We start from the raw sequence: 224804 nt of genomic DNA on the forward strand, positions 1-224804 counted from the left end.
TTCTCGTTCGGCGACTACTTCAAGGAGCGCGCGATCGAGCTCGCCTGGAAGCTGATCACCAAGGATTTCGGCCTCAACAAAGACAAGCTGCTCGTCACCGTCTACCACACCGACGACGAGGCGCACGGGCTCTGGAAGAAGATCGCCGGCTTCTCCGACGACCGCATCATCCGCATTCCGACCTCCGACAATTTCTGGGCGATGGGCGACACCGGTCCGTGCGGCCCGTGCTCGGAGATCTTCATCGACCGTGGCGATCACATCTGGGGCGGACCTCCGGGCTCGCCGGAGGAGGACGGCGACCGCTTCCTCGAATTCTGGAATCTCGTGTTCATGCAATATGAGCAGGTGACGAAAGAGGAGCGCGTGGATCTGCCGCGTCCCTCGATCGACACCGGCATGGGCCTCGAGCGCATGGCCTGCATCATGCAGGGCGTCGACAGCGTGTTCGAGACCGATTTGTTCCGTCATTTGATCGATGCGACCTCGTCCGCGCTCGGCAGCGGGCCGAATGAGCAGACCGTCGCCTCGTTCCGCGTCATCGCCGACCATTTGCGTTCCTCGGCCTTCCTGGTCGCGGACGGCGTGCTGCCCTCGAACGAGGGCCGCGGCTATGTGCTGCGCCGGATCATGCGCCGCGCGATGCGCCATGCGCAGCTGCTGGGTGCGAAAGAGCCGCTGATGCATCGGCTGGTCTGGGCGCTGGTCCGCGAGATGGGCCAGGCCTATCCCGACCTGATGCGCGCGGAGAACCTGATCGAGGAAACGCTGCGGCTGGAAGAGACCCGCTTCCGCAAGACGCTGTCGCGCGGCCTTGCCATCCTCGACGAGAAGAGCGCGTCCTTGAAAAAGGGCGACATGTTCGACGGCGACGTCGCCTTCACGCTGTACGACACCTACGGCTTCCCGCTCGACCTGACGCAGGACGCGCTGAAGTCGCGCGGCATCGGCGTGGATCAAGCTGCGTTCACCGACGCAATGGAGCGCCAGAAGGCCAAGGCGCGCGAGTCCTGGAAGGGGTCCGGGGAAGCTGCGTCAGAGGCGATCTGGTTCCCGCTGCGCGAAAAGCTCGGCGCCACCGAATTCCTCGGCTACGAGACCGAGAGCGCCGAAGGCGTGGTGTCGGCGCTGGTGAAGGACGGTGCAGAGGTCGCCAGCCTGAAGGCCGGCGACACCGGTGCGATCGTGCTGAACCAGACGCCGTTCTACGCGGAGTCGGGCGGCCAGGTCGGCGACACCGGCGTGCTTACGGGCGAGGGCGGCATCAAGTTTCGCGTCACCGACACGCAGAAGAAGCTCGGCGATTTCTTCGTGCATGTCGGCAACGTGGAGAGCGGCGAGCTGAAGCTCGGCACCGCGCTGCAGCTCGAGGTCGATCATTCCAGGCGCTCCTCGATCCGGGCGCATCATTCGGCGACGCATCTCATCCACGAGGCGCTGCGCCAGGTGCTCGGCGACCACATCGCCCAGCGCGGCTCGATGGTCGCGCCGGATCGCCTGCGCTTCGACTTCGTGCATCCGAAGCCGATCACGGCGGAGGAGCTGGCCCGCGTCGAGGACATCGCCAACGACGTGGTGCTGGAGAATGACGAGGTCACCACGCGTGTGATGGGCGTCGACGAGGCCCGCGAGGCCGGGGCGCGCGCGCTGTTCGGCGAGAAATACGGTGATGAAGTCCGCGTCGTCTCGATGGGCCGGACCGCGCGCGAGCGCGGCGCCAATGCGCTCGGCTGGTCGGTCGAGCTCTGCGGCGGCACCCATGTCAAGCGCACCGGCGACATCGGCCTGATCACGCTCACCGGCGAGAGCGCGGTTGCTTCGGGCGTGCGCCGCATCGAGGCGCTGACCGGCAATTATGCGCGCAGGCACGCCAACGAGACCATGGCGCTGGCCAAGACCGCGGCGAACGAGCTGCGCACCTCGCTCGACGACGTCCCCGCGCGCATCACCGCGCTGATGGAGGAGCGCAAGAAGCTCGAGCGCGAGCTGTCCGACGCCCGCAAGAAGCTGGCGATGGGCGGCGGCGCTTCGGCCGGCAGCAATGGCGCAGCTTCAGGCGTGCGCGAAATCGGCAACGTCAAGCTGATGGCGCGCGCGGTCGAGGGCATCGAGATGAAGGATCTCAAGAGCCTCGCCGACGACGGCAAGAAGCAGATCGGCTCCGGCGTGGTCGCCATCGTCGGCGTCACCGAGGACGGCAAGGCCGGCATCGTGGTCGGCGTCACCGCGGATCTCACTGCGCGCTTCAACGCGGTCAACCTCGTGCGCGTTGCCTCCGAGGCGCTCGGCGGCAAGGGCGGCGGTGGCCGGCCCGACATGGCCCAGGCCGGCGGCCCTGACGGGGCCAAGGCGACCGAGGCGCTGGCGGCGATCGAAAAAGCAATGGCAGGCGCGTAAACGGCCATGCGCCCCGGTCTGCGAGGGCGTGGACTTCGCGATCCCAATTTGAGGGATCGCCTCTACGAATTGCTGGAGCACGATCCGCTGGCTTATTCAGCCGGATCGCGCTTCATCCAGCTCGTCATCGGCGTCATCGTGCTCAATGTGGCCGCGATGATCCTCGCCTCGGTGCCGGAGCTGGACGCCCAGTTCGGCACGGTGTTCTCGGCCATCACCGTCCTGTCCGTGATCGTGTTCGCGCTGGAATATCTGGCGCGGCTGTGGACCGTGGCGGGCCACACCCAGCGCAAGGGCTCCGCGCTGTCCGACCGGCTGGGCTACGCCTTCTCCGCGCTCGGCATCATCGACCTCATGGCGTTCCTGCCCGCTTCTATCGTGCTCGCCACCGGCCGGCACGCGACGCTGGCGGCGCTCGGGGTGCTGCCGTTCTTCAAGCTGATCCGCTACTCGCCCGCGATGCGCTCGTTGCTCGCCGCCGTGCATGCCGAGCGTCGCGCGCTGATCGGCTGCATCGTCATCCTGATCGGCGCGGTCCTGACCTTCGCCTCGCTGCTCTACGCCATCGAGCGCGACGTGCAGCCGGACAAGCTCGGCACCATCCCGCAGGCGATGTGGTGGGCGATCGTGACGCTCGGCACCGTCGGCTATGGCGATGTCGTGCCGGTGACGCCGCTCGGCAAGCTGGTCTCCACCTTCGCCATCATCTCAGGCTTCGCCATGATCGCGCTGCCGGTCGCGATCATCTCCACCGCCTTTGCCGAAGAGGTGAAGCGGCGCGACTTCGTCGTCACCTGGGGTATGCTGGCGCGGGTGCCGCTGTTCTCGCATCTGTCGGCCGCGGAGATCGCCGACATCATGCGGCTGTTGCGCGCGCGCACCATCGAGCAGGGCGAGATATTGGTCCGCCGTGGCGATGCGGCCTCGTCGATGTATTTCATCACCGCCGGCGAGGTCGAGATCGCGCTGCCGAGCCAGCATGTGCACCTCACGGACGGCACCTTCTTCGGCGAGATCGCGCTGCTGCATAAAACAAAGCGCAGCGGCACGGTGACGGCGACGCGCAAGACGCGCCTTTTGGTGCTCGACGCCCAGGATTTTCACGCTTTGATCGAACGGATGCCGACGCTCGCCGACCACGTCCACACCACGGCCAAGGCGCGACTCGCCGACAGCGGCGATCTCGCGCTGGCGGAGCTGGCGCAGGCGGAGAAGGAAGAGACCGACCGCTGAGCGGTCAGCCTTTCTTCAGGAAAACATACTCGGCCGAGTAGGGTGCGCTCCTGAACTCGCCGGCCTTGTCGCACGCGCCGTCGAGCTTGCCGCCATGGGTGTTGATGCGCTGGACGGTGGCGACCGGCGTCAGGGTGCCGCTGCCGCGGCGGGCGGTTACGTCCAGCTTCAGCCAGGGGATATCGGCGGCCGTTGCGCCCGGTGCGTTGCCCGCGGCCTTGGCGGTCACCGCGCTGCCGTCGGCGAGCTCCCAGTTGGGGCCGGCATAGTGCCGGCCGATTGTCTTGCCGTCCGAGAGAAGCGTCGCGATCGGTTCGCGGAAGCTCCAGGCGAGCTTGCCGTCGGTGCCGGCCTTGCACTCATACACCTGCGCGCCCTCGGCGTGGACGCTAAGCACGACGCTCTCGCCCGGCGCGGCGATGGCGTCGGGGAGCGGCTCGGCAGCCCCGGCCGGTCCGATCAGGGCCGCGAGCAGCATGGTGGGGCCGGCAAGCTTGATGAACATGGTGGCATCTCCGCGCAAGGTCTCAAAAAGAAACGGGCCGCGCTGTTGCGCGGCCCGTGATGATGTCTGGCCCAGTCGGGCGAAATTGCGGTCGGCTCAGGCCGCCAGCTCCTTGGTCAGGTTCTCGGCGACCTTGTCGAGGAAGCCGGTGGTCGAGAGCCAGCGCTGGTCGGCGCCGACCAGGAGCGCGAGGTCCTTGGTCATGTAGCCGGCCTCGACGGTGTCGACGCAGACCTTCTCCAGCGTGTTGGCGAACTTGGCGAGCTCGGCATTGTTGTCGAGCTTGGCACGGTGGGCGAGGCCACGGGTCCAGGCGAAGATCGACGCGATCGAGTTGGTCGAGGTCTCCTTGCCCTTCTGGTGCTCGCGGTAGTGGCGGGTCACCGTGCCGTGGGCGGCTTCGGCTTCCACGGTCTTGCCGTCGGGGGTGAGCAGCACCGAGGTCATCAGGCCGAGCGAGCCGTAGCCCTGCGCGACCGTGTCGGACTGCACGTCGCCGTCGTAGTTCTTACAGGCCCAGACATAGCCGCCGGACCATTTCAGGGCCGAGGCCACCATGTCGTCGATCAGGCGGTGCTCGTAGGTCAGGCCCTTGGCGTCGAACTCCTTCTTGAACTCGCGGTCGAAGATGTCCTGGAAGATGTCCTTGAAGCGGCCGTCATAGACCTTCAGAATCGTGTTCTTGGTCGAGAGGTAGACCGGATAATTGCGCAGCAGGCCGTAATTGAACGAGGCGCGGGCGAAGTCGATGATGGAGTCGTCGAGATTGTACATCTCCATGGCGACGCCGGCGCCGGGCGCCTTGAACACTTCCTTCTCGATCACGGTGCCGTCCTCGCCGACGAACTTCATCGAGAGGGTGCCCTTGCCCGGGAACTTGATGTCGGTGGCGCGGTACTGGTCGCCATAGGCGTGGCGGCCGATGATGATCGGCTTGCTCCAGCCGGGAACCAGGCGCGGCACGTTCTTGCAGATGATCGGCTCGCGGAAGATGCAGCCGCCGAGGATGTTGCGGATGGTGCCGTTCGGCGACTTCCACATCTGCTTGAGGTTGAACTCCTTCACCCGGGCTTCATCCGGGGTGATGGTGGCGCACTTGACGCCGACGCCGACCTTCTTGATGGCTTCGGCGGCGTCGATGGTGACCTGATCGTTGGTGTGGTCGCGGTACTCCATGCCCAGGTCGAAATACATCAGCTCGACATCCAGGAACGGGTTGATCAGCTTGTCCTTGATGTACTGCCAGATGATCCGGGTCATCTCGTCGCCATCGAGCTCGACGACGGGATTGGATACCTTGATTTTTGCCATGATCGGGGAAGCCTCTTGGGAACGGCGCTTTTGGCGCGCCACGGGAATATCCGCCGCCTCTTAGCACCCAGACGCGGCGGGCGAAAGCCAAGGGATTATGCACTTTTAGCTCATCCAGCTTCCCAAGACGTGGGGGCAGGGCCGCCCTGCCGCAGGGCCGGATCCGAGGATCCAGTGGAGATTCAAAAGTCGATTCCAACCCGTTATTTCCCTTGAGAATTTCGTCAGGACAGGCAAACGAGGCGGACAGCGCCGGCCCGCCCAGGGACGACTTGGGAAAGGCTGGCTTGAATCAATTCCTGAGAGTGCCCTGGCAAGGCCTTGAGACGAAGAGTGAAAGCGAAACGAGATGTCGGGGACTGACAAGAGCAAGGCGGGTTTGTCCCTCGACGGTCCCATCGTGATCCTGGTCGAGCCGCAGCTCGGGGAAAACATCGGCATGGCCGCGCGCGCCATGGGCAATTTTGCGCTCGGCGCCTTGCGCATCGTCAACCCCAGGGACGGCTGGCCCAACATCGCGGCACAGCGGGCCGCCGCCGGCGCCGACCACATTCTGGAAAAGGTCGAATTGTTCGCCACGGTCGAAGACGCCGTCGCCGACCTCGACCTGCTGTTCGCCACCACCGCGCGCCCCCACGACCAGGCCAAGCCGGTGGTTGGGCCGGAGGCAGCCGCCAGCGAGATCGCGGGTCACGTCGCGACCGGCGGCAAGGCCGGTATCCTGTTCGGCCGCGAGCGCTGGGGGCTGACCAACGAGGAGGTCGGGCTCTCCAACCGCATCATCACCTTCCCGGTCAACCCGGGCTTCGCCTCGCTCAACCTCGCCCAGGCCGTGCTGCTGGTCGGCTATGAATGGTTCAAGCGAGCGACGTCGGGCGAGCTGCCGCACGCCATGCCGGAGCGCTCCGAGCGCGCCTCTCAGCACCAAATGCAGGCCTTCTTCGACAACCTCATCCGCGAGCTCGACAAGGTGGAATTTTTGCGCCCGGCCGAGAAGCGCGACACCATGCTGGTGAACCTGCGCAACATCTTCAGCCGCATGGAGCCGACCAAGCAGGACATGCACACCCTGCACGGGGTGATCATGGCGATCGCCGAGGGACGCAAAGGCCCGGCCAAGGGCGGCGTGCTCGATGGCGAGCAGGCGACGCGCCTGCGCGCGCTTTTGGCCGAGCACGGGCAGGGCGGCGGCGTCCCCGACAGCGGCTCGACGGTGCGGGGCCTCGCCCGTCTGCTCCGTCGCAACCCGACCGACGCCGAGCGTCTGCTCTGGCAGGCTTTGACCCGCGACCGTCGCTTCGCCGGCCAGTTCAAGCGCCAGACCCCGGTCGGCCGCCACATCCCGGACTTCGTCTCCTTCCCGCATCGGATCGCGATCGAGCTGGTCAATCCGGGCGAGGGGGAAGCGATCGCAGCGGATCGCGCATCGCGGCGGGCCTGGCTCGAGGCGCGGGACTATCGGGTGCTCGACATTCGTGCCGCGGATGTGGAGCGGGATCTCGAGGCGGAGCTGGCGCGGCTGCAGGGGATGATCGAGCAAGCGATGTAGGTGCCGTAAGGCATAGCTCTCGTAGGGTGGGCAAAGCGAAGCGTGCCCACCATCTCTCGCTGATCATCAAGAGAAGGTGGGCACGGCGCTTACGCGCCTTTGCCCACCCTACGGCACTTCCTGCTGGTCGGCAGCGGATGACGTCAGCGCTGAAACACGACCTTGCCGCCCACGAGCGTCATGTCCGCCTTGATGTCCTTGATCTGGTCCTCCGGCACGGCCGTGTAATCCGCGGAGAGCACCACGATGTCCGCAAGCTTTCCGGGCTCAATGGTCCCTTTACGTGCTTCATCGAACGTGTAGCGCGACGCCGCGCTGCTGTAGAGCCGCAGGGCCTGCTCGCGCGTAATGGCTTCTGCCGCGCCGTAGACGTTTCCGTTGGGGTCCTTCCTGGTCACCATAATGTACATGTTGAGGAAGGGGTTGATCGGGTTGACCGGAAAGTCCGTCCCGGCGCCGAGACTATTGAGCCCCATTTTTTCGATTAACGTCCTGGTCGGTACGGCGCGGTCAGCGGTCGCTTTCCCGAGAAATCGTTCGACGGTCGCTGCCTTATCCCACATGAAAGCGTTCTGGAAATCGACACGGGCTCCCAGCTTCTGCGCCCGCTCCATCTGTTCTGGCCGGATCAGGCTGGCATGAATGAGGACGAAGCGACGGTCTCGGATCGATTTCTCCTTATCCGCGGCCTCGAACGCATCGAGCACCTGGTCAATACCAAGGTCACCCACCACGTGGACACCGACCCGCCAGTCATATCGGTGGCAGATGGAGACGAGTTGTTTCAATCGCTCAGGTGTCTGCTGCGCAACGCCATGATAGTTGTCATGTGAATCGGGATACACCTCGCGCATGAGCGCTGTCTTCAGCGTCATGCCGCCGTCGTAGAAGATCTTGATTCCCGCGAACTTCAGCCAATCGTCGCCAAAGCCTGAAGAGGCCCCATTGCCTGCCATGATCGCTTCCCACGCGGTCAGATCGGCCGGGGGCTCCGGTCGAAACATCACGCCGGTGCGCAATGTGGCTTTCCCGGATGCGACATGCTTCTGCAGCATGCGGATATCGCGTGCCTCTGTCGCGCCTTCGACCACGCTCGTGATACCGAAGCTGTTCAGCACACTTTCGGCAATCGTGAATTGCCGCATCTCATCGTCTTCTGTCCAGGGCGGTACGGCCTTCTCGACCCGATCGATCGCCGTCTCCACCAGCACGCCGGTCAATTCACCGGCCGCGTCGCGCTCAAACTTTCCCCCGTTCGGATCCGCGGTGGTCTTGTCGATTCCGACCCGCTGTAGAGCCATGCTGTTCGCCATCGAGAAATGCCCGACGGTGCGAAGATAGACCGGATTGTCTGGAGCAACGCTATCAATCTCCTGCCTGGTCAGATATCGCTTCTCGGCCAATTGTGAAGGCGGATGCCACGCGCCACCTACAATCCACTCGCCCGGCTTCTTCTTCGCAGCGAATGCCTTGATGGCCTCGAGCGCTTCGGCGACCGTCTTGGCTCGGCCCATGATGACGACATAGTCGCCAAGACCAGCGGCCTTGAAGTGAGCGTGTGTATCGATCAATCCGGGGATGACGGTCTTGCCAGCCACATCGAGCACGCGGGTCCGGGCGCCGGCGAGCGCCTTTATCGAAGCACTGGTTCCGGTTGCGAGAATCTTTCCGTCTGCAACGGCCACTGCTTCCGTCATCGTCGATCGCTCATCCAGCGTCAGAACCTTGCCATTAATGAGGACCAGGTCAGGTGCGCTGAACTCCGGTTGCTGCGCCGCGACACTTGCGATGGCGGCGATCCACATGCTCGTGGCAACGATTGCAGATGCCGTCAACTTGCGAACCATGACGTCCCCCTTGAATCTTGTTTTTGCTGGACGAAGATTTTCAAGGGTATCGTCGATCGAACATCGGTTCAACGCTTCTGAGGCTTGCCAGCGTCCACATGCTGGCAAAGTGGATCGCGCTCTGTGTTAGTCTCGTAGGGTCGGCAAAGCGAAGCGTGCCCACGACGTCGATCAACAACGGCGCGGCAGACACGTGGGCACGGCGCTGCGCGCCTTTGCCCACCCTACGAGTTGGCAGGCGTGGCGGCCACGCCCAGGCAAGCGAACGGCGCTGCGCCCAAGACCATCCCGCCTCGTTGATGCATGTCAAGGAACATGGAACTCAGCCCGTTACGGTTTTGAGGCAACAGGGAGGGTTCGATATGTCAATCAGCCGTCGCCAAGCACTGGCCGCCTTCAGCGCCGCAGTATCGGCGCTCGCGATTTCCCGCACCGCACGCGCCGAGTTTGATGGTCTTGTCGTCAGGGCTCTGGAGGGCGGAGAAGATTTTTGGCTTGCCCAGGACGCCTATATCTACGGATATCCGCTCGTGACGATGGAGATGACACGCCGGGTCATGACCAACGTTGCTGCGGTGGAAGGCACGCGCGGGCCGATGGGGCAATTCGTCAAGCTCCGCAAGTACCCTGATGCCACCTTCAAGGACGTCACGGCACCCAATGCCGATACGCTCTACACGACGGCCTGGATCGACGTGGGAGACGAGCCCTGGGTCCTGAGCATGCCGGACATGAAGGACCGCTACTTCCTGTTTCCGATGCTGGACGGCTGGACCAATGTCTTCCAGGTGCCTGGCAAGCGCACCACCGGCACCAAGGCGCAAACCTATGCGATCACCGGCCCGGGGTGGAAGGGAACGCTTCCCGCCGGCGTCAAGGAATACAAATCACCCACGGGCATGGTGTGGATCCTGGGCCGCATCTACTGCACCGGTACGCCGGAAGACTACGCGGCCGTGCACGCCGCGCAGGACCAGTTCAAGCTCGTGCCGCTCAGCGCATACGACAAGTCCTTTACGCCCCCGGCAGGCAAGGTCGATGCGTCGATCGACATGAAGACGGCGGTTCGCGAGCAGGTCAACCGCCTGGACGCCGCAGCCTATTTCACCCTTCTCGCGCAATTGATGAAGCGCAATCCGCCGGCCGCCGCCGACGCGGCCGAGGTCGCCAAATTCGCGAAGATCGGTCTTGTCCCCGGCAAGGATTTCGACGCGAGCAAATTCGATGCTGCCTTCGCCAAGCGGGTCCCGCAGGTGGCATTCGACCGCATCATGCTCCAGTTCAAGGTCAACAAGGCAATCAAGAACATCAACGGCTGGGCCTTCGACAGCGAAGCCGGCATTTACGGGACCAATTATCTCAACCGTGCGCTTGTCACGGCCATCGGCCTCGGCGCCAACCGGATTCAGGATGCGTGCTATCCGACATCCCAGAAGGACGCCGATGGCAAAGAGTACGTCGGCAGCAACAAATACGTCATGCGTTTTCCGAAGGGGCAGCTTCCTCCGGTCGGCGGCTTCTGGTCGCTCACGATGTATGACGAGAACTATTTCTTCGTCGCCAATCCGATCAACCGCCAGTCGATCAGCGCCCGCCAGAATCTCAAAGCCAATCCCGACGGTTCGGTCGACCTCTACATTCAGAAGGACAACCCGGGCCCCGACAAGGAGAGCAATTGGCTTCCCGCGCCCGCGGGCAAGTTCGTCCTGATGTTGCGCATGTACTGGCCGAACGAGAAGTCACCCTCGATCGTCAACGGGACCTGGAAGCCGCCGCCCGTCCGGCAGGTGACGAGCAGCTAGGGAGCACGGCGCTTCGCGCCTTTGCCTACCCTACGCACCGTCACCGGCGCCCGAGCAGTACCTCGCGCTCCACCGCAATCCATGTCGTCCGCGCCAACGCCAGCAATCTGCCGGCTTCATCACGAAGCGCGGCGTCGGCCGTGCGCTTGCGGCCGTCGCGGCCGGTGGGCCAGGCGGTGATGATGCAGCGCTCGCTGGGGTGGGGGCGGGCTTCGATGCGGGCTGACATCCGTCCGAGCAGCAGCGGGGTCTTCTCGAAGCTGCCGCTCTGCTGATCGTAATTGCAGGCAAACCCGGTCGGGCAGTCGAGCGCGGACCAGAGAAATTCGGGCGCGATGAGGCCATCCTCGGCGGCGAGATTCGGATCGGGTGCCCAGCTCGCCGCGAGAACGGCGTTCCGCCCATGACGGCGGAGCGGGCCGGCGAAGATGCGCAGGCCGTCGCCTTTCGCCCTTGCGGGACCGCAGACGAAGCAGTTCGGCAGCGGATGCTCGTGCGGATTGAACAGTGCGAGCAATTCGGCCGCGCGGGCTTCCGGCAAGTTAGCTGTCTCGATCTGCGCAAGCTCGACGCTCACGGCGCGCCCTGTCGCGACTGCCTTGTCGCCGTCGCGGAGCTCCCATGTGTCGCCGTCTGTCGCGACCGCAGCGAGCGGCGTGTCCAGAGGCGGCGGCGCGCGCAGCGTCACTTCCGCAGGCCCCGGAATATGACGGGCGAGCCGGCCGCAGACATAGCCGCCGTTGCCGGAATTGGGAGGGCCGCAATAGCGTTTGTCGATGATGATCTCTGTCATGGCGCGCATTCTACCTGATCTTGAGCACAATTCGCCCCAGAACCGTGCGGTTGGCCACGGCGCGCATGGCCTCGCCGGCCTGCTCCAAAGGAAGGACGCGGTCGATGTGCGGGCGGATCTGCCCGGCCGCCAACAACTGCATCAGCGTGTCGTTCATCTGCGCGCTCTCGTCCGGGCATTTCTCCGCCCAGGCACCGGCAAAGACCCCAATGATGGAATAGTTCTTCAGCAGCGGCAGGTTCATCGGGATGGACGGAATCTCGCCGCCGGTGAAGCCGATCGGCATCAGCCGTCCGCCCCATTTCATCAGCCGGGCCATCTGCTCGAAGATCGCGCCGCCGACATTATCGAAGCCGACATCGATGCCTTCGCCTGACGTGATCGCCTTGATCCGGTCGCGCAGATCCTCGCTGCGATAGTTGATGACCGCGCTGGCGCCGTAGTCGCGGACCAGGGCCGCCTTGTCGTCGGAGCCAACCCCGGCGACGACGCGCAGGCCGAGATGGCGGCCGAGGTCGACGGCGGCCAGTCCAACCCCGCCGGCAGCGCCTGTGACGAACAGCGTTTCGCTACGCTTGGCTCGCGCCCGCTCGACCAGTGCATAATATGCCGTGCCGTAATTGTGCAGCACCGTGGCCGCTGCTTCGAACGCGACGCCGTCAGGCAGGCGCACGCTCTTCGACTCCTTCGCGATCATCCGTTCGGCGTAGCCACCGGTCCAGCTGCTGCAGGCCACGCGATCGCCGGGCGCGAACTTTGTCACCTTGTCGCCGACCGCGACGACGGTTCCGGAGGCTTCCGTGCCGGGCACGAAGGGCGTCTGCGGCCGCATCTGGTAGAGACCCGAGACCAGCAGCTGGTCCATGAAGCTGACGGAGGCCGCGTGGACGTCGATCAGGATCTCGTCGCCGGCGGGCTTGGGGACATCGATCTCAGCGAGGCGCAAATCGCCGGGTCCAGTGAACGAATGGCACAAAACTGCTTTCATTGTGGCGCTCCCGTTTTGCGACAGGCGAACATGCGCGGCAGCGGACGTGCGAACATGACGATCTTCCCTTAAGGTGTCGGCGCAAATGGCGCAGCATGCAGGAACTGAACCCTTCGCTCGCGAGCGGGCTCGATCCGGTCCGACACCTACCAATGGACCGTCCCCTGTGCGTCCCCCGAACGGCGCGATGAGGACGAGAGGATTTTCATGACGGTCTTCTCGCTTCACGCGCTTGGATTTCCCGAGGTCTACGCTGGCGATCGCCCGATCAAGCTGAACCTGCGCAAGGCTCTTGCGCTGCTGATCTATCTCGCGGAGGCCAGGGGCGCCGTTGCGCGCGAGGTCCTGGCCGCGCTGCTGTGGCCGGAGACGTCAGCCGAAACCGCCCGGGCGCGGTTGCGGCGGCTGCTTCATCGCATCGAGCTTGCACTTGGCCGGGAGGTTTTCGAGGCCGACCGCGCCAGCGTGCGATGGTCTGCGGCGGTCGAGATGACGATCGATACCCATCTGTTCGAGGGCGCCTGCGACCGCGGCGCCTTCGAAGAAGCCTGTGCGATCTATCGGGACGACTTTCTCGCAGGGTTCGCTCTCGACGATTGTCCTGCATTCGACGATTGGGCGTTCTTTCGCCGCGAGGCGCTGAGAGGACGGCTGATGCATGCACTCGAGCGTCTCGTGCAGGACAAGAACGCCGCCGGCGATCATTTTGCCGCGACCGCGTATGCGGCGCGCCTGGCCGAGCTCGATCCGCTCAGTGAAGTCTATGGGCGGTATCTGATCCGCAGCCTGCTGCTATCAGGCGACCGCAGCGCGGCCGAGCGTCACCATGCGGCCCTGACACAGCGGCTGCGGGAGGAACTCGGGATTGCGCCGGAGGCCGAGACCGAGGCGCTCATGAGTCCCGCAACGGAGCTGCACGCTGTTCCGACCACGCGCTATGTGAAGGGTGCCGGCGTGCATCTGGCGTATCAGACCTACGGAAGTGGCCCGCTCGATATCCTGGTGATGCCCGGCTTCGTGTCGCATGTGGAGCGCGCCTGGGAGAGCCCTGCAAGCCGGACGTTCCTGGCGTCGTTGATGAAGCTTGGACGGCTGATCATTTTCGATCGTCGCGGGATCGGGTTGTCCGACCGGGTCGGATCGGCTCCCGGCATCGACGTCACCGCGGAGGATATCGGCGCCGTGCTGCGGGCAGCGGATTCGCGCCGCGTCGTGCTGTTCGGCGCTTCCGAATGCGGGCCGGCCTGCATCAAATTTGCGGTCGACGAACCGCGCCGCGTCGCCGGGCTCATCCTGTTCGGCGCGCTCGCCAAGGGCTGCTGGTCGGAGGATTATCCGCATGCCCTGCGCGCCAGCCAGTATGACGCCTGGAGCAGGCAGCTCGTCGCGCAATGGGGCGGCCCGGTCGGCATCGAGACCTTTGCGCCGAGTCTTGCCGGCGATCCCCGGGCCCGCGCCTGGTGGGCCGGGCTATTGCGTGCGGCCTCCAGTCCCGGCGGCATCTCGGCCGTGCTCGAGGCCTTTCGCGATGCCGACGTGCGGCATCTCCTGGCGCAGATCGCGGTGCCGACGCTGGTGCTGCACCGGCGCGGCGACCAGGCGGTGCGGATCGCGGCCGGCCGCGATATCGCGAGCCGGATCAGCGGTGCGGAGTTCGTCGAGCTCGACGGCAAGGATCACTGGTTTTTTGCGGGTGATCAGCAGCCGGTGCTCGAGGCGATCGCACGATTTATAAAGGGCTCGATCTTGTAGGGTGGACAAAGCGAAGCGTGCCCACGACGTCGTTCGAGAAGGACCGAGGCAGATCGTGGGCACGGCGCTTTGCGCCTTTGCCCACCCTACGAAGTCATCGTAGCCCGGATGGAGTAATCCGGGACAGTGTCCCCGCCTTCCGCTTTGCTCCGCGGGCTACGACGTGAGAGCGATCATACCGCCTCGAGCTCACGCTTCTTCTTCGCCTTGGACTGGCCGAGCAGGGGCCCGGCCGTGAGTGCCGCTGTATCGGCCACGCCCGGGTCGCGCGAGATCATCGCGGCGACGATGGCACCGTCGATGATGAGGCCGAGCTGATGCGCGAGCATTGCGGGCTCGCTCGAGCCCAGCTCGGCGGCGAGCTTCTCGATGTGGCCGAGCACGATCTTCTTGTGCTTCAGCGCGATGTTGCGGAATTGCTTGGCGTCCTTGTCGTGCTCGCCGACCGCGTTGATGAAGGGGCAGCCGTAGAAGCGCTCCTCGGCGAACCAGCTCTTCAGGGCCGGGAAGATGCGCGTCAGCTTGGCCTGCGCGTCGCCGCCGCCATCTTCCATGGCGCCGATGAACCATTCGCGCCATTGCTTGCCTTCGCTTTCCAGCACCGCGTTGACGAGGTTGGTCTTGGAGCCGAACAATTTGTAAAGCGTGGTCTTCGCAGTGCCGGCCTCCTCGATGATCGCATCGATGCCGGTGGCGTTGATCCCGTTCTTGCAGAACAGATGCGAGGCGGCGCTGAGCAGGCGCCCGCGCGCGGATTCGTCATCGCCGGCGCCTGAATGCGGCGCGTTCTTCTTCGACGACATCTTGTTCAGTGAAGGCTTGTTCAGTGAAGGTTTGGCCATGGATTGCAACTTAATCGCAGCCGCGTGGTATCATCAAGCCGCATCTGCTCCGCGCTAAAAAGATTCGCATTGGCGATCTCATCTGCATCGCCTTTGAGCAGAGTGCGGCTGATCAATCCGCAGGCAGCCATCGCTAAGCGGCTCCAATGCCTCGCATTTCGTTTTCGATCTCGTCTGGCACGCTCCATGCAAGGAAACAGACCGTTCGGTATCCTGCCGTTTTCCACGGCTGCCAGGGAGAAGATGATGACTGCCGTCGTTCAAAAGACAGTGCTGACGGGGTGCCTTGCGCCCATCGACAAGAATGGCCTCGAGCAACTGATCGCGAGCGGCAAGGCCGATCCGAAGGTCGTCAAGACCTTGAAATGCAAGACGGTCGCGGAAGGCAAATTCCGCCACGCCAACTACATCCGCAATCTGCAGCCCTATATCGTCGACGAGCCGCCGGGGCTGCTGGGCGACGACACCGCGCCCAATCCGTCGGAAGCCTCGCTTGCTGCGCTCGGCTCGTGCCTCGCCGTTGGCCTGCACGCCAACGCCGTGCATCGCGGCTGGGTCGTCAACAAGCTCGAGCTCGAGCTCGAAGGCGACCTCAACATCACCGCGGTCTGGGGCACCGGCGATACCTCGGACAAGCCGGTCGGCTTCACCGATGTCCGCGTCAAGGTCGACATGGAATGCGAGGGCGTCTCGCAGGACGAGATCAACGCGCTGGTCGCCCATGTGAAGAAATGGTCGCCGGTCGCCAACACCTTCACGCGCCCGGTCAATCTCGAGGTCGGCATCTAGCTGTTAGCAACCAGGACAAGGTGCGGGAGACGATCATGGGGTCACTGGCTTTATCGCGGGCCGAGGTTTTGGATCAGCCCGCACCGTCCATTGCAGGGGAGGTGGCGCGGATCGCGCGCGAAGATCTCGCGCCGCTTGCCGCCGGCATCGACGACAGCTCGGTCTATCCGGCCGAGGTGCTGCGCAAGTTCGGCGCGGTCGGCGCCTGGGGCAGTCACGTGCCGCACGAAGGTCCCGCAGATCTGCGCTGCGCGATCCAGGCGATGGCTGCGATCGGCGAGGTCTGCGGCGCCACGGCCTTCATGGCCTGGTGCCAGAACACGCTGGTCTGGTACGCGGCCAACTCGACCAATCTGAAGCTGGCAAAACGTTTCGGCGATGCGTTCTCGACCGGCCGGGTGCTCGGCGGCACCGGGCTCTCCAACCCGATGAAGAGCTTTTTCGGCATTGAGAAACTGAAGCTGAAAGGCAAGAAGGTCGAGGGCGGTTATATCGTGCGCGGCGCGTTGCCCTGGGTCTCCAATCTCGGCCCCGATCATTATTTCGGCACCATCTTCGAGCGTGAAGATGATCAGGGCATCGCAGGTGGCGAACCGGGTACTGTGATGTTCCTGGCCGACTGCTCGGATCCCGCGATCGCGCTGACGCCGTGCAAGCCGTTCCTCGCCATGGACGGCACCGGCACCTATGGCGTGCAGTTTCGCGACGTCTTCGTGCCGGACGAGCTGGTCCTCGCTGATCCTGCGGCGCCCTTCGTGAAGAAGATCCGTGCCGGCTTTATCCTGCTCCAGGCCGGCATGGCGCTGGGAGTGATCCGCGATTGCATCAACATCATGGACGAGGTCGGAAGTCCGCTCGGCCATATCAACCGCTATCTGCCGCAGCAGCCGGTGCATTTCCGCGATCTCGCTGCCGAGCTCGAGGCCGAGACCATGGCGCTGGCGCGCGATCCCTACAACGAGGACGAGACCTACTGGCGCAAGGTGATCGCGCTCAGGCTTCGCGCCGGCGAGGCCAGCGTCGCGGCGGCGCATGCGGCGATGCTGCATTGTGGCGCACGCGGCTATCTGAGGAGTCACCGCGCGCAACGACGGCTGCGCGAGGCCTATTTCGTCGCGATCGTCACGCCGGCCACCAAGCAGCTGCGCAAGATGCTCGCCGATTACTGAGCTTCACGAGTCCACCCCAGAAGACCACTTAACCTCAACGGAGAGGCTGCCAATGACGGACGTTCTGATCTCTGCCAGCGAACTTGCCGATCTCTTGAAGCTCGAACCCTGTGTCGTCATCGACACCCGCAATCCCGACGCCTATGGCGCCGGGCACCTGCCGGGCGCCGTGAACGTGCACGAGATCTTCACGTTTCTCGCGACCTCGACGCCGGAAGGCATGAGCGAGCTGAAGACCAAATTCGCCGACGCCTTCGGCGCTGCCGGTCTCTCCGGCAAGGAGACCGCGGTGATCTACGAGCAGTCGATGAATTCCGGCTTCGGTCAGTCCTGCCGCGGCTACTATCTGCTCACCATGCTCGGCTATCCCAAGGTGAAGGTACTGCATGGCGGCTTCGACGCGTGGTTGGCCGCGGGTCTTCCGGTGACGAAGGATGTCCCGGCGCCGGCGAAGGCCTCGTTCGCGGTCGTGCCGGAAGCCGGCGATATCCTGATCGATGCGAAGACCATGCTCGCCGCGGTCGGCAAGCCCGGCATCGCCATTCTCGACGTGCGTGATGTCGACGAATGGATCGGCGACAGCTCTTCGCCCTATGGAAAGGATTTCTGCCCGCGCAAGGGTCGCATCCCCGGCGCGGTGTGGCTGGAATGGTACCGCATGATGAAGCCGACCGCGGAAGGGCCCCGCTTCAAGTCCAAGGACGAGATCCTGGCCGAATGCGCCACCGTCGGCATCTCGCCGACGACGTCAGTCTATCTCTACTGCTTCAAGGGGGCGCGCGCCTCGAACACCTTCCTGGCGCTGAAGAATGCCGGCGTGAAGGACGTGCGGATGTATTTCGGCTCCTGGAACGAATGGTCGCGCGATCCATCGCTGCCGATCGAGCAGGGATTGCCGATTGCATCGGGGGTGACGACCAAGGCGGCGTGAGCGCGCTTCCATCCAGCCTGACTAGATCGGGCCGTGTTGCCACGAAGGAAGTGCACTGCCTCTCCCGCTTGCGGGGGAGGGTTGGGGTGGGGTGTCTCCTCAGCGGGATTCCCAGTGTGGAGAGAGCCCCCACCCGGCGCTTCGTGCCGACCTCCCACGCAAGCGGGAGAGCTGAAATGAGCCCGTGGCCAGCATCGAAGCTGATCGCTTCATGCCAAACCGTTGAGGCCAGTCCGCGAACGCGGCGCAATTCCCAGCGCCTTGATCCGCGAGGCCAGCGTGGTCGGCTTGATGTCCAGCATCTCGGCCGCGCCGCCGGGGCCGAAGACTTTTCCAGCACAGGCCTCGAGCGCGGCCAAAATGTTGGCGCGCTCGTGGTCGCGCATTTCCGACGACGTCATGACCGCGGGACGCGCGTCGAGCTTCTGGCGAGCGGCACCGCTAGGCGCTTGCGCGCCGGAGGCGTCAGGCAGATCGATGCGCAGGCGGCCGTTCTGCGACAGGATCGCGGCGCGCTCGATCACGTTCTGCAGTTCGCGGACATTGCCGGGCCAGTCGTAGCGGGTCAGCCGCCGCGCGTCGCCCTCCGACAGGCGCAAATTCGACTTCAATGCCTTGCTCTCGCGCGTCAAAAAGTGCTGGGCGAGCAGCGGAATGTCCTCGCGCCGCTCGCGCAAGGGGACGGTCTCGATCGGGAACACGTTGAGGCGGAAATAGAGGTCTTCGCGAAAGCGGCCGCGCTGGACCTCCTGCTTGAGATCGCGATTGGTCGCGGCGATGACACGAACGTCGACCGCGCGGGTACGCGCCTCGCCGACGCGCTCGAAATGGCCTTCCTGCAGCACGCGCAGCAGCTTACCTTGGAGTTCGAGCGGAATCTCGCCGACCTCGTCGAGGAACAGCGTGCCGCCGTCGGCGAGCTCGAAGCGGCCGATGCGGTCGCGCGTCGCCCCGGTGAAGGCGCCTCGGACATGGCCGAAGAACTCGCTCTCGAACAATTCGCGCGGGATCGCGGCGCAGTTGACGCGGATCAGCGGCCGGTCGCTGCGGGTGGAGTCCTCGTGGATGGCGCGCGCGATCAGCTCCTTGCCGGTGCCGGATTCGCCGTTGATCATCACCGCCGCGGTGGTTGGCGCCACCAGCTTGACCTGCCGCAACGTCTTCTGGATCGCCTCGCTTCCACCGATGATGCCGCGCGGATTGGTCTCGATGCGGATTTCTTCCTGGAGATAGGCGTTTTCCAGCTCGAGCCGTTCGCGCAGGCGGTCGACCTCGGCAAGGGCGGCGTGCAGCTTCTCGTCGGCCTCGCGGCGCTGGCTGACGTCGCGAAACACCACGACGGCGCCGACCACGACGCCGCGATCGCGGATCGGAGTCGATGTGTATTCGACCCAGGCGGGCGAGCCGTCCTTGCGCCAAAACACCTCGCCGTCGACCTGGTGCACGGCGCCATCGCGGAACGCCGCATAGATCGGGCAATCGTGGTTGTGATAGTGGCGGCCGTCGTGATGGGTGTGGTGGACGATCGGGTGGATCTCCTTGCCGACCAGCTCTTCGGCGGTCCAGCCGAGCATGCGCTCGGCCGCGGGATTGACGAAGGTGGTCTTGCCTTCCGCGTTCACGCCATAGATGCCTTCGCCGGCGGCGCGCAGGATCAGTTGGTTCTCGCGTTCGATGTCCTGAAACACGCGCTCGACCCGCTGCCAGGTCGAAATGCCGCCGCGCATGTGGTCTTCGGCGGCGGCATCGACATTGCGCCGGCGGCGCGCTTCGAGATCGGTCAGCGTCAGCAGCAGCAGCGTGCGGCCGTCATGCGGCAGCAGGCAACCGGCATATTCGAGCCGGAGATCTTGCCCCGTCGCATGTCGGGGATTGAGCGCCGTGGTCCAGTAGGCTCCCTTGTGCAGCACGGCCTGGGTGAAGACGGTGAGGGCGGCAAGCTCGCCGGCGTGGAGCGTGCTGGGCCTGGTCTGCCGCAGCAGGGCGCGGTCGTAGCCGAGAAGAGCACAGGCGGCGGGATTGGCATCGACGATCTGGTCGCCGTAGGGGTCGACCAGAAGCGTCGCCTCGACGGAGAATTCGAACGCCGCAATGCGCGGGTCGATGGCGGAAGCCACATCATCGTGGACGGGCACTGGCGTCGTTGCCATTACGAAATCTCGTCATTGAACTACGAAAATTCGTTTATCACGAGTTTTCGTGGTGGCCAAGCGCAGGCGAAATTACTGTGTCATCAAGGCACTGGCCGCTTCTAGGGTCGTGGCATGCTCCTTGCGTAATTCCTCCCCGCAATGACGCGCAGGAGGGCCGATGTCTACGTTCGACAATCCGTTTGATCCCGATCGCAACCTTCGAGCCGGCTGTATCTGCGGCCAGCATCGCTCTGCGGCGGAGCACGAGCAGGTGATGGCTCTGCATTGCGAACCGGTCGAAAGCCAAGAGAAGCGTTACGAGGGCGTGGTCGCCTCCGCGGTGATGCGCGCGATGTTTCCGCAGGACGTGGCTCGGCGTGCATTCCTGAAGTCGGTCGGCGCATCGACTGCGCTTGCCGCACTGTCGCAGTTCTTCCCGCTCAAGACGGCGACCGAGGTGTTCGCGCAGGCCGGTACGCCCGAGAAGAAGGACCTCAAGGTCGGATTCATTCCGATCACCTGCGCCACGCCCATCATCATGGCGGCGCCGATGGGCTTTTACTCCAAGCACGGACTCAATGTCGAAGTGGTCAAGACCGCCGGCTGGGCCGTGATCCGCGACAAGACCATCAACAAGGAATACGACGCCGCGCACATGCTGGCGCCGATGCCGATCGCGATCTCGCTGGGCCTGGGCGCAAACGCCATCCCGTTTGCGGTGCCCGCGATCGAGAACATCAACGGGCAGGGCATCGTGCTGGCGGCCAAGCACAAGGACAAGCGCGACCCCAAGGATTGGAAGGGCCTGAAATTCGCCATCCCGTTCGACTATTCCATGCACAATTACCTGCTGCGCTACTATCTCGCCGAGCACGGTCTCGATCCCGATGCCGACGTGCAGCTGCGCTCGGTGCCGCCGCCGGAGATGGTCGCCAATTTGCGTGCCGACAACATCGACGGCTTCCTCGCACCCGACAACATCTGCCAGCGCGCGATCTATGACGGCGTCGGCTTCATGCATCTGTTGTCGAAGGAGATCTGGGACGGGCATCCCTGCTGCAGCTTTGCCGCAAGCCGCGAGTTCATCACGTCAGCGCCAAACAGCTTTGCGGCGCTGACCCGCGCCATCGTCGATGCCACCGCCTATGCCTCGAAGGCGGAGAACCGCAAGCAGATTGCGGAGGCCATCGCGCCGGCCAACTACATCAACGCGCCCGTCACGGTGCTCGAACAGGTCCTGACCGGCACCTATGCCGACGGTCTCGGCGGCGTAAAGACCGACGCCAAGCGCGTCGATTTCGATCCGTTCCCCTGGCAGTCCTTTGCTGTGTGGATGCTGACGCAGATGAAGCGCTGGGGCCAGATCAAGGGCGACGTCGACTACAAGGCGGTGGCCGAGCAGGTGTATCTGGCCACCGACACCAAGAAGCTGATGACGGAGATGGGGCTGTCGCCACCGACGAGCGCGTACAAGTCGTTCGCGGTGATGGGCAAGACTTTCGATCCGGCCAAGCCGGAGGACTATGTCGCGAGCTTCAAGATCAGGAAGTCGTCGTGATGGGCTGCGCTTTCTCCCCAGCGTCGTCCCGGCGAACGCCGGGACCCATAACCCCAGGGAGACGTTTGGCGAAGACTCGTCGTTCGGTATGCCCACCGATTGCGATCGATAGATTCCGCGGTATGGGTCCCGGCGTTCGCCGGGACGACATTGGGAGAGGGAGATGACCAGCTCCTCCCTCCGTCTCCGCGCCGGTCTCGTTTCCATCGCGCTGCTCGCCGCGTTCCTCGGCATCTGGCATCTCGCCACGCGCTCGACGGGCCCCGTCGCCACGATGAGCCCCGAATATGCCAAGCTGATGGGGCTGACCGCGACGCAGGGCAAATCGGCGATGCCGGGGCCGCTCGACGTCGGCGCCAAGCTGTGGGAGCATCTGAGACGGCCGTTTTACGACAACGGGCCGAACGACAAAGGGCTCGGCATCCAACTTGGCTATTCCATCGGGCGCGTCGGCACCGGCTATCTGCTCGCGGTGCTGGTCGCGATCCCGCTCGGCTTCCTGATCGGCATGTCGCCGCTGCTCAGCAAGGCGCTCGATCCCTTCATCCAGGTGTTGAAGCCGATCTCGCCGCTGGCCTGGATGCCGCTCGCGCTCTACACCATCAAGGATTCCTCGATCTCGGCGATCTTCGTCATCTTCATCTGCTCGATCTGGCCGATGCTGCTCAACACCGTGTTCGGCGTTGCCAGCGTGCGCAAGGAATGGATCAACGTCGCGCGAACGCTCGAGGTCGGCACCGTCAGGCGCGCCTTCACCGTGATCCTCCCGGCGGCGGCGCCGACGATCCTGACCGGCATGCGCATCTCGATCGGCATCGCCTGGCTCGTGATCGTCGCTGCCGAAATGCTCGTCGGCGGCACCGGCATCGGCTACTTCGTCTGGAACGAGTGGAATAATCTGTCGATCACCAACGTGATCATCGCGATCCTCCTGATTGGGATCGTCGGCATGCTGCTCGACCAGATTCTGGCGCGCTTCACGCGCATGGTCACGTTTCCGGAGTAGGGGCGATGACCGACAAATTCATCTCCATCGAAGCCATCGCGAAGCGCTATCCGGGGGCCGGCGGCGCCACGACCACCATCTTCGAGAACCTGTGGCTCTCGATGGCGCGGGGCGAGTTTGCTTGCGTGATTGGGCATTCCGGCTGCGGCAAGACCACGGTGCTCAACATCCTCGCCGGCCTCGATGCGCCGAGCGAAGGCGCCGTCATCGTCGACGGGCAGGCGATTTCGGGCACCAGCCTCGACCGTGCCGTGATCTTCCAGAGCCACGCGCTGTTGCCCTGGCGCACCGTGCTCGGCAACGTCACCTATGCCGTGAGCTCGAAATGGCGCAGCTGGAACCGCGCCAAGGTGAAGGCGCACGCGCAGAGCTTCATCGACCTCGTTGGTCTCACCGGCTCCGAGCACAAGCGGCCGTCAGAGCTGTCCGGCGGCATGAAGCAGCGCGTCGGCATCGCACGTGCGCTCTCGATCACGCCGAAGATCATGCTGATGGACGAGCCGTTCTCGGCGCTGGACGCGCTGACGCGCGGCACGCTGCAGGACGAGGTGCGGCGCATTTGCCTCGAGACCGGGCAGACCGCGTTCATGATCAGCCATGACGTCGACGAGGCGATCTACCTCGCCGACAAGATCTTCCTGATGACCAACGGGCCCGGCGCGGTGCTCGCGGAGGTCGTGGAGAATCCGCTGCCGAGAGACCGCGGCCGCACCGATCTGCACCGCCATCCGCTCTATTACGCGCTGCGCAACCACATCATCGATTTCCTGGTGACGCGCAGCAAGACGTTTACCGCCGAGACACCCGGTCACGATCCGCGGAATGTGCCGCTGGTGCATATCGGCAAGCCCGGCCTGACGATCGCGACCAGTGGTGACGAGCAACGCCAGACCTTGATTCCCGGGACCAGTCCCGGACTGACTGCCTGAAACGGAGACCTGACATGAAACGCGAAGACCTCACCGAGAAGCTGCTCGACATCAAGCGCGAGAAGGGCTGGAGCTGGAAGCACATCTGCGACAAGATCGGGGGGTATTCCGAGGTCCTCATCGTCGGCGCCATTCTCGGTCAGATGAAATTGACGAAGCCGCAGGCCGCCAATGCCGGCGAGCTGTTCGGTCTGTCGAAGGCGGAGACGGCGATGCTCAACGAAGTGCCGATGCGCGGCGCCGGCACGCCGATGCCGCCGACCGATCCCTTGATCTATCGCTTCTACGAGATGGTGATGGTGAACGGCCCGGCCTGGAAAGCGCTGATCGAAGAAGAATTCGGCGACGGCATCATGTCGGCGATCGACTTCGACATGGGAATCGAACGCGTCGCCAACCCGAAGGGCGACCGCGTCAAGATCACCATGAGCGGCAAATTCCTGCCGTACAAATATTACGGCGCGAGCGGCAACGTGCCGGAATACGGCTTCAAAGAGGAGTGACCGCGGCGAAGGCGGCGCGCAGGTCCTTGATCGGTGCCATCTCGCGAACATAGGTGAAGGAGCCATTCTCCTTCATCTCGCGCGCGCTCTTCAGGAAGGCGGCCAGCGCGTATCGCGACATGGCGCCACCGACGCTGATGCGCTTGACGCCGGCCGCGGACAATTGCGCGAGCGTCAGCGTCGGATCGGCAAAACCCATCACGAGGTTGAAGGGTTTTCCGACCGAGGCGACGACCGTCCTGATCGTGGCAAGGTCGTGGACCCCGGGGGCGTAGAGGACATCCGCGCCCGCCGCTTCGTACGCCTGAAGCCGCCGGATCGTGTCGTCGAGATCGTTGCGCCCGTGGAGAAGGTTTTCCGCCCGCGCCGTCAGCGTAAAGGGAAACGACAGCGAGCGCGCCGTCTCGACGGCCGCCTGCACGCGCTCGACCGCCAGTGAGAAGTCGTAGATCGGCCGATCGCGATCGCCCGTCGAATCCTCGATCGAACCGCCGACCGCACCGGCCTCGGCGGCGCGCCGGATCGCCTCGGCCGCGCGTCTCGGATCGTGCGCGCCGCAGTTTTCCAGATCGACGCTGACCGGAAGATCGGTGGCCTGCGCGATCGCGCGGCAATTCTCGAGGATCTCGTCCAGGCTGACGGTCGAGCTTCCCTGCATGTTGGCAAGGCCGAGGCTCGTGGTTGCGAGCGCCTCGAAGCCGGCCGCGGCGAGCAGTTTTGCGGTGCCGGCATCCCAGGGGTTGGGAATGATGAACGCGCCGGGCCGCTCGTGCAGGGCGCGAAATGCTTTCGCTTGGTCCAATTGGCTCGTCATGGCTCGTCTCCGCTTGACCTTGTCTGCCGGCAAGCCTTAGGGGCGTTCTCGCCATCCGCCAAATTTGTTATTCCTCTTATAATCATCAGTTTTTTGCATGAGGTGTCCGCCATGGACAGCGATGCCCTCAATACCTTCCTGACCGTTCATCGCAGAGGCGGGGTCTCGAATGCCGCGAAATTCCTGCATCGCTCGCAGCCGGCGATTTCGCGCCGTATTGCGCTGCTGGAGCAGGAGCTCGGCGTGCCCCTGTTCGAGAGGATCGCGGGCCGTACACGGCTCAGCGACGCCGGGCGCGTGCTGATCCCCTATGCCGAGCGCGCCGTCGCGGCGGCGCAGGACGCCGAGCAGGCGATACGCGCGCTGACAAAGCAGACTTCGGGGCCGGTTTCGCTGGCCGTGACCGGCACGCTCGCCGACGGCCGCCTGTCGGGCATCATGAAACGGTTTGCCGCGGATAATCCCGCGGTCGCGCTTGCCCTGCGGACCGCGACCAGCGCGGAGGTCTCTGATCTCATCCGGCGCGGCGAGGCCACGATCGGCTTGCGTTACAATACCGACCGGGCCGGCGATCTCGCCTGTGAGCTGATGCTGAGCGAGGCGTTGCAGGTGGTCTGTGCGTCCGACCATCCGCTCGCCAACAAGCGCGTCAAGCGGCTTGCCGAGCTTCGCGGCGAGCGCTGGATCGCGTTTCCGGAAACGCGCGGCCGCCGTGAGATCGCAGCGGCTCACGTGTTCGCGCTGTTCCTGACGCAAGGCCTCGGGGACGTGGAGTGGACGGCGGTGGACAGCCTCACGGCGCAGAAGCGGCTCGTGGAGGCGGGCTTAGGCCTTGCGCTATTGGCGCGGAGCCATGTGGCGGAGGAGCTGCATGCGGGAGCGATCTCGACGATCACCGTCGGCGATCTCGCCGCGGACCAGCACATCATCCTGGTGACTCGTCTCGGCGGCTTCCTGAGTGCTGCCGCTCAGCGTCTGCTGGAGACCATCCGCCGCGACTACGCCACGTTCGACGGCCCGGCCAGGCGGGGCGCCCAAAAAAGACCGCCGGCGCGCAAGGTCATTGCGCGCCGGCGTCGGGCCTGAACGTATTATTTCCCCGCCTTCACCTCGGCGGCCGCTACCGCGAGCAGCTCGCTCATCTTGGCGCGAATCGCCTGCTCGGTGACGGCGACGTTCTTGGCGGCGAAATCGGTTGTCAGCTTGCGCAGGACGTCGGCATCGCCGGCCTCCTCGAAGTCGGCCGCGACCACTTCCTTGGCATAGGCTGTGGCGGCATCGCCGGACATGCCGAGCTTTTCGGCCGCCCACAGCCCGAGCAACCGGTTGCGGCGGGCCTCCGCCTTGAATTTCTGCTCCTCGTCGAGGGCGTATTTCTTCTCGAAACCTTCCTGGCGCTTGTCGAACTCGCTCATACCTGTTCCAAATCCCCTGCTGAATGGAGCGGGAGCCTTCCGTTGCGGCGACCCGACTGCATGCCTACATAGATAGCACGAATCGGCAAAACAACGGGCCGTTAAGCCGCAGGCAAGACGGTATAAGTTGGCGCCGGACGGCCGGATCGATTGTGCTCGGTCAGCCAATCGGATAGGTTGCCTGAAGGCATGGTTCCCGTTCTGTTTCCAAGGGTTATGGACGGGTTCCGAGCTGTTCACGGCAGCTCCGCTGTGGGTCGTAATCCTAGTAACCGGAGCACACCAAATACATGGATTTCAACAAAACACGGTACATCCCCATGAGCCGTCGGCGTCGCATTTATGAAGGCAAGGCAAAGGTTCTGTATGAAGGCCCGGAGCCCGGTACCCTGATCCAGCACTTCAAGGACGACGCGACCGCGTTCAATGCGAAAAAGCATCAGGTGATCGAGGGCAAGGGCGTCCTCAACAACCGGATCTCGGAGTACCTGTTTCAGCACCTCAACGACATCGGGGTGCCGACCCACTTCATCCGCCGTCTCAACATGCGCGAGCAGCTGATTCGCGAGGTCGAGATCGTGCCGCTCGAGGTAGTGGTGCGGAACGTCGCTGCCGGCTCGCTGTCACAGCGCCTCGGCATCGAGGAGGGCACCCAGCTGCCCCGTTCGATCATCGAATTTTACTACAAGAACGACCAGCTCAACGACCCCATGGTGTCCGAAGAGCACATCACGGCCTTCGGCTGGGCGACGCCGCAGGAGATCGACGACATCATGGCGCTTGCCATCCGTGTCAACGACTTCCTCACCGGCCTCTTCCTCGGCATCGGCATCCGCCTCGTCGACTTCAAGATGGAATGCGGACGCCTGTTCGAGAACGAGATGATGCGCATCATCGTCGCCGACGAGATCTCGCCGGACAGCTGCCGCCTGTGGGACATCAAGTCGAACGAGAAGCTCGACAAGGATCGTTTCCGCAGGGATCTCGGCGGCTTGCTCGAGGCCTATACTGAAGTTGCAAAACGCCTCGGCATCCTCATGGAGAACGAGCGTCCGCAGGGCTCCGGCCCGGTGCTGGTGAAGAGCTGAGGGGATTTTTGACGTGAAGGCACGTGTCACCGTTACCTTGAAGACGGGCATCCTCGATCCGCAAGGCAAGGCCATCGAAGGCGCGCTGAAGTCGCTCGGCGTCGACGGCGTCGCCAGCGTCCGCCAGGGCAAGGTGTTCGACATCGAGCTCGCCGGCGCCGACAAGACCAAGGCGGAAGCCGCGCTGAAGGAAGCCGCCGACAAGCTGCTGGCGAATACCGTGATCGAGAATTATCGGGTGGAGCTGCTTAGCTAGGCCCGCCTTTGTAGCCCGGATGGAGCGAAGCGAAATCCGGGGCTATCCGCTATGGCACTTTCCCGGATTGCGCTTCGCTCCATCCGGGCTACGGGGTGGTTCGCTCACAACCACCCGGCGCGGCGAAACCGCCAATACAGCGAGCCGCATGCCGTCAGCATCACGCCGAGCAGCATGAAATAACCGTACTCCCATTCCAGCTCCGGCATGTGCTTGAAGTTCATGCCGTAGATGCCGGCCAGCGCGGTCGGGATCGCGATGATCGCAAGCCACGAGGCGAGCTTCTTCGACACCGCCGTCTCCTGCGCCTGGCCGACCAGCAGGCTGGCCTCGAAGGCGAAGGCCAGCACCTCACGCATGGAATCGATGCGCTCCTGGATGTTGCGGACGTGGTCGGTGACGTCGCGGAACAGCGGCTGCATGGCCTGCCGCACCATCGACAGCTCGTCATGCTCCAGCCGGCGGCAGACCTCCACCAGTGGCCCGATCGCGTTGCGCAGCCGCAACAGGTCGCGGCGCAGCATATAGAGCCGCTCGATCTGGGCCTTGCTGATCGGCTTGGACAGCACGTCGTCCTCGATGCCCTCGACCTCGTCGTGAATGCTCTCGAGCACGGGCGAGTAATTGTCGACGATGAAATCGAGGATCGCATAGAGGATGTAATCCTCGCCGCGCGCGAGTGCCCGCGGGCAGCTTTCGCAGCGTTCGCGCACCGGCGTGTAGGACGTCGAGGCGCCGTGGCGCACCGAGACCAGATAACCTTCGCCGACGAAGATGTGGGTCTCGCCGAAGGCGATGCGGCCCTCGACCAGCTGCGCCGTCCGCGCCACGATGAACAGGGCCTCGCCATATTGCTCGATCTTGGGTCGCTGATGGGCGTGGTTGGCGTCCTCGATCGCCAGTTCGTGCAGGTCGAATTGCTTCTGCACCGCGCCGAGCAGCGCCATGTCGGGCTCGTGCAGGCCGATCCAGACCACGTGGCCGGGCTTGGCTCGCCAACTCGAGGCCTCGCTGATGGCGATATTGGCGATACGGCGTCCATCGACATAGGCGCCGGCGGCGACGACGCCCTCGGTGGACACGGGCTCGGAGTGGGATGTGGGCAGCGACGGGACGTTCATGCTTCAATCCCGGGCAAGATCGCGGGCAAAAGTGCCTCGGCTATGGCCTGTGTACAAGGCCGTCCGGCAAGGCTAGCACTGGTAAAATCCCCGTCAAATGGCTATGTCTCTTCACGAATTGGCCCTTTGGCCAGCCCGATTCCCATCACCGTCGGAACCCGAACATGAAAGCCGCCATCCTCGTCTTTCCCGGAATCAACCGCGAACGCGACATGGCGCGTGCACTGAGGATGATCTCGGGCAGCGAGCCGGCGATGGTCTGGCACGCCGAGACGGCGCTGCCTGCGGGGACGGATCTCGTGGTGGTGCCGGGCGGCTTCTCCTACGGCGACTATTTGCGCTGCGGCGCCATTGCCGCACGCGCGCCGGTGATGGACGCGGTGCGCGACTATGCGGCCAAGGGCGGCCTCGTGCTCGGCGTCTGCAACGGTTTTCAGATCCTCTGCGAGTCCGGCCTGTTGCCGGGCGTCTTGATGCGCAACGAGCGGCTGAAATTCATCTGTCACGACGTGCATCTGCGCGTCGAGCGGTCCGACACACCGTTCACCCGCGGCTACAATGCCGGACAGGTGATCCGCGTGCCGGTCGCCCATGGCGAAGGCAATTACGAGGCGGACGAAGAGACCATCAAGCGGCTCGAAGGCGAGGGGCGGGTGCTCTATCGCTACTGCTCCGCCGCCGGCGTGGTCGACGATGACAGCAACATCAACGGCGCGGCACATTCGATCGCCGGCATCGTCAACGACAAGGGCAACGTGCTCGGCATGATGCCGCATCCGGAAAACCATGTCGAAGACATCATGGGCTGCACCGACGGCCGCGGCCTGTTCGCCGGCCTGACCGCGCATCTGGAAAAGGCCGCGTGATTTCGTTCGGGCTGAAGCGGTCACTCGCCGCGATCGCGGCGCTGTCGCTCGCGTCATTTTCGTTCGCAACTGGCGCGTTCGGGCAGGATTATCCCAAGCGTCCTGTTACCATGATCGTGCCGTTCGCGGCCGGCGGCACCTCGGACGTGATCGCACGCGCCGTGGCCGAGCAGATGGGCATCGCGCTCGGCCAGACCATCGTGATCGAGAACGTTGCGGGGGCCGGCGGCTCGACCGCGCTGGCGCGCGCCTCCCGCGCCGAGCCCGACGGCTACACCATCGCGATCGGCAATGCCGGCACCAACGCCGCGAGCTACACGATCTATCCAAAACTGCCGTTCACGCCTGACTCTTTCGTGCCGATCGCCATGGTCGCGAAGACGTTTGGCATCATCGCGCTGCGCAAGGACTTTCCGGCGAAGGACCTCAAGGAGTTCATCGCCTACGCCAAGGCCAATCCCGGCAAGATCAATCTCGGCCATGCCGGCGTCGGCTCCTCGAACTATCTGATCTGCAAGAGCTTCGTCACCGCCGCGGGCATCGACGCGACGCTGGTCGGCTATCGCGGCGCCGCGCCCGCGCTCACCGACGCCGTCGGCAGCCAGATCGATGGCGTCTGCGATGCCGCCGCCTCGGTCTCGCAATCGATCAACGAGAAGCTGGTGAAGGGGCTCGTGGTCGGCTCGACCGTGCGGCTCGGCACGCTGCCCGACCTGCCGACGTCGGTGGAGGCGGGCCTGCCCGAATTCGAGGCACAGGGCTGGAACGGCCTGTTCGCGCCGAAGGGCACGCCAGCGGCCGTGATTGCCAAGCTGAACGCCGCAGCGCGCACGGCCGTGGAGACCGACGCGGTGAAGAAGCGCTTTGCCGACCTTTCGACCGTTGCGCCCGATGCAGGCGAACATACGCCGGAGCTGCTGCAGCAGCTCGTGACGCGAGACGTCGAAAAATACCGGAAGATGCTGGCGGACGACGCCAAGTAGCAGGCGGCTTCTGCCGGCTCCCCCGTTGGCGGGAGACGGCTTTGCACGACTCAAGGAATCCGCGCGACGACCTTGATCTCGAAGTCGAACCCGGCAAGCCAATTCACGCCAACAGCCGTCCAATTCGGATAGGGCGCGTCGCCGATCTCAGTGCTGCGGACAGCCATCACGGTATCGATCTGTTGGGCAGGATCGGTGTGAAACGTGGTGACATCCACTACATCGTCCAGCGTGCATCCGGCAGCTGCGAGCACCGCGCGCAAATTGGCAAACGCACGCCGGACCTGGTCCTCGAACACGGGCTCGGGTGAGCCGTCCTCGCGGCTGCCGACCTGTCCCAATACGAACAGCAAGTCGCCGGACCGGATCGCGGCAGAATACCGATGGGCTTCATAAAGTGCGTGACGGTGAGCGGGGAAGATAGCCTCGCGCTGGAGCATGTGGCTGTACCTTTCAAAGGGATCGCGAATTGCCTCGCGGCGCCGGTCGTGACATTGTTCATATACGGTTCGTATGTGAGTGTATCGCTCACATACGGGGCGTATGTCAACAGGAAATGGGTCGCGCATGATCGAGGGAAAACGTGCCGCAGCCATGGCGGAAAATCGGGCCAAGCTCATCCGCGCTGCGCGCAAAGCCTTCGCCACGCAGGGTTATGCAGAAGCGTCGATGGATGAGCTGACAGCCTCGGTTGGGCTGACGCGGGGCGCGCTCTATCACAATTTCGAAGACAAGAAGGGACTGCTCTGGGCCGTCGTCGCGCAGATCGATGGCGAAATGGCGGAACGGCTGCGCGCGATCCGGGAGCAGGCGCCAACCTTGTGGCAGGGCCTGCTCGCAGAGGGCAGTGCCTATATCGAAATGGCGCTCGATCCCGAAATTCAGCGCATCATGCTTCTGGATGGACCTGCCGTACTCGGTGATCCATCCAAATGGCCCGGCGAGAACGCCTGCCTGGATATCACCATGCGAACGATCCGGTCACTGATCGACGAGAAGGTGGTGAAGCCTTTGGATGTTGAAGCAGCCGGGCGACTGCTGAACGGCGCCGCGCTCGGTGCCGCATTATGGGTCGCCGCAGCCGAGGATCCGGAAGTCGTGCTGAACAAGGCCGTGGACGCGTTTCGAGCGCTGGCAAGCGGATTGTTGCTCAAGCCGGCTTGACTGCGCATGATGCAAATGTTCGTGCCCCGCCCTGCGCAGCTCGCGGCGCCAGACATTAGCCGCGCGCTGCCGCTGATTCATGAACCCCCATCGCGTTCAAGACGACTGACTCCTCGTCGCCATCAAGGCGCATGCGTTCGATATCGTGGATTTTCGCGAGAAGCAGCAACTCAAAGTTGTTTCATCGTATGAGTTGCGATATCAGGAGGCTTGCGCTGTCGTTGTGCTTCCGGATGTCACATGCCCGTTGCTCTCGTCGTTCTGCTGCTCGATATCACCCTGATCTATCACGCCTCGCGAACCGGACGGTTGCGGCCCTGGGCCTTCATCATCCTGATGGTGCCGCTGATGGGCGCGATCGCCTATATCGCGGTCGAGCTCATTCCCGAATGGTTTTCCAGCCCCGGCGCGCGGCAGGCGCGCCAGCGTGTTGCCAACCGGCTCGATCCCGAGAAGCGCTATCGCGAGCTGTCCGACCACCTGGCCGGCACCGACACCATCTCCAACCGTGCGGCGCTGGCGGAAGAGTGCGCAAATATCGGCCGGTTCGCCGAAGCGGAATCGCATTACGATCACATCCTGAAGCTGTCGATGGGCCACGATCCCGCCTATGCGCTGCGCAAGGCGCAGGCGCAGTTTGCCGCCAGCCGCCCGGCCGATGCGCTCGCCACGCTGGACAATCTGCAGAAGCAATGGCCGGACTTCGATTCCGCCGACGCGCATCTGCTCTATGCCCGCGCGCTCGCCGAGGTCGGCCGGCTCGACGAGGCGCTCGAGGAATATCACGCGCTCGCCGGCTACTTCCCCGGCGCCGAGGCGCGGGTGCGCTACGGCATGCTGCTGCAAACGGTCGGCCGCACCACTGAAGCGCGCATGCTCTTCAACGAGCTCCTGATCCAGATGCGCCGCGCGCCGAAATATCTGCGCAAGGCGCAGGCCGAATGGCTGTCGATCGCGGAGAAGCAGATTTCGGCTTGAGCGGTGGCGGTGGGACTCGGCTCCCTCTCCCGCTTGCGGGAGAGGGGTGGGGAGAGGGTATCTCCGCGGTGGGACTCCCCAAGAGGATAGAGCCCTCATCCCGTATCGCATCTTCGATGCGATACGACCTCTCCCGCAAGCGGGAGAGGTGATCCCGTGCTGGCCCAGCATCGATTCAAGCCAAGCTCATTGTGCTTCAGCGCAGCTTCAGACGCTCCGCCGGCACCGTCATCGCGGCGACGCCGGTCATGACCAGCACCAGCCCCAGGGCGAGGTTGGACGGCACGCTCTCGCCGAGCAGCAGCACGGAGAGGCCGACGCCGATCGGGATGCGCAAATAGCCTTGCGCGTTCGTGGTCAGCGTGCCGAGCCGGCCGAGGCAGACGTAGAACAGCATCAAGCCCAGCGCGCTCGAGACGATTCCCATGACGATGGTGGCGACGATTGCGGTCGAGGTCGGCTGCAGCGTCCAGGGCTGATCGATGATCAGCGAGGGCGGCAACAGGATGAGGCCGCCGAACAACAGCGAGCCGGCCGCCACCACCATCGGGTCGTATTCGGAGAGGCGAAGGCCGAAGATCGTGGCGCAGGCAAAGGAGATGGTCGCGAGCAAAATCGCGATTTCCGCCACGATCTCGCTCCCAAAGCCGCGCAGCGCGTCGAGGCCGACGATGAGAATCGTGCCGGCGAGTCCCAAAATCGCGCCGGCGAGCTTGAGCAGCGTTGCCGGCTCATGCCGGGTGATCAGCGAGGTGATCAGGAATGCGAAGATCGGTGTCGTCGAGGCCAGCACCACCGTGTTCGACGCCGGCACATATTGCTGCGACCAGGTGATGATCAGGAACGGAAAGGTCGAGTTGATCAATTGCTGGGTCGCGAACAGCTTCCACGCTTTCGCGTCGGTCGGGACCCTGATGCCGCGCATCCACAGGATCGCGAACAGGAAGGCAGCCGCGATCAGCGAGCGTGCCGAGATGAAGGTGATGGGCGGGATGGTGGGAAGCGCCAGCTTGGCCAGCGGATAGGTCGAGCTCCAGCAGCAGGCGAGCGCGAGCAGCAGCGCATAGTCGCGCCAGTTGCGCGCGCCGGTGGCGGCCATGGACGGCAACGGCGATGAAACGGAGGCCGCTGAGCGCCCCGCCTCCGATGTGCTCTGCGGCACCTTGTTCCTGCTCCCCGGCGCGATAGCGCTTGCCGGGAAGTCTGGGCGAGGGCGCGTGAAAAGGGAAGCCGCCGAGCTATGCGTTTGGCTGAGGTAGCGCCTTCCGCTTCATCCGCTTGATCGTGCCGGAAAAGGTCAGCAGCACGCGCTCGCCGGACATCATCTTGCCGCGCAGGAAGATCAGCGAGCCGCCGGCGCGGGTGACCTCGCCGGTGCATTCGATCAGCTCGCCCTCGCGTGCCGCGTCGAGGAATTCGCAGGCAAAATTGGTCGTCACCGCCCGGCTGTCCAGAACATGGGTGGCGATCGCAAACAGGGAATAGTCGGCAAAGGCCATGTAGCAGCCGCCATGGACGTTCCCGGAGCCGTTGAGGTGCTTTTTCTCGACCCGAAAGGCGCTGCGGACGCTGCCGTCCGCCTCGATCCGGTGCCAGAAGGGGCCGACATGGGACTCAAAACTGTCGCGAATCCAGGTCCGCCAGCCCACAAATTCGCCCTCGGTGGCGACGTGGAGGTCGGGGCGGCGGGGCGGGGGCGCTTTGGTCAATTCGTGCAAGGAAATGGGCCTTCAATTGCGGGTCTTTAGCCCTTAAATCCGATCCGTCCGCGCCGTGCAATTCCTGTTCCCGCCGTCCCCGCCTGCAAAACGTGGGACAGCGGGAAAATGCGCCAGAAAGGGCTTTCCGGAAGCCCCCGATGTTCCTAAGAACGGCCAAACCGCCGCCGAAAGCCTCGAATCCATGAAGAACGAACCCAAGATCACCCCCGAACTGGTTGCCGCCCACGGGCTCAAGCCCGACGAATACGAGCGCATCCTGAAGCTGATCGGGCGGGAACCGACCTTCACCGAGCTCGGCATCTTCTCGGCGATGTGGAACGAGCACTGCTCGTACAAGTCGTCCCGCATCCATCTCAAGGGCCTGCCGACCAAGGCGCCCTGGGTGATCCAGGGCCCCGGCGAGAATGCCGGCGTGATCGACATCGGCGACGGCCAGGCCGTGGTCTTCAAGATGGAGAGCCACAACCACCCGAGCTACATCGAGCCCTATCAGGGTGCGACCACCGGCGTCGGCGGCATCTTGCGCGACGTGTTCACGATGGGGGCGCGGCCGATTGCCTGCCTGAATGCGCTCAGCTTCGGCGCGCCCGAGCATGCCAGGACCCGGCATCTCGTCTCCGGCGTCGTTGCCGGCGTCGGCGGCTACGGCAATTCCTTCGGCGTGCCGACGGTCGGCGGCCAGGTGCGCTTCCACACCCGCTATGACGGCAACATCCTCGTGAACGCAATGGCGGTAGGCCTCGCCGATGCCGACAAGATCTTCTATGCGGCGGCCTCCGGCGTGAACATGCCGATCGTCTATCTCGGCTCCAAGACGGGGCGCGACGGCATTCACGGCGCCTCGATGGCGTCGGCCGAGTTCGACGACAAGTCCGAGGAGAAGCGCCCGACGGTGCAGGTCGGCGATCCCTTCGCCGAGAAGCTGCTGCTCGAAGCCTGCCTCGAGATCATGGAGAAGGGCTGCGTCATCGCGATCCAGGACATGGGCGCGGCGGGCCTGACCTGCTCGGCCGTCGAGATGGGCGCCAAGGGCGACCTCGGCGTCGACCTCGATCTCGATGCGGTGCCGACCCGCGAGACCGGCATGAGCGCCTACGAGATGATGCTCTCGGAAAGCCAGGAGCGCATGCTCATGGTGCTCAAGCCCGAGAAGGAAAAGGAAGCCGAGGCGATCTTCAAGAAGTGGGGCCTCGACTTTGCCGTGGTCGGCTACACCACGCCGAGTAAGCGCTTCGTCGTCAAGCATGGCGGTGACGTCATGGCCGATCTGCCGATCAAGGAGCTCGGCGACGAGGCGCCGCTCTACGACCGTCCGCATGTCCCCTCCGCCGCGTTGCCGGTCGTGCATGCGCGCGACGTGCCGGCGCCGATGGGCCTCGGGCCTGCGCTGGAGAAGCTGATCGGCACGCCCGACATGTGCTCTAAGCGCTGGGTCTGGGAGCAGTACGACCACGTCATCCTCGGCAACACCATGCAGCGTCCCGGCGGCGATGCAGCGGTCGTGCGCGTCGAGGACGGGCCGAAGGGCCTCGCGCTCACCGTCGACGTCACGCCGCGCTATTGCGAGGCGGACCCGTTCGAAGGCGGCAAGCAGGCGGTGGCGGAAGCCTGGCGCAACATTACCGCGGTCGGCGGCAAGCCGCTCGCGATCACCGACAATCTCAATTTCGGCAATCCTGAGCGGCCCGAGATCATGGGCCAGTTCGTCGGCTGCCTGAAGGGCATCTCGGAAGCCTGCCGCACGCTGGACTTTCCGGTCGTCTCCGGCAACGTCTCGCTCTACAACGAGACCAACGGCCGCGCGATCCTGCCGACGCCCTCGATCGGCGGCGTCGGCCTGCTCGACGATTTCACCAAATCTGCCTCGCTCGCCTTCAAGGCCGAGGGCGAAGCGATCCTCCTGGTGGGCGAGACCCATGGCTGGCTCGGCCAGTCCGTTTACCTGCGCGATATCTGCGGTCGCGAGGAGGGCGCGCCGCCGCCGGTCGATCTCGCCGCCGAGAAGCGCAACGGCGATTGCGTGCGCGGCATGATCCATGGCGGTACCGCAACCGCCGTGCACGACCTCTCCGACGGCGGTCTGTTGATCGCGCTGGCCGAGATGGCGATGGCGGGCGGCATCGGGGCCAAGCTGCTGGCGGCGCCGACCTCGCTGATCTCGCAGGCCTATTGGTTCGGTGAGGACCAGGCGCGCTATCTCGTCACCGTGCCGGAAACCGAAGCCGGCCGCGTACTTGCCAAGATGCGTGGCTGCGAAGTGCCCTGCGTGCGGATCGGCACCACCGGCGGCGATGCGATCGCGATCGCGGGCGAAGCGCCCGTGGCGATCGATGCGCTCCGTAAGTCGTTCGAGCGCTGGCTGCCGGAATATATGGGTGGGAAGGCGGCGTAGCGACGCCATCCGTCATTGCGAGGAGCCACCGGGTCCCGCCTTTGGCGGGCCCGATGACAGGCTCCGCGACGACGCAATCCACACTGCTGCCTGCGGTGAGATGGATTGCTTCGCTGCGCTCGCAACGACGATAGGAGGCCGGTGCCGCTTCCTCAAAGCACCTTCGTCGCGCCCGGGATCTGCCGCAACGCTCGCGTCAGCGCCCAGCTCGCCATGACTGTCAGTACAAATCCGATCGTGGCCTTGACGATCGCCGGCAGGCCATAGTCGAACAGCCAATATTGCAGCCACAGTGCGATCGGATAGTGCACCAGGAACATGCCGAACGCGTCGCTCTGCATTGGATCGAGCAGCTTGGCTGAGCCTGATTGCCTGAACCTCTGGAAAAAGGCCAGGATCAGAAACATGATGGCCACGCTGAAGACAGTGAAGCAGATGGCATAGAGCGCTTCATACCAGTCCGGCAACGGCGACGGGTTGCCCAGTATTTCGCGCTTGATAAAGATCAGCACCCACAAGAGGCAATACGGAACGATCGCCAGCACCATCCAGTCCCAGCTGACCTTTGCCATCCGGCCGTCGACAGCGAGCAGCCCGCGATCCATTTGCGCAACGCCGATGCCTGCACCGAAAAAGAAGTAGGTCGCGTAGAGCATCACGCGCCCGTGCTGGACCGAGAACGGCCCGAACTCGAACCAACTGCTTGGTCCGAAGTGAACCCTCCCGGGAATGTAGAACGCCGCGGTGACGGCAAGCATGACCGCGAAGAACACGGCGGGCCGACGGCGACCGTATAGCGAGAGGCGATTGATCGGATCGAGCAGATTGGGCGACAGCCGGTGCAGCAGGCAGGCAACCAGGTCGAAAGCGAACAAGACCCAAAGGAACCAAATCGGCCCGCTCGGCCACGGGCCTTTCGTGACCATATTCCACCAGAATTCCGAAAAGCCGATCTCGGGATGCTGCCGCAGGGAGATCGCGTAGTAGGCGAGCGGAATGACCGTAAGGGCGCAGATCGCGAAGGGTAAGCCAAGCCGAAGCAGGCGATCTGCCAAATAGCTCCGTGCTCCCTTCCGAGCGATGCCAGACCAGGCGAACAGCCCCGACAGGAAGAAGAACATCGCCATGAAGAAACTGTCGGTGGCGAGCACGATCATGTCGAAGCCGAAGAAGTACTTCGGATCGGTATGACCGAAATAAGTATAGGGGATCACCGCGTGATGCAGCAGCACCACCAGAGTCAGGAAGGTGCGGGCGCGATCAATCGCCAAATTGCGCGCCTTGCTTTTCGGCGCGGCATGCACCTCCGCGCCGATCGTCGCTGAATCTGCCATCGTCATCTTGGTCGCCCCCGCACTCCTGCCCCGGGCTGGACTGTGCCGCCGCGAGCCGGATTCAGCAAGGCTCGTTTGCGCGGTAGTTGAGCCCCACTTGAGCCCGACTTGGGTCCTGACACCCGTAGGAACCAGTTCCGCGCAGCGAAGTTAGCGTCCGCCGAAGGGAAGGGCTGACGGCCGCGACAAGCGGCACAATTCGGAGCTGGCAATGACGATCCTGAAATGGGCGCTGATCTTCCTACTTGTCTCGATCGTGGCCGGCGTGCTCGGTTTCACCGGCATCTCGACCGTCTCCGCCGATATCGCCCGCTTCCTGTTCTACGTCTTCGTCGTGATCTTCCTGGTGCTGCTGATATTGGGGCTCACGATCTTCAGGGCGTAGCGGGCAGTAGGTCGGACCGGAACGGGGCGCCGGCCCCCCAGGCGCAGGCCGTCAATGGCTTGCGAACGGTCTTATGCGAGCCACCAACTCCGCCAAGAACTCATCGGGGCGATCGAACGGAATGAAATGGTCTCCGCCGCGAACCCAGACGAATTCCTTATGCGGGGCCGTGATCAGGTTGAAGAATTGCTCGGCGGGTCCTCCCGGCGTCACGGCGTCTGCATCGCCCTCGATGAAGAACATAGGTATTGAAAACTCGAACCCCATTGAGGCCATGTCGCTCTGAAACATCGGCCCGTTCCGTCCCGTCAGGTACTTTGCCGAGAAGGCGGCGCCCTTCCGCCAATTGTACAGGTCAAGCAGCGACACGTCCGGCATGAAGAGCGGCGGGATGGGACCGGCCAGCTGGAAGCCGTCGACGAGCGGCAGACCCAGCACATTGCTCCATTTGTCCGCAATCAGGCGATTCTCCGGGGTGAGGACCGGCTGTGAAGCGATCGGCGCCAATTCGGCCAGAGCCTCCTTGTTGGTGGCCGCTGCCGCAAGCCGTTGCAGACGCGCGATCGTGAGCTCGAAAGCCTTCTCGAAGGTCGCCCTGCCGACCACCTGGCCCGTGCCGACATAGGCCGAGAACAGATCCGGACGTTGCTTCGCCATTCGAATTCCCAGGAATGAGCCCCAGGAATGCCCGACCAGGACGATCTTGTCCTTGTGCAAATGCGTGCGCAGGTACTCGGCCAATTCGATGCCGTCTTGCGTCATCCGCTCCAGTGTCATCGTGGGGCCGAGCGCGTCTCCAGCCGCGCCAAAGGTGCGTCCAGTGCCGCGCTGGTCCCACTGCACGACGGTGAAATGCTTCTCCCAGGCGCGCCAACCCGAGGAGATCGGCAGGGTGGAGCCGCCGGGGCCGCCGTGGACGAACAGGAGAACCGGGTTATCCCGATCCTCGCCGCGGATTTGAATCCATTGCTTGATGCCGCCGATCTCGATGAACTCTCCCTCCTGCACGCCGGCAGGAGAGCGGATCGCGAGAGTTTGGGCAGCAAGGTGCTGACGATGGGCACGAAAACCCAGCCCGGCAGCAGCGAGCACAACAAGGATGCCGGACAATCCCAGCAACGAGACCCCAATCAGTCTTGCGGCCCGGCGCGGCATCTCGTGCCTTGTGTCGACTGGAAGGAGGCGATCCAGGATCGCCCCGGCGTCACAGCGCGTGCGCCTACCCCACTTCCTCGATCTTCACCTTATCCGGATAGAAGGCGAGATGGCCGGAAATCTCGCTCATCGCGGGAAAGGGCGTCTCGTAGGTCCAGATCGCATTATCGAGCACCTTGCCGTCGGCCTTAACGCTGTAATAGCTCGCATCCCCCTTGTAGGGGCAGTGGGTGACGCGGTCGGTACGCGCCAGCAGGGCCATGTTGGTGTCCTCCCGCGGCACATATTGCACCGCCGGATATCTGGCCTCCTTCAGCGTCAGCGCCTTGCTGGTTTCGGCGATCACGATGTCGCCCGCGGTGACACGGACGCGGCGGGGATTTGGGGTGATGGTGATGGGATGGTCGGGCCCTGGAAGCTTCATGATTTCACACCTTTTCGATCAATCTGCCGCGCGCGGCACTTTGTCGTGCCTTTATCCTGATGGGATCATGGATATAGTGCCGGAAAGCGTGACGCAGAAGTCCGTTCACGCTAAGTTTGGCCCTGCCGGAGAGGGGACCCCGGCAGCGATTCGAGACCAGAAGGAGCAAGACCCGAATGCCCATGGACGCCCACGATATCGAGGCGATGATCAAGGCAGCGATCCCCGATGCCGAGGTGACCATCCGTGACCTCGCCGGCGACGGCGACCACTATGCCGCGACCGTGATCTCGGAATCTTTCCGCGGCAAATCCCGCGTCCAGCAGCACCAGATCGTCTATCAGTCCCTGCGCGGCCAGATGGGCGGCGTGCTGCACGCGCTGGCGCTGCAAACCGGCGTGCCGGGCGCTTGATCTGATCGCGCGACGGGGGACGACGATGGCTGCGGACAATTCTCGCGGCGCGATGTTTCGCGTCATCGTGCCGAACCAGCACAGCCGCGTCACCAATGTCGAGTTGTTCTTCGACCTCGTCTTCGTCTTCGCCGTCACGCAGGTGTCGCATACGCTGCTGCACCATTTCACGCCGCTCGGCGCGGTGCACGTCACGGTGCTGTTTCTCGCGGTGTGGTGGGTGTGGGTCTACACCGCCTGGGTCACCAACTGGCTCAATCCGGAGCTGACGCCGGTCCGCGTTATGCTCTTTTTGATGATGCTGGGCGGGCTGGTGCTGTCGACGACGATCCCGACCGCCTTCGAGGGGCGGGGTCTGTGGTTTGCGATCGCCTACGCGGCGATGCAAATCGGGCGCACGGCCTTCTGGCTGTTCGCAACGCCGCGGCATCGGACCGCGGTCCGCCACAACGCGATCCGCATTCTGACCTGGCTCGCGATCTCCGCGGTGTTGTGGATCGCAGGCGGCCTGTCCGAAGACGAGACGCGGCTATGGCTGTGGATTGCGGCAGTCGCCTGGGAGTACGTCTCGCCGGCGGTGCGCTTCTGGGTTCCGAAGCTCGGCTTCTCGTCGGTCGAGGCCTGGGCCGTCGAGGGCGGCCACATGGCCGAGCGTTGCTCGCTCTTCGTCATCATCGCGCTCGGCGAAGCCGTCGTCGTCAACGGCGCGACCTTCGCCGAGCTGGACTGGACCGCGGACAACATCATGGCCTTCGTCTCCGCACTGGTCGGCGCCATCGCGATGTGGTGGGTCTATTTCCACAAGGGCGCCGAGGCCGGCTCGGAGCGGATCTCGAAGTCCACCGAATCCGGCCGCCTGGCGCGGCTCGCCTATACCTATCTGCACACGCCGATCATCGCCGGCATCATCCTGACCGCGGTCTCGGACGAGCTGGTGCTGAAGCACCCGACCGGCCATTCCGACGTGCGCACCATCGTGAGCACGATCGGCGGGCCGCTGGTGTTCCTGATCGGCACCATCCTGTTCAAGCACGCGATCCGCGGCTTCCTCCAGCTCTCGCACGGCATCGGCATCATGCTGCTGCTGTTGCTGTGGTGGTTCGCCGCCGGCCTCCCGCCGCTCTGGCTGTCGGTCGCGACGACGGTGATCATGATCGTCGTCGCGGTGTGGGAATCGGTGTCGCTGGGATCTGCTCCGGAAGAGGCCGAGGAGCACTGACCCTGGAGCGGTCTGAGCAAGCGTCTCGAAGGATGCGCTGCGGGGAAAGCGCTCTCGCGGAGAGCGGCCGCAGCGTTTACTCCGCCACCTCCAGCGCATGCACCGAGAACATCTTCGCCGCATCCGTCCAGCTCTCGCGGACGCGCCAACCCGCGCCCTGTGCCAGCGCGGCAAAACGCTCGATGCTGTATTTGTAGCTGTTCTCGGTGTGGATGCTTTCGCCGGGGCGGAACGAGAAGCTGGTGCCGAGCAGGCGCACGGTCTGGCTCTTCTTGCTGAACAAGTGCATCTCGATGCGGTGCCGCTCGCGATTGTAGATCGCGCGATGGGTGAAGGCGGAGAGGTCGAAATTGCCGCCAAGCTCGCGGTTGATCCGCACGAGAACATTGAGGTTGAAGCGCGCGGTGACGCCGGCGGCGTCGTTATAGGCATCGAACAGCACGCGCTCATCCTTCTCGAGGTCGGCGCCAATGATCATCTGCGCGCCCCGGCCCAGGATCGCGCGTGCGCTCTTCAGGAAGGCCTGGGCTTCATGCGGCTCGAAATTGCCGATGGTCGAGCCCGGAAAGAAGCCGACCTTGGGCATCGAGGCGACCGCCCTCGGCAGCTCGAACGGCGTGGTGAAATCGGCGGTCACCGGATAGATGCCGAGCGACGGGAAGTCGCGCTTCAGGCCGTTCGCCTGCGCCTTGAGGAAGTCACCGGAGATGTCGACGGGGACATAGGCCGCGAACCTGCACTGGTTGAGTAGCAGGCGGACCTTCGTGGTCGCGCCCGCGCCGAACTCGACCAGCGCGGCATGCTCCGGAATGATCTTCGCGATCTCGCTGCCACGATCCTTCAGGATCGAGAGCTCGGTCCGCGTCGGATAATATTCCGGCAGGCGCGTGATCGCCTCGAACAGCTCCGATCCCGTCGCGTCGTAGAAATATTTCGGCGACAGTGTTTTGGGCTGCTGCGAGAGGTCCTTGATGGCCTCGCGGGCGAAGGCGGTGGTCTGCTCGTCGGGAAGATGGGCTTCGGCCAAAGCGCTGGCGTGCACATTCATGATACTCTCCTGAACGCGCTGTCCGGCGCGCATCTGTCGTCGGATGAGAACTAGTCGTAATCGGCGAGCCGCAGTCCCGTGAACTGCCAGCGGTGGTGCGGATAAAAGAAGTTCCGATAGGTGATACGGCTGTGGCCTTCCGGAGTTGCAAGCGAGGAGCCTCGCAGCACCAGCTGGTTGACCATGAACTTGCCGTTGTACTCGCCGAGCGCGCCTTCGATGGCGCGGTAGCCGGGATAGGGCGCGTACGAGCTGCGGGTCCACTGCCAGACGATGCCGAAGGCGTCGTTGAGCTGGCCGGCGCGGGCCGCGACCTCCCACTCCATCTCGGTCGGCAGATGTTTGCCGGCCCAGCGCGCGAAGGCGTCGGCTTCGTAGTAGCTGATATGGCAGACCGGCGCGGTGGGATCGACCGGCTTCACACCGGCCAGCGTCATCACGTGCCACTGGCCATCGATCTCGCGCCGGTAACCCGGGGCCTGCCAGTCTTCCTTGCTGGCTGCGGCAAAGCCGTCCATCAGCCACAGCGTCGCACGTCGGTATCCGCCGTCCCGCATGAAGGCCAGCCACTCGGCATTGGTGACCAGATTGCGCGCGACCCTGACCGGGCCGACGAGGGCGCGATGCGCCGGCTTCTCGTTGTCGAAATGAAAGCTGTCGTCGACATGGCCGACGGTGTGGATGCCCTCGTTCAGCGTCAGCCAGTCGTCGCCAGCGCGCGTCGCGGCCGGGAAGCGCCAGTCGGGGTCATAGGCCGGATAGACCGGGTTCTGCGCGAAGGCGTGCAGGATGTCGGTGAACATCAATTCCTGGTGTTGCTGCTCGTGGTTGAGCCCGACCTCGACCAGCGGTGCGATCGCGCGAAGCTTGTCCGCGCCGGTCTCGCGGAAGAATTTCACGACGGCCGCATCGACATAGTTGCGATAGGCGCCGACCTCGTTTGCGCTGGGACGGGTGATGTCGCCGCGATGATTGCGGGCATGACGCGGGCCGGCGCTGACGTAATAGGAATTGAACAGGAACGCGAAATCGGGGTGGAAGGGCCGGTAGCCAGCCGCGTGCTCGCCGAGCAAAAATTGCTCCCAGAACCAGGTGGTATGGGCCCGGTGCCATTTCGTCGGGCTGGCATCCGGCATGGACTGGATCTGCTGGTCCTCCGGCGAGAGCGGCGCGGCCCGGCGCTCGGTCTCGTTGCGGACGGCGAGAAAGGCGTCTTCCAGCCGCTGGGCGAGGTTACCGGCAGAGGACAGTGACGAAAGCGAGGGGGCGGCCGTAGCGGAGGCTTGTTTCGTCACGTTTTTCTCCAGACAGGACAAGAGAACGTCGTTGGCGTTGCCCGGTTCCAAAACCGAGGTTTGTCCTAGATAGGGGCTCCGTTACGGTATGAAAGTCCTCCCCGGCGATGATATTGATGTCATCAGCCTATGGATCCGGCTTGGGGGCAAGCCGGCCAGCGGGGCATGTCGCCGCCATTTTACTTTGGATGCACAACGGTTTGGGCTACATATATAGGCAGGTATCGGGTTAGATCGGCGGAGCCAGCCCGAATTGATTGGTGGGGGCTCCGCCCCAGAAGGACACGGAAATGAGCATCGAGGAATTCATCGCCAACGAAGTGAAGTCGAACGACGTGGTTCTGTTCATGAAGGGCACGCCGCAATTTCCGCAGTGCGGTTTCTCCGGCCAGGTCGTCCAGATCCTCGACCATATCGGCGTCGGCTATAAGGGCCTCAACGTTCTCGAATCCGCCGAACTGCGCAACGGCATCAAGACCTTCTCCAACTGGCCGACCATCCCGCAGCTTTATGTGAAGGGCGAGTTCGTCGGCGGCTGCGACATCGTCCGCGAGATGTTCCAGGCCGGTGAATTGCAGCAGCTTTTCACCGAGAAGGGCGTCGTCGTCGCGGCCTGATAGGTGACCCAGCTGACGCGCCGGATTGGCGGCGCCGAGCTCGAGGTCATTGTCGCAGACATCACCACACTGAGCGTTGACGCCATCGTCAACGCGGCCAACACGTCGCTCCTTGGTGGGGGCGGCGTGGATGGTGCGATCCATCGGGCGGCGGGGCCCGATCTGGTCGCCGAATGCCGCATGCTCCACGGCTGCGAGACGGGCGATGCCAAGATCACCAAAGGCTACCGGCTCAAGGCTGCCCATGTGATCCACACCGTCGGACCGGTCTGGAATGGCGGCACGTTCGGAGAGGACGATCTGCTCGCGTCCTGTTATCGCCGCTCGATGGAGCTGTGCGGGAAGCACAAGCTGACCTCGGTGGCATTTCCCGCGATTTCGACCGGCATTTTCCGCTTTCCAGCCGACCGGGCCGCCGATATCGCCGTTCGTACCACAATCGAAGGGCTCGCTTTGGCGCCGTCCGTGGCCCGCGTGGTGTTCTGCTGCTTCGCCGAGCCGAGCGCCAAGCTCCACGCCGAGGCGCTTGCGCGACACGCCGGCCCTTGTGCCTGATGGCGCGCTCAGTACACTTCGCCGGGCCATGTTCCGGGGAGGGGATATGATTTCACAGTCTGGACTGCGTGCGCTGGTCTGCGGCGCGCTGGTGTCGCTCGGCGCGATGTCGCTGGCGCGAGCGGAGGGCACCTACGAGATTCCGGCCGGCGCGCATTTCAATCAGGACAAGCTCGGCAAGATCAGCGAATTCTTCAAGAACGAGGTTGCGACCGGCAAGATCGCCGGCGCGACCGTGCTGATCCGGCAGCACGGCAAACCGGTCTATCACGAAGCCTTCGGCGTGCAGGACGTGGTCAGCAAGGCGCCGATCACGGACAAGACGATCTTCCGCCTGTTCTCGATGTCCAAGGCGATCACTTCGGTGGTCGCGATGCAATTGGTCGAGGACGGCAAGATCAAGTTGGATGATCCCGTCTCGAAGTACATTCCGTCCTTCGCCAATGTGAAAGTCGGCGTCGAGAAGAAGGCGGAGGACGGCACCAAGTCGCTCGAGCTGGTGTCGCCGAACCGGCCGATGACGGTGCATGATTTGATGACGCACACATCGGGCATCACCTATGGCTTCTATGGCGACAGCCTGGTCCGCAAGGCCTATCGCGATGCCAACCTCTACGCAGGCGATTTCGACCTCGCCGAGTTCGCCGAGCGCATCGCCAAGCTGCCGCTGCACAACCAGCCGGGCGCGCTCTGGCAATACGGCCATTCCACCGACGTGCTGGCACGCGTGATGGAGATCGCGGCCGGCAAGCCGCTGATCGACATCATGCGCGAGAAGCTGCTCGATCCGCTCGGCATGGTCGACACCGGCTTTTTCGTCACCGCTCCCGAGAAGCAGAAGCTGCTGGCGCAGCCGGTGCCGAACGACAGCGACTTCCGCGTTGGCCGGATCAATGATCCGACCGTGGTCAAGAAGATGCAGTTCGCCAGCGGTGGCATGGTGACGACCATGGCCGATTATGAGCGCTTCGCGCAGATGCTGCTCAACGGCGGCAGCCTCGACGGCAAGACCATTCTCAAGCCTGAGACGTTCAAGCTGATGACGACCGATCAGCTCGGCCCCAAATCAGGCGTCGATCGCGATTATTTCTACTTCCCCGGCGACGGTTTCGGCTTCGGCCTCGGGCTCGCGGTGCGCACCGATCCCGGCAACGCAAAACCGCCGCCGCCCGGCAATCTCGGCGAGTTGAAATGGGACGGCGCCTCCGGCTGCTATTTCGTCATCGATCCCAAGCAGGACATGTTCTTCGTGCTGCTGGAGCAGACCCCGACCGAGCGCCAGCGCGTGCAGCGTACATTGAAGCTGTTGGTCTATGAAGCCATGGAAAAGTGACATGTTCGGGCGCCGCGCTTTCATCGCGGCGCTCGTGCTTCTGGTCGGAGCGGTCGGTGCGAAGGCCGGCTCCGAAGCACGCAGCGCTCGCACGCTCTCGGCCCAAGGGCTGGCGAAGGTCTCCGACTACATCCGCAACGAGATCGTGACCGGCAAGATTCCCGGCGCCATTCTGCTGCTCCAGCAGCATGGCAAGCCAGTCTATTACGAGAATTTCGGCGTTCGCGATGTCGCGACCGAGAGTTCGATGAGCGCGGACACGATCTTCCGTCTCTATTCGATGTCGAAGCCGATCACCTCGGTCATGGCGATGATGCTGGTCGAGGAAGGCAAGCTCGCGCTCGAGGATGCCGTCGCAAAGTACATTCCGGCCTTTGCCGATATGAAGGTCGGCGTCGAGAAGAAGGCGGAGGACGGCAAGGTCTCGCTGGCACTGGAGCCGCTGCAGCGTCCCGTCACGATCAAGGATCTGCTGCGCCACACCGCGGGGCTGCCTTACGGTTCTTCTGGCGGCGGCGCGGTGCGCGAGCTCTATGCGGCCGCCAACCTCTTCAATGGCGATGTTTCCAACGCCGATTTCGTCGCGAAGCTCGCGGCGCTGCCGCTCGCCGAGCAGCCGGGCACGCTGTGGGACTACGGCTTTGCCACCGACGTGCTCGGCCGGGTTGTCGAGGTCATCTCGGGCAAGACGCTGCTGCAGTTCGAGAAGGAGCGGCTGCTCGACCCGCTCGGCATGACGGAGACGGCGTTCTACGTCACCGACCCCGCCAAATTCCCACGCATCGCCGAACCGATGCCGGATGATCGCAACATCAATGCAACGACACCGGTTCGCGACATCAGGCGCCCGGCGATCTGGCAATCGGGCGGTGCCGGCCTCGTCGGTACAGTCGGCGACTACGCCCGCTTCGCGCAGATGCTGCTGAATGGCGGCAGCTATGAAGGCCGGCGCTATCTCAAGCCCGAGACCATCGCGCTGATGGCGTCGGATCATGTCGGCCCCGAAACCAGGATCGCACGCGACCAGAACTATTATCCGGGCGGCAGTTCCGGCTTTGGCCTCGGCTTCGCGGTGCGCACCTCGGTGCCGCCGGGGACTTCATGGCCGCTCGGCGAATATCGCTGGGACGGCGTCGGCGGCACCTTCTTCTTCATCGATCCCGAAGACGATCTGTTCGGGATCTTCATGGTGCAGACCCCGTCGCAACGCGGCCGGATTCAGCTGGCCTTGAAGACGCTGATCTATCAGGCGATGGGGCGGTAGACTCTCGTTTTGACGCGTTTTCTTTACGCGAACCGGTATCCACTTCGCGCGAATACGCGCTGACTACGCCCCGCGCACGATCTCGCGCACGTACCCGATGGTCTCCTCGATCTGGCTCGCATCGACGTCGAGATGGGTGCAGGCGCGGATGCGGCCGTCCATCATCGCAAGTGTCACGCCGCGCTGGCGCAGTGCCGCGACCATCTTGTCGCCGGCAATGCCGGCGCCGTCGGGCTTGAAGAACACGAGATTGGTCTCGGGCTCCTGCACCTCGATGCCGGGGATCTGCGACAGCCCGCGGGCGAGCGCGCGCGCATTGGCGTGATCGTCGGCGAGGCGATCGACATGGTGGTCGAGCGCGTAGATGCAGGCGGCGGCGCAAATGCCAGCCTGCCGCATCGATCCGCCGAGGCGCTGCTTCCACTGCCAGACCGCATCGATGAAGGCGCGCGAGCCCGCGAGCACGCCGCCGATCGGCGCGCCCAGGCCTTTGGAGAAGTCGATCCAGGCCGAATCCCAGCCCGCCGTCATGTCACGCGGGGAGATGCCGCTGGCGACGGTGGCATTGAGGAGACGTGCACCGTCCATGTGGGTGACGAGGCCGTGCTGTTTCGCGATCGCGACGATCTCGTCGAGCACTGCCTTCTTCCAGATCGTGCCGCCGCCGATATTGGCGGTCTGCTCGACGCTGACGACGGTCTGCGGCGGCTGGTAGCGCGTGCGTGGATGCAGGGCTTTCCGGAATGTCTCCGGCGTGAACTGGCCGTCGGGGCCCTTGAGCTGCGTCACCTGAAAACCGCCGATCGCCGCATGCGCGCCGCCTTCGCGGGCGATGATGTGCGCGGTCTCGTGCGCCAGGATCTCGTCGCCGGGGCGGCAATGCACCAGCGTCGCGGTGACGTTGCACATGGTGCCCGAGGGCATGTAGACCGCGGCTTCCTTGCCCATCAGTGCGGCGACGCGCTCGCACAGCGCGTTCACGGTCGGATCGTCACCGACCTGCTCGTCGCCGACCTCGGCGCGCGCCATCGCCTCGCGCATCGCGGCCGTCGGCTTGGTCTGCGTGTCCGAGAGCAGATTGATGCGCACCGGCGGCGCCTTGGGATCGATCGGGGGAGGGGTGTAGAGCATGCGACGGCTCCTAACGCATTTGCGGCCACTGAATTGTGGCTCTTAAGCAAAAAGGCCCCGGCGAACCGGGGCCTTTCGATATTCAGATCTTAGCGCGAATAGAATTCGACGACCAGATGCGGCTCCATCTGCACCGGGAACGGCACGTCGGAGAGGCCGGGGATGCGCACGTATTTCGCGGTCATCTTGCCGTGGTCGACTTCAAGATAGTCGGGAGTGTCGCGCTCGGGGAGCTGGCTGGCTTCCAGCACGTGGGCGAGCTGCTTGGAGGCTTCCTTGACCTCGATCACGTCGCCGACCTTGAGCTGATAGCTCGAGATGTTGACCTTGCGGCCGTTCACCTTGATGTGGCCGTGGTTGATGAACTGGCGAGCGGCGAAGATCGTGGAAACGAACTTGGCGCGGTACACGACCGCGTCGAGACGACGCTCCAGCAGGCCGATCAGGTTCTCGCCGGTGTCACCCTTGAGGCGGCTCGCCTCGACATAGATGCCGTGGAACTGACGCTCGGAGATGTTGGCGTAGTAGCCCTTCAGCTTCTGCTTGGCGCGCAGCTGCACGCCGAAGTCCGAGAGCTTGCCCTTGCGGCGCTGGCCATGCTGGCCGGGGCCGTATTCGCGGCGATTCACGGGGCTCTTCGGGCGGCCCCAGATGTTCTGGCCCATACGGCGATCGAGTTTGTACTTCGCCTCACTGCGCTTAGTCATCGCGTCCTCTTCAGGTACATGGTTTGAGGAAACGCGCCCTCCTGTGTGACGGGCTAGCCCGGCACTGACAGGTCCGATCCCCAAAGCTTCAAGGGAGAGGACCACGGGTCGCGAAACGCTTCGCGGGCCGAAATCGGCCCGCGAGCAGGCGGCTTTTAGGGGAGTTTGGGGTTCGCTGTCAATTGTTTAGCCCGTCATTCCGGGCGATGCGCCAGCATCGACCCGGAAATCTCGAGGTTCCGGGTTCGGCTCTGCGAGCTGCCCCGGAACGACGGTGCTTATGTCCCGACCACTCTTATCGGCTTTGACCCCGCCGCCCGCAATTCGGCAGCGATTTCAGTGTTCAGGACCTGTTCCAGCCGGGTCAGGACCCGGGCGATCGGGGCGGCGTCGGTGACCCGGTGATCCCAGCGGATCACGACATGAATGGTCTGGTCGGGCTCGACCAGGCCGTAGCTGACGATGAAGGGGCCCGGCGTGATCGGATGGAGCTCTCCGCCGCCATAGGCGGCCACCGAGCTCACCGCAAAGCTGCCGAACCAGTTGCCGCGCTGGCGGCCGAAATTGAGGCCGATCGCCCAGGACAGGCGCCGCAGCGGCAACGGCAGGCGGGTTGCCCGCATGATCTTCCGGAACATCGGAACGTCTGCGATCGGCGCCGTCTTGCCGCGCCGGATCTCGGCATCGACCGCGGCCAGCGCCATGGCCTCGGGAGCCGCGATTCGCTGCGGCATCACGCATTCCTCGCCGTCCTCGACCCGGGCGATCGCCACCGACGCCACGCTGTTCGGCAATTCGTAGAACGTCGGCCAGGGCCATTTGGCGTAGACGGTGCGCAGGATCGGCTCGTCCCTGGCGACCAGGGCGAACGCCTTGACGAAGGTGGCAGCCCAGCCGGCCGGCGTGCCGGCTCCGGCGCGTGCCTCGATCAGGGGGCGGATATTGAGCGAACGGGAGAGCGAAACGAACGGCACGTCCATCGACGCGCGCATGAGGTCGCAAATCAGGCGGCGCGGCAGCGAAATGGGCTTTGGCGTCCCCCGCATCGGTCTTCGGTTCCTACAGATGAAAAAATGTGCAGCGAGCGGGTCCCGCTCGCCGTTTCCTTTAGCACGAACCAACCCGCCAGGGGTCGAACGGTTCGACCAATCAGGGAGCCGGCGAAGCCAGCGGCTTGGTCTTGTCGACGACGTAAACTCCAAGCACTTTCATGGCTTTATCGCCATGAGCCTTGGCGTCATGCACGACGCCTGCCGGGATCTGGTAGGAATCGCCGGCTTTCAAGGTCTTCTCCGGCTGCCCGTCGACGAGCAGATTGAGCTCGCCCTCCAGCACATAACCGGTCTCAATTCCGGGATGGGTATGGCGTCCGGCCGCGCCGCCCGCCGGGACCTCCGCAATGGCGGTGACGGTATTATAGCCCTCCGGAAATTCGACTTTCTGGAGCGGGGTGCGCTTGATGCCAGGCTGCTGGGCGAAGGCGGCGACGGCGAGGCCGGTAAAGGTCAGAGCGAGCAAAGTCTTCTTGAGCATGGTTTTTCCTCCCTATGCGGCCGACCCTAGCAGGGCCGCAGTTCCCGGCAAACTGGCAGTCGGCCTGCTCAGCGCCTGATGCCCTCGAACGCCGCCATGATGCCGCGCTGGAGCAGCGACCAGTCGAAGCCCAGCGCGATCGCGCGGTAGCCGCGGTCGACCAGGGCGTTGGCCTGGTCGGCGGTGCGGGCCACGCCGCCGATCGGCACGCCGCTTCTGAGGATGCCGGCCTCGGCGCGCGCGACCAGCTCCAGCAGTTCCGGATCGTCCATCTGGCCGCGCTTGTTGATGGATGTCGCGAGATCGCCGGGCCCGATCACCGCGACGTCGATGCCCGGCGTCGCCATGATCTCGTCGATGCGGTTGACGGCATCGACATGCTCGATGGTGATCATGCAGATCATCTCGTCGTCGGCGCTCGCCATGTAGTCCGGCATCGACTGGCCCCAGCGGAACGGCGCGTGGAAGGGCCCCCACAGACGGTCGCCGCGCGGCGGGTAGCGCACGCTGCGGACCGCCTTCTCAGCATCGTTGCGGTTCGTGATCATCGGAAAGTTGATGCCGAAGGCGCCGATGTCCATCGGGGCTTTCGCAAGCCACGGCTCATTCGCCGCGATCCGCACCAGGGGAGTGCACGGCGTGCCTGTGGTCGCGGCGATCATCGCATGCGCTTCGGTCAGCCCGATGGGACCATGCTCGAGATCGACGATGATCCAGTCGAGCGAGCGCGCCATGATCTGCACCATCTGCACGCTCGGGATGGTCGCGATCGCGCCGAAAGCGGGGCGGCCATCGCGCCACAATTGGCGAAGGCGGTTGAGCGGCGGAGTCTGGACCGACATGGAAAGGCCTGCAGTGAGGTGACGACGGCAAAACCTAGCAGCGCGGCGCCGATGCGCAAAGTCAGGCCAGCGCGCGGCCGCCGAAGAACGGCGTCAGCGTAGCCGAAAGGCCGTGCACGCGGTTCGAGGTGAAGATCATTTCGGCGCCGGCCTGTGCGATGCCGCCGATGCGCGGGCCGAGCAGATCCGAGACGCGGCGGGCGATCGCCGGCGCGGGATCGATCCAGTCGACCGGCCAGGGTGCCAGCCGCTTCAGCCGGTCGAGCAGCAGCGGATAATGTGTGCAGGCGAGCACGACGGTGTCGGTGCGCGAGGTCGCGTCTTCGCCGACGAAGCAGGGGGCGAGTTCGGCCAGGATGTCGCCGTCGCTGACGGAAGCGCCGCTGAGTTCAGCTTCAGCCAGCGAGGCAAGCTCGGGCGAGCCGACCAGCGTCACCTCGCAGCCCTGCGCGAAATCGCGGATCAGGGCCTTGGTGTATTCGCGCTTCACCGTGCCCTTGGTGCCGAGCACCGAGACGCGGCGGGTCCTCGATTGCGCGCAGGCCGGCTTGATCGCCGGCACCGTACCGACGAAGGGCACCGAATAAGTGGCGCGCAAGTGGGACAGGACCAGGGTGGACGCCGTGTTGCAGGCGATGACGACGATATCAGGGTCATGCGTGCCGATCAGCTCACCCATCAGCGGCACGACGCGGGCGATGATCTCGTCCTCGCTGTGGTGGCCGTAGGGGAAGAAGGCGTCGTCGGCGACGTAGGCGAAATGGGCGTCCGGACGCGCGGCCACGACCTCGCGGAGCACCGTGAGCCCGCCAAGGCCGGAATCGAACACCAGGATCGTCGGAGGATTGGTCACGTCATTACCCTAGCCCGTCATGGTTACCATTCGGTTTTTAGGGCGATTTTGCGGCGGGGCCGTTTTGGAGGGAGGCTGGAGGCGCCGCGGACAGGACATACCCGGTGGGCTGGGCCCCGGCTCTGCAGCGCCGTCGAAGCGGCACCGCGCTGCATCCGGGACACAAGACCGAGATGCGTCCCCGGCAATGGCAGGCTATACGCGTCTTCACGACGTGCCCAACTTACCGCTGCAGGAGGCCGCATGCTCACCGTCCATCATCTCGGCAAGTCTCAGTCCGAGCGCATCGTCTGGCTGTGCGAGGAGCTGGGGCTTGACTACGAGCTGAAGCGCTACGCCCGCGATCCCGTCACCATGCTGGCGCCCCCGGAGTACAAGGCGCTGTACCCGAGCCGGGGCGGCGCCCGTCGTGACCGACGGCGATCTCGTGCTCGCGGAGTCCGGCGCCATCGTCGACTACATCGTCGCAAAGTACGGCAACGGCCGTCTGGTGCTCGGCCCCAATGATCCCGCCTTCCCGCAATTCCTGTACTGGCTTCACTTCGCCAATGGCACGTTGCAACCCGGCATGGGGCGGATGATGATTCTGAATCGACTCGATCTTGCAAAGGATAACCCGACCCTGCTTGCCATGAAGGGACGGCTCGATCGCTCCTACGATCTCCTCGACGCCCGCCTTCGCGATGCCGAATATCTGGCGGGCAATGCCTTCACCACCGCCGACATCATGATGGGCTTTTCGCTGACGACGATGCGCTACTTCCAGCCCTACGATGTCCAACGCTGCCCGAACGTGGTCAAATATCTCGGCCGTATCAGTGCACGTCCGGCCTATCGGCGCGCGATGGAGAAGGGCGACCCCGGCACGGCGCTGCTGCTAGGCTGAGCAGCGGCGATCACGCGATCCTGTTCGTCGTGGCCGCCCGCTCCGTGGCGAGCTGCTTCTGCAAACGATCGATGTTCTGCAGCAGGCGCTGGCTGGTCAGCACCAGGAAGTAATAGCCGAACTGCGGGTCCTGGAAGTAGATCTCGAGCAGCCGGTCGTAGGTGATCGTCAGCACCTGGCCATCCTCGATGCATTCGATCGTTCCGGTGCGCCGGTTGTCGGGCGTCAGGAAGCCGAGCTCTCCCATCAGCGCTCCGGGCCCGATCTCGACATTGATCTCCTTGACCAGGAACTTGCCGGTGACCGTGAGGAGCATCTCCTTGGCAGGATCGCCCAGTTTGAACAGCGTGTCGCCGCTTCGATATTTGCGCTCGGTCATGAATGGCTTGAGCCATTCGATCGACATGTCGCCTTCGGCGGCATGGCGCGCCTTCTTGACCAGCTTGAGCATCTGCCGCAGGCGCAGGGCGTTGATCGGAAGCAGCAGCAGATAGAGCAGGAACGTCGCGACGTTGGCGGAGAGCGCGCCGAAAACGGCGAAGAACGCGCAGCCGATCATGTTGGCGACGCGCAGCGGCACCATGGTCCGCATCAAGAGGGTGGCGACGAAGAAACCGGCGCCGACCGCGGCGAACAGATTGGCAAACGTGATGTTGTGGACGAAAATCTCCAGCAGCCTATTGAAGATCGCGTCATAGGTGACGTTGTTCGGATCCAGGCCCATCTGGACCAGGATCTTCGCGATCCTGAGGTTGTCCGTTGCCGCATCGAGAATGCGGTCGAGGATTGAGGAAATGTCTGCGCTGCCGGACGGCATGGTACTAACCCCGCGTAAGGCTTTCAGTCCTGGTCGGTATGCTCGACACGTATAGCCGAAATCGAATGACGGCCGCCTGAAATGAAGCCTTTGGCCGTCACGCCGCAAGAGGCAAATTTTAGCCTGATCGGGCGTTTCGGCAATTGCCCGTTGGTTGTGCGTCCGGCCGCAACGCGGCCGTGATTCGGGGCGGGCTTCGGCGTCGCGGAACGGCCGGATGCCCCTGGTGGGGCGCGTCTGACGATCTTCGCCTTATGGCTTGGCGACGGGTTGGATGACCTGCTGCTCGACGAGGCCAAGACGTCCGGGCAGCGAGCCGGCGCGCAGCAGCATGGCGACGCTGTTCGCCTCTTCCAGGGTGAAGTTGCCGGAAATCTGGACGGAGCCGCCGGTGATGGGCTCGCGGATCACCGGGGAGGAGATCACCTTGTCGTCGAGCGCGATGGCGAAGGGCATTCCAACGTTCTCTGCGGTGATGTGAGCGAAGCGCCGCGTACCGCGGCCGTTGAAGCGGAACGAGGCGATCGGCTCCTTAGTGCCGCTCGAGAATCCCGGTCCCGCGTAGCTGATGTCGTCGCCGTCGAGCGCGCTGGCCTTGACGAGATAGGGAAGCTTGTCCTTGAAGCCGAACATCACTTCCGTGCCCTCAGGAGGCGTGCCGGATTGCGCCTGCTCCGCCGACATCGTGACATCGATCAGGCGGAAGCTGACCTTGACCTTCCTGGCGAAGATCGCGGTGATGCGCTCGGGCTCCATCGTGCCCGGCAGAAAGATGCGGATGCGGTCCGTTCCCTCAGGCTGGACGCTGGCCAGAGTGACGCCGGCGTCCTTGAGGCGCTGCTCGATCATGGCGATGGAATCCTCGACGAGATCGCGCAGCCGTGCGGCGGATGCGGCATCGGTCGGCGCGAGCCTGATCAGCCCGTCTCCGGCGTCGGTCACGGCGAGGGCGTGCGTGGGCAATCCCTCTGCCGCCGAGGCGAGCTTGCGCGTCAGCAGCTCGCGGCCCTTGGCGTCCGCGATCTTGACCTCGACGCCGCCGTCACGAATCGCAAGGCCGGAGAAGGCGATCCGGCCCTCGCGCAGGGTCTTGTAGACGTCGTCGCGCAGATCCGTGGTGACCGCCTCCCGCAAGGCGTCACTGTCCACCTTGTAGATGATGCGCGATCCGCCCAGCTTCTCCATCTTATCGGTGATGAATGCCGCGATCTTGGCCCGCATCTTGTCAAGCTGGCCGTCCGCGGCGAATGTTGCGGAGGGCAGCGCGATGGCTGTTGAGATAGCGCACGCGGCGATCAGCCGTGTGATGCGGTTCCGCAGGGACATCGTCATGGTGACCTCAAGTCTTGCGGCAGGGCGCTGGCGAGCGAATTCAGTGCCAGTTCTAGGTCCCCGGATCGGCCGCAGAGGTTCAAGCGCCTTAGGTTCGCGTTCGAGTGCCGCAGCCCGTTGGCAATGGACGAACGCCAAATCATCCATCATTCTGTCGGCGCCCGGCCGGCCATCGGTCGGGGCCTCGCCGACCCAAAAATGTCAAAAGACAGGGGGCGTGGACATACATCTGAGGGAGGACGGAATTCCATGGCGGGCATCCACGCGCTCGATCGGCTCATTGGCAATGACTATCCGGATCTTTTGACCGACGAGGAGGTCCGGGCGTTCGAGCGGGTCCCCTATGCGGACCGCATCGCTGCCGAGAGCACGCTTGACGCCATCAAATTGGGCGCGGCGCGCAATCCCGACGGCGCGGCGATCCAGTTTCTGCAAAATGCTGATCCCGCCGACACGCCACTGGTGGTCACCTACCGCGATTTCATTGCGCGCGTCACGCAGGCTGCCAACATGTTTCACGCGCTCGGCGCGGAGAAAGACGACGTCATCAGCTTCATGCTGCCGCTGGTGCCGGATGCCTTCGTGACGCTGTTCGGCGCGGAGGCCGCCGGCATCGCCAATCCCGTCAATCCGCTGCTCGAGCCGCACCAGATCGCGGAGATCCTGGAAGCTGCGAACACCAAAATCCTGGTGGCGCTCGGGCCGATGCCGGGCACCGATATCTGGCAGAAGGTCGAGCAGATCCGCCCGCAACTCAAGCACCTCAAGGCGATCGTGCAGGTGTTCGGCGGCGGCGATCCGGCGAATGGCATCTTTGCTTTCAGCGACCTGATCAAGCAGCAGCCGTCGGATCAGCTTGTCAGCGGGCGCAAGATTTCGGGTGCCGACATCGCGGCCTATTTCCACACCGGCGGCACCACCGGCACGCCCAAGCTGGTGCGGCACACGCATACCAACCAGGTCTACCAGGCCTGGGCGCTCAACCTGCTGCTAAGGGCGAAGCCCGGTGCCAATTTGCTGTTCGGCATGCCGCTGTTTCACGTCGGGGGATCGCTGACCCAGGTGCTGACGATGCTGTCGGGCGGCGGCTCGCTGGTCGTGCTGTCGCCGAGCGGCTGGCGCAATCCGAATGCGGTGAAGAATATCTGGAAATTGGTCGAGCGCTTCAAGCCGGAAGCGCTGTCGAGCGTGCCGACGGTGCTCGCCGCAACGCTCGCGGTGCCACCTGATCAAGCCGACATCTCAAGCCTCAAATATGCCGCCGGAGGCGGCTCGGCGATCCCCGTCGCGGTCGGCTCGGCGATCCAGGACAAGCTGAAGCTGCCCGTGGTCGAGGTCTACGGCATGACCGAGACCTCGAGCGTGCACACGCTGGCCTATCCATCACGGCCGATCCGGCTCGGCTCGGTCGGCTTGCCCATGCCTTATGCGCGCGTGCGCATCGTGCAACTCGATGCCGATGGTCGCCTGATCCGCGACTGCGCTCCGGATGAGATCGGGGTCGTCATCATGGCAGGGCCCGGCGTGTTCGGCAGCTATCTCAACGACGAGCACAACAAGGGCGCGTTCGTCGACGGGGTCTGGGTCAATTCCGGCGATCTCGGCCGGCTCGACGCCGACGGCTATCTCTGGATCACCGGTCGCGCCAAGGACCTCGTGATCCGTGGTGGCCATAACATCGATCCCGCGCCGGTCGAGGAGATCATGTTCCGGCATCCCGCGGTCGGCTTCGCCGCCGTCGTCGGCCAGCCCGACGCCTATGCCGGCGAACTGCCGGTGGGCTACGTGCAGTTGAAGCCCGGCGCGACCGTGGAGCCCGGCGAACTGGAATCCTGGGTTCGCGAGCGCACGCCGGAGCGGGCCGCCGTCCCGGTGCAGGTCATTCCGATCGACCCGATGCCGGTGACCGGTGTCGGCAAGGTATTCAAGCCTCAATTGCGCTGGGACGCGGCTGAGCGCGTGTTCACCAAGGTGCTCACGCCGCTGGTCGAGCGCGGCATCGATTGCAGGGTCAAAGTCGGTGCCCATGGCAGTCACGGATCGATCGCCACCGTGACCCTTGCCGGCCTGCCATCGGACCAGCGCGAGGCGGTTGCGAGCGAGGTACACGCGCTGCTTGCACCCTTCGTCATGCGCCACGAGGTGGTGCAAATGTAAGCGGCCGGGACAGACGGCGGCGTCACCTGGAAAAACCAGGGTGACGCTTCGCCGCATTATCCTTACCCCCGTTAGACCGGCTTGTGTGACAGGAATCACATAGGAAGAATTAGCAATCGGCGACGCTAGCGAATAGTCTCAGGGAATTGCATCCGGGGGGACGCAAGTGATTCCGTTTCGGCTATTTGCTTTGTTGATGTTTGCGATTGGCCTTGCCTGCGGACCGGCGCATGCCGACCGGCGGGTCGCGCTCGTGATCGGCAATTCCGCTTACAAGAGCGCGCCCAAGCTCGGCAATCCCGTGAACGATGCCACGCTGGTCGGCGGCATGTTCAAGAAGGCGGGCTTTGATTCCGTCGACGTCCGGCTGGATCTCAGTGCCAGCGAGATGCGGCGCATGCTGCGCGAGTTTGCCGGCAGGTCGCGCGATGCGGACATGGCGGTGATCTACTACGCCGGCCACGGCATCGAGCTCGACGGCAACAATTATCTCATTCCGACCGACGCGACGCTGGAGACGGATGGCGACGTTCTCGACGAGACCATTCCGGTCGAACGCGCGCTGTTCGCGGTCGAGCCGGCCAAGCAGCTGCGCCTGATCATCCTGGATGCCTGCCGCGACAACCCGTTCGCCAAGTCGATGAAGCGCACGCTGGCTTCACGCGCCGTCGGGCGCGGGCTCGCCAAGGTCGAGCCGACCAGCCCGAACACGATGATTGCGTTCGCGGCCAAGGCGGGATCGACGGCGTCCGATGGCGATGCGCGAAACAGTCCGTTCGCCGCTGCGCTGGTCGAGCATCTGCCAAAGCCGGGCCTTGATCTGCGCAAGGCCTTCGGCTTCGTGCGCGACGACGTGCTCAAGAGCACGAACTACAAGCAGGAGCCCTATGTCTACGGCTCGCTCGGGGGCGACGACGTGCCCCTCGTCGTGCGGCCGGCCGCGACCGGTCCCCAGGCAAACCCGCAGGATGCCATCCGCAGGGATTACGAGCTCGCGCTTCAGCTTGCGACGCGCGACGGCTGGGAAGCGTTTCTGGCGGCGTATCCGGACGGTTTCTACGCCAACCTGGCCAAGGGCCAGTTGAACAAGATCGCCGCCGAAGAGACGCGCGCTTCGGCTGAGCAAAAGGCCAAGGCAGCCGAGCAGGAAAAGACGAGGCTGATCGCCGAGCGCGCCCAGAAGGCCGAGCAGGAGAAGGCGGCAGCTGCTGCCAAGGCGGCGGAAGAGGCGCGGATCGCCGCAGAGAAGCAAAAGCAGATCGAGCAGGCGAAAGCGGAAGCGGCCGAGCACCAGCGCAAGGTGGCTGAGGCGGCGGCTGCGAAGGCGCTTGCCGAGAAGCAGGCCGTGGAGAAGGCCAAGGCCGAGCTTGCCGCGAAGCAGGCGGCGGAGAGGGCTGAGCAGGCCGCAAAGCCGGCTGCCGACCGGCAGCTGCCCGAAGTCGAGAACCAGAAAGTGGCCGCGCTCTCGCCGGGGCCGACACCCACATTGTCAGCGGCTGACCTCGCCAAATCCGTACAGAGCGAATTGCGCCGCGTCGGGTGCCTGACGTCGGCCGCTGAGCGCGAGTGGAGTTCGGCTGCGCAGCGCTCACTGACGCTGTTCAACAAATATGCCGGCACCCAGCTCGACGTGAAGCTCGCGAGCGTGAATGCGCTCGATGCGCTGAAGGCGAAGCCCGGACGGGTGTGCCCGCTGGTGTGCAATTTCGGCTTCAAGGCCGACGGTGACCAATGCGTCAAGATCACCTGCCGCGCCGGCTATCGCGTCGGCGACGATAACGAGTGCGAGAAGGTGCCGGAGAAGAAGCCGGTCGCGACGCGCGAGGACACGCGGAAGCGCGACGCAGACCGCAGGGCAAGCGAAACCGCGCCGTCGGCACCGCAGGCATCCGGCCAGATATTCTGCAATGCTGCCGGCTGCCGCCCCGTCGGCAAGGGATGCAGAATAGAGCGCGCCAGCACCGCTGATGCGAGCGCCGTGATGGCCGGCCGAACGAGAGAGGTCTGCAATTGAGAGCGTATCGCTTCATTGCTGCCATCATCTTCGGGACCTGGCTCGTTTGCGGGCCAGCGCAGGCCCAGAAGCGCGTCGCGCTCGTCATCGGGAATTCCGCCTACAAGAGCGCTCCGAAGCTGGGCAATCCGGTGAACGATGCCGGCTTGATCGGAGGTATGCTCAAGAAAGCCGGATTCGACACGGTCGACGTCAGGCAGGACCTGAGCGCACCTGAAATGCGCAAGGCGCTGCGGGAGTTCGGTACCCGGACACGGGATGCCGACATCGCGGTCATTTACTACGCTGGCCACGGCATGGAGGTGGATGGCACCAACTATCTGATCCCGACCGATGCCGCGCTCGAGGCCGACACCGACGTCTACGACGAGGCGCTGCCGATCGATCGCGTGTTGGTGAGCATCGAGCCTGCCAAGCAGCTTCGGCTCGTCATTCTCGACGCCTGCCGCGACAATCCCTTTGCCAAGACGATGAAGCGCACGGTGGCCTCGCGCGCGATCGGGCGGGGCCTCGCCAAGATCGAGCCGACCACCCCGAATACGATGATTGCGTTCGCGGCCAAGGCAGGTTCGACGGCGTCCGATGGAGACTCCCGGAACAGCCCGTTCGCTACGGCTCTCGCAGAGCACCTGCCAAAACCGGGCCTCGATCTGCGCAAGGCATTCGGCTTCGTGCGCGATGACGTGCTGAAGAGCACCGCGAACAAGCAAGAGCCTTTCGTGTATGGCTCGCTCGGCGGCGACGACGTGCCGCTCGTTCCTGCCAAGCCCGTTGCGACCGGCCCGCAAGCCAATCCGCAGTCTGAGCTCAGGCGAGACTATGAACTTGCGCTCCAACTCGGCACCCGTGACGGCTGGGAAGCGTTCCTGGCGCAATATCCTGAGGGATTCTATGCGAATCTCGCCAAAGGCCAGTTGAACAAGATCGGCGCCGAAGAGACGCGTGCTTCAGCCGAGCAAAAGGCGAAGGCCGCCGAGCAGGAAAAGACCAGGCTTATTGCCGAGCGCGCCCAGAAGGCCGAGCAGGACAAGGCGGCCGCTGCGGCCAAGGTTGCGGAAGAGGCGCGGATCGCCGCAGAGAAGCAAAAGCAGATCGAGCAAGCGAAAGCGGAAGCCGCCGAGCACCAGCGCAAGGTCGCCGAGGCGGCCGCAGCGAAGGCATTGGCCGAGAAGCAGGCGACCGAGAAAGCCAAGGCCGAGCTCGCCGCGAAGCAGGCGGCAGAAAAGGCGGAGCAGGCCGCAAAGCCGGCCGCCGATCGGCAGCTGCCCGAAGTCGAGAACCAGAAAGTGGCCGCGCTCTCGCCGGGGCCGACACCCACATTGTCAGCGGCTGACCTCGCCAAATCCGTACAGAGCGAATTGCGCCGCGTCGGGTGCCTGACGTCGGCCGCTGAGGGCGAGTGGAGTTCGGCTGCGCAGCGCTCACTGACGCTGTTCAACAAATATGCCGGCACCCAGCTCGACGTGAAGATCGCGAGCGTGGACGCGCTCGATGCCCTGAAGGCGAAACCGGGGCGGGTCTGCCCGCTGGTTTGCAATTTCGGCTTCAAGGCCGACGGCGACCAATGCGTCAAGATCACCTGCCGCGCCGGCTATCGCGTCGGCGAGGACAATGAATGCGAAAAGGTCCAGGAAAAGAAGCCGGTCGCGACGCGCGAGGAGTCGCGGAGGCGGGATACGGATCGAAAGCAAACGGAAGCCGCACCGTCGGCGCCCCAGGCGTCCGGACAGATGGTCTGCGGCAACGCGGGGTGTCGGCCGGTCGCAAAGGGGTGCCGTCTCGGAACGGCGAAGCAAAATCACGGAGTCACTGTCACCACCGAGATCTGCAATTGAGCGTGTATCGGCTCATTGGCGTGATAGCCCTTGCGACCTTGTTCGCTTGTGGGCCTGTCTGGGCCGAAAAGCGCGTCGCGCTCGTGATCGGCAACTCCGCCTACAAGAACACGCTGCGGCTCACCAATCCCGTGAACGATGCTGCCCTGATCGGCGACATGTTCAAGAAGGCCGGTTTTGATGCGGTCGACGTGAAAACAGACCTGAACGCCTCCGAGATGCGGCGGACGCTGCGTGACTTTGCCGGCAGGGTCCGCGACGCCGACATGGCTGTGATCTACTACGCTGGCCACGGCATCGAGCTCGACGGCAACAACTATCTCATCCCGACCGACGCCATGCTGGAGACCGACGGCGACGTTCTCGACGAGACGGTTGCGCTCGATCGTGCGCTGTTCGCCGTCGAGCCGGCCAAGCGGCTGCGCCTCGTCATCCTCGACGCCTGCCGCGACAATCCCTTTTCCAAGACCATGAAGCGCATGGTGGCCTCGCGCGCGATCGGGCGAGGTCTTGCCAAGGTCGAGCCGACCAGCCCGAACACGATGATCGCGTTCGCGGCCAAGGCGGGATCGACTGCATCCGACGGCGATTCCCGCAACAGTCCCTTCGCCACGGCGCTGGTCGAGCACCTGCCGAAGCCGGGGCTTGATCTGCGCAAGGCGTTCGGTTTCGTGCGGGACGACGTTCTGAAGAACACCGGCAACAGGCAGGAGCCCTATGTCTACGGCTCGCTCGGCGGCGACGACGTGCCGCTGGTGCCGGCGAAGCCGGCCGCTGTCGCGGGGCCGCAGGCCAATCCACAGGACAGCGTGCGCAGGGACTATGAGCTTGCGCTTCAGGCGGGCCTGCGTGAGGCCTGGGAAGCGTTCCTGCAGACCTATCCGGACGGCTTTTATGCGAACCTCGCCCGCGTGCAGTTGAAGAAGATTGCGGCCGAGGAGGAGCGCACGGCGGCGACCGAGAAGGCCCGGCAGGCCGAGCAGGAGAAGGTGAAGCTCGCCGCCGAACGGGCCCACAAGGCGGAGCTGGAAAAGGCCGCCGCTGCCGCCAAAGCCGCCGAGGACGCGCGGATCGCCGCGGAGAAGCAGAAGCAGGTCGAGCAGGCGAAGGCTGAAGCGGCCGAACGCGAGCGCAAGATCGCCGAGGCTGCGGCCGCGAAAGCGCTGGCCGAGAAGCAGGCGGCGGAGAAGGTCAAGGCCGAACTCGCCGCGAGGCAAGCCGCCGAGAAAACCGAGCAGGCCGCAAAGTCGGGGGCCGATCGACAGTTGCCCGAGGCCGAGCAGAAAGTTGCTGCCCTCTCGCCTGCACCAGCATCCACCTTATCGGCGGCTGATCTTACAAGATCCGTCCAGAGCGAGTTGCGCCGTGTCGGCTGCCTCACCTCGGCTGTGGAGGGCGAGTGGACGTCGGCCGCGCAGCGCTCACTGACGCTCTTCAACAAATATGCCGGCACCCAGTTCGACGTGAAGCTCGCCAGCGTCGACGCACTCGATGCCCTCAAGGCGAAGCCGGGGCGCGTATGTCCGCTGGTGTGCAATTTCGGCTTCAAGGCAGACGCCGATCAATGCGTGAAGATCACCTGCCGCGCCGGCTATCGCGTCGGTGACGACAACGAGTGCGAGAAGATCCAGGAGAAGAAGCCGGTCGCAACGCGCGAGGATTCGCGGAGACGGGACGCAGACCGGAAGGCAACCGAAGCTGCGCCGTCCAAGCCGGAAGCGAGCGGACAGGTCTTTTGTAACTCGGCGGGATGCCGCCCAGTACAGAAGGGCTGCAGGCTCGTGTCCGGGGCTACGCCCGGAAGATATAACGCCGCCATAGGAAGCGGCAACTACGAGGTCTGCAACTGATCGTGCTGTACCGTAGGGTGGATTACACCAGCGGACTGCGCTTTGCGCAGCTGCGGGCGAATCCACCCTATATCCCTTCCTAGGCCGGCATCCGCGTCTCGATCATGCGCACCCAGAACGAGGCGCCGTGGCCGAGGATGTTGTCGTTGAAGACGTAGGCCGGGTGGTGGCACTCGTTGCCGTCGCCCATGCCGACCAGCACCATCGCGCCGGGACGCGCCTCCAGCATGAACGAGAAATCCTCGGCGCCCATCATCGGGATGAACTTGTCGTTGACGCGATCGGCGCCGACGATGTCGCGGGCAACGTCCGCGGCAAGGCCGGCCTCGCGCGCATGGTTCATCGTCACCGGATACATCCGGCTGTATTTGGTCTCGGCCGAACCGCCATAGGCGCGGGCGACGCTATCGGCGACTTCGCCGATGCGGCGCTCGACGAGATCACGCACCTCGGGATCGAGCGTGCGCACGGTACCGCCGAGCTCGGCGACCTCCGGGATGATGTTGAAGGCGGTGCCGGAGTGGAACTGCGTGATCGAGATGACGGCTGACTTCAGCGGATCGACGTTGCGAGCCACGATCGATTGCAGCGCGTTGACGATCTGCGAGCCGATCAGCACGCTGTCGACGGATTTGTGCGGGCCCGCGCCGGCGTGGCCGCCCTTGCCGTGAACGGTGATCTGGATGTTGTCGGAGGAGGCCAGCATCGCGCCGGGGGTGGTCGCGAAATGGCCTTCGGGCAGGCCCGGCATGTTGTGCATGCCGTAGACCTCCTGGATGTTCCAGCGCGTCATCAGCCCGTCCTCGACCATGGCCTTGCCGCCACCGCCGCCTTCCTCGGCGGGCTGGAAGATCATGATCGCCGTGCCGTCGAAATTGCGCGTCTCGGCGAGATATTTGGCGGCGCCCAGCAGCATCGCGGTGTGGCCGTCATGGCCACAAGCGTGCATCTTGCCGGGGACCTTCGACGCATAAGGCACGCCCGACGTCTCCATGATCGGCAGCGCATCCATGTCGGCGCGGAGCCCAATGGTCTTGCCGGAGGCGGATTTGCGGCCGCGGATCACCCCGACAACGCCGGTGCGCCCGATACCCGTCACCACTTCGTCGCAGCCGAATTCGCGCAACTTCTCGGCGACGATGCCGGCGGTGCGGTGGACCTCGTAGAGCAATTCGGGGTTCTCGTGGAAGTCATGGCGCCAGGCGGCCATTTCGTCGGAGAGGGCGGCAACGCGGTTGACGATGGGCATGGGGTGGGATCCGTTTTTTCTTCGTAGGGCGGGTTAGCGTAGCGTAACCCGCCGCGATGCCGGGACGGAAGGCGGATTACGCTACGCTAATCCGCCCTACAAGATGTCAGCTTTCGCCGAACACGCGCCTGAAGATCGTGTCGACGTGCTTGAGGTGATAGCCGAGGTCGAACTGCTCCTCGATCTCGGCGTCCGAGAGATACTTCTTCACCTCGGTGTCCTTCTTCAGCAGCTGAAGGAAATCGCCTTCGCCGCGCCAGACCGGCATCGCGTTGCGCTGCACGAGCTTGTAGGCGTCCTCGCGGCTCGCGCCCTTCTGCGTGAGCGCCAGGAGCACGCGCTGCGAATGCACGAGGCCGCCGAGACGGTCGAGGTTCTTCTGCATGTTGGCGGGATAGACCAGGAGCTTGTCGATCAGGCCGGCGAGGCGCACCAGTGCGAAGTCGAGCGTCACGGTGGCATCCGGGCCCATCATGCGCTCGGCCGAGGAGTGCGAGATGTCGCGCTCGTGCCAGAGCACGACGTTCTCCAGCGCAGGCGTCACATAGGCGCGCACCATACGGGAGAGGCCGGTGAGGTTTTCCGACAGCACCGGGTTGCGCTTGTGCGGCATCGCGGAGGAGCCCTTTTGTCCTTCCGAGAAGAACTCTTCGGCCTCCAGCACTTCGGTGCGCTGCATGTGGCGGATCTCTACCGCGATGCGCTCGACCGAGGAGGCGATCACGCCGAGCGTCGAGAAATACATCGCATGGCGGTCGCGCGGGATCACCTGGGTCGAGATCGGCTCGGGGACGAGGCCCATGGCTTTCGCAACGTGCTCTTCGACGCGCGGATCGATCTGCGCGAAGGTGCCGACGGCGCCTGATATGGCGCAGGTCGCGACCTCCTTGCGCGCCGCGATCAGGCGCTCCTTGGCGCGCGAGAATTCGGCATAGGCATAAGCGAGCTTGAGGCCGAAGGTGACGGGCTCGGCATGGATGCCGTGGCTGCGGCCGATGGTCGGCGTCATCTTGTGCTCGAAGGCGCGCTTCTTGAGCGCGGCCAGCACCTTGTCGAGGTCGGCGAGCAGCAGGTCGGCGGCGCGGGTGAGCTGGACGTTGAGGCAGGTGTCGAGCACGTCGGACGAGGTCATGCCCTGGTGGACGAAGCGCGCCTCGGGGCCGACGATCTCGGCGAGGTGAGTGAGGAAGGCGATGACATCGTGCTTGGTCTCGCGCTCGATCTCGTCGATGCGGGCGACGTCGAAGGTGGCGTCCTTGGCCTTGGCCCAGACGGTTTTGGCGGCCTCCTTCGGGATGGTGCCGAGCTCGGCGAGGGCGTCCGCCGCATGCGCCTCGATCTCGAACCAGATCTTGAACCGGGTCTGCGGCTCCCAGATCGAGGCCATTTCCGGGCGGGTATAGCGGGGGATCATCTGACGGCTCCAGGAAGGTGGGCGGGCGATCCCAAGGGGCGGCGCCGGCCAAAATGCTTTTTACGCCGTGATTTAACAGAGCAGGCAGGGCGAAACAAACGGTCTGGGCCCCGGGAGAGGGGGATCGCCGAGCTATCCACCGGACCGGTTAGCAGGGGTGGCGACCCCAGCCGCAAATATTAACTGTCAATCACGGATCATTGACTGACAGATATTGAAATCTGTCAGCGGGACGTGTATATCCGTTCTCGGACGCTCCGATTGGGCGTCCCGCGACAAGCCCCGGGGAGCCCGACATTCGAACCAAGCTCGGATCGGAGGGCGGATTGAAGAGCGGGGACCGCGGACGAATGGAGACTTAAGAGAATGACAACCGAAATCATCAACCTCACCGGCGCGATTGGGCATTGGCTCAATTTGCTGGTGGCGCGCCAGATCGCGGCGCAGGCTGCAAAACTGCCTCATTAAGGCGAGAGCTTTCCGAAACGGCCGGCATGGGCGCTTCGGAAGCAGCTCCATCGCCGGATAACTGAGCCCAACGGGAACATGGTGCTGGCATGAATGAAGCCGTTGTCTTGACGCCGGAGCGGATCCTCGAAGTGACCGAGGACGTCTTGCGGCGTTACGGACTTGCCAAGGCCACCGTGGTCGACGTTGCCCGTGCGCTCGATGTGAGCCACGGCAGCGTCTATCGCCATTTCCCGAGCAAGGCCTCGCTGCGCGAGGCCGTCGCCAAACGCTGGCTGGACCGCATCGACGCGCCGCTCCGCCAGATCGCCGCGGAGCAGGGCCCGGCGCCGGCGCGGCTCGAGCGCTGGCTGCGCACGCTGTTCGCCGCCAAGCGTTCGCGTGTGCTCGACGACCCCGAGATGTTCGAGACCTATCTGACGCTGGCGCGCGAGGCCTGCGCGGCCGTCAAATGTCACAAGGACACCATGATCGACCAGATCTCGGCGATCCTGACGGACGGCGTGAAGCAGGGCGCATTCGCCATCGGCGACGTCAAGACCACTGCGCGCGCGATCTTCGATGCCACCGTCCGCTTCCACCATCCGGCGCATGCCGACGAATGGAAGGACGCTGATCTGCCGGCGCGTGTCGACGCGACGCTCGCGCTGGTGCTGCGCGGCCTGAAGGCGGCCTAGACCCGGAGGCCTATCTCACCCTCTTGCCTTGTGAAGAAGCGCACTCTCCCGAACGGGGGGCGCGGCCGTTGCGTGCCTGCGCGGCTGAAACGCACCGCCGTTGGTCGCCGGTACGACTGGCGGGCTCTCCGGATATGCATTGACCGCGATTTCGACGGCATCCTTTGACCGCTTTCGAAGGCGGTAGAATGTCAGCTCCTGCTCGAGCATGGGGCAGCGGAAGTGGACGACGGCCGTATCGGGCAGGCGGCAAAGTTCATCGATGAGCTCGCCTACGGTGATGATCGGGGGATGGTCGACTGCCTTGTGATGAGCCTTACTCATGGCGATTCCTCCACTCTACTCCTAACCGGAGCCGGATGGCCTCCGTTCCATCGGGCCCGGCAGATTCGAAGTCTTCAAGTGACGTGGGGAAAGCGGCAGCCCCGCTGCTAGATCTTCGTCAGCCCGCAGGTCGCGGCGAGCCGCACCAGCTGCGCGTCGGTGCGCGCGCCGGTCTTGGTCTTGATCAAATAGTGGTAGTTCTGCACTGTCTTCACACTGAGATTGAGATGCGTCGCAATCTGCTCGGTGGTGGCGCCGCCGGCAAATTGACGCAGGATCTCGATCTCGCGTTCGCCCAGCTGATCCAGCGCTGAGCCCGCCGACAGGCTGTCCTCCGTGAGGATGTGCGCGATATCGTCGCTCATGGCCCGCTCGCCGCGCGCGACAGCGCGGATCGCGGTGACGACGGCGGACGGCTCGCTGCTCTTGGTAACGAAGCCGCTGGCTCCCGCGCTGAAGGCGGCTTTTACCAGCACGGCCTCGTTGTGCATGGTGAAGACGAGGATCCGCGCCCGCGGACTGCGCGCGCGGATGTTGCGGATCGCCTCCAGCCCGCTCGCGCCGGGCATCGAGATGTCGAGCAAGACGACATCGGGATCATGCGCCTTGAATGCGCCGTAGGCGTCCGCGGCGTTGTCGGCCTCCGCCACGACATGCAGGTCGCCCTGGCTTTCCAGCACGCGCCGATAGCCTTGGCGGACGATCGGGTGGTCGTCTACGAGCAGCACGGAGATGCCTGTTGCTGCAACCTCGCTCATTCCGCCCTCACGCGGCCAGCGGGATAGTGGCGGCGACACTGAGGCCGCCGCGGGCAGGCAGGATCGAGAGCGATCCGCCGGCCGCCGTGACGCGCTCGCGGATGCCGGTCAGGCCGAAGCCGGCCGATTGCGAGACGCGCTCCGCATCACCGCCGCCGTCGTCCTCGACGCGGATCAGCAGCGCGTCGTCCTCGCCGGCCCGGCGTTCGATGCGCAAAGAGATCTCGCGCGCCGCACCGTGACGCAGCGCGTTGGTCAGGCATTCCTGTGCCACGCGATAGGCCGTGGTGGCGGCCGGGCCGCTGATGTCAGTGAGGTCACCCCTGAGATCGAGCTGGATCGTCGGCCGCGCCGCGCTCTGCGAGCGCCAGCTGTCGACGAGGTTGACGAGGCTTGCCTCGAGCCCGAGCTCCTCGGGCAGGGGATTGCGCAGACGCTTCAGCGCATCGCGGAGCGATGCCATCAGATGATGGGTCGCCTGCGAGATCATGCGCGCATCCTGCGCGATGCCATTATCCCGGTTGTCTTTCGTGCTCGCCGTTTCGATCGTGTTGGCGAAGGCGAGAATGGCGGAAAGATTCTGTCCGAACTCGTCGTGCAGCTCGCGGGCGAGGGCGCGGCGCTCGTCGTCCCGGATCTCGATCAGGCGCCGCGTCAGCGCGGCGCGCTGCTCGGTAGCTTCCTCCAGCCGGCCGCCGAGCTCGTCGACGGCGCCGCCGATCATCGCCAGCTCCATGGAGCGGAAGCGCGGCAGTTTGGTGCGATACTGCCCGCGCGCCATGCGCTGCAGGGCGGTCACGATCGTGCGCGCCGGTGCCAGCGCGTGCGCGATCGCCAGCGAAGCCAGCAGCGCGATCGCCGCCGCCATCAGTAGCGCGACGTCGATCACGTTGAGGATGTATTCCCAGGCGAGCGAGATGGCGGCCGCGGCATCCGGCGTCGCGACCACGGTGCCGGCGGTCGCGGCGCGGGGACTGACGGGCCGGACCACCTCGGCGTGGCTGCCGAGGAAGGTCGGCACGATCGCGGCGAACCAGCGCGGCGGGGTCTTGCCCAACCCCTCGCTCTGGCCGCAGAGCGGCTTCTCGAATGCCGCAGCCGGCTGGAACTCGACGCAGACGCCGGGCGAGATCAGCTTCATGGTCTCCAGGGTGCGCCAGTCCGGAACGGGCAGGAGATGCTCGCGCGCTCTGCTGCTGCGCAACAAAAGCTCGCGCCAATACAGCGCCTGAAGCGCCTGCGCGACCCGCTGCGCCGAGGCCGCAGTGGACCGGTCGACGCTGCGATAGGCGTCGAATGTGGCCCATATGGTTGCCGCGCCAAGGCACAGGGCCACGATAAGCAGCAGACGGGCGACAAGCTGAAGCACGAGGCGCATGCGATCATCCCCGACGTTTGATAAGCTCAGCCTAACAACGCCGCCGCGCCTTGCCAATTGCGGGGTGTGGCGGGACTGCTGCTCAGGCAAATTTCCCAAGCCGGATTGGGCATGGGTCTTTGGACCTGATACGGCGGCTTTGATCTAATCGACCGGAAATCTTTGCAGGCCAATCGTTGCGGGCCGGGAGCAGTGCAGCATGAGTTCGATCACGATTGGACCGATCGCGGGAACCGGGACCGACCCATCCGAGCGTAGCGCGCTCCTGTTCTGGATGATCTTCACGGGGCTCTCGATCTTCGCCGTCGTGCTGCTATGGCGGTTCGGCCTGATCCATTTGATGCTGACCTCGGACCGGACCTACATTTCGAGCGTCATCGCGGTGCTCTATGTCCTGACCTGCGGCCACTGCTTCCTGCGCACGCGAGCGATCGCGCGTGAAGGCGCAGCGGCGCGGCGCTGCCGTGAGGCGCTCGCGGCGCCTGACGGTGGCAAGGTGCTCGATGCGAGCGCGGCGGCGCTGCCGCGCGGGCTGGTGCGCGACCACATCCAGAGCCTGGTGACGAAAGCGGCCGCGCAGGGCTACCGCCCGGTCGACCAGACGCTGCTGCTGCGGACACTCGCGGACCGGCTGCGCGGCTCCAATGGATTCGGCGCCTTCGTCTCGGATACGCTGATGAAGCTCGGCCTGCTCGGCACCATCGTCGGCTTCATCATCATGCTGGCGCCGATCGCGGGGCTGGATGCCGCCGACAAGGTCGCGATGCGCTCCTCGATGGGGCTGATGAGCGACGGCATGGCGGTCGCGATGTACACGACGCTCGCCGGCCTCGTCGGCTCGATCCTGGTCCGTATCCAGTACTACATGCTGGATGCCGCGACCCAGCGGGTGTTCTCGGATGCGGTGGTGCTGACCGAGACCTATGTGACGCCGGTGCTGGAGCGCAAGGGGTCTGAAAAGGGGTCTGGGATCAAGGGTGCCGGGATCCCGTCATGATGGATGATTTCGGTCTCTATCCGCGCGAGGAGCCGTTCGATCCGCTGGGCGTGATGCTGTTCAAGGCGCTCCAGGTGATCGCGTTCCTGTTCTTTCTTGCGCTGCTCGCGGTCTCCCCGGATGCCAAGGAGGGCAAGATCGATTCCAAGGCGGAGTTCATGATCACGCTGGACTGGCCGGACAGCCACCCCGACGATCTCGACCTGTTCGTGCAGGATCCCGCCGGCAATATCGCCTGGTACCGCCATCGTGAGGCCGGCTTCCTGACGCTCGATCGCGACGACCGCGGCGGGGCCAACGACTTCATCATCGTCGCTGGCAAGAAGATCGCCTCGCCCATCCGCGAGGAGATCGTCACCGTGCGCGGCATCCTCGCCGGCGAATACACCGTCAACGTCTCGCATTTCGTGGCGACGACAAGTGAGCCCGTTACGGCCAATGTGAAGGTGCAGAAGCTCAATCCGACCGCGCAGGTGGTCTTCGACAACAAGTTCACGCTCGATCACACCGGCGACGAAAAGACCGCGGTGCGGTTCCGGATCGACGCCGAAGGCAAGGTCGTCAATGTGGACCAGCGGCCGAAATCGCTGCTGGAGACGTTCCGCAGCAGCTGGCGCAACGGGGCCGATCTCGACCCGAGGACCGGGGTGAGCAGTAACGCCAAGAGGATACGCCGTGACTAATCTGCAAACGGTCATCCTCACGCTGTCGGTTGCCTATGCCGTGATCGGTGCGCTGCTGCTGATCGTGCTGGTCTATGGGCGGCTGCACTGGTCGTTCAAGGCGGTCGCGGTGGTGGTCACCAGCGCGTTCTACATCGTCAGCTTCAGCGAGATGCGCGGCCTGCTCGGTTGGGCCAGCACCGACCGGCTGCCGACGACGTTCAAGCTGCTGAAGTCCCGCATCGTCGAGCCGCATTCGCTTCAGGGTGACCCCGGCTCGATCTATCTGTGGGTCGAGCAGCTGGACGAGGACAATCGCCCGAGCGGCATTCCGCGCGCCTTCCGCGTGCCCTACGACGACAGGCTCGCCGACAAGACCCATGCCGCGGAGAACGAGATCGCTCTGGGACATCCGCAAGGCGGCCGCGCCGCCGATTTCGGCGGCGGCGATGGCAGCCTCATCGATATGGTCCGCGAATATGTGACGCCGAAGACCATTTTGGAGACCACCGGCGGCGATTCCTCGACCGGCGAATTCCTTGCCCCGCCGGCAGGCGCGCAAGGCGCCGTGTTCACGCCGATACCGCCGCCCCGGATGCCGCCAAAGGACGAGCAATAGGCCCTTCGTCATCGCCGCAGGATCATCACCGCAAGGCTGCGCTGGTAAACGGCGCGGCGCTGGCGCATGGTTTTGACCTCCCTCAATTTGGCCTTACCGGCCTTCAATAAGAATTGGAGGGTGGAGGGTGCGTGCTCCTAGCTGTCTTTTCGGATATCCATGGCAACAGACAGGCCTTCGAGGCCTGCCTGAAGGCCGCCCGCGCGAGGGGCGCGGAGCGGTTCGTCCTGCTTGGCGATTTCGTCGGCTATGGCGCCGATCCGGAATGGGTGGTGGATACCGCGATGGAGCTCGTTGCCCAGGGTGCGATCGCCGTCCGCGGCAATCACGACCAGGCGGTCAATTCCTCGACGGAGACCATGAACGCCGAGGCGCAAATCGCAATCGAATGGACCCGCGGCCGGCTTGATACCGCGCAGCGGCGGTTCCTGACCGAACTGCCGATGCTGGTGGAGGATAGCGATCGTCTCTTCGTGCATTCGGAAGCCTCCAGCCCCCAGCGCTGGCACTATGTCCGCTCGACGGTGGACGCCGCCAAGAGCCTGATCGCGACGCCCGCTCATGTTACGTTTTGCGGCCATATCCATCGTCCCGCGCTCTATTCGATGTCGGTGACGGCCAAGATGACGAGCTTCGTGCCGAAGACCGACGTCCCGGTGCAGCTGCTGCGCGGACGGCAATGGCTCGCCGTGCTCGGCTCGGTCGGCCAGCCCCGCGACGGCGATCCGTCGGCAGCCTTCGTCTTGTTCGACACCGAGATGTGCCAGATCACCTACTGCCGCGCGCCCTATGACATCGGGACCGCGGCGGACAGGATTCGCGACAACGGCCTGCCGCACTGGCTCGCCGATCGGCTCTCGCAGGGGCGCTAGAGGCCGATGCCGAAGCCCCTGGTCAAATCCGGTGCGTTGATCGATGGTTACACCATCGGTGAATGCGTTCATGCCGGCGGCATGGCGACGTTGTGGACGGTCACCCATCCCGGCATCGACATGCCTTTGCTGATGAAGATCCCGCGGGTGTCGGAGGGCGAGGACCCTGCCGCGATCGTCTCCTTCGAGATGGAGATGATGATCCTGCCGCGGCTGGCGGGTCCGCACGTCCCGGCCTGTTTCGGCACCGGCGATTTCGCGCACCAGGCCTATGTCGTGATCGAGCGCATCGGCGGCACCACGCTCTACAAGCGGCTGCCTGACCTGCCGTTGCCCTACGACGAAGCGCGGCAGCTCGTCGCCAAGATCGCAACCGCGCTTGCCGATCTCCACCGCCAGAACGTGATCCATCACGACATCAAGCCGAGCAGCATCATGTTCCGCGAAACCGGCGAGGCGGTGCTGATCGACTACGGCCTGTCGCATCACAACCACCTGCCGGATCTTCTGCAGGAGGAATTCCGCCTGCCTTACGGCACCGCGCCCTACATGGCGCCCGAGCGGCTGTCAGGGGTGCGCGACGATCCGCGCAGTGATCTGTTTTCGCTTGGCGTGCTGCTCTATTTCTTCACGACTGGCGAGCGGCCGTTCGGCGAGGGCGAGACGATGGGCGCGATGCGGCGCCGGCTGTGGCGCGATCCGTATCCGCCGCGAAGCTTGCGCACCGACTACCCGCTCTGGCTTCAGGAAATAGTGTTGCGGTGTCTCGAGATCGAGCCGGTATGGCGCTATCCGACGGCATCCCAACTCGCCTTCGATCTCGCCCATCCGGACCAGGTCAAGCTCACCGCGCGCTCGGAGCGGGTGAAACGCGACCCAATCGGCGTCGCATGGCGTCGCCGCTTCAACCAGGGCGTCATGGCGCCGCGCGCGAAATCGGATGTCGCCGCCCAGATCGCATCGAGCCCCATCCTCGCCGTCGCGCTCGACACCGTGGAAGGCGCACCGGAGCTGAACGAGGCGCTGCGCGTGACTACCGAGCGCATCCTTGCCACCTTGCCGTCAGCACGGCTTGCCTGCGTCAACGTGCTCAAGCTGAACCGGATCGCGATCGACCGTACCCTGGACGAGCAGGGGTCCAACAAGCATATCGACCGCCTGGTCGCGCTCAGGCATTGGGCGACGCCGCTCAAGCTGGATGAGAGCCGGCTGTCGGCTCATGTGCTGGAGGCGGTCGATCCCGCCGCCGCGATCCTGGAGTTCGCCGAGGTCAACCAGGTCGACCACGTCATCATCGGCGCGCGGCAGAGCTCGTTCAGGCGCACGCTGCTCGGCAGCGTCTCGGCCAAGGTGGCTTCGGAAGCGGCCTGCACCGTCACCGTGGTGCGGCCGCCGCGGATGGCTGGGGACGCCGGCGAGCCCAATGCCGGCGAAGTGCCGGGATAGGCCGCCTGTCGACTTGAGGCTGGATTAGGCCGCGTGGACGGAGTGAACGGTGCGCTTGCGGCGGATCGGCCAACAGAATTGCGGGCCGGGCTCGCCGTGATCCGGACTGCCGCCGAAATATTGGATGATCTCGCGGCAGGGCTCGCAATTGAACAGGTTACGCGACGCGGATGCCTTGGTCATTTCCTTGAGGCAGTTCGGGCAGTGCGGTTTCATGGGAGGTGGTCCGGAAAAGAGTGTCTCAGTGTCGGCGCCGCGAAGGAAACGAATGATCGAGGTCCGAACAGTCGAACCCGGCATCGTCGTCTAGCCCGCCATCGGCTCGCTCGAGGCGGCCGAAGAAATAATCGAGGCCCGGATGCGGGCGCCGTGGAATCCGGCACCTGCGTTTAGGCTGACGCTTCACGAGAGCGATCTGCATGGACGTCAGCCCCTGTCGCGGGCGCGACGGATGTTGCGGGCCGAACGGGCCGGAGCCTCGACCGGGCCGGCCGACGGACCGAGCACGACAAACGCACTGAAACCAATCCACAACGCCACGCCAGTCCAAACCAGGGTCGTCGTCATGATGTGCTCCCGCGAAAACAGGCAGGAATCACTTGCAGTGATTTGCACGAATCAGTGAAGTCCGGATGAGTACGGACGAAGGCTACAATTTTAAGCTTTACCCGTAGAAGCCGCAATTCTTTCCAGGTGCGACCGACTTACTTTGCCGGTGCGCGCATGATCGAGGATATCCCGGATGCGCCGTGCGTCTCGAACGCAGCGAAACCCATAGCGCCCGGTGTAGTCGGTATCGGGCGAGCGGGTCGAGCGCCCTGACGCAAAGTTGAGGTGGCCGACGCCGCCGCCGATGTCGAGGATTTCGAACACTGCATCCATGGCGTCGAACGAAGTAGCCGTCACGCTGCGTCTGCTCCAGGCCGTGCGCACGATCAGCGCGCGGTGGTCGGTGATCACATAAAGCGTCTGCAGGTCTTGCAGCAGCATCACGAACGGAGCTGCAACAATCCCAACTCCAAGCATCGCGAGAGGTTGGGTCGCTTGGTCGATCCAATCGTTCCTGACGGCGATGACGGTCAGCAACAACCAGGGAAATCCGATACACCAGAGAAATCGCCACATTGCCGCGCGGGCGATGCCGTCGGGCTGCCCCTGCCAGACCACTTGCTCTCCATCCTGAAGGGACTCGGCGAGAAGACGAAGCAGGCCGGCAGAAAACGGAGTGGCGCGGAGTTCATCCATCCCCGTTGGTCGCAGCGGCAGCAGCTCCGGTTCGGACAGCGATGGTCTCAGACCGCCTCGCCGCGTGCCCCCAGTGCTGCGTTGCGGATCGCGGCGATGTTGGCTTTGTACGAGTCCAGCGTGCCGCCCTTGAACACGGATGTGCCGGCGACGAAGGCGTTGGCGCCGGCCGCGGCGAGCGCGCCCGCAACTTCGGGGCCGACGCCGCCATCAACCTCGATGTCGATCGGGCGTCCGGCCGTCATCGCGCGGATGTCGCGGATTTTGCCGATCGCGGAAGGGATGAAGGCCTGGCCGCCGAAGCCGGGATTGACCGACATCACCAGCACGAGGTCGACGAGGTCGAGGACATATTCGAGCGTGCTGATCGGCGTGCCGGGATTGAGCGAGACGCCGGCCTTCTTGCCGAGCGCGCGGATCGCCTGGAGCGAGCGGTGCAAATGCGGACCGGCCTCCGCATGCACCGTGATGTGGTCGCAGCCGGCTTTCGCAAAGGCCTCGAGATAGGGGTCACAGGGCGAGATCATCAGGTGCGCGTCGAACACCTTCTTCGTGTGCGGGCGCATCGCCTTGATGACATCGGGGCCGTAGGAGATGTTCGGGACGAAGTGACCGTCCATCACGTCGAGATGGATCCAGTCCGCGCCGGCGGCGTCGACGCTGCGCACCTCCTCGCCGAGCCTGGAGAAGTCCGAGGCCAGGATCGAGGGCGCGATTGCCAGGGGGCGGGGGGCGAAGGCTTGGGTCATGGCGCGGTTTCCCGTGGCGGCCGAAAGAAGATTGGGCCTCGCCTAACATGGGCCTCCGCGGTCGGCAATGCAGGGCAGGTGTGCTTCCTGTGGGCGGAAATTTCTGCCGCGACCGGCATGATTTGCCGGTGTTCCCGGGCCGTCGAAGGTGCGGTGGCGGCGGATTTCATTGAACTTTTTGCGCTGGTACGACGCTTGCTGACGTTACCCGACAGAACATTGGCCGCGGCATGCCGCGTCGGTTGGAGTTGTGCAATGCTGTTAGCCCTTGGCGCCGTGTCCAGCGCGCTCGACGCGATCCAGTCGCTGACGAACTCGAAGTCGTCCTCGTCGACGCAGAAGGCCGGATCTTCGCAGGGCGCAACCAATCCGTTCGCGATCGATAGCGGCAGCAGCAGCACGACCAGCGGCGCGACCTCGTCGGGCAATGCGGGGAGGTATCCGCAGATTTCGGCGGAGACGATGAACGCGCTGTTCGCGGCGCAGAGCCAATCGGCCGACGGCTCGGCTTCGTCGAACTCGACGTCCTCGACGTCGAAAGGTCGGGAGGCTGCACTGAAAGATCTGTTTTCGCAGATCGACGCGGATGGCGATGGCAAGATCACAAAATCAGAATTTGAGGACGCGCTCGGCGCCGGTGGCACCAATCTGGCGAAGGCCGACGAGGTGTTCTCGAAGATGGATGCGAACGCCGACGACAGCATCAACCTCGGGGAAATGACCAAGGCGCTGACGAGCGGCCGTCACGGCCACCATGCGCATGGCGCGGACGGTGCGGGCGATGCCTCCGGCAGTGGCTCGGGTTCTTCCTCGCCCGGCGGCGGATCGACCACGACCACGACGACCGCTGCCGACGGCTCGACCACGACGACCGTCACCTATGCCGACGGCTTCAAGATGTCGACGACGGTGCCGGGCGCCTCCAGCCCCCGCAATTCGGCTTACGATCTGTTCGCGCAGTTGATGCAGCAGCAAGGCGGGCAGGGCTCTTCGGCGGCTGCCGGTTCGTCGATGTCGATGAGCGTGTGAGCGGCATCCGAGTCAGCCGGCATATTCGTGCGTGATGTCACGATAGGCGTACCGGTCGCGGATCTCGTGGTTGAAGAACGCCCCCTTTAAGCGCGTTTCCCTGAACGCCGCGGCGACCTCGGGCGGAACATCCTCGTAGACATAGAGGCGTCCGCTAACGAAAGTCACCTTCAGCTCGCGCGTGTCCGGCGCATAGCGGAAGAAGCGGATCACGGAAGACGGCATGGCGGTACACCTTGGCCCCGCCAGGACAACGCCGTATCCGCCGTTTCGTTTCTAGCCGAACCGGTCCATCCAGGCCGGCAGCGCTCCCGGGAACGGTAGCGCGGCTGCGCTATAGACGCCGCGGGCGATTGCGCGCGCGACCACGTTGGCCGCGACGGTGCCGAGTTCGGTGAGCCCGACCAGCGGATCGATCGGCTTCTCACCGGTGGCGGCCGCAAACAGCACGTCGCCATCCGTCGGTGCATGCACCGGGTAGATCGCGCGGGCAAAGCCGGTGTGTGCGATCATCGCGAGCCGCTTGGCCTGGGGCTTGGTCAGCACCGCGTCGGTGACGACCGCGCCAATGGTAGTGTTCTCGCGCGCGTTCGCGGCAGGGCCGCCCTTGATGCGCATGCGGAGCATGTCGTCTGTGAATTTGTCCGGCAGGCCGCGTCCGCCGAACTCGCCGTTCACCTCGAACGGCGCCGCCCAGAACCAAGGTCCGTTGCCGACGGTGACGCTTCCCACCGCGTTGACGGCGACGATCGCGGCGACCTTGACGCCATCGGGCGTCACCGCCGAGGCCGAGCCGAGCCCGCCCTTGAGCGTTGCGGTGGTGGCACCGAGGCCGGCGCCGACGCTGCCGATCGCGAAGTCGGTGCCGGCGGCGGCCGCCGCGGCGTAGCCGAGGTCGCGATAGGGCGAGAACCGTCCCCAGGCCTTGTCGCCCCCATTGAGCAGATCGAACAGGATCGCGCCCGGCACGATCGGGATCAGCGCTTCCCGAACCCGGTGGCCGCGGCCCTGCTCGGCGAGCCAGGCCTGCACCCCGCCGCCGGTATCGAGACCAAACGCGGAACCGCCGGACAGTGCGATCGCGTCGACGCGCTCGACGGTGTTGGCGAGATCGAGCAGTGCATCTTCGCGCGTGCCGGGTCCGCCGCCGCGGACGTCGATCGCCGCGACCGCCGGCTGGTCGAAGATGATCGCGGTCGTGCCGGAGGCCACTTTCGTATCTTCGGCATGGCCAACGCGGACGCCGGCAATATCGGTGAGCAGATTTTTCAAGGCGGCCTCATCGTTGAGTGCAATTCGCGATCTGCGATAGCGCAGAGAGGACGCAGGCTCAACTGGCGAGTGCCGTCCTGAGCATCTTGGCAAGCTCGGACTTGCGGTAGGGCTTTGCCAGCAGCAGCACGCCGGAATCGAGCCGGCCGTGGTGGACGATGGCGTTCTCGGTGTAGCCCGAGGTGAACAATGTCTTCAGGTCCGGACGGCGGCGGGCGGCTTCATCGGCAAGCTGGCGACCGTTCATGTTGCCCGGCATGATGATGTCGGTGAAGAGCAGGTCGATGGTCTTGTCGTTGTCGATGATGGTCAGGGCCTCCGCGCCGTTGGCGGCCTCGAGCGCGGTGTAGCCGAGGCTCTTCACCTGGGTCACCACATATTGCCGCACCAGCGCATCGTCCTCGACGATCAGGATCTTCTCGTCGCCGCCGGTGATGGGCGCGTTCTGGAGCACTTCGATCTCGGTCTCCTGCACGCCGCTCGAGCGCGGCAGGTAGATCTTGACGCTCGTGCCGTGGCCTTCCTCGCTGTAGATCTTGACGTGGCCGCCGGACTGCTTGACGAAGCCGAACACCATGCTGAGCCCGAGCCCGGTGCCCTTGCCAACCTCCTTGGTGGTGAAGAAGGGGTCGAACACCCGGTCGATCAACTCCGGCGGAATTCCCGAGCCGGTGTCGCTGACCGCGATCATCACGTAACTGCCGGCGACCATGTCGGCATTCATGCTGGCATAGCCGTCGTCGAGGAAGACGTTGCGGGTCTCCAGCACCAGGGTGCCGCCATCGGGCATCGCGTCACGCGCGTTCAGCGCGAGGTTGAGGATCGCCGTGGAAAGCTGGCCGGGGTCGACCAGAGCCGGCCATGCATCCTCGGTGAGCTGCGGCATGATGGTGATCTGCTCGCCGAGGGTGGGGTGCAACAGCTTGGCGGCTTCCAGCGCCAGCGCATTGACGTCGATCTCGCGTGGCTGGAGCGGCTGCTTGCGGGCGAAGGCTAGCAGATGCTTGGTCAGCTGCGCGCCGCGCTCGGCGGCGTCGTCGATCAGCTTGGTGATCGCAGCCAGCTCGGGCCGGTCGGCGACCGCGTCCGACAAGATGCCGATCGTGCCGGTGATCACGGTCAGCACGTTGTTGAAGTCGTGAGCGACGCCGCCGGTCAACTGACCGATGGAATCCATTTTCTGGACCTGCCGGAACTGGGCTTCGGCGGCCTGCTTCTCCGTGAGATCCCGGCCGATGAAGAAGTGACGCTTCACCGGCTCGGACCAGGTGCCCATCCAGTTCAGCGTGACCTCGTGACCGTCGTAGTGATAGTAGCGCGCCTCGAAGCTGCGCTTGACCGCACCGCGCCGCGCCGCGCGCATCTCCTCCCGGGTTCTATCGAGGTCGTCGGGGTGAATGAACTCGGTGGCGCTGTGCCCGATCAGATCTTCCGGGCTGAAGCCGAGGATGTCCTTCACGCTGGGGCTGACCTGGATGAAATTGCCGAAACCGTCGGTGACCAGGATCAGGTCCTGCGAGGTCTCGAAGATGCGCTGGCGCTCCTCGATCTCGCGGCGAAGCTTTTCCCTGGATTGCTTCTCCTCGGTGATGTCGTGAGCGATCTTGGAGGCGCCGATGATCTCGCCGCTCTCCGCCCGAAGTGGCGAGACGTTGAGGACGACGTCGAGCGCGCGACCATCCTTCCTGAGACGGACGGTCTCGTGCTGGGCAATCGACTCGTTGCTGCTGATGCGATTGAGAATGCTCCTGACTTCCGGCTTGCGGTCCTCAGGCACGATGATGTCGATCGGCTTGCCGACGGCCTCTGCGGCGGAATAGCCGAACAGGTGCTCGGCCGCACGGTTCCAGCCGGTGATGGCGCCGTTGAGCGACTGGGTGATGATGGCGTCGTTGGAGGATTCGACGACGGCGCCATACAGCGCGAGGCGCTTGCCATAGAAGTCGCGATCCGACGCCGATTGCTCGCGCAGCCTGCCGACAAGACCCACCGTCCGGGCCTGAAGGCGAACATTCTCGATCAGCAACACCGCCAGCACGAAGCTCGACGCGCAGAGGCCATAGAGACGGCCGGCGTAGAAACCGAGATCGAAGCGCACGACGTTGACGATCGCAGACAGCGCGATGTCGAACAGCCATGCGCACATCACGACCATGAGCCATATGTCGATCACCGAATGCGGGCGCCGGAACCACAGCGAAACGAGCGCGGCGAAGCTCAGCGACCAAACAAAAGACACGACCCCGATCATGGTCGGTGTGTATCGGCTGTCGCGGAGCAGGACCGGCAACAGATCGTGCTGGGCGGTGACGATCCAGGTGAAGGCAGCCATGGCCACGATGACGCCGAGCACGATGGCGTAGATCACGTTGCTTGTCGTGCCCCGGATCGTGGGGCCGCCGTCCTTTTCCTTCAGCCAGGCATAGCCCAGCACGAACAGCGGGAAGGCGCCGTGCCAGACCATGTAGAGCCAGACCGTGGTCTGACTGCCGGCGCCAAACAGCCCGGTCGGCGCGAACAGGCCGGGGAAGGTGAGGGCATGGACCAGCGCTGCCGCGGCGGTGAACAGGTAGCCGGTCGACAGCCACAACAGGGCGCGGGTCCGCAGCACCGAAAACTGCGACAGCAACAGCACTGCCGTGATGATGTCGCTCACCGCCAGGGCGGATTGATAGCTCGCGACGAAGGCCGGGACCGGCGGCAGCTGGATACCTGCGAACGGAACGGCGAGGGCGAACAGGATCGAGGAGACGCCGACGATCCACATTGCCGCGGTCCGGTCGGCCGGTGCGGCCGGCAACGTTGAAAGAAATGTGCTTCGGTCGATCGCAGGCACGTTCATCTCATGCAGACCCGTTTTGAGCATCTCCGCAGTTCCAAGATACGGCAGTCTTGATCTCCACGGTCCCCACGGTAGCCCGTTCCGGGCGCGTGTCGTGAACTGTTGCAGTGACGACTCAACCGAAGGTTACAGTTTACTTAATTTTGGTGGGAGCGCGGAATAGGGATCGGGTAAGATGCGCTTTACTGGGCGGTGTCATAATGCCCTGCCGCCGCGGCGGGTTCCAGGCTTGAATCATACGATTTGGATCAATCTGTGGGGGCTGTTCCCATGCCTCGTATTCTCATCATCGACGACCAGAAGGACGTGCGCGCGATGGTCGCGATCGTGCTTCGGGTCAACCGTTACGAGGTTGCCGAGGCCGACAGCGGTGCGGCGGGGCTGAAAACCTTCGCGGAAGGCTCCTTTGACGCGGCAATCGTCGATATCTTCCTTGGTGACACCAGCGGCGTCGACGTCATCGCGAGCCTGCGCGAGCATGCGCCGGGACTTCCCATCATTGCGGTGTCCGGGATGACGACGCTCGATTTCCTGGACCAAGCGCCTCACCTCGCCAACGTGGTCTGCTTGCAAAAGCCGTTTCGGCCGAACGACCTCCTGCAAGCACTGCGGAAGGCCCAGGCTGCGGCCAGCGGCGAACTGCCTGCGGCCGTCTGAAACCCGCTGCGAAAAGAAACGCCCCGGGCGAGCCGGGGCGTGGTGACGATCGTATGGCGGCCCGAGGGCGCGTCAAGCGGGCTTAGGTGCCGTTGCCCTTGATCTCGGCATAGTTGCCCTTCGCGTCCCATTTGTAGACGACGTAGTCGATCTGCTTGATATCGCCCTTGGCGTCATACTCGATCGGACCGATCACGGTGTCCCACTTGCCGGCCTTCATCGCCTCCATGACCTTCTTGGCGTCGGTGGTGCCGGCCTTCTTGGCCGCCTGCGACCACACCTGCATCGCCGCGTAGGTGTAGAGGGTGTAGCCCTCCGGGTCGATATTCTTGGCCTTGAAAGCCTCCACGATCTTCTTCGCGGTCGGCTTGTTGCGCGGATCGGGGCCGAAGGTGAACAGCGTGCCTTCGCCGGCCGGGCCGGTGATGGAGGCGTACTCCTTGTCGGCGAGCGCGTCGCCGGCCATCAGCACGGTCTTGAGGCCCTGGTCGCGCATCTGACGCAGGATCAGGCCGCTCTCCTGATGGTACCCGCCGACATAGACGAGGTCGATGTTGTCACGCTTCAAGCGCGAGACGATCGCGTTGAAGTCCTTGTCGCCCTTGTTGTAGGACTCGTACATCTTCTCGGTGACGCCGGCCTTGTTGAGCGCCTTCTTGGTCTCGTCGGCAAGACCCTTGCCGTAGGTGGTCTTGTCGTTGAGGATCGCGATGTTCTTGCCCTTGTAGTTCTTGGCGATGTACTGCGCCGCGATCAGGCCCTGCTGATCGTCACGACCGCAGACGCGCGCCACGTTCCAGAGCTTGCGCTCGGTGAACAGCGGATTGGTCGAGGCCGGCGTGATCTGCAGCACGTTGCCGTCGGCATAGGCTTCGGAAGCCGGGATCGACGACGACGAGCAATAGTGCCCGGCCACGAACGGGATTTTCGCGCCGGCGATCTTTTCGGCGATCGAGCGCGCCTGCTTCGGGTCGCAGGCATCGTCCTCGACGGAAAGCGCGAGCTTCTTGCCGTTGACGCCGCCTGCGGCATTGATATCGGCCACGGCCATTTCGGCGCCGTTCTTCATCTGGCGGCCGAAGGCGGATTCGCCGCCGGTCATCGGGCCTGCGACTGCGACGGTGACATCCTGCGCGAACGCCGCGCTCGAAAGCGCGATCGACGCGCCGAATGCCAGACCGATGAGCTTCAGTGACTTCATGAGATACCTCGCGGGTGGTCGCCTGTGGAAGTTGCCGGGCGTGCCCGGTTCAAACCGGCGCCATTCTCGAATGAATTTACCGAGAAGTCACCGGCAAAATACGGGCATCGGCAGAGATATCTCGCCACACGGGGCCGCACGCGGGTCGGGCTGCCGGCCGGTCAGCCGTGCCGGCCGCCTTCCAGGTAGGCCGCGCGAATCTCGGGGCGCTGCAACAATTCGGCGCCGGTACCGGCCAGCGTGATCAGGCCATTGACCATGACATAGCCGCGATGGGCGAGCTTGAGGGCGTGGTTGGCGTTCTGCTCGACGATCAGGACGGTCAAGCCGTCCTGCCGGTTCAGGGTGCCGATCGCATCGAAGATCTGGCGCGCGATCAGCGGCGCAAGGCCAAGCGAGGGCTCGTCGAGCAGGAGCAGGCGGGGACGGCTCATCAAGGCGCGGCCGATCGCCAGCATCTGCTGCTCGCCGCCGGACAGCGTTCCGCCGCGCTGGGCGTAGCGTTCCTTCAGCCGCGGAAACAGCGTGAAGACGCGTTGCAGCGTCGCCTCGCGTTCGCCCTCGGTGCATTCGGTGGCATCCGCCCCCATCTGGAGGTTTTCCGCCACGCTCATGCGCGGGAAGACGCGGCGGCCCTCCGGCGATTGCGCAATGCGCAAATGCGCGATCTCGTGGGTGGGGACGTCGGTGATGTCGCGGCCTTCGTACAGGATCTGGCCGGCGCGGGCGCGCGGCTTGCCGAAGATCGTCATCATCAGCGTCGACTTGCCGGCGCCGTTGGCGCCGATCAGCGCCACGATCTCGCCGGCATTGATCTCGACGTCGACGCCCTTCAGCGCCTCGATCTTGCCGTAGGCGGCGCGCAAGCCTCGGATTGCGAGCAGAGGAGAGGGCGCCGCGGTCACGACCCGCCCTCCATCACGGCTGCCGCCTCTTCCTCGTCGGCGCCGAGATAGGCAGCGATCACCTTGGGATCGTCGCGGACCTCGCGCGGCGTGCCTTCGGCGATCTTGACGCCATGGTCCATCACCACGATGTGGTCGGAGATCTCCATCACCACCGACATGTCATGCTCGATCAGGAGGATCGAGGTCCCGAGCTCGTCGCGGATCGACAGCAGAAGCTCGCTCAAGGCCGCGCTCTCGCGCGCATTGAGGCCGGCAGCGGGCTCGTCCAGGCACAGAAGCGCGGGCTCGGTGCACATGGCGCGCGCGATTTCGAGCCGGCGCTGGTCGCCATAGGCGAAATTGCCGGCGGCATCGTCGGCGCGGTCGAGCAGATTGACTCGCTTGAGCCAGTCCGTGGCGAGATCAATCGCGCGCTTTTCGGCGTCGCGATAGCCGGGGGCGCCGATCAGGCCGAGGAAGGTGAAGCCGGAGGCGCGCATCAGTGCGTTGTGCTGCGCCACCATCAGGTTTTCCAGCGCGGTCATGCCGGGAAACAGCCGGATGTTCTGGAAGGTGCGGGCCACCTTGGCTTGCTTGGCGATGCGGAAATCGTTCAGCCGCTCCAGCGCGATCGTCCTGCCGCCGTCATGGGTGAGGCGAATGGCGCCGCCGCTCGGCTTGTAGAATCCGGTGATGCAGTTGAAGACGGTGGTCTTGCCGGCGCCGTTCGGCCCGATCAGCGCGGTGATTTTCTTCCGCTCGGCGGCGAAAGAAAGGTCCTGCACGGCGACGATGCCGCCGAAACGCATGGCGAGCCGGTCGACGCTGAGAATCTTGTCGCCGCTCATCCGTGGCCTTCCTTGACGAGGTCGGAGGAGATCGCTTTCGCCTTGGTCAGATACACGGTGGGTGCGCGATGGCCGATCAGGCCGCGCGGCCGCCAGATCATGATCAGCACCATGGCCATGCCGAACACCAGCATGCGATAGCCCTCCAGGCCCCGGAACAGTTCGAAGCCGCCGATCATGGCGAGCGCGGAGAGCGCGACGCCGAGCTGCGAGCCCATGCCGCCGAGGACGACGATGGCGAGCACCAGCGCCGATTCCTGGAAGGTGAAGGATTCCGGGCTGATGAAGCCCTGCCGGGTGGCGAAGAACGCGCCGGCAAAGCCGCCGAACATCGCACCCGTCGCGAACGCCGTGAGCTTGGTGGTCGTGGTGTTGATGCCGAGCGCGCGGCAGGCGACCTCGTCCTCGCGCAAGGCTTCCCACGCGCGTCCGATCGGCAGGCGGCGCAGGCGGATCGTCGCCCAGTTGGTGAGCAGCGCCAGCGCCAGGATCAGATAGAACAGGAAGACGATGCGGTGCGTCGGCGAATATTCGATCCCGAGCCTGGCGGCGAGCCCGTCGTCGCTGTTGTCGAGCGGGATGCCGAAGAAGGTGGGGCGGGGAATGCCGGAGACGCCGTTGGGGCCACCGGTGAGATCCTGCCAGTTGATGATGACGAGGCGGATGATCTCGCCGAAGGCGAGCGTCACGATGGCGAGATAGTCGCCGCGCAGGCGCAGCACGGGGAAGCCGAGCAGGACGCCCCAGAAGGCGGCGAGGATGCCGGCGAGCGGCAGGCAGATCCAGAACGACCAGCCGAAATTGGTGGCGAGCAGTCCGTAGGAATAGGCGCCGACCGCATAGAAGGCGACGTAGCCGAGATCGAGCAGGCCGGCGAGGCCGACCACGACGTTCAATCCCCAGCCCAGCATGACATAGGTGAGCACCAGGATCGCGAGGTCGAGAATGTAGCGCTGGTTATAGAAGATCACCGGTACCAGCAGCGTGAAGATCAGGAGCGCCGGCGCGAGGTAGCGGCCGATGAACGATATGCCGCTCTGCACCGCCGGCGGCACCAGCTTCTCGGCGCCGGTCGGGCCGATCCATTGCCGAAGCAGCTCGATCACGATCGAACCGCCGAACACGGCGGCGACGATGGAGGCGAGGTCGCCGAAGCGGGTCCAATAGGTGAGCTGGCCGGAGGCGCCCGCCTCGGTGCGGATGCCGATCATCAGCGAGAACAGCACCAGCGCGATCAGCGCGTTGATGAAGGCCGTCTTCAGGAGAGCGACGATGCCCGTTGCAGGTTTGGCCGTGTTGATCGAGGGAGCTGTCACGCGCGACCGTCAGACTTTTTCGACTTCGGGACGGCCGAGCAGGCCGGTCGGCATGAAGATCAGCACCACGATCAGGATCGAGAACGCGGCGACATCCTTGTACTCGACCGAGAAATAGGCCGACCAGAACGTCTCGATCAGGCCGATCGCGAGGCCGCCGAGCATGGCGCCGGGCAGCGAGCCGATGCCGCCGAGCACCGCAGCGGTGAACGCCTTGATGCCGGCAACGAAGCCCATGAAGAAATCGACGAGGCCGTAATAGAGCAGGTACATCAGGCCCGCGACCGCGGCGAGCGCGGCACCGATCACGAAGGTCATGGAGATGGTGCGGTCGACGTCGACGCCGAGCAGCGCCGCCATGGTCTGGTCCTGCTCGCAGGCGCGCATGTCGCGTCCGAGCCGGGTGCGCGACACCAGCCAGGTGAAGAGGGCCAGCAGCACGATGGTAGTGATCACCACCATGATCTGGATGTTGGAGAGCTGGATCACGAAGCCGTCCGTGCTCTCATGCAGGGTGTAGCCGCCGGTGATGAAGGGCGGGATCGGCTTGACGCGCGCGCCTTGCGCCACTTGCGAAAAATTGGTCAGCACGAAGGACATGCCGATCGCCGACAGCATCGGGGCGAGGCGGAAGGAGTGGCGAAGCGGCCGGTAGGCGATGCGCTCGATGGTCCAGCCATAGAGCGCGGTGATCGCCATCGAGACCAGCAGCACGACCAGCAGGATCAGCGGGATCGCGGTCAGTCCGAACGAGATCAGGATCAGGAAGGTGATCAGGGCGACGAAGCCACCGATCATGAAGACGTCGCCATGGGCGAAGTTGATCATGCCGACGATGCCGTAGACCATCGTGTAGCCGATGGCGATCAGGCCGTAGATCGAGCCCAGAACGAGACCGTTGATGAGCTGCTGGGCGAAGTAATCCATGGGCTGCCGTACCAAACCTGACGCGGGCTCAAAGGGAGCTCTTAGGAGAGTGGGTTTCTTGGGCCGTTTCTTGGGCCCCGGCAGCCCCTAGCATTCTTCCGGATTTGTAACAGGAGGGAACTGGCGGCTGCAACAGCTCACGCTCCGGCAAAAGGTCTTGTACAGAGCTCATTTGGCCGGCGGTTCCGCAACTGCGAGGAACCCGGTTCCGCGGGCAACCAAAGCTGATGCCGGCCGTTATCTCGCCTCTGACGTCCAACAAGGGAGTTCCCCGAATGACGAAGCAGCAGAACCAGAATCCGGGTCAGCAGAGTCAGAACCCCGGCCAGCAGCGCCCAGGTCAACAGCCGGGCCAGCAGCAGGGCGGCGGCCAGAAACCCGGACAGCAGCAGCAGAACGATCCGATGCGCCAGGGCGATCGGCCCGGCCAGCAGCAGGGCGGCCAGCAGGACAAGTAATTTGGGAGCCCGAGAACGAAGGGTAGTGAGGAGGGCCCCGCCGCAAGGCGGGGTCTTTTTTGGGGGGCAATTGTTTGCCGCGTTATTCCGGGATGGTGCGTTGGCACCAGCCCCGGAATCTCGAGATTCTCAGGTGCGCAATTGCGCACCATAGCTCGATGCTGCGCATCGCCCCGGAATGACGGGGGAGGGCAGTTAAGGTAAACAAAGGGTTTAAATTGCCGCCACAGTCTGATGCGAGTTAGCTCCCGGCAAAGCCTTCCCGGCGGAAGGCGCGTGGTCGACGAAGCGGGAAGCGGCATGTTCAGGAATTGGCGGATCGGCTCGGTCAACGGCGCCCTGCTGGCGGCCTATTTCATTCCGGCCTGGACCATCGTCGCCTTCAACATCATCGTCGCGCCGGTGCACGGCCTTTACGAGCGGCCGAGCGTTGCCGTCGCGCTGTTCCTCAGCGACCATCTCCAGATGGCAGGGATGAGCACGGTGCGCGCGGCCTGGCTGCTTGCGTTGGGCCGGCTCACCGTGGTGGCGTTCTTTGCGATCTATCTCGCTCTGCTCTGCGTCCCCCGAATCCGCAAGTCCGGCGGCAGCGATGAGGCGCTCGGGATCGCGCTGGCGATCGGCAGCCTGATCTCGTTTGCCAGCATGGTGATGGCTTCGAAGGTCGGCGAGATGGCTGCGCTCCGGCTGCATGCCACCGAGCTGCTGCTGCTGCTCGGCGCTGCCATCGTGATCCTGATCGAGCGGCCCGATGCTGCTCCGCAGATCGTCGAGACCCCTGCCGAGATCCCTGCTTCGCTAGGACTTGAGCAGGCCGAGCTCCTGCACAATCGCTGAGGCTTCCTTGACGGCGTGGTTCGCCGCCGGCACGCCGCAATAGATCGCCTGCTGCAGCAGGATTTCCTTGATGTCGTCGGGGGTGAAGCCGCCTTCGGCGAGCGCCGCACGCACGTGCAGGCGAAACTCGTCCCATTGCCCGAGTGCGACCATGGTGCCGATCACCAGCACCCGGCGCGTGCGCTCGTCGAAATGCGGCCGCGTCCAGATTTCGCCCCAGGCGTAGCGGGTGATCATGTCCTGGAAGTCGGTGTTGAAGGCGTTGCGGTTCGCGATCGACTTGTCGACCCAGGCATTGCCCAGCACCTTTCGGCGCACGTTCATGCCGGCATCGCGGCGCTTCTGGTCGTCCATTGTGTTTCTCCGGATAACAACTAGCGCTGCGTCAAAAATCCCACCACCGCATCCGTGAACGCGTGCGGCTGCTCGACGTTGGAAATGTGGGCGGCGTCGATGATGGTCATGCTTGCGCCCGGAATATTCGAGCGGATCAGCTCACCCGCCGAGATCGGCGTCGCCATGTCGTGGCGGCCGGCGATCACCAATGTCGGGCTCTTGATTTTCGACAGCAGCGCGCGCTGGTCGAGCGTCGACAGCGCCTCGCAGCAGGCGAGGTAGCCTTCGACGGGCGAGGCCAGCAGCATCGATTTCATCTTCGCGGTGATGTCAGGCTCGCGCTCGCGGAAGTCCTGCGTCAGCCATCCCGCGATCACGGCATCGGCGACCGCGGCGATGCCGCCCTTCTTCACGGCGTCGATGCGCTCCAGCCATTTGGTCGGCTCGGCATAGTAGCAGGAAGTGTTGGCGAGGATGAGCTTGCCGAAGCGCTCCGGCGCGTTGGCGCCCAGCCATTGCCCGACCATGCCGCCCATCGACAAGCCACACCAATGCACCTTCTCGATGTTGAGGTCGTCGAGGATCGCGAGCGCGTCGCGGCCGAAGCGCTCCATGGTGTAGGGGCCGGGCGGAACGTTCGACTTGCCGTGGCCGCGGCGGTCGTAGCGGATGACGCGAAATACCTGCGTCAGCGCCTTCATCTGGGGCTCCCACATCTGCAGCGTGCAGCCGAGCGAGTTGGAGAGCATCAGCGTCGGCCCGCCGTCGCGGCCCTCGACGGAGACGTTGAGCAGGCAACCGTCGGCATCGATCATGGGCATGCGGCGTCTCCGTCGTACTTTGCGGTTCTTATTCGCGGTCGAGGCTGTCGAGCAGCCGGTCGATCAAGGCTTGGGAAGCCCCTTGATAGGCCATCGGTTCGAACAATGCCGCAATTTTTTCCGGCGAAAGGTGCGCAGTGACCTGCGAATCGGAGGTCAGCACCTCGCGCAGATGTTTCTTCTCGGCAACCGCGCGCTTGCTGGCGGTCTCGATGAGATGATGCGCCTCGCTCTTGCCGATCTTGTCGGCCAGCGCGAAAGTGACCGCTTCCGCCATGATCAGCCCGTGGGTTGCATCGAGATTGCTGCGCATGCGCGCTGCGTCGACGTCGAGGCCCTCGGCGATGTCGACGATGGCGGCCAGCGCGCCCGATGTGACCAGCATCAATTGCGGCAGCGTCGGCCATTCCGCGTGCCAGGGACCCGCGCTGCGCTCATGATCCTGCACTTGAGCCGCAAATATCGTCGCTGCAAGCTGCGGAGCCATTGTAGCGGCGCCCAGCGCGCTTGCGGCGGAGACCGGGTTGCGCTTGTGCGGCATGGTCGAGGAGCCTCCGCGGCCTTCGCCGGCGGGCTCGAAGGCTTCGCCGACATCGGTCTGCATCATCAGCGAAACGTCGCGCGCAATCTTGCCGCAGGTTCCGGCCAGAATAGCGAAAGCCGAAGCGACCTCCGCGATGCGGTCGCGATGGGTGTGCCAGGGCGCTTCCGGTAGCGGCAGGTTCAGCTCCTGCGCGAGACGCTCTGCCACGGCAAGCCCCTTGTCCCCGAGGGCCGCGAGCGTGCCGGCGGCGCCGCCGAATTGCAGCGCGAGGCCCTCCCGGGACAGCCGCCGCAGGCGGCATCGGGCGCGGGCGAGGCTTGCGGCATATTCGGCGGCCTTGAGCCCGAACGGCATCGGCAGCGCGTGCTGCAGCCAGGTCCGTGCCACCATCGCGGTGTTGCGATGGCTGCGCGCCAGCGCGGCGAATCCCCTGATGGCGCGGCTGAGGTCGGCGTCCAGCGCATCGAGGCCGGCGCGAAGCGTGAGCATGGTCGCGGTGTCGATAACATCCTGGCTGGTTGCGCCCCAATGCACGTAGCGCGCGGCCTCCGTGTCGGCCTTGCCGACATTGGCGGTCAGCATCTTGACCAGGGGAATCGCCAGATTGCCCGATCGCGTCGCGGCCTCCGCCAGCGCCGCCATGTCAAAGGAATCGGCCTTGCATGCGGCCTCGATCGAGACCACCGCAGAGGCCGGAATCACATCCGTGGCGGCCTCCGCGCGTGCCAGGGCTGCCTCGAAATCGAGCATGTTCTGCAGGGTCGACCGGTCATCGCAGACCGCGCGCATGGCGGCGCTCGACAGCATCGGTGCGAGCAGGGGGGAGAGGGATGTGCTCATGTTGCGCGCGACCTAATCATCATGGCCCGGCTGTGCCAATCCCCAAGCGCCCACACACGTCTTTTTGCAGTTGCGAATATGCATTGCACGTGACCGGGCGCCGCCCTTTCCTTTGCCGCGTCCCTGCGTTACTTGATCAGCACAATAGTTACGCGATCCGGGAGGCACCCTCATGGCCATGACGATGAACGGCGAAGTCCAGCTTGCGGCGTCCCGTGAGGCCGTGTGGGCCAAGCTCAACGATCCCGAGGTGCTGAAGGCCTGCATCCCCGGCTGCGAGGAGCTCGAGAGGACCGAGGACGGCGGCTTTCGCGCTACGGCGAAAATGAAGGTCGGCCCGGTGTCGGCACGCTTCAAGGGCAAGGTCACACTCTCCGATCTCGACCCGCCGAACGGCTACAAGATCTCGGGCGAGGGCGAGGGCGGGGTCGCCGGCTTCGCCAAGGGTGGCGCGGTGGTCAAGCTGGCGGAGAAGGACGGCGGCACGCTGCTGTCCTACGATGTCGAGGCGCAGATCGGCGGCAAGTTGGCGCAGCTCGGCCAGCGCCTCATCAACGGCGCCGCCAAGAAACTCGCCGACGAATTTTTCGCGAACTTCGCCAAGGCGGTACAGGGCTGAAGGTCATCGCCTTCGGCATGGCACCTTGCGTCCCGGGCGATGTTGCCCCGGGGCATAATGGCCCATATGATGGGTTGGAATAATTATAAGAACCGCTTCGACGGGACCCGTCGGGGCGCTGATAGAGAGTGCTTATGGCAAAAATCTCCCTCATCGTGAACGGCAATCCAGTCACCGCCAACGTCGATCCCCGCACCCTCCTGGTGCAGTTTCTGCGCGAGAATCTGCGCCTGACCGGCACCCATGTCGGCTGCGACACCTCGCAGTGCGGCGCCTGCGTCGTGCATGTCGACGGCAAGGCCGTGAAATCCTGCACCACGCTTGCGGTGATGGCCGACGGCCACGAGGTCAAGACGATCGAGGGGCTGGCCGCAGACGGCGCGCCGCTGCATCCGATGCAGGAGGCCTTCCGCGAGCACCATGGCCTGCAATGCGGCTTCTGCACGCCGGGCATGATCATGACCGCGATCGACATCGTGCACCGCAAGGGCAACGAGCTCGACGACCATACGATCCGGGAAGAACTAGAAGGCAATCTCTGCCGCTGCACCGGCTACCAGAACATCGTCGCCTCGATCTCCGCCGGCGCCAAGGCGATGGCGAAATCCGACCTCGCGTAACGCGCATCCCGCGATCAGGACATTCAGATGTACGAATTCAAATATCATCGCCCCGGGACCGTGCGGCAGGCCGCCAACCTCCTGGTGAAGAACGAAGACGCCAAGGTGATCGCCGGCGGCCACACGCTGATTCCCGTCATGAAGCAGCGCCTCGCCAGCCCCCCGCACCTGGTCGACCTCTCCCATATCGAGGGGCTCAATACGATCGAGATGAAGGGCCGCTCGCTGGTGATCGGCGCCACCGCCAAGCACGCCGAGGTCGCGACGTCCGCGGTCGTCGGCGAGGCGATCCCGGCGCTCGCCAATCTTGCCGGCGGAATCGGTGATCCCGCCGTACGTCACAAGGGTACGATCGGCGGCTCGCTCGCCAACAACGACCCGACCGCGGACTATCCGGCCGCCGTGCTCGCGCTGGGCGCGACCATCGTTACCAACAAGCGGCGCCTCAAGGCCGAAGAGTATTTCCAGGGCCTGTTCTCGACCGCGCTGGAAGCCGACGAGATCATCACCAAGGTGATGTTCCCGCTGCCGAAGAAGGCGGCCTACATCAAGTTCCGCAACCAGGCCTCGCGCTATGCGCTGGTCGGTGTGTTCGTGGCACGGCGTCCGTCCGACGTGCGGGTTGCCGTCACCGGCGCCGGCTCCGAAGGCGTGTTCCGCGTCACTGCGTTCGAGGAAGCCCTCAAGAAGCGCTTCGCCGCGAAGGCGCTTGACGGCATTGAGGTGCCGGCCGAGGGCCTCAACAGCGATATCCACGGCAGCGCCGAATACCGCGCGCACCTCATCGGCGTGCTGACGCGGCGCGCCCTCGATGCCGCCAATGCCAAGGAGTGAGTGAACCTCACGCCTCGGCCAAACTTGTCCCGGTGAGGGCGTAGCGAGACTGGCTTTTTCATGACTTCAGCGGCCAATACTTCCGGGGCCTTGCCGGCATCGGTCGATGCGATGCTCGAACTCCTGACGTCGCGCGGCTATCTCGCGGAGCGGTCGCTGGCGACGGTGACTTATCTCTCGCTGCGGATGGGCCGGCCGCTGTTCCTGGAAGGCGAGGCCGGCGTCGGCAAGACCGAGATCGCCAAGGTCTTGTCCGCAGCGCTCGGCCGGAAGCTGATCCGCCTGCAGTGCTACGAAGGCCTCGACGTCTCCTCCGCGGTCTACGAGTGGAACAGCGCCGCGCAAATGATCGCGATCCGGATGGCGGAAGCCGCTGGCGACACCGATCGCGACCAGCTCTCGAGCGACATCTTCGCCGACCGCTACATGATCAAGCGGCCGCTGCTCCAGGCGCTGGAGCCCGACGTTGCGGGACCACCGGTGCTGCTGATCGACGAGCTCGATCGCGCCGACGAGGCGTTCGAGGCGTACCTGCTCGAAATCCTCAGCGACTTCCAGGTGACGATCCCCGAATTCGGCACCGTCAAGGCGCCCGCCGCGCCGATCGTCATCATCACCTCCAACCGCACCCGCGAGATCCACGACGCGCTGAAGCGACGCTGTCTCTATCACTGGGTCGATTATCCCGCGGCCGAGCGCGAGCTCGCGATCGTCAAGTCGCGCGTGCCCGGCATCTCCGCAAAGCTGTCGCAGCAGGTCGTGCGCTTCGTGCAGGCTTTGCGCAACCAGGACTTCTACAAGTCGCCGGGCGTCGCCGAGACCATCGACTGGGCCACCGCGCTGTCGGAGTTAGATGCCCGCTCGCTGACCCCGCAAGTGGTCGGCGACACGCTGGGCGCGCTGCTCAAGTACCAGGACGACATTACCCGGATGCAGGGCGATACCCTGCAGAAGGTGCTGAAGGAAGCAACGAGCGAGAATTGACGCGCGTCATTTGAGTTCGTCATTCCGGGGCGCGCGTCAGCGCGAACTCCGGTGCGCAATTGCGCACCTGAGAATCTCGCGCTGCAATCTCTGGATTCCGGGTTCGTCGCTGCGCGACGCCCGGAATGACGGAGCGAGGATAGACCATGGCCATCAACCACCTGGCGCCCGAGCAGACCGAGCAATTCGCCGACAACATCGTCGGCTTCGCCCGCGCGCTGCGCTCTGCGGGCATGCCGGTCGGGCCGGGCGCTGTCATCGACGCCATGAGCGCGCTCCAGGTGATCGATATCGGCAACCGCGCCGACGTCTTCACCACGCTGGAGGCGATCTTCGTCAAGCGCCATGAGCACGCGCTGATCTTCAAGCAGGCCTTCAACCTGTTCTTCCGCGCCTCGGAAGAGTGGAAGCACATGCTGGATTCGGTGCCGCTGCCGGACGAGGCCAAGAAGAAGCCGCAGGCGGGCTCCCGCCGCGTGCAGGAGGCGATGTCGCAGCCGCGCATGACCGAGACGCCGCAGCACCAGGAGCAGGATCTGCGCCTGTCGGTGTCCGACAGGGAGATCCTTCAGAAGAAGGATTTTGCGCAGATGAGCGCCGCCGAGATCAGCGAGGCGCTGCGTGCCGTCGAGCGGATGCATCTGCCGCAGGCCGAGCTTCTGACCCGGCGGCAGCGGCCTGATGCGCGCGGGCTTCGCCTTGACCTCCGCCGCACGCTGCGCGCCTCCTTGCGCACCGGCGGCGACATCATCGATATCCATCGCCTCGGGCGGATCGAGAAGCCGGCGCCGATCGTGGCGCTGCTCGATATCTCGGGCTCGATGAACGAGTACACCCGCCTGTTCCTGCATTTCCTCCATGCCATCGGCGATGCGCGCAAGCGCGTCTCGGTGTTCCTGTTCGGTACCCGGCTGACCAACGTCACCCGCGCGCTGCGCCAGCGCGATCCCGACGAGGCGCTGGCGAGCTGCTCGGCCTCGGTCGAGGACTGGGCCGGCGGCACGCGGATCTCGGCCTCGCTGCACAACTTCAACAAATTGTGGGCGCGGCGCGTGTTGAGCCAGGGCGCCATCGTGCTCCTGATCTCCGACGGGCTGGAGCGGGAGGCGGATTCCAGGCTCGCCTTCGAGATGGACCGGCTGCACCGCTCGTGCCGGCGCCTGATCTGGCTCAACCCGCTGCTGCGGTTCGGCGGCTTCGAGGCCAAGGCCCAGGGCATCAAAATGATGCTCCCGCACGTTGACGAATTCCGCCCGGTACATAATTTGAGTTCGATCCAGGAGCTGATCACGACGCTCTCCCGGCCGCTGCCGCCGCATCACCGCAGCCTGATCCGCTCCGCAGCTTGAGAGGCACCCCATGCTCGATCGCGACGAGGATATTCTGAAGGCGGCGGAGGACTGGCAAAAGGCGGGCCGTGGCGTCGCGCTCGCCACCGTGGTGGAGACCTGGGGCTCGGCGCCGCGCCCGGCGGGCTCCAGCCTCGTCATCAACGACGAGGGTACATTCCTGGGCTCGGTCTCCGGCGGCTGCGTCGAGGGCGCCGTGGTCACCGAGGCCATGGACGTGATCCAGAGCGGCAAGCCGAGGATGCTGGAGTTCGGCGTCGCCGACGAAACGGCCTGGAATGTCGGGCTGTCCTGCGGCGGTACCATTCGCGTCTTCGTCGAGAAGGTCGGTTAGCCGTGAAGCTCGAGGTTCTGCACGAACTCAATGCCGAGCGGGCCGCGCGCCGGCCGGTGATCCTGGTGACCGACACCGAGAGCGGCGAGCAGCGCCTGGTGAAGGCGAAGGATTTTGCAAAAGATCCGTTGCGCGCCGAACTCGACAAGCAACTCCGCATGGGCAAGAGCGCCAATGTCGAGGCCGGCGGCAAGAAGCTGTTCTTCAACGTCTACGCGCCGACAGCAAAACTCGTCATCGTCGGCGCGGTCCATATCAGCCAGGCCTTGGCGCCGCTGGCGCGCTCGCTCGGCTATGACGTGACCGTCGTGGATCCGCGAACGGCGTTCGCCAGCCCCGAGCGCTTTCCCGACGTTCCGCTGGTGGCCGAATGGCCGGACACGGCTCTGCCGCCGCTCAATGTCGATGCCTACACCGCCTTCGTCGCGGTGACGCACGATCCCAAGATCGACGACCCGGCGCTGCTGCACGCCTTCGAGCGCGGCTGCTTCTATATCGGCGCGCTCGGCTCGCGGAAGACGCACGCCAAGCGCGGCGACCGGCTGCGGGCGCAGGGCGCCAAGGAAAGCGACATCGCGCGCATTCACGCGCCCATTGGCCTTGCGATCGGCGCGGTCTCCCCGTCCGAGATCGCGGTGTCGATCATGGCGGAGATCACGGCGGTGCTCCGCCTGCCTCCCAAGGAAAAAGAAGAAGCGGCATGAAGTTCGGCCCGGCGAGCCCTGAGGATGCCATCGGCGGGGTGACCGTCCACACCCTGCGCCAGGGACCGCTGGTGCTGAAGAAGGGCACGACGATCGGGCCTGCCGAGGTCGAGCAGCTCACGCGGGCCGGCATCAAGGACATCGTCGTGGTGCGCATGGAGGCGGGCGACGTCTCCGAGGACATTGCGGCCGCCGGCATCGCGCTGGCCGTTGGCGGCGAGGGCATTCATGTCGAGCGCGCCTTCACCGGCCGCGCCAATCTGTTCGCCGCACGTCCGGGTGTGCTGGTGATCGACCGCGCCGCGGTCGACCGCATCAACAACATCGACGAGGCCATCACCTTTGCGACGCTCACCGCCTACAAGCCGGTGGTCGAGGGCGAGATGGTCGGCACCGTCAAGATCATCCCGTTCGGCGTCGAAGGAAGTTTGCGCGATGCCGCGGTGAAGGCCGCAGGCAAGGACGTGCTGAAGATCGCGCCTTACATGATCCAGCGCGTCGGCGTGGTCTCGACGCTGCTGCCGGGCCTCTCATCCAAGGTGATCGACAAGACGCTGCGCGTCACGGCCGAACGGTTGGCACCCGCCGGTGCCAGCATCATCGCCGAGCGGCGGGTCCAGCACGACGAAGCTGCCCTGTCAGCCGCGATCAAGGAGTTGCTCGGCCTCGGTGCCGAGCTCGTCATCGTGTTCGGGGCCTCCGCGATCGCCGATCGCCGCGACGTGATTCCGGCGGCGGTCACCAGGATCGGCGGCGAGATCGAGCATTTCGGCATGCCGGTCGATCCCGGCAATCTCTTGCTGATCGCGCGGGCCGGCGACGTTCCGGTGCTGGGCGCACCGGGCTGTGCGCGCTCGCCGGTCGAGAACGGTTTTGATTGGGTCTTGATGCGGCTTCTCGCCGGCATCAAGGTGACGCGGTCCGAACTCATGGGCATGGGCGTCGGGGGCCTCCTGATGGAGATCGTGACGCGGCCGCAGCCGCGCGCGCAGCCCGAGACCGAGGGCAATAGCCAGGTCGCCGCCATCGTGCTCGCTGCGGGCCGTTCGACCCGGATGGGCGGGCCGAACAAGCTGCTCGCCGAGCTCGACGGCAAGAAGCTGGTGCGGCTCGCGACCGAGCAGGCGCTGGCCTCGAAGGCCTCCGAGGTGATCGTCGTCACCGGGCATCAGGCCGAACTGGTCGAGCAGGCACTGCAAGGCCTGAAGGTGAAATTCGTGCGTAATCCGGACTTCGCAGGCGGCATCGCCAGCTCGGTCAAGGCCGGCATCGCGGCCGTGCCGGAAAGCTGTGATGGCGCCGTTGTGTGTCTCGGCGACATGCCGCTGATCGATGCCGGCCTGATCGACCGTCTCATCGACGGCTTCGCGCCGGACCGCGGCAATCTCATCGTCGTGCCCGTCAGCGAAGGCCGCCGCGGCAATCCCGTGCTGTGGTCGCGCCGCTTCTTCAAGGAGCTGATGACGCTCGATGGCGACGTCGGCGCGCGGCATCTGATCGCCAAGCACACCGAGGCGGTGGCCGAGGTGCCGGTGGACGGCGAGAGCGCCTTCCTCGACATCGACACGCCGCAGGCGCTGGAAGCTGCGCGAGGCGGATAACGGTGCCGCAAACGACGGTGCCGTAGGGTGGGCAAAGGCGCGGAGCGCCGTGCCCACGGTCTCTTCGTTACGATCGACAATTGGTGGGCATGCTTCCGCCTTCGCTCTTCGAGCTACGGCGGACAAGTCGCTTTGCCCACCCTACGGCACCTCCCCAAGCCTCTTCCGATTTCAACCACCCGTTCACCATCTGGAAACGACCGGCGCTTAGAGTTGCCTCCACCTGCCTTGGGGGGAGGGGATTTTCCATGGCTTCGAACGTCGTCGCGCGCCGTTGCGCGATGTTTTGCTTTGTCTTGTCAGTTGCCGTCACGGGCGCCCGCTATGTCACCGAAGCGCATGCCGCCGGTGCGATTGCAGTCGGCAAATGCGGCGCTTATGGCCAGGCCTTTGATTACGGCCACGAGCACGAGGCGCGTGCCGCGGCGCAGAAGCAGTGCAAGGGCGATTGCACGACGGTGACGATGAAGCGCGCCTGCGCCGCGATGTCGGTCGATATGACCAACCCTTGCGGCGCTTATGGCTACGCCGTCAAGCCGAAGATTTCGGCCTCGCTCAACGCCGCCACGCGCGAATGCTACAAATACGGCGGCAAGGAATGCGTGATCCGCGCCTGGGCCTGCGATGCCAAGGGTTGATTTCGTCGAGCGCTGATTCCTCTTGCTGTCATTCCGGGGCGATGCGTAGCATCGAGCCCGGAATGACAATCGAAGGAACCACATGCAATTCGACACCAAGATCGCGGTCGTGATCCGCACCGATCTTCAGGCCTGGCAGAAGCTCAACGTTGCGTCCTTCCTCACCAGCGGCATCGCTGCGGCCTTTCCCGAATGCATCGGCGAAGCCTATGAGGACGCCTCGGGCACGAAATATCATGCGCTGATCGGTCAGCCGATCCTGATCTATGGCGCCGATGGTCCGGCGTTGTCGCGCGCGCTGGACCGTGCGCTCGCGCGCAACGTCAAGCCGGCGGTCTATACCGAGGACATGTTCAGCACCACGCACGATGCCGCCAACCGTGAGGCGGTGAGGGTGGTCGCGCGCAACGATCTCAATCTCGTCGGCATCGCCATGCGCGCCGAGCGCAAGGTGATCGACAAGATCCTCGACGGCCTCAAGTTCCATAGCTGACACGCCGCATCCGCGCGGCGTCATCGTGGTGTCATGATGGGGCCGGCCCTGCGCAAACTTTGTGCTGTTTGACCCCCGTCAAAGGAGCACCGGACGGCATCGCTATTCTGCTTCGCAAAGCGCAGAGGAGCAGCAGATGCCGACCATGAAGGCCGCAATCGTCAAGCAATTCGGCAAGCCACTGGTGATCGAGGATGTGCCGGTGCCGCAGCCCGGTCCCGGCGAGATTCTGGTCAAGGTGAAGGCCTGCGGCGTCTGTCACACCGATCTGCATGCAGCCTCCGGCGACTGGCCGGTGAAGCCGGTTCCTCCGTTCATTCCCGGCCACGAGGCTGCCGGCACCGTCGCTGCACTCGGGCCCGGCGTGAAGAATTTGAAAGTGGGGGATGCCGTCGGCGTCGCCTGGCTGCACGATGCCTGCATGTCCTGCGAATATTGCGAGACCGGCTGGGAAACCCTGTGCGAGCACCAGCACAATACCGGCTACAGCGTCAACGGCGGCTTTGCCGAATATGTCATCGCCTCGGCTGCCTTTGCAGCAAAGCTGCCGGCGACGGTCGATTTTGCCGCCATCGCGCCGATCCTGTGCGCGGGCGTCACCACCTACAAGGGATTGAAGGAGACGGAGGCGAGGCCCGGCGAATGGGTGGTGATCTCAGGCGTTGGCGGGCTTGGTCACGTCGCGATCCAGTACGCCAAGGCGATGGGGCTGAAAGTTGCCGCGGTCGACATCGCCGAGGACAAGCTCGAGCTTGCGCGCGAAACCGGCGCAGATCTCGCGGTCAACGCACTCGCGGATGGCGCGGTCGACAAAGTTCTTGCGGCAACCGGCGGCGGGGCTCACGGCGTGCTGGTGACGGCGGTCTCGACCGCCGCTTTCGCCCAGGCGCTGAAGATGGTGCGCCGGAAGGGCACCGTCAGCCTCGTCGGCCTGCCGCCGGGCGAATTCCCGACGCCGATCTTCGACGTCGTCCTCAAGCGCATCACGGTGCGCGGCTCCATCGTCGGCACGCGGCGCGATCTCGACGAAGCCGTCGCATTCGCTGCGGACGGCAAGGTGAAGGCCGAAGTGACGAAGGTGCCCCTGGCGCAAATCAACGACGTCTTCGAGCGGATGAAGGCCGGCAAGATCGACGGCCGCATGGTGCTGGATTTCGGCTAGCGTCTCATCCAGGCGGCATGCCTTCGAACTTGACCAGGCTGGGATCGAGGCGATCCCAGTCATGGCCGCGCGCGGCGAAAGTGACCGCCTGCGGCTTGTAGCGGGCTGGCTCGTCGAGGCTCGCTGCGCGAATTGTGAGGACGTCGGGCTGTGCCGCGAAGGTCATGTATACAGGCACGCCGCATTGCGTGCAGAAGCCGCGCGTCTTCACATTGCCGCTGTCGGCGACCATGTCCCAATGCTTCGCCTCGCCGGTTAGCGTCACGCCGGCACGCGCGAACGTCGCGTATGAGCCATGTGCACTGCCGCTTTCGCGCTGGCAGTCGCGGCACTGGCAGTGATTGCTGAACAGGGGCTCGCCGACAATCGAATAGCGGATCGCGCCGCAGGCGCAGCCGCCGGTATAGGGCTTGTCCATCGCGATGCTTTCCTACTTGTCTTCGCCGGAGATGGCATCGAGCCGCTGCAGCACCTTGACCCAGCCGTCGCTCATGTTGCGATAAGCGGTGTCGTTCGTCGGCGTCACGAAGCCCGAATGCACCACGCGCACGCGCGTCCCGGCTTCGACCGGCGTGAGGGACCAGGTGACGACGGTGTCGAGCGCCGAGCCGTAACCGGTGTTACCCTCGTCGCCACCCTTCCAGGCAAAGGCGAAGCGTTGGTTCGGCACGACCTCCAGAACGCGGCAACGGATCGTGCCATCCCACGCGCCGGCCGGGTTGGTCTTGAACGTGAAGGTGTTGCCTTCGACGGCCTCGAAACCGGTCGGCGGCATCAGCCAGCGCGCAATCAACTGTGCGCTGGTCAGCGCCTTCCAGATCGTTGCGACGGCGTGAGGGAAGACCTCGTCGATGACGATGTCTTTGGTCTGGTGTTGGGCTTGAGCTTTGGAAGCAGCACTCACGGATCGATCTCCTTCAAGAGGTCACGCAGGTTCTGGAAGCGCTCGCGCCAGAACACGCCGTAATGGTCCATCCAGGTGACCAGCGGTTCGAGCCCTTGCGGTGCGGCGCGGTAATAGACGTTGCGGCCCTCGGCGCGCTCGGCGACGAGTCCGGCCTGCTTCAGGGACTTCAGGTGCTGCGAGATCGCGCCCTGGGTCACGCCGCTGCCGCGCGTCAGTTCGGCGACGCTGATCTCCTTGCTCTCGAACACGCGCTCGAACACCGCTCGGCGCGTCGGGTCGGCGAGGGCGCGCATCACGGTGGTGACGGGGTTTGGAGCAGTTTCGATCATGACATTCAATTAGCAAGTGCTAATTCATTAGTCAATGCTAATTCTTCTGCTTGTATCGCGGTATTGACTGTGACTGACTGGTCAGTCATATATATCTGATGATGAAGAAGTCGACCAAGCTCGCCAACAAGTCGGCCCTGAGCGCAGAGCCTGCGTCAGCCCGCGGAGAGGTGCCTGCATCGAATCGCGCTGCGCGCGCGCAGGAGCGGCGCGCGGCGATCGTGGAGGCCGCGATGGAGGAGTTCATCGCCCGCGGTTTCGCCGCAACGCGACTCGACGACATTGCCAAACGCGCCGGCGTCGCCAAGGGCACGATCTACCTGCACTTCAAGGACAAGGAATCAATGTTCGAGGAGCTGGTGCGCATCGTGATCGTGCCTGTCGTGGCTCGGCTGACCGCGCTGCCGCCGCCGACTGGCTCGGTGCGCGACCTCATCGAGGCCTTTGCCAGCAATTTCCTGAAAGAGGTCATCGGCACCAGGCGCGGCGATCTGGTGCGGCTGATCGTGGCGGAGGGGCCGCGCTTTCCGGCCGTCGCCGATTTCTACTACCGTGAGGTCGTCTCACGCGGGATCGCCGCCATGCGCGCCCTGATCGAGCTCGGCATCGCCCGCGGCGAGATCCGCGAGAAGGACCTCGCGCGCTATCCGCAGATCCTGGTCGCGCCGGCGATGATCGCGGTGATCTGGCAGAGCCTGTTTGCGCGGCACGCGCCGCTCGATGCACAGGACATGCTTCGCGTTCATCTCGATTTGATTTTTGGCGAACGGAGGACGACATGAGGTCGTCGCAAGCAATTTTCAGCATTGCATTGGTGATGGCGCTCGCAGCCTCGCTCGCCGGCTGCCAGGAAAAGCGCGATCCCGGTTTCCAGGGCTGGGTCGAGGCCGACATGATCTTCGTCAGCCCCGACGAAGCCGGGCGGGTCACCAAGCTGAACGTCCGCGAAGGCGACGAGGTCAAGGTCGGCGATCACCTCTATTCCGTCGATGACGATCTCCAGCTTGCCGACCTCAACCAGCAGAAGGCGACGCTCGCGAACGCGCAGCAGACCTATGACCGTGCGGCCTCGTTGAACAAGACCGGTTCGGGCACGCAGGCCAATCTCGATTCCGCCGTGTCCGCCTTGCGCGTCGCGGAGGCGCGGGTGGCGACGTCAGAGACGCGGATGGCGCGGCGCAAGGGCTTTGCGCCGGTTGCCGGCACCATCCAGCAGATCTATTTCCGCGAGGGGGAGATGGTGGCGGCGCAGCGCCCGGTGCTGTCGATCATGCCGCCTGGCAACATGAAGCTGCGCTTCTTCGTGCCGGAGACCGCGCTGCCGAAGCTCGCGATCGGCGATACGGTGCGCATCGCTTGCGACAATTGCGCGGCCGATCTCACCGCAAAGATCTACTTTATTGCGACCTCGGCCGAATACACCCCGCCTGTCATCTACAGCCTCGATGAGCGCAACAAGCTGGTCTATTTGATCCAGGCGCGGCCGTCGCGCCCCGACGCGCTGCGGGTCGGACAGCCGATCGACGTCTATCTCAATCCAAAGACCCCGGTGGCGGACAAGCGATGAACGGTGGCAACGGCATCGCGATCGACGTCAAGGGCCTGACCAAATCGTTTGGCGGCCGCGAGGTCGTGCACGATCTGTCGATGCAGGTGAAGCGCGGCTCGATCTACGGCTTCCTCGGGCCCAACGGCTCGGGCAAGACCACGACCATCCGTATCCTCTGCGGCCTCCTTACCCCCGATAGCGGCGAGGGCACCTGTCTCGGCTACGACATCCGCCGCGATGCCGAAAAGATCAAGCGCCAGGTCGGCTACATGACCCAGCGCTTCAGCCTTTATCAGGATCTCTCCGTGCGCGAGAATCTCGAATTCGTGGCGCGGCTCTATGGTCTGGCCGATGCGCGCGGCGCCGCGCGCGACATGATCAAGCGGCTCGGGCTCTCGGGACGCGAGGATCAGCTTGCGGGCGAGCTTTCCGGCGGCTGGAAGCAGCGGCTGGCGCTGGGTGCCTGCACGCTGCCCAATCCGCAATTGCTGCTGCTGGACGAGCCCACCGCCGGCGTCGATCCCAAGGCGCGGCGCGACTTCTGGAACGAGATCCACGCGCTGGCCGCCGAGGGCCTCACCGTCCTGGTCTCGACCCACTACATGGACGAGGCCGAGCGCTGTCACGAGATCGCCTACATCGCATACGGCCATCTGCTGACCCACGGCACGGTGGAGGAGGTGATCGCGAAATCCGCGCTGACGACTTACACCGTAACGGGCGAGGACCTGAACGGGCTCGCGGCCGAGCTCACCGGCAAGGCCGGGATCGACATGGTGGCGCCGTTCGGCACCTCGCTGCACGTGTCGGGGCGCGACGTCGCCGCGCTCGAAGCCAGCGTCGCGCCATGGCGCGAAAGAGATGGCTTGCACTGGCACAAATCGTCGCCGTCGCTGGAAGACGTATTCATCGAGCTGATGGGGCGCTCCAAGGACAATTTCCAATGAGTGCTGTCGATCGTCCGGCCCCAGGCCACGAGACCCGCGAGCGCTTCGGCTTCCTGCGGCGCTCCTATGCGATGCTGATCAAGGAGTTCATCCAGCTGAGGCGCGACCGCGTCTCGTTCGCGATGATCGTGATGCTGCCGGTGATGCAGCTCATGCTGTTCGGCTATGCCATCAACACCACGCCGCGCCATCTGCCGAGCGCGGTGCTGCTCCAGGAGGATTCCGATCTCGCCCGCTCGATCCTGAAGGCGCTGGAGAACACCGCCTATTTCCGCTTCCTCTATGAGGTGCACGACGTCGACGATTTCGACAACCTCCTGAAATCCGGCAAGGTGCTGTTCGGTGTCGAGATCCCGCGCGGCTTCGAGCGGGCGGTACGGCGTGGCGACAGGCCGGCGCTGCTGGTCGCGGCCGATGCGACCGATCCGGTGGCGGCAAGCTCGGCGATCGGCTCGCTCGGCATGATCGTGCAGACCGCGCTCAAGCACGATCTCTATATCGGCGATCCCCCGGAGATGCCGTTCGAGATCCGTGCGCATGCCCGCTATAATCCGGCCGCGGCCTCCAGCCTCAACATCGTGCCGGGCCTGGTCGGCACCATCCTCACCATGACCATGCTGATCTTCACCGCGCTGTCGGTCACGCGCGAGGTCGAGCGCGGCACCATGGAGAGCCTGCTGTCGATGCCGATCAAGCCGGTCGAGGTGATGTTCGGCAAGATCGTGCCCTACGTGCTGGTCGGCTTCGTGCAGGCGTTCCTCATCATCGGGATCGGCGTCGGTCTGTTCGGCGTCCCCGTGCTCGGCAATCTGTTCCTGCTGGCGCTGCTCTCGACGCTGTTCATCACCACCAATCTGTCGATCGGCTACACCATCTCGACGGTGGTGCAGAACCAGCTCCAGGCCATGCAGATGTCGATGATGTTCTTCCTGCCGAGCATTCTGCTGTCCGGATTCATGTTTCCCTTCGCGGGGATGCCGACCTGGGCGCAATATCTCGGCGAATGCCTGCCCCTGACGCATTACCTTCGCATCGTCCGCGCCATCATGCTGAAGGGCGCGACCATGCAGAATCTGCATTTCGACGCCCTGGCGCTGGCGATCCTGATGGCGCTTGCCATGACCATCGCCGTGACGCGCTTCCGCCGCACGCTGGATTGAGGCACAATGCCCCGGAATCGAGGGGCGGGAATGGTCAGATTTGCCAGCAGGAGGACACGGCAGCACGCCGTGCTATCGGAGGATTTCGAGCGCGAGCTGACACGCGAAGTGCTGCGCACCGAGCTGCTCCGTGTGCGGGCGCTGATCATGACGGGCTGCGTCATGATGGTGCTGCTCACCGCGATCTATTTGATCGACCCCAGTGTGGTGAACCGGGTGTGGCGCGGAACGGAAGGGCTTGTCGAGGTCTACGGCCTGCTCGGCGGCTTCATCCTGTTCGAGGTTTGGGTCCACACCCAGATCAGGAAGAATCTCCGCCTCGATCGCGATTTGCCGGTGATCCGCCGCTATATCGGCACGCTGATCGAGACGTCGCTGCCCACGGTGATCCTGATTCTGCAAACCCGGACCATGGGCGCGAGCCAGGCTCTCGGTTTCGCCGTGCCGCTGATGTACTTCATTTTCGTCATCCTCTCGACCTTGCGGCTCGACTTCTGGCTCTCTGCCTTCACAGGCTTCGTCGCCGCAGCCGGGCTTCTGTCCGTCGCGCTGCTCTACAACGCGGCCGACGAGGCCGGCGAACCCCTGATCTATTTCCACGCTGTGCGCAGCATCGTCATCCTGATCTGTGGCGCGCTGGCGGGCGCGGTCGGCGCTCAGCTGCGCCGCCAGTTCGCCGCGAGCATCGCGGCGGCGACCGCGCGTGACCGGGTGACGAACCTGTTCGGCCAGCATGTCTCCCCGCAGGTGGTGGAGCGGCTGATGGCGGCGGGAACCAGCGGTGGCGGGGATCTCCGCCGCGTCGCAGTGATGTTCGTCGATTTCCGCGGCTTCACGGCGGGCGCGCAGTCGCGCACGCCACAGGAGGTAGTCGACCGGCTCGACGGGGCCTTTGCGGTGCTGGTCGACATCCTCGATCGCCACGGCGGCATCGTGAACAAGTTTCTCGGCGATGGCTTTCTCGCGCTGTTCGGCGCGCCGCTGGAAGCCTCCGACGCCGCGCATCGCGCGGTTGCCGCAGGCCGCGAGATGCTGAGTGCGATGGACCACATCAACGCACAGACGAGCTGGCCGCTGCGTATCGGCATCGGCATCCATTTCGGCGAGGTCGTCGCCGGCAATATCGGCTCGCCCCGGCGCAAGGAATATACCGTCATCGGCGACACCGTGAACTTCGCCTCGCGGCTGGAGGCTTTGAACAAGGAGTTCGGCTCGCAGCTCCTGATTTCGGAGACCGTGCGCGAGGCGCTCGGCAACGATGGTGACGATGCTGTTGCGCTCGGCGAGGTCGAAGTGCGCGGCTATGAGCGGAAGGTCGCGGTGTTTCAATTGGGGTAACGGCTCTTCAAGCGCGAGTCGCGTTTGGTTGAAGCGGAGTCGCGCTGCCTTGAACGCGCGTGATGAATATCTCTGCTAGTTCTCGGGTCTCGCACTGTGGAAGCCGAAACGCCTCGGCTTTCACTTCTCACCCGGAGAAAGCCAATGACCCGATTGACCGTTGTTGCCGCCGCCCTGATCGCCGCAGCCGCTACCCAGGCTCAGGCCGCGACGATGCGCCACGCTGCCCCGCCGCGCGCTGCTGTGACTCAGGCGGTGTCCGACTCCTGCGTCAGGGCGCCGGCAGAGGGCGCGTATGCCTCTGCGCCCTACACGCAGCCGCCCTGCCTGCCTAACACGACTTACCCGTACGCCTATTGACGATCGCAACAAACGATGTCGGGTTGGCGAAATCCGCCAGCCCGACTTCGAGAATCGCTGCCGCCGATTAACCTCCAACGCGTCATCGCGATTGCTCCGATTGCTCCGAATTTTGGGGCATGACGAGCGATGTCGCCGGCCTATAGACTGCCGCGCGATGCGGCCCGTTGCGGCCGCGACTTGCATGAGGGATCGAAGATGCAGCGCCGCTACGTCACCGTCGACGTGTTCACCGACCGCGCCTTCGGCGGCAACCAGCTCGCCGTGGTGCTCGATGCCGGCGGGCTCACGACCGCTCAGATGCAGACGATCGCGACCGAGTTCAACTATTCCGAGACCACCTTCGTGCTGCCGCCGCGCGACAAGGCCAACGACGCGGAGGTGCGCATCTTCACGCCGGTGCAGGAGATTGCCTTCGCGGGCCATCCCAACGTCGGCACCGCCTTCGTGCTCGCCTCGATGGCGAAGGAGCCGAAGCCACGTCTGCTGTTCGAGGAGAAGGCCGGGCTCGTGCCGGTCGACATCGTGACAGAGCAGGGCCGGGTGATCCGAACCGAGCTCACCGCGCCGCAGCCGCTGGAGCGGCTCTCGCGGCTGCCAGCCGCCGAAGCCGCAAGCTGCATCTCGCTCGTTGCAGACGACATCAAGACCGACAATCACGAGCCTGAGATCGTCACCGTCGGAAACGCGTTTCTGGTGATGGAGCTGCATTCGCGCGAGGCGCTGAAGCGCGCCCGGCCAGATGCGGCAGCCTACGGCAAGCTCTTGCCGCGCGATGGCGCCCGCTCGGTGTGGTTCTATACGCGCGACGTGCCCGCGGCGGAGGCACCTTGCGAGCGCCAGGCGCGAATGTTCATGCGCGGCGCCAGCGGTCTCGTCGAGGACCCCGCCACCGGCAGCGCCACGGTTGCCGCGGCCGCACTGTTCGCTGATCTCGATCCGATGCGCGATGGCGAGCTCAAGCTCACGGTCGGCCAGGGTTTTGACATGGGCCGGCCGAGCATCCTCTCGACGCGCGTGCGCAAGCAGGACGGCAAGATCGTCTCCGCCCATGTCGGCGGCAGCTGTGTGCAGATGATGGAGGGGACGTTCAAGCTGGCGGGGGAGGGCTAGGCGTCATTCCAAGCTCGTGCTGGGTCCCACCGTCGTCCCGAGAGCCTGACCGAAAAGGGCCGCTGAAGGAGCGGCCAGCTCAGGATGAGCTACGGCTAACACCGGCGCCCACGACGATCAGACCAGCCGCCCCGCCAGATTCGTCACCGCAACCCCATCGCGTTCCTCGATGATCTCCGCGATCATCTGGCGGTGGCAGTGGGTGTGGTCGCGCTCGTAGCAGAGCAGGCACACCGGGCCGGCCTTCTTCACCAGCGCCGAGAGCTCGTCCATCGCCTCCCTGGCCTCGGGCGCCTTCAGGTGCTTTGAGAAAATCCTCTCGAGCACATCGTACTGACCGCTGCGTGCGGCGAGGCGGCCCTCCTTCGGCGTGCCGAGCGCGGCGAGGTGGACATAGGCGATGCCGCGCTCGTCGAGACCCGCGGCAAGCTGCTTCTTGGAAAAGCCCGGCCGGCGCGAGGATGTCACCGCGCGCACGTCGACCACGAGCTTGACGCCGGCCTCTACCAGCTCATCCAGCACCGCCTTGGGCGGCGTCTGCTCATAGCCGATGGTGAACAGCTTCCTGGCCTTTGCCATGGCTCACCTCAACTCACCCTTGCGATCAGTTCCATGGCGCCGGCGGGTGCGCGTACCTTGCCCTCGTGGATGACGTAGGCGAACACGTCGCGCGGCTCCTTCTTCGGCTTGGCCTTGTCGACCTTCGGCAGGTCGTCCGGTTCACCGCCCGAAGCCCAGGCCTGAAGGCGCTCGGCCCAGGCATCGAGCTGCTTGGGCGGGTAGCAGGTCTTGATCTCGTCATTGCCCTTCTGCAGCCGGGCATAAACGAAATCACCGGCGACGTCGGCGATGGCTGGATATTTGCCGTGCTCGGCGAACACGACGGGCGTCTCGAACTCGCGGATCAGCGCCACGAAGTCCGGCGCGCAGAAACTGTCGTGTCGGACCTCGACGACGTGGCGCAGCGCGCGTCCCTCGAGCTTGCGCGGCAACAGTTCGAGGAACTTGCCGAAATCGGCGCCGTCGAATTTCTTCGTCGGCGCGAACTGCCACAACACCGGCCCGAGACGGTCACCGAGTTCCAGCACGCCGGAATCATAGAACCGCTTGATGGAATCGCCGGCTTCCGCCAGCACCCGGCGGTTGGTGGCGAATCGCGGTCCCTTTACTGAGAACACGAAACCGTCGGGCACCTCGCTCGCCCATTTGCGAAAGCTCTCCGGCTTCTGCGAGCCGTAATAGGTGCCGTTGATCTCGATCGAGGTCAGCTTCGAGGCGGCGTAGGACAGCTCCTTCGCCTGCGTCAGCTTCTCCGGATAGAACACGCCGCGCCACGGCTCGAAGGTCCAGCCGCCGATGCCGATGAAGATGTTGCCTGACTTTTTGGACGCAGTTTTTGCTTTGGCCACGGAAGGATCTCGCATCGACGTGAGGGGATGCCGTCATCCTAGTCAAACCAGTTGTGATTGGCCAGTTGCTGCGTCCCGTCTAAGGTCGCGGCAGGATCTGCGAAAAAGGAGAAAAAGATGCGGATGCTGATGGTGGGAGCGGCGCTCGTCATGATGACATCTGCTGCCATGATATCTCCGGTCATGGCGGATGACGACGATGCGAAGGGCGCGCAGAAGCTCGCCATGCAGGGCCGCGACGATTACTGGCATTGTCTGGCGCGGGAATATTCGCGCGATAGCAATCGGGGAATGACGGAACAGGATTTTGGCCGCTCGGTCGCGGGTGCCTGCCCGTCGGAGCGGCAATACTACCGGGTGGCGCTGCTCGACTATCTCACCACGCAATATCCGAACATCGATGCCGGTGCCCATCTCGCGACCGCGAACAGGGCAGTGGAGGCCGCGCAGAAGGACATCGTGACGGCCTTCGTCAAGCAGAGGCCGCCGGTGAAATGAGGGAGTGGCGAATGGCCAATAGCGAATAGGGGAAGAGGCGGCCTTCTCCATTCGCTACTCGCCATTCGCCCCCGGGCCCTTCCGGCTCCGCGCGCATCCGTGATATCACGGGGCGTATCTGGAACAGGGGTGGGTTTCCATGGCGTCTGAGTCGGTAGGGGGCATTTTGGGCGTGATCGTCGCCGCGATCGTGCTTGCAGTCGCCGTCGTGTTCGGGCCGATTGGCCAGTACGGCAAGCCGCCCAAACCGGCGAAAGTCGAGCCGGCCCCGGCTGCGGCACCCGCAGCCCCGGCCGCGCCGGCGCCGCGCGGGCCGATCATCCGGGAAGTGCCCAACCAATAAGGCACGAAAATCGTGGTTTTCGGCGCTTGCGAAGCCGTCTTGTCATTCTTATCTACCCCTTAACGGCGCCGTTGAGCGAAAAACTCCGGCGTTGGAACGACCTTGGAATAGCTTGGGCTCGCGCCGGATGTACGCGCGGCCCGCCGTTCCGGGGTCGTTGGCATTTTGGGGCGCCTTTTGGGCCCTTTCCCGGACACCCCCAGCTTCGCAGCATAAGAACCCGGCAGCGCAGAACTTGGCAGCGCAGGACGCGGCGGATATACGCTGCCGTCATGAATGAAGTGATCAGACCGGGCTCCGAAAATCCGCTGCAGGCCCTCGAAGGGCCGGAACTGTCGGTCATCGTCCCGACCTTCAACGAGCGCGACAATGTCACGGTGTTGTACCGGCGGCTGGAGGCGGTGCTCGCCAACGTCGCCTGGGAAGTCGTGTTCGTCGACGACAATTCGCCTGATGGCACCTGGGACGTCGTGCGCGCGCTGGCGCAGCAGGACAGCCGCGTGCGCTGTATCCGCCGCATCGGCCGCCGCGGCCTTTCGGGCGCCTGCATCGAGGGCATCCTGGCGTCCAGCGCGCCCTATGTGGCCGTGATCGACGCCGACCTCCAGCACGACGAGACGCAACTGCCGAAGATGCTGCTCTTGCTCGCAAGCGACGAGGCCGACCTCGTGGTCGGCAGCCGCTACATCGAGGGCTACAAGAGCGAGGGCTTCAACAAGCAGCGCGCCGGCGCCAGCGCGCTGGCGACCGAGTTCGCCAGGAAGATGCTGCGGGTCGAGATTGCCGATCCCATGAGCGGCTTCTTCATGATCCGCCGCGATCGTTTCGAGCAGCTCGCGCCGAAGCTCTCCGTGCACGGCTTCAAGATCCTGCTCGACGTCGTCGCGACCGCGCACGGCGGCTTGCGGGCGGTCGAGATTCCCTACACTTTCGGCGCCCGTCAGCACGGCGAGAGCAAGCTCGATTCCATGGTCGCGCTCGATTTCCTCGGCCTCGTGCTGGCCAAGCTGAGCAACGACATCGTCTCGCTGCGCTTCATCCTGTTCGCGATGGTCGGCGGCATCGGCCTCGTGGTGCATCTCACCACACTGTTCATCGGGCTTCAGCTGTTCAAGGCGCCGTTCGCGGAGGCGCAGGCCGCCGGCGCCATCGTCGCCATGACCAGCAATTTCATCCTCAACAACTTCCTCACTTATCGCGACCAGCGGCTGAGGGGCTTTGCGCTGCTGCGCGGTCTGATCGCCTTCTACATCGTGTGCAGCGTCGGCCTGCTCGCCAATGTCGGCGTCGCCTTCTCGGTCTACGACCAGGAGCCGATCTGGTGGCTGGCCGGCATGGCCGGCGCGCTGATGGGCGTGGTGTGGAACTACGCGATGTCAGGCCTGTTCGTCTGGCGCAAGAAATAACCCACGATGGACGGGGCTGACGCGCGGATCGTCCGCAATACCGTGCTGCTGATTCTCGCGCTGGTGGCCCTGCGGCTCGTCGCGGCAGCATTCACGCCGATCACCTTCGACGAAGCCTACTACTGGATGTGGTCGATCAACCTCGCCGGGGGCTATTACGACCATCCGCCGATGGTCGCCTATGTCATCCGCGCCGGCACCATGATCGCCGGCGATACCGAGCTCGGCGTCCGCCTCGTCTCGATCCTGCTCGCACTGCCGATGAGCTATGCGGTCTACCGCTCCGCTGCGATCCTGTTCGGCGGCGCGCGCGTGGCGGCGACCAGCGCGGTCCTGCTCAACGTAACCATGATGGCCTCCGTCGGCACGCTGATCGTGACGCCGGATGCGCCGCTTCTGGTCGCATCCAGCTTCGTGCTGTTCTTCCTCGCAAAAGTGCTGGAGACCGGCCGTGGCGTCTGGTGGCTCGCGGTCGGCGCCGCTGTCGGTGCGGCGCTGCTGTCGAAATACACGGCGATGTTCTTTGGCGCCGGGATCCTGATCTGGCTCGCTTGCGTGCCGAAGCTCAGGCGCTGGTTTCTCTCGCCCTGGCCCTATCTCGGCGGTCTCGTCGCGCTGGCGCTGTTCTCGCCGGTGATCCTCTGGAATGCGGACCATCAATGGGTCTCGTTCGCAAAGCAGCTCGGGCGCGCGAAGATCGAGGACTTCCGACCCGTCTTCATCGCCGAGCTGATCCCGACCCAGATCGCGTTCGCAACCCCGCTGGTCTTCATCCTCGGCGCGATGGGTCTGCATGCGCTGACCTGGCGCCGGGCCGGCGCGCTGGCCTCGCGCGTGCTGATCGAGGCGATGTTCTGGACCATCGTCGCCTATTTCGTCTGGCATTCGCTGCATGCCCGCGTCGAGGCCAACTGGTTCGCGCCGGTCTATCCGCCCTTCGTCGTCGCCGCGGCCGCTGCCGCCAACCTCGTGCAATGGAAGCCGCGACAGCGGCGCCTGGTAGATTTCTGCCTGCGCTGGGCCACGCCTGTCGGCATCGTGATGTTTGCCGCGCTCATCGTGCAAGCCAACACCGGCTGGCTTTCCGGATATCGCCGTGATGCCACCGTGCGCAGCGTCGGCGTCGGCTGGCGCGAGCTCGCTGCCGAAATCGAAGCCGTGCGCGCGCGCCATGGCGCGACCTGCGTGCTCGCGCAGGACTACGGCACCACGGGCTGGCTGGCCTTTTACTTGCCCCGCGGCACCTGCGTGGTGCAGCAAAACCAGCGCATCCGCTGGGTCAACATGGGCGAGCCAGATCCGAAGTTGCTGGCGGGCAAGCTGCTCTATGTCGACGAGCTGCGCCCGGACGGTCATCCCGTCCTCAACGACCTCTTTGCGAAGGTGACGCAGGTTGCGCAATTGCAGCGCAAGCGCGGCCCGCTCGTGGTCGAGACCTACAGCCTCGATCTGCTGGAGGGCGCCAAGGGCGACGTGCTGGACCGCTCGCCGCCGCCGGAAGCAAGGTAGCTGTCTGTCATCCCCGCGAACGCGGGGATCCATACCGCGTGATCTATCGATGAGCGCAGGTGCTTGTACCGCGCGAAGGCCTGCTCACTACTAGTCTTCGCCAAACTTCTCCCTGGGGTTATGTGTCCCGGCGTTCGCCGGGACGACAGCAGAGTGTTCGGCGGGGCCGACGCCTCAGTCGATCGCCTCGGCCTTGGCCGCGGCCTGCTTGGGCCCGTCCCGGTCGCGCCAGAACCACACGGTCACGACCCCGGAGCGGCCACGGACCTGGGCGAGCAGGGGGCCCGACAGGACGCCGTCGGGAGCGCCTTGGAAGTCGGCCGTATCCAGCAGCGTATTGCTGAGGGCGAGTCGTGCATCGTTCCGGACGGCGACTTCCATCAGCCGGCTCGCGACGTTGACTGTGTCGCCTGTCGCCGTGATGTGTTGGTGGGTTTCGCCGAGGCGGGAGGCGACGATCTCGCCGAAATGCGCGCCGATCTTGAAGCCGAGCTGACCGCCGATCGCTGACGGCAGCGAGGCGATCCAGTGTTCGACACCGCGATGCAGGTCGATCGCGCATTTGAGCGCGCGCGCGGCGTCATCGGGCATCGCGGCCGGCAGACCGAACAGGATCATGGCGCCGTCGCCGAGAAAGCCGGTGATCATGCCGCCGCAATCGACCGCGGCCTTGTCGATCCGCGCGTGAAACGCCTGCAGGATCTCCTGAAGCGCGTCCGGATCGATCCGTTCGCTCAAGGACGTGAAACCGGAGAGATCGATGAAGACGATTGCGGCGTCTTGCCGGACCGGCTTGGACAGGAAATTCGGATCGCGCGCCAGCCATTCCTGCACGGCCGGTGCCTGGAATTGTGCGAGAGACCTGCTCTTGGCGGCGAGATATTGCGTGCGGCGGCCTCCGGCCCACAGCTGCACACCGGCAAAGATCGCAACCGGCGGCACTGCGGCAGCGAGCGTGGTTGCCGCATTCAGCCAGACGCCATGTGTGAACGCGAACGTGTTGAGGCCGGCCCAGGCGATCATCACCGCGGCCGCCGCCATGATGCCGAGCGCGCTGCGCCGCCAGGCCAGCAGGCCGACCAGCAGCATCGGCAGCAGGATCGCAGCGAGCGCGTCGGCGATATGGACCCTGTGGTCGCGCACGATGCCGTCGCCGGCAACGAGATGGGTGATCGCTGTCGAGACCACCTCGACGCCGGGCATCAGGGAATCGAACGGTGTCGGGTAGAAGTCGCCGCCGCCGGCGACCGAGGCGCCGATCACGACGATCCGGTTCTCGATCGCGGCGCGATTGAGCGTGCCGTCGAAAATGCTCTGCGCGCTCACGGTGCGGATGGTGCGGCGCGGACCGTAATAGGTGATCGGCAGCGCGAAGTCGGTATCGGTCGGCACCGCGCGGTCGCCGAGCATGAGATGATCAGGAGCGATCGTCAGCGGCTTGTCGAGCGCGCGCGTCGCGACGCGCAACGGGAACGACAGCTCGACCTTGTCGCGGGTCCGAAACAGCATCGGCACCGAGAGCGGCGAGCCCGATTGGCCCGTCGCGACATTGACGATGCCGACCTCGGCGTGGTCGGCGAACGCAGGCAGCGGCAGCAGGAAACGTTCGGCTTGCGGCAGCACGGCGAGGGGACCTGCGCTGCCGGGCGCCACGTTTTCGCTGGCGGAAGGGAAGATCGCAGCGGCGGCGAGCACCATGGGCCCGGTGGCGAGCGTGTTTGCCAGCGTGGCGTCGCCGATCGCAGCGCTGCGGTCGACCAGCAGGAGATCGATCGCGACGACCTTCGGCTTGAACTGCACGATGGTGTCGACAACGCGGGCGAGATCGGCGCGCGGCAGCGGATAGCTGCCGCCGCGCTTCACCACGGTGTCGTCGATCGCGACGATGGTGACGAGATCGGGCGGACGCTGCACCCCGCGGACCTGGGTTCGCCAATCGGTCAGCGTTGCTTCGAGGCGGTCGAGAAAGCGCAGATGGCCGCCGGCGTGCGCGGCAAAGATGCCCGCGCCCCACAGCGCGGTGAGGGCGAGTGCCACCAGGATTTGAACGCGTCTCGTCATTGCGTCGTACTGCAATCTTCTTTTTCTTCGGGGCCTGTGGGCCGAGGTCTATTGACCAGGTCTTATTGACCAAGTCTCATTGACCAAGCCTTGCCATGAGAGCGTCGATGCGCGGCTGGCCCCACTGCTTCACCGTCAAAGGTCCGGTCGCTTCCACGTCGACGCCTTGGCCGGGGCCAAGCACGACGCCGCGCCCACGAGCCCTGCGGCTGACGCCGACACGGCCGTCGGCGACGAAGACGGAGGTCTTGGCCTCAGCGACATCGACGGCCCATCTGGTGCCGCGCACCGCGGCAATCGCCTGAGGCGTCAGCACCTTGAAGGGATTGCCGCCCGGCTTCCTGGGCACTTCGACCAGCAGGGCTTTGCTGCTCAACTCGACGGAGTCAATATGTCCGTCGCGGTTGGCGTCCTTTAGTTCAAATCTGGCACCACTTTCCGCAACGATGGTGATGCCGTTGTCGCAGCGCCAGGTCTGCGTGCCCGCGGCCGAGGCCGACGATGAGCAAGCTATGTTGGCAGGCTGCGCGGCCGCGTATCCCATCAACAAAGACGACGCCAGAGCAAGATACCCGGCGCGCGCGAACCCTCTCATGCCAGCCTCCGTTTGCATGCCCGGCACAATTCAAGGCGATGTTGATACGGTACCGTATCACACGCAGAGGCTGCTGAAAAGTGCCGCTCTACCAGCTATTTTCTTGGCTCGGCCTTTTCCAGAGCGGTGCGATCAACTTTCGGTCAGGGCGCGGTCGCCGTGTGAGCGGTCCGAGCTCGCTGTGTGAGGTGCGTGATCTTGGCCGCCGTTCTCGTGTCACCCACGTGCCGGCGGGAAGGCCAGTGGGACCAGCCCCGCGCAACGTTTCCCCGCTATCTTCCGGGTATCGAAAGCCACGAAAACGACTTGGTTGGGTGGCCCTAGAGAGGCGGCCGGAGAGGTCCGCTGAATGCGCCGAACCGGCCGAGAATTATGGTTAACAGACGCGCCTAAGTCCGTAGTTCTGCGGGCTTTTTTCTCAGAATGAGACAGCCTTAACGAGCCGCCGCACATCTGCCCGAACTTAATCCGCATTTAACTAAAAGTCGCCTTAATGACGCTCCGACCCTCTGCGAGATGCTGGTCCCGGATCGTGACCAGCGGCACTTTGAAGGGGGACTGAGTGACACCGTCCTGGACGCAAGGCGAATGAGTACGAGTATCGCTGCGCATAGTAACGCGGCACGGAAGTCCAAGAATTCTCTTCGGAAGTCTTCCCGGAAAATGACCACGACCAATTGGCTTGGCGCCGCGGCTATCGGCTGCGTCGTGATGGGCGCCGGCTGGACCATCTACAGCAACGTCTTCGGCGCGAGCGTCTATCCGACCGTCGGCGGCATTGGCTACGACGAGCCGGTGATCAAGCGTGCGCCCAAGGTAGCGCTGCGCGAGGCTGGCGACGCCATCAAGGAAGCTTTTGCGCTCCTGCCTGACCGGTTGCAGGTCGCCGCCCCGATCTCGCGCGAGATGTTCAACGAGCGCTTTGCTGCCGCTGCGACCCAAGGCGTGGCATCGAACGCGGCCAGCGCGGCGCCGGCGACCCAGGTTGCGGTGGCCAAGGACGCGCCGAAGCAGAGCGTGATCGCGAAGGTCGCGGAAGCACTGAAGCCGTCGGCCCCGGCCAAAATTGCTGAGAAGACCGCTGACAAGACCGGGGACAAGGCCAAGCGCGCGCCGGATGCCCAGATGCAGCTCGCCTCGGCCGATCCGGCCCAGATCGTGCCGGCACCGGAAGCGAAGAAGTCGTTCGCCGATCGCGCCAAGGCCGCGGTGATGTCGATCACCGGTCCGCGGCAGTCGATGGTCGAAAAACTCTGGGGCAAGCGCGAGCCGTCCGGCGGGCTGCTGGCCTACGCCTCGGCCGATGCCAGCGTGACCGCCTCCATCGCGCCGAAGGAGCAGAACCCGATGTTCGGCGGCGCGCCGCCCTATGAGCGTGACACCGCGGTCTACGACATCACTGCCAAGACGGTGTATCTGCCCGACGGCACCAAGCTCGAGGCGCATTCCGGCCTCGGCTCCAGTCTCGACGATCCGCGCTCGCAGCGCACCCGCATGCGAGGCGTGACGCCGCCGCACATCTACACGCTGAAGCCGCGCGAGGCGCTGTTCCACGGCGTGCCCGCGCTGCGCCTGACCCCGATCGGCGGCGAGAGCGCGATCTACGGCCGCGACGGTTTGCTGGCGCACACTTACATGCTCGGACCGAACGGCGATTCCAACGGCTGCGTGTCGTTCAAGGACTATTACGCGTTCCTCGACGCCTACCGCAACAAGGGCATCCGCAAGCTCGCGGTGCTGGCGCGGGTGGAGTGAGGCGCAGCGCGTCTCACGCTTTCTGCACGATCAGCGTTTGACGAAAACCAGGTTGCAGGCGCGCGCCTCGTTGCGCTTGCCGCTGCCGCGGGTGCGATCGAACTGCGCGTCGACCGTAAAGGCGTAAGGCGAGCCGGGCGCAAGGTTGTTGAGGGTGTACGCGCTTGCCCCTGTTGTGCCGCGCGCGCTCAACGTCGTCTTGCCGTCGGCCGGGATCTGGCCGTCGATCTCCAGGCGGTTGACGCCGTCCTTGCTCTGGGCCTCGGCGTGAAACACACCGTTGGTCACGGTGCCGGCGAGGGGCCTGGTGAAGCCCTGCGCCTTGCCGGAAGCCGGGCAGTTCAGCGTCACGTCCCAGCTGCCGTCGAAGTCCTTGCTGCCGCCGGCGCGGGTGTTGGTCGCAGGCGCCAGCGCCACCTTTTGCTTCAGGCCCTCGATCCGCGCCTTGGCGAGACTGGCGAAGCTGCAACTGGAAAATCGCGTCAGATGGTCCTCGAAGGCGCTGGCGGTGCCGATGGTGTCGGCAGCCTTCCAGTGCGCCTCCGCGGATGCGCAAGGGTCGGCCCGCGGCGCGACTTGCGGAGCCCCGGGTGCGATCGTGACCGAGACCGGCCCGTTCAGGTAGAACTTGCCGATGATCGACAGCGACAGCTCCGGAAGCTGCGTCTTGCCGCTGGCATCATAGACGTCGCTGCTGATGTCGCGAAACACATCGCCGATCTCCTGCGGCTCTTCGATGTGCTTGAGGAACGCGGTCGTGTAGGGGCTGTTGCGGCCGACGCCGTCCGCCGCGGTCTGCCCCGATTGCGTCGAGAACGACACGATCGTGCCGCGCGGCGCTTCGACCTTCGACAGGCCGCGCCCGATCGAGGCGGCCCGCGTCGCTGAGCGTTTGAGAGTTTCCGCCAGCGGATTGTCGCGGCAGGAATCGAGCACCAGGATGCGCAGGTTCTTGGCTTGCTGCAGGTCGTTCACGATGTCGTCGACCCGCACGAAACGCTTGAGGTCGGCCTCATCGGTCAGCGTGGCGTCGACAGGCATCAGATAGTTCACGCCGTTGTACTGCATCGCATGGCCGCTGTAATAGAATATGGCGACGTCAGCTCTGCTCGCGGCGCGCGCGAAGCGGATGGTCAGATCCTGCATGTCGGCTTGGCGCAGGTCGATGCCCTGGATCACCTCGAAGCCGCTCCGCTTGAGCGAGGCTGCGACGTCCTCGGCATCGTGTGACGGGTTGGGCAGCTGCGCCGTCGATGTATAGGCGCCGTTGCCGATCACCAGTGCCACCCGCGTGTCCGCCGAGGCAGTATCGGGAGACAGCCAGCCGGCGAGGAGGCCCAGGCAAAATAAAGATGAGCACAATCTGGAAAGAGCACGCATAAATGCCTTCCAAGAAAATATCGAAAAATATCCCTCCAGACTAGCGCATGCCGCGCCGACTTCAATGCCCTCGCCGGGAAAACGCTCAGATTTCGCGACCGTGACGTCCGGTCACGCTGCCATCGCCTTGCGCAGGGCCATCTCGGTCGCAATCGCTTCACGCACGGCCGGCCGCGCCTGCATGCGCCCGAGATAGGCTGACAAGGGCGGCCATTGCGCGATGTCGACGCCGGCGGGACGGAGCAGCAGCAAGGCCCAGGTGAGGTGGGCATCCGCGACGGTGAAGCTGTCACCGACGAGGAATTCGCGCTCCGCCAGATGCGCCGACGGCACCGACAATGTCTGCGCGATTCTGGCGCGCGGCTTGGCGAGCGAGCCGTCGTCCTTGTACCAGAAGGTCGGAAACAGGAACCCCTTGTGGATCTCGGCGCCGATGAAGCTCAGCCATTCCTGCAGGCGATAGCGATCAACGTCGCCAGGCCGCGGCGCAAGGCCGCGCTCGGGCTTCGCGTCGGCGATGTATTGCAGCACCGCCGCGCTCTCGGTCAGCCGTTCACCGTTCTCCAGCATCAGGACCGGCACCGCGCCCTTCGGCGACACGCCGAGGAAATCGCTGCCGTCGTCCACGACCTGCTTGGTCCAGATATGGGCAAGGTGATACTGCGCCTCGATACCGGCCTCCATCAGCGCGATGCGACTCGAGAGCGAGCAGGCCATCGGAAAGAAATAGAGTTGCAGCATCGGATGCTCCGTCAAATCAGCGCATCGCTGCGCGCGATGATCGCGAAGCGGTCCGAGAGCTCGGCCAGCGCGACCTCGTGAATCGTCCGGGCGTCCAGTGTGCCGCCGCGGCCGTCCGGCAGGTCGCGAGTGGCGCAGGCATCGGCCGCGATCGTCGTTCGCAGGCCGAGATCGAGCGCGGCGCGGGCGGTCGAGGAGATGCACATGTGGGTCATGAAGCCGGCCAGCACGATGTTCTTGCGTCCGGTCGCGGCAAGCCGGGCTTGCAGATCGGTGCCGGCGAATGAGTTCGGCAGCGCTTTCTCGACCACGGGCTCGCCTGCTTGCGGCGTCAGGCGATCGACGATCGCGCCGCGCGCCGCCTCGCGGTCGAACAGGCCGCCGGCGCGGCCCTTGTGCGCGACATGAATGATCGCAGCGCCGCTCTCCCGTGCCCGCGCCAGCAGGCGCGCCGCCGCGGCGATCGCCGGCTGTGCATCGGGAAGGGCCAACGGGCCGGCGCAATATTCGTTCTGGATGTCGATCAGCACGAGGCAGGCCTCGTTGAGCTTCGGCGGATTGAGATCGGCGCCGGCGAGTTCGAGCAGGGTCTTGGGGGCGGTCATGCTGGTCAGGCCTTCTGGGGAGATCGGATGGCGTCACATTAGCGCAGCATGGGCCTGCCATTGTGCAGGACTATTGCAGCTTACGGCTGCAGATTTGCAGGGCACGGCATCGCCTGCTAGGCTTGCCCGGATGAACTGGGACGATCTGCGCATCATTGCCGCGGTGAGGGACGAGGGCACCTATGCCGGCGCCAGCGCGCGGCTGCGCATCGACGAGACCACCGTCGGCCGCCGGCTCGCACGCATTCAGCGCGATCTCGGGGTGCTGCTGTTCGATGCCGTGGACGGCCAGCGCCGTCCGACGCGCCATTGCGAGGCGGTGCTCGAGCATGTCGGCGCGATGGCCGCCCATGTCGCGGCGATCGACCGCATCAAGGAGAGCCAGCCCGGCCCGGTCGGCCGCCTGCGCATCGCCTCGACCAACGCGGTCGCCGAAGAGTTGTTGGCGCCGCATGCGAGCAGCTTCCTGCGCGATCATCCCGGCCTGACCCTGCAATTCCTGACGTCCAGCGGCAACGTCAAATTCTCGCGCTGGCAGGCCGACCTCGCCATTCGCCTGCGCAAGCCGGAGAAGGGCGACTTCACCATCTCCAAGCTCGGCGATGTCAGGCTGTATTTCTTCGAACCCGCCGACCGCGCCGGCGGCGAGCCGGTCGCCTGCATCTATCCCGATGAGCTCGACACCATTCCCGAACAGCAGTTCTTGCGCGCGAAGCGGCTGACGAACGTTCGCTGCATCACCGACAACGTCCGCATCGTCAGGACCATGATCCAGTCGCATCAGGCCGTCGGCGTGTTGCCCGAACACAGCTGCGAAGGCCTGTTCGCCGACCGCAGCCTGCGCGCGACGCTGCTGCCGAGGCGGCGCGACGTCTGGCTGCTGGTGCAGAACCACCTCAAGCGCGATCCGGCGACACGCGTGACGATCGACTGGGTGAGGGCGTGTTTCCAGGACATCGCGCGCCCCTGACGTCACGACGCGCTGTGATCATCGCGTCACAGTGCGCATGGTGCGACGAAAAATCCTGAACTGCCCCCTTGCAACCCGAACGTGCCTCGTCTATTAGCCCGCTCCTTCGCTAGGCCATGTGTCCGGGCTCTCTGAGATCCCGGCTGGCGCGATCCGGTCTCCGGTCTCGTGTTCCGCCGAATGAAGACGCAGGATGTAGCTCATGGAGAGCGCCGGAGTAAAATCCGGAGGCATCGGTTCGATTCCGATTTCTTGTACCAACCAAAGGATAGCTCAGTGGTAGAGCAGATGACGTTTAATCATCGTGACGCGGGTTCGAATTCCGCTCCAGCGCTACGGGTCAGCCTGAAAAACTGACACCTCTGACGAGGACCGGACGCGCGCTTCAGTCGCAGTCCGGCCGTTTTGCCGCAAGGCTTTCCGTCCGAACAACGACACTGTGAGACCGGCTTTGCGCCGCGGGTAGATACCGCTTGCGTTGATGCCGGGTGGCTCCGCTCGGCCGCGCGACATCCGTCGCGCGATCGCGCGCGTGCGCCCGTCGTCATGCGAGCTCAAGCCTCGGCCCGTCGATCTCTCAGGAAGCGTCGTCCGCGTCCTCAAATCCTTTGCAAACGAAACCTGTTGTCCGGCATCCGGCCGGACGCAAAACGATGGAGGCGTGCCATGACTTCGAACGAGGGCTGGCATTTGCTGATGCTGAACGTGACGGTCAAGGATGGCGAGCGGGCGTTGCTGACGCGCAACGGGCAGCTCGTGCGCGTGCTCGCGCCCGGCAGGCACCGTCTGTTCGATCCCCTGCACGAGCTCAAGGCCGAGGTGCTCGATGTGGTCCGCAGCGAATTCTCTGCGGATCGCTACGCGGTGCTGAAGGCCGCACGGCCTGATCTGGCCGCCGAGCTGTTCGAGGCGGTCGAGACCAAGGCGGACGAGATCGCCATCGTCAGCCTCGACGGCCGGCCCGTGCATCTGATGACGCCCTGGCAGGTGCGCGTCTACTGGAAGGTCGCAACGAGCGTCGATGTCGAGCGCATCGACGTGTCCAGCGATGTCAGGGTTGGCGCGCGGCATCTGGCCATGATCGAGCGTAACCGCTCGGCCGTGACGTCGGAGACGGTGGTCGAGAACCACGAGGCGGGCCTGCTCTATGTCGAGGGCCGGCTCGTGGAGCGGCTCGTGCCCGGCCGGCACGCCTTCTGGACCGTCGGCCGCAAGATCGAGGTGAAGCGCCTCGACCTGCGGCCCCAGGCGGTCGAGATCACCGCGCAGGAGATGCTGACCAAGGATCGCATCGCGCTGCGGGTGACGCTGACGGCGTTCCGTAAGGTGGTCGATCCCGAGCGGACGGTTGCGACCGTGCCCGACGTGGATGCGTGGCTGTACCGCCTGGTGCAGTTCGCTATCCGGGAGGCGGTTGCGGGCCGGACGCTGGACGAGGTGCTGTCCGCGAAGGCGGCACTGGATGCGGAGCTGCGCGACTATGTGCGCGCACGCGTCGCGGAGTCCGGTGTCGAGGTGACCGAGCTCGGCGTCAAGGACGTGATCCTGCCCGGCGAGATCCGGGAGCTGGTGAACAAGGTGGTGGAGGCGGAGCGGGTCGCCAAGGCGAACCTGATCCGCCGGCAGGAGGAGACCGCGGCGACGCGTTCGCTTCTGAACACCGCCCGCCTGATGGAGGAGAACCCCCTGCTGCTGCGGCTCAAGGAGCTGGAGTCGCTGGAGCGGCTGGTCGAGAAGGTCGGCCGCATCGACCTCCACGCCGGCAACGGCGAGGGCCTCGATGCTCTCCTGACCCGGCTCGTGCGCCTCAAGGCGCCCGAGAGTGCGTAAAACCGAAGGGCCGCCCACGGGCGGCCCTTCACATATCCGTCGTCGTCGCTTGCAATGAACGCGGAGTCGCGCCTGTGCGACCAAAATCACGGACGTGGGATTGCACGCGCGCGAAGGTTGCGTAATCTCGCGATGACTATGGGTTTGATCAGGGCAGGCGCATGACGATTCTTCAGGACACCATCCGGCCGCCGACGGCGCGATCGCGGGAGTGGAAGGTGATCGTCATCCTGATCCTGCTGGTCCCGGTGCTGTGGTCCCCGCTGATCCTGTTTCGCTTCGTCCTCTATCAGCCGTTCAGCATCCCCTCCAATTCGATGGCGCCGACGCTGATGGTCGGTGACTATGTCTTCGCCGCGAAATATGCCTATGGCTACGGCCGCTACTCCTTTCCCTTCGCGCCATCCTGGATCTCGGGCCGCGTCTTCGCCGCCAACCCGGAATACGGCGACATCGTCGTGTTTCGTACGCCGAAGGATACCTCGGCCGACTACGTCAAACGCGTGGTCGGGCTGCCCGGCGACCGCATCCAGATGCGGCACGGCCAGCTCATCCTCAACGACCGGCCAGTGACGCGCGTCGCGCTAGAGGACGGGCTCGCCGACAACGCCTGCGGTGGGGATGGCGGCGTCAGGGTCAAGCGTTGGCGCGAGACGCTGCCGAGCGGCGCGTCCTATGTCACCAACGACTGCCTCGACAACGCTTTCCTCGACAACACCAACGTCTTCACGGTGCCGCCGGGCCATTTCTTCGTGCTCGGCGACAACCGCGACAATTCCACCGACAGCCGCATGATGTCGGCGTTCGGTTTCGTGCCGATGGACAATCTCGTCGGCAAGGTGACGCGGATCTTCTGGTCGCTCGACGAAGATGGCGAGCCGCGCATGGAGCGGTTGGGGAAGGTGGAGTGAGGCTCGGAATGACGGAGGTTCGTAGCCCGGATGGAGCGCAAGCGTAATCCGGGAAGGCTGCCTGCGTCGCACGAGATGTCCCGGATTGCGCTTCGTTCCATCCGGGCTACGAGCCGCCGTTCCGCGAGAACGTCCGTCCCAAACAAAAACCCCGGCATCGCTGCCGGGGTTTCGTTAGTTCTTGAGGTGGTTGGACCTTAGAAGTCCATGCCGCCCATGCCGCCGCCCGGGGGCATCGCGGGGCCGGCGCCGCCCTTCTTGGGCAGCTCGGCGACCATGGCTTCCGTGGTGATCAGCAGGGCCGCAACCGAGGCAGCGTTCTGGATCGCGGTACGGACCACCTTGGTCGGGTCGATGATGCCCTTCTTGACGAGGTCGGCATATTCGCCGGTCTGGGAGTCGAAGCCGTAATTGTAGGCCTTGTTCTCCAGGATCTTGCCAACGATCACCGAGCCGTCTTCACCGGCGTTGATCGCGATCTGGCGGGCGGGAGCCGACAGCGCCTTGCGCACGATCTCGACGCCGGTCTTCTGGTCGTCGTTCTTGGTGCGCAGGCCCTTGAGCTGCTCGGAGGCACGGAGCAGGGCGACGCCGCCGCCCGGAACGATGCCTTCTTCCACGGCCGCACGGGTCGCATGCATCGCGTCATCAACGCGATCCTTGCGCTCCTTCACCTCGACCTCGGTCGCGCCGCCGACGCGGATCACCGCGACGCCGCCCGCGAGCTTGGCAAGACGCTCCTGGAGCTTCTCACGGTCGTAGTCCGAGGTGGTCTCCTCGATCTGCGCCTTGATCTGAGCCACGCGCGCCTCGATGTCGGCCTTCTTGCCGGCGCCGTTGACGATCGTGGTGTTCTCCTTGTCGATCATCACCTTCTTGGCGCGACCGAGCATGTTGAGCGTGACGTTCTCGAGCTTGATGCCGAGATCTTCCGAGATCGCCTGGCCGCCGGTCAGGATCGCGATGTCCTGCAGCATGGCCTTGCGGCGATCGCCGAAGCCCGGAGCCTTGACGGCCGCGACCTTCAGGCCGCCGCGCAGGCGGTTCACGACCAGGGTCGCGAGGGCTTCGCCTTCGACGTCCTCGGCGACGATGACCAGCGGCTTGCCGGTCTGCACCACGGCCTCGAGCAGCGGCAGCAGCTCGTTCAGCGAGGAGAGCTTCTTCTCGTTGATGAGGATGTAGGCGTCGTCCATCTCAACGCGCATCTTGTCGGCGTTGGTGACGAAGTAGGGCGAGATGTAGCCGCGGTCGAACTGCATGCCCTCGACGACGTCGAGCTCGGTCTCGAGCGACTTGGCTTCCTCGACGGTGATGACACCCTCGTTGCCGACCTTCTTCATGGCGTCGGAGAGGAACTTGCCGATCTCCTGGTCGCCGTTCGCCGAGATGGTGCCGACCTGGGCGATCTCGTCGTTCGAGGTGACCTTCTTGGAGTTCTTCTGGAGGTCCGCAACCACGGCTTCGACCGCGAGGTCGATACCGCGCTTCAGGTCCATCGGGTTCATGCCGGCGGCGACCGACTTGGCGCCTTCCTTCACGATCGCCTGGGCCAGCACGGTGGCGGTGGTGGTGCCGTCGCCGGCCGCGTCAGCGGACTTGGAGGCGACTTCGCGCACCATCTGCGCGCCCATGTTCTCGAACTTGTCCTCGAGCTCGATCTCCTTGGCGACGGTGACGCCGTCCTTGGTGATGCGGGGAGCGCCGAACGACTTGTCGAGCACGACGTTGCGGCCCTTCGGGCCGAGCGTGACCTTCACCGCGTTGGCGAGAACGTCGACGCCGCGCAGCATCTTGTCGCGCGCTTCAACCGAGAATTTGACTTCTTTGGCTGCCATCTGGAATTTTCCTTGGATAATGTTTGACTGGAGGGAAAGAGAGGCTCTTAGGCCGCCTTCTTCTTGGAAGCGGGGACGTCGAGAACGCCCATGATGTCGCTTTCCTTCATGATCAGCAGGTCTTGGCTGTCGATCTTGACTTCAGTGCCGGACCACTTGCCGAACAGCACGCGGTCGCCGACCTTCAGGTCGATCGGGATCAGCTTGCCGGCTTCGTCGCGGCCACCGGGGCCGACGGCTACGACTTCGCCCTGCGAGGGCTTTTCCTTGGCCGTGTCGGGAATGATGATGCCGCCAGCGGTCTTCTCTTCTGCGTCGATGCGCTTGACCACGACGCGGTCGTGAAGCGGACGGAATTTCATGCAGTCCTCCTAAGCATTTGCTCAGATTGATGTTTCAAGGGATGTTAGCAGTCGATGCCCGCGAGTGCTAGCACGAGCGAAGCTGAAATAGGACAGGAATTTTGTGGGAGCAAGGGCTTCTAGCAGAAAAATCAGCACCCGGAAGCGCGGACTGCCAGAATCTCTTTTCCATCGTTAACCGAGGCCGGGCCCGTATTAGCACGGTGCCGCCTCTGCTGCTAACGCATTGAATTTCAACAGCTTGTTAAAATTTTGGGCTTGAGATGGGTTGTCAGTTTGCGTCACATTTCTCTCATGTGAGCGCATCAGTACCGGGTGGCTCGTCAGGCGCACACCGACCAGGCCGCCCCTTGAATGCGCTCCTGCAAAGGAGGTTGGCATGGGCGTACGGAGTGGGGGCGTTTCCGAGGACTTCCGGAAACAGCTTCTAGGTTACGGGCTGACGACGGCGCAAATCCTCTACCGGATGCCGGATCATCCTTCGCTGCTCCAGACCTACGTCTGGCAGAACTACGACATGTTTCCGAAATTCCCGGCGCTGAAGGATTTCCTGGCCTTCTGGCAGGAAAAGCTCGACGGTCCCCTCCATTCGGTCACCGTCGCGCACTCCAAGCTGATCAAGCCGGCCGAGCTGCGCGCCGTGGATGGCGTGTTCCGGCTGCATTGAGGCGCACACCGGTCCCGTAGGGTGGGCAAAGGCGCTTAAGCGCCGTGCCCACCATCTCTCCATGATCGCGCACGGAAGGTGGGCATGCTTCCGCCTTCGCTCTTCGAGCTACGGCGGACAAGTCGCTTTGCCTACCCTACGATATCTCCGTTGCAGCTGCGCCGGGCGAACGCGCTATTCCCGTGATCACCTGAGGGGCGATCAGGCGCCCTCGCTGCAATAGCGTCTCCACATCGCGCGATAGGCCTCGTCGACCGCTCGCCCGTATGAGACGGGGTTGCTGGCGGCTGCAGCCCGGATCTTGTCGGGCAGCTCGCGGCGCAACCTGTCGAGCTCGCCAATTTGCGAACCTCGGCTCGTTGCGATTTCGATATACGCCGCATGGCTGTCGGTGACCCAGTCCGGCAAGCCAAGTGCCGTGAGGATGGAGCCGGCAGCACGGCTGGGCAGGCTGTTGCCGAGCTTCGCCACCACCGGCACGCCCATCTGCAAGGCTTCCCATGTGCTGACGCCGCCATTCTGCGGGAACGGGTCGAGGCAGATATCGACGCGATTGAACGATGCCAGATGTTCACTTCGCAAGGTGGCGCCGAGCAGATCGACGCGTTCGGCCGGCAATCCGCAAGCCTCGAACCGGGCCAGCAAATTTTCGCGGACCAGCTGGTCGTCCAGCGCAACATCCTTGATCAGCAGTCGCGAGCCCGGCACCCGCTCGAGAATCCTGGACCAGACCTGCGCTGCCTCGTCCGAAATCTTGCTGATGCGGTTGAAGACGCCGAAGGTGACGAAACCGTTCGAGATCGCCGGCGTTGGTGCCCGCGGAATCTCGGTCGGCAGCGACGCCAGCGTCACGAAGCACGGCAGGTCGACAATGGTCTCGGCAAACAGATGCCGAACCTCGTGAGGAATCGCGACCGGATCCGACATCAGATAATCGATCGTCGGCAGCCCGGTGCCGGTGCCGTGGCCCCAGCCATGCACCTGGATCGGTGCCGGCTTGCGCGCGAACACGCCGAGGCGGTTACCTCTGGTATGGCCGGACAGATCGATCAGGATGTCGATGCCGTCGGCGCGGATCTCGGCGGCGAGGCGATCTTCGGTCCATTGCGAGGCGTCGCGCCAGCGATCGGCGATCCCCTGAAATTCGCCGGTCGTCGCATCCACTTTCGACGAACAAGCGTAGCACACGACCTCGAACTGTGCCCGGTCATGGTGTTGGAGCACCGGCTTGAAAATCAACGCAGCCGAATGCGCGTTGAAATCCGATGAGACATAACCGAGCACCAGACGGCGGTCCGGATCGCGGCTGTTGTCATGCGGGCCCCCCGCGCCTGAAGCGATTTTCGCGCCGACACGCTCCCACCACACCTGACGCGCCTGCTGATGCCGTTCAACGGTGGCGTCCCCCGCAAAATCGAGCGTGAATATCTTGTTGGAGATTGCGCTCTGCAGGTCGGGCTGGATGTCGAGGGCTCTGTCGAAACTGGCGAGGGCCTCATTGACCCGGCCAAGTCCGGCGAGGCAAAGACCCAGCACCAGGTGAGCTTGAATGGAATCGGGATCGATCGCGAGCGCCTGCTGACAGTCGTGGGATGCGTGGGCAATTTGCTGGATCTGGAGCAGGACACTGGCCCGCGCGAGCCACCCATTCGCGTCGTCGGGTGCCAGGGCAATCGCCTGATTGCCGTCTGCCAGCGCTTCGTCAAACCGCTGAAGTTCCCGTAAAGCCGTGGCACGGTTCGCCAGCGCCGCGGCATAGTCGGGCTTGATCGACAGCGCGCGGTTCAAGCTTGCGACGGCCTCGTCATAATTGCGCTGACGGCACAGCGCCCAACCCCGGCCGTTGTGGGCTTCAGCAAGGCTTGCGTTGAGTGCGATCGCCTTGTCGTAGCTGTGGAGCGCCTCCTCGTGAAGGTCGAGGGCCACGTTCGCGTTACCGAGATTGGAGAGGGTTGCGGCGTGGTTGGGCCGCAAGGCGAGGGCCTTTCGATAGCTCGCGCAGGCCTCGTCGTGACGCCGCAGCCCGTTGAGCGCGACGCCCAGCCTCATATGAGCATCGGCAGATTGCGGATCCACGGCGACCGCTCGGCTCAGCAGGATTTCGGCTTGCTGAAAGTTTTTGGCATCAGACTCCAAAGCGCCGAGCATGTGCAGCGCCATGAATTGGTTGGGCGCGAGCTGCAGGAGTTGCCGATAGGCAGCCTGGGCCTCGGCGAGAAGCCCCATCTTGTGGAGCTGGAGCGCATGCCCGAGCAACGGCAGCACTTCGGCTTTTTGCCGTTTCTGAAGCCGGGCATTTTGAAATGCACGCTGACCTACGCTGTTGCCCATGGCTTCAATCCCCCAGAATCTCTCTTCGAGATTAATTCAGCGGGAGAACGAATACGAGACGACGGCCGTTCGCCACGACAGCTTGGGACAAGCTACGACCGATCGGGTCATCGAGCCGCCAGCCTAGCGCCCGGCAATTGCCGCCTCATCCAAGACTGGATAATCTGTGCTCGGGTTGTACCCGTCCGGCGGGCGCGGCTCAGATCAGGGAGGCAGACAATGGCCAAGCAAAAGGCATCAAGACCCGCAACGAAGACCGCAGTGAAGAAGCGGAGCGGCGCCAAAGCGGCGGCGCGATCCTCGGCACGCAAGGCGGTGAAGGCGAAGGCCCGCACCGCCGCGCCGAAGAAGCCGGCGCGGCCCAGGCAGCGCATCGCGATCAGCCATCACCGCGAGGAAGACTTCAAGGCCGATGGCCTGCGCGCTTACGCGAAATACCGCGACCTCGGCATCGCCGACGCAAGCCACGGCCTCGCGCAAGCGCACGTGATCCGGCTGCAAGGTCCTTGCGATCCGGCCGAGGTGTCGAAGCTGCATTTTCACGACGTCGACTTCCAGATGGTCTACGTGCTCAAGGGCTGGGTGAAGACCTATATGGACGGGCAGGGCGAGACCTTGATGAAGGAAGGCAGCGCGTGGACCCAGCCCCCGAAGATCAAGCACATGATCCTGGATTATTCGGATGACGTCGAATTGCTGGAGGTGATCCTGCCGGCTGAGTTCAAGACGGTGGAGTTGAAGGCGTAGGCCAATCTCTCTCCTTTGTCACTACGATGAAGGTTCGTAGCCCGGATGGAGCGAAGCGCAATCCGGGGCCGCTGCCTGCGACGACGCAGACCTTCCCGGATTGCGCTGCGCTCCATCCGGGCTACAGGACCATCGCTACTCCAGCCCCACCACCGCCCATCAAACACGTTCGTCAGTGTTCCCGTCACGATCGCTAAAAAGCACCCGATCTGCGAAACCGGGCGCTTACCAGCCGGATGGTTTCAGCTGTCCCGCAGGGCGGGCGCTAACCAGTCGAAAATACCTCTCCCGTCAACTCAAAGCTGTGAAAACGCGGGAGTGCTTTCATGGCGACCAACACTTTTGGCCGACGCGGCGTTGCGGCGCCGCCCTCAAGAGCGTCATTTCAACCCGTCGCCGCGCCGATCGTTCGGGAGATCGTGCGCGACCCCGCTCAGGCCTTGTCCAGTGAGGGGACGCTTTTTGGCGACAACAAGCTTCTGGCCGATATCCCTTTCCTCACCATTGGCCTGATTTTTGGTCTGCTTCTGATCTTCGCCCTGCAACGCAGTCTGGCCATCGACGTTGCGCGGGACGGTGACCTCGATGTCCGCTCGCTGATCGCTCAGGGCGCCTCCGGTTACGATCTCGTTGTCGGACGAGGAGAGTGGTGGAGGATTGGCCTTGCGCCGCTGCTGCATGGCAGCGGGTGGCACCTCATCAGCAACTGCATCGGGTTGTTCATCGTCGGCGTCAGGCTGGAGTCTCTGATCGGCCGTGGCTGGTTTGCGCTGATCTTCGTCGCCAGTGCAGTGGCGGGTGAGGTCGGCTCTCTGCTGGGCAATGGCCCCGGCACGGTGGGCGTCGGCGCGTCCGGCGCCATTACCGGGCTCATCGCCGCACTGTTCGTCGCGAGCTTCGATCCGGAAGCGGACGCCGATCAAACCATATCGCGATTGAAGACGTCGCTCTTCTTCGGCGTGCCCGCATTGCTGCCGCTGGCCTTCGGCGCCTCGGGCAATGTCAACTATTATGCCCATGCAGGCGGTGCGGTGGCCGGCGCCGCGCTTGCGATCACGCCGTGGCTCGCCTTCTGGTCCTATGACAGCCTGCCGCGGAGCGCCGGCATGACGTTGCTCGCAGCATCCCTCGGATCTCTGATCTGCGCCGGCTTCGCCGCCGTGCATTATTCGTCCTACATGGCCGATGCCGTGCACTATATCCGCGCATCGGAAGTGCCGACGAAGTCTGACGAGATGGTCAGCCGGTCGTTCGATCTCGTCACTCGCTATCCGAAAGACGCGCGGGCTCACGTGTTCCGCGCGGTCTTCTTCCTGGAACAAGCCAACCTGAGGTCGGCGGAGACGGAGGCGCGAACCGCCATGTCGCTCGCAGCTTCGGATGTGGCGGGTGGGCCGGTGCGCTCCGGCGCACAGGGCCTGATGGCGGTGTTGTTGTGGGCGCAGGGACGGGAAAGCGAGGCGAAAGCCATGGCGGCCGAGCCGTGCCGTGCCAAGCTGGCCGAGGTGCGCCGCATCTTGCAGAAGTCGAAATTGTGCAGTTGACCGGAATGACCGGTTCGTAGCCTGGATGAGAGCGTAGCGGCATCCGGGAAAGTCTCTCCGCGGCGAACCTGATCCGGATACTCGCTGCGCTCATCCGGCCTACGGCATCAAGCCAACACCCCCACGACCGCGCCCATCAAGCAAGTCGTCAGCGTCCCCGATACGATCGACTTCAATCCCAGCGCGTTGATCTCCTCGCGCCGCTCCGGCGCCATCACGCCGAGGCCGCCGATCATGATGCCGAGGCTGGCGAAATTGGCGAAGCCGCACATTGCGTACAGCATGATCAGGCGCGAGCGCGGGTCGAGCGCATCGCCCGGCAGCTTCGAGAAGTCGACATAGGCGATCAATTCGTTGAGTACGGTCTTGGTGCCCATCAGGCTACCGGCCGTCACCGCCTGATCCCATGGCAATCCCATCAGCCAGCACACCGGCGCCATAACCAGCCCCAGCAGGCGCTGTAACGAGATCGCGGCGCCGCCAACGTTCGGCAGCAGGCCGAGCATAGCGTTGACGAGATAGACCAACGCCACCAGCACCAGCAGCATGGCGACGATGTTGATCAGCAGCTCGATCCCCGCGGTGGTGCCTTTCACGATCGCGTCCATCGTGCTGGAGACCTCCATCGCCGGATCTTCGAGCGTGCCGCCGGTACGCGTGTCGGAGGTTTCAGGCACCATGATCAGGCTGACGAGGATCGCGGCCGGCGCGCCCAGCACGGAGGCGATGACGAAGTGCGCGGCCGCGTCGGGAATGAGAGGAGCAAGCAGCGTCGCATAGAGCACCAGCACCGTGCCGGCGATGCCCGCCATGCCGCCGGTCATCACCAGGAACAATTCGCTGCGGGTCATCTGCTTCAGATAGGGCCGCACGAACAGCGGCGCCTCGACCATGCCGAGAAAGATGTTCGCGGCGGTCGAAAGGCCCACCGCACCGCCGACACCGAGCGTCCGCTCCAGCAGCCAGGCCATGCCGCGCACGATCGGCGGCAGCACGCGCCAGTAGAATAGCAGCGTCGTCAGCACGCTCATCACCAGCACGATCGGCAGCGCCTGGAACGCCAGGATGAAATCGGCGCCAGGCACCTTGACGTCGAAGGGCAGGGCGCCGCCGCCGACATAGCCGAACACGAAGGCGGAGCCGGCGCGCGAGGCAGCCGAGATCGCACCGACCGCGTCATTAATGGCGCCGAAGGCGTGCGCGACGACCGGCAGCTTCAGGAGCACGATCGCCGTGACGAAGGTGGCGACGAGGCCGATCGCCACCTGCCGCAGCGACACCGCGCGCCGATTCTCCGCCAACGCGAAGGCGATCAACAGCAATGCGAAAATGCCGAGTGCCGATTGCAAGCGCAGCATGATGTCCCCAAACCCTCAATGATTATGGCCGCGCCTGCGTTGCAAAGGCAATGCCGGGGGCCGCCAGAAGCGCCCCACTGTTGACAAGCGGGGCCACCTCGGCCACGCGGGGGCCTTCGACAGTGAGGGGGCGAGCGGTCCGAGGGTGACCCAAAAGGCGATGCCAGAGCAACCAATATCCGGACACCCGCCGGTCAGCGCCCGCGCGCTTCTCGCCCATCGCGCGTTCCTGTTCTTCCTGCTCTCGCGCAGCCTGTCGCGCTTTTCCAGCCAGATCGCGGCGGTCGCGATCGGCTGGCAGATCTACGATCTCACCGGCTCGGCCTTCGACCTCGGCATGGTCGGCCTCGTGCAGTTCCTGCCTACCGCGCTCCTGGTGTTCGTCGCTGGCCACGCCGCCGACCGCTATGAGCGAAAGCGCGTGGTCCAGCTCTGCCAACTCGTTGAAGCGGCGACCGCGCTCTATCTCGCAATCATCACCTATCTCGGCGCGGTCGGCGAAGTCCAGATCTTCATCGCGACCTTCGTGCTCGGCATTGCCGGCGCGTTCGAGAGCCCGACCACGGCGGCGCTGCTGCCGCTGATCGCGCCGCAGGGCTCGCTTCAGCGCGCCACCGCCGTCTCTAGCGGCGCGGCGCAGGTCGCGACCATCACCGGGCCGGCGCTCGGCGGCTTCGCCTATGCGGTTTCCCCGCATCTCGCCTACGCCGTGATGGTGCTGTTCTGGATCTTCGGCATGATCCTGACCGGCTTCATCCGGCCGCGTCCGCAGGCGATCGCGAAGGAGGGGATGGACTCGGACAACATCTTTGCCGGCGTTCGCTTCATTCGCAGCAATCCGGCCATCCTCGGCACCATTTCGCTCGACCTGTTCGCGGTGCTGTTCGGCGGCGTCACCGCACTGCTGCCGATCTATGCCCGCGACATCCTCCAGACCGGTCCGGTCGGGCTCGGCGTGCTGCGTGCCGCGCCGGCGGTCGGCGCGCTCCTGATGACCATGGTGCTGGCGCGCCACGCCATCTCGAGGCACGTGGGCCTGCGCATGTTCCAGTCCGTGATCGTGTTCGGCCTCGCCACGATCGTGTTCGCGCTGTCGTCCTGGATGTGGCTGTCGGTGCTCGCGCTCGCCGTGCTCGGTGCCGCCGACACGATCAGCGTCGTGATCCGCTTCTCGCTGGTGCAGCTCTCCACCCCCGACGAGATGCGCGGCCGGGTCGGCGCGGTGAACTTCCTGTTCATCAACGCCTCGAACCAGCTCGGCCAGTTCGAAAGCGGTGTGGCCGCCGCGCTGCTCGGCGCCATGCCGGCCGCCGTGCTCGGCGGCGTTGCCACGGTTGCGGTGGCGCTGCTCTGGATGAAGCTGTTTCCCAGCCTGCGGCAGGTGGAGAGCTTGGAGTAGGCCTCCGCTCTCTCCACGTCATTGCGAGGAGCGAAGCGACGAAGCAATCCAGAATCTTGCCTTGGAGGCATTCTGGATTGCTTTGCTGCGCTCGCAATGACGATTGTTGAGATAGCTCGTGGACTTAACTCGCGTCACCCCCGCAGCCAAGCAGCAGCAGGCGCCTCTTGACGCCTACTGTGCATGGGGTTGTTTTCGCAATTTTAGCTTCAACCCCGTCCGACGAACGGCATCTTGGTTGCCATGACCGTCATGGTCAGCACGTTGGCGTCGAGCGGCAGGCCGGCCATGTAGGCCACGGCATCGCCGACCGCTTTCGCATCCATGCGCGGTTCGTGCTTGGTGGTGCCGTCCGGCTGCAGCACGCCGGGGCCGTTGACCATGCGATCGGTCATCGGGGTCGCGGCATTGCCGATGTCGACCTGGCCGACCGCGATGTCGTACATGCGGCCGTCGAGGTTGCTGGCCTTGGTCAGACCGGTGATGGCGTGCTTGGTCGAGGTGTAGGCCGCCGAGAACGGGCGCGGCGCATGCGCCGAGATCGAGCCGTTGTTGATGATGCGGCCGCCGCGCGGGGTCTGGTCCTTCATGATGCGGAAGGCGTGCTGGGTGCACAGGAACGGGCCGGTGAGGTTGGTGTTCACCACCGCCTGCCACTGCTCGAGGCTGAGGTCCTCGAAGTTCACCGCGGGAGCGCCCATGCCGGCATTGTTGAAGAGCACGTCGAGCCGGCCATAGGTGGCCTTCACCTTGTCGAACAGTGCGGCAATGGAATCCGGCTTGGTCATGTCGGCGGTGACGCACAGGCTTTTCCCGGCGGGACCGAGCTTCGCCGTCTCCTCGAGCATGTCGAGCCGGCGACCCACCAGCACCACGGTGAAGCCGGTGTTCATCAATGCCAGCGACGCGGCGCGCCCGACACCGGTGCCGGCGCCCGTCACTACTGCGATCTTGTTTGCTTCACTCATTGTTTCCTGCCTTTTCTCATGCTGTCAGGTTTTGGGTTCTTTTTCGTTCTTGTAGGGCGGCCGCGGAATGTTCTGGTGCGCCGCGCGCAGCGCCGCCGACCAGCGCGAGCGCAGATCGTGGAAATAGGGCTCGCCGGCCTCGATGCGATGGTTGAGATCGGCATCGCAGGCATCGGCGCGCACCACCAGCACGTCGATCGGCAGGCCGACGCCGAGGTTCGAACGCATGGTCGAATCCATCGAGATCAGGCCGGTCTTCAGCGCCTCGTAGAGCTCGACGTCGTAATGCATGGCGCGGTCGAGCACCGGCTTGCCGTATTTGTGCTCACCGATCTGCAAATACGGGGTATCGGTCGTGCACTCGATGAAATTGCCGGCGGTGTAGATCATGAACAGGCGCATCCGGGAGCCCTTGATCTGGCCGCCGAACAGGAACGAGACGTCGAACGAGACGTCCTCGGATCTCAGCGCCGGGCCTTCTGTGGCGTGCACCGCGCGGATGGCCCGGCCGATGCGCTGGGCGGCCTGGAACATGGTCGGCGCGTTCATCAGCGTCTCGACCTCGCCCGTGTTGGGGTCCTCCAGGCCTTCGGTCAGCGTGGAGAGCACGGACTGGCTGATGGCGAGGTTGCCGGCGCTGGCGATCGCCATGATGCGTTCGCCGGGCTTTGAGAAGATGTGCAGCTTGCGGAAGGTCGAGACGTTGTCGAGGCCGGCATTGGTGCGGGTGTCGGCGATCATCACCAAACCGTCCCGAACCAGGATTCCGCAACAATAGGTCATTTCCAGTCCCCGAACGCGTTTGCGCGGAATTACTAGCGAATTTCGGGAGCCGGTCCAACCCCCGATTCCCGGGGGAAGGTCGTCATTCCGGGGCGTGGCAGCCAGCTCTGCCGCTCAATCCGCGGCATCGACGAGAAACGCCTCGTCGACCGGCACGCCGAGCGCCGTGACCAGCCGGTTGGTCTCCGCGGCCATGCCGACGATGGCGAGCAGCTCGGCATATTCGGCCTCGGTCATGCCCTTGGCCCGCGCGGCGGCGGTGTGGGAGTGAATGCAGTAGTTGCAACCATGCGCGATCGAAACCGCGACATAAAGCATTTCCTTGACCTTGGGATCGAGTGCGCCGGGAGCCATCACCTCCTTGATGCTTTCCCAGGTTCGCCGCAGCGTCTTCGGATCATGCGCCAGCGCGCGCCAGAAATTGTTGACGAAGTCCGACTTTCGCACCTTGCGGATATCGTCGAAGACGGCGCGCGCTTCGGTGGAGAGTTCATCGTCCGAAAGCAGTTTTACGGTGGCCATGGGTACCTCGCGGGGGGGGGCAGCTTCGATCCCCGCGAGTGTAGCACGACCGATGCGCTCGAACGGCTGCGCCTAGCTCTGCCGTTGGGATTGCGATTGCGACGGACCGCCGCGGCCGGCCTGCTCGACCTTCACGGCCACAGCCAGCGTCTCGGCGCCGCCGCCATAGCGGGTGCCGCGCACCGGGGCCGCGCCGAGATAGTCGAGCCCGATCGCGACGCGGACATGGGCGTCGGTGGCGCAGATGCTGTTGGCGGGATCGAAGCCGACCCAGCCGAGATCGGGCACAAAGGCTTCCGCCCAGGCGTGCCCGGCGTCCTGATGCACCGTGCCGTCCGCGCGCAGGAAGTGGCCGGAGACGAAGCGCGCCGGCACGCCGCCGGCGCGGGCGCAGGCGATGAAGATGTGCGCGTAGTCCTGGCAGACCCCGCGCTTGAGCGTGAACGCCTCCGCCGCCGAGGTTCCGCTGTTGGTCGGGTCCTCGTCGAACGTCATGTGATCGCCGATCTCGGTCATCAGCGTATGCAGGAAGCCGAGCGTGTCGCTCTCGGCCTCGCTGCGCAACTGGCGCGCGACCGCCATCATCGCGGGATTGACGGAGGTGAGGTCGGTGGCACGCAAGAACATGCCGGCCGGAAAGCGCTCGTCGGTCCCGCGCAGCACGCCGCCGGTGTCGTGGGTCTCGATCAGGCCTTCGGCGGTGATCTTGATGTCGCCGACGGGCCCGCAGGACAGCACATGGGTGACGTTGCCGAAGGCGTCCTCGTGGGTGTCGAGCTTGGTGTCCGTCGAGACGTCGATCTGCCATTCCGCCACATATTGGCCGTCATGGCTGCCGGGCGTCATGCGCAGGATCTGGATTACGCTGGTGGCCGCCGGCTCGTAGCGATAGGTCGTGGTGTGCAGGATTCGCAGGCGCATGGTGGTTTTGATCCATTCCGGGCGATGCGTCAGCATCGAACTCTAGTGCGTAATTGCGCACTTGAGAATCTCGAGATTCCGGGTCTGGTCCTTTGGACCATCCCGGAATGACGGCGTTCATCAGATCAAATACTGCTTCGTGATGATTTCGCCCAGCCTGGAATTGTCGGTGATGAATTCCTGAATGAATTCATGCACGCCATGCTGGAAAATGTCGTTCATATTGCTGTGTTCCAGCCGGTTACGGATGCCGCGGGCGTGGCGCTGGGCCGGGCCCTGGCGGCCATAGGCGACGCCGATCTGGTCGAGGTTGCGCACGAGATTGCCGTAGCAACTGGCGAGCGAGCGCGGCAGCGTGTCGTTGAGGATGAGCAGATCCGCGATCAGCCACGGCTTCAGCGTCTCGCGATAGACCCAGTGATAGGCCGTCAGCGCCGAGACCGAGCGCAGGATCGAGCTCCACTGATAGAAGTCCAGGGGACCACCGACATGCTCCTCCTCGGGCAACAGCACGTGATACTTCACGTCGAGAATGCGCGCGGTGTTGTCGGCGCGCTCCAAATGCACGCCCATCCGCGAAAACCAGTAGGCGTCGTTGCGCAGCATGGTCCGGTAGGCCGAACCGTCGAAGCGCAGCGAGGTCTCCTGGACGAAGCGCAGGAATTTTGCGAGGTCCTCGCGCGTCGAGGTGCCCTTGCTCCACACCGCCTGAAGCTCGATCCAGGCCGAGTTGATGGTGTCCCACATCTCGCTGGTCAGCGCGGTGCGCACCGAGCGCGAGTTCAGCCGCGCCGCCTCGATGCAGTTCCTGATCGAGGACGGGTTGTCCACGGAGAACGAGAGGTAGTCGACGACGTTGTGCTCGTTGGCTTCCTCGTAGGTCTGATAGAAGCTGGCGGCGACGCCGGCGGTGAGCAGCGCCGAGTCCCATTCATTGGTCTTGCCGACATAGGCGGCGGGAAGCGCGGTAACGCGCAGCGTCGCATCGATGGTGCGGGCGAGATACTCGGCCCGTTCGACATAGCGGGCGAGCCAGTAGAGGTTTTCGGCGGTACGCGACAGCATCTGACTACTCGTCCAGGATCCAGGTGTCTTTGGTGCCGCCGCCCTGGCTCGAATTCACCACCAGGGAGCCTTCCTTCAGCGCGACGCGTGTCAGGCCGCCCGGCACGATAGTGGTGCTCTTGCTGCCGGTGAGCACGAAGGGCCGCAAATCGACATGGCGCGGGGCGAGGCCGGTTGCGGTGCAAGTCGGGCAGGTCGAGAGCGCGAGCGTCGGCTGGGCGATGAAGCCTTCGGGCTCGCGCTTGAGCTTCTCGCGGAACGCTTCGATCGTGGCCTTCGTCGCGGCGGGCCCGATCAGCATGCCGTAGCCGCCGGAGCCGTGCACTTCCTTGACGACGAGCTCGCCGAGATTGTCCAGCACATAGGCGAGATCCTTCGGCTCGCGGCAGCGCCAGGTCGGCACGTTCTTCAGGATCGGCTCCTCGCCGAGATAGAATTTCACGATATCCGGCATGTAGGAGTAGATCGCCTTGTCGTCGGCGATCCCGGTGCCGACGGCGTTGGCGAGCGTGATGTTGCCGGCCGCGTAGGCCGACATCAGCCCGGGCACGCCGAGCACGGAATCGGGACGGAAGGTGAGGGGGTCGAGGAAGTCGTCGTCGACCCGGCGATAGATCACGTCGACCCGCTTCACGCCCTCCGTCGTCCGCATGAACACTTCGTTGTTCTTGACGATGAGATCGCGGCCCTCAACCAGCTCGATGCCGAGCTTGTCGGCGAGGAAGGAGTGCTCGTAATAGGCCGAGTTGTAGACGCCGGGGGTGAGCAGGGCGACGGTCGGCTCGCCCGAGGCGCTGAGCGGCGCGACGGAGCGGAGCGCCGAGAGCAGCTCGTCCGGATAGCGCTCGACCGGCGCCACCTTGTGGCGGGCGAACAGATCCGGAAACAACCGCATCATGATCTCGCGGTTTTCCAGCATGTAGGACACGCCGGAGGGCGTGCGCGCATTGTCCTCGAGCACGATGAAGTCGTTGGCATCGACCCGGACGATGTCGATGCCGGCGATGTGCACGTAGACGTCGTGCGGCACCTGCTGGCCGTTCATCTCGGGCCGGAAGACCGGGTTCTGGAAGATCAGATCGTCGGGCACGATCTCGGCGCGCAGGACGTCGCGGCCGTGATAGATGTCGCGCAGGAACATGTTGAGCGCGCGCACGCGCTGCTTCAGGCCCTTCTCCAGCAGTGCCCATTCCTTACCCGACATGATCCGCGGGATCACGTCGAAGGGGATCAGGCGCTCGGTGGATTCGGCCTCGCCATAGACCGCGAAGGTGATGCCGATGCGGCGGAACAGGAGCTCGGCCTCCTGGCGGCGATATTCGAGCGCCTCGGGAGGCGTCTCCTTGAGCCAGCGCGCCAGCTCCTGGTAGGCGGGGCGAAGGTCCCCGCCGGGAATATTCATTTCATCAAACGCGACTGCCATAGATGCCGACTGTTCTCCGCAAGGCGTTGCGCCAATGGACAGGTCGCCAGGCCCTGGTGAAGCCGCAACGTCCTGACCATGCGGCAAGAGTGCATGACTTTCATGTGGTAGCAAGGGCCGGGCCAGCGCGATAAGCATGGACTGGCAGCATTTGTCGGGGATGGCCGGCGGCTTGCCTGAAAAAATGGCTGAGGACTGCTTATTTCGACAGCAAAACCGCGTGACTTCAACGCGTTACCTCGGCAAAGTCGGCGCCACAGGTGAGGGACTTAAGTTATGAGCGAGATCGTCACGGCGGGCATTCTGGTCATTGGGGACGAAATCCTGTCCGGCCGGACCAAGGACAAGAATATCGGCTTCATCGCCGAATACCTGACCAATATCGGCATCGACCTGAAGGAGGTTCGGGTCGTCTCCGATGACGAGCCCGACATCATCGCAGCCTTGGATGCACTGCGGCATCGCTACACCTACGTCTTCACCACCGGCGGCATCGGGCCGACCCATGACGACATCACCGCCGACAGCGTCGCCAAGGCGTTTGGCGTCGGCATCGACCACCATCCGGAGGTGGTCGCCCGTTTCAAGGAGCGCTGGAGCGAGCAGGACCTCAACGAGGCCCGCTTGCGCATGGCCCGCATCCCCGACGGTGCCGAGCTGATCCAGAGCGCAACCATCCTTGCGCCCGGCTTCAAGATCGGCAATGTCATCGTGATGGCCGGCGTGCCCTCGATCATGCAGGCGATGATGGACATCGTCTCGCCCAAGCTGAAATCGGGCGTGCGCATGCTCTCCGAATCGGTCCGCGCCAATGCGCGGGAGGGCGACATCGGCAGCCCCTTACGCGCGATCGCCACCGCCCATCCCGACACCATCATCGGCAGCTACCCCTTCATGGACGAGGAGCAAAAGCCGAATACGAACCTCGTGGTGCGCTCGCGCGATGCGGACAAGCTCGCGGCAGCAATGGCCGCGGTGAAGGAAATGCTGGCAGGATTGAACATCACCCGTTAGCAGAGAATTTGCCGGCAGGCGAAGCAGGAGACGACAATGGCTGGTGAAGCACCGGAACTGAGTGCGCAGGAGCGGGCGGGCAAGGCCTTCCCGGTCTCGTGGGACCAGTTCCACCGCGACTGCCGGGCGCTGACCTGGCGGCTCAACGAAGTCGGCCCGTTCCACGCCGTCATCGCGATCACCCGCGGCGGCCTGGTGCCGGCCGCCATCGTGGCGCGCGAGCTTGGCGTGCGCATCATCGATACGGTCTGCGTCGCCAGCTACGACCACGACAAGCAGGGCGACCTCCAGGTCCTCAAGGGTATTTCGGAACAGGCCATGAAGCTTGGTGGTGGCACCGGCAAGGGGCTGTTGATCGTCGACGATCTCGTCGACACCGGCAAGACCGGCAAGCTGGTGCGCGAGATGTTGCCCGACGCACATTTCGCCACCGTCTACGCCAAGCCGAAGGGACGCCCGCTCGTCGACACCTTCATCACGGAAGTCTCGCAGGATACCTGGATCTTCTTCCCCTGGGACACCGCGCTATCCTACCACCCGCCGCTGCGCGACGGCGCGGCGTGATCAAAGGCGAATGGCGAATGGCGAATGGCAGCCGCTCCACTCGCAATTCGCCATTCGCTACTCGCCCTCTCCAAAACCGCGTCCTGCCGACCGGCGACATTATCGCCACCCCGCATCGCGGCCTGTTCACCGGCAATCGCGGCATCATCCATGATCCCGCAACGAAGACGCTGCTGAACAAGCGCTGGTCGTCGCCGGCGTGGATTACGTGCTTGTGCGAATTCCGCGGCTGGCGGCGGCCGGTGATGGCGCGGCGCAGCTGGACCGAGCTATTCTTCCTCGACGAGGCCACCGCGTTTGCCGCGGGCCATCGTCCCTGCTTCTTCTGCCGCCGCGAGGATGCCAACCGCTTTCGCGCGGCGTGGGAGGTGGGGAATGGCGTGAGCAAGGTGAGCGCGAAGGCGATGGACGCCGAGCTGCACCTGGAGCGTCTGGATCATGGCCGCAAGCGCCTGCACGCGCCGCCGGTGCCGCTGGCAGAATTGCCCGACGGCGCGATGGTTCAACGGGGCGAAGACAGCTTTCTGGTGGTGCAGGGAAGGGCGCTGCTTTGGTCGCCAGCCGGCTATGCCCGCGCCGAGCACGAGCTGGAGAGCCCAATGCTGCTGACGCCCCCGTCTACACTGCGTGCACTGAGCGCCGGATATCAACCGGCGCTGCATCCGACCGCTCTGGACTAGCAGAGCGGCCTGCGGATCCCGGCCCTCACCCGAGCTTCTCGCGCGCCAGCGCAGCGCCCGCGCCGAGCGCCATCAGCTTGGCTTCGGCGATCTCGCGCCGCATCGGTGCCATGCCGCAATTGGTGGTGGCGATGATGTTGCTCTTGGGGACGAATTTCGACACCGCGTCGATCACCTTCACGACATCCTCTGCAGTCTCCACCGTGTCGCTGGCAACGTCGATCACGCCGGCCTGCACGATCTTGTTCTTGAGCAGCTCCAGCAGATCGAGCGGCACTTTCGAATTGCGGCATTCGATCGCGACCTGCTGGATCGGGCTGGCGTCGATCGCCGGAAAGATCTGCTCATACTGCCGCCATTGGCTGCCCAACGTTTCCTTCCAGTCGGTGTTGGCCTTGATGCCGTAGCCGTAGCAGATGTGCACGGCGGTGGCGCAGGTGAGGCCCTGCGCAGCGCGCTCCAGCGCCTTGATGCCCCAATCGTTGACCTCGTCCATGTAGACGTTGAAGGCGGGCTCGTCGAACTGCACGAGATCGACGCCGTCGGCCTGCAATGCCTTGGCCTCCTCATTCAAAAGCTCGGCGAAGGCAAACGCCATCTTGACGCGGTCGCCATAGTAGCGATCGGCAATGGTGTCGATGATGGTCATCGGGCCGGGCAGGGTGAACTTCAGCTTCCTCTTCGTGTGCGTGCGCGCCGCGCGCGCCTCGAAGGCATGGACGCGCCCCTTGAGCCGAAGCGGGGCGACCACCTGCGGCACCATCGCCTTGTAGCGGTCCTTGCGGATGCCCATCTCGACCTTGTGCGCGAAATCGATGCCTTCGATCTTCTCCAGGAAGCCGTGCACGAAATGCTGCCGGGCCTGCTCGCCCTCGGTGAGGATGTCGATTCCGGCGTCCTCCTGGATCTTCAGCCAGATCAACGTCGCGTCGCGCTTGGCGCGGAGCAACTCGTCGCCCTGCGACTTCCAGGGCGCCCAGAGCATATTGGGTTCGGCAAGCCATTCCGGCTTCGGCAAGGAGCCGGCAATCGTGGTTGGAAACAGCATGGCGGCCCTCCGGCGGGTTGTGTTGCGCCCCTTCCTGCCATGTCCTAACGTCAAGGTACAGAACAACAAAAGTCGTTATTTTAGCTGGCGGCATCGGCAGGGAAGGCCAAAGGATGCCGAGGGAAACGTCATGATCGATCTCCATTACGCGCCGACGCCGAATGGCTGGAAAATCTCGATCATGCTGGAAGAGCTCCGACTTCCCTATGTCGTGAAGCCCGTCGACATCCGCGTCGGCGAGCAGTTCAGCCCCGAGTTTCTGGCGATCTCCCCAAACAACCGCATCCCCGCGATCGTCGATCACGCACCCGCCGACGGCGGCGGGCCGTTCTCGGTGTTCGAGACCGGCGCAATTCTGATTTATCTCGCGGAGAAGACCGGCCGCTTCCTGGCCGCTGACTTGCGCGGCCGTTCCACCACAATTCAATGGGTGATGTGGCAGATGGCCGGTCTTGGGCCGATGCTCGGCCAGCACGGGCATTTTGCGCTCTATGCGGCGGAGAAGATCCCCTATGCGATCGAGCGCTATCGCGACGAGGCGGCCCGGCTCTACGGCGTGCTCGACCGGCAGCTGGAGAAGACCGGCGCCTATGTCGCCGGCGACTATTCCATTGCCGACATCGCCTGCTTCCCCTGGACCATGACCCACAAGGCGCAGGGCTTTACGCTCGACGACTATCCGAATGTCAAACGGTGGTATGCCGACGTCCGCGCCAGGCCGCAGGTGCAGGCGGGGCTTGCGATCGGAAAATTCGTGAAAGAGCCGTTCGACGAGGAATCACGCAAGATCATGTTCGGCCAGCGTGCGAAGGAAGTGTTGGGAAGGAAGTAGTGCCTGTCCCTCATGGTGAGGAACGCCATAGGCGCGTCTCGAACCATAAAGGCCCGACTGTCACCCGTGGCCATCCTTCGAGACGGCCGCTACGCTGCCTCCTCAGGACGAGGTCCGTTACAAAGGAAACGCCATGATCGAATTCTTCTTCGACTGTTCCAGCCCCTGGACCTATCTCGCCTTCCACAACATCCAGCCGCTCGCCAGGGAACTCGGCGCCGAGATCGTCTGGAGACCGATCCTGGTCGGCGGCATCTTCAATACGGTCAATCCGAGCGTCTATGCGCAGCGCGAGACGCCGGTGCCGTTGAAGGCGCGCTATATGAAGAAGGATCTTCAGGACTGGTCGCGCTCGGCGGGCCTTGCGATCAAGATGCCGCCGACGGTGTTTCCGGTGAACAGCGTCAAGGCGATGCGCGGATGCATCTGGCTGGGTAAGGACATGCTGCCGTTCGCGACCGCCGTGTTCGAGGCCTATTGGGGCGAGGACAAGGATATCTCGCAGGACTCCGTGCTCGCCGGGATCTGCAGGAAGGTCGGCATCGACGAGCCAAAATTCTTCGCCGGCATCGCCGAGCAAGGGATCAAGGATCAGCTCAAGGCGAATACGGAAGAGGTCGTCGCCCGCGGCGGCTTCGGCTCGCCGACGATCTTTGTCAATAAGACCGACATGTATTTCGGCAATGACCGCCTGCCGCTGATCCGCGAAGCGCTCAAGCGCAGCAAGGCGAGCGCGGCCTGATGGTGCGCGCCGTCGTCTGCCATGCGCTCGGCGCGCCCGAAACCTTGCGGCTGGAAGAGTTTCCGCCGCGCGCCCTGAAGCCGGGCGAAGCGCGGGTCGCGATCCGTGCCGCCGGGCTGAATTTTCCTGATGTGCTGATGGCCGCCGGCCAATATCAGCTCAAGCCGGAGCTGCCGTTCACGCCCGGCATGGAAGCTGCCGGCGACGTGACCGAAGTGGGTGCGGAGGCGAAGGGCGCTGCCGTCGGCGACAAGGTCATCGTGAAGATGCGGCACGGCGCATTCACCGACGAGGCCATCGTCACGCCGTCGCAGCTCACCCCGATGCCGTCGACATTCGACTACGCCGAGGCTGCGACCTATCTTGCCGGCCATGGCACGGCCTATCACGCGCTGATCGATCGCGGCCGGGTCGAGCCGGGAGAGGTGCTGCTGGTGCATGGCGCCGGTGGCGGCACGGGATTGGCCGCCGTCGAGATCGGCAAGATGCTGGGCGCGACCGTGATCGCGACCGCCTCCAGCGACGAGAAGCTCGCCATCGCCAAGGCGCGCGGCGCCGATCATCTCGTCCGCTACGACCGCGAGCCGTTTCGCGACGCCGTCAAGCGCATCACCGATGGTCGCGGCGCGGACATCGTGTTCGATCCCGTCGGCGGTCAGGTTTTCGAAGACTCGATGCGCTGTATCGCCTGGGGCGCGCGGCTCCTCGTAATCGGCTTCACCGGCGGCATCGGTTCGGCCAAGACCAATCTGCTGCTGATCAAGGGCGCCAGCGTGCTCGGCGTGCGTGCCGGCGAAGCGGTACGGAAGAATCCAGCGCTCGGAGAAGTGCGTTTGAAGGCGCTGCTGCAATGGGCAGAGGAAGGCAAGCTGCGCCCCAACGTCTCTCACCGCCTGCCACTGGAACATTACGCGAAGGCGATGCGGCTCTTGATCGAGCGCAAGGCGATCGGGCGTGTCGCGCTGATGATGGAGTGACGGTGCCGTAGAGTGGGCAAAGGCGCTCTTGCGCCGTGCCCACCATCTCTCTCGATTGCGAAAAGTGCGTGGGCACGCTTCCGCCGTCGCTCTTCGAGCTATGGCGGACAAGTCGCTTTGCCCACCCTACGAGAGCTACGAAGCTACTTGTATTCCCGCTCCGTCCACCACGGGAAATAGTCCGGCATGTCGCTGGACACCTTGTTCTTGAACTGCGCGGGACGCTTTTCCAGGAACGACACCACGCCTTCCTTGACATCGTCGGAGCGGCCGCGGGCGTAGATGCCGCGGCTGTCGACCTTGTGGGCCTCCATCGGATCATCGGCGCCCATCATGCGCCACATCATCTGGCGGATCAGCGCGACCGATACCGGTGCGGTCTTCGCCGCGAACTCCTTGGCGAGCGCGCGGGCGGTCGGCAGGAGGTCATCAGGGGAGACGACCTTGCTGACGAGACGGCCGGCGAGGGCTTCCTGGGCCGGGAAGACGCGGCCCGAATAGCACCATTCCAGCGCCTGCGAGATGCCGACAATGCGTGGCAGGAACCAGCTCGACGCCGCCTCCGGCACGATGCCACGCTGGGAGAACACGAAGCCGAAGCGAGCGGCGTCGGAAGCAATGCGGATGTCCATCGCGAGCTGCATGGTGACGCCGATGCCGACCGCAGGGCCGTTTACGGCGGCGATGACGGGCTTCAGGCACTTGAAAATGCGCAAGGTCACCTGGCCGCCGCCGTCGCGCACCTGCGGATCGCTGTAGTCGACCTTGCCGTCGGCGAAGCGTTTGACGGGCCCGCGTCGCGCATCGCGGTCGAACGTGTCGGCGCCCGACGACAGATCGGCGCCCGCGCAAAAGCCGCGGCCGGCGCCCGTCACGATGATGGCGCGGACGTTGTCGTCCTTGTCGGCGGCCTCGAACGCGTCGATCAGCTCTGCCTGCATCTGCGCGTTGAAGGCGTTGAGCTTGTCGGGCCGGTTCAGCGTGATGGTGAGGATCTGCTCGGCGACCTCGTATTTGATCGTCTCATACGCCATGGTGGTGGTTTCCTTCCTTTGTTCTTTCGCTGCGCAGATGGCACAGGGCTTGAGTTTTCTTTACCCTCCCCTGGAGGGGGAGGGTCGATCGCGCGCAGCGCGAGCGGGGTGGGGTGATCTCTCCTCTCGGGCACTGCTGGACGCGGAGAGAACGTCACCCCACCCCGTCTCACATTTCGCTGCGCTCAACGTGAGCCGACCCTCGCCCTCCAGGGGAGGGTAAGCAAGAGGCTCCGCATGCTGCCTGTCCAAAGACTTCCGGGCTTGCGCTTAAAGGGCGCGCTTCCCGGAATGACGAGAACGTCTTACTTCGCCGGCGGCCTCGGCCAGGGCTTCTGCGGCCCGCGCAAACCTTCAAAAGCCTTGGCCATGCCGAGCACGCCAATATCGTCGAAGCGGCGGCCGACGATCTGCACGCCGATGGGAAAGCCCTTGGCGTCGAAGCCGCCGTTGATGGAGATGGCCGGGTTCTCCGACATATTCCATGGCACGGTATAGGCGATGTGCTCGAACGGCTTCATCGGATCGTTGGTCGGCGAGGCCCAGTCCGCCGGATAGTTCACGTTCGGTGCAGTCGGCGAGATCACGTAATCAAGCTCGCAGAACAGCTTTGAAGCCGCGGCCCGGATCGCCATGGTCTGGTTGAAGCCGCGGATGACATCAAGGCCAGACAGCTTGGCGCCGGACTCGCCCCATTTGAAGATATAGGGCAGCACCTTGGCCTGTTCGGCCGGCGTCAGCTTGGCCAGATCATCCCACATCCGCGCGCGCCAGAAATTGTCGAGGCCGTCGAGCATCTCGCGCGTCAGGATGCCGTCGACCTCGGTCACGACGCTACCTGCGGATTCGAACGCTTTCGCCGCCTTCACCGCGACCTCGCGCACCGGCTTCTCCAGCGCCAGGCCGCAGCCGGGATCGAGCATCAGGCCGATGCGCAGTTTGCGCGGAGACTTCTCTGCTCCCTTCCAGTTCAGCGGCTCAGCGGGCAGGCTCATGCCGTCGCGCCGGTCGGGCTTTGCGATCACGCTCATCATCAGCGCGCAATCGTCGACCGTGCGGGTCATGGGGCCGGCGACGCGCCCGACATAGGTGGGGTCGATCGGCACGCGGCCGAAGCTCGGCTTCAGGCCGACGAGGCCGCACCAGCCCGCAGGCAGGCGAACCGAGCCGCCGATATCGGTGCCGAGATGCAGCGGACCATAGCCGGCCGCAGCAGCCGCGCCTGCGCCCGCGCTGGAGCCGCCAGGATTCTTCGAGAGGTCCCAGGGATTGCGCGCGAGTGCGTGGAAACTGGAGAGTCCGGACGACAGCATGCCGTAATCGGGCATCGTGGTCTTGGCGAAGATGACCGCGCCGGCCTCGCGCAGGCGGGCGGCGGGCGGGGCATCCTTCTCGGCCGGCACGAGCTTGACGCTGGCAGCCCCCAGCGGCACCGGTACGCCCTTGGTCGCGATGTTGTCCTTCACCGTGACCGGCACGCCGTCGAGCGCGCCGGATGGCTCACTGCCGGACCACCGCGCGGTCGAGGCCTTCGCGGCCTCGCGCGCGCCGTCGGGATCGAATGCATAGAGCGCCTTCAGATGCGGCTCCCACGCAGCGACATGCGCGAACAAATCCTCCAGCACCTCGCTCGGCGAGAATTGCTTGGCGCGGTAGCCCGCGATCAGATCGACCGCGGACAGATCGTGCAGTGAGGTGACCGCTTCCTCAGGGCTCTTCTTATGCATTGCTAACCTACCGGCATACGGGTCTCGATGATGCGGGCGAACATGCTGGCGCCGATCGGCAGGATCTTGTCGTCGAGCACGAAGCCGGGATTGTGCACGGGCACGTTGCCATCATGGCCGACCCAGAAATAGGCGCCGGGAATCGTCTCCAGCATGTCGGCGAAATCCTCGCTGCCCATCTTGGGCTGGGCGCGGGTGATCACGTTGGCGGGGTCGACGATGGTGCGCGCGACCTCCTCGACCACCTTGGACTGCTCGACCTGGTTGACCAGCACGCCAAAGGTGTCGCGGATGTCGACGTCGATCACGCAACTATAGGCGCTTGCGATGCCGGCGCAGATGGTGCGGATGCGTTCGCTGACCAGGGTGCGAACTTCCTTCGAGAAGGTGCGGATGGTGCCGCAAAGATGCGCGTCGCCGGGAATGACGTTGTAGGCGGAGCCCGCGTGGATCTGGGTGATCGACACCACCGCGGCCTGCAGCGGCTCGACGTTGCGGCTGACGATGGTCTGGATCGCCTGCGCCAGCGTGGTCGCGATGATCACCGCGTCCTTGGAGCGCTCGGGCATCGCGCCATGCGCGCCATAGCCGGTGATCCGCAGGTCGAAGAAGTCGGCGCTGGCCATCGCCGGGCCGGGCAGGATCGCGATCTCGCCGTGGTTGAGGTCGGGCGCGTTGTGCAGGCCGTACAGCTCGTCGCAGGGGAATTTCTCGAACAGGCCGTCCTTGATCATCGCGCGGGCGCCGCCGAGGCCTTCCTCGGCCGGCTGGAAGATCAAATGCACGGTGCCGTCGAAGTTCTTGGTCTCGGCGAGATAGCGCGCGGTGCCGAGCAGCATGGTGGTGTGGCCGTCATGGCCGCAGCCGTGGAAGCGGCCGGGGATTTTCGAGCTCCACTTCAGATTGGTGTTCTCTTCCATCGGCAGCGCGTCCATGTCGGCGCGAAGGCCGATGCGCTTGTTGCCCGAACCCTTGCCCTTGATCACGCCGATCACGCCGGTGCCGCCGAGACCGCGATGCACCTCGATGCCCCAGCCCTTCAGCTTGTCGGCGACGATGCCGGAGGTGCGCACCTCCTCGAAGCCGATCTCGGGATGGGCGTGCAGGTCGCGGCGGATGGCGGTGAGCTCGTCGGCGTAACCGTCGATGCGATCGATCGTGGGCATGGGTTCTGTCCAGTTAGCGTGAGGGAGGCGAGAAAACGGGGCCGTTCGGCTTGATGCGAATGCCCGGCCGCAGGCGCGTCCAGGGCAGGGTGGCGGTGTCGGCCGGCATCGCGCCCGGTGCGGCGCAGATCATCAGCTTTTCCGCGATCGGCTCGAAATCGGCGCGGAAGTGCACCGAGCTCTTGTTGACCAGAATCTTCTGTTCGGTCGGCTCGATGCCGACATAGCGGTACATCGCCTGGTCGGCGAGCTGCGCCTTGTGCGAGGAGACGACGACGCGGACGTCGCCGATGCGCAGGCAAGCGGAGGGGCCCATCTCCATCTCGCGGCCGCCATAGTAAGGGCCGGGCGCGATGAAGCGGCCGTCGGAGAGCTTTTCGACCACGAAGGTCTCACGATAGGGCTCGTCGCCGGGGATGCCGGACTTGCCGCCGAGCGACAGAGTCACGGTGGCACCGACGCCGGCATCATGCGCGGCCTTGGCCGAGACCGGATCGTAGATCGCGCCGGTCGCGGCGCTCGCTCTGTTGCGCACCAGCGCACGCAGCATGCCGGTCGTGTCGGAATCGCCGCCGGCGCCGGGATTGTCTTGGGTGTCGGCGATGATGATCGGCTTGCTCGCGCTCTTCGAAAGCTCCATCGCGTGGCGCACGCCATCATCGGGCGACCAGATCTTGCCGTCGAAATCGTCCTCGTGGCTTTCGATCAGCTTGACGACCGCATCGGCAGCACGATCGGCATCGGCTTGCGTCCTGCCATAGGCGAACACGCTCGGCCCGCAATCGCGGAAATCGGCGGCGGGAAATCCGGGTGCGAAGGAGAGCGTCGGAACCGCATCGCTCTCCAACGCGGCGAGCTTTTCGTAGATGCCTTTGGTCGGCTGGTCGTTGGTGCATTGCCAGCTGATCGGGATCAGGAACGGCAATTGCCGGAACGATTTGGCAAAGCGCTGCTTCGTCTTCAGCAGCAGCGCCAGATGCCGGGCGGAGGCGCGGCCGGTCTCGGCCATGTCGACATGCGGATAGGTGCGGTAGGCGATCAGCGCGTCGGCATGTTCCATCATCTCCGGCGTGACGTTGGCATGGAGGTCGAGGCTGGTGACCAGCGGAACGTCCTTGCCGATGACGCGGCGCACGCGCGCCAGAATCTCGCCTTCGCCGTCGTCGAGATGCTCGGTCACCATGGCGCCGTGCAAATCGAGATAGACCGCATCGATCGGGCCGGCGGCTGCGATGCCGTCGACCATCACCTTCACGATGCGCTCGAAGGCATCCTTGGTGACATGCGCCGACGGGCTCGCACCGCAGGCGATGGTCGGAACAAGTTCCCAGCCGTTCGCTTCGGCGCTGTCGACGAAGCCGGCAAGCCCGACATTGATGCGCCGCATCACCTTCAGCACGTCCGCGCCTTCAGTCATCGCCGGCCAGCCGCCGCCATGCTGGAAGTCGGCGAAGGTCGCCTTGGTTGGAGCGAAGGTGTTGGTTTCGTGCAGGAAGCCGCCGACGGCGATGCGTGTCATCAAATCAAGTCCAACATTGGAAGGTGCGCGACGTTAGCCTTGGCTCCGAGGAGAGGGCAAGGTGAGAGGCCATCGCGCCGCGCATAGGGTCAAGCTGTTTTGGGAATGCTGCGGAGGCGGTGCATGTTGTGAGCCGCTCTGCCAGCCAGACTCTCGCTGTCGTCCCTGCGAAAGCAGGGACCCATAACCCCAGGGAGGAGTTTGACGAAGGCCGGTCGTTCGGGACGAGCACCACCGGCAATCGACCGATCACGCGGTATGGGTCCCTGCTTTCGCAGGGACGACAGCGGAATTACAACGTCGCCCCCACGCCCTCTGCGACCGGCCGGAAGTTCGCAAAGTCCCAGTCGCGGCCGGGAGCGGCATCCAGCAGCGCCCTGGTGTAGGCCTCCTTCGGATGCGTCAGCACCTCGGCGGCCGGGCCTTGTTCGACGACGCGGCCGTGCTGCATCACCACGACCTCGTCGCAGATTTGCGCTGCGACGCGCAGATCGTGGGTGATGAACAGGATCGCGATGCCGAGGCGCTTCTGGATCTCGTCGAAGAGTTCCAGCACCTGCGCCTGCACCGAGACGTCGAGCGCGGAGACGGCTTCGTCAGCGACCAGCACGTCCGGATCGAGCGCGAGCGCGCGGGCAATGGCGATGCGCTGGCGCTGGCCGCCGGAGAACTGGTGCGGATAGCGCGATACTGCATCGGCGGGCAGGCCGACCAGCTCGAGCAGCTCGCGGGCGCGCTTCATCGCATCCGGATGCGCGATGCCGTAATTGATCGGGCCCTCTGCAATGCTTTCGCCGACCGTGACGCGCGGGTTGAGTGAGCGGTAGGGATCCTGGAACACGATCTGGATCTTCTGCCGGTGCGGCTGCAGCAGGCGGCGCGAGATGCCGGCGATCTCTCGGCCGACGAGGCGCACGCCGCCGGAGGTCGGATCGATCAGGCGGACGATACAGCGCGCAACCGTCGACTTGCCCGAGCCGCTTTCGCCGACGATGCCGAGCGTGCGGCCCTTGCGCAGCGTCAGCGTCACCTTGTCGGCGGCGACGACCTCGCGGCCTTTGCCGAAGAAGGCACGCTCCTTGTAGACCTTGCTGAGGTCGTTGGCCTCGAGCACGACCGGCTCGCGGCTCTCCTCGCGCGGCGGCCGCGGCACCAGGCTCGGCACCGAGGAGAGCAGATTGCGGGTGTATTCCATGGTCGGATTGCGCAGCACGGCCTCGAGCGGGCCGGTCTCGACCAGCCGGCCCTGCCGCATCACGGCGACGCGGTCGGCGATCTCGGCGACCACGCCCATGTCGTGGGTGATGAACAGCACGGCCGTGCCGTGATCGCGCTGGAGCTCGCGGATCAGGGACAAGATCTGCTTCTGCGTGGTGACGTCGAGCGCGGTGGTCGGCTCGTCCGCGATCAAGAGCTTTGGCTCCAGCACCAGCGCCATCGCGATCATGATGCGCTGGCGTTGGCCGCCGGAGAGGCGGTGCGGGTAGGAGGCGAAGATGCGCTCGACCTGGGGCAGGTGGACCTGCTCCATCATGTCGAGGATGCGCTTCTTTCGCGCCTTGGCGTCGAGATTGGTATGGGCGCGCAGCACCTCGTCGATCTGGCGGCCGACCGGCACCACCGGATTGAGCGCGGTCATCGGCTCCTGGAAGATCATCGCCATCTGCGTGGCGCGGAGCTGGCGCAGGCGGCGGTCGGTCGCGGTGAGCAGCTCTTCGCCGACCAGCTTGATGCTGCCGGCGGTGGGAACCAGCGTGCCCTTCGGCAGCAGGCCCATCGTGGTCAGCGAGGTCACCGACTTGCCCGAGCCGCTTTCGCCGACCAGGCACAGCGTCTCGCGCTCGCGGACCTGGATCGAGATGCCGTCGATGATTTTTGGCCCGCCCGGCTTCTTGCCGACGGAGACGACGAGGTTGTTGATGTCGAGAACGGTGTTGGTCATCACTTGATCGGTCATCACTTGCCTTCCCGCTGCTTCATGCGCGGATCGAGTGCGTCGCGGGCGGCGTCGCCGATCAGATTGATGCTGAGGATGGCGATCGAGAGCAGCAGGCCCGGCCAGAAGATCAGCGACGGCTTGATCTGGAAGTACTGCCGGCCCTCGGCCATGATGTTGCCCCAGGTCGGCGTCTCCGGCGAGATGCCGGCGCCGAGGAAGGAGAGGATGGCCTCGGTGAGGATCGCGCTGGCGCAGATATAGGTGCCCTGGACGATCAGCGGCGCCACCGTGTTCGGCATCAGATGCCGCCACATGATCTTGGGCAGCGACGAGCCAACCGAGATCGCGGCTTCTACATAAGGCTCCTCGCGCGCCGACAGCACGACCGAGCGGACCAGGCGCGCCACGCGCGGAATCTCGGGGATGGTGATCGCGATCAGCACGGTCCAGAGGCTGGCGCCGGACAGCGACACCACGGCGATCGCGAGCAGGATGCTCGGCATCGCCATCAGGCCGTCCATGACCCGCATCAGCACGGCATCGACCAGCTTGAAGAAGCCGGAGACGAGGCCGATCGCAAGGCCGATGACGATCGACAGGATCGCAGAGCCGATGCCGATCAGCAGCGAGATGCGGCCGCCATAGACGACGCGCGACAACAGGTCACGACCATAGGCATCGGTGCCGAGCAGGAATTGCGCGGAAGACGGCTTGAGCCGTTGCGACGGCGCGAGCTGGATCGGATCATGCGGCGCGATCAGCGGCGCCAGGATCGAGACCAGGATGATCAGCGCGAGCAGGACCGTCGCCGTGGCGATGATCGGCGTCGAGGTGAGGAAGCCGAAGCGCGGCCGCAGCGGCGACGTGATCGGAATGGAGGACTGGGGAAGGGTATCGACCGACATTCTATTCTTGTCCTTGCCTCAGTACCGGATCCGGGGATCGAGCAGGGTGTAGGCGACGTCGATGAGAAGATTGACGACGACATAGATCAGCGACGTCAGCAGGATCATCGCCTGGATCACCGGATAGTCGCGCGCCAGCACCGCATCCACGGTGAGGCGGCCGATGCCGGGAATGTTGAACACGCTCTCGGTGACGACGACGCCGGAGATCAGCAGCGCAAAGCCGGTGCCGATCACGGTGATGACGGGCACGGCGGCGTTGCGCAGCGCGTGGCGCATCATCACGGCGACCTCGTTGATGCCCTTGGCGCGCGCGGTGCGCACATAGTCCTCGCCGAGCACATCCAGCATCGCCGCGCGTGTCATGCGCGCGATCAGCGCGATGTAGATGAAGGAGAGCGCGCAGGTCGGCAGGATCATGCGCTCGAAGAACGGTCCGAAGCCGTTAAAGATGCTGCGGAAGCCCTGCACCGGCACCCACCGCAGTTCGATCGCGAAGACCTGGATCAGAATATAGCCGACCACGAACACCGGCACCGAGAAGCCGAGCACGGAAAGCCCCATCACGAAACGGTCGATCCAGGTGCCGTGCTTCCACGCGGCGATCACGCCGAGGGGAACCGCCACGATCACGGCGAGGATGATGGTGCACAGCGCGATCGAGATCGACGGCTCGACGCGCTGGCCGATCATCTTCATCACAGGCAGATTGGAGATCAGCGAGGTCCCGAGATCGCCGTGCAGCAGCTTGTTCACCCAGGTGACGAACTGCACGATCAAGGGCTCGTTGAGGCCGAGCGAGGTGCGGATGCGCTCGAGCCGTTCCGGCGTTGCATTGTCGCCGGCGAGGATCGCGGCGGGATCGCCGGGGGTGAGGCGGAGCAGGAGGAAGACGAACAGCGCGACGACGCCCATCACGGGCACGGCGGCGAAGATTCGGCGAAGGAGATATCCGAGCAAGTTGGATCCGTCAGATTAGAGTAAATCGGCGGCAGCGGTCGTAGCCTGTTCTGCCACCAGCCTAACATTTCAGCAATTCCCGTGCCATCAGGGCCACAGTTTTTGCAGTGCGGTCAGCTGTTTTGGCGACCCCTCTTCAAGGGGGCCAGCGGAGCGTGCCCGCCAGACGAAATATCTGCGGCGCGCCAGGCGCGCCCATCCAATCCGGTCACTCCAGCGTCGCAAGCAGCCCGGCCATCAGCCGGCCGCGCTCAACGAGACTCTCGACTTCGATATACTCCTCTAACGTGTGGCCATTGGCTCCGCGCACGCCCAGGCCGTCGAGCGTCGGGATTCCCATCGCACCGGTGAAGTTGCCATCGGAGCCGCCGCCGGAGCTCGCATGCGGCAGTTCGGCGCCAAGCGACTTGGCGATGCCGCGCGCCTTCTCATACAACGCCATCGTGCCGGCATCCGGCTCCCACACCGGACGCGTCACCCCGCGCGTCACCTTGAAGGAAACATCGTTGGTCGTGCCCGACAGCGCCAGCATCCGCTCGACACCGCGATCGAGATCGGCCTGCCGCTTGGCCATGGAGAGCGCTTCGCCGGTGGCGGTCGTGGCAACGCAATTGACCCATTGCCCGCCATGCACGACGCCGACCGAGAAGGTGCAGTCCTCCGTCGTCATCGCGTCGATGGCGAGAATCTGCCGCGCCATCTCGCGGATCGCCGAGCGTCCCGCCGACAGCGTCGCGCCGGCGTGGCTCGGCCGGCCCGTCGCCTCGAGATTGAAGCGCGCGATGGCGTAACGTCCGGTGGTGACGCCGTTGTCGGCGCGGCCGGGCTCGGGCACCAGCACGTATTTGTTGCGGGCGGCTTCCGCCTCGATGATGTCGCGCGTCGAGGGCGTGCCCACTTCCTCGTCCGGCGTGAACAGCACGGTGATCGGCAGCGGCGTGGTGAACGATGCACGCGCCAGTTGCCGGATCGCTTCCAGCGAGAGGTAGTTGCCGCCCTTCATGTCATAGATGCCGGGGCCGTAGCACCGATTGCCCTCGCGCCGCCATTTCAGCTTCTCGATGGTACCGACCGGGTGGACGGTATCCATATGGCCGGCGATCAGGATGCCCGGCTCGCCCTGTTTCGGATGCGGAAAGCGCGCGCGGATCACGCCGCCGAACCCCTGGCGGCCGGCGATGCGCTCGATCGTCGCACCCATGATCGCCATATCCCGCGCTGCGATATCGAGCATGCGATTCACCGCATCAGCGTCCCAGGTCGGGCTTTCGCATTCGACCCAGCCGCGCAGACCCTGGAGCATCGCCTCGGAATCGAAAGGAAGATTGGCTGGATTCATCTCAATGTCTCTCAAGCTTCGAAAGATGGAATGCGCATTGCATTGGTGCGGGGCAGGACGAGTGGAGAGTGTTGTAGAGCCAAACCGATCCTTGTGGAGCCCGTGCCCGCGCCGCCAGGGCTTGCAGCGAAACCGGATTGACGCGCTCGGCACTGTCTGCAAGTCTCGAAAGATAAAGGCATTGCATGAGGTTAGTTCGCCCAAGGAACGAGCCGCATGCTTAACCAATAACCTGCCTTTGAACAGTTTCACGTCAGGAGAAACTTTTTATGTTCCACTTCATGCGCCGGGGGCCTCGCGCGTTTGCCTCCAAACTTGCGCTGTCTGTCGTTGCGCTTTCGACGGCGCTTGCCTCGCCAGTGCTTGCAGCCGGCAAGACCATTACGGCGGTGATGCATTCGGATCTGCGCATCATCGATCCGATCTTCACCACGGCCTACATCACGCGTGACCATGGCTACATGGTCTACGACACGCTGGTGGCTCCCGATTCGAGCTTCAAGATTCAGCCGCAGATGGCGGACTGGAAGATCTCCGACGACAAGCTCACCTACACCTTCACGCTGCGCGACGGCCTCAAATGGCATGACGGTGCGCCGGTGACGGCGGAAGATTGCGTCGCCTCGCTGAAGCGCTGGGCCGCGGTCGACGGCATGGGCCAGAAGCTCCTGGACTTCACCGCGAGCATCGAGGCGACCGACGCCAAGACCATCACGCTGAAGCTGAAGGAGCCCTACGGCCTCGTGCTCGATTCCATCGGCAAGCCGTCCTCGCGCGTCGCCTTCATGATGCCGAAGCGCCTCGCCGAGACGCCGCCGGACAAGCAGATCCCCGAGCAGATCGGCTCGGGCCCCTTCAAGTTCGTGGCGTCGGAATTCCAGCCCGGCGTCAAGGCGGTCTACGTCAAGAACACCGATTACGTGCCGCGCAAGGAGCCGGCGAGCTGGACCTCCGGCGGCAAGGTGGCGAAGGTCGACCGCGTCGAATGGATCACCATGCCGGACTCGCAGACCGCGGTGAACGCGCTGCAGTCGGGCGACATCGACTTCATGGAAAACCTGCCCTACGACATGCTGCCGGTGCTGGAGGCGAACAAGGAGATCACGATCGAGGTCTCGAACAAGTTCGGCTTTCAGACGCTCGGCCGGATGAACTTCCTCTATCCGCCGTTCGACAACGTGAAGGTGCGACGTGCAGCTCTTCTGGCGATGAACCAGAAGGACGTTCTCGACGCGCTGGTCGGCAATGCCAAGTACCAGAAGATCTGCGGCGCGTTCTTCGTTTGCGATACGCCGTTCGCGACCGAGGTCGGCGCCGAGACCCTGGTGAAGGGCAATGGCATGGCGGAGGCCAAGAAGGCGCTCGCCGAGTCAGGCTATGACGGCACCCCGGTCGTCATCATGGCGCCCGGCGACGTCACCACGCTCAAGGCCCAGCCCATCGTCGCGGCCCAGCTGCTGCGCGAAGCCGGCTTCAAGGTCGATCTGCAAGCGACCGATTGGCAGACGGTGGTGAGCCGCCGTGCCAGTCAGAAGCCGCCGAAGGAGGGTGGCTGGAACATGTTCTTCACCAACTGGGTCGCGGCCGACGTCTCCAACCCGATCGCCAATCTCTCGATCGGCGGGCAGGGCAAGAAGGGCGGCTGGTTCGGCTGGGCGGAAAGCGCCAAGATCGAGCAGCTCAAGGACGCGTTCGTCCGCGCGCCGTCGATCGACGAGCAGAAGAAGATCGCCGCCGACATCCAGAAGGAAGCCTATGAGCAGGTGATCTACATCCCGCTGGGGCAATACCTGCTGCCGAGCGGCTGGCGTAAATCGCTGACCGGCGTGCTCGACGGCCCGGCGACGCCGCTGTTCTGGAACGTCGACAAGTCGGAGTAAGGGGAGGCGAATTCACGTAGCCTTCGTCGTCTTCACCACGCGGCGCCGCTGTCATCAGCGGCGCCGTTGTCTTTTGTGGTCTTGCGTCGGCGGAAAAGCGTTGCGGCTTTTAACCTTTCCAGTTTCCGGTCATTGCTATTTGTTTCAATCTTGAAATAGATGCGTCGTCCTTACGCGTCATTTTCCCTCCTCAACCTGATTCCCGTGCCGATCGATTTTGCATTCCAGGCGATGGCCGAACGGTCCGATCGCGCGCCGGCGCGTTGGCGGCGGCCTTTCCTGCATTGGCTCGATGGCGTCGAGGCGGGCTGGGCCGTTCCGCTCCTCATCGGCTGTTTCGTCGCGATCTGGACGCTCTATCTGGCGATCGCCTATGCCGGCGGCGGCCTGCACCCTGATACGCTCGAGGCCTGGATGCTGGGGCAGCATTTCGCCTGGGGCTATCACAAGCATCCGCCCTTGACCGGCTGGATCGCCGCCAGCTGGACCTCTGTCTTCCCGCTCAGCGATTGGTCGTTGCAATTGATGGCGATGGCCAATGCCGGGCTTGCGCTGATCTTCGTCGACCGGGTCGCGCGGCAATTCGTGACCGGGCACAAGCGCATCCTGGTGCTTTTGCTGCTGATGCTGACGCCGGTCTATCAATTCCATGCCCAGCGCTTCAATGCCAATTCGGTGCTGCTGGCGGTCTGGCCGCTGGCGACCTGGTGCTTCCTGCGCGCATTCGAGACGCGCGCCCCGCTGTGGGCGGTCGCAATGGGATGCACGACGGCGCTGGCGATGGTCGGCAAATATTATTCGGTCTTTCTCGTCACGAGCTTCGCGTTTGCCGCGCTGGCGCACCCGGCGCGGCGCGCTTATTTCACCTCCGCTTCGCCCTGGATCTCGGTCGTCGTCGGGCTCGCGGCGCTGTCACCTCACGTCTATTGGCTCGCGACAACGGGCGCATCGACCTTTACCTACGCGCTGGCGCACACAGGCGGCAACGCTGCGACCTCACTCGGCGAGGCGAGAAACTTTCTGCTGGGGCTGGCGGCGGCGATGAGCATGTCGGCCGTGTTCTGGGTGCTCGTTGCAGGAACGCGCTTGAAGCAGTTTCCGGCGGACTTCGCCGCAATGAGCCCGGGCCTGCGGCTTTTGTTCTACGTCACGATGGGTACGATCGTGCTGCCGGTGCTGACGTCGCTCGCGATGGGCACCGATCTGCCGTCGCTATGGGCATTGCAGGGACTGTTCCTGTTCACCGTTCTCGTGGTCGGCGGGACGAGCTACCCGATCGAGCGCTTCTACACGGTCAACCTCACCGTGATCGTGGCCGGCGTCGCGCTCGCGGCCGTCCTGATCGCCGCGCCGATCCATGCCGTCTATCGCAACGATCACGGGTATGAGGAGGGCCGGAATCTTTACGCCCAGGCGGCCAGTGAATTGACGCGCGAGTGGCGCGAGCAGACCGGTGTGCCGCTGAGCGCGGTGAGTGGTGATGGTTCGCTGGCCTTCGCCACCGCTTTCTACAGCCCGGACCATCCACGTCATGCGGCGCCCTTCGAGTACGACCAGACATTGGGCTTGCCGCGCAAGACGTCGCTCGACCGCGGCTGGGCCGCGCTGTGTTTCCGCGACCAGGATACTTGCACCCGGTGGATGGCGTGGGCGTCCTCGCAGACCGGACACTTCGTCAGGCGCGAGTTCACCGTGCGGGCCACCCTGTGGGGGCGGCCCGGTCTCTCGCGGGAGGTAGTCGCTCTGATCGTGCGGCCCCGGGGAATGCGGATGATACCCAAGAGCGCTGCGGATGATTTCAGCGCCAGCAGGCGCGGTTCGGAATAGGCTCTGCGCTCAACAATGACTGTCGCGGACCTGCTCAAGACCCTCGCTCGCCAAAGGCGTGGTCAACGTGGCGTGCTCTGCGCTCGGCTCCGAATGTTCCGTCTTCCGCCGTTCGACGTCGCGGCGATCTTCCCGGTGTTCCGGTTCCATTGAATGTGACCTCTCGAATTGCTGCAGGACAACATCGAGCGGATCGGGAAGTTCCTTAAGTGATGGGACGATGATGCGGCTTGAATAGCCGGCCCTTTTCCACCACCAGCACGATCGCGAGCGCAGCGAGCGTCGACAGGAAGAAGCCGATCGAGAACGGCAGCAGCGTGCCGTCGAAACTCTGTCCGATCGCCATGCCGACCACGATTCCGATCAGCGTCGTGATCGAGCCGTAGAGCGAGGAGGCGGTGCCGGCGATGTGGCCCTGCGGCTCCATCGCGAGCGCGGTGAAGTTGGCAACCATCATGCCGAACGAGAACATCATCAGAGCCGAGAGCACCATGAACAGGGTGAGCGGCAGGACGCCGAGTATTTCCGTCAGCAGCATCACGGCAGCGACGATTGTGTAGAGCGTCAGCGCGCCATGCGAGATCACGCGCATGCCGAGCCGCCCGACCAGCCTCGCATTGAGGAAGCCGGCGACGGCCGTGCCGGCTGCAATCGCGGCGAAGGCGAGTGGGAAGTAATGGCCGAGGTGATAGATGCCGGTGAAGACCTGCTGGGCGCAGAAGACAAAGGCAAAGAGCGCGCCGATGACGCTGCCGGCCGCCGTGGCATAGCCGATGGTCTGGCGATTGGTCACGGTCTGCCGAAACGCCGAGAGCACGTCGGCGGGCGCCAGGGACCGGCGCCCGGATTCAGGAAGGGTTTCCGGCAGCCGCAGCACGCACCAGGCGAGCGCGAGCAGGCCGTAGAGCATCAGCACGACGAAGATGCCGCGCCACGCCGTCACCAGCAGCACCGCCTGTCCGAACGAGGGAGCGATCACGGGCACCGCGATGAACACCATCATGGCAAGCGACATCACGCTCGCCATGCGGCGGCCGACATAGCAGTCGCGCACGATCGAGGTCGCGATCACGCGTGTCGCCGAGGTGCCGAGCCCCTGCAGCGCGCGCGCCAGCAGCAGCGTCTCGAACGAGGGCGCCGCGACCGCCAGCACGCTCGCCACCGCATAGACCGCCATGCCGCCGAGCAGCACCGGCCGGCGGCCGAAGCGGTCCGACAAGGGACCCATCACGAACTGGCCGGCGCCGAAACCGATCAGGAAGGTCGACAGCACCAGCTGCAGATGGTTGGCGACGGGAATGTTGAAGGCTGTCCCGATATTGGGCAGCGCGGGCAGCATCATGTCCATCGCAAGCGGATTCAGCGCCATGATGGACGCGATCACGATGACGAATTCTGGAAATCCCATCGGGCGGTGTCCTGCGGACACCCAATCGTCGGCATTGACGTCAGACAAGAAGCTCACCTCTGAAATTGAGCGACTTTATCCATCGCCCATGCTGCGTTGCACAACCCATGTTTCGGGATGGCTGGCAGGCGGAGGAGGGGCGGACAAGAATTGGTGAGGGGAACCCCCGCGCGAGCCGAACGTGGGTCCTGCTATGGCCCGGAAACCTGTGATTCACCATCCCTCCCTAAAGATCGGCGTCGGGCGAGGCAGGTGGGGCCCGGCGGGATGAAACGGAAACCCCTCCTGTCCACTGTGGCGGCCGATGGATGAGGCGCTGCGCTGGCGCCGAGAGAAACCAGGCCAAACAAGGTATCCGATTGTGTCTGATGTCACCGGTACGGCACGATGGTTGGAGCCTTCGGCCGACATGGCTTCGAGGCGTAACCTCTGGCTTGCCTGCCTGATCGCACTGACCGCGCTTCTGGTGTTCGGCAATCTCGCCAGCGACCTCGGCCTCGATGTGAAATATGGCTGGGACACCCGCGTCAATTGCGCGGCGGTGGATGCCTATGTCGGCGGACTCGATCCCTATTTCGTCAAGAACCTGAAGGGCACCAAGCTCTCTTACCCCTATCTGCCGGTGACGCTGGACGCCTTTCGTCCTTTTTGCGCGGACGGCATTCTGGTCGCTCACTACAAAACCATCTTTCCCGTGCTGGCCGTGCTCTGCGGCCTCATCTTGCCAGGTTTTGGCCGAACGCGCCCGAGCGCTCGCGACGTCGGGCTCAGGGTGCTCTGCGCGCTCGGCGCATTCGTCGGTTTCGAATGGGTGCAGGCGTCGGGCAATTTCGCGATCCTGAGCGGCGTGCTGACCGCGATCGCGCTGAGGCTCCTGCTTTCTCCGCCCGCATCCGGAGCGGCAGAGGACCGCAGCTTTCCATCGCGCCTCGCCGGCGCCGCGCTGCTCGGCCTCGTGATGTCGTTCAAGCTGGTGTTCTTTCCCGTGCTGGCCGCGCTGTACTTCCTGCCGCTGCCGCGCGGCCGCAAGCTGACGCTGATCGCGATGGCTGTGTTCAGCTTCGCCTTGCCGATCCTGATATCGTGGCTGGCGTACCCCGATCTGTTCGCGAGCTGGCAGCTTGCGGTGGCCGGAAAGATTCCGGACCAGCACCTCGTCGAGCTGTTCGAGAGCAATCCGTCCCTGCTGCTGCTGGCGCGGGATCTGATGGGCCATGTGGGCCTGATCGACAGCAAACCGGCGATCTTCGCAACCTATGCGTTCGCTGCGACCGCACTGGTGCTCGTGCCGTTCGTCATGTCCGTCCTGCGCTTGATCGGGAGCCGGCCGGCGGACGAAGGAGATTCGCTTCTTGCGCGACTGGATCGCTGGCTGATGGATCACCCCCGTGCAGCAATGCGCATCACGGTGCTGGCCATGTTTGCGCTCTATCTCAGCTCGCCGCGCCTCAAGGAATATGCCTTCTTCGAGCTCGCGCTCTATGCCGCGATCCTGCTGGTCGATCTTCCGGTCAGGGCACTCGCCGCCGCGCTCACCGTCGGTCTCCTGATGCCCTCATTGATCTTCGTGACGGGGAGTTCCTCCGAGGACAATTCCATCCAGCTCTTCAGCGCGCTGATGTTCTTCTGGGTCCTGCTGCTCGACGTCCGTCATGCGGGCCGGGTGCCGGACACGGTCCAGCTATAGCCGTGACGGTGGTAGAGCCTGACATCCCCGAATCCGCCATCCGACAGCAGCGCCTCCGCTTCGGCGCGCGTGTAGTATTTCGCGTAGGCGGGATTGAGCTGGTCGTAGATGGTCAAGCGGCGAACGCTGCGCGGAAACTTTGCCAGCACCGAACGCATGTAGGACCGCATCGGTAGCGGCAATATCCGGCACAGACCGATATAGGCCGTCAGCGCCCATTCCAGACCATGCGACAGCACCACCAGCAGCCGGTGCGGCAGCAGCACGGTGAGCTTGCGCAACGGGATCGCGAGCGACAGATAGGTCTCGTTGCCTTCGTAGCCGTAGAGCCAGACGAGGCAGCGTCCGCCGGGGCGCAATGCATCATAGGCCGCGCAAACCACCGGCGCCGGTTCGGGGATGTGATGCAGCACCCCCATCGAAACCACATAGTCGAGCCCGAGGTCGGGCGGCAAGCGGTCGCCGGGCACCTGCAAATAGTCGATGCGTTCCGCGCGGGCCGCCGTGTTGTCCTTCAGGACCAGCATGGCCTCGGAGGGTTCGACCGCGACGACACGATCCGCCCCGGCATCGAGCAGCATGTTGACGATGCGCCCCGTGCCGCTCCCGATATCGGCGATGCGTTTGCCCTTGACCTCGTCGAGGGAAAGCAGCGGACCGAACAGATCGGCAAGCAGGTCCGCCGAGCCGTAATAGCCGGGGTTTTCGCGGAACGCGGTCCATTGCTCGCCGAAATCGTTGATCGTCTGGTCCTTCAGGTCCGGCATGTGCCGCTCCCTACGCTCGGCGCGGCGAGGGGGCCGCAAGCCCCGTCAACCAGACGCCCAGGGTCAGGATCGGCCACAGCGCGAACGCATTGTCGCTCCTGGCCTCGCGATGCGCAGTCCACAGCAGCCGGATCGCCTCCGGTTTCAGGAAGGGCGCAAAAACGTCGGCCTCGCGGCCGAGTACCCGGTCGCAGATCGGCCGCAGCCCACCGCGCCGCATCAGTTGCGCGATCGGCACGTTGAAGCCGCGCTTGCGCGACCATGCGGCTTCTCCCGGCATGCCCAGGCGCTCGGCGAGTTTGCGCAACACATATTTCGGTGCGCCCCTGGGCCAGGGATTGAGCAGCGAGACATCGAGGCTGCCGGCGAGGTCCATGACCCGTCGATCGAGGATCGGCACGCGCACTTCGAGACCATGCGCCATGCTCATGGCATCGACCTTGGTGAGGACGCTTTGCAGATGGAAGCGCTGGTCGGCGATCAGCGCCCGATCCAGCACGTTGTCATGCGGCTCCGAATAATATTCGGCGTATTCCGCGAACGGATCGGCCGATGCAAGATCGGCCATGGCGCGGTCATAGATCCTCTCAGCGAGGAAGCGGGGAACGAGCCGCCGCCATTGCAGATGCGGGCTGTTGCCGGCTTCGCCCAACCCGAGTGCGAAGCGGGCGAGTTGCGCCGCTGCCGGAAGCCGCTTCTCGTTGCCGCGCACCGACGCATAGGCGAGGCGTCCGGTCAGGCCGGCAAGGCCGCGTGGAACGACGTGGCGCGCGCGCTCCGCCATCATGGTCGCGGCATAGGTTTCATATCCGGCGAAGAATTCGTCGCCGCCGTCTCCGGACAGGACCACGGTCGAATGCCGGCGGACCGCGCCAGCCAGATGATAGAAGCCGAGCGCGCCCGTGTCGGCGCATTGGCCGTCGAAATGATAGACCACCGCCCGCAGCGCCGCCTCGGCATCCTCGCCCGCTTCCCCGTCGATGACGTTGAGCGACAGGCCGGCGGCGGTAGCGATCTGCTGCGCCACGGCGGTTTCATCATGGCTTTTCTCGGTGAAGCCTGCCGTGAACAGCGGCGGCTTCAATCCGAGCCGACCGAGCGTGAGGCTGATCAGCGAACTGTCGATGCCGCCGCTCTGCAGCACGGCGAGTGGCACATCGCTCACCATCTGGCTCTTGACCACGGTCTCGATCGTCGATTGCAGCCGGACAACGGCTTCGTCGAGGTCGCGGATCGCAGGCGCGCGCACCGGCCGCCAGAACCGTCGCTCGGTTCGCTCGCGCTCGGTGAATCCGATCATCGTGCCGGGCGGGAGCTGCTTGATGTCCTGGTACAGGGTCGTTTGCGTCCCCGGATGGCCCGCGGCGAGATAGGTGTGCAGGGCCACGGGATCGATCCGCGCGGCGACATCTCGGCCCGCGGTAAGCCCCTTGATTTCGCTTGCGAACAGGACGCGGCTGCCGTTCGCGGAATAATAGAGCGGCTTGATCCCGATGCCGTCGCGGGCCAGGATCAGGCGGCGCTCCTGCCGATCCCACAGGCCGATCGCGAAAAAGCCCTCCAGGCGTTCGAACATGGCCTCACCCCAAGCGAGATAGGCGTAGGGGAGGATCTCGGTGTCGCAGGTGCTGCGAAAGCGGACGCCGAACGATCGCTCGAGCTCGCTGCGCAACTCGTGATCGTTGTAGATCTCTCCGTTGTAGGTGACGACGATGCGCTCCGACGCATCGAGCATCGGCTGGCGTCCGGCATCGGAGAGATCGCGGATGGCGAGCCGGCGGTGGGCGAGGCCGACAGGGCCGTCCAGCCAGGTGCTTTCGCCATCCGGCCCGCGATGGACCAACGCTGCCGACATCGCCGCAACCGCGCGGCCGTCGGCGGGCCGACCGTCACGATGAAAGATGCCCGCTATGCCGCACATCGCGTTCCCTTGCCGAGGGAGGTCATGGTCGCTGATTCATGATCTGCTTCAGCAGCACCGCGAGCAGTCCCATGGCGACGACGAGAATGCTGAGCAGGATCGCGCCAACGCCCAGCACGAAGGCGCTGACGAGCTGCAGGATGATCCCGCCGATCAGTGAGACCAGCGCGAGCGCCATGCACATCATCGCCAGCAGCACGAAGATCTTCAGCGGATTGTAGTAGGTGCAGGCCTCCAGGACGTATTGCAGGGTCCGAATGGAGTCGCGGAACAGGTTCACCTTGGAGCGCCCGATGCGCTCCTTGTAATCGATGTCGATGTAGTCGACGAACTTCGCGTTCATCATGTAGGCGAGCGTCAGCGACGTCGTGAAGCTGAAGAGGTCGCTGACATGCTCGAAATAGGAGATCGCGACCTGCCTGCCGAACACGCGCAGGCCGGAATTGATGTCGGGGATCTCGCGGTTGGCGGTGAATTCGACGATCGCCTTGAGGATTGCGCGTAGCGGCGATTTCAGCCTCGACTCGCGGTAGTTGGGCCCGGTCCGGGCGCCGACGACCATGTCGAAACCCTGGTTGAAGCGCGCCACCAGCGCCGGGATCGCCTCCATCGGGTAGGAGCCATCCGCATCGCTGATGACGATCGTGTCGTAGGACGCAGCGCGAATTCCATCCTTCAGCGAGCGGCCATAGCCGATGTTGTGAGGATGCCTGAGCACCTTTGCACCGGCTTGTTCGGCAAGCTCGCCGGTGCCGTCGGCTGAACCATCGTCGACGATGATGATCTCATAGGGAGTGAGCTGAGCGCCGTCGAGGGCCGCCTTGGCTCGATCAATGGTTTCAACAATGCCGTTGCGCTCGTTGAGCGCAGGAATGACGACTGAAATCATAAGCGGCGTGCAATGCAGGTGACGGATTGCCCAAAGAAGCTTCGCGAGAGCGGATCGAGCGCCCGCGACAGCGGCACGGCATATTTGTCGAACAGGGCGATCTGCCCGTTGACGGCGGCGTCGTTCAGCGACTGATGACGCTTCAGACGATTGGCAAGCCACCCGAGCCCGCCGATCGGATTGAAGTAATTCAGCCGGACCAGCTCGACCGGTTGATCGGCGAGCAGCTTGGCGAGGCGCGCCGTGGTGTAGCGGCGGCAGTGTCCGGCCAGGCGATCGAGATCGTTGTAGAGCAGCATCAGGGCGGGAACGCTGATCAGGAGATGGCCTCCGGGCTTGAGCACCTGCACCAAATTGGCAACTGCGGTGGCGTCATCCTCGATGTGCTCGAGGACGTTGATGGTGAAGACCGCATCGACGCCTTGGGGAAACAGGGAACTCAGCTGATCGCGGACCAGAATGTCGCAGACGGCGAACTTGCGATCGGGCATCGCCTTGGCGGCACGTTCGACGCTTTCGCGGTCGTGGTCCACGCCGCAATAATCGCCAAGCTCGCCGAGCACTCTGCTGTAGAGCCCATGCCCGAACCCGACCTCGAGGATCGTACCCTTCAGGTAGGGACGGAACTGGTCGATAACCCAGTTCATGTAATTCTGCGCGTCGGCGATCGCGCTCGAATACGTATCGGCCCCGACTTTCAGGCCTTCCGTCGTGGACTGGGCGGGAAAGGAGGTTTGAGCCATAGAGCCTGTGCCTTGTTCTGACCCGGGTTAGCAGCGAGCGCCGCATTTCTCAAGGACATGTGAGGCACAATCGCCTTAAAGTTGACGGCGCTTGCGACAGGAACATGACGCGCTCCAACGCGCGCGCGAGGTGCTGAAATCCCGCCTGGCTCATCGATCCGTCGCATGCTTTCGGTGAAGCGGCTGCTCGGACTCGGGAGAGGACGATCTTCAGATGCTGAAGCAACAAAGCTACCGGGCAGATCGAGACGTCACCGGCGGCGTGTTCGATGATCGCTCAGTTGAAGCGCAGGGCAGCCGCCTCCACCAATGGGGCACGCGGGAGCATCAAATCTCGTGGTGCGGGCAGCCGGGGTCGAACCGGCACAGCGCTTGCGCACCGAGGGATTTTAAGTCCCTTGCGTCTACCAATTCCGCCATGCCCGCTTGATCCAACGAGATCAAACACTTAAGTCCATCCTAGCCGTCTGGAATTGGCGCGTTGCGAGCCCGGAGGGACGGTTCTTCCTTAAGCGAGCCGGGCGCACAAGGCAAAGCCTCAATCCGGACATCTGTTGTTGCTTTAGGCATTCTCAATCCACGGGGACTATTTATCCGGCATGGCTGCTTCGTTTTCCACATCGCCGCGCGGCTTCGGCGCGCTCTTGGCGCTGCTTGCGGCCGGCGCCGCGCTGTCCGGTTGCGCCGGCATGAGTGAGACGGTCGCGCCGGCCTTTGCCGATCCCGCCAAATACGAATTGTACGACTGCAAGCAGCTGGAGGCGGAGCGTAAGTCGCTCGCCAAGCGCACTGACGATTTGCGGGGGCTGATGGAAAAGGCCGAGACCGGGGCCGGTGGCGCGGTGGTGTCCGAACTCGCCTATCGCAACGACTATGTCGCCGTGCGCGGGTCGGCGCAAATGGCCGAGGACGCCTGGCGCCGCAACAAGTGCCGGGAAACACCGCCGGAGGCGACCCCGCCTGCCACGCAATTGTCCCCCGCGGCGGCTGCCAAGCCCGCTTCGAAATCCGGGAAAGCGTCACGCTGAGGCGCCGCGCCGGCGGCGCTTCGCATCAGGGCCGCCAACCGTAGATCCAGTCGTGCCGCGCCAGCATGCGGTCCGGGCCGAGCGCGCGGATCGCAAGATCGCGTGCGGCCGCAAGCGGCCCGCTGAGATGATAGATGCGGCCCTGCTGCCGCGCGGTTCGCTGCACTCGCCGCACCCGCGCCTGACGGGCACGGCCGTATTGCGTCAGCGCAGCACTGATGCCCGCTGTGCTCTCGGCGGCTTCAAAGCTCAGATGCCGGGCGAGCACCGCGGCATCCTCGATCGCCATCCCGGCGCCCTGGGCTGCAAAAGGCAGCATCGCATGCACGGCATCGCCGAGCAGTGCCACCGGACCCTTGCTCCAGGGGCAGCCATCGGGCACGCCGAACAGCGCCCATTTCCGCCAGCTGTCGACCGTGGCCAGCATCATGCGAGCGGAGGCCGGCCAGCGTGGCGCGGCGAAGGCCTCCATCACCTCGAGGGGATCGCCGGGCGTGCTCCAGCCCGGCCTGTTCCAGGTGCCCGGAAGCACAGCGACCACGTTGAGCTGGCGTCCGCCCGCGATCGGATAGGCGACGAGATGGGCATTCGGCCCCATCCACAGCTGCACCCGGCGCGCGGTGTAGTCCTTCGGCAGCTGCGTGGCGTCCAGCGTGCCGCGCCAGGCGATCAGCCCGGAGAAGCGTGGCTGCACCTCGGGAAACAGATGCTGACGGACCGTCGACCAGATGCCGTCGGCGCCGATCAGCGCGCTGGCGAGATCGCTGCGGCGGATCGTGCCGCTGCGGTGGACCACCGTCAGCCCCTTGGCGTGAGGCGCGACGTCTTCGAAGGTCGCGCCCAGCTTCAGGTCGATGTCGGGATGATCGGCAACAGCGCCGGCGAGCGCCGATTGCAGGTCGGCGCGGTGCACCACCCAATAGGGGGCGCCGGCCCGCAGCGACGCTGCTTCACCGAGCGGCATCCGCAGCAGCTCGCCGCCGGCCCGCGCGCTCATGATCGAGACCGCTTCCGGAGTGACGGCGCGCAGCTTGAGGCGCTCAGTGAGGCCGAGCTCGACCAGCACGCGGCTGGCATTGGGGGAGAGTTGCAGGCCGGCGCCGACTTCCTCGAGCCGCTCGGCCTTTTCCAGCACGACGATACGGAAGCCGCGGGCCGCGAGCGCCAGCGCGGCCGTCAGTCCACCGATGCCGGCACCGGCGATGACAATCGTGCGGGAGAGCGCCACCCCGGACCGATGGAAGCGGTCAGGCCACCTTGTCCTTCAGGACGCATTCCGGCGGGCGGGCTTCGCCCGCCTTCAGGTCGGCCGCGAAACGGTACAGCGTCGAGCAGTAGGGGCAGATGATCTCGTTGTCGTTGCCGAGGTCGAGGAAGACGTGCGGATGGTCGAACGGAGGGTTGGCGCCCACGCACATGAACTCTTGCGAGCCGATCTCGATGACGGGAACACCGGCATCGTTATGGAAGTGCGGGACGACATGGTCGGACATCGTAACTCATCCTGGAGTGGCAATGGCGGCAGACACAATCAAGAACTGACGCGGCATCTTTAAGGCGCCGCGGACCATACTGGCGGGTGTGGATGATTGCTAGTCCAGCGGAACCGAAAGGTCCACAATTGCCCCATGCTCATTTGCTCATGCAAATTCGACACAATCTTAAGGCCTGAGAGAAGCCCTTCTTTCGTCGGGGACGTTGTGTCGCAATTTTGGCATACTATGTCTGTGGACGAGCAAATTTGTGCCGAAAGACGAATCATCAGGCGCAAGGGATCCCAGGGACTGCCGGGCTTTTCCACATGAAGTGGCTGCGAATCACCACAGCTTTGACCGGCATCGCGGCGTGCGGCTTCTTGCTCGCGCAGGTAGCGCCGCACGCCCGCGAGGCCGGCGCGATCCTCGCCGCCCAGGATGATCCGGCCGTGCTCTCCGAGCTCAAGCTCGATCAAGTGCTGCGGCAGAACGATCGCCTGGTCCAGGACAACATCGAGGCCGCGCTCGCCGCCGGCGATGCCGATCTCGCCGACAGTTTTGTCGCGCTCGCGCGTGACCGCAACATCGCGCTGCCCGACGACCTCCTGAGCCGCGTCAATGACGCGGTCAAAGCCGAAAGCTCCACCTCGCATTTCGCCAAGCGTTTCGCCACCGGCCTCGTCACCGGCAATGCAGACGACATCGCGAGCCTCTCGGGGACGGTGGCGGGCGATCTCTTCGTGATCGGCGACATCAGGGACGTGGTGCGCGAGGGCAAGCATCTGGCCATGGGCGAGGACACCGACCGGCTCGTGCTCGGGCTTGCGGCGGCCGGACTTGCGGTAACGGCGGCGACCTATGTGTCCGTCGGTGGCGCGGCGCCGGTGCGCGCCGGACTGACGCTGGTGAAGGACGCGCGCAAAGTCGGGCGGCTCGGCGAGGGACTCGCGGTCTGGGCCGGCCGTTCCGCGCGCGAGGTCGTCGACACGCCGGCGCTGCGGAATGCGGTGGTATCAGGTTCGGTGCTGCGGCCGCGCGAGACCGTCAGCGCGATCAAGGCCGCGTTCCGTGCCGAGAAGGCCGGTGCGCTGGTCCGGCTCGGCAAGGACGTCACGCGCGTCGCCGAGAAGACCGGCACGCGCGGGGCGATGGACACGCTGCGCATCGCCGAAGGCCCGAAGGATGTCGCACGCGCGGCGCGGCTTGCCGAAGCGCAAGGCAGCAAGACGCGCGCGATCATGAAGCTGCTCGGCCGGGGCGCGCTGCTGCTGATCGGCGGCGCGTTCAATCTGGCGCTCTGGCTGTTCAGTGCGGCACTGACGCTGTTCGGCCTTCTCTCCTCCATCAAGGCGACCACCGAGCGCCTCACCCAGGCCTGGTGCGATCGCAAACGGGCGCGGCGGCTGCGCCGTGCCCAGATCGCAGCCGAAGCTGCTCTGGCCAACGCGGCCGTCACGGCCTGAGGCGCGCGGCGCTTCAGGCTATTGTTTGAGCATGATGTTGCCGGAAAATCGCTGCACAGTTTTCCGGATCATGCTCTAAGATCAACCATTCCCCTCCAGACCCGCGGAACTGCTGATGCCGAGCTTTCACAACGGCGCCGTTGAAATTGCCTATCTCGATGAAGGCGAGGGCGATCCGATCATCCTGGTGCACGGCTTTGCCTCGAGCAAGAACGTGAACTGGGTCTATCCGACCTGGGTCTCGGAGCTGCGCAAGAACGGCCGCCGCGTCATTGCGCTCGACAATCGCGGCCATGGCGAAAGCGCAAAGCTCTACGAGCCCGCGCAATACTCGATCCCGACCATGGCCGGCGACGTGCTTGCGCTGATGGATCATCTCGCCATCCCGCAGGCCGACATTATGGGCTATTCGATGGGCGGTCGGATGGCGGCATGGCTGTCCCTCAACGAGCCGCAGCGCCTGCGCTCGGCGATCCTCGGCGGCATCGGCATCGGCGGCCTGATCGAGGGCACCGGCCCCGGCGAGAACGTGGCGAAAGCGCTGGAGGCGCCCTCGCTGGATGACGTCACCGATCCCGTCGGCCGCACCTTCCGTGCGTTTGCCGACCAGACTCGCTCCGATCACCGTGCGCTCGCCGCCTGCCTGCGCGGCACGCGCGACCTCATGACCCGCGACGAGGCCGCGCGCATCGACTTGCCGGTGCTGATCGCGGTCGGCTCGACCGACGACGTCGCAGGAAGTGCCAGCGCGCTCGGTGCGATCATCCCCGGCTCAGAAGTGCTCGACATTCCCAACCGCGACCACATGCGCGCGGTCGGCGACAAGGTCTACAAGACCGGCGTGCTGGATTTTCTGTCACGCCGCGGCTGAGGCAATGTTGGCTGAGGGGATGACGTTGTTGCCCAGCTATCCTATGCGCAGAGATCTGGAGTCCGCCAAGGGCGCTGACGAGACGTCAGCTCGAAGCGGGTAGGAACGTCAGCAAAGGGCACTAACGGAGATTTATCTCGAGCGTTAGTCCAACGAACTGTACGCGAGTGCTGCGCAAGATGGCCGCAAGGCCCGAAGATCATCAAGGGAGCCGCGAGAATCTCCTCGCACGAACGCGAGCGACATTGCGCCGCTATTTACATTTGTTAATAATTGGTTTAAATTTTTATTTTCGTCGAGATTTAATACTCGACAGGAATTGAGATTGCGAGCCCACACGCACTTGAACAGAGTTGGCCCTGATTGATAGAGGGCTTCAGAGTAACGTTCATTGTTTGGGGAGGCGGCCATGTTTGTGCACGCTGCTTGCTTCAGGAAATATCCAATCAGCAAGGTGTGATCGCCGCTCGGGGCGGCGCACGCTTCCGACCGTGTCGTGGCTCCGCTCTCTCGACTGAGAGCGACGAGACGGTTTTGTTGCGTCTGCGATGTAATCCCGGGTGGCGGGAAATTCTTCGATGAAAGAGAAAGAAGGAGCCTGTGATCGGCTTGCCGCCGATGATGCCGGCGTTGTCGAAACTCGCGATACGCCGAAGAGCTGACGCAGGAATTTCTGATGTGCAAGCCTACCATTATTCTCTTGTAGGAGGTTTCTCATGGCACTTTCAGTCACTCTTACCGGCACAACCGTTATTCTCGACGAAACCGCTGATCTGCAGAACGACGACACCAACACGGCGCTTCCGACCGCGTTTTCAAGCCGGCTGACGGCGCTGGGCGCTCCGGCCACGGAGATCAACCACGCGGTCAGCAGCGGCGACGTTATCACCATCAGCGGCGTCACGGGCGCGATCGGCAACCTCGCCTTCACCGATTCGACTGGCGGCGCGCTCGACGGTGACACGAGCGGTCTCTTCACCAATGACGGCGAGGAGGTCTTCCTTTGGGCGGACCCCACGAACGACAACATCGTGGTCGGCAAGACGGCTGCGGGTGTCATCGCCTTCGCGGTCTATCTCGAGCAGACCGCGACCGGTGCCAAGATCTGGAGCGTTCAATACGAGGCGCTGCAGCATCTGGATGGCACCAACCCCGATGACTCCCTCGACCTCGGCAGCCATCTCAAGGTCGCGGTCAGCGAGCAGATCAATTTCGGCTTCGCCGGAGCGCCGTCCGGCAGCAATCTCTTCATGACCTTCGGTGATCCGAACTCCACCCAGATCGTGGTGATTGGCAAGAACCCGCTCAATCAATCCGAGGGCGGGAACATCACGACCAAGGACGTGCTCAATATCAGCCAGGCCGGCAGCACCACCTCGTTCGGCGTCAACGGCAACCAGATCAACGCTGGTGAGGGGGCGTACATCACCTATGTCACGGGCACGAACACGAACTTCCTGGTGCCGAACCTCGATCAGAACGAGGCCGACGTCGAAGCCAACATCGCCTTCCAGAACGTCTTCAACGCGACCGGCGGCTCCTTCACCGTCAACCAGACCAATCCGGGCATCGGCCCCGTCACCGTCAAGATTACGGCCTTCAGCACCGCTGCGGAGCCGGGGGTGAATTTCGTCGACGGGCTCAGCAACGACACGCAGATCGCGATCACATCGGCCTCCTTCATCAACGTCGTCAAAAAATCAGGCAATACGCAATATACTCCGGCCGCTACCGTAAACGCCGACGGCACATTGACGGTCACCGGCCTGAGCAGCGGCGACACGGTGCAGTGGACAACGAGCGCAACCCATAACCGCGTCCTGATCGAAAACATCAGCAACGCGGATACCAATCCAGACAACGACAACAACACCTTCGATATCGGCGGCTTCAGCCTTGTCAGCTCCAACGCCGCGAGCGCCGTGGTCGGCACGGCCATCCACTTCGAGGATGACGGCCCGACGGCGGGGATCGTGCAGGGCGCGCCGACCGTGGCGCATGACGAGACCGCGGGCAATCAGGGCGATGCCGATGACACCATCGCGGCGGGCGTGGTGGCGCTGTTTGCGGGCGTAGCCAACGTCAGCAGCGACCTCAGCCCGACCGGTTACGCGCAGGATGCGACCGCTGTCGTGAGCGCGACCGGAAGCTCGTATGGCACCGACTCGTTCGGCGGGACGACGGCCTTCTCGCTGGCGGTATCCGCCGCAGGGGTGGATTCCGGCCTCGACACCACCAACGGCACCAGCATCTTCCTGTTCAAGGAAGGCAACCTGGTGGTCGGCCGCATCGGCGGTGAGACCGGCGCCGCGGCCTTCGCGGTGGCAATCAACAGCTCGACCGGCGTCGTGAGCGTGGCGCAATATGCCTCGCTGAAGCATCCGACCGGCGGCGCCAGCTACGATGAGGCGATCAACATCACCGAGAGTGCGCTGCTGGCGGTGGTGACGGTGACCGACGGCGACGGCGACACGAAGACGAGTTCGACCGGCATCGGCGATGCCGTGCAGTTCCAGGACGACGGACCGACAGCGGGAATCGCGCAGGGCACGGCGACGGTAGCGCATGACGAGACTGCGGGGGTCGATGCGGATGCCGACGACACAACTGCGGCAGGTGTTGTCGCCTTGTTCGCTGGCGTCACCAATAAAAGCACCGATCTCAGCCCCGGCTACGCACAGGATGCCACCCCCGTCGTGAGCGCGACCGGCAGCTCTGCGGGTGCCGATAACGAGGGCGCGACGACGGCGTTCTCGCTGGCGGTGTCCGCCGCAGGCGTGGATTCCGGCCTCGACACGACTGGTGGCACCAGCATCTTCCTGTTCAAGGAAGGCAGCCTGGTGGTCGGCCGCATCGGCAGTTCCGCCGGAGCCGCGGCCTTCGCGGTGGCGATCGACGGCACGAGCGGTGTCGTCAGCGTGGCGCAATATGCCTCGCTGAAGCATCCGACAGTCGGTGCCAGCTACGATGAGGCGATCAACATCACCGAGAGCGCGCTGCTGGCGGTGGTGACGGTCACCGACGGTGACGGCGACACGGCGACGAGCTCGACCGGCATCGGCGATGCCGTGCAGTTCCAGGACGACGGGCCGACCATCGGGCCCATCGCCGATGGGCAGGTGGACTTTGCTGCCGGCGCCAGCGTAACCAAGACGCTCAATGCAGCGGGCGGAGTGGACGACCCGGCGACGTACAGTATCACCAGCTCGCCGGCGAGCCTGACGATCCTGGATGGCACGGTCTCGCAGACAACGCTGCTCCGGGCCCTCACGGACAGCAATACTGTCGCCACCTACTACAAGGACGTAGATGGCAGCACCACACACACCGCGGGCGACATCGATTTCTTCAAGCTGACCGTGTCGGGCGGCAACTACACTTTCGATGTCCTGCAGAATCCTCCGCCCGCGGAGATCAGCTTCAGCTTTGCCGGAGCGCCCTCCGGCAGCAATCTCTTCATGACCTTCGGCGATCCTGCCTCGACCCAGATCGTGGTGGTTGGAGAGAATCCGCTGAACCAGTCCCAGGGCGGCAATATCACGACCAAGGACGTGCTCAACATCAGCCAGGCCGGCAGCACCACGTCGTTCGGTGTCAACGGCAACCAGCTCAATGACAGCGCCAATTATCCCACTGAAGGCGCGTACATCACCTACGTGACTGGCGCGAACACGAACTTCCTCGTGCCGAATCTGGACCAGAACGAGGCCGATGTCGAAGCCAACATCGACTTCCAGGCCCTGTTCAATGCGACGTCGGCGTCCTTTACCGTCAACCAAACGAACCCGGGCGTCGGACCCGTCACCGTCAAGATCACGGCCTTCAGCACCGCCTACGAGCCGGGGGCGGGGTTCGTCGACGGGCTCACCAACGACACGCACGTCAACATCACGTCGTTCTCGATCACCGACTTCGTCGTCAAAACAGGCAACTTGCAGTTTACACCGCAAGCGACGATCGACGGCGACGGCAATCTGATCATCACCGGGCTGAGCACCGGCGACAAGGTGCAGTGGACGACGAGTGGAACGACCCACGACCGCGTGCTGATCGAAAACATCAGCGCCCATGATGGCATCGATGGCAACGACAACAACACGTTCGACATCGGCGGGTTCAGCCTGATCCAGTCGCAGCCGGCGCCCGACGAGAAGCTCGACTTCACCGTGCAGATCGCTGATGCCGACGGGGATACGGCTTCCAGCAGTTTCTCGGTCGGGATTGACGGAAACCACAACGGCGTCATCACGATCTGAATCGCAAGCCGCCGGCTGCACGCCGCTTTGGCGCGCAGCCGGCACCTGTTCGGTCGCACGGGGCTGGAGTAGATTCGATGCCGGATAGTGTCACCGCCTGGTGCGGCCATCTCTCCCGGTCTGCTGCCGCCTGGTGTGGCCAGGTCCTCGGTTATCCAGAGGAGCTGGTGAGCTTCACCATCCACGTCGGCCTGTTCGCCGTGGCGGCCTTCATTTTCATCAGGCTGGTCTGGAAGCGGCGGCGCGCGGCGGCAGCTGCGCGACCCGACGAGCCACCTCGCGCGCATCAAATGTCCTCGCCGCTTCACGCCTGTCGCGGCGTCTTGGTCGGGCTCGGCCTGATCACCGCCATGTTGAACGTGCTGTACCTGACCGGTTCGTTCTTCATGCTCGAAGTCTACGACCGCGTGGTGCCGAGCCGCAGCGTGCCGACGCTGATCGGCCTCGCCGCGCTGGTCGGCGCGCTCTATTCGTTCCAGGCATTCCTCGACATTCTGCGCGGGCGCATCCTCGTCCGCATCGGCGAGTGGCTCGACCGCGCATTCTCGGCGCGCGCCTACGACGTCGTCGCGCGCTGGCCGCTGCGGGCGCGCGGCAGCGGCGACGGGTTGCAGCCGGTGCGCGATCTCGACCAGGTGCGCAGCTATCTCTCCGGGCTCGGCCCGACCGCGCTGTTCGACCTGCCCTGGATCCCGTTTTACCTCGCGATCTGCTTCATGTTTCATCCGCTGCTCGGGCTCACGGCATCGATCGGCTCGGTGATGCTCGTGTCCCTGACCCTTCTCACCGACCGCTTGACGCGTGCGCGCACGAAGGAAGTTACCGGCCAGATCGCGCAACGCAACGCTCTCGCCGAGGCGAGCCGGCGGAATGCCGAGGTATTGCAGGCCATGGGCATGCGCGGGCGGCTCGCCGCGCGCTGGGCGGACGTCAATGACAGCTACATGTTCACCCAGCGGCGCGCCGCCGACATCGCCGGCGGCTTCGGCTCCGCCTCCAAGGTGCTGCGCATGGTGCTGCAATCGGCGGTGCTGGCCGTCGGCGGCTATCTCGTCATCATCCAGGAGGCGACCGCGGGAATCATCATTGCCGGCGCCATTCTCACCTCGCGCGCGCTCGCGCCGGTCGAGCTCGCCATCGCCCACTGGAAGAGCCTGATCGCGGCCCGGCAGAGCTGGAAACGTCTGCAGCAGCAATGGGCGCAACTCCCGGCCGAGGAGGAGAAGACGCCGTTGCCGCCGCCGTGCAAGACCCTCGCCGTCGAGGCTGTCTCCGTGGCGCCGCCGGGCGAGCAGACCGCCGTCGTGCTGGAAGCCTCCTTCGCGTTGAACCCGGGGCAGGGGGTGGGCATCGTCGGCCCGAGCGCATCGGGCAAGTCGTCGCTGGTGCGTGCCATCGTCGGTGTGTGGGGGGCGGCGCGCGGCAAGGTGCGGCTCGACGGCGCCGCGCTCGACCAATGGAGCTCCGAGGCGCTCGGCCGTCACATCGGCTATCTGCCGCAGGACGTCGAGCTGTTCGCCGGCACGGTGGCGCAGAATATCAACCGCTTCGAACCCGTTCCCGATGCCGAGGCGATGATCGCCGCCGCGAACGCCGCCGGTGTGCACCAGATGGTGCTGCGCTTGCCGAAAGGCTACGACACGCCGATCGGCGAAGGCGGCGCGGCGCTCTCTGCCGGGCAGCGGCAGCGCATTGCGCTCGCCCGTGCCCTTTACCGCGAACCCTTCCTGGTGGTGCTCGACGAGCCCAACTCCAATCTCGACTCCGACGGCGACCAGGCCCTGACGCAGGCCATTCACGGCGTGCGTGCGCGGGGCGGCATTGTCATCGTCGTCGCGCATCGCACCAGTGCGCTCGCTGGCGTGGACCAATTGATCGTGATGGCCGAGGGACGCGTGCAGGCGTTCGGGCCCAAGGACGCGCTGCTGGCCAAGATGATGCAGCCGCGGCCGGCAGTGCCGCTTAAGGTCGTAACCGAGGGAGCGAGCCTTTGAACCGCGAGCCGGTGAACCAGGTTCCGCACGCGATCCGCCAGCACCTGCGCGCCGGCCTCGTGGGCGTCATCATTCTTGCCGGGGGCGCCGGCGGCTGGGCCGCGACCACGGAACTGGCTGGCGCCGTCGTCGGCTCCGGCACGCTGGTGGTCGACAGCTACACCAAGAAGGTGCAGCATCCGACTGGCGGCGTGGTCGGTGAACTCAACGTTCGCGAGGGTGCGCGGGTGACGGCTGGCGAGGTGATCGTGCGCCTCGACGAGACGGTGACGCGGGCCAATCTCCTGATCGTCGTCAAGAGTCTCGACGAACAGGCGGCGCGCCGGGCGCGGCTCGAGGCTGAGCGCGACGGCCAGGACCGGCTCGAATTTCCCGCCGACCTCATTGATCGTGCCGCCGATCCCGACGTCGATCGACTGATCGTGGGCGAGCGCAAGCTGTTCGAGTTGCGCCGCGCCGCCCGCACCGGCAAGAAGGCGCAGCTCAGCGAGCGCATCGGCCAGCTCCGGGAGCAGATCCGCGGGCTCGACGAGCAGATCCAGGCGAAAGACCGCGAAACCACCTTCATCGACCAGGAGCTTCTGGGCGTGCGCGACCTGTGGCGAAAGAATCTGGTACAGATCACGCGCCTGACAACGCTCGAGCGCGACGCGGTGCGCCTGCATGGCGAACGTGGCGCTCTGGTCGCGGCCATCGCCGAAGTCAGGGGCCGGATCACCGAGACCACGCTGCAAATCATGCAGATCGATCAGGATCTGCGCACCGAAGTCGGAAAGGATCTCGCCGAGATCCGCGCCAAGACCTCGGAGCTGGTCGAGAAACGCGTTGCCGCCGAGGACCAGCTCAAACGCATCGATATTCGCGCGCCGCAGGACGGCACCGTGCATCAGTTGGCGCTGCACACCATCGGCGGCGTCATCAGCCCCGGCGAGCAGATCATGCTTATCGTCCCCACGCACGACGCGCTCGTCGTGGAGGTGCGGATTCCCCCGCATGAGATCGATCGTCTGTCGGTCGGCCAGCCGGTGCTGTTGCGCTTTACGGCCTTCAACCAGCGCACCACACCCCAACTCAACGGCGAAGTGAGCCAGGTGTCCGCTGACGTGGCGGTCGACCAAAAGAGCACGACGAGCTTCTATGTAGCCCGCATCGCAGTTCCCGAGGCGGAGATCGCCCGCCTGGGCGACCTGAAGCTGATCGCCGGAATGCCGGTCGAAGCCTTCATTCAGACCGACCAGCGCACGGTGATGTCGTACCTCGTCAAGCCGCTCTCCGATCAGTTGATGCGCGCCTGGCGCGAGCGCTAAGCTCCTCCCCTAAAGTGAAGGCAATCTCTTGTTAAGGGCGGCTATCACCGGATTCAGTTGCGCGGGTTCTTTGCCGACGCGGATAGGCCGTTGAACGCCAAGTCAGTTCTGGCTGTTCCTTTTCGACGAAGCGATCGCTGCTCGACGAAACCAAGTGCGATGGCCGAAGATGCGGTCATCGTCTGCGGCTGCGGTTGCACGAAGACCATTACAGGGCCCGTAGGTCATCGCGTATTGGGTCTATCGGATGATCCAATATGCAAGCTGGTGCCTCTCCGAGGCTCACGGTCCTTCCGCGCGATCGCGAAATACCCCATCTATGGTTCCGGGACCCGCGATCCTCGCTCTCGCGCGGCCCGGGCGGTCAGGATTGCGCTCGGATGAGCACCGCTATAAGCGCGGCAGCCAAGATCGCTAGCCATATCGACGAGACGATCATGGAGGCGAAGTGCCAATCTACGTCACGGCGCCTGGGCTGCATTGTGTCTCCTTCCGCAGGCCGCGCGTCGGCTCAGCGGCCTCTATCGCCCTTCCCGTTGGGGCTGCCATCGCGGCCGCCGTTGCGCCGGCCATTGTTGCCATGGTGCTGATGGTCATGGTGGACCGCCCCCCGCGCCAGACTGTGCAATCGCGTTGGACGTGAGGGACGTTGATAGCAAAAGGGTGATGGTCGGCGGCGTCACGGCGGCGAACTTTCCGCAGGTCTTCAAGATTTCCCGTCGGTCTTCGTCCTGGTCTGCCATGGTCATTTCTCTCGAGCGGTATTAAATAATATTAAATAAATTAAATCAATTAAATTTTGTTCCTGTGAGCAGGCGGGAATTCCGGCGCCGCGGCAGCCGGGGTGATGACCTTTCAGCATCCCGGAGGTCGCTAAGGGCGGTTATGGACCTCAGGTCGAGACGGGCAGGGACGTCAGCAAAGGCCAAACTGCGGGCATCGATGCCGTACCCTCGAAAACCAGCGCGGCGAAGCTCGCCGTGCAAGTAGCGATCTAACGGGGCTCTGACGACGTGGCCGGCCTAGCCTCCTCGAAAAACGCCTTCAGTTCTGCTGCCATCACGGCCGGGTCTACCACGTGGCCCTGACCGGTGAGCACCTTTCGCCGGGCCCGGGGGATCGCGTCCGCGAGCGCGTCGGCCGCACCTTCGAACGGGGGGATGCCGCCGCCCGTGGCAACCAGCACCGGCTGGTGAAGGCGCGCGAAACGTTCCAACGGGGCTTGGCGCGTCCCCAGCACGGCAGCGTCGTAGGCCAACGTATGCGCTATTCGCTCGAGACTCGGCCAGACCGGATGCGCGCGAGCGCCGGCGATCTCTTCAGCCGAACTTCCGGCGAGCTCCATGAACAGTGCTACGGCATCGCCGCGCCGCCCCGCCGACAGTCGTCTGTCGAGCTCGGCCACATAGGCCCGCTGCTGTTGCGGCGTCTCCGGCGCGAGGTCGTAGGGCACTTCATAGACTGCGACCGCATCGATGGACCGCAATGTGGCAGCCGTATCGAGGGCCAGGGCGCCGCCGGTCGACACGCCGTAGAGCGCGGCACGGCCGCCCCCCGCCGCGTCGATGAGCGCGGCGATGTCCTCGATCTCGCGGGCAACTGAATATTCGCGCCCGTCACCACTCTCGCCGCGACCGCGCCGCGCATAATTTACGACGCGAAACCAACGGCTGAGTTCTGTTGCAAGTCGCGCGTTCTCGCTGCCGTCATCGAGCGAGCCGGTGGTAAGGATGACCGCCGGACCGCTGCCGTCGACGGAGTAGGCAATCTGGGTGCCGTCTGCGGACGTGACATAGGGCATGCTAGCTCTCCTTGGACGGGGTTTGCGGACACGTTTCTCGGGCAAGTCGAAGAGCAGCCGAAGATAAAAGCGAGGTGATCCAGGCTGTCGAGCGCGGCGGGCATGCCGTCCATCGCCTTGGTTACGCAAGAGGACTAGATAAGCCCGGGCCATCTAGGAGTGGCGATGATCCGGTCTTGACGGATCAGTTTCGCCAAACCGCCGCGCCAGCGCCGTCAGCACAACGAAGGTCGCGACCCACCCCATCCGCGCGCCGTAGCGGTCGTGCGGGCCTGAAATCACGGCGCAGATGAAGGCGTTGCCGAGCAGCGCCAGCGTCACGGTCGCCGCCAGCAGCGTCAAATCGTCCAGCCGGCGGTTCGCTAGCGCATGGCCGAGCAGCGCGACCAGCGCCAGCATCGAGGCCAGCGCCACCGGCACGTGCAGCCAGTTGATGGCGGTGAAGTCGAGCTGCCAATTCTGCTGCCGCGCCGCGCGCATCGGCGCGGCCTGCGCGGGGACGTAGCGTTCGATGATGCCGCGGGTGTGCGGGATCCAGCCATTGGTGCCTTCGCCGGTCGCGACATGCAGCAATTGCTGGCCCATCGCCCGCAGCGCCGCGCCGGCCTGCCAGGTCGGATAATCCTTCAGCGACTGCACGACGATGTAACCCATCTCCTCGTTCATGCCTTCAAAGCGGCCGAGCGCGTTGAACATGCTCTTGCCCCACAGGAACTCATCTGCCGTCGCCGGCAGTTCGTTGCGATAGGGACACAGCTTGTAGCGCTCGCGGGGGCAATGGTCGTTGAGGTAGCGCGCGACGATGCCGTCCTGCATCATGCGGCCGAAGGCGACGCCATAACCGCCGGGCGTCCAGGCCAGCTTGCCGGACAGTGCATAATTCGCCGAGACCAGCATCACCCCGCCCGCAACGATGGTGAGGCTGGCCTGCGCCAATCCGGCCAGCGGAAGGCGCTCCTTGAGAAACGGCCGTACCATCCAGCCCGCGACGCAAAGACCGAGCAGCACGCCGAGCGTGGCGCTGTGGGTGGCGGCGGCAAAGGCGGTGAAGACGAACAGCGAGATTTTCTCGAGCACCGAGGTTCGGCTTGCGCCGACGACCAGCAGGAACAGCGACAGCACCGAGAGTCCTGCAAAGATGTCGGTGAGCAGCATGCTCGCAAGCCAGGGCAGCGCGGTCGACAGGATCAGGCCAAGGCTGATCGCGACGAAGCGGACAGTCTGCATCATCGAGAGCACGCGCAGGGTGAGCTGCAACAGCCACAGCGTTGCCAGCGACTGGACCGCGAGGTTGATCCAGAAGCCAAAACTCTCGCCAAAGTGCAGATAGAGGCCGAACACCGTGGAGCGGCTGGGGACGAGATAGCCCTCGTACCAGCGCGCCAGATAGCCGCCGGTATCCCATTGCAACAGCGGGTAGCCGTTCCAGAACGCCGGCACGATCATCAGGAGGGGCAGGGCGACCGCCGCCAGACGCAGCCAAAGCGTATCCGCGGCGCGTGCGCGCAATTGATCGGTGGTGATGCTCAAATCTGTTCCCCGTCCTCGCCCCGAACCATGCTCGCAATAAGGGTCGGGAGAGAATTCACCAATAGTTTGACGCCGCCCGACTTGAATTTGGCAAAACTCTGACCACTTTGAGCCGACCTTGCTGCTTGGGGCTTCGAAAGAAACTCTTGTGTTTCAATGTCTTGGCATGCTTTGGCAGGGCAAGGCGCTGTTCACTCTCAGGCAAGCCGGTCAGGACTTCGTCGCCTACACTATGCTATAAAGCCGGCAAAACGAGCCCACTCGAAAGAGCAAATCCCAAAGAGCAAATCCATGGCAGTGCATCAGGTCAATCCGGGAGGAAAGCTCGCATCGCTCGATCCGATCTGGGACCGGATCCGGGGCGAAGCGGAGGACATCGTCTGTCGCGAGCCCGAGCTTGCGACTTTCATCTATTCGACGGTGCTGCATCACAGCCGCCTGGAAGATTCGGTGATCCACCGTGTCGCCGACCGGCTCGATCACTCCGCGCTGTCCGGCGACCTCGTGCGCCAGACCTATGGCGAGGCGCTGCGCGACGATCCCGATCTCGGCAACGCCTTCCGCGCCGATCTCGTGGCCGTCTACGATCGCGATCCCGCGACCTCGCGCTTCATCGATCCCTTGCTCTACTTCAAGGGCTTTCACGCCATCCAGACCCATCGCCTGGCGCACTGGCTCTGGCTGAAGGGCCGCAAGGATTTTGCGTATTACCTGCAGAGCCGCGCCTCCGCGGTGTTCCAGACCGACATCAATCCCGCCGCGCGCATCGGCCGCGGCATCTTCCTCGACCACGCCACCGGCTTCGTCTGCGGTGAGACGGCGGTGATCGAGGACGACGTCTCGATCCTGCACGGCGTCACGCTCGGTGGCACCGGCAAGGAGAACGAGGACCGTCATCCGAAGATCCGCCATGGCGTGTTGATCGGCGCCGGCGCGAAGATCCTCGGCAACATCGAGATCGGCCATTGCGCGCGCATCGCCGCCGGCTCGGTCGTGGTCAAACCCGTGCCGCACAACGTCACCGTCGCGGGCGTGCCTGCCAAGGTCGTCGGCGAGGCCGGGTGCGCCGAACCGTCGCGCACCATGGATCAGATGATCAACGCGATGGGGCTTTGAAACTTGGGGCTTAAGACCTGGCTTTGAAGGCGAAAAGGGCCCGATTTTCGGCCCTTTCGGTCCCCAAATTCTTTGGCAATTCATGCTGGCGGTTCGTCGCGTCTCGTCCTAAAACCCGCCGACCATTTTCGATCGGAGACTTGCCGTGGACGTCAAAGAAGTCAGAAAGTTAGATGCGTATTTGAAGCGCGTATTCGGCAATCCCAAGATCCGCGTCGTGCCGCGGCCGAAGAAGGACGATTCCGCCGAAGTCTATATCGGCGAGGAATTCATCGGCGTTCTCTTCGTCGACGACGAGGACGACGATCGCTCGTTCCAGTTCCAGATGGCGATCCTCGAGGACGATCTCGTCGATCAGGAGTAGATGCGAGCGTGGTCCGGAAAAGTGCGCAGCGGTTTTCCGAAAAGATCATGCTTAAACAACAACCTAAAGCGCGATGACGATTCATCCTGACGCATCGCGCTTTAGTGCGGTCCGGTGGCGCGATCGGTTCCGGGGTTACGCGCCCACCGCTGCGAGCATCTCGGGGATTGTGACGAATTTTTCCCGCGGCTTGCCGAGCAGGGCTCCCCTGGATCTCTCGGCAGTATCGATCACCATCCAGTCCGGATAGCTCACGACGCGGCTGACGCGGCCGACGACGCGTGCCAGCAGCGCATCCGGCGTGTCCGGGCGCGCTCGCCGATGCGCAAGATCCGCCAGCACGGCCTCTGCCGTGGCGATGCCGCAGCCGCGATTGGTGCCGATCGTGCCGTTCGGACCGCGCTTGCTCCATCCGCAGGCATAGAGGCCCTCGATCACGCAATGCCCGTTCGTGACACGTCCATTGGCATTGGCATGAACGCCGCGATGTGTGTCGTAGGGCACGCCGGTGACGGGCGCCGTCCTGCGGCCGACGCTGCCGAACACGAGGCCGCCGGCGATGTCCTCGACGGCGCCGGACCGGTGCGTCACCGAGAGGGTCTCCACCCGGTCTCGTCCGTGGATCGCGAGGGGCGAGAAGCCAAATCGAAAGACACAGCGGCGCGGCCTGGTCGCGGCCTGCTGCGAGAATCCGCGCAGCAGCGACAGCTTCTCGACCAGCTCCGGATCTGGGGGATGCTGCGGTTCGAAGTCCTTCGGCGTGACATCGCGGTCGTCGACGAGCGTGTCGCATGACCTCAATTCGAGGAAATCGCGCAATTCCTTGGCGCTGAATTTGGCCTGCACCGGTCCGCCGCGGCCGACGATGGAGATCTCGCGAATCCGGCTCGCCGCCAGCACCTCGAGCGCGTGGCGCGCGATGTCGGTCTGTCGCAGCTCGTCGGCGGTCTTGGCGAGAATGCGTGCGACGTCGAGTGCGACATTGCCGTGACCGATGATGATTGCCGCCTCATGGTCGAGATTGAAGCTGAGATCGGCGAAATCGGGGTGTCCGTTGTACCACGCGACGAAATCGCCGGCACTGTGGCTCCCGGGAAGAGCCTCGCCCGGAATGCCTAGCGGCCGGCTCAGTTCGGCGCCCGTTGCCAATACGACGGCGTCATAGGCCTCACGCAGCTCGTCGACCGTGACATCGTCTCCGACCGTGACACCGCCGATGAAGCGAAAGCCGGGCATGGCGGCGATGCGGTCGAACGCTGCCGTCACCTGCTTGAGCTTCGGGTGATCGGGCGCCACGCCGAACCGTACCAGCCCGTACGGCACCGGGAGCCGTTCGAACATGTCAACCGTCACGGATGTACCGGAACGCAAGAGGGCCTCGGCCGTGTAGAAGCCGCTCGGTCCGCTGCCGACGACGGCGACGCGCGTCCCGCCCGTCATCGGCCGAGCGCCAGGCGGCGTGCGTCGGCGCCCGGCAGAGGCACCAGGCGCGCGCTGATGACGGGAGTTTCGGCGGCGCGCTTGCGGTTGACGTCGATCCAGAATTTCTTGTCGGCTGCGAGGCGATAGTCGGGCTCGATCGCACCGACCGGGCAGGCCGGCGCGCAGCCGCCGCAGTCGATGCAGTTTTCCGGATCGATATAGGTCATGGACTCATCGAGGTGAAAACACTCGACGGGACACACCGTGACGCATTCGGTGTATCGGCACCCCCGGCAATTGTCGGTGACCACATAAGTCATCGTCACGCCCCGCTGACTTGGACGAGGATGTCGGAGAATGTCGGGGCCCGGCCGAGGTCGGCGAACGCCGGCGGTGTCAGCACGTGGACCGTCGCGCCCTTGCGATTGGACCGCTGCCAGTACCCGGACGGCGCCACCACGACTCCAGGCATGATGTCGGACGAAACGGTCGCAAAGGCTTCGAATGAGCCCCGATCGTTGAACACGCGAATGGGCGCGCCGGCGACGATCCCGCGCTGTGCGGCATCATCGGGATTGAGAAGCACCGCCTGTTCTTCGCCGGCCTGGGCGGTTTGCGCGGGAAGATTGCCGTAATTCGAGTTCAGGAAGGCGTGGCTCTTCGGCGAGATCAGGCTCAGCGGGTAGCGCGTCGCGAGCACCGGCGCCGTGCGCGGGTTCTCGTTCGGTGGGATGTAGTGGGGCAGGGGATCGACCGGCGTGGCATCCTGGTCGCCGTTGTAGCCCTGGCGGAACAGCGGCACCACGAAGTTGCCGCCGCCCGCGATCGTCGATTTGAACTCGCACTTGCCGGAGGCGGTCGGGAAATTGCCCTCGCGATGCGGCGCCCAGTCGGCGGGCGCCGGCATGTTGAGGCGCGCATAGCCCTTGGTCTTGACGCCGTCGAGCGTGATGCCCTCGAGAACCGGGCTGCTCCAGTCGAGCGAAGCTTCGATGATTTCGTCGTCGGTCCGGAAGAAAGTGGGGTCGGTGATGCCCATTGCGCGCGCCAGGCGGCGGAACAGCTCGGTGTTGGAGACGGCTTCGCCGAGCGGCGCGATCGCCTGGTTGTTGTAGGAGAGGTAGAGGTGCCCCCAGGAGAACATGATGTCCTTCTGCTCGAGCTGCGTGGTTGCGGGCAAAACGATGTCGGCATATCTGGCGGTGTCGGTCAGGAAGTGCTCGCTGACGACGGTGAATAGATCCTCGCGTTCGAGCCCTTTTTCGAGCTTGGCCTGTTCGCTCACCATCGCCATCGGGTTGGCGTTGTAGACGAACAGCGCCTTGACCGGTGGGTCGAAGCCGAGCTCGCCGGTCAGCGCAGCTCCAAGCCGCCAGGAATTGAGCACGCGCATTGTCTCTGGCTGCAGATCGGGCCGCATCAGCACGTCCCATCTGACCGGGAAGGCCCAGATTGGCAGCTGGAGCAGGCCGCCACCGACATGCTTCCAGGCGCCGATCAGCCCCGGAAGGCAGGCGATCGCGCGCACGGTCTGGCCGCCGCCGGCATGCCGCTCGACCGCGACGCCGATGCGTACGACGGCGGGCGGAGTGGTCGCAAATTCTCTGGCCAGCTTGAGGATGTCGTCGACGGGAATGCCAGTTTCCTGCGAGGCAAATTCAGGGGTGTAGGTCGCGGCCCGCTCGGCCAGCTCCTCATAGCCAACGGTGTATTTGTTGACGTAGTCGCGATCGGCAAGGTTCTCTTTGATGATGACGTGGATCATCGCCAGCGCGAGCGCGGCGTCAGTGCCGGGCCGGATCGGAATGTGCCAGTCGGCGAGGCGCGCGGTGCGGGTGCGGACGGGATCGATCACGACGAGCTTGGCGCCGGCCTTCTTTGCCTGCTCGATGAACGGCCAGTGATGCGAGTTCGTGCTCAGCGTGTTGCAGGCCCACAGGATGATGTATTTCGAGTGCACGAAGCTTTCGGGGTCGACGCCGGGCGTGTGCCCGATCGTCATCATGTACGCTGTGCACGAGGCGGAGTCGCAGAACGTGCGCTCCAGCACTGTCGCACCCAGCTTGTTGAAGAGGGGATCTCCGACATTCAACCCGTTGATGATGCCCTGCGTGCCCAGATAGCTGTAGGGCAGGATCGCCTGCGCGCCGTGCTCGGCGATCACGGAGGTCCAGCGCGATGCGATGGTGTCGATGGCTTCGTCCCAGGAGATCCGCTGGAATTGCCGGGAGCCCTTCGGGCCGATGCGCTTCAGCGGATGGAGGATGCGCTTGTCGCTGTAGACGCGCTCCTCGTAATTGTTGACCTTGACGCAGAGCCGTCCGCGCGTGAACGGGTGATCGGGATTACCGCGGACGGCAATCGCCTTGCCGTCCTCGACCGTGGTCAGGATGGAGCAGGTGTCCGGGCAGTCGTGGGGGCACGCGCCTATTACCGTGGTCCGGGCCATGGGGTTTCTCCGCTTCCCGATTCAAGACATCAAAGGATGCGGCGGCCAGGCGCGCCCTGGCTTTTCAAAACGTGCGGTGTTGTTGTCCCGGACTGCTCTCGTCCGGTGGACGCCCTGGCGGTTCTCTGGCATGCTAATTGCTGGAACCGGCAATACCTCTCTACCCGTACATCGCGTGATCTGGCGGAGATTTCCGATGGGTATGCTTGGCAACTCTGTCGATAAATATGTTACCGGCAGAATGCTCCAGACGTCCAACGACCGGCGGTGGGGGCATCTCCTGGCGGAGCGATGGAGTCATGAGCCGGGCGATCTCCCTCCGCAATTGCCGCGCGACACCGAGATCGCGATATTGCTGCGCGGCAGTTCGGTCGTCGACCGCGAAGGCGCTGGCATGCGGCAGCGCACCTTCGGCAGGAGAGGCACCGTCTGGCTCTGCCCGGCCGGCATCCGCGAAGACTTCATCCGCGTCGAGAACCAGATGCAGGAATGCCTGCATCTCTTTCTTCCGGGCAAGCCGTTCGACGACACCATGCTCAGGGATCTCGACATCGATCCCTCGGGCATGTCCATCCGTTACGAGACGATCGATCGGGACTTGTTCATCGAGCATGTCGCGGACCGCATTCTCGCGGAGCTCACGCAGGAGACCTCCACAGGCCGCCTTTTGATCGAAAGCCTGGGGCGGGCCTTGTCCGCCCATCTGGTGCACAGCTACGCCGCCAGTTCAGTCCGGCTGAAGCAATCCTATGCCGTGCAGAAACCGCTCGATGCGAGGCGCCTGTCCCGCGTCACGGAATTCATCGACGCATCCGTCGAGTGCGAGTTCACCGTGAAGGATCTCGCATCGGTGGCCTGCATGAGCCCGGCGCATTTCTCCCGCAGCTTCAAGGCGGCGACCGGAACTGCACCGCACGAATATGTCAGCCGTCAGCGCCTCGATCTCGCCAAGCGGCTCCTATCGACCAGCGATCGCCCGCTGGTCGATATCGCCTTTGCCGCGGGATTTTCCTCGCAGGCCAATTTCAACCGCGCCTTCCGCAAGGCGGTCGGCACGACGCCGAGCCTTTATCGGGCGCGGAAGGGGCAGGATTGAGCCTGCCCGCATCAAGTGTGGATGATGTGGCCTTGAGATCTCCATGGGTTTTGCCCAATGGGTCAAGCTTTAATTCGGAAAAAACGAATATCTAAAAATACGAAGTGCGGCCGTGACTTGGCTACTGTGCATGGGGTTGTTTTTCGAGATTTGGTTCGGTGAGGGGTTGAGCCCGGCCTGCAAGCCGATCTCGCGGCCGCGCTCAGCCCCTCGGCCCGCGCAGCTGCGCCGTCAGCCTGTCCATCGCCTCCGCCGCATCGCGCCATTGCGATAGCCAGCTGCGCGGGAAGCGGAAGGTGAGGTCGGCGCCGCCGACGCGGCGCTCGGACAGGCACATGCCGGGCGTTGACGCATCGCGGGTGCAGCGCGCGGTCAGCGCCGGGCTTGCAGCCGAATAGAAGTCTTCGCTGCCGTATGGCGTGTCAGCACGGAACATCCGCATCGTCAGGCCGTCCGCGGGCGTCGCTGCGGCCTGGTCGAGATAGCGCGGATAGATCGTGGCTGTCCGCTGCTCGGGCGAGAGCGCATCGTGATGGGCCGTGATCGACAGGAAGATGCGGTCGATCGATTGCACCGCCGCCTCCACCGTGTCGGCGGTGACGTGTTTCGGCGCGCCGGGCGGCTCGAGCGAGGGATAGAGGAAGTCGAGATCGATGCGCTCCTGCGGCCCGGAGTGCCGCTGGATCTTCATGCGGATCGCCGTCACCGGCAGGTTGAACAGCGTGCCGCCGACGCTCACCGGCAGCTTGTCCGGGGCGTTCGCGCCGCGGGTGCCCCAGGTCGGCCACAACAGATAGGCGACGAGCGCGACCGCGCAGACCGCAGCAATGCCGCCGAGCACGATCGGGACGGCATGCGCCCAGGTGCGCGTGCGGGGGGACCTATGGGGAGCTGCCGAAAACACCGTCATGAGCTTGCGCGAGGTCGAGCCGGAAGTCGGCCGGTGGCCGACGAATCAGCGGCGAATATGCCACGCGGCGGCGATTTCGCGCAGCGTTCCCGGCTGCGGGGGGCGGGGGCGGCCCTGCGTGGACAGGACGGCGGCGTTAACCTTCCCTTAAGGATAATGTAGCGTTAACCGGCTCCATTTGTCACAGGAATGCTCGGCGTTGCGTAAGGGCGGACCGTTCCGATGACACCTGAAGCTTTCAACACCTTCTTCTCGATCTGCATTGGCTTCGCGCTCGCGGGTGCGCTCGTGAACGGATACCAGGCGCTGGCGCAGCGGCCCGCCGGGTTCGGCCTGTTGCAGGACGGCGTGGCGCCGAAGACCTTCGCTGCGGTGCCGTTCCTGGTGTTCGCCGCGCCCTTCATCATCATGCGCAACACGCTGCGCGGCATGCGGGTGGAAAGCCGCCGCGCCGAGTTCGTGATGATGGCGACCCTCATCGCCGGATTCTGGAGCATGATGAGCGGCACTTTCTTCCTGATGACGCTACGCGCGGCCGGCGTTCTGGGCTGACGCCCGCGCATTGAGCTCTGCCGGCGCGGGCCTTTGCGTCGCGGCTGCCGTTTGGCTATGCCAGTGGTCAACGCGACAGGAGACCCCCAATGGCGATCTACGAGCTCGACGGGCAGGCGCCCGACCTTCCCGCCGACGGCAATTATTTCATCGCCGAGACCGCCACCGTAATCGGCCGCGTGCGCCTGAAGCCGGGTGCAAGCGTCTGGTTTGGCGCGGTGTTGCGCGGCGACAATGAGTGGATCGAGATCGGCGAGGGCGCCAATGTGCAGGACGGCTCGACCTGCCACACCGATCTCGGCTTTCCGCTTCACATCGGTCGGAACTGTACGGTCGGCCACAATGTCATCCTGCACGGCTGCACCATCGAGGAGGGCGCGCTGATCGGCATGGGCTCGATCGTGATGAACGGGGCGAAGATCGGTCGCAACAGCATCGTCGGCGCCGGTTCCGTCATCACCGAGGGCAAGGAATTTCCCGAACGTTCCCTGATCATCGGCTCACCGGCGCGCGTGATCCGCACGCTCGACGACGCCCAGGTGCAGAAGATGGGGAGTGCGGCGAGGTTTTACGTGGCCAACGGTCCGCGCTTCAAGAAGGGCCTGAAGCGGATCGGTTGAGATCGCGCAGCCGGACGGCCCGGCGGCACGGTTCCGTACCGTGAAAATACAGGCCGGTACTTTAATCCTCCGCTAGCGCGATCACGCTTATCGTCGAGCGTGTTCAACCAGGAGGAGCGTCGCCATGAATGCGACGGCGCTGGGATCCGGCTTCGGTGCCGGAACCAATCTATTGAAAAAGTTCGTAAGACTAGCGCGTGGCGCCGACACGCTGACCGTCGCCGAGAAGGTCTACAGCATCGCCGCCTTCCTTGCGATCGTCACCACCTTCCTCCTGGTGATGTCGGTCCAGTCCGTGCGCCTGCAGACGACGTATCGCCACATGCATGTCACGGCCGCCGAGGCGGCGATCGGCGTCGGGCGCATCAATGCGCTGATCTATGCCATCGTGATGGAATCACGCGGCATCTACATGTCGGCCGATCGTCGTGCGATGAAGCCGTTCGCGGACGGGCTGGTCCGGCGCAACCGCGAGCTCGCCGAGGCCGTGAAGAGCATGGAGAAGAACGTCGGCGACGACGACGCCGAGCTGTTCGCGAGCTTCCGCCAGCGCATCTTGCAATTCATCGACTTCCGTCAGGAGCTGGTGCGGCGCGGGATCGAGATCAGCCCGGCCGCGGGACGCGAATGGGGCGACAATGACGCCAACCGCACCGTGCGCAGCAAGCTCAACAGCGATATCGAGGCGCTCGAGCGCATCTACCAGCAGCGCGCCCGCGAGGCGGACGAACTCGCCAATGAGAACCGCTATGCGGCTGCCTATCTGTTCGCACTCGGACTCGCCGCCTTGATGCTGGCGGCGCTCAACGTCGTCGTCATGCGCAGTTCGATCGTCGGCGCCCTGGCCGACATCACGCAGGCGACCGACCGAATCGCGCAAGGCGACGTCAAGAGCGAGGTGCCGCATCTCGGCCGTCACGACGAGATCGGACGCCTTGCGCGCGCCGTGCAGAACTTCCGCGACGCCGTCGCGCGCATCTTCGAGCTCGAGGAGCTCGAGCTCGGCACCGCCCAGGCGCGCGACGCCGCGCGGACCGAGCGCGACCAATTCAACGACAAGTACCAGGCCAAGAAGTGGCAGCTCTCGGCGGCGATCAACAGCATGCCGCAGGGCCTGATCATGCTCGACGGCAAGGCGGTCGTGGTCGCGATGAACTCGAACTACCGGCAGATCTACAATCTGCCCGAGACGATCCAGGCCGGATCGACCCTCGAGGATATCCTCCAGCACCGGGTCAAGAGCGGGCTGTTCAGCGGCGACGTCGCGAAATATGTCGCAGCTGTTCTCGACCGGATCGCCAGGCGCGAACCGGCGGCCTACGAGATCGCCCTGAACGACGGCCGCATCATCAAGATCTACGAGCGTCCGATGGACGGCGGCGGTTGGGTGTCGGTGCAGGAGGACGTCACCGAACAGCGCCAGCGCGAGCGCATTCTCGAGCGGATGGAGCGCTTCCTCGCCACCATCATCGAGAACGTGGCCGAGGGCATCATCGCCAAGGATGCGCGCAATCTGCGCTACGTCTTCGTCAACAAGGCGGCCGAGAAGATGATCGGCATGTCGCGCGGCGAGATCATCGGCAAGACCGCGCGGGAATTGTTCTCCCCGGAGGCGGCCGAACTGATCGAGCGGCGCGACAAGCAGCTGCTCGCGCAGAAGCAGCAGCTCGAGCCGATCATCGATACCATCGACAATCCCGCGCGCGGGCGCCGCGTCATCTCCGCACGGCGGGTTCAGATCGGTGGCGCCAGCGAAGAGTCCCACATGTTCGTGACCATGGTCGAGGACCGGACGGAGAATAGGGTGGCGGCCGCCTAGCGATTATGCGCGCCCTCACGGCAGCACCGCGTCAGCGCCCTTCGGATTCGCGCGCTTCGATTGCGCCTGCGACCTTCTCGTGGCCGGCGGCCCACAGCGCATGCTCGTCGCTGCCGCCGAGGTAAGGATTGGCCTCGGCCGGGATGTTGTCGCGCGCGGCGCGTTCGCCTTCTGCAAAAGGATCGCGATCGGTCATCGTGATTGGGCCTCCTCGCTTTCAAGCTGATGTGACGGCATTTGTTCCGGAACCGGCCTTCGCCGCGGCGGTTGACCGGTAAAGGAGAATTCTCATGGCCGCATCGTCTGCAACCGTCTCAATCAAGACCATGATGGTGATCTTCGCCCTTGTGGCGATGCCAGCCGTCGCATTCGCGCAGGCGGGCGGCGGTTCTGCCGGATCGACCGGAGGCGCTGCGGGATCGACTGGAGGCTCCGTCGGATCGAGCGGAGGCGTCGCCAACTCGCCGGCTCCACCGCCCGGCACCAACAGCCTGGGTACGGCTCAGTCATCCGGCCCGGGCTCCGGAGTTACGACCGGCAGCGGCACAGGCGGCAGCGCCGATGCCACCGTCAATGCCGAGAATCGTATGCTCGACAAGAAGCTCAAGAGCATCTGCCGCGGCTGCTAATCCTCGCGCGGAAGTGAGACAGCGTGGCTGTCCCGAATGCCCGAGGGACGTTAGCTTGATCCTGCTTTGAAGCGTGGAGCGTGTCCACGCGGAGGATCGAGTGATGTTACGCAGGATGATGATGGCGGCGCTGGCCGTTGCGGCGGTCGGGCTGTCGGCGCCGCAGGTGGCCCACGCAGGTGGATTCGGACATGGCGGCTGGGGGCACGGCGGTGGCTGGGGCCATGGCGGCCATTGGCACGGCGGCGGCTTCTGGCCCGGAGTTGCGATCGGGGCGGGGATCGCCGGTGCTGGCTACTACGGCGGCTATTACGGGTACGGCTACCCTTATTACGGCGGTCCCACCTATTATAGTACCGGCTACGGCGACTATAACGATGGCTATGGCGGCTGCTACGTCGCGCGCAAGCGCGTCATGACGCCGGCGGGCTGGCGTATCCGCCGCGTGGACGTCTGCGAATAGCGTCCCACAAAAAAACAAGGCCGTTGACGCAGTATACCGTCAACGACCTTGCCAGCCCCGGACATTGAAATCGGCTCACGCCATCCGGTAGGGGCGAGCATCGCGCGGAATCATACGGCTGAATGTGATCCAGTTCACAAGTGGCGAAAATAAAAGTTCCACCGCGTGGCGGACACTCAGCCGCGCGAGCGCTTTCGCGCGCTGGCGTGGGCACGGTGCCGCGCCGGTTTCCTGCGGGTAACCGAGGGCGTTTCAACTTCGGTCGCCCGTGCGCTGGCAAACGACTGCCGCAAGCCGTCGATGGACTCGTTCAGCGATGCGACCTGCTCGGACAGGCGCTTGGTGTCGGCCTGCTGCGCCGCCATCAGCCGCTTCATTGTCTGGAGCTGGTCCTGCACGACCTGCAGCTGGTCGATCGATTCCTGCTGCGTCGCCTCCAGCCCCTTGGTCTTCTCGACCAGCTGTTCGGAGGCCTGGGCCGTGCGGGCCTGGAGCTGCCGCGATGCCACCACCCGGTCGGCTTCAGGTGCGGCGCCGGTATAGGCCCGCCAGATCGCGATCGAGGTCACCCCCGCAATCAGGAGCAGGAGCGCAGCGGCGGTCAGCGCGATGGGCTGGGCGCCAAGGCGAAGCAGAGGGTTCGACGGTGTGTCCTGGGCGAGATCGATCATCGCTGACAAAACCCAAATTGAAACTTGGTGAGTGGCGAAGACCGGCAACCAGAGGTCGCCGGGGCGTCCCGAAAGTGTTACGTTTCCGCAAGGAATGGGACCAAAAAGAGGCTAAGGGCCAAAAAACCAGGAATTAGCGGGCCTTGCGGCCTCCAAGGCTCCGCCCTGGCGCGGGAATCAAGGTTGAAACGGCGCAAACGGCCCGGAATAGGTCTTGGCGCGCGGTGCCGCATAGGGGCCGAGCCGGGAGGTCTTCAGGCCCAGCCGCACCAGTGATTCCGCCAGCGTCACCGCCGCGGCGACGCCGTCGATCACGGGCAGGCCGTGCGTGGCGGCAAGCTCAGCGGCGAGATCGGCCATGCCGGCACAGCCGAGCACGATGGCTTCCGCCCGGTCGTCGCGGATCGCGGCCGTGATCTCGGTGGAGATCTTTGCGAGCGCGTCCGTGTTGCGCTCCTCGAGCGCCAGCACCGGGACCTCGGCGGCGCGCACGCGGGCGCAGCGCTCAGCGAGGCCGTATTTCCGCAAATTATGTTCGATCGGCACGATGGAGACACCGAGCGTCGTCACCACGGCAAAGCGCGCGGCGATCAGGCTCGCCATGTGGAAGCCGGCCTCTCCAATGCCGATCACCGGCGCCTTCGCGACGGCGCGCGCGGCATCCAAGCCGGTGTCGTCGAAGCAGGCGATGATGTGGGCCTCCGCACCATCGCTGTCGGCCTCGCGGATGCAGCCGAGCATGCCGGGCACGGCGAAGGCTTCGTCGTAAAATCCCTCGATCGAGACGGGGCCCATCGTCGGCTGCCGCGCATCGATCACCGTGCCGGGCAGGGCGACGCTGCGCGCTGCAGCGGCGATCTTCGCCGTCATGGACGCTGTGGTGTTGGGATTGACGACGTGCAGCCGCATCGGATCAGACGAGCCCTTTGCCGGCGTCCGAACCCTTCGCCGCCTGCCGCTTGTTGAGCATGTGGATGGTGCCGAGCGCAAGCGTGATCACCGTGAACGAGACGGCCGAAATCACGGTGCCGAGCGCGTAGATGTCGGGATTCGTCACCGTGGTGGTCAGGCCCTGCAGATCGAGCGGCAGCGTATTCACCGCCCCGATCGCCTGGCTGGAGCGGGCGAGTTCGTCCCAGGACAGCGTGAAGCCGAACAGGCCGATGCCAATCACGGAAGGCAGGATGATCGGCAGCACGACATGGCGAAACGTCTGCCACGGCGTCGCCCCGAGATCGCGCGCGGCTTCCTCGAGGCGGGGATCGAAGCGGTTGAAGATCGCGAACATGATGAGAAGGCCGAACGGCAGCGTCCAGGTCAGGTGTGCGCCGAGACCCGATGTGAGCAGGCCCATCGAGGTTTCGAAATTCTCGTTCCAATGCGCCTTGATCAGATCGTCGATGATACGAAACTCAAGTGAGATGCCGAGCGAGGTGATGATCGAGGGCACGATCAGGCTGGCGATCGCCGAGTAGAACAGGATGCTTTGCGCCCTGAACTTCCTGCGAAAGGCCATGCCGGCGGCGACCGACAGCACGACGGTGACGATCATCACGATCACGCCGAGCAGCAGCGAGCGGCGGAAGGCCGCGCCGAGGTCGACGATGCCGGTGCCCTGGAACAGTTTTGCGATCCAGAAGGTCGACACGCCGTTCATCGGGAAGGTGAGGCCGCCCTGCGGCCCCTGGAACGACAGCACGTAGATCGCGATCATCGGCCCGTAGAGAAACAGCACATAGGCCGCGAAGAAGATCGCGAGCACGTAGAACGAGCGCGGGCGTCCTTCCTTCATGCTCTAGAGCTCCTTCTTAATGTCGACGATGCGCGACATCATGGTGATGATCAGGAAGGTGATCGCGAGCAGGATCACGGCGTTGGCCGCGGCGGCCGGGAATTGCAGCGCGTTGACCCGCGTCTCGATGATCTTGCCGGCAGCTGCGATCTGCTGGCCGCCCATCACGCCGATGGTGATGAAGTCGCCCATCACGATGGTGATGACGAAGATCGAGCCGATCACGATGCCCGGCTTTGCCAGCGGGATGATGACGTTGACCAGCGTCTGGAAGCCGGTCGCGCCGGCGTCATAGGCGGCCTCGATCAGCGACTTGTCGATGCGGATCATCGAATTGAAGATCGGCACCACCATGAAGAAGGTGAAGAGGTGCACCAGCGCCAGCACCACCGAGAATTCGGAGAACAGCAGCCATTCCAGCGGATGGTTGATCAGGCCCGTTTTGACGAGGCCGGAATTGACGAGGCCGTTGCGCCCGAGCAGCGGGATCCAGGCGATCATGCGGATCACGTTGGAGGTCCAGAACGGGATCGTGCAGAGCAACGACAATCCCATCTGCCAGGTCTTGGACTTGACATGGAAGGCAAGGAAATAGGCGACCCAGAAGCCGATGAACAGCGTGATCGCCCAGACCAGGAAGCACAGCTTCAGCGTCTTCAGATAGGTCTTGCCGATCGTGCAGAGATCGGGGAGCTGCGCGATGCAGCCTTCGAACGTGTCGGTGTAACCGCGGCCCGAGAAGGCCGGCAGCAACTGGTATTCGTTGTAGTCCCAGAACGAGACGATGACGACGAAGACGAGCGGAATGAGGAAGAAGGCCAGAAACACCAACATCATCGGCCCGGCCTGAAGCCAGGAGATGAAGGAGGGCGACAGGCGCGTCGGCTTTGCCGCGCGCGCTGTGCCCGACCCCGGGATCAAGCCCGGGGACGCCTGTTGCAGGACCTCTTCCGACATGTCCATTACGCCGCGATGAACTCATTCCACTTGCGGACCATGTAGTCGTTCTCGTCCATCACCGCGTTCCAGCAGGCGACGCCGCCCATGCGGTCCTCATAGGAGCCGCCGTCACGCACGGCGCCGGCCTTTTCGAGCAGCGAGCCGTCGGGCGCCTTGATGTCCTTCTCGGCCGGCTTGCCTTCCATCCAATAGGCCCACTCGTAGGGCTCCATATGCGCCTTGGCGGTGGAGAGCACGGCGGAGTAGTAGCCCTGGCGATTGAGATAGGCACCGGCATAACCGGACAGGAACCAGTTGACGAACTCATAGGCCCATTCGAGCTTCGCGCCCGACACGCCCTTGGAGACGCAGAAGCCCGAGGCCCAGGAGCGATAGCCTTCCTTCAGCGGCTGGAAGGTGCAGGCAATGCCCATCGAGCGGACCTTGGTGACTGCCGGCGACCACATCGACTGAATCACGGTTTCCCCTGATGCCATCAGGTTGACGCTCTCGTTGAAGTCTTTCCAGAACGCGCGGAACTGGCCGGCCTTCTTGGCCTCGGTCATCACCTTCATGGTGAGATCGATCTCTTCCTTGGTCATGTTGCCCTTGTCGGCATATTTGTACTTGCCGGTGGCTTCCACGACCATCGCGGCGTCCATGATGCCGATCGAGGGGATGTTGAGGATCGAGGCCTTGCCCTTGAACTCGGGGTTGAGCAGCTCGGACCAGGAGCTGATCGGACGCTTGATCAGGTCGGGGCGGATGCCCAGCGTGTCGGCGTTGTAGACCGTCGGGATCAGCGTGACGAATTCAGTCGCCGAGGTCGCGAACTTCTTGGAGTCCTTGCCTTCGAGATACAGCACCTTCCAGGGTGCGGTGCCCTGGCCGCCGATCTTCTTGCCGCCGGGCGTTTCGCCCTTGGTGAAGACAGGCGTGATGTTGTCGAACTGTTTGATCTTCCTGGCGTCGAGCGCGAGGATGTTGCCCGACGGCACGATCTTCTTCAGCGAGAAATATTCGGTGTCCAGCACATCGAAGGAGTTCGGCTGGGTCATCACGCGCTTGGTGACGTCGTCAGTCGTCGCGGTGATGTATTCGATCTTGATGCCGGTGTCCTTCAGGCACTGCTTGGAGATGTCGTCGCCCTCGTTCACGGCGGTGCCGAGATAGCGCAGCACCTTGGTCTCGGCCGACTTCACATAGGGAAAGCCGGTGATGGCGCCGGAGCCGGCGGCAAGGCCGGCCAGACTGGCGGTGCCCTTGAGCAGCGTGCGGCGGCTGACGCCCTTGGTCCTCGTGGTCTCGCTCATGTCAGTCACTCCTCTGTTGCGCATTCCAGTGATCGATCGGCGCTATTGCAGGCGTTGCGCCTTGGCGGGATCCCAGGTGGCCAGCACGCGATCGCCCGGACGGAACGGGTGGACGTCGAAGGTGGCTTCGGGAACGTGGGAGAACAGGGCGGTGCCGTCGTCGAGCGTGAGCGAGACGGCGATGTAGGAGCCCTGGTACTCGGTCTGTATCAGCCGCGCCGGCGCGCCGAACGCACCGTCGGTGAACGGCGCGATGCCTAGCTGATCGGCGCGCACGGCGATCAGCTTGCCGGCGTCGCTGAGCACGTTGTGGCCGCCGATGAAGCGCGCCACGAATTCGGTGCGGGGATGGTGGAAGATGTCGCGGGCCGTGCCCTGCTGCTCGATCCGGCCGTGGTTCATCACCACGATATGGTCGGCGAGCGCCATCGCCTCTTCCTGGCCGTGGGTGACCTGGATGAAGCTGATGCCGAGCTCGCGCTGCAGCCGTTTCAATTCACCGCGCATCTTCACCCGCAGGAAAGGATCGAGCGCGGAGAGCGGCTCGTCGAGCAGGAGGATCTGCGGCTCGGTGATCAGCGCGCGGGCGAGCGCAACGCGCTGCTGCTGGCCGCCGGAGAGCTGTGCCGGGAGACGGCCCGCATATTGGCTCATCGCCACCAGCTCGAGCAGTTCGCCGGCGCGCTTGTGGCGCGTCGGCTTGTCGACGCCGCGCATCTTCAGCGCAAAGGCGACATTGTCGATCACGCTGAGATGCGGAAACAGTGCGTAGGACTGGAACATCATCGCGGTGCCGCGCTCGGCCGGCGGCAGGTCGGTGACGTTCTGGCTGCCTTGGATGATGTCGCCCGCGCTGACCGCCTCGTGGCCCGCGATCATCCGCAGGGTCGAGGTCTTGCCGCAGCCGGACGGGCCGAGCAGGCAGCAATAGGTGCCGGCCGGGATCTTCAAATTGACGGTGTCGACCGCCAGCGTCGTGTCGTAGCGCTTGGTGACGGCGACCAGTTCGAGAGCGGCGGGAGTGGCCATGGCGTGTCCGAGGAGGGGCGGTGCTTCCAGCCTCTCTCCGCAAGGTCCGTGCCAACCGCCGCTTAGCCGGCCGAATTCCGAAACTGTGCAGTGGAGTCAGATCGTTAGATCGAATCCTGGGCATCCGGGCTGCCCGCCGCTTGCACAGTCATTTGCACACAAAATGGGCGAAGATTGTATAAAGTTTCGCCTGTGATTGGATACAGGTCGTCGACTAACATTCGAAGCGAACGTCGTCGATCGCCCTCAAGCCCAACTCTCGAACCAATGGCCGCCAAGTCCCGCCCCAAATCTGACGCGCCAGATGCGAGCGATCGCGTCAGCCGCATCCGGGAGGGCGTGACCGCCGCGATCCTCGAGCATCGCCTGCTGCCGGGCACGAAGCTCGGCGAGGACGAGATCGGTGAGATCTACGGCGCGAGCCGCACGCTGGTCCGCACCGCGCTGCAGCAACTTGCGCATGAGGGCATCGTCAACATCGAGAAGAACCGCGGCGCGTTCGTCGCGCGTCCCACGCCCGCCGATGCCCGCGAGGTGTTCGAGGCGCGGCGCCTGATCGAGCCCACCATCGTCGATCACGCCATCGACGCGATGTCGCCGGCCTGGCTCGATCGTCTCCAGCAACATCTCACCGAGGAGCGCGAGGCCGAGCTGCGCGGCGACGCGCGCGCCTCGGTTCGGCTTTCCGGTGAGTTTCACAAGCTCGTCGCCGAGATGAGCGGTCACAGCATCTATCTCGGCTTCCTCAAGGAGCTGATCGCGCGCTCCTCGCTCATCATCCTGCTGTACCGCCGCCACGACACGCCGGCCTGCGGCACCGATCATCACGCCGGCATCGTCGCCGCCATCCGCAAGCGCGACAAGCAGGCGGCGCGCGCGCAGATGCTGTCGCATTTGACCGAGATCGAGGACGAGCTGTTCCTCAAGGACCCCGCCGCCGACGAGCTGCGGCTCGCGGACGTGCTGGGCGTCTGATCCGCACCGATCTTAAGCGCCAGGAATCCGCGCCGGAGCCGCGATCCCGCGTCACTGGCTGAGTGCGCGTTCTGCGGCGAGCTGCCCGTCCGGGGTGATCTCGTAGTCGCCGCCTCGCTTTGTCATCCATCCTGACCTGACCATCTCCCGTGCCAGCTGCACCGAGCAGATCGGATGGTTACCTCCTGGGTAATACAGCCTGTCATTTCGGACGAGCAAGTGTCCGTACAGTTGGGCATGACGTAATGCCCTGCGCATCCCGGGTGATGGATCTTTCATGCCGGTTCAAGCGCGAGCGCGACGAAGGTTCCTAATCAACGCCGTGACTTTCGATGGCTTTGCGCTGCGGAGGGCGGGTAGGAACTCGCGTTCTGCCGCATCGTTTGTTGTTTTCGAAGGAGCAGCATCATGAACGTACGGGACGAGTACACGCGATCGCTCTGGATGGATGTTTCGGTCGCGGATGCCCCCGCGCTGTCGCGCACCGTGGGCGTAGACGTCGTTGTCATCGGCTCCGGAATAGCCGGGCTGTCGGTGGCTTATGAACTGGCCTGCCATGGACGTTCGGTCGCGGTGCTCGACCGCGGCGGCATTGGCAGCGGGATGACGGCGCGCACCACGGCGCATCTGGCGACGGCGCTCGACGATGGCTACGGCAAATTGGTCAGGGTCCGCGGCCCAGATTGTGCGCGGCACTATTATCAGAGCGTCGAAGCCGCAATCGACCGCGCCGAGGCCATTCAGCGCGACGAGCACATCGATTGCGATTTTCGGCGTGTCGACGGTTACTGGGTGCAGGCGCCCGAAACGCCCGCATCCGAGCTGGATGAGGAATTGGATTGCTGTCGCAAGCTCGGGATCCCCGTCGAAAATTGCGCCGAGCCGACCGTGTTCCATTCTGGAGGTGTGGTGCGTTCGTTACGTTTTTCCCGCCAGGCGCGCCTGCACCCGACCAGATATCTTGCTGGCCTAGCCGGCGCCCTTCAGCGCCGCGGGGCGCAGCTCTATGGCGACACCTGCGTTGAAAGCATCCGGCAAGAGCGTGGCGACATGATCGTGACGACCGCCTGGGGCTACGAGGTCCACGCCGCCGACGTGGTCGTCGCGACGAACTCGCCGGTCAATGTGCAAGTGGCGATCCATACCAAGCAGGCGCCTTACCGCACTTATGCTCTCGCCGCCAAAATCCCGGCCGGCGCGCTGGAGGATGCGCTGTATTGGGACACGCTCGATCCCTATCACTATGTCAGGCTTCAACCGCTCTCCGCGGAGGAGGATCTCGTCATCATCGGCGGCGAAGATCACAAGTCCGGTGAAGCGGACGACGGCGCACAGCGCCTTGCCGCGCTCGAACGCTGGGCGCGCGAGCGATTGCCGGCGCTACGCGAGGTCACTCATCGATGGTCAGGTCAGGTGCTGGAGCCGAGCGATTTCGTCGGCTTCATTGGCCGCAGCCCCGGCGAGGAGCACCTTTTCATCGTCAGCGGTGACTCCGGACAGGGCATCACCAACGGGCTGGTGGCGGGCATGCTGATTGCGGATCTCGTCATGACCGGCGCGAGCCCGTGGGAGGATGTCTACGCCCCGGCCCGCAAGATTCAGAAGAACATCGGCGAATTCATCAGCGAGAACATCACGCCGCTGAAGAATTTCGCGGAGTATCTGACGGCGAGCGAGATCGCGGGCGTCGAACATTTGCGCCCCGGGGAGGGGCGCCTTGTCCGCAGCGGCCTGAAGAAGATCGCGGCGTGCCGGGACCGAAACGGACATTTGCATCTGCATTCGGCAAGCTGCACCCATCTCGGCTGCGTCGTGCACTGGAATGCGCTCGAGCAATGTTGGGATTGCCCGTGTCACGGTTCGCAATTCGCCCCTGATGGCACCGCGCTCAACGGCCCTGCCGTGTCTCCGCTCGGCGATATCGAGAAACCGGCCAATCTTGAAGCCGCAGAGTGAGGCGAGCAACCTCGCCGACGTGCCGGGCGCGTGAGCGAGGCGCGTTCGGCAGCTGATCTCGCACGCGGCGATATCTCTTTGATTCAAATTGGAGCCGAACGCGGCGACCTCCCGCCAATGCAGATGGCAGGACTGCATATTTGCCGCTGTGGTGGCCAGTTGACGGCGGCCAGACGTCGGCGTCAAATGGCACGCAGAAGTTGCGTGCCTGCCATCACCCCTCGCGTAGCCCTGCACCTCAGCGGAGGCCGGCCATGACGGGTTTGAGGATGCCGGCCAGAGTGTCCGGAATCGCCACGCTGCTTGCGGCCGTTGCAATGATCCTCGGCAGCGCGCCCTCGGCGCCGGCCCAGCAGGACTCCGCCGTCCTGTTTCGCAACGTCCGGATATTCGACGGCAAGAGCGCCGCGCTGTCAGCCGCGTCCAACGTCCTCGTCAGAAATCGCAAGATCGAGAAGATCTCGACCGCGGACATCGCGGCCGCCGGTCAGGTGATCGACGGCGGCGGCCGCGTGCTGATGCCGGGACTGATCGACGCGCATTGGCACGCGATGCTGGTGCGCCCGACGCCGATGGCCGCGCTTGCGGGCGATATCGGCTACAACAACCTGCTCGCCGCCAGCGAGGCGGCGGCCACGCTGATGCGCGGCTTCACCACCGTGCGCGACATGGGCGGGCCGAGCTTCGGCCTCAAGCAGGCCATCGACGAGGACCTCGTCGCAGGTCCCCGCATTTATCCCTCCGGCGCCATAATCACCGTCACCAGCGGTCACGGCGACTTCCGCCAGCTCTCCGATCTGCCGCGAACGATCGGCGGCATGCTGAGCCGCATGGAGCGGATCGGCGGCAGCATGGTGGCCGACAGTCCGGACGAGGTGCGTGTGCGCGCGCGCGAGCAGCTCATGCAAGGGGCCTCGCAGGTCAAGCTCACCGCAGGCGGCGGCGTTGCATCGCCCTTCAGTCCGCTCGACGTCTCCACCTTCACCGAGCCCGAGCTGCGCGCGGCGGTCGAAGCCGCCGACAATTGGGGCACCTATGTTGCGACGCACGCCTATACGTCGGTCGCGGTCCAGCGCTCGGTCGCGGCTGGCGTCAGATGCATCGAGCACGGTCATCTCATGGACGAGGCGAGCGCCAAGCTGATCGCGGAGAAGGGGATCTGGTTGAGCACGCAACCGTTCCTGGATATCTCCGCTGCAGCCGCGCTCGGACCCGCCGAGCAGGACAAGATGAAGCAGGTGGTCGCTGGAACCGACCGCGTCTATGCGCTCGCGAAGAAGTACGGCATCAAGACCGCGTTCGGCACCGACGTTCTGTTCTCGCAGGCGCTGGCGGATCGACAGGGCGCCATGCTGGCCGCGCTCACGCGCTGGTACACATCGGCCGAAGCGTTGGCCATGGCGACGTCGGCCAATGCCGAATTGCTGAGCCTGTCCGGTCCGCGAAATCCCTATCCGGGCAAGCTCGGTGTGGTCGAGGAGGGCGCGTTCGCCGATCTCCTTCTGGTCGACGGCAATCCGCTCGACAACATCAAGCTCGTCGAAGATCCCGCGAGGAATTTTGTGGTGATCATGAAGGGCGGCAAGGTCTACAAGAACATCCTCGCACGCTGACGAGTGCGCGCGTGGATCACATCCTGCGCGCCTGCCAGGGCATGAGGTGGCGGGATTGGATCGTTGCTAGGGGCGATCCTCCGCAACCGGCCTTCTGCGCCGCGAACCGGCCGCGATCTCCGGAACCGCGGCGGGCCGTCCAGGGCTTGTCATAATTCCGGGCCTGTCGTCGGAGGCATGGCTTCTCAGCGTCTCCAGAACCAGGAAGAATTTCTCGGCTAGCATGAGTCAAACTCGCTGATGCGTTCGTTTCGGTTTCGAGAACAGCGAATTTCGTTCGTCAAATCGGTCACTTGCTGCGCTCGGGGCCAATTTAGTTCGTCATGGCACGCCGAATTGTGACAAGCCTTGCTGGATTTCTGCGTCTGGCACGTCGTGTCGATGATCAGGCAGCGCGACTAACGTGACTATTCCTTGCCGGACTTACGGGCTATATGCTGTCGCTCTGTCATTGAACTGTCATGTCATCGTAAATGCTGAAATCAGACCCAACACCGGCTCGCAAAACCTCGAGTGCGCCGGACGGAAATCCTGTCCTGAAGGACAACAAGAGGACGCAAGTCGTCGCCGGCTTTCTCAGGCAGATTGAACCGGCCGAGCCCGGCGCGGAACCTGCGATCGTCGAGGGCGGTGTGAGTGATCAGACGCCATCGCAAGATGCCCTGCCTGCTCCGGAACCAACTCGGTCGAGCCTTGCCGCGCACCCCGGCGAGATCGAGCTCAAGCTCCTCGTCGATGCCGATCGCATGGCGCATTTCAACGCCGCGCCGGTCATCGCGGCGAATGCGCGCAACAAGGGCTCGCGAAAACACCTCAAATCCGTCTACTATGATACGCCTGATCGGATGCTTCGGCGCAACGGCCTGAGCCTGCGCGTTCGCCAGAGCGGCGCGCGCTTCGTGCAGACCGTGAAGACCGACACAGCGGATGATCCGCTGCGCCGCGGCGAGTGGGAGGCGAGCGTGGCCTCGCTTGCGCCCGATCTCGCTCTGGCGATGCCGTTCATTCCGGAGAAGCTTCGCAGCCATCTCGAAGCGCAGCCGCTCGAAGCTATCTTCACCGCCGACGTCCATCGCCATGCGCGGATGATCGACCTGCCGTCCGGCACGGTCGAGATCGCCTTCGACCAGGGCGTGCTCACGGCGAGCGATCGATCGCTGCCGGTGAGCGAGATCGAGCTGGAGCTCAAGAGCGGCAGTGCGAGCACGATCTACGAGGTCGCGTTGCGGCTGGCGGAGCACGGCGCGGTGAAGCCGTCCATCCGCAGCAAGTCGGCGCGTGGCTTCGATCTTGCCGCGGGCGCGCCGCCCTCGGCACGACGCCCGCGAAAACTTCGCCTCGATCCTTCGGTGACGCTCGACGAAGCCTTCGCGACGATCCTGCGCTCGTGCTTCCTCCATCTGCTTCAGTCGCTGCCGGCGGCCGAGGACGGGCGCAATCCGGAAGGCGTGCATCAGCTGCGTGTCTCGCTGCGCCGGATTCGATCGGCGCTCGACCTGATGCGCTCGGTCGGCGCGCTCAGCAATCTCGACGCACTGCGCTCGGAGGCGCGCTGGCTGGCGCAGGACCTGTCCGCCGCACGCGACTGGGACGTGTTCCAGCGCGAGACCTTGCCGACGATCGCGAAGGCTTGCCCTTCAATCGCCGGCTTCGATGCGCTCGGCCGGGCTGCGGCCGAACGCCAGTCCGACGCCTATCGCAAGGCGCATCACGCGCTCGACGATCGCCGCTGCGCCATGTTCCTGATCGGCCTCGGCAACTGGATCGAGACGCGGGGCTGGCGCAACGACGTCGCCGCCGAAGATCTCGGCCGGCTCGCCGAGCCCGCCGTCAACTTCGCGCAGCGCATTCTGTCGGAGCAGTACGCCAAGGTGCTCAAGCGCGGCCGCCGCTTCAAGTCGCTCACGATGGAGGAGCTGCACCGGGTGCGGCTCGCGACCAAACGGCTGCGCTATCTCAGCGAGTTCCTGCTGCCGCTGTTTGCCGATCGCAAGTCCGCGAGGAAGTTTGCCCGCAGGCTCGCCGGTTTGCAGGAGGAGCTCGGCGCCTTCAACGACATGGCGGTCACGGCTTCGCTGCTCGACGGGCTCGGTGCCGAGCCCGACAGCGCCATCGCCGCCGCCGCGATCGCCGGCTGGCAGGCGCGTGCATCGATCGGCGTCAAGCCCGCCTTGCAAGGCACGTGGCGCGATTTCACTGCCGCGCGCGTGCCTTGGTCCTCACAGGGCTGATCGCAGAACCCCAAAAAGTTGCGGCCAGCCATTGGGGGATGGCTGGCCGCGCGCGAACCGGTCTGGGACGGGGAGGGGTGGGGATGTGACCGGGTCGCGTAACTCCTTGTCTCGTTCTTAATCTCTGGCGCTGGCGGTGGAGACCGCCGGCTTGGTATCGCCCAGCGAGACCCAGACGTTGGGATCGCTCTGCGACTGGCGCTTGACGAAGCGGTAGCCGGTTTCCGTCCAGGCAACGACGTTCTCGTTCTGATTGTCGAGAACGAACTCGCCCTTGTCGGTCTTCACCGTCAGCACCGCGTGTCCTTCGCCCTTCTTGTCGCGCACGACGGTGATCAGCAGGGCTTGGCGCGGCCATCCGGCATCGATCAGCATCTTGCGCTTCAACAACACGTAGTCTTCGCAGTCGCCGTAACCGTCGGTCGGCAGCGACCATTTCTCGATCACGCCCCAGTGCTCCTGGTCGGTCAAAGGCTTGACGGTCTCGTTAACCCAGCGATTGACCTTGACGAGGTCGCGCCATGCGGCCTGCGACATCACGATGTCGCGCGGCTGTGCCGGCGTGCCCTGGCACTGAGCGGTATTGTCCGCGCAGAACTCGACCCAGCCGATCGGCGCACGCGTGGTGTCACCGAGGCTCGCGTAGAGCAGACGGCCTTCGCCGGCCTGCGCTGCCGCGCTGATCCCGAAGAGCATGGCAGCCAGCGCCAGCCCTTTCCCCTGTCCCTTGAAGTCAAACATTGCGGCCCCCGTTTCTTGTTGGGACCACATTTCGCACGGAGCTTTTGAGTTGCCGCTAAGTCAGTCAAGTCAAGTCGAGACGAATACAAGGCGAATTCGATCTATACTTGAATCGAATTCTCATAAAATTTGAAACAACTGCAATTGATTCAAGTTTTATCGATTAACGCGGAAACGCTGGCGGAACCGCCATTTCAACGTGCAAACGGGCCGCGCGTTAACCGGCGCGAGGCCCATGATCACGCGCGAAAAAGGCGGCGTCCGCATTGCGGAAGCCGCCTTCGGGGCTGGAAATACAGGGGTTTTGGCGTCCTAGCGCTTTACCGCGCGGTAACGCTCTCTTCGAGTGTCTCGATCGGCTGCGCGTGGACGAACTCCAGCGCGAAGCCGTCTTCGAGGTTTCGGACCACGCGGCCCTGGACCCGGCCGAGCATGACGGTCGATTTCAGCGGCGGCCGGTTCTCCGCGGCGATGGCAGCACCGGACAAGGAAAGGTCGATGATGCGGCAGGTCATCTTGGTGCCGTCCTCGAGCGTCAGCACCGCGATCGGGTTGCGCGGCACGATACGGTCGTGGCGGCGGTCCTCCGGCAGATTGAGGATGTCGCGGTTGGCGAGCCAGGTCAGCTGCGCGGCGAGCTTGTCGCGCTTTCGGGGCGTCGCCCCGATCGTCATGGCGAAGCCGTTGTCGATGATGCGGGTGATCTTGCCCTCGACACGGCCGATATGGTCGAGATAGGCGACGACGCGGTCGCCGACATTGCCGATGCCGGGGGCGAGCAGCGCGAGGCCGCCCGGCGACATGTTGATCACCTGGCAGGGGAATTCGCGGCGGTCCGGCAGCATGTAGCGGCCGAGCAGGTGCACCTTCACCCGCTGGAAACGCCGACGCTCTTCGGCGGCAGGAAGAAATTTTTTGTTCGCCAACGCCATTTTCAACACCCGACCCCCGCCCGGGCGGAGTCCGGGACGACCCTAAGGTGCATAGGGTTAATGCCGCGTTAGGATTGGGTGCGGCGGAAACGGACAGACACGATGCGTTCGAAAAGCCACACCGGAGGGTGCTCAAGCCGGCCTCGTCGCCCGCCGCTGCAGCAGGAGCAGCAGCGCCAGCAGCACCGCGGCGGACAGCCCGAGCGACCAGTGAATGCCGATCGCCGCGCCAAACAGCCCGACCGTGATGCCGCTGAACGCCCGCATCCCGAGCCCCGCCATATTATAAAGACCGACGACGCGGCCGCGAATGTCGTGCGGGGCATTCACCTGCACCAGGGCCTGCGCCATGGTGTTGAACGACAGCTCGAAGAAGCCGGCGCAGAACAGCAGCACGATCGCAACCGGATAGATCCGCACCGTGGCGAAACCGAGCAGCGCCGCGCTCCAGAGCATGGCCAGCATGATCGCGGTGCGCGGCGTGCCTTTCAATCGTCCCCAGGACTCCAGCGCGATAGCGGCGAGCACCGCGCCGGCCGCATCCGCCGCGAGCAGCACGCTGTAGGAGACGCCGGGATCGCCATGGCCGAGGTCGCCGGCAAAGCCCGGCATCTGGGCGTGATAGGCGTTGCCGATCATGAAGGAGGTGAGGCCGGCGAGCCAGGTCATCGCCATCAGGGTCGGCTGGGTGCCGATGGCGCGGATGGTCAGCACGATGTCGGCAAGGCCGCGCACCGCAAAGCGCCGCACCGCCACGCTGCTGTTGCGCACCGGCGCCCAGAACAGCCAGAGCAGCATCGGCAGATAGAACAGCGTGTTGAAGATGATGCCGTGCGAGGTGCCCAGCGTCAGCATGATGATTCCGCCCACGGCAGGCCCGACCAGGATGCCGAGATAGCGCGCCATCGCGTTCAGCCGCACCGCGCTCGGCAGGTCGGCGGGGCCGACGAGGTCGTAGAGCAAGAGCTGGTTCGGCGTCTGCCAGAGCACGCCGGCGCAGCCATGGATCACCAGCAGCAGCATCGCGTGCCACATCTGGATCGTATCGGTGATGAAGAAGAAGCCCCATCCGCTCGATGCCACGATGAACAGCAGCATGCCGCACTGGATGATGCGGCGCGGATCGAACCGGTCGGCAAGCCCGCCGACCGCGACCGAGAACAGCAGGAACGGCAGCCAGTGCGACAGCACCGCAAAACCCGCCAGCGCCGGCGAATGGAATTTCTGGAACACCACCCAATAGCTGATCACATGCTCGATGTTGTCGGCCATCATCGCCAGCACGTAAGAGCCGAACTGCAGCCGGTACGGCACCGACTTCATCGCCGCGAACGAGCCGGACGCAGCCACGGGATTTTGGGGAAGGGAGTTCAAGGGGGCACCTGGGAAGGACGCTTGCGGCCTTACACGGTCGAGGGTGAGGGCTCAAGACAATTGGATGTGTGGGCATCTGCCATGCACTGCCACCACGAACTCCGTCGTCATCCTGAGGTGCTCACCTTGCGAGCGTCCGCATCGCAAGATGAGCCTCGAAGGATGGACCGCAACCCGTAGCCCATCCTTCGAGGCTCCCCGTGCGACGCTACGCGCCGCACGTTTCGCACCTCCAGCGACAACCGCTTCGCGGTTGCGCGGGGATGACGGTAGAGTGTGTGGCAGCTGCCGTAGCCCGTATGAGCGCAGCGATATCCGGGGCCGCTGATTCCGCATGTCGCTTCGCTCATGCGGGCTACGAATTCCTGCATCTTGGCACGCGCGTACATCTCACATAGCTTTGCCTCAGCCCGCACCCATCAATCATAACAGACGGGCAACGAGGAAACAGCCATGCAATCCATTCGCGTCTGCACCCATGCAGGGCCGGGCTCAGAGCCAGTCATCCGCACCGTGCCGTGGCCGAAGGTCGGCCGCAAGGCCGCGCTGATCAAGGTGGGCGCATGCGGGGTCTGCGGCACCGATCTGCATATTCTCAAGGGGCATTGGCCGAAGCCGCTGCCCTGGCCGTTCACGCTCGGCCACGAGCTTGGCGGAATCATCGTCGAGTGCGGCGAGGAGTTTACCGAGGACTTCATGAGCAAGCCGCTCAAGGTCGGCTCGAAAGTGATGATCCCGCCGCTGATGCCCTGCGGCCATTGCTATTACTGCATCCATTATCCGCAAACCGCCAACAAATGCCTGACGCCGGTCTATTACGGCCGCTATCTCGGCTTCGACAAGGCGCCGCACATGTGGGGCGGCTGGGCCGAATATGTCTACGTCGATCTCGATATGCTGCCGGGCACCAAGATATACAAACTGCCCGACGACATGTCGTTGCGTCTCGGCGCGCTGTCCGAGCCGCTGACCTCCTGCATCCGCGCCTTCAACCGCGCCAGCCGCGCCGGTAGTTTTTCCTGGGGCGACACCGTGGTGATCCAGGGATCGGGGCCGATCGGCATTCTCGCGGTCGCGGCCGCAAAGGAGATGGGGGCAGGGCGCGTCATCTGCGTCGGTGCGCCCGAGGAGCCGCGGCTCAAGCTGGCCCGCGAATTCGGCGCGGAGGCGACCGTGAACATCGGGGGGATCAGATCGCCGCAGGAGCGCATCGCGCGTGTGCGCGAGATCGTCGGCGGCTTCGGCGCCGATCTGGTGATGGACTGCTCGGGGCACCCCACCGCCGGCCCCGAAGGCATCGAGATGCTGCGTGACGGCGGCACCTATGTCGAGATGGGCCAGTTCACCGATGCCGGCTCGATCGAGACCTCCTGGCACCGCATCTGCACCAAGGATCTCAACGTGCTGGGCTCCTGGGGCTTCACCGGCAACGATCTGCCGCTCGGCGTCGACATGCTCTATCGCACGGCGGGCAAATATCCCTGGCTGAAGATGCAGACGATCTATCCATTCACGGAGGAAGGCGTCGCGCAGGCGGTGAAGGACGCGATGGCGATGAAGACGGTGAAGTCGACCATCGTGCCGTGGCCGGAACTGGTGGACTAGACGATGCCATCGGTCCCGCACGATCTCGCGGCGTTCCTGGTCGAGGCCAAGCGGCGCACCTATGCCGGCCTCGACGACGACGCGACGGTGGCCGCGCCGCTGCTCGCAGGCTCCAGGCAGATCGAGCATCGCGCGCCGCCTTATGCCTATCGCGATATCTATTTCGGCATGGGATTTTTCGTCGGGCAGGAGACGGTGTCGAAGGACGACCGCGTCATCTGGTCGATGAGCTACGGTGGTGGCGCCGGTGCGGAGATCAGGGATCGGGAGACTTTCCTCGCGATCTACAAATTCCTGCGTCACGCGCTATTGGCTGTGAGCGTCGAGCAGCCATACCGCGGACCGCGCCGATTCGAACAAGCGGGGATGCTCTACCGCAACGAGGTCGAAGGCGCGCTCGATCGTTTCCACGGCGTCGAGACGATTGCGCGGCAAGATGGCATGCAGCTCTACGAGCTGCGCTATGGTGGCGGACTGCTGCGATAGCCCTGCGAGCCTGTAGCCCGGATGGAGCGAAGCCCAATCCCGGGACACCGGCCCCGCATTCCGCTTTGCTTCATGCGGGCTACGAGCCGCAATTTGGAATAAGGGCCACGATGACAAACGAACAGACACCCGAACCAACCCGGCGCTCCCCCTTCAACGCCATCCGCGGGATCGACTACACCGTCATCTTCGTGCGCGACATGGCGGCGATGCGCCGCTTCTATGAGGATGTCCTCGTCTTTCCTCTGCTGCGCGAGCCGTCACCGAACTGGATCGAGTACGGCCTGGGCGGCAACACGCTGGCGCTGGCGCGGCCGAGCCGGACCGCCGCCGATGCGCCGACGAACTCGTTCGGCAGGGCGTTGCGCTGGTGTCGCCGCCGACCAACCAGTCGTTCGGGCATCGCACGCTGTTCTTCCGCGACCCCGACGGCAATCTTCTGGAGATCTATGCCGAGATTTAGGCTGTGTACTCATTAAGCAGCTGTGCTCCGCTCCGGGGTCTCGGCGTCAAAATGCGCGGTCGCAACCACAACCGGCCGCGGCGGTTTGGCTTTTTGCGCCCCGGTATCCTTGCACCCGGCCAGCGCAGCGGCCATCAAGGCCAGCGAGGGGCGTCTCCCCCTGCTAATCGCTATCAGCTTGCGCGGGATTGCGCGCCGTGACGATCCACGTCGCGCCGTCGATCATCACCGACCGCTCGCCGGGGCAGTCCGCGAAGGCGGCACGAACCGCGGCCGAGGCGCGGGCGCGGATGTCGTCGGGCTGATCAACAAGCGCGCGCGACAGCGGGCCGACCTCGAACGTCATCTTCACCGCGTCGTCGATCGCCGCGTCCCGCGTCGCGCCCTCGCCAAACGGGACGGAAGCATCGAAGGGCACGATAGCGATATCGTTGAAGCCGGCCCCCGTCAGGATGCGCGCCACCCGCCCCCGGTCGCCGAACGAGAACGGGCCGGGCGTTTCGGGATCGGGCGGCGCGGTCGCCGGGACGATGCCCTTAATCGCGCCCATCGGCAGGTGAATCCAATCGTTCTCGGCCGCGCCACGCCAGCAGACGAAAGCGACCCGCCCGCCCGGCTTGAGCGCGCGGCGCATATGGGCGAACGCGCCTGTCGGATCGTCGAAGAACATCACCCCGAAACGCGAGAACAGGATGTCGAACGCCCCCTCGGGCAGCTCGGCGCTGCTGGCGTCGGCGACGCGGAACAGGGTTGGCGTATCCTGTGGCGCGAGCGCGCGCGCTCGGGCGATCAGCGGTTCGGATATGTCCACGCCCAGCACTTGGCCCCCCGCGCCGACGCGGGCGGCCAGAGCCAGACTCGACGCGCCCGCGCCGCAGCCGACGTCCAGCACGCGCTCGCCCGTCGCGGGCGCGGCGGCTTCGATCGCGGCCTGACCGAACACGGCCGCTATGGCGTCGAGCCGGGCCTGGTGGGCGACCCAGCGCTCCCCGCTTTGGTCATTCCAGCCGGCGGCTCGATCGGCATTGTGCTGTGCCATGACATATCCTTGTTCTCTAAACTGTCCGATGCCAAAGCGCGCATCGTCTCCAGCGAGCAGCGAGGGCGAACGGGATGAAGCGATCCATTCCCCGCTGATCCTTGAGAGCAACGACCAGATCCGGATCGAAGCTCCGTGTACATCGTCAGCCTTCAGAGCCCCCGCTTGTTCGATGAGCTCCGCACGCCGGCGCCCCTGCAGTTAACCGTCCACTATTCTTTTCAACGTGGCCCTTTGCATTGATCGCGGCGTCAGACGATTTGAAAAGGCTGCCATCTTGTTCGCGAGGCCGGCGATCACCATGGCTTTTCCTTCCATAAGCGCCCGAACACCGCTCGCGGCGACCGGACGAGGCTTCATGGTGAGGAGGCGCAGCAAGGCCGTTGTGGCTGCGCCGGCTGCCGCATCGAAGCCCGTCGCGGTGTGCCCCGGGCAGAGAGTGGTAACAACCACACCATGCGAGCGGAGTTCGTCGTGCAGGGCCTCGCCAAGGGCGAGTACATATGCCTTGGTCGCCGCATAGGCCGCGTAGCTGGGAACGGCTTGGAAGGCCATGAGACTGGCGACGAGAAGGATATGTCCAGAGCGCCGCGCGGCCATGTCACGGCCGAACAGGTAGGTCAGCTCTGTGAGCGTCGTGATGTTGAGCTGGATCATGTCTGTCGTGCGCTCGATCGGCGTGTCCAACAAAGCGCCGTGCAAGCCGTATCCGGCATTGTTCAGCAAGATGTCGATCGTCACCGACCTCGCATCGAGACTGCTTTTCAAGTGGCTGGCGGCGCCCGGCGCGGCAAGATCGATCGCCTCGACCAGCACGTCCACCCCGTATTTGCGGCGGAGATCGGCGGCAAGCTTTTCCATCGACTCCCGCCTTCGGGCCGCCAATACGAGATTGACTTTCTGCGCAGCCAGGAGATCTGCGAAGTCGAGGCCGAGGCCACTCGACGCCCCGGTGATCAGAGCCCATTTTCCGGCGAAGCTGTTCATTGGTTCTTTCGACATCGTTCTCTTCCTCAACTCCAATTCGATGGCACGCGGCAACCGGAGAAGGGAATCTGCGCTCTCAAACCACCATCGACTGCTGGGCGAAGATACCCGCCATCGCGCCCTGCGATGATGCCTGGGTGACCGAGGGCAAGAAGGGCGTGGTGAGGTCGCCGGCGGCGTAGATGCCAGGCGTGCTGGTTTGACGGCGTTCGTCGACCTTGAGGACGATGCCGGCGGGCGTAGCCACGGTGGCAAGGCCCAGTGCTTCATGCAGGCTTGCGGACGGCTTGTTGCGCGGATTGGCGAACAGGATGTCGACCGCGACATTGCGGCCGGTATCGAGATTGACGGTGGCGATATGGCCCTGGTGATGGGCGATCTCGACGATCCGGCCATCGACGAGAGGTAGGTTGCGGTGCGCCAGATCGGCCTGGATATCGGGCGGAATGTCGTGACCATCGGCGAAGAGCGTCAACTTGTCAGTCCAATCGTGGAACAGCCTGACCTGATTGTGCGACTGCGGGCTGGACCAGACGAGGCCCCAATGCTGTCCGGCGACTTCAAAGCCATCGCAATAGGGGCATGGCACGATGGACGTGCCCCAGCTTTCGGCGTAGCCCGGAACATCAGGCATCTGGTCGGCGACGCCATAGCTCAGGATCAGACGACGCGCCGCAAGGCTTTCACCATCGCCAGTAAGGACAGAGAAATTGTCGATGGCGCCGGAGACGCTGTCGGCCCGGGCACTGACAAGCTTGATCGCGGGATAACGCGCCAACTGCCGCCGCGCCTCCGCCAGGATGTCCAGCGGCGGCTTGTGATCGTGGCCGAGCAGTCCATGCGAGTGGCCGGCGAAGCGGTTGCGTGGCAGACCGGTATCGAGAACGGTGACCTTGCGGCGGGCGCGGCCGAGCTGCAAGGCGCCGGCGAGACCGGCAAAGCTGCCGCCGATGATGATGACGTCATCCATGGTGATGGGCTCCGTGTTGTGGATGGAGGGAGACGAGTTGGGCTTGGCGGTGGCCTGAGCGCGGGCGAGGCCGATGGCGGAAAGCGCAGCCAACTTCAGCAGGGCTCGTCGTTGCGTCGAAGGAGTCACCTTGCCCCTGGCTTGCACATTTCAGATACTTCATGGTATCGTAATTCAAGAATTAGGATACTGTCAAGTACTGGAGTTGCCGTGACCGAAAACAGCCAGGGCCGGCGCGGCCGGCCCGCCAACGAGGCGCTTGGCCAAACCATCATCGACGCCGCGCGCGAGCTCTTTGTGGAGTTGGGTTTTCAAGCGACGACATTGGACAAGGTCGCCCAGCGAGCGAAGATATCCAAGCTCAGCATCTACAGGCACTTCGAGAACAAGGAGGCGCTGTTCGGCGCGGCCATGGCGGCCGGCTGCCATCAGTTGTTTGCACCACAGACCCTTCTTGAAGGCGTCGACGGTTCGGTCGAAGATCAGCTCGTGGCGGTGGGATCATCACTGCTTCGCACGCTGTTGAGATCGGACGTCCGCAGCCTCGAAGCCATGGTCATGGCCGACAAGACGAGTCAAAACGCGTTAAGCAAGCTCCATTTCGAAGCCGGCCCCGCTCATGTCATCGCCGAAATCGAGGCCCTGTTGCGTCAGTTGCACGCGAAGGGGCTTCTGAACGTGCCCGATCCTCTCCGGTCCGCCCGCTTGTTCGCCGCGCTTTTCAAAGGATCCGATCTCCTGATGATCGCACGCTTCGATCAGGCGAAAGCAGAGGACGACAACGAAATCGATTCCTATTGCCGGTCGGCCGTCGCCATGTTCATCGCCGCGCATCGTGACAACGACCAAGTGGGCGGAGATTTGCCTGCCTTAAGGTCAAAAAAACAAAATTTGAATCGTGCGTGACTAGCAAAATTCATGCGGTGGTCGATAGCAATGGTCTGTCGGTACGGCTGGCGCTGAGCCCCGGTGAGGCGCACGACGTTCGACTAGCCGGAAAACTGCTGTCTCGTCTGAAATCCGGGGCAATGTTACTCGCCGACCGTGGCCATGACGCCGACTGGATCAGAGAACTTGCGATGAAGAAGGGCGCGTGGGCCAACATCCCGCCAAAGAGCAATCGCAGCGATCCGATCTGCTTCAGCCCGTATCTTGCTTTCGTTCAGCTCGCCTCGATCAGGCTATGGCTTCGCGTTAATGAGTCCACGTCCTAGTCCAGTCACGGTGACCGTCGCCTCAAAAGTTCCACCGGAAATCGCCGAGTTATTCACGTCGCGGTGAAACTTAGGTCCAGGTTGCGGCTTTCAGTTGCCAGGAGAGCGATCGTGAAGCGAATCCTGAAACCGGTCACTTACGTGCTGGCTGCCATCTACTTCGTGGTGGATGCGGTCTTCATGGCCGTGGCGCGGCCAATAGCGCGTTGGATCGGGCGGCATTTCGAATTCAGGCGATTGCGCGCCTGGATCAGGGGGCTACCGCCTTATCCGTCGCTCGCTTTATTCTCGGTGCCCGTCATCATTCTGGAGCCGGTCAAGCCCGTGGCGGCCTATCTCGCCGCGACCGGTCAGTTCGTCAGCAGCGTTGTGACTTTCATTGTCGGCGAGTTGCTCAAGCTGGTGTTGGTCGAGCGCCTGTTTCATCTCACGCGCGACAAGCTGATGCGAATTCCCGCCTTTGCCTGGGCTTACGGAAAATACGCCGCGGCCAAGGCGTGGCTGCAGGCGACCGAGGCCTGGCGCGCCATCCGAGCGCTGGCCCGCGCAATCAAGGACAGTGCTGCACGCGCAAGAGCCAAGCTGGCCGGCCGCTTCAGCCGGCTGGCGGCCTCCAGGGATTAGGCCGCGCGCGCTGCCCTCTACGCAAGCTTGCGCGCTGCGGCGGTCGCCTTGTCGCCGGTGTTCGGGGTGCCGGTCGGCTCGATCAGCATCAGGTGGACCTCCTCGCGCGCCACCGGGCGATGTTCGACGCCTTTGGGCACGACATAGAGCTCGCCCGGACCGAGCGTCACCGTGCGATCCCGCAATTCGATGTCCAGATTGCCCTTCAGGACCAGAAAGAAGTCGTCGGTGTCGTCATGCTTGTGCCAGGTGAATTCGCCCTTCACCTTCACCACCATCACGTCGCAATCGTTGAACGTCGTGATCGTGCGCGGGGACCAGAGGTCCTCAAAGGTCGCGAGCTTGTCGGCGAGCGATATGCTGTCAGGCATGTTTCCCCCATTGTTCTCTTGTGAGAAACGATTTGGTATCGGATGGCCGGTGCGGCAAGACCGTATCCATCGACCGATCGAGGTGGCGGTAAAAATCCTCCGCAACCTCTAAGCGCGGTTCTCTGCGCGAAGCCATGCATCATAGGCATGGTGATTTCCGGGCACTTGGCGTAAAGAGCGCCCAGATCAAATCAGCGTGCGGCCGGGCCGTTTGCCGCGCATGCAGCTCAGGCCCCTCGGCTCACCGTTTGCGCGCCTGAATTAACCAAGGTTCTCCATCCCGTGTCTTTTCCGGCCCTGACCCCGCCGCTCGCCCGCGCTTTGGCCGAGCGGAACTACGATTCGCCAACCCCCGTTCAGCTCGCCGTGCTCGCGGACGAAGCCGCCGGCCGCGACCTGCTGGTTTCGGCCCAGACCGGCTCCGGCAAGACCCTCGCTTATGGCCTCGCCATGGCCAAGGATCTGCTCGGCGATGCCGAGCGGTTCGAGCGGGCGGCGGCTCCGCTCGCCTTGATCGTGGCGCCGACCCGCGAGCTCGCGATGCAGGTTCAGCGCGAACTCGCCTGGATCTACCAGCATGCGGAGACGCGCGTCGTCTCCTGCGTCGGCGGCATGGATCCGCGTCGCGAGCAGCGCGAGCTCGCCGCGGGCGCTCACATCGTCGTCGGCACGCCCGGCCGGTTGTGCGATCATTTGCGCCGCGGCCGTCTCGACATCTCGGAATTGAAAGCGGTCGTCCTCGACGAGGCCGACGAGATGCTCAATCTCGGCTTTCGCGAGGACATGGAGTTCATCCTCGAGACCACGCCGGAGACGCGCCGCACCCTGCTGTTCTCGGCGACCTTTCCGCGCGGCATCGTCGCGCTCGCCAAGCAATATCAGCAGCAGGCGTTCCGGATCGAAGTCGCCGGCGACGAAGGCGGTCATGCCGATATCGAGTACCGCGCCATCCGGATCGCGCCCGCCGATGCCGAGCATGCGGTCGTCAACGTGCTGCGCTTCTACGAGGCGCCGAGCGCGCTGGTGTTTTGCAGCACGCGCGATCACGTCAGGCATTTGCAGGCGGCGCTCCTGGAGCGCGGCTTCTCCGTCGTCGCCCTGTCGGGAGAATTGACGCAGAACGAGCGGACCCTGGCGCTGCAGTCGCTGCGCGACGGACGGGCCCGCGTCTGCGTCGCCACCGACGTTGCCGCCCGCGGCATTGACCTGCCGAGCCTCGACCTCGTCATTCACGCCGACCTGCCCAACGACGCCGAGGTGATGCAGCACCGCTCGGGCCGAACCGGGCGCGCCGGACGCAAGGGGACAAGCGTCTTGCTGGTGCCACCCGCCCGCCGGCGTCGCGCGGAGCTGCTGCTCAATCTCGCAGGTGTCGACGCCGACTGGGGCACGGCGCCGCAGGCGGACGAAATCCGCAAGCTCGACCATGAGCGCATGAAGGACGTGTTGTTCACCGAGGAGACGACGGCGGACGATCTGGTGCTGGCGCAGGCGCTGCTGGCCGAGCGGTCGGCCGAGGATATCGCAGCCGCCCTGGCGCGGCTCTATCGCGCGCGGCTGCCGTCGCCCGAAGACATCCTCGATCCCGGCGAGCGCAGCGGCCGGCCGCGCGACGATCGCGGTCGCGATAAATTCCAGGATAGGGGCGACGGCGGCGACGATCGCGCCGGAAGGCCTCGATCGAAATCGGGAAAAGTATCGTCGAAGCACGGCATGTCGGAGACGAGCGTCTGGTTCCGCGCCGCGATCGGACGACGCAAGAATGCGGAGGCGCGCTGGCTGCTGCCGATGATCTGCCGCCGCGGCGGCATCGACAAGCGCGACATCGGCGCCATCAAGATCATGGACACCACGACCGAGTTCGAGATCTCCGAGCGGGTCGCGGAATCCTTCGCGGCCAAGGTCAAGCGTCCGGACAAGGAGGACAGCATCCGCATCGAACGGCTGGGGGAGGGCTCGCAGCAGCAGGCGCCTGCGGAGGAGCGGTCACACACGCGCGAGAGCCGCGACAGCGATCATCGTGAACGTCGCGACGATCGTCCGCGCGACAAGAGTGAATTTAAGCCACGCGGCAAGCCTCAAGGCGAGCGCGGGCCGAAATTCGGCGATGCTCCGTCTTTCGGCAAGAAGAAGCACAAGAACAAGCCGGGTCACGCAGAGCCGTCGGTCACGGCGTGGCCCGCGAAGGGCGCGCCTGGAAAGAAGCCGAAGAAGAAAAAGCATCGCGGCTGAACCGGCGCCGTTCAGCGCAGACGACAATGATGCCGCCGGGTTGCACCGGCGGCATCATCTGAAAAGTCAGGTGTGAGTTCAGCGGCCGCCGCCACCACCACCACCACCGCCTCCGCCGCCACCACCTCCGCCGCCGCCGGCATCGCGCATCGACGAGCTGTAGCGCGGATCAGTCTGCTTCATGTAGGTCGGCGAGGTATCGTTGGCGAGGCGCGCGACGGGGCGGCGTGCGCGGCCCGGGGTCGTCGACTCCGCAACGATGCCACAGCTTTCGAAGAAGCCGAACTGGCAACCATCGATTCGGTGTGGCGCCGCGTTGGCGCTGGTCGCGGCGAACGCGCTCGCTGCAACACATGTCATCAAAGCAATCTTCGACAAAGTGAGTTTCATGGATCTTCTCCAGCCTCGGTTCGGCGAGACCGGAACGGCTCGCACATCCCTTCGACGGAGCGCCACTTGACCCGGTTCGAGGGCGCGGCTTCACGCCCGCGTGAGCCGGCTGGCCGGCGAGGGACGACATTACACAGCGGTAAGGTCGCGCAGCATGTACGTCGCGCCTTCGCCATAGGATGCCAGCTTTGCGCGCAGTGCCGCGTCCGCCGTGACGGGCCGAAAGCCGAGACGTTGCCACAGCGGCCGCGTGGCGTAGACCGAGACCAGCGCGAGCGTTGCGATGCCTGCCGCACGCGCCAGCTGCTCGATCTCGGCAACATAGGAGCGCACGACACCGCCGCGAAAATCGGGCAGCACCGCGACGTCGTGCACGTAGAGGCAATCCGCATCGTCAGGCAATCGTGCGAGCAGGCCGTCGAGCGGCGGGATCCGGTGTTGCTTCCAGGGATGCGAAAGTCCGTAGCCGGCGATCTCGTCGCCCGTGATCAGCACGCGGCATCCGTCGGGATAGAGCCGCATCTTCTCCGCGAGCACCTCGGGGCTCTCAGGAAGAGCAGGATGAATCCGCGCCGCGATCGCGCTGATCGCGGGCAGGTCGGATGCGTGCGCGGGACGCCAATGCGGCTTGCTCATGTCTTTCCGTCGTTCCGTCTCGGTTGATCCAGTTTATTCCGCCGCGTCGGCGCGCGCAGTGAAAAATATCTTTGCCGCCATCTCAGGAATACGACGCCGCGTGCGGCGTCCTACCCATGCAAGCCAATTGCATGACAGGAGATATCATGACGTCCTCGATCCGCCTCGCGCTCTCGCTGGCACTCTCGCTCGCGATCGTTCCCGCCGCCTTCGCCGCACCCCCGACCAAGACCGGCAAGACCGACAAGGGCAACGTGCTCACCGATGGCAAGGGCATGACGCTCTACACCTTCGACAAGGACGCGGACGGCAAGTCCGCCTGCAACGGTCCATGCGCGACGAACTGGCCGGTGCTGAAGGCCGAGGCCAGCGATGCAGCGGGCGACGGCTACACCATCATCACGCGCGACGACGGCTCGAAACAGTGGGCCTACAAGGGCAAGCCGCTCTACACCTTCGCCAAGGACCAGAAGCCCGGCGACGTCACCGGCGACGGCTTCTTGAACGGCGCCTGGCATCTGGCGATGCCGTAACCGCGCATCGTGCGTCGGCTGTTGCTAGCGACAGCCGGCGCACTGACGTGCGGTCATCTCGGATATTCGAGCTGCATCGCGACGAAGTCGGCCGTGCGTGACCCGTAGCGCGCATCGATGGCATGCAGCGTCCGGTCCAGCGCTCGCGCCGGCGGCAAGTCGACGGTATCAGGCGGCGTCAGCGTTGCCGGCCAGCCGGCCGCGACGTTGTCCGGCAGGATGCGAAGACCGCCACGGCTGGTCTGCGGCTCTGCCGTGGCCGCGAAGGTGAGGGCGCGCGAGCGATAGGTGCGCGACCACGCATCAGCGACAAGCGCAAGCGACACCTCGTCGACATCAGGCGTCAGCGCGAGTCCGAGTTGCTCGCGGTTCCAGAATGCGAGCGTGTTGGCGATCGCCGTCAGCGCGAACGGGCGTGTGAACTGGAACGCCGCGCTGCGATGGCGCGCATTCCACTCCGCAAGACCGATGTCGCGGGCGACCGCCTCGGCCCTGGCGCGGCCGGCGATGGCCTCGACCAGGGTCAGGGCCATCGGCATGGACGCGGTGATGCCGGTCGTCGTCGCAACGCCGCGATCGACCACCAGCCTGCGGTCCGCGACGTAGCGGATCGCGGAATGCTTCTGCAGATCGCGCACCGAATACCAGTGCGTGGTGGCCTGCCGGCCGTCGAGGAGTCCCGTGTTGGCAACGACCTTGGCGCCGACGCAGACGCCGATGATGATCGCGCCCTTGCCGGCCTGGCTTTTGATCCATTGCAACGCCACGGCATCGTCTTCGCGGCTCATCGCGGGCACGATCACGTAATCGGCGCCGTCGGGATGCGCCGCGTCGAACTCGGCGATGGTCGCATGCGGCTGCACTTTTAGCGCGGGATAGAGCGTGACGGGTCCGGGCTGCGTCGCCAATGTGAGGACGTCGGCGACATCGGCGCGCGCGAGGATGCCGTACGGCATCAGATAGTCGGTCGTCTCGCTCATGTCGTTGATGCCGACGATGGCGATCAGCGGGCGTTTGCGCTTCGGCGGCTTCAGCGCCGCAAGCGTCGCTTCGGTCTCGTCCTTGGATATCGCAGGGGCGGCTCCCTGAGCCGGCGCGCCTGGCAGCAGGAACAGCCAGCTTCCGCCGATCGCCGCCAGCAGCGCCACGCAGCCGAGGCCGCTCAACGCCAGAACGCGCCATGTCATGATGATGTCACCCGAACCTCGTTGCTTCACGCGAGGCGGAACCTAACCCTTGGCGACGACATCAGGAATGACGCAGATCCGGCAAAAACGGCCATCCGCATGCGCGTGATTTGTCGGGCGGCGGAGACTATCTCAGCCCCTCATACACCATCAGCCCGCGTGCGATCTGCAATTTGCGGATCGCGCGCGGCAGCAGCTTCTCCGGCTGGTGCAGATAGCGCCAGGAGGTGAGGGTGAAGGTTGAGAGCGCGCCGCATTCGTCGTCGAACGGTGCGAGCACGCCTGTCACGCTCACCGGCGTGTGCGGGCGGGCGTTGAAGGGCAGCAGCAACAGCTCGAGATAGGCCTTGCTGCCGTCCTCGCGCGCGGCCGTGATGCCGGCGATCGCACCTAACGCCTCGTCGGCGACGATGGTTGTGATCTCCTCGATCTCGCCGCGGCTCGCGGCCGTGAACAGCGCTGCAAAGCTCTGGTCCTTGAGGTCGCATCCCGCGAGAGCACAGACGCGTGTGCCGGCGACGCGGAAGGGAAAGCCGAGATTGGGCTCGCAGGAGAGGACAAAAATGTCGCCGAGCAGGCCGCGGACCGCGGCCGGATCGATGTCGGCCCTGTCGGGAGCCCGTGCGGCGCCGCGCTTCTTGTCCCAATACGCGAAGAACGCGCGGCTCGACGGATGTTTCATGTCTGAACGCTTATCCCGGGGTGCAACCTCGAAGGGACAAAGCTGTCCCGCTTCAGTGCACCCGCGATCCCTTGTGATGTTGTGCAGGAGGGGATTTGCAGCGTCCATGCCGGGAGGGCGTTTTCGCCCTCGTTAAGGCGGTCTTTGCGTTGTTAACGTTAAATTAACTATGGCCTTTGCCCCTCGCGCGGCGCTGCTATGGTGATCGCAGTCGCAAGCCTCGCCGCTTTCATCCAGGTTCTCGGCGGGGCCTGTACACAGGGCGTCAAACAGTTTGGTCACGGGCCGCGGGGAGGGGTGGGGATACACCTTCATTCCTCCGGCACCGGAAGGCCGACACGGACAGGCAGGGCTTCCCAGGGCCCTGCCTTTTCCTTTTGTGCACTTGCGCAAGGCCGGCAAAGGCGACTATCTCCAAACGGATCGTTCCGATCGCGCCTGAAAGCGAAGCTGCCTTGGATTCCCCGCACGATTCTCCGCCGCAGGATTCTCAGCCCGGCCTGCCGGCCGCCCATGAGGAGGCTCCGCGCGAGCCGGTCCTGACGCTGCCTTTGGCGCTGACCGCCTATATCGTCCTGCTGGCGGTGATCCATCTGCG

Annotated in this window: 211 protein-coding genes, 3 tRNA genes and 4 pseudogenes (2 of these 218 running past the window's edge); 109 read left to right on the top strand and 109 right to left on the bottom strand. The window is 64.6% G+C overall.

The window, feature by feature from the left end:
* Together alaS and GGD67_RS15900 are read left to right on the top strand one after the other, a co-directional pair.
* Positions 1-2397, top strand: partial view of an alanine--tRNA ligase gene (gene alaS / locus GGD67_RS15895; RefSeq protein ID WP_026201699.1) — the 3' portion only. 285 nt of this gene lie to the left of the window's left edge; 2397 of the gene's 2682 nt are visible here — the last part of the coding sequence; the start codon falls outside the window, past its left edge; it ends in the stop codon at positions 2395-2397.
* Positions 2398-2403: 6 nt separating this feature from the next.
* Positions 2404-3630, top strand: coding sequence for a cyclic nucleotide-gated ion channel (locus GGD67_RS15900; RefSeq protein WP_179734128.1), 1227 nt, complete (start codon positions 2404-2406; stop codon positions 3628-3630).
* Between the two features lie 4 nt (positions 3631-3634).
* Here GGD67_RS15900 and GGD67_RS15905 read toward each other — a convergent pair whose 3' ends face one another.
* Entirely contained in the window at positions 3635-4135 is a 501-nt protein-coding gene (locus tag GGD67_RS15905) for a DUF3455 domain-containing protein (protein WP_179734129.1), read from the bottom strand.
* 96 nt (positions 4136-4231) lie between these two features.
* Entirely contained in the window at positions 4232-5446 is a 1215-nt protein-coding gene (locus tag GGD67_RS15910) for an NADP-dependent isocitrate dehydrogenase (RefSeq protein WP_018316614.1), read from the bottom strand.
* Between the two features lie 349 nt (positions 5447-5795).
* Here GGD67_RS15910 and GGD67_RS15915 point away from each other — a divergent pair, with 349 nt between their 5' ends.
* Positions 5796-6995 (top strand): TrmJ/YjtD family RNA methyltransferase, encoded by a 1200-nt coding sequence (locus GGD67_RS15915; RefSeq protein WP_179734130.1) that lies wholly within the window; start codon positions 5796-5798, stop codon positions 6993-6995.
* 143 nt (positions 6996-7138) lie between these two features.
* On the opposite strand, the gene GGD67_RS15920 is transcribed toward GGD67_RS15915, so the two are convergent.
* The gene (locus GGD67_RS15920; RefSeq protein WP_179734131.1) at positions 7139-8842 is read right to left on the bottom strand and encodes an amidohydrolase; all 1704 of its coding nucleotides are present in this window, start codon (positions 8840-8842) and stop codon (positions 7139-7141) included.
* A gap of 362 nt (positions 8843-9204) precedes the next feature.
* Between GGD67_RS15920 and GGD67_RS15925 the strand changes: the two genes are divergently transcribed.
* Positions 9205-10644 carry a DUF1254 domain-containing protein gene (locus GGD67_RS15925; protein WP_179734132.1) on the top strand — a complete coding sequence of 480 codons (1440 nt, stop codon included), beginning with the start codon at positions 9205-9207 and terminating at the stop codon, positions 10642-10644.
* A 40-nt stretch (positions 10645-10684) separates the two neighbouring features.
* Here the strand turns inward: GGD67_RS15925 and GGD67_RS15930 are convergent, their stop codons facing one another.
* Together GGD67_RS15930 and GGD67_RS15935 are read right to left on the bottom strand one after the other, a co-directional pair.
* Positions 10685-11437, bottom strand: coding sequence for a hypothetical protein (locus tag GGD67_RS15930; protein ID WP_179734133.1), 753 nt, complete (start codon positions 11435-11437; stop codon positions 10685-10687).
* 10 nt (positions 11438-11447) lie between these two features.
* On the bottom strand, positions 11448-12425 hold the full coding sequence (locus GGD67_RS15935; RefSeq protein ID WP_179734134.1) for an NADPH:quinone oxidoreductase family protein: 978 nt from the start codon (positions 12423-12425) through the stop codon (positions 11448-11450).
* A gap of 207 nt (positions 12426-12632) precedes the next feature.
* Here GGD67_RS15935 and GGD67_RS15940 point away from each other — a divergent pair, with 207 nt between their 5' ends.
* Positions 12633-14177, top strand: a complete 1545-nt coding sequence (locus tag GGD67_RS15940; RefSeq protein ID WP_179734135.1) for an alpha/beta fold hydrolase — start codon at positions 12633-12635, stop codon at positions 14175-14177.
* Positions 14178-14350: 173 nt separating this feature from the next.
* Here the strand turns inward: GGD67_RS15940 and GGD67_RS15945 are convergent, their stop codons facing one another.
* The gene (locus tag GGD67_RS15945) at positions 14351-15019 is read right to left on the bottom strand and encodes a TetR/AcrR family transcriptional regulator (protein ID WP_179734136.1); all 669 of its coding nucleotides are present in this window, start codon (positions 15017-15019) and stop codon (positions 14351-14353) included.
* Between the two features lie 246 nt (positions 15020-15265).
* Between GGD67_RS15945 and GGD67_RS15950 the strand changes: the two genes are divergently transcribed.
* The 3 genes from GGD67_RS15950 to GGD67_RS15960 are packed head-to-tail and all read left to right on the top strand — an operon-like array spanning position 15266 to position 17908.
* Positions 15266-15808 (top strand): OsmC family protein, encoded by a 543-nt coding sequence (locus tag GGD67_RS15950; RefSeq protein ID WP_179734137.1) that lies wholly within the window; start codon positions 15266-15268, stop codon positions 15806-15808.
* Positions 15809-15843: 35 nt separating this feature from the next.
* Entirely contained in the window at positions 15844-16977 is a 1134-nt protein-coding gene (locus tag GGD67_RS15955; protein WP_179734138.1) for an acyl-CoA dehydrogenase family protein, read from the top strand.
* Between the two features lie 52 nt (positions 16978-17029).
* Complete coding sequence (locus GGD67_RS15960) at positions 17030-17908, top strand: sulfurtransferase (protein WP_179734139.1); 879 nt, start codon at positions 17030-17032, stop codon at positions 17906-17908.
* Between the two features lie 209 nt (positions 17909-18117).
* Here GGD67_RS15960 and GGD67_RS15965 read toward each other — a convergent pair whose 3' ends face one another.
* On the bottom strand, positions 18118-20058 hold the full coding sequence (locus GGD67_RS15965; protein WP_179734140.1) for a sigma 54-interacting transcriptional regulator: 1941 nt from the start codon (positions 20056-20058) through the stop codon (positions 18118-18120).
* A gap of 160 nt (positions 20059-20218) precedes the next feature.
* Between GGD67_RS15965 and GGD67_RS15970 the strand changes: the two genes are divergently transcribed.
* The 4 genes from GGD67_RS15970 (at position 20219) to cynS (ending at position 24036) form a co-directional block, all read left to right on the top strand.
* Positions 20219-21598 (top strand): CmpA/NrtA family ABC transporter substrate-binding protein, encoded by a 1380-nt coding sequence (locus GGD67_RS15970; protein ID WP_179734141.1) that lies wholly within the window; start codon positions 20219-20221, stop codon positions 21596-21598.
* 163 nt (positions 21599-21761) lie between these two features.
* Positions 21762-22604 carry a nitrate ABC transporter permease gene (ntrB, locus tag GGD67_RS15975; protein ID WP_026201695.1) on the top strand — a complete coding sequence of 281 codons (843 nt, stop codon included), beginning with the start codon at positions 21762-21764 and terminating at the stop codon, positions 22602-22604.
* Positions 22605-22609: 5 nt separating this feature from the next.
* On the top strand, positions 22610-23533 hold the full coding sequence (locus GGD67_RS15980) for an ABC transporter ATP-binding protein (protein ID WP_179734143.1): 924 nt from the start codon (positions 22610-22612) through the stop codon (positions 23531-23533).
* A gap of 14 nt (positions 23534-23547) precedes the next feature.
* A complete protein-coding gene (gene cynS / locus GGD67_RS15985) occupies positions 23548-24036 on the top strand; it encodes a cyanase (protein WP_018316603.1) in 489 nt (162 codons plus the stop codon).
* On the opposite strand, the gene GGD67_RS15990 is transcribed toward cynS, so the two are convergent.
* On the bottom strand, positions 24023-24850 hold the full coding sequence (locus GGD67_RS15990; RefSeq protein ID WP_179734145.1) for an oxaloacetate decarboxylase: 828 nt from the start codon (positions 24848-24850) through the stop codon (positions 24023-24025). The genes cynS and GGD67_RS15990 overlap by 14 nt on opposite strands.
* Positions 24851-24961: 111 nt before the next feature.
* On the opposite strand from GGD67_RS15990, the gene GGD67_RS15995 reads away from it, so the two are divergent.
* Positions 24962-25936: a LysR family transcriptional regulator gene (locus GGD67_RS15995; protein ID WP_179734147.1), complete on the top strand. Its 975-nt coding sequence runs from the start codon at positions 24962-24964 to the stop codon at positions 25934-25936.
* Between the two features lie 5 nt (positions 25937-25941).
* Here the strand turns inward: GGD67_RS15995 and GGD67_RS16000 are convergent, their stop codons facing one another.
* Positions 25942-26265 (bottom strand): DUF1476 domain-containing protein, encoded by a 324-nt coding sequence (locus GGD67_RS16000; RefSeq protein WP_018316600.1) that lies wholly within the window; start codon positions 26263-26265, stop codon positions 25942-25944.
* A gap of 320 nt (positions 26266-26585) precedes the next feature.
* On the opposite strand from GGD67_RS16000, the gene purC reads away from it, so the two are divergent.
* Positions 26586-27353 carry a phosphoribosylaminoimidazolesuccinocarboxamide synthase gene (gene purC / locus GGD67_RS16005; RefSeq protein ID WP_173015815.1) on the top strand — a complete coding sequence of 256 codons (768 nt, stop codon included), beginning with the start codon at positions 26586-26588 and terminating at the stop codon, positions 27351-27353.
* 13 nt (positions 27354-27366) lie between these two features.
* Positions 27367-27609, top strand: coding sequence for a phosphoribosylformylglycinamidine synthase subunit PurS (purS, locus tag GGD67_RS16010; RefSeq protein WP_179734149.1), 243 nt, complete (start codon positions 27367-27369; stop codon positions 27607-27609).
* Positions 27610-27713: 104 nt separating this feature from the next.
* Here the strand turns inward: purS and GGD67_RS16015 are convergent, their stop codons facing one another.
* Positions 27714-28730, bottom strand: a complete 1017-nt coding sequence (locus GGD67_RS16015) for a magnesium and cobalt transport protein CorA (protein WP_018316597.1) — start codon at positions 28728-28730, stop codon at positions 27714-27716.
* A gap of 164 nt (positions 28731-28894) precedes the next feature.
* On the opposite strand from GGD67_RS16015, the gene purQ reads away from it, so the two are divergent.
* Positions 28895-29596 (top strand): phosphoribosylformylglycinamidine synthase subunit PurQ, encoded by a 702-nt coding sequence (gene purQ, locus GGD67_RS16020; RefSeq protein ID WP_018316596.1) that lies wholly within the window; start codon positions 28895-28897, stop codon positions 29594-29596.
* A complete protein-coding gene (locus GGD67_RS16025; RefSeq protein WP_179734151.1) occupies positions 29593-30579 on the top strand; it encodes a tripartite tricarboxylate transporter substrate binding protein BugD in 987 nt (328 codons plus the stop codon). Before purQ ends, GGD67_RS16025 begins: the two co-directional genes overlap by 4 nt.
* Positions 30580-30629: 50 nt before the next feature.
* Here GGD67_RS16025 and GGD67_RS16030 read toward each other — a convergent pair whose 3' ends face one another.
* Positions 30630-31019 carry a RidA family protein gene (locus GGD67_RS16030; RefSeq protein WP_179734153.1) on the bottom strand — a complete coding sequence of 130 codons (390 nt, stop codon included), beginning with the start codon at positions 31017-31019 and terminating at the stop codon, positions 30630-30632.
* Positions 31020-31146: 127 nt separating this feature from the next.
* Between GGD67_RS16030 and GGD67_RS16035 the strand changes: the two genes are divergently transcribed.
* Together GGD67_RS16035 and GGD67_RS16040 are read left to right on the top strand one after the other, a co-directional pair.
* The gene (locus GGD67_RS16035; RefSeq protein WP_049814785.1) at positions 31147-31743 is read left to right on the top strand and encodes a TetR/AcrR family transcriptional regulator; all 597 of its coding nucleotides are present in this window, start codon (positions 31147-31149) and stop codon (positions 31741-31743) included.
* Positions 31744-31983: 240 nt separating this feature from the next.
* Complete coding sequence (locus GGD67_RS16040) at positions 31984-32721, top strand: tetratricopeptide repeat protein (protein ID WP_179734155.1); 738 nt, start codon at positions 31984-31986, stop codon at positions 32719-32721.
* A gap of 196 nt (positions 32722-32917) precedes the next feature.
* Here GGD67_RS16040 and GGD67_RS16045 read toward each other — a convergent pair whose 3' ends face one another.
* Together GGD67_RS16045 and GGD67_RS16050 are read right to left on the bottom strand one after the other, a co-directional pair.
* On the bottom strand, positions 32918-33883 hold the full coding sequence (locus tag GGD67_RS16045) for a DMT family transporter (protein WP_179734157.1): 966 nt from the start codon (positions 33881-33883) through the stop codon (positions 32918-32920).
* Positions 33884-33959: 76 nt separating this feature from the next.
* The gene (locus GGD67_RS16050; protein WP_177237219.1) at positions 33960-34439 is read right to left on the bottom strand and encodes a PaaI family thioesterase; all 480 of its coding nucleotides are present in this window, start codon (positions 34437-34439) and stop codon (positions 33960-33962) included.
* A gap of 184 nt (positions 34440-34623) precedes the next feature.
* On the opposite strand from GGD67_RS16050, the gene purL reads away from it, so the two are divergent.
* Positions 34624-36834, top strand: coding sequence for a phosphoribosylformylglycinamidine synthase subunit PurL (gene purL, locus GGD67_RS16055; RefSeq protein ID WP_179734159.1), 2211 nt, complete (start codon positions 34624-34626; stop codon positions 36832-36834).
* 152 nt (positions 36835-36986) lie between these two features.
* Here the strand turns inward: purL and GGD67_RS16060 are convergent, their stop codons facing one another.
* Complete coding sequence (locus GGD67_RS16060) at positions 36987-38174, bottom strand: acyltransferase family protein (protein WP_018316588.1); 1188 nt, start codon at positions 38172-38174, stop codon at positions 36987-36989.
* A 205-nt stretch (positions 38175-38379) separates the two neighbouring features.
* On the opposite strand from GGD67_RS16060, the gene GGD67_RS16065 reads away from it, so the two are divergent.
* The gene (locus GGD67_RS16065; RefSeq protein ID WP_018316587.1) at positions 38380-38553 is read left to right on the top strand and encodes a DUF1328 domain-containing protein; all 174 of its coding nucleotides are present in this window, start codon (positions 38380-38382) and stop codon (positions 38551-38553) included.
* Between the two features lie 51 nt (positions 38554-38604).
* Here the strand turns inward: GGD67_RS16065 and GGD67_RS16070 are convergent, their stop codons facing one another.
* Together GGD67_RS16070 and GGD67_RS16075 are read right to left on the bottom strand one after the other, a co-directional pair.
* Complete coding sequence (locus tag GGD67_RS16070; protein WP_179734161.1) at positions 38605-39708, bottom strand: alpha/beta fold hydrolase; 1104 nt, start codon at positions 39706-39708, stop codon at positions 38605-38607.
* A 64-nt stretch (positions 39709-39772) separates the two neighbouring features.
* Positions 39773-40132, bottom strand: coding sequence for a DUF427 domain-containing protein (locus GGD67_RS16075; protein WP_018316585.1), 360 nt, complete (start codon positions 40130-40132; stop codon positions 39773-39775).
* Between the two features lie 176 nt (positions 40133-40308).
* On the opposite strand from GGD67_RS16075, the gene GGD67_RS16080 reads away from it, so the two are divergent.
* Positions 40309-40545, top strand: coding sequence for a BolA family protein (locus tag GGD67_RS16080; RefSeq protein ID WP_018316584.1), 237 nt, complete (start codon positions 40309-40311; stop codon positions 40543-40545).
* 25 nt (positions 40546-40570) lie between these two features.
* Positions 40571-41764, top strand: a complete 1194-nt coding sequence (locus GGD67_RS16085; RefSeq protein ID WP_179734163.1) for a low temperature requirement protein A — start codon at positions 40571-40573, stop codon at positions 41762-41764.
* A gap of 76 nt (positions 41765-41840) precedes the next feature.
* Here GGD67_RS16085 and egtD read toward each other — a convergent pair whose 3' ends face one another.
* Both egtD and egtB read right to left on the bottom strand, forming a co-directional pair.
* On the bottom strand, positions 41841-42812 hold the full coding sequence (egtD, locus tag GGD67_RS16090; RefSeq protein WP_026201693.1) for an L-histidine N(alpha)-methyltransferase: 972 nt from the start codon (positions 42810-42812) through the stop codon (positions 41841-41843).
* 50 nt (positions 42813-42862) lie between these two features.
* Positions 42863-44158: an ergothioneine biosynthesis protein EgtB gene (gene egtB / locus GGD67_RS16095; RefSeq protein WP_179734165.1), complete on the bottom strand. Its 1296-nt coding sequence runs from the start codon at positions 44156-44158 to the stop codon at positions 42863-42865.
* Between the two features lie 239 nt (positions 44159-44397).
* On the opposite strand from egtB, the gene grxD reads away from it, so the two are divergent.
* The 4 genes from grxD to GGD67_RS16115 are packed head-to-tail and all read left to right on the top strand — an operon-like array spanning position 44398 to position 47876.
* Positions 44398-44724, top strand: a complete 327-nt coding sequence (gene grxD, locus GGD67_RS16100) for a Grx4 family monothiol glutaredoxin (RefSeq protein ID WP_018316580.1) — start codon at positions 44398-44400, stop codon at positions 44722-44724.
* Between the two features lie 3 nt (positions 44725-44727).
* Entirely contained in the window at positions 44728-45279 is a 552-nt protein-coding gene (locus GGD67_RS16105; RefSeq protein WP_018316579.1) for an O-acetyl-ADP-ribose deacetylase, read from the top strand.
* A gap of 46 nt (positions 45280-45325) precedes the next feature.
* The gene (locus GGD67_RS16110; RefSeq protein ID WP_179734167.1) at positions 45326-46612 is read left to right on the top strand and encodes a serine hydrolase; all 1287 of its coding nucleotides are present in this window, start codon (positions 45326-45328) and stop codon (positions 46610-46612) included.
* Position 46613: 1 nt separating this feature from the next.
* A complete protein-coding gene (locus tag GGD67_RS16115) occupies positions 46614-47876 on the top strand; it encodes a serine hydrolase (protein WP_179734168.1) in 1263 nt (420 codons plus the stop codon).
* 63 nt (positions 47877-47939) lie between these two features.
* Here GGD67_RS16115 and GGD67_RS16120 read toward each other — a convergent pair whose 3' ends face one another.
* From GGD67_RS16120 to murI, 6 genes are all read right to left on the bottom strand, one after another.
* Entirely contained in the window at positions 47940-49007 is a 1068-nt protein-coding gene (locus GGD67_RS16120; RefSeq protein WP_018316576.1) for a low specificity L-threonine aldolase, read from the bottom strand.
* Between the two features lie 89 nt (positions 49008-49096).
* Positions 49097-49714 carry a 30S ribosomal protein S4 gene (gene rpsD, locus GGD67_RS16125; RefSeq protein ID WP_018316575.1) on the bottom strand — a complete coding sequence of 206 codons (618 nt, stop codon included), beginning with the start codon at positions 49712-49714 and terminating at the stop codon, positions 49097-49099.
* Between the two features lie 278 nt (positions 49715-49992).
* Entirely contained in the window at positions 49993-50760 is a 768-nt protein-coding gene (locus GGD67_RS16130; RefSeq protein ID WP_179734170.1) for an acyltransferase, read from the bottom strand.
* A 103-nt stretch (positions 50761-50863) separates the two neighbouring features.
* Complete coding sequence (locus GGD67_RS16135) at positions 50864-51247, bottom strand: cupin domain-containing protein (RefSeq protein WP_018316573.1); 384 nt, start codon at positions 51245-51247, stop codon at positions 50864-50866.
* 68 nt (positions 51248-51315) lie between these two features.
* Positions 51316-52089 (bottom strand): HpcH/HpaI aldolase/citrate lyase family protein, encoded by a 774-nt coding sequence (locus GGD67_RS16140; RefSeq protein WP_179734172.1) that lies wholly within the window; start codon positions 52087-52089, stop codon positions 51316-51318.
* 61 nt (positions 52090-52150) lie between these two features.
* Complete coding sequence (murI, locus tag GGD67_RS16145) at positions 52151-52942, bottom strand: glutamate racemase (RefSeq protein ID WP_018316571.1); 792 nt, start codon at positions 52940-52942, stop codon at positions 52151-52153.
* Between the two features lie 243 nt (positions 52943-53185).
* Between murI and GGD67_RS16150 the strand changes: the two are divergent.
* Positions 53186-53828: pseudogene (locus tag GGD67_RS16150) on the top strand (glutathione S-transferase family protein).
* A 10-nt stretch (positions 53829-53838) separates the two neighbouring features.
* Here GGD67_RS16150 and GGD67_RS16155 read toward each other — a convergent pair.
* Positions 53839-54645 (bottom strand): Crp/Fnr family transcriptional regulator, encoded by an 807-nt coding sequence (locus GGD67_RS16155; RefSeq protein ID WP_018316569.1) that lies wholly within the window; start codon positions 54643-54645, stop codon positions 53839-53841.
* Positions 54646-54897: 252 nt separating this feature from the next.
* Positions 54898-55977: a SecDF P1 head subdomain-containing protein gene (locus tag GGD67_RS16160; RefSeq protein WP_179734174.1), complete on the bottom strand. Its 1080-nt coding sequence runs from the start codon at positions 55975-55977 to the stop codon at positions 54898-54900.
* A 249-nt stretch (positions 55978-56226) separates the two neighbouring features.
* On the opposite strand from GGD67_RS16160, the gene GGD67_RS16165 reads away from it, so the two are divergent.
* From GGD67_RS16165 to GGD67_RS16180, 4 genes are all read left to right on the top strand, one after another.
* Entirely contained in the window at positions 56227-58134 is a 1908-nt protein-coding gene (locus GGD67_RS16165; protein ID WP_179734176.1) for an acyl-CoA synthetase, read from the top strand.
* Positions 58135-58330: 196 nt separating this feature from the next.
* Positions 58331-60148 carry a caspase family protein gene (locus tag GGD67_RS16170; protein ID WP_179734178.1) on the top strand — a complete coding sequence of 606 codons (1818 nt, stop codon included), beginning with the start codon at positions 58331-58333 and terminating at the stop codon, positions 60146-60148.
* Positions 60145-61983 (top strand): caspase family protein, encoded by a 1839-nt coding sequence (locus tag GGD67_RS16175; RefSeq protein ID WP_210286494.1) that lies wholly within the window; start codon positions 60145-60147, stop codon positions 61981-61983. Before GGD67_RS16170 ends, GGD67_RS16175 begins: the two co-directional genes overlap by 4 nt.
* Positions 61980-63833, top strand: coding sequence for a caspase family protein (locus GGD67_RS16180; RefSeq protein ID WP_179734180.1), 1854 nt, complete (start codon positions 61980-61982; stop codon positions 63831-63833). Before GGD67_RS16175 ends, GGD67_RS16180 begins: the two co-directional genes overlap by 4 nt.
* A gap of 79 nt (positions 63834-63912) precedes the next feature.
* Here GGD67_RS16180 and GGD67_RS16185 read toward each other — a convergent pair whose 3' ends face one another.
* Positions 63913-65082: a M20 aminoacylase family protein gene (locus GGD67_RS16185; RefSeq protein WP_179734182.1), complete on the bottom strand. Its 1170-nt coding sequence runs from the start codon at positions 65080-65082 to the stop codon at positions 63913-63915.
* A gap of 106 nt (positions 65083-65188) precedes the next feature.
* Positions 65189-66496 (bottom strand): adenylosuccinate lyase, encoded by a 1308-nt coding sequence (purB, locus tag GGD67_RS16190; protein ID WP_179734184.1) that lies wholly within the window; start codon positions 66494-66496, stop codon positions 65189-65191.
* A gap of 557 nt (positions 66497-67053) precedes the next feature.
* Between purB and GGD67_RS16195 the strand changes: the two genes are divergently transcribed.
* Entirely contained in the window at positions 67054-67641 is a 588-nt protein-coding gene (locus GGD67_RS16195) for a TetR family transcriptional regulator (RefSeq protein ID WP_018316559.1), read from the top strand.
* A gap of 15 nt (positions 67642-67656) precedes the next feature.
* Here the strand turns inward: GGD67_RS16195 and GGD67_RS16200 are convergent, their stop codons facing one another.
* The 3 genes from GGD67_RS16200 to GGD67_RS16210 all read right to left on the bottom strand — a co-directional run bounded on the left by GGD67_RS16200 (position 67657) and on the right by GGD67_RS16210 (position 70101).
* Positions 67657-67965 (bottom strand): hypothetical protein, encoded by a 309-nt coding sequence (locus GGD67_RS16200; protein ID WP_018316558.1) that lies wholly within the window; start codon positions 67963-67965, stop codon positions 67657-67659.
* A 107-nt stretch (positions 67966-68072) separates the two neighbouring features.
* On the bottom strand, positions 68073-68723 hold the full coding sequence (locus tag GGD67_RS16205; RefSeq protein WP_179734186.1) for a response regulator transcription factor: 651 nt from the start codon (positions 68721-68723) through the stop codon (positions 68073-68075).
* Between the two features lie 7 nt (positions 68724-68730).
* On the bottom strand, positions 68731-70101 hold the full coding sequence (locus GGD67_RS16210; protein ID WP_179734188.1) for a sensor histidine kinase: 1371 nt from the start codon (positions 70099-70101) through the stop codon (positions 68731-68733).
* Between the two features lie 199 nt (positions 70102-70300).
* Between GGD67_RS16210 and GGD67_RS16215 the strand changes: the two genes are divergently transcribed.
* The 5 genes from GGD67_RS16215 to GGD67_RS16235 all read left to right on the top strand — a co-directional run bounded on the left by GGD67_RS16215 (position 70301) and on the right by GGD67_RS16235 (position 74697).
* The gene (locus GGD67_RS16215) at positions 70301-71098 is read left to right on the top strand and encodes a MotA/TolQ/ExbB proton channel family protein (protein ID WP_179734190.1); all 798 of its coding nucleotides are present in this window, start codon (positions 70301-70303) and stop codon (positions 71096-71098) included.
* A complete protein-coding gene (locus GGD67_RS16220; RefSeq protein WP_179734192.1) occupies positions 71095-71781 on the top strand; it encodes a hypothetical protein in 687 nt (228 codons plus the stop codon). The genes GGD67_RS16215 and GGD67_RS16220 overlap by 4 nt, the downstream gene beginning before the upstream one ends.
* On the top strand, positions 71774-72379 hold the full coding sequence (locus GGD67_RS16225) for a hypothetical protein (RefSeq protein WP_018316553.1): 606 nt from the start codon (positions 71774-71776) through the stop codon (positions 72377-72379). Before GGD67_RS16220 ends, GGD67_RS16225 begins: the two co-directional genes overlap by 8 nt.
* A 131-nt stretch (positions 72380-72510) precedes the next feature.
* Complete coding sequence (locus GGD67_RS16230; protein WP_179734194.1) at positions 72511-73251, top strand: metallophosphoesterase; 741 nt, start codon at positions 72511-72513, stop codon at positions 73249-73251.
* A gap of 6 nt (positions 73252-73257) precedes the next feature.
* Positions 73258-74697, top strand: a complete 1440-nt coding sequence (locus GGD67_RS16235) for a bifunctional serine/threonine-protein kinase/universal stress protein (RefSeq protein WP_179734196.1) — start codon at positions 73258-73260, stop codon at positions 74695-74697.
* A gap of 24 nt (positions 74698-74721) precedes the next feature.
* On the opposite strand, the gene GGD67_RS16240 is transcribed toward GGD67_RS16235, so the two are convergent.
* From GGD67_RS16240 to rpe, 4 genes are all read right to left on the bottom strand, one after another.
* The gene (locus GGD67_RS16240) at positions 74722-74913 is read right to left on the bottom strand and encodes a hypothetical protein (protein ID WP_018316550.1); all 192 of its coding nucleotides are present in this window, start codon (positions 74911-74913) and stop codon (positions 74722-74724) included.
* 210 nt (positions 74914-75123) lie between these two features.
* Positions 75124-75264: a hypothetical protein gene (locus GGD67_RS16245; RefSeq protein ID WP_177237224.1), complete on the bottom strand. Its 141-nt coding sequence runs from the start codon at positions 75262-75264 to the stop codon at positions 75124-75126.
* A 90-nt stretch (positions 75265-75354) separates the two neighbouring features.
* Positions 75355-75942, bottom strand: a complete 588-nt coding sequence (locus GGD67_RS16250) for a hypothetical protein (RefSeq protein ID WP_018316547.1) — start codon at positions 75940-75942, stop codon at positions 75355-75357.
* A 47-nt stretch (positions 75943-75989) separates the two neighbouring features.
* Entirely contained in the window at positions 75990-76691 is a 702-nt protein-coding gene (gene rpe, locus GGD67_RS16255) for a ribulose-phosphate 3-epimerase (RefSeq protein ID WP_018316546.1), read from the bottom strand.
* A 255-nt stretch (positions 76692-76946) separates the two neighbouring features.
* On the opposite strand from rpe, the gene GGD67_RS16260 reads away from it, so the two are divergent.
* A complete protein-coding gene (locus GGD67_RS16260) occupies positions 76947-77720 on the top strand; it encodes an EF-hand domain-containing protein (protein WP_179734454.1) in 774 nt (257 codons plus the stop codon).
* Positions 77721-77732: 12 nt separating this feature from the next.
* Here the strand turns inward: GGD67_RS16260 and GGD67_RS16265 are convergent, their stop codons facing one another.
* Genes GGD67_RS16265 through GGD67_RS16275 form a run of 3 tightly spaced genes read right to left on the bottom strand, consistent with a single transcriptional unit; the run spans position 77733 to position 81858 of the window.
* Positions 77733-77945 carry a KTSC domain-containing protein gene (locus GGD67_RS16265; RefSeq protein ID WP_092259112.1) on the bottom strand — a complete coding sequence of 71 codons (213 nt, stop codon included), beginning with the start codon at positions 77943-77945 and terminating at the stop codon, positions 77733-77735.
* A gap of 51 nt (positions 77946-77996) precedes the next feature.
* Complete coding sequence (locus tag GGD67_RS16270) at positions 77997-78992, bottom strand: P1 family peptidase (RefSeq protein ID WP_179734198.1); 996 nt, start codon at positions 78990-78992, stop codon at positions 77997-77999.
* 58 nt (positions 78993-79050) lie between these two features.
* A complete protein-coding gene (locus tag GGD67_RS16275) occupies positions 79051-81858 on the bottom strand; it encodes a PAS domain S-box protein (RefSeq protein ID WP_092259119.1) in 2808 nt (935 codons plus the stop codon).
* 246 nt (positions 81859-82104) lie between these two features.
* Between GGD67_RS16275 and GGD67_RS16280 the strand changes: the two genes are divergently transcribed.
* On the top strand, positions 82105-82491 hold the full coding sequence (locus GGD67_RS16280) for a response regulator (protein ID WP_179734200.1): 387 nt from the start codon (positions 82105-82107) through the stop codon (positions 82489-82491).
* Positions 82492-82573: 82 nt separating this feature from the next.
* Here GGD67_RS16280 and GGD67_RS16285 read toward each other — a convergent pair whose 3' ends face one another.
* The 5 genes from GGD67_RS16285 to GGD67_RS16305 form a co-directional block, all read right to left on the bottom strand.
* A complete protein-coding gene (locus GGD67_RS16285) occupies positions 82574-83692 on the bottom strand; it encodes a branched-chain amino acid ABC transporter substrate-binding protein (RefSeq protein WP_018316540.1) in 1119 nt (372 codons plus the stop codon).
* Between the two features lie 161 nt (positions 83693-83853).
* On the bottom strand, positions 83854-84597 hold the full coding sequence (locus GGD67_RS16290) for an ABC transporter ATP-binding protein (protein WP_179734202.1): 744 nt from the start codon (positions 84595-84597) through the stop codon (positions 83854-83856).
* Positions 84594-85427, bottom strand: coding sequence for an ABC transporter ATP-binding protein (locus GGD67_RS16295; RefSeq protein ID WP_091965931.1), 834 nt, complete (start codon positions 85425-85427; stop codon positions 84594-84596). Before GGD67_RS16295 ends, GGD67_RS16290 begins: the two co-directional genes overlap by 4 nt.
* On the bottom strand, positions 85424-86743 hold the full coding sequence (gene livM / locus GGD67_RS16300; RefSeq protein ID WP_179734204.1) for a high-affinity branched-chain amino acid ABC transporter permease LivM: 1320 nt from the start codon (positions 86741-86743) through the stop codon (positions 85424-85426). Before livM ends, GGD67_RS16295 begins: the two co-directional genes overlap by 4 nt.
* 9 nt (positions 86744-86752) lie before the next feature.
* Positions 86753-87670 (bottom strand): ABC transporter permease subunit, encoded by a 918-nt coding sequence (locus GGD67_RS16305; RefSeq protein ID WP_179734206.1) that lies wholly within the window; start codon positions 87668-87670, stop codon positions 86753-86755.
* Between the two features lie 275 nt (positions 87671-87945).
* Between GGD67_RS16305 and GGD67_RS16310 the strand changes: the two genes are divergently transcribed.
* Together GGD67_RS16310 and GGD67_RS16315 are read left to right on the top strand one after the other, a co-directional pair.
* Positions 87946-88128, top strand: a complete 183-nt coding sequence (locus GGD67_RS16310) for a hypothetical protein (protein ID WP_018316535.1) — start codon at positions 87946-87948, stop codon at positions 88126-88128.
* 300 nt (positions 88129-88428) lie between these two features.
* The gene (locus tag GGD67_RS16315; protein WP_026201688.1) at positions 88429-88965 is read left to right on the top strand and encodes a hypothetical protein; all 537 of its coding nucleotides are present in this window, start codon (positions 88429-88431) and stop codon (positions 88963-88965) included.
* Here GGD67_RS16315 and GGD67_RS16320 read toward each other — a convergent pair.
* The 3 genes from GGD67_RS16320 to GGD67_RS16330 are packed head-to-tail and all read right to left on the bottom strand — an operon-like array spanning position 88927 to position 91506.
* On the bottom strand, positions 88927-89319 hold the full coding sequence (locus GGD67_RS16320; protein ID WP_014494190.1) for a carboxymuconolactone decarboxylase family protein: 393 nt from the start codon (positions 89317-89319) through the stop codon (positions 88927-88929). The genes GGD67_RS16315 and GGD67_RS16320 overlap by 39 nt on opposite strands.
* A 20-nt stretch (positions 89320-89339) precedes the next feature.
* Positions 89340-90122 carry a 3-oxoadipate enol-lactonase gene (gene pcaD, locus GGD67_RS16325; protein WP_179734208.1) on the bottom strand — a complete coding sequence of 261 codons (783 nt, stop codon included), beginning with the start codon at positions 90120-90122 and terminating at the stop codon, positions 89340-89342.
* Positions 90123-90150: 28 nt separating this feature from the next.
* Positions 90151-91506, bottom strand: a complete 1356-nt coding sequence (locus GGD67_RS16330) for a 3-carboxy-cis,cis-muconate cycloisomerase (RefSeq protein ID WP_179734210.1) — start codon at positions 91504-91506, stop codon at positions 90151-90153.
* Positions 91507-91678: 172 nt separating this feature from the next.
* On the opposite strand from GGD67_RS16330, the gene GGD67_RS16335 reads away from it, so the two are divergent.
* The 11 genes from GGD67_RS16335 (at position 91679) to adhP (ending at position 100844) form a co-directional block, all read left to right on the top strand.
* A complete protein-coding gene (locus GGD67_RS16335; RefSeq protein WP_092259130.1) occupies positions 91679-92125 on the top strand; it encodes an SRPBCC family protein in 447 nt (148 codons plus the stop codon).
* 134 nt (positions 92126-92259) lie between these two features.
* Positions 92260-92745: a (2Fe-2S)-binding protein gene (locus GGD67_RS16340; protein ID WP_026201687.1), complete on the top strand. Its 486-nt coding sequence runs from the start codon at positions 92260-92262 to the stop codon at positions 92743-92745.
* 27 nt (positions 92746-92772) lie between these two features.
* Positions 92773-93579 carry a xanthine dehydrogenase family protein subunit M gene (locus tag GGD67_RS16345; protein ID WP_018316528.1) on the top strand — a complete coding sequence of 269 codons (807 nt, stop codon included), beginning with the start codon at positions 92773-92775 and terminating at the stop codon, positions 93577-93579.
* A gap of 60 nt (positions 93580-93639) precedes the next feature.
* Positions 93640-94563 carry an AAA family ATPase gene (locus GGD67_RS16350; protein ID WP_018316527.1) on the top strand — a complete coding sequence of 308 codons (924 nt, stop codon included), beginning with the start codon at positions 93640-93642 and terminating at the stop codon, positions 94561-94563.
* 146 nt (positions 94564-94709) lie between these two features.
* On the top strand, positions 94710-95912 hold the full coding sequence (locus GGD67_RS16355; protein ID WP_179734212.1) for a VWA domain-containing protein: 1203 nt from the start codon (positions 94710-94712) through the stop codon (positions 95910-95912).
* A 10-nt stretch (positions 95913-95922) separates the two neighbouring features.
* Positions 95923-96246, top strand: a complete 324-nt coding sequence (locus GGD67_RS16360) for an XdhC family protein (protein ID WP_007602422.1) — start codon at positions 95923-95925, stop codon at positions 96244-96246.
* A gap of 2 nt (positions 96247-96248) precedes the next feature.
* Positions 96249-96950, top strand: a complete 702-nt coding sequence (locus GGD67_RS16365) for an XdhC family protein (protein WP_092259136.1) — start codon at positions 96249-96251, stop codon at positions 96948-96950.
* The gene (locus GGD67_RS16370; protein ID WP_179734214.1) at positions 96947-98551 is read left to right on the top strand and encodes an NTP transferase domain-containing protein; all 1605 of its coding nucleotides are present in this window, start codon (positions 96947-96949) and stop codon (positions 98549-98551) included. The genes GGD67_RS16365 and GGD67_RS16370 overlap by 4 nt, the downstream gene beginning before the upstream one ends.
* A gap of 248 nt (positions 98552-98799) precedes the next feature.
* Entirely contained in the window at positions 98800-99189 is a 390-nt protein-coding gene (locus GGD67_RS16375) for a DUF4189 domain-containing protein (RefSeq protein ID WP_018316523.1), read from the top strand.
* 82 nt (positions 99190-99271) lie between these two features.
* Positions 99272-99682 carry a DUF2000 family protein gene (locus GGD67_RS16380; protein ID WP_018316522.1) on the top strand — a complete coding sequence of 137 codons (411 nt, stop codon included), beginning with the start codon at positions 99272-99274 and terminating at the stop codon, positions 99680-99682.
* 136 nt (positions 99683-99818) lie between these two features.
* Positions 99819-100844, top strand: coding sequence for an alcohol dehydrogenase AdhP (gene adhP, locus GGD67_RS16385; protein ID WP_179734216.1), 1026 nt, complete (start codon positions 99819-99821; stop codon positions 100842-100844).
* Between the two features lie 4 nt (positions 100845-100848).
* Here adhP and GGD67_RS16390 read toward each other — a convergent pair whose 3' ends face one another.
* Genes GGD67_RS16390 through GGD67_RS16400 form a run of 3 tightly spaced genes read right to left on the bottom strand, consistent with a single transcriptional unit; the run spans position 100849 to position 102080 of the window.
* Positions 100849-101262, bottom strand: coding sequence for a GFA family protein (locus GGD67_RS16390; RefSeq protein WP_092259148.1), 414 nt, complete (start codon positions 101260-101262; stop codon positions 100849-100851).
* Positions 101263-101274: 12 nt separating this feature from the next.
* On the bottom strand, positions 101275-101748 hold the full coding sequence (locus tag GGD67_RS16395; protein ID WP_018316519.1) for an SRPBCC family protein: 474 nt from the start codon (positions 101746-101748) through the stop codon (positions 101275-101277).
* A complete protein-coding gene (locus GGD67_RS16400) occupies positions 101745-102080 on the bottom strand; it encodes a helix-turn-helix transcriptional regulator (RefSeq protein WP_092259151.1) in 336 nt (111 codons plus the stop codon). The genes GGD67_RS16395 and GGD67_RS16400 overlap by 4 nt, the downstream gene beginning before the upstream one ends.
* Before the next feature lie 98 nt (positions 102081-102178).
* Here GGD67_RS16400 and GGD67_RS16405 point away from each other — a divergent pair, with 98 nt between their 5' ends.
* The 6 genes from GGD67_RS16405 (at position 102179) to GGD67_RS16430 (ending at position 108547) form a co-directional block, all read left to right on the top strand.
* Positions 102179-102862: a TetR/AcrR family transcriptional regulator gene (locus GGD67_RS16405; protein ID WP_018316517.1), complete on the top strand. Its 684-nt coding sequence runs from the start codon at positions 102179-102181 to the stop codon at positions 102860-102862.
* The gene (locus GGD67_RS16410) at positions 102859-103647 is read left to right on the top strand and encodes an HlyD family secretion protein (protein ID WP_179734218.1); all 789 of its coding nucleotides are present in this window, start codon (positions 102859-102861) and stop codon (positions 103645-103647) included. Before GGD67_RS16405 ends, GGD67_RS16410 begins: the two co-directional genes overlap by 4 nt.
* Positions 103644-104576, top strand: coding sequence for an ABC transporter ATP-binding protein (locus tag GGD67_RS16415; protein ID WP_179734220.1), 933 nt, complete (start codon positions 103644-103646; stop codon positions 104574-104576). The genes GGD67_RS16410 and GGD67_RS16415 overlap by 4 nt, the downstream gene beginning before the upstream one ends.
* Positions 104573-105736 (top strand): ABC transporter permease, encoded by a 1164-nt coding sequence (locus GGD67_RS16420; RefSeq protein ID WP_092259154.1) that lies wholly within the window; start codon positions 104573-104575, stop codon positions 105734-105736. The genes GGD67_RS16415 and GGD67_RS16420 overlap by 4 nt, the downstream gene beginning before the upstream one ends.
* A gap of 30 nt (positions 105737-105766) precedes the next feature.
* The gene (locus GGD67_RS16425; protein ID WP_018316513.1) at positions 105767-107074 is read left to right on the top strand and encodes an adenylate/guanylate cyclase domain-containing protein; all 1308 of its coding nucleotides are present in this window, start codon (positions 105767-105769) and stop codon (positions 107072-107074) included.
* 558 nt (positions 107075-107632) lie between these two features.
* Positions 107633-108547, top strand: a complete 915-nt coding sequence (locus GGD67_RS16430) for a PhzF family phenazine biosynthesis protein (RefSeq protein WP_179734222.1) — start codon at positions 107633-107635, stop codon at positions 108545-108547.
* A gap of 117 nt (positions 108548-108664) precedes the next feature.
* Here GGD67_RS16430 and GGD67_RS16435 read toward each other — a convergent pair whose 3' ends face one another.
* From GGD67_RS16435 to GGD67_RS39760, 3 genes are read right to left on the bottom strand one after another with little or no spacing between them, the layout of a single operon-like run.
* The gene (locus GGD67_RS16435; protein WP_179734224.1) at positions 108665-109126 is read right to left on the bottom strand and encodes a DUF488 family protein; all 462 of its coding nucleotides are present in this window, start codon (positions 109124-109126) and stop codon (positions 108665-108667) included.
* Between the two features lie 8 nt (positions 109127-109134).
* Positions 109135-109971 (bottom strand): DUF72 domain-containing protein, encoded by an 837-nt coding sequence (locus tag GGD67_RS16440; protein ID WP_179734226.1) that lies wholly within the window; start codon positions 109969-109971, stop codon positions 109135-109137.
* 23 nt (positions 109972-109994) lie between these two features.
* Complete coding sequence (locus tag GGD67_RS39760) at positions 109995-110126, bottom strand: hypothetical protein (RefSeq protein WP_256375077.1); 132 nt, start codon at positions 110124-110126, stop codon at positions 109995-109997.
* On the opposite strand from GGD67_RS39760, the gene GGD67_RS16445 reads away from it, so the two are divergent.
* From GGD67_RS16445 to GGD67_RS16460, 4 genes are all read left to right on the top strand, one after another.
* Entirely contained in the window at positions 110074-110454 is a 381-nt protein-coding gene (locus GGD67_RS16445) for a hypothetical protein (protein ID WP_018316508.1), read from the top strand. The two genes, GGD67_RS39760 and GGD67_RS16445, sit on opposite strands and share 53 nt — an antisense overlap.
* Before the next feature lie 139 nt (positions 110455-110593).
* Positions 110594-110797 carry a hypothetical protein gene (locus GGD67_RS16450; RefSeq protein ID WP_092259169.1) on the top strand — a complete coding sequence of 68 codons (204 nt, stop codon included), beginning with the start codon at positions 110594-110596 and terminating at the stop codon, positions 110795-110797.
* 272 nt (positions 110798-111069) lie between these two features.
* Positions 111070-112203: a glycosyltransferase family 2 protein gene (locus tag GGD67_RS16455; RefSeq protein ID WP_092259170.1), complete on the top strand. Its 1134-nt coding sequence runs from the start codon at positions 111070-111072 to the stop codon at positions 112201-112203.
* 6 nt (positions 112204-112209) lie between these two features.
* On the top strand, positions 112210-113712 hold the full coding sequence (locus GGD67_RS16460; protein WP_179734229.1) for a glycosyltransferase family 39 protein: 1503 nt from the start codon (positions 112210-112212) through the stop codon (positions 113710-113712).
* Positions 113713-113886: 174 nt separating this feature from the next.
* Here the strand turns inward: GGD67_RS16460 and GGD67_RS16465 are convergent, their stop codons facing one another.
* Together GGD67_RS16465 and GGD67_RS16470 are read right to left on the bottom strand one after the other, a co-directional pair.
* Entirely contained in the window at positions 113887-115773 is a 1887-nt protein-coding gene (locus GGD67_RS16465; protein WP_179734231.1) for a CHASE2 domain-containing protein, read from the bottom strand.
* 76 nt (positions 115774-115849) lie between these two features.
* Positions 115850-116368, bottom strand: coding sequence for a FecR domain-containing protein (locus GGD67_RS16470; protein WP_179734232.1), 519 nt, complete (start codon positions 116366-116368; stop codon positions 115850-115852).
* 663 nt (positions 116369-117031) lie between these two features.
* Between GGD67_RS16470 and GGD67_RS16475 the strand changes: the two genes are divergently transcribed.
* A complete protein-coding gene (locus tag GGD67_RS16475) occupies positions 117032-118123 on the top strand; it encodes a DUF2778 domain-containing protein (protein WP_018316502.1) in 1092 nt (363 codons plus the stop codon).
* Positions 118124-118153: 30 nt separating this feature from the next.
* On the opposite strand, the gene GGD67_RS16480 is transcribed toward GGD67_RS16475, so the two are convergent.
* From GGD67_RS16480 to GGD67_RS16490, 3 genes are all read right to left on the bottom strand, one after another.
* Complete coding sequence (locus GGD67_RS16480) at positions 118154-119503, bottom strand: caspase family protein (RefSeq protein WP_179734234.1); 1350 nt, start codon at positions 119501-119503, stop codon at positions 118154-118156.
* A 111-nt stretch (positions 119504-119614) separates the two neighbouring features.
* Positions 119615-120244, bottom strand: coding sequence for a glutathione S-transferase N-terminal domain-containing protein (locus tag GGD67_RS16485; protein ID WP_018316500.1), 630 nt, complete (start codon positions 120242-120244; stop codon positions 119615-119617).
* 11 nt (positions 120245-120255) lie between these two features.
* The gene (locus GGD67_RS16490; protein ID WP_018316499.1) at positions 120256-120849 is read right to left on the bottom strand and encodes a cysteine hydrolase family protein; all 594 of its coding nucleotides are present in this window, start codon (positions 120847-120849) and stop codon (positions 120256-120258) included.
* Positions 120850-120979: 130 nt separating this feature from the next.
* On the opposite strand from GGD67_RS16490, the gene GGD67_RS16495 reads away from it, so the two are divergent.
* The 5 genes from GGD67_RS16495 (at position 120980) to lepB (ending at position 124560) form a co-directional block, all read left to right on the top strand.
* Positions 120980-121819, top strand: coding sequence for a LysR family transcriptional regulator (locus tag GGD67_RS16495; RefSeq protein ID WP_179734236.1), 840 nt, complete (start codon positions 120980-120982; stop codon positions 121817-121819).
* 188 nt (positions 121820-122007) lie between these two features.
* Positions 122008-122079 (top strand) — tRNA-Leu (locus GGD67_RS16500).
* A gap of 7 nt (positions 122080-122086) precedes the next feature.
* A tRNA-Lys gene (locus GGD67_RS16505) sits at positions 122087-122152 on the top strand.
* A gap of 333 nt (positions 122153-122485) precedes the next feature.
* Positions 122486-123649, top strand: coding sequence for a slipin family protein (locus GGD67_RS16510; RefSeq protein ID WP_179734238.1), 1164 nt, complete (start codon positions 122486-122488; stop codon positions 123647-123649).
* Positions 123650-123810: 161 nt separating this feature from the next.
* On the top strand, positions 123811-124560 hold the full coding sequence (lepB, locus tag GGD67_RS16515) for a signal peptidase I (RefSeq protein WP_179734240.1): 750 nt from the start codon (positions 123811-123813) through the stop codon (positions 124558-124560).
* Between the two features lie 197 nt (positions 124561-124757).
* Here lepB and groL read toward each other — a convergent pair whose 3' ends face one another.
* Together groL and GGD67_RS16525 are read right to left on the bottom strand one after the other, a co-directional pair.
* Positions 124758-126398 (bottom strand): chaperonin GroEL, encoded by a 1641-nt coding sequence (gene groL / locus GGD67_RS16520; RefSeq protein WP_092259181.1) that lies wholly within the window; start codon positions 126396-126398, stop codon positions 124758-124760.
* A gap of 47 nt (positions 126399-126445) precedes the next feature.
* A complete protein-coding gene (locus tag GGD67_RS16525; RefSeq protein WP_018322058.1) occupies positions 126446-126760 on the bottom strand; it encodes a co-chaperone GroES in 315 nt (104 codons plus the stop codon).
* Positions 126761-127139: 379 nt separating this feature from the next.
* On the opposite strand from GGD67_RS16525, the gene GGD67_RS16530 reads away from it, so the two are divergent.
* Complete coding sequence (locus tag GGD67_RS16530; protein WP_028141201.1) at positions 127140-127427, top strand: usg protein; 288 nt, start codon at positions 127140-127142, stop codon at positions 127425-127427.
* 201 nt (positions 127428-127628) lie between these two features.
* Here the strand turns inward: GGD67_RS16530 and GGD67_RS16535 are convergent, their stop codons facing one another.
* Positions 127629-129758, bottom strand: coding sequence for a tetratricopeptide repeat protein (locus tag GGD67_RS16535; protein WP_179734242.1), 2130 nt, complete (start codon positions 129756-129758; stop codon positions 127629-127631).
* A gap of 219 nt (positions 129759-129977) precedes the next feature.
* On the opposite strand from GGD67_RS16535, the gene GGD67_RS16540 reads away from it, so the two are divergent.
* Together GGD67_RS16540 and GGD67_RS16545 are read left to right on the top strand one after the other, a co-directional pair.
* On the top strand, positions 129978-130505 hold the full coding sequence (locus GGD67_RS16540; protein WP_018322061.1) for a cupin domain-containing protein: 528 nt from the start codon (positions 129978-129980) through the stop codon (positions 130503-130505).
* Positions 130506-130831: 326 nt separating this feature from the next.
* A complete protein-coding gene (locus GGD67_RS16545; RefSeq protein ID WP_246790820.1) occupies positions 130832-132049 on the top strand; it encodes a rhomboid family intramembrane serine protease in 1218 nt (405 codons plus the stop codon).
* A 107-nt stretch (positions 132050-132156) separates the two neighbouring features.
* On the opposite strand, the gene GGD67_RS16550 is transcribed toward GGD67_RS16545, so the two are convergent.
* Positions 132157-133407 (bottom strand): NupC/NupG family nucleoside CNT transporter, encoded by a 1251-nt coding sequence (locus GGD67_RS16550; RefSeq protein WP_179734244.1) that lies wholly within the window; start codon positions 133405-133407, stop codon positions 132157-132159.
* A 160-nt stretch (positions 133408-133567) separates the two neighbouring features.
* On the opposite strand from GGD67_RS16550, the gene GGD67_RS16555 reads away from it, so the two are divergent.
* Positions 133568-134806: an MFS transporter gene (locus GGD67_RS16555; protein WP_179734246.1), complete on the top strand. Its 1239-nt coding sequence runs from the start codon at positions 133568-133570 to the stop codon at positions 134804-134806.
* 209 nt (positions 134807-135015) lie between these two features.
* Here the strand turns inward: GGD67_RS16555 and GGD67_RS16560 are convergent, their stop codons facing one another.
* From GGD67_RS16560 to GGD67_RS16585, 6 genes are all read right to left on the bottom strand, one after another.
* Positions 135016-135774 carry an SDR family oxidoreductase gene (locus GGD67_RS16560; protein ID WP_018322065.1) on the bottom strand — a complete coding sequence of 253 codons (759 nt, stop codon included), beginning with the start codon at positions 135772-135774 and terminating at the stop codon, positions 135016-135018.
* A gap of 24 nt (positions 135775-135798) precedes the next feature.
* Positions 135799-136557, bottom strand: a complete 759-nt coding sequence (locus tag GGD67_RS16565) for a proteasome-type protease (RefSeq protein WP_092259186.1) — start codon at positions 136555-136557, stop codon at positions 135799-135801.
* Positions 136558-136671: 114 nt separating this feature from the next.
* Positions 136672-137079: a carboxymuconolactone decarboxylase family protein gene (locus GGD67_RS16570; protein ID WP_179734248.1), complete on the bottom strand. Its 408-nt coding sequence runs from the start codon at positions 137077-137079 to the stop codon at positions 136672-136674.
* Positions 137080-137151: 72 nt separating this feature from the next.
* On the bottom strand, positions 137152-138000 hold the full coding sequence (locus GGD67_RS16575; RefSeq protein ID WP_179734459.1) for a transglutaminase family protein: 849 nt from the start codon (positions 137998-138000) through the stop codon (positions 137152-137154).
* Positions 138001-138120: 120 nt separating this feature from the next.
* Entirely contained in the window at positions 138121-139065 is a 945-nt protein-coding gene (locus GGD67_RS16580; RefSeq protein ID WP_018322069.1) for an alpha-E domain-containing protein, read from the bottom strand.
* 4 nt (positions 139066-139069) lie between these two features.
* Entirely contained in the window at positions 139070-140488 is a 1419-nt protein-coding gene (locus GGD67_RS16585) for a circularly permuted type 2 ATP-grasp protein (protein WP_179734249.1), read from the bottom strand.
* A 276-nt stretch (positions 140489-140764) separates the two neighbouring features.
* On the opposite strand from GGD67_RS16585, the gene GGD67_RS16590 reads away from it, so the two are divergent.
* From GGD67_RS16590 to GGD67_RS16600, 3 genes are read left to right on the top strand one after another with little or no spacing between them, the layout of a single operon-like run.
* Entirely contained in the window at positions 140765-141502 is a 738-nt protein-coding gene (locus GGD67_RS16590; protein ID WP_018322071.1) for a competence/damage-inducible protein A, read from the top strand.
* A gap of 36 nt (positions 141503-141538) precedes the next feature.
* Positions 141539-142066 (top strand): xanthine phosphoribosyltransferase, encoded by a 528-nt coding sequence (gene gpt, locus GGD67_RS16595; protein ID WP_018322072.1) that lies wholly within the window; start codon positions 141539-141541, stop codon positions 142064-142066.
* Positions 142067-142083: 17 nt separating this feature from the next.
* The gene (locus GGD67_RS16600; RefSeq protein WP_179734461.1) at positions 142084-142746 is read left to right on the top strand and encodes a hypothetical protein; all 663 of its coding nucleotides are present in this window, start codon (positions 142084-142086) and stop codon (positions 142744-142746) included.
* Positions 142747-142771: 25 nt separating this feature from the next.
* Here GGD67_RS16600 and GGD67_RS16605 read toward each other — a convergent pair whose 3' ends face one another.
* The gene (locus GGD67_RS16605; protein WP_179734251.1) at positions 142772-143794 is read right to left on the bottom strand and encodes a methionine synthase; all 1023 of its coding nucleotides are present in this window, start codon (positions 143792-143794) and stop codon (positions 142772-142774) included.
* Positions 143795-143924: 130 nt separating this feature from the next.
* Between GGD67_RS16605 and GGD67_RS16610 the strand changes: the two genes are divergently transcribed.
* The 3 genes from GGD67_RS16610 to GGD67_RS16620 all read left to right on the top strand — a co-directional run bounded on the left by GGD67_RS16610 (position 143925) and on the right by GGD67_RS16620 (position 146345).
* Positions 143925-144626, top strand: a complete 702-nt coding sequence (locus tag GGD67_RS16610; protein WP_179734253.1) for a glutathione S-transferase N-terminal domain-containing protein — start codon at positions 143925-143927, stop codon at positions 144624-144626.
* A 133-nt stretch (positions 144627-144759) separates the two neighbouring features.
* Positions 144760-145368 carry a 2-hydroxychromene-2-carboxylate isomerase gene (locus GGD67_RS16615; protein WP_179734255.1) on the top strand — a complete coding sequence of 203 codons (609 nt, stop codon included), beginning with the start codon at positions 144760-144762 and terminating at the stop codon, positions 145366-145368.
* Positions 145368-146345 (top strand): NADPH:quinone oxidoreductase family protein, encoded by a 978-nt coding sequence (locus tag GGD67_RS16620; RefSeq protein ID WP_179734257.1) that lies wholly within the window; start codon positions 145368-145370, stop codon positions 146343-146345. Before GGD67_RS16615 ends, GGD67_RS16620 begins: the two co-directional genes overlap by 1 nt.
* A gap of 143 nt (positions 146346-146488) precedes the next feature.
* Here GGD67_RS16620 and GGD67_RS16625 read toward each other — a convergent pair whose 3' ends face one another.
* The 8 genes from GGD67_RS16625 to GGD67_RS16660 form a co-directional block, all read right to left on the bottom strand.
* Positions 146489-147379, bottom strand: a complete 891-nt coding sequence (locus tag GGD67_RS16625) for a crotonase/enoyl-CoA hydratase family protein (protein ID WP_179734259.1) — start codon at positions 147377-147379, stop codon at positions 146489-146491.
* Positions 147380-147684: 305 nt separating this feature from the next.
* Positions 147685-149106 carry an amidase gene (locus GGD67_RS16630; protein ID WP_179734261.1) on the bottom strand — a complete coding sequence of 474 codons (1422 nt, stop codon included), beginning with the start codon at positions 149104-149106 and terminating at the stop codon, positions 147685-147687.
* 2 nt (positions 149107-149108) lie between these two features.
* Complete coding sequence (locus GGD67_RS16635; RefSeq protein WP_179734263.1) at positions 149109-150272, bottom strand: M20 aminoacylase family protein; 1164 nt, start codon at positions 150270-150272, stop codon at positions 149109-149111.
* Between the two features lie 13 nt (positions 150273-150285).
* Entirely contained in the window at positions 150286-151791 is a 1506-nt protein-coding gene (locus tag GGD67_RS16640) for a M81 family metallopeptidase (RefSeq protein ID WP_179734265.1), read from the bottom strand.
* Positions 151792-152083: 292 nt separating this feature from the next.
* Positions 152084-153733 (bottom strand): ABC transporter ATP-binding protein, encoded by a 1650-nt coding sequence (locus GGD67_RS16645; protein WP_179734463.1) that lies wholly within the window; start codon positions 153731-153733, stop codon positions 152084-152086.
* 14 nt (positions 153734-153747) lie between these two features.
* The gene (locus GGD67_RS16650) at positions 153748-154635 is read right to left on the bottom strand and encodes an ABC transporter permease (RefSeq protein ID WP_018322083.1); all 888 of its coding nucleotides are present in this window, start codon (positions 154633-154635) and stop codon (positions 153748-153750) included.
* A gap of 18 nt (positions 154636-154653) precedes the next feature.
* Entirely contained in the window at positions 154654-155595 is a 942-nt protein-coding gene (locus GGD67_RS16655; RefSeq protein ID WP_179734267.1) for an ABC transporter permease, read from the bottom strand.
* A 208-nt stretch (positions 155596-155803) separates the two neighbouring features.
* Positions 155804-156934, bottom strand: coding sequence for a M20/M25/M40 family metallo-hydrolase (locus GGD67_RS16660; RefSeq protein ID WP_179734269.1), 1131 nt, complete (start codon positions 156932-156934; stop codon positions 155804-155806).
* 269 nt (positions 156935-157203) lie between these two features.
* Here GGD67_RS16660 and GGD67_RS16665 point away from each other — a divergent pair, with 269 nt between their 5' ends.
* On the top strand, positions 157204-158814 hold the full coding sequence (locus GGD67_RS16665; protein WP_018322086.1) for an ABC transporter substrate-binding protein: 1611 nt from the start codon (positions 157204-157206) through the stop codon (positions 158812-158814).
* A 159-nt stretch (positions 158815-158973) separates the two neighbouring features.
* The gene (locus GGD67_RS16670) at positions 158974-160641 is read left to right on the top strand and encodes a glycosyltransferase family 39 protein (protein ID WP_179734271.1); all 1668 of its coding nucleotides are present in this window, start codon (positions 158974-158976) and stop codon (positions 160639-160641) included.
* Positions 160642-160846: 205 nt separating this feature from the next.
* Here the strand turns inward: GGD67_RS16670 and GGD67_RS16675 are convergent, their stop codons facing one another.
* A complete protein-coding gene (locus GGD67_RS16675) occupies positions 160847-162097 on the bottom strand; it encodes a multidrug effflux MFS transporter (RefSeq protein ID WP_092259200.1) in 1251 nt (416 codons plus the stop codon).
* Between the two features lie 361 nt (positions 162098-162458).
* Between GGD67_RS16675 and GGD67_RS16680 the strand changes: the two genes are divergently transcribed.
* Positions 162459-163736: a hypothetical protein gene (locus tag GGD67_RS16680; RefSeq protein ID WP_246784424.1), complete on the top strand. Its 1278-nt coding sequence runs from the start codon at positions 162459-162461 to the stop codon at positions 163734-163736.
* Here GGD67_RS16680 and GGD67_RS16685 read toward each other — a convergent pair.
* The 5 genes from GGD67_RS16685 to GGD67_RS16705 all read right to left on the bottom strand — a co-directional run bounded on the left by GGD67_RS16685 (position 163700) and on the right by GGD67_RS16705 (position 168482).
* Positions 163700-164503 (bottom strand): class I SAM-dependent methyltransferase, encoded by an 804-nt coding sequence (locus GGD67_RS16685; protein WP_179734275.1) that lies wholly within the window; start codon positions 164501-164503, stop codon positions 163700-163702. The genes GGD67_RS16680 and GGD67_RS16685 overlap by 37 nt on opposite strands.
* Positions 164504-164513: 10 nt before the next feature.
* Positions 164514-166424 (bottom strand): asparagine synthase (glutamine-hydrolyzing), encoded by a 1911-nt coding sequence (gene asnB, locus GGD67_RS16690; RefSeq protein WP_179734277.1) that lies wholly within the window; start codon positions 166422-166424, stop codon positions 164514-164516.
* A gap of 22 nt (positions 166425-166446) precedes the next feature.
* The gene (locus GGD67_RS16695; protein WP_179734279.1) at positions 166447-167313 is read right to left on the bottom strand and encodes a glycosyltransferase family 2 protein; all 867 of its coding nucleotides are present in this window, start codon (positions 167311-167313) and stop codon (positions 166447-166449) included.
* On the bottom strand, positions 167310-168056 hold the full coding sequence (locus GGD67_RS16700) for a bifunctional 2-polyprenyl-6-hydroxyphenol methylase/3-demethylubiquinol 3-O-methyltransferase UbiG (RefSeq protein WP_179734281.1): 747 nt from the start codon (positions 168054-168056) through the stop codon (positions 167310-167312). The genes GGD67_RS16695 and GGD67_RS16700 overlap by 4 nt, the downstream gene beginning before the upstream one ends.
* Before the next feature lie 337 nt (positions 168057-168393).
* Positions 168394-168482, bottom strand: a tRNA-Leu gene (locus tag GGD67_RS16705).
* Positions 168483-168655: 173 nt separating this feature from the next.
* On the opposite strand from GGD67_RS16705, the gene GGD67_RS16710 reads away from it, so the two are divergent.
* Entirely contained in the window at positions 168656-169084 is a 429-nt protein-coding gene (locus GGD67_RS16710) for a twin-arginine translocation pathway signal (protein WP_179734283.1), read from the top strand.
* 25 nt (positions 169085-169109) lie between these two features.
* Here the strand turns inward: GGD67_RS16710 and GGD67_RS16715 are convergent, their stop codons facing one another.
* Complete coding sequence (locus GGD67_RS16715; RefSeq protein WP_179734285.1) at positions 169110-170312, bottom strand: FAD-dependent monooxygenase; 1203 nt, start codon at positions 170310-170312, stop codon at positions 169110-169112.
* A gap of 19 nt (positions 170313-170331) precedes the next feature.
* Positions 170332-170577, bottom strand: a complete 246-nt coding sequence (locus tag GGD67_RS16720) for a zinc-finger domain-containing protein (RefSeq protein WP_007602543.1) — start codon at positions 170575-170577, stop codon at positions 170332-170334.
* 308 nt (positions 170578-170885) lie between these two features.
* Between GGD67_RS16720 and GGD67_RS16725 the strand changes: the two genes are divergently transcribed.
* The 5 genes from GGD67_RS16725 (at position 170886) to GGD67_RS16745 (ending at position 180450) form a co-directional block, all read left to right on the top strand.
* Positions 170886-172022: a hypothetical protein gene (locus GGD67_RS16725; protein WP_179734288.1), complete on the top strand. Its 1137-nt coding sequence runs from the start codon at positions 170886-170888 to the stop codon at positions 172020-172022.
* Positions 172023-172137: 115 nt separating this feature from the next.
* Entirely contained in the window at positions 172138-172893 is a 756-nt protein-coding gene (locus GGD67_RS16730) for an alpha/beta fold hydrolase (RefSeq protein ID WP_092259203.1), read from the top strand.
* Positions 172894-173609: 716 nt separating this feature from the next.
* Positions 173610-177149, top strand: a complete 3540-nt coding sequence (locus tag GGD67_RS16735; RefSeq protein ID WP_179734289.1) for a DUF5801 repeats-in-toxin domain-containing protein — start codon at positions 173610-173612, stop codon at positions 177147-177149.
* 290 nt (positions 177150-177439) lie between these two features.
* On the top strand, positions 177440-179143 hold the full coding sequence (locus GGD67_RS16740; RefSeq protein WP_179734465.1) for a type I secretion system permease/ATPase: 1704 nt from the start codon (positions 177440-177442) through the stop codon (positions 179141-179143).
* Positions 179140-180450, top strand: coding sequence for an HlyD family type I secretion periplasmic adaptor subunit (locus GGD67_RS16745; RefSeq protein WP_179734291.1), 1311 nt, complete (start codon positions 179140-179142; stop codon positions 180448-180450). The genes GGD67_RS16740 and GGD67_RS16745 overlap by 4 nt, the downstream gene beginning before the upstream one ends.
* Positions 180451-180961: 511 nt before the next feature.
* Here GGD67_RS16745 and GGD67_RS39380 read toward each other — a convergent pair.
* The 3 genes and pseudogenes from GGD67_RS39380 to GGD67_RS16755 all read right to left on the bottom strand — a co-directional run bounded on the left by GGD67_RS39380 (position 180962) and on the right by GGD67_RS16755 (position 183781).
* A pseudogene (locus GGD67_RS39380) lies at positions 180962-181199 on the bottom strand (hypothetical protein).
* A 245-nt stretch (positions 181200-181444) separates the two neighbouring features.
* The gene (locus GGD67_RS16750; RefSeq protein WP_179734293.1) at positions 181445-182251 is read right to left on the bottom strand and encodes an alpha/beta fold hydrolase; all 807 of its coding nucleotides are present in this window, start codon (positions 182249-182251) and stop codon (positions 181445-181447) included.
* Positions 182252-182404: 153 nt separating this feature from the next.
* Entirely contained in the window at positions 182405-183781 is a 1377-nt protein-coding gene (locus GGD67_RS16755; RefSeq protein WP_179734296.1) for a hypothetical protein, read from the bottom strand.
* A 291-nt stretch (positions 183782-184072) separates the two neighbouring features.
* Here GGD67_RS16755 and cysE point away from each other — a divergent pair, with 291 nt between their 5' ends.
* The gene (cysE, locus tag GGD67_RS16760; RefSeq protein WP_179734298.1) at positions 184073-184897 is read left to right on the top strand and encodes a serine O-acetyltransferase; all 825 of its coding nucleotides are present in this window, start codon (positions 184073-184075) and stop codon (positions 184895-184897) included.
* A gap of 145 nt (positions 184898-185042) precedes the next feature.
* Entirely contained in the window at positions 185043-185261 is a 219-nt protein-coding gene (locus tag GGD67_RS16765) for a DUF3126 family protein (RefSeq protein WP_007602550.1), read from the top strand.
* A gap of 135 nt (positions 185262-185396) precedes the next feature.
* Here the strand turns inward: GGD67_RS16765 and GGD67_RS16770 are convergent, their stop codons facing one another.
* From GGD67_RS16770 to GGD67_RS16780, 3 genes are read right to left on the bottom strand one after another with little or no spacing between them, the layout of a single operon-like run.
* Positions 185397-186701 (bottom strand): FAD-dependent oxidoreductase, encoded by a 1305-nt coding sequence (locus GGD67_RS16770; protein ID WP_179734300.1) that lies wholly within the window; start codon positions 186699-186701, stop codon positions 185397-185399.
* Positions 186698-187003: a ferredoxin family protein gene (locus tag GGD67_RS16775; protein ID WP_179734467.1), complete on the bottom strand. Its 306-nt coding sequence runs from the start codon at positions 187001-187003 to the stop codon at positions 186698-186700. Before GGD67_RS16775 ends, GGD67_RS16770 begins: the two co-directional genes overlap by 4 nt.
* A 2-nt stretch (positions 187004-187005) precedes the next feature.
* On the bottom strand, positions 187006-189132 hold the full coding sequence (locus GGD67_RS16780; RefSeq protein ID WP_179734302.1) for a molybdopterin-dependent oxidoreductase: 2127 nt from the start codon (positions 189130-189132) through the stop codon (positions 187006-187008).
* On the opposite strand from GGD67_RS16780, the gene GGD67_RS16785 reads away from it, so the two are divergent.
* Complete coding sequence (locus tag GGD67_RS16785; protein ID WP_246790821.1) at positions 189074-190228, top strand: helix-turn-helix domain-containing protein; 1155 nt, start codon at positions 189074-189076, stop codon at positions 190226-190228. The genes GGD67_RS16780 and GGD67_RS16785 overlap by 59 nt on opposite strands.
* A 202-nt stretch (positions 190229-190430) precedes the next feature.
* Here GGD67_RS16785 and GGD67_RS16790 read toward each other — a convergent pair whose 3' ends face one another.
* Positions 190431-191138 carry a hypothetical protein gene (locus tag GGD67_RS16790; protein ID WP_026202679.1) on the bottom strand — a complete coding sequence of 236 codons (708 nt, stop codon included), beginning with the start codon at positions 191136-191138 and terminating at the stop codon, positions 190431-190433.
* A 222-nt stretch (positions 191139-191360) separates the two neighbouring features.
* Between GGD67_RS16790 and GGD67_RS16795 the strand changes: the two genes are divergently transcribed.
* The 3 genes from GGD67_RS16795 (at position 191361) to GGD67_RS16805 (ending at position 194129) form a co-directional block, all read left to right on the top strand.
* On the top strand, positions 191361-191690 hold the full coding sequence (locus GGD67_RS16795; RefSeq protein WP_018322105.1) for a DUF6949 family protein: 330 nt from the start codon (positions 191361-191363) through the stop codon (positions 191688-191690).
* 89 nt (positions 191691-191779) lie between these two features.
* Positions 191780-192310 carry a gamma carbonic anhydrase family protein gene (locus tag GGD67_RS16800; RefSeq protein WP_091966285.1) on the top strand — a complete coding sequence of 177 codons (531 nt, stop codon included), beginning with the start codon at positions 191780-191782 and terminating at the stop codon, positions 192308-192310.
* Positions 192311-192434: 124 nt separating this feature from the next.
* The gene (locus GGD67_RS16805) at positions 192435-194129 is read left to right on the top strand and encodes a PAS-domain containing protein (RefSeq protein ID WP_026202680.1); all 1695 of its coding nucleotides are present in this window, start codon (positions 192435-192437) and stop codon (positions 194127-194129) included.
* A 31-nt stretch (positions 194130-194160) separates the two neighbouring features.
* Here the strand turns inward: GGD67_RS16805 and GGD67_RS16810 are convergent, their stop codons facing one another.
* The gene (locus GGD67_RS16810) at positions 194161-194325 is read right to left on the bottom strand and encodes a hypothetical protein (protein WP_177237229.1); all 165 of its coding nucleotides are present in this window, start codon (positions 194323-194325) and stop codon (positions 194161-194163) included.
* Positions 194326-194419: 94 nt separating this feature from the next.
* Here GGD67_RS16810 and GGD67_RS16815 point away from each other — a divergent pair, with 94 nt between their 5' ends.
* Both GGD67_RS16815 and GGD67_RS16820 read left to right on the top strand, forming a co-directional pair.
* Positions 194420-194758, top strand: coding sequence for a hypothetical protein (locus GGD67_RS16815; protein WP_018322108.1), 339 nt, complete (start codon positions 194420-194422; stop codon positions 194756-194758).
* A 103-nt stretch (positions 194759-194861) separates the two neighbouring features.
* Positions 194862-195221: a hypothetical protein gene (locus GGD67_RS16820; protein WP_179734305.1), complete on the top strand. Its 360-nt coding sequence runs from the start codon at positions 194862-194864 to the stop codon at positions 195219-195221.
* A gap of 176 nt (positions 195222-195397) precedes the next feature.
* On the opposite strand, the gene GGD67_RS16825 is transcribed toward GGD67_RS16820, so the two are convergent.
* From GGD67_RS16825 to GGD67_RS16850, 6 genes are all read right to left on the bottom strand, one after another.
* A complete protein-coding gene (locus tag GGD67_RS16825; RefSeq protein ID WP_018322110.1) occupies positions 195398-195892 on the bottom strand; it encodes a hypothetical protein in 495 nt (164 codons plus the stop codon).
* Between the two features lie 177 nt (positions 195893-196069).
* On the bottom strand, positions 196070-196801 hold the full coding sequence (locus GGD67_RS16830) for an aspartate/glutamate racemase family protein (RefSeq protein ID WP_179734307.1): 732 nt from the start codon (positions 196799-196801) through the stop codon (positions 196070-196072).
* A 4-nt stretch (positions 196802-196805) separates the two neighbouring features.
* Positions 196806-197684, bottom strand: a complete 879-nt coding sequence (locus GGD67_RS16835) for an ABC transporter permease (protein ID WP_091966290.1) — start codon at positions 197682-197684, stop codon at positions 196806-196808.
* Between the two features lie 3 nt (positions 197685-197687).
* Positions 197688-198647, bottom strand: a complete 960-nt coding sequence (locus GGD67_RS16840) for an ABC transporter permease (protein ID WP_018322116.1) — start codon at positions 198645-198647, stop codon at positions 197688-197690.
* On the bottom strand, positions 198647-199936 hold the full coding sequence (locus GGD67_RS16845) for a PotD/PotF family extracellular solute-binding protein (RefSeq protein ID WP_026202682.1): 1290 nt from the start codon (positions 199934-199936) through the stop codon (positions 198647-198649). Before GGD67_RS16845 ends, GGD67_RS16840 begins: the two co-directional genes overlap by 1 nt.
* Positions 199937-199978: 42 nt before the next feature.
* Positions 199979-200965, bottom strand: coding sequence for an ABC transporter ATP-binding protein (locus GGD67_RS16850; RefSeq protein ID WP_179734309.1), 987 nt, complete (start codon positions 200963-200965; stop codon positions 199979-199981).
* 267 nt (positions 200966-201232) lie between these two features.
* Between GGD67_RS16850 and GGD67_RS16855 the strand changes: the two genes are divergently transcribed.
* From GGD67_RS16855 to GGD67_RS16870, 4 genes are all read left to right on the top strand, one after another.
* Positions 201233-201940 (top strand): GntR family transcriptional regulator, encoded by a 708-nt coding sequence (locus tag GGD67_RS16855; protein ID WP_091966294.1) that lies wholly within the window; start codon positions 201233-201235, stop codon positions 201938-201940.
* 408 nt (positions 201941-202348) lie between these two features.
* A complete protein-coding gene (locus tag GGD67_RS16860) occupies positions 202349-203896 on the top strand; it encodes an FAD-dependent oxidoreductase (protein WP_179734311.1) in 1548 nt (515 codons plus the stop codon).
* A gap of 254 nt (positions 203897-204150) precedes the next feature.
* A complete protein-coding gene (locus tag GGD67_RS16865) occupies positions 204151-205509 on the top strand; it encodes an amidohydrolase family protein (RefSeq protein WP_409411123.1) in 1359 nt (452 codons plus the stop codon).
* 473 nt (positions 205510-205982) lie between these two features.
* Positions 205983-207740: a CYTH and CHAD domain-containing protein gene (locus tag GGD67_RS16870; protein ID WP_179734313.1), complete on the top strand. Its 1758-nt coding sequence runs from the start codon at positions 205983-205985 to the stop codon at positions 207738-207740.
* Between the two features lie 117 nt (positions 207741-207857).
* On the opposite strand, the gene GGD67_RS16875 is transcribed toward GGD67_RS16870, so the two are convergent.
* The 3 genes from GGD67_RS16875 to GGD67_RS16885 form a co-directional block, all read right to left on the bottom strand.
* On the bottom strand, positions 207858-208481 hold the full coding sequence (locus GGD67_RS16875) for a transglutaminase-like cysteine peptidase (protein WP_177237231.1): 624 nt from the start codon (positions 208479-208481) through the stop codon (positions 207858-207860).
* A 320-nt stretch (positions 208482-208801) separates the two neighbouring features.
* The gene (locus GGD67_RS16880) at positions 208802-209413 is read right to left on the bottom strand and encodes a PilZ domain-containing protein (protein WP_026202686.1); all 612 of its coding nucleotides are present in this window, start codon (positions 209411-209413) and stop codon (positions 208802-208804) included.
* A 132-nt stretch (positions 209414-209545) separates the two neighbouring features.
* Positions 209546-210736 carry an MFS transporter gene (locus tag GGD67_RS16885; protein WP_179734474.1) on the bottom strand — a complete coding sequence of 397 codons (1191 nt, stop codon included), beginning with the start codon at positions 210734-210736 and terminating at the stop codon, positions 209546-209548.
* 504 nt (positions 210737-211240) lie between these two features.
* Here GGD67_RS16885 and GGD67_RS16890 point away from each other — a divergent pair.
* From GGD67_RS16890 to GGD67_RS16900, 3 genes and pseudogenes are all read left to right on the top strand, one after another.
* A complete protein-coding gene (locus tag GGD67_RS16890; protein WP_179734314.1) occupies positions 211241-212392 on the top strand; it encodes a zinc-binding dehydrogenase in 1152 nt (383 codons plus the stop codon).
* A gap of 3 nt (positions 212393-212395) precedes the next feature.
* Positions 212396-212878: a DUF5680 domain-containing protein gene (locus GGD67_RS16895; RefSeq protein WP_179734316.1), complete on the top strand. Its 483-nt coding sequence runs from the start codon at positions 212396-212398 to the stop codon at positions 212876-212878.
* Positions 212879-212988: 110 nt separating this feature from the next.
* Positions 212989-213341: pseudogene (locus GGD67_RS16900) on the top strand (VOC family protein).
* Positions 213342-213504: 163 nt separating this feature from the next.
* Here GGD67_RS16900 and GGD67_RS16905 read toward each other — a convergent pair.
* The 3 genes from GGD67_RS16905 to GGD67_RS16915 all read right to left on the bottom strand — a co-directional run bounded on the left by GGD67_RS16905 (position 213505) and on the right by GGD67_RS16915 (position 216337).
* A complete protein-coding gene (locus tag GGD67_RS16905) occupies positions 213505-214380 on the bottom strand; it encodes a class I SAM-dependent methyltransferase (protein WP_179734318.1) in 876 nt (291 codons plus the stop codon).
* Between the two features lie 201 nt (positions 214381-214581).
* Positions 214582-215382, bottom strand: coding sequence for an SDR family oxidoreductase (locus GGD67_RS16910; RefSeq protein ID WP_179734320.1), 801 nt, complete (start codon positions 215380-215382; stop codon positions 214582-214584).
* Positions 215383-215443: 61 nt separating this feature from the next.
* Positions 215444-216337: an NAD(P)/FAD-dependent oxidoreductase gene (locus GGD67_RS16915; protein WP_179734476.1), complete on the bottom strand. Its 894-nt coding sequence runs from the start codon at positions 216335-216337 to the stop codon at positions 215444-215446.
* A gap of 210 nt (positions 216338-216547) precedes the next feature.
* Here GGD67_RS16915 and GGD67_RS16920 point away from each other — a divergent pair, with 210 nt between their 5' ends.
* From GGD67_RS16920 to GGD67_RS16930, 3 genes and pseudogenes are all read left to right on the top strand, one after another.
* Entirely contained in the window at positions 216548-217243 is a 696-nt protein-coding gene (locus GGD67_RS16920) for a TetR/AcrR family transcriptional regulator (RefSeq protein WP_179734322.1), read from the top strand.
* Positions 217240-217551: pseudogene (locus GGD67_RS16925) on the top strand (transposase); the annotation flags it as partial. The gene GGD67_RS16920 and the pseudogene GGD67_RS16925, both read left to right, overlap by 4 nt.
* Positions 217552-217662: 111 nt before the next feature.
* On the top strand, positions 217663-218175 hold the full coding sequence (locus tag GGD67_RS16930) for a hypothetical protein (protein WP_179734324.1): 513 nt from the start codon (positions 217663-217665) through the stop codon (positions 218173-218175).
* Between the two features lie 17 nt (positions 218176-218192).
* Here the strand turns inward: GGD67_RS16930 and GGD67_RS16935 are convergent, their stop codons facing one another.
* The gene (locus tag GGD67_RS16935; RefSeq protein ID WP_179734326.1) at positions 218193-218546 is read right to left on the bottom strand and encodes a cupin domain-containing protein; all 354 of its coding nucleotides are present in this window, start codon (positions 218544-218546) and stop codon (positions 218193-218195) included.
* 282 nt (positions 218547-218828) lie between these two features.
* Between GGD67_RS16935 and GGD67_RS16940 the strand changes: the two genes are divergently transcribed.
* Positions 218829-220778: a DEAD/DEAH box helicase gene (locus GGD67_RS16940; protein ID WP_179734328.1), complete on the top strand. Its 1950-nt coding sequence runs from the start codon at positions 218829-218831 to the stop codon at positions 220776-220778.
* 78 nt (positions 220779-220856) lie between these two features.
* On the opposite strand, the gene GGD67_RS16945 is transcribed toward GGD67_RS16940, so the two are convergent.
* Together GGD67_RS16945 and GGD67_RS16950 are read right to left on the bottom strand one after the other, a co-directional pair.
* A complete protein-coding gene (locus GGD67_RS16945; RefSeq protein WP_092259263.1) occupies positions 220857-221168 on the bottom strand; it encodes a hypothetical protein in 312 nt (103 codons plus the stop codon).
* A 129-nt stretch (positions 221169-221297) separates the two neighbouring features.
* A complete protein-coding gene (locus GGD67_RS16950; protein ID WP_179734330.1) occupies positions 221298-221804 on the bottom strand; it encodes a GNAT family N-acetyltransferase in 507 nt (168 codons plus the stop codon).
* Positions 221805-221950: 146 nt separating this feature from the next.
* Between GGD67_RS16950 and GGD67_RS16955 the strand changes: the two genes are divergently transcribed.
* Entirely contained in the window at positions 221951-222337 is a 387-nt protein-coding gene (locus GGD67_RS16955) for a hypothetical protein (protein WP_177237232.1), read from the top strand.
* Between the two features lie 53 nt (positions 222338-222390).
* Here the strand turns inward: GGD67_RS16955 and GGD67_RS16960 are convergent, their stop codons facing one another.
* The gene (locus GGD67_RS16960; RefSeq protein ID WP_179734332.1) at positions 222391-223524 is read right to left on the bottom strand and encodes a DJ-1/PfpI family protein; all 1134 of its coding nucleotides are present in this window, start codon (positions 223522-223524) and stop codon (positions 222391-222393) included.
* Between the two features lie 127 nt (positions 223525-223651).
* On the bottom strand, positions 223652-224206 hold the full coding sequence (locus GGD67_RS16965; protein WP_018322140.1) for a PAS domain-containing protein: 555 nt from the start codon (positions 224204-224206) through the stop codon (positions 223652-223654).
* A gap of 455 nt (positions 224207-224661) precedes the next feature.
* On the opposite strand from GGD67_RS16965, the gene GGD67_RS16970 reads away from it, so the two are divergent.
* Positions 224662-224804, top strand: partial view of a rhomboid family intramembrane serine protease gene (locus GGD67_RS16970; protein WP_179734334.1) — the start only. 679 nt of this gene lie beyond the right edge of the window; only the first 143 of its 822 coding nucleotides appear in the window; the start codon lies at positions 224662-224664; its stop codon lies beyond the right edge, outside the window.

Source organism: Bradyrhizobium sp. IAR9 (assembly GCF_013408065.1).
GTDB lineage: Bacteria > Pseudomonadota > Alphaproteobacteria > Rhizobiales > Xanthobacteraceae > Bradyrhizobium.

What these genes read in the sequence shown, in the direction of transcription:
- GGD67_RS15900 (WP_179734128.1), top strand. Translation starts at nt 2,404, where the DNA reads ATGCGCCCCGGTCTGCGAGGGCGTGGACTTCGCGATCCCAATTTGAGG.
- GGD67_RS15905 (WP_179734129.1), bottom strand. Translation starts at nt 4,135, where the DNA reads ATGTTCATCAAGCTTGCCGGCCCCACCATGCTGCTCGCGGCCCTGATC.
- GGD67_RS15910 (WP_018316614.1), bottom strand. Translation starts at nt 5,446, where the DNA reads ATGGCAAAAATCAAGGTATCCAATCCCGTCGTCGAGCTCGATGGCGAC.
- GGD67_RS15915 (WP_179734130.1), top strand. Translation starts at nt 5,796, where the DNA reads ATGTCGGGGACTGACAAGAGCAAGGCGGGTTTGTCCCTCGACGGTCCC.
- GGD67_RS15920 (WP_179734131.1), bottom strand. Translation starts at nt 8,842, where the DNA reads ATGGTTCGCAAGTTGACGGCATCTGCAATCGTTGCCACGAGCATGTGG.
- GGD67_RS15925 (WP_179734132.1), top strand. Translation starts at nt 9,205, where the DNA reads ATGTCAATCAGCCGTCGCCAAGCACTGGCCGCCTTCAGCGCCGCAGTA.
- GGD67_RS15930 (WP_179734133.1), bottom strand. Translation starts at nt 11,437, where the DNA reads ATGACAGAGATCATCATCGACAAACGCTATTGCGGCCCTCCCAATTCC.
- GGD67_RS15935 (WP_179734134.1), bottom strand. Translation starts at nt 12,425, where the DNA reads ATGAAAGCAGTTTTGTGCCATTCGTTCACTGGACCCGGCGATTTGCGC.
- GGD67_RS15940 (WP_179734135.1), top strand. Translation starts at nt 12,633, where the DNA reads ATGACGGTCTTCTCGCTTCACGCGCTTGGATTTCCCGAGGTCTACGCT.
- GGD67_RS15945 (WP_179734136.1), bottom strand. Translation starts at nt 15,019, where the DNA reads ATGGCCAAACCTTCACTGAACAAGCCTTCACTGAACAAGATGTCGTCG.
- GGD67_RS15950 (WP_179734137.1), top strand. Translation starts at nt 15,266, where the DNA reads ATGACTGCCGTCGTTCAAAAGACAGTGCTGACGGGGTGCCTTGCGCCC.
- GGD67_RS15955 (WP_179734138.1), top strand. Translation starts at nt 15,844, where the DNA reads ATGGGGTCACTGGCTTTATCGCGGGCCGAGGTTTTGGATCAGCCCGCA.
- GGD67_RS15960 (WP_179734139.1), top strand. Translation starts at nt 17,030, where the DNA reads ATGACGGACGTTCTGATCTCTGCCAGCGAACTTGCCGATCTCTTGAAG.
- GGD67_RS15965 (WP_179734140.1), bottom strand. Translation starts at nt 20,058, where the DNA reads ATGGCAACGACGCCAGTGCCCGTCCACGATGATGTGGCTTCCGCCATC.
- GGD67_RS15970 (WP_179734141.1), top strand. Translation starts at nt 20,219, where the DNA reads ATGTCTACGTTCGACAATCCGTTTGATCCCGATCGCAACCTTCGAGCC.
- ntrB (WP_026201695.1), top strand. Translation starts at nt 21,762, where the DNA reads ATGACCAGCTCCTCCCTCCGTCTCCGCGCCGGTCTCGTTTCCATCGCG.
- GGD67_RS15980 (WP_179734143.1), top strand. Translation starts at nt 22,610, where the DNA reads ATGACCGACAAATTCATCTCCATCGAAGCCATCGCGAAGCGCTATCCG.
- cynS (WP_018316603.1), top strand. Translation starts at nt 23,548, where the DNA reads ATGAAACGCGAAGACCTCACCGAGAAGCTGCTCGACATCAAGCGCGAG.
- GGD67_RS15990 (WP_179734145.1), bottom strand. Translation starts at nt 24,850, where the DNA reads ATGACGAGCCAATTGGACCAAGCGAAAGCATTTCGCGCCCTGCACGAG.
- GGD67_RS15995 (WP_179734147.1), top strand. Translation starts at nt 24,962, where the DNA reads ATGGACAGCGATGCCCTCAATACCTTCCTGACCGTTCATCGCAGAGGC.
- GGD67_RS16000 (WP_018316600.1), bottom strand. Translation starts at nt 26,265, where the DNA reads ATGAGCGAGTTCGACAAGCGCCAGGAAGGTTTCGAGAAGAAATACGCC.
- purC (WP_173015815.1), top strand. Translation starts at nt 26,586, where the DNA reads ATGAGCCGTCGGCGTCGCATTTATGAAGGCAAGGCAAAGGTTCTGTAT.
- GGD67_RS16015 (WP_018316597.1), bottom strand. Translation starts at nt 28,730, where the DNA reads ATGAACGTCCCGTCGCTGCCCACATCCCACTCCGAGCCCGTGTCCACC.
- purQ (WP_018316596.1), top strand. Translation starts at nt 28,895, where the DNA reads ATGAAAGCCGCCATCCTCGTCTTTCCCGGAATCAACCGCGAACGCGAC.
- GGD67_RS16030 (WP_179734153.1), bottom strand. Translation starts at nt 31,019, where the DNA reads ATGCTCCAGCGCGAGGCTATCTTCCCCGCTCACCGTCACGCACTTTAT.
- GGD67_RS16035 (WP_049814785.1), top strand. Translation starts at nt 31,147, where the DNA reads ATGATCGAGGGAAAACGTGCCGCAGCCATGGCGGAAAATCGGGCCAAG.
- GGD67_RS16040 (WP_179734155.1), top strand. Translation starts at nt 31,984, where the DNA reads ATGCCCGTTGCTCTCGTCGTTCTGCTGCTCGATATCACCCTGATCTAT.
- purL (WP_179734159.1), top strand. Translation starts at nt 34,624, where the DNA reads ATGAAGAACGAACCCAAGATCACCCCCGAACTGGTTGCCGCCCACGGG.
- GGD67_RS16060 (WP_018316588.1), bottom strand. Translation starts at nt 38,174, where the DNA reads ATGACGATGGCAGATTCAGCGACGATCGGCGCGGAGGTGCATGCCGCG.
- GGD67_RS16065 (WP_018316587.1), top strand. Translation starts at nt 38,380, where the DNA reads ATGACGATCCTGAAATGGGCGCTGATCTTCCTACTTGTCTCGATCGTG.
- GGD67_RS16070 (WP_179734161.1), bottom strand. Translation starts at nt 39,708, where the DNA reads ATGCCGCGCCGGGCCGCAAGACTGATTGGGGTCTCGTTGCTGGGATTG.
- GGD67_RS16075 (WP_018316585.1), bottom strand. Translation starts at nt 40,132, where the DNA reads ATGAAGCTTCCAGGGCCCGACCATCCCATCACCATCACCCCAAATCCC.
- GGD67_RS16080 (WP_018316584.1), top strand. Translation starts at nt 40,309, where the DNA reads ATGCCCATGGACGCCCACGATATCGAGGCGATGATCAAGGCAGCGATC.
- GGD67_RS16085 (WP_179734163.1), top strand. Translation starts at nt 40,571, where the DNA reads ATGGCTGCGGACAATTCTCGCGGCGCGATGTTTCGCGTCATCGTGCCG.
- egtD (WP_026201693.1), bottom strand. Translation starts at nt 42,812, where the DNA reads ATGAATGTGCACGCCAGCGCTTTGGCCGAAGCCCATCTTCCCGACGAG.
- grxD (WP_018316580.1), top strand. Translation starts at nt 44,398, where the DNA reads ATGAGCATCGAGGAATTCATCGCCAACGAAGTGAAGTCGAACGACGTG.
- GGD67_RS16110 (WP_179734167.1), top strand. Translation starts at nt 45,326, where the DNA reads ATGATTTCACAGTCTGGACTGCGTGCGCTGGTCTGCGGCGCGCTGGTG.
- GGD67_RS16115 (WP_179734168.1), top strand. Translation starts at nt 46,614, where the DNA reads ATGTTCGGGCGCCGCGCTTTCATCGCGGCGCTCGTGCTTCTGGTCGGA.
- GGD67_RS16120 (WP_018316576.1), bottom strand. Translation starts at nt 49,007, where the DNA reads ATGCTCTACACCCCTCCCCCGATCGATCCCAAGGCGCCGCCGGTGCGC.
- rpsD (WP_018316575.1), bottom strand. Translation starts at nt 49,714, where the DNA reads ATGACTAAGCGCAGTGAGGCGAAGTACAAACTCGATCGCCGTATGGGC.
- GGD67_RS16130 (WP_179734170.1), bottom strand. Translation starts at nt 50,760, where the DNA reads ATGCGGGGGACGCCAAAGCCCATTTCGCTGCCGCGCCGCCTGATTTGC.
- GGD67_RS16135 (WP_018316573.1), bottom strand. Translation starts at nt 51,247, where the DNA reads ATGCTCAAGAAGACTTTGCTCGCTCTGACCTTTACCGGCCTCGCCGTC.
- GGD67_RS16140 (WP_179734172.1), bottom strand. Translation starts at nt 52,089, where the DNA reads ATGTCGGTCCAGACTCCGCCGCTCAACCGCCTTCGCCAATTGTGGCGC.
- GGD67_RS16155 (WP_018316569.1), bottom strand. Translation starts at nt 54,645, where the DNA reads ATGCCGTCCGGCAGCGCAGACATTTCCTCAATCCTCGACCGCATTCTC.
- GGD67_RS16160 (WP_179734174.1), bottom strand. Translation starts at nt 55,977, where the DNA reads ATGACGATGTCCCTGCGGAACCGCATCACACGGCTGATCGCCGCGTGC.
- GGD67_RS16165 (WP_179734176.1), top strand. Translation starts at nt 56,227, where the DNA reads ATGGCGGGCATCCACGCGCTCGATCGGCTCATTGGCAATGACTATCCG.
- GGD67_RS16170 (WP_179734178.1), top strand. Translation starts at nt 58,331, where the DNA reads ATGTTTGCGATTGGCCTTGCCTGCGGACCGGCGCATGCCGACCGGCGG.
- GGD67_RS16185 (WP_179734182.1), bottom strand. Translation starts at nt 65,082, where the DNA reads ATGCCCATCGTCAACCGCGTTGCCGCCCTCTCCGACGAAATGGCCGCC.
- purB (WP_179734184.1), bottom strand. Translation starts at nt 66,496, where the DNA reads ATGATCCCCCGCTATACCCGCCCGGAAATGGCCTCGATCTGGGAGCCG.
- GGD67_RS16195 (WP_018316559.1), top strand. Translation starts at nt 67,054, where the DNA reads ATGAATGAAGCCGTTGTCTTGACGCCGGAGCGGATCCTCGAAGTGACC.
- GGD67_RS16200 (WP_018316558.1), bottom strand. Translation starts at nt 67,965, where the DNA reads ATGAGTAAGGCTCATCACAAGGCAGTCGACCATCCCCCGATCATCACC.
- GGD67_RS16205 (WP_179734186.1), bottom strand. Translation starts at nt 68,723, where the DNA reads ATGAGCGAGGTTGCAGCAACAGGCATCTCCGTGCTGCTCGTAGACGAC.
- GGD67_RS16210 (WP_179734188.1), bottom strand. Translation starts at nt 70,101, where the DNA reads ATGCGCCTCGTGCTTCAGCTTGTCGCCCGTCTGCTGCTTATCGTGGCC.
- GGD67_RS16215 (WP_179734190.1), top strand. Translation starts at nt 70,301, where the DNA reads ATGAGTTCGATCACGATTGGACCGATCGCGGGAACCGGGACCGACCCA.
- GGD67_RS16220 (WP_179734192.1), top strand. Translation starts at nt 71,095, where the DNA reads ATGATGGATGATTTCGGTCTCTATCCGCGCGAGGAGCCGTTCGATCCG.
- GGD67_RS16235 (WP_179734196.1), top strand. Translation starts at nt 73,258, where the DNA reads ATGCCGAAGCCCCTGGTCAAATCCGGTGCGTTGATCGATGGTTACACC.
- GGD67_RS16240 (WP_018316550.1), bottom strand. Translation starts at nt 74,913, where the DNA reads ATGAAACCGCACTGCCCGAACTGCCTCAAGGAAATGACCAAGGCATCC.
- GGD67_RS16245 (WP_177237224.1), bottom strand. Translation starts at nt 75,264, where the DNA reads ATGACGACGACCCTGGTTTGGACTGGCGTGGCGTTGTGGATTGGTTTC.
- GGD67_RS16250 (WP_018316547.1), bottom strand. Translation starts at nt 75,942, where the DNA reads ATGGATGAACTCCGCGCCACTCCGTTTTCTGCCGGCCTGCTTCGTCTT.
- rpe (WP_018316546.1), bottom strand. Translation starts at nt 76,691, where the DNA reads ATGACCCAAGCCTTCGCCCCCCGCCCCCTGGCAATCGCGCCCTCGATC.
- GGD67_RS16260 (WP_179734454.1), top strand. Translation starts at nt 76,947, where the DNA reads ATGCTGTTAGCCCTTGGCGCCGTGTCCAGCGCGCTCGACGCGATCCAG.
- GGD67_RS16265 (WP_092259112.1), bottom strand. Translation starts at nt 77,945, where the DNA reads ATGCCGTCTTCCGTGATCCGCTTCTTCCGCTATGCGCCGGACACGCGC.
- GGD67_RS16275 (WP_092259119.1), bottom strand. Translation starts at nt 81,858, where the DNA reads ATGCTCAAAACGGGTCTGCATGAGATGAACGTGCCTGCGATCGACCGA.
- GGD67_RS16280 (WP_179734200.1), top strand. Translation starts at nt 82,105, where the DNA reads ATGCCTCGTATTCTCATCATCGACGACCAGAAGGACGTGCGCGCGATG.
- GGD67_RS16285 (WP_018316540.1), bottom strand. Translation starts at nt 83,692, where the DNA reads ATGAAGTCACTGAAGCTCATCGGTCTGGCATTCGGCGCGTCGATCGCG.
- GGD67_RS16295 (WP_091965931.1), bottom strand. Translation starts at nt 85,427, where the DNA reads ATGAGCGGCGACAAGATTCTCAGCGTCGACCGGCTCGCCATGCGTTTC.
- GGD67_RS16305 (WP_179734206.1), bottom strand. Translation starts at nt 87,670, where the DNA reads ATGGATTACTTCGCCCAGCAGCTCATCAACGGTCTCGTTCTGGGCTCG.
- GGD67_RS16310 (WP_018316535.1), top strand. Translation starts at nt 87,946, where the DNA reads ATGACGAAGCAGCAGAACCAGAATCCGGGTCAGCAGAGTCAGAACCCC.
- GGD67_RS16315 (WP_026201688.1), top strand. Translation starts at nt 88,429, where the DNA reads ATGTTCAGGAATTGGCGGATCGGCTCGGTCAACGGCGCCCTGCTGGCG.
- GGD67_RS16320 (WP_014494190.1), bottom strand. Translation starts at nt 89,319, where the DNA reads ATGGACGACCAGAAGCGCCGCGATGCCGGCATGAACGTGCGCCGAAAG.
- pcaD (WP_179734208.1), bottom strand. Translation starts at nt 90,122, where the DNA reads ATGCCCATGATCGATGCCGACGGTTGCCTGCTCAACGTCTCCGTCGAG.
- GGD67_RS16330 (WP_179734210.1), bottom strand. Translation starts at nt 91,506, where the DNA reads ATGAGCACATCCCTCTCCCCCCTGCTCGCACCGATGCTGTCGAGCGCC.
- GGD67_RS16335 (WP_092259130.1), top strand. Translation starts at nt 91,679, where the DNA reads ATGGCCATGACGATGAACGGCGAAGTCCAGCTTGCGGCGTCCCGTGAG.
- GGD67_RS16340 (WP_026201687.1), top strand. Translation starts at nt 92,260, where the DNA reads ATGGCAAAAATCTCCCTCATCGTGAACGGCAATCCAGTCACCGCCAAC.
- GGD67_RS16345 (WP_018316528.1), top strand. Translation starts at nt 92,773, where the DNA reads ATGTACGAATTCAAATATCATCGCCCCGGGACCGTGCGGCAGGCCGCC.
- GGD67_RS16350 (WP_018316527.1), top strand. Translation starts at nt 93,640, where the DNA reads ATGACTTCAGCGGCCAATACTTCCGGGGCCTTGCCGGCATCGGTCGAT.
- GGD67_RS16355 (WP_179734212.1), top strand. Translation starts at nt 94,710, where the DNA reads ATGGCCATCAACCACCTGGCGCCCGAGCAGACCGAGCAATTCGCCGAC.
- GGD67_RS16360 (WP_007602422.1), top strand. Translation starts at nt 95,923, where the DNA reads ATGCTCGATCGCGACGAGGATATTCTGAAGGCGGCGGAGGACTGGCAA.
- GGD67_RS16370 (WP_179734214.1), top strand. Translation starts at nt 96,947, where the DNA reads ATGAAGTTCGGCCCGGCGAGCCCTGAGGATGCCATCGGCGGGGTGACC.
- GGD67_RS16375 (WP_018316523.1), top strand. Translation starts at nt 98,800, where the DNA reads ATGGCTTCGAACGTCGTCGCGCGCCGTTGCGCGATGTTTTGCTTTGTC.
- GGD67_RS16380 (WP_018316522.1), top strand. Translation starts at nt 99,272, where the DNA reads ATGCAATTCGACACCAAGATCGCGGTCGTGATCCGCACCGATCTTCAG.
- adhP (WP_179734216.1), top strand. Translation starts at nt 99,819, where the DNA reads ATGCCGACCATGAAGGCCGCAATCGTCAAGCAATTCGGCAAGCCACTG.
- GGD67_RS16390 (WP_092259148.1), bottom strand. Translation starts at nt 101,262, where the DNA reads ATGGACAAGCCCTATACCGGCGGCTGCGCCTGCGGCGCGATCCGCTAT.
- GGD67_RS16400 (WP_092259151.1), bottom strand. Translation starts at nt 102,080, where the DNA reads ATGATCGAAACTGCTCCAAACCCCGTCACCACCGTGATGCGCGCCCTC.
- GGD67_RS16405 (WP_018316517.1), top strand. Translation starts at nt 102,179, where the DNA reads ATGATGAAGAAGTCGACCAAGCTCGCCAACAAGTCGGCCCTGAGCGCA.
- GGD67_RS16410 (WP_179734218.1), top strand. Translation starts at nt 102,859, where the DNA reads ATGAGGTCGTCGCAAGCAATTTTCAGCATTGCATTGGTGATGGCGCTC.
- GGD67_RS16415 (WP_179734220.1), top strand. Translation starts at nt 103,644, where the DNA reads ATGAACGGTGGCAACGGCATCGCGATCGACGTCAAGGGCCTGACCAAA.
- GGD67_RS16420 (WP_092259154.1), top strand. Translation starts at nt 104,573, where the DNA reads ATGAGTGCTGTCGATCGTCCGGCCCCAGGCCACGAGACCCGCGAGCGC.
- GGD67_RS16425 (WP_018316513.1), top strand. Translation starts at nt 105,767, where the DNA reads ATGGTCAGATTTGCCAGCAGGAGGACACGGCAGCACGCCGTGCTATCG.
- GGD67_RS16430 (WP_179734222.1), top strand. Translation starts at nt 107,633, where the DNA reads ATGCAGCGCCGCTACGTCACCGTCGACGTGTTCACCGACCGCGCCTTC.
- GGD67_RS16435 (WP_179734224.1), bottom strand. Translation starts at nt 109,126, where the DNA reads ATGGCAAAGGCCAGGAAGCTGTTCACCATCGGCTATGAGCAGACGCCG.
- GGD67_RS16440 (WP_179734226.1), bottom strand. Translation starts at nt 109,971, where the DNA reads ATGCGAGATCCTTCCGTGGCCAAAGCAAAAACTGCGTCCAAAAAGTCA.
- GGD67_RS16445 (WP_018316508.1), top strand. Translation starts at nt 110,074, where the DNA reads ATGCGGATGCTGATGGTGGGAGCGGCGCTCGTCATGATGACATCTGCT.
- GGD67_RS39760 (WP_256375077.1), bottom strand. Translation starts at nt 110,126, where the DNA reads ATGGCAGCAGATGTCATCATGACGAGCGCCGCTCCCACCATCAGCATC.
- GGD67_RS16450 (WP_092259169.1), top strand. Translation starts at nt 110,594, where the DNA reads ATGGCGTCTGAGTCGGTAGGGGGCATTTTGGGCGTGATCGTCGCCGCG.
- GGD67_RS16455 (WP_092259170.1), top strand. Translation starts at nt 111,070, where the DNA reads ATGAATGAAGTGATCAGACCGGGCTCCGAAAATCCGCTGCAGGCCCTC.
- GGD67_RS16460 (WP_179734229.1), top strand. Translation starts at nt 112,210, where the DNA reads ATGGACGGGGCTGACGCGCGGATCGTCCGCAATACCGTGCTGCTGATT.
- GGD67_RS16465 (WP_179734231.1), bottom strand. Translation starts at nt 115,773, where the DNA reads ATGACGAGACGCGTTCAAATCCTGGTGGCACTCGCCCTCACCGCGCTG.
- GGD67_RS16470 (WP_179734232.1), bottom strand. Translation starts at nt 116,368, where the DNA reads ATGAGAGGGTTCGCGCGCGCCGGGTATCTTGCTCTGGCGTCGTCTTTG.
- GGD67_RS16475 (WP_018316502.1), top strand. Translation starts at nt 117,032, where the DNA reads ATGACCACGACCAATTGGCTTGGCGCCGCGGCTATCGGCTGCGTCGTG.
- GGD67_RS16480 (WP_179734234.1), bottom strand. Translation starts at nt 119,503, where the DNA reads ATGCGTGCTCTTTCCAGATTGTGCTCATCTTTATTTTGCCTGGGCCTC.
- GGD67_RS16485 (WP_018316500.1), bottom strand. Translation starts at nt 120,244, where the DNA reads ATGCTGCAACTCTATTTCTTTCCGATGGCCTGCTCGCTCTCGAGTCGC.
- GGD67_RS16490 (WP_018316499.1), bottom strand. Translation starts at nt 120,849, where the DNA reads ATGACCGCCCCCAAGACCCTGCTCGAACTCGCCGGCGCCGATCTCAAT.
- GGD67_RS16495 (WP_179734236.1), top strand. Translation starts at nt 120,980, where the DNA reads ATGAACTGGGACGATCTGCGCATCATTGCCGCGGTGAGGGACGAGGGC.
- GGD67_RS16510 (WP_179734238.1), top strand. Translation starts at nt 122,486, where the DNA reads ATGACTTCGAACGAGGGCTGGCATTTGCTGATGCTGAACGTGACGGTC.
- lepB (WP_179734240.1), top strand. Translation starts at nt 123,811, where the DNA reads ATGACGATTCTTCAGGACACCATCCGGCCGCCGACGGCGCGATCGCGG.
- groL (WP_092259181.1), bottom strand. Translation starts at nt 126,398, where the DNA reads ATGGCAGCCAAAGAAGTCAAATTCTCGGTTGAAGCGCGCGACAAGATG.
- GGD67_RS16525 (WP_018322058.1), bottom strand. Translation starts at nt 126,760, where the DNA reads ATGAAATTCCGTCCGCTTCACGACCGCGTCGTGGTCAAGCGCATCGAC.
- GGD67_RS16530 (WP_028141201.1), top strand. Translation starts at nt 127,140, where the DNA reads ATGGGCGTACGGAGTGGGGGCGTTTCCGAGGACTTCCGGAAACAGCTT.
- GGD67_RS16535 (WP_179734242.1), bottom strand. Translation starts at nt 129,758, where the DNA reads ATGGGCAACAGCGTAGGTCAGCGTGCATTTCAAAATGCCCGGCTTCAG.
- GGD67_RS16540 (WP_018322061.1), top strand. Translation starts at nt 129,978, where the DNA reads ATGGCCAAGCAAAAGGCATCAAGACCCGCAACGAAGACCGCAGTGAAG.
- GGD67_RS16545 (WP_246790820.1), top strand. Translation starts at nt 130,832, where the DNA reads ATGGCGACCAACACTTTTGGCCGACGCGGCGTTGCGGCGCCGCCCTCA.
- GGD67_RS16550 (WP_179734244.1), bottom strand. Translation starts at nt 133,407, where the DNA reads ATGCTGCGCTTGCAATCGGCACTCGGCATTTTCGCATTGCTGTTGATC.
- GGD67_RS16555 (WP_179734246.1), top strand. Translation starts at nt 133,568, where the DNA reads ATGCCAGAGCAACCAATATCCGGACACCCGCCGGTCAGCGCCCGCGCG.
- GGD67_RS16560 (WP_018322065.1), bottom strand. Translation starts at nt 135,774, where the DNA reads ATGAGTGAAGCAAACAAGATCGCAGTAGTGACGGGCGCCGGCACCGGT.
- GGD67_RS16565 (WP_092259186.1), bottom strand. Translation starts at nt 136,557, where the DNA reads ATGACCTATTGTTGCGGAATCCTGGTTCGGGACGGTTTGGTGATGATC.
- GGD67_RS16570 (WP_179734248.1), bottom strand. Translation starts at nt 137,079, where the DNA reads ATGGCCACCGTAAAACTGCTTTCGGACGATGAACTCTCCACCGAAGCG.
- GGD67_RS16575 (WP_179734459.1), bottom strand. Translation starts at nt 138,000, where the DNA reads ATGCGCCTGCGAATCCTGCACACCACGACCTATCGCTACGAGCCGGCG.
- GGD67_RS16580 (WP_018322069.1), bottom strand. Translation starts at nt 139,065, where the DNA reads ATGCTGTCGCGTACCGCCGAAAACCTCTACTGGCTCGCCCGCTATGTC.
- GGD67_RS16585 (WP_179734249.1), bottom strand. Translation starts at nt 140,488, where the DNA reads ATGGCAGTCGCGTTTGATGAAATGAATATTCCCGGCGGGGACCTTCGC.
- GGD67_RS16590 (WP_018322071.1), top strand. Translation starts at nt 140,765, where the DNA reads ATGAGCGAGATCGTCACGGCGGGCATTCTGGTCATTGGGGACGAAATC.
- gpt (WP_018322072.1), top strand. Translation starts at nt 141,539, where the DNA reads ATGGCTGGTGAAGCACCGGAACTGAGTGCGCAGGAGCGGGCGGGCAAG.
- GGD67_RS16600 (WP_179734461.1), top strand. Translation starts at nt 142,084, where the DNA reads ATGGCGAATGGCAGCCGCTCCACTCGCAATTCGCCATTCGCTACTCGC.
- GGD67_RS16605 (WP_179734251.1), bottom strand. Translation starts at nt 143,794, where the DNA reads ATGCTGTTTCCAACCACGATTGCCGGCTCCTTGCCGAAGCCGGAATGG.
- GGD67_RS16610 (WP_179734253.1), top strand. Translation starts at nt 143,925, where the DNA reads ATGATCGATCTCCATTACGCGCCGACGCCGAATGGCTGGAAAATCTCG.
- GGD67_RS16615 (WP_179734255.1), top strand. Translation starts at nt 144,760, where the DNA reads ATGATCGAATTCTTCTTCGACTGTTCCAGCCCCTGGACCTATCTCGCC.
- GGD67_RS16620 (WP_179734257.1), top strand. Translation starts at nt 145,368, where the DNA reads ATGGTGCGCGCCGTCGTCTGCCATGCGCTCGGCGCGCCCGAAACCTTG.
- GGD67_RS16625 (WP_179734259.1), bottom strand. Translation starts at nt 147,379, where the DNA reads ATGGCGTATGAGACGATCAAATACGAGGTCGCCGAGCAGATCCTCACC.
- GGD67_RS16630 (WP_179734261.1), bottom strand. Translation starts at nt 149,106, where the DNA reads ATGCATAAGAAGAGCCCTGAGGAAGCGGTCACCTCACTGCACGATCTG.
- GGD67_RS16635 (WP_179734263.1), bottom strand. Translation starts at nt 150,272, where the DNA reads ATGCCCACGATCGATCGCATCGACGGTTACGCCGACGAGCTCACCGCC.
- GGD67_RS16640 (WP_179734265.1), bottom strand. Translation starts at nt 151,791, where the DNA reads ATGACACGCATCGCCGTCGGCGGCTTCCTGCACGAAACCAACACCTTC.
- GGD67_RS16645 (WP_179734463.1), bottom strand. Translation starts at nt 153,733, where the DNA reads ATGACCAACACCGTTCTCGACATCAACAACCTCGTCGTCTCCGTCGGC.
- GGD67_RS16650 (WP_018322083.1), bottom strand. Translation starts at nt 154,635, where the DNA reads ATGTCGGTCGATACCCTTCCCCAGTCCTCCATTCCGATCACGTCGCCG.
- GGD67_RS16660 (WP_179734269.1), bottom strand. Translation starts at nt 156,934, where the DNA reads ATGAATCCAGCCAATCTTCCTTTCGATTCCGAGGCGATGCTCCAGGGT.
- GGD67_RS16665 (WP_018322086.1), top strand. Translation starts at nt 157,204, where the DNA reads ATGTTCCACTTCATGCGCCGGGGGCCTCGCGCGTTTGCCTCCAAACTT.
- GGD67_RS16670 (WP_179734271.1), top strand. Translation starts at nt 158,974, where the DNA reads ATGCGTCGTCCTTACGCGTCATTTTCCCTCCTCAACCTGATTCCCGTG.
- GGD67_RS16680 (WP_246784424.1), top strand. Translation starts at nt 162,459, where the DNA reads ATGGCTTCGAGGCGTAACCTCTGGCTTGCCTGCCTGATCGCACTGACC.
- GGD67_RS16685 (WP_179734275.1), bottom strand. Translation starts at nt 164,503, where the DNA reads ATGCCGGACCTGAAGGACCAGACGATCAACGATTTCGGCGAGCAATGG.
- asnB (WP_179734277.1), bottom strand. Translation starts at nt 166,424, where the DNA reads ATGTGCGGCATAGCGGGCATCTTTCATCGTGACGGTCGGCCCGCCGAC.
- GGD67_RS16695 (WP_179734279.1), bottom strand. Translation starts at nt 167,313, where the DNA reads ATGATTTCAGTCGTCATTCCTGCGCTCAACGAGCGCAACGGCATTGTT.
- GGD67_RS16700 (WP_179734281.1), bottom strand. Translation starts at nt 168,056, where the DNA reads ATGGCTCAAACCTCCTTTCCCGCCCAGTCCACGACGGAAGGCCTGAAA.
- GGD67_RS16710 (WP_179734283.1), top strand. Translation starts at nt 168,656, where the DNA reads ATGGCTGCTTCGTTTTCCACATCGCCGCGCGGCTTCGGCGCGCTCTTG.
- GGD67_RS16720 (WP_007602543.1), bottom strand. Translation starts at nt 170,577, where the DNA reads ATGTCCGACCATGTCGTCCCGCACTTCCATAACGATGCCGGTGTTCCC.
- GGD67_RS16725 (WP_179734288.1), top strand. Translation starts at nt 170,886, where the DNA reads ATGAAGTGGCTGCGAATCACCACAGCTTTGACCGGCATCGCGGCGTGC.
- GGD67_RS16730 (WP_092259203.1), top strand. Translation starts at nt 172,138, where the DNA reads ATGCCGAGCTTTCACAACGGCGCCGTTGAAATTGCCTATCTCGATGAA.
- GGD67_RS16735 (WP_179734289.1), top strand. Translation starts at nt 173,610, where the DNA reads ATGGCACTTTCAGTCACTCTTACCGGCACAACCGTTATTCTCGACGAA.
- GGD67_RS16740 (WP_179734465.1), top strand. Translation starts at nt 177,440, where the DNA reads ATGTCCTCGCCGCTTCACGCCTGTCGCGGCGTCTTGGTCGGGCTCGGC.
- GGD67_RS16750 (WP_179734293.1), bottom strand. Translation starts at nt 182,251, where the DNA reads ATGCCCTATGTCACGTCCGCAGACGGCACCCAGATTGCCTACTCCGTC.
- cysE (WP_179734298.1), top strand. Translation starts at nt 184,073, where the DNA reads ATGGCAGTGCATCAGGTCAATCCGGGAGGAAAGCTCGCATCGCTCGAT.
- GGD67_RS16770 (WP_179734300.1), bottom strand. Translation starts at nt 186,701, where the DNA reads ATGACGGGCGGGACGCGCGTCGCCGTCGTCGGCAGCGGACCGAGCGGC.
- GGD67_RS16775 (WP_179734467.1), bottom strand. Translation starts at nt 187,003, where the DNA reads ATGACTTATGTGGTCACCGACAATTGCCGGGGGTGCCGATACACCGAA.
- GGD67_RS16785 (WP_246790821.1), top strand. Translation starts at nt 189,074, where the DNA reads ATGGAGCAGGTGTCCGGGCAGTCGTGGGGGCACGCGCCTATTACCGTG.
- GGD67_RS16780 (WP_179734302.1), bottom strand. Translation starts at nt 189,132, where the DNA reads ATGGCCCGGACCACGGTAATAGGCGCGTGCCCCCACGACTGCCCGGAC.
- GGD67_RS16790 (WP_026202679.1), bottom strand. Translation starts at nt 191,138, where the DNA reads ATGACGGTGTTTTCGGCAGCTCCCCATAGGTCCCCCCGCACGCGCACC.
- GGD67_RS16795 (WP_018322105.1), top strand. Translation starts at nt 191,361, where the DNA reads ATGACACCTGAAGCTTTCAACACCTTCTTCTCGATCTGCATTGGCTTC.
- GGD67_RS16800 (WP_091966285.1), top strand. Translation starts at nt 191,780, where the DNA reads ATGGCGATCTACGAGCTCGACGGGCAGGCGCCCGACCTTCCCGCCGAC.
- GGD67_RS16805 (WP_026202680.1), top strand. Translation starts at nt 192,435, where the DNA reads ATGAATGCGACGGCGCTGGGATCCGGCTTCGGTGCCGGAACCAATCTA.
- GGD67_RS16810 (WP_177237229.1), bottom strand. Translation starts at nt 194,325, where the DNA reads ATGACCGATCGCGATCCTTTTGCAGAAGGCGAACGCGCCGCGCGCGAC.
- GGD67_RS16815 (WP_018322108.1), top strand. Translation starts at nt 194,420, where the DNA reads ATGGCCGCATCGTCTGCAACCGTCTCAATCAAGACCATGATGGTGATC.
- GGD67_RS16820 (WP_179734305.1), top strand. Translation starts at nt 194,862, where the DNA reads ATGTTACGCAGGATGATGATGGCGGCGCTGGCCGTTGCGGCGGTCGGG.
- GGD67_RS16825 (WP_018322110.1), bottom strand. Translation starts at nt 195,892, where the DNA reads ATGATCGATCTCGCCCAGGACACACCGTCGAACCCTCTGCTTCGCCTT.
- GGD67_RS16830 (WP_179734307.1), bottom strand. Translation starts at nt 196,801, where the DNA reads ATGCGGCTGCACGTCGTCAATCCCAACACCACAGCGTCCATGACGGCG.
- GGD67_RS16835 (WP_091966290.1), bottom strand. Translation starts at nt 197,684, where the DNA reads ATGAAGGAAGGACGCCCGCGCTCGTTCTACGTGCTCGCGATCTTCTTC.
- GGD67_RS16840 (WP_018322116.1), bottom strand. Translation starts at nt 198,647, where the DNA reads ATGGACATGTCGGAAGAGGTCCTGCAACAGGCGTCCCCGGGCTTGATC.
- GGD67_RS16845 (WP_026202682.1), bottom strand. Translation starts at nt 199,936, where the DNA reads ATGAGCGAGACCACGAGGACCAAGGGCGTCAGCCGCCGCACGCTGCTC.
- GGD67_RS16850 (WP_179734309.1), bottom strand. Translation starts at nt 200,965, where the DNA reads ATGGCCACTCCCGCCGCTCTCGAACTGGTCGCCGTCACCAAGCGCTAC.
- GGD67_RS16855 (WP_091966294.1), top strand. Translation starts at nt 201,233, where the DNA reads ATGGCCGCCAAGTCCCGCCCCAAATCTGACGCGCCAGATGCGAGCGAT.
- GGD67_RS16860 (WP_179734311.1), top strand. Translation starts at nt 202,349, where the DNA reads ATGAACGTACGGGACGAGTACACGCGATCGCTCTGGATGGATGTTTCG.
- GGD67_RS16865 (WP_409411123.1), top strand. Translation starts at nt 204,151, where the DNA reads ATGACGGGTTTGAGGATGCCGGCCAGAGTGTCCGGAATCGCCACGCTG.
- GGD67_RS16870 (WP_179734313.1), top strand. Translation starts at nt 205,983, where the DNA reads ATGCTGAAATCAGACCCAACACCGGCTCGCAAAACCTCGAGTGCGCCG.
- GGD67_RS16875 (WP_177237231.1), bottom strand. Translation starts at nt 208,481, where the DNA reads ATGTTTGACTTCAAGGGACAGGGGAAAGGGCTGGCGCTGGCTGCCATG.
- GGD67_RS16880 (WP_026202686.1), bottom strand. Translation starts at nt 209,413, where the DNA reads ATGGCGTTGGCGAACAAAAAATTTCTTCCTGCCGCCGAAGAGCGTCGG.
- GGD67_RS16885 (WP_179734474.1), bottom strand. Translation starts at nt 210,736, where the DNA reads ATGAAGTCGGTGCCGTACCGGCTGCAGTTCGGCTCTTACGTGCTGGCG.
- GGD67_RS16890 (WP_179734314.1), top strand. Translation starts at nt 211,241, where the DNA reads ATGCAATCCATTCGCGTCTGCACCCATGCAGGGCCGGGCTCAGAGCCA.
- GGD67_RS16895 (WP_179734316.1), top strand. Translation starts at nt 212,396, where the DNA reads ATGCCATCGGTCCCGCACGATCTCGCGGCGTTCCTGGTCGAGGCCAAG.
- GGD67_RS16905 (WP_179734318.1), bottom strand. Translation starts at nt 214,380, where the DNA reads ATGGCACAGCACAATGCCGATCGAGCCGCCGGCTGGAATGACCAAAGC.
- GGD67_RS16910 (WP_179734320.1), bottom strand. Translation starts at nt 215,382, where the DNA reads ATGTCGAAAGAACCAATGAACAGCTTCGCCGGAAAATGGGCTCTGATC.
- GGD67_RS16915 (WP_179734476.1), bottom strand. Translation starts at nt 216,337, where the DNA reads ATGGATGACGTCATCATCATCGGCGGCAGCTTTGCCGGTCTCGCCGGC.
- GGD67_RS16935 (WP_179734326.1), bottom strand. Translation starts at nt 218,546, where the DNA reads ATGCCTGACAGCATATCGCTCGCCGACAAGCTCGCGACCTTTGAGGAC.
- GGD67_RS16945 (WP_092259263.1), bottom strand. Translation starts at nt 221,168, where the DNA reads ATGAAACTCACTTTGTCGAAGATTGCTTTGATGACATGTGTTGCAGCG.
- GGD67_RS16950 (WP_179734330.1), bottom strand. Translation starts at nt 221,804, where the DNA reads ATGAGCAAGCCGCATTGGCGTCCCGCGCACGCATCCGACCTGCCCGCG.
- GGD67_RS16955 (WP_177237232.1), top strand. Translation starts at nt 221,951, where the DNA reads ATGACGTCCTCGATCCGCCTCGCGCTCTCGCTGGCACTCTCGCTCGCG.
- GGD67_RS16960 (WP_179734332.1), bottom strand. Translation starts at nt 223,524, where the DNA reads ATGACATGGCGCGTTCTGGCGTTGAGCGGCCTCGGCTGCGTGGCGCTG.
- GGD67_RS16965 (WP_018322140.1), bottom strand. Translation starts at nt 224,206, where the DNA reads ATGAAACATCCGTCGAGCCGCGCGTTCTTCGCGTATTGGGACAAGAAG.